Origin of the sequence: Pseudomonas sp. NY11955 (genome assembly GCF_048068035.1) — a bacterium.
GTDB lineage: Bacteria > Pseudomonadota > Gammaproteobacteria > Pseudomonadales > Pseudomonadaceae > Aquipseudomonas.
The window spans coordinates 1-212712 of record NZ_JBLUPS010000011.1; the positions used below are offsets into that span (position 1 = coordinate 1).

At 61.9% G+C, this 212712-nt stretch carries 192 protein-coding genes, 8 tRNA genes, 3 pseudogenes and 1 riboswitch; of the genes and pseudogenes, 79 read left to right on the forward strand and 124 right to left on the reverse strand.

Going from position 1 to position 212712, the window contains the following annotated elements; translation table 11 throughout:
• Nucleotides 1-120: 120 nt before the first annotated feature.
• The 3 genes from ampE to ACNFBR_RS19800 form a co-directional block, all read right to left on the reverse strand.
• Nucleotides 121-951 carry a regulatory signaling modulator protein AmpE gene (ampE, locus tag ACNFBR_RS19790; RefSeq protein ID WP_416736420.1) on the reverse strand — a complete coding sequence of 277 codons (831 nt, stop codon included), beginning with the start codon at nucleotides 949-951 and terminating at the stop codon, nucleotides 121-123.
• Complete coding sequence (gene ampD, locus ACNFBR_RS19795; RefSeq protein ID WP_416736421.1) at nucleotides 948-1520, reverse strand: 1,6-anhydro-N-acetylmuramyl-L-alanine amidase AmpD; 573 nt, start codon at nucleotides 1518-1520, stop codon at nucleotides 948-950. Before ampD ends, ampE begins: the two co-directional genes overlap by 4 nt.
• Before the next feature lie 88 nt (nucleotides 1521-1608).
• Nucleotides 1609-3768, reverse strand: a complete 2160-nt coding sequence (locus tag ACNFBR_RS19800; RefSeq protein WP_416736422.1) for a DUF1631 domain-containing protein — start codon at nucleotides 3766-3768, stop codon at nucleotides 1609-1611.
• Between the two features lie 243 nt (nucleotides 3769-4011).
• Here ACNFBR_RS19800 and nadC point away from each other — a divergent pair, with 243 nt between their 5' ends.
• Nucleotides 4012-4860, forward strand: coding sequence for a carboxylating nicotinate-nucleotide diphosphorylase (gene nadC, locus ACNFBR_RS19805; protein ID WP_416736423.1), 849 nt, complete (start codon nucleotides 4012-4014; stop codon nucleotides 4858-4860).
• A gap of 135 nt (nucleotides 4861-4995) precedes the next feature.
• On the opposite strand, the gene trxB is transcribed toward nadC, so the two are convergent.
• Complete coding sequence (gene trxB, locus ACNFBR_RS19810) at nucleotides 4996-5952, reverse strand: thioredoxin-disulfide reductase (RefSeq protein WP_416736424.1); 957 nt, start codon at nucleotides 5950-5952, stop codon at nucleotides 4996-4998.
• Nucleotides 5953-6274: 322 nt separating this feature from the next.
• Here trxB and cysZ point away from each other — a divergent pair, with 322 nt between their 5' ends.
• Nucleotides 6275-7003, forward strand: a complete 729-nt coding sequence (cysZ, locus tag ACNFBR_RS19815) for a sulfate transporter CysZ (RefSeq protein WP_416736425.1) — start codon at nucleotides 6275-6277, stop codon at nucleotides 7001-7003.
• A gap of 159 nt (nucleotides 7004-7162) precedes the next feature.
• Here cysZ and ACNFBR_RS19820 read toward each other — a convergent pair whose 3' ends face one another.
• Nucleotides 7163-7594 carry a methyl-accepting chemotaxis protein gene (locus tag ACNFBR_RS19820; protein ID WP_371262304.1) on the reverse strand — a complete coding sequence of 144 codons (432 nt, stop codon included), beginning with the start codon at nucleotides 7592-7594 and terminating at the stop codon, nucleotides 7163-7165.
• A gap of 156 nt (nucleotides 7595-7750) precedes the next feature.
• Nucleotides 7751-8500, reverse strand: a pseudogene (locus ACNFBR_RS19825) (PAS domain-containing protein); the annotation flags it as partial.
• A 157-nt stretch (nucleotides 8501-8657) separates the two neighbouring features.
• Between ACNFBR_RS19825 and ACNFBR_RS19830 the strand changes: the two are divergent.
• Entirely contained in the window at nucleotides 8658-9848 is a 1191-nt protein-coding gene (locus tag ACNFBR_RS19830) for a glycosyltransferase family 4 protein (RefSeq protein ID WP_416736426.1), read from the forward strand.
• A gap of 256 nt (nucleotides 9849-10104) precedes the next feature.
• Here ACNFBR_RS19830 and ACNFBR_RS19835 read toward each other — a convergent pair whose 3' ends face one another.
• Entirely contained in the window at nucleotides 10105-10587 is a 483-nt protein-coding gene (locus ACNFBR_RS19835; protein ID WP_416736427.1) for a glutathione peroxidase, read from the reverse strand.
• Between the two features lie 145 nt (nucleotides 10588-10732).
• Nucleotides 10733-11218, reverse strand: a complete 486-nt coding sequence (locus ACNFBR_RS19840) for an FKBP-type peptidyl-prolyl cis-trans isomerase (RefSeq protein ID WP_003259610.1) — start codon at nucleotides 11216-11218, stop codon at nucleotides 10733-10735.
• On the opposite strand from ACNFBR_RS19840, the gene ACNFBR_RS19845 reads away from it, so the two are divergent.
• Together ACNFBR_RS19845 and pta are read left to right on the forward strand one after the other, a co-directional pair.
• Nucleotides 11217-11519, forward strand: a complete 303-nt coding sequence (locus ACNFBR_RS19845) for a DUF3565 domain-containing protein (RefSeq protein WP_416736428.1) — start codon at nucleotides 11217-11219, stop codon at nucleotides 11517-11519. The genes ACNFBR_RS19840 and ACNFBR_RS19845 overlap by 2 nt on opposite strands.
• Before the next feature lie 31 nt (nucleotides 11520-11550).
• A complete protein-coding gene (pta, locus tag ACNFBR_RS19850) occupies nucleotides 11551-13638 on the forward strand; it encodes a phosphate acetyltransferase (protein WP_416736429.1) in 2088 nt (695 codons plus the stop codon).
• Nucleotides 13639-13675: 37 nt separating this feature from the next.
• Here the strand turns inward: pta and ACNFBR_RS19855 are convergent, their stop codons facing one another.
• From ACNFBR_RS19855 to ACNFBR_RS19900, 10 genes are all read right to left on the reverse strand, one after another.
• Entirely contained in the window at nucleotides 13676-14398 is a 723-nt protein-coding gene (locus ACNFBR_RS19855; RefSeq protein WP_016501466.1) for an OmpA family protein, read from the reverse strand.
• 109 nt (nucleotides 14399-14507) lie between these two features.
• A complete protein-coding gene (locus ACNFBR_RS19860) occupies nucleotides 14508-15152 on the reverse strand; it encodes an MBL fold metallo-hydrolase (protein ID WP_416736430.1) in 645 nt (214 codons plus the stop codon).
• Nucleotides 15153-15170: 18 nt separating this feature from the next.
• Nucleotides 15171-15518: a type II toxin-antitoxin system ChpB family toxin gene (locus ACNFBR_RS19865; protein ID WP_416736431.1), complete on the reverse strand. Its 348-nt coding sequence runs from the start codon at nucleotides 15516-15518 to the stop codon at nucleotides 15171-15173.
• Nucleotides 15515-15793, reverse strand: a complete 279-nt coding sequence (locus ACNFBR_RS19870) for an AbrB/MazE/SpoVT family DNA-binding domain-containing protein (protein ID WP_019436943.1) — start codon at nucleotides 15791-15793, stop codon at nucleotides 15515-15517. The genes ACNFBR_RS19865 and ACNFBR_RS19870 overlap by 4 nt, the downstream gene beginning before the upstream one ends.
• Before the next feature lie 169 nt (nucleotides 15794-15962).
• Nucleotides 15963-16655, reverse strand: a complete 693-nt coding sequence (locus tag ACNFBR_RS19875; RefSeq protein WP_416736432.1) for a sensor histidine kinase — start codon at nucleotides 16653-16655, stop codon at nucleotides 15963-15965.
• Nucleotides 16652-18259 carry a response regulator gene (locus tag ACNFBR_RS19880; protein WP_416736434.1) on the reverse strand — a complete coding sequence of 536 codons (1608 nt, stop codon included), beginning with the start codon at nucleotides 18257-18259 and terminating at the stop codon, nucleotides 16652-16654. Before ACNFBR_RS19880 ends, ACNFBR_RS19875 begins: the two co-directional genes overlap by 4 nt.
• A 159-nt stretch (nucleotides 18260-18418) precedes the next feature.
• Nucleotides 18419-21136 (reverse strand): LuxR C-terminal-related transcriptional regulator, encoded by a 2718-nt coding sequence (locus tag ACNFBR_RS19885; protein WP_416736435.1) that lies wholly within the window; start codon nucleotides 21134-21136, stop codon nucleotides 18419-18421.
• 419 nt (nucleotides 21137-21555) lie between these two features.
• Nucleotides 21556-22920 (reverse strand): DUF1329 domain-containing protein, encoded by a 1365-nt coding sequence (locus ACNFBR_RS19890; RefSeq protein WP_416736436.1) that lies wholly within the window; start codon nucleotides 22918-22920, stop codon nucleotides 21556-21558.
• A gap of 25 nt (nucleotides 22921-22945) precedes the next feature.
• Nucleotides 22946-24832: a DUF1302 domain-containing protein gene (locus ACNFBR_RS19895; protein WP_416736437.1), complete on the reverse strand. Its 1887-nt coding sequence runs from the start codon at nucleotides 24830-24832 to the stop codon at nucleotides 22946-22948.
• A 331-nt stretch (nucleotides 24833-25163) separates the two neighbouring features.
• On the reverse strand, nucleotides 25164-26846 hold the full coding sequence (locus ACNFBR_RS19900) for a fatty acid--CoA ligase (protein WP_416736438.1): 1683 nt from the start codon (nucleotides 26844-26846) through the stop codon (nucleotides 25164-25166).
• Nucleotides 26847-27159: 313 nt separating this feature from the next.
• On the opposite strand from ACNFBR_RS19900, the gene ACNFBR_RS19905 reads away from it, so the two are divergent.
• The 3 genes from ACNFBR_RS19905 (at nucleotide 27160) to ACNFBR_RS19915 (ending at nucleotide 30029) form a co-directional block, all read left to right on the forward strand.
• The gene (locus tag ACNFBR_RS19905) at nucleotides 27160-28125 is read left to right on the forward strand and encodes a 2-hydroxyacid dehydrogenase (RefSeq protein WP_416736439.1); all 966 of its coding nucleotides are present in this window, start codon (nucleotides 27160-27162) and stop codon (nucleotides 28123-28125) included.
• Between the two features lie 53 nt (nucleotides 28126-28178).
• Nucleotides 28179-29177: a methyltransferase gene (locus ACNFBR_RS19910; RefSeq protein WP_416736440.1), complete on the forward strand. Its 999-nt coding sequence runs from the start codon at nucleotides 28179-28181 to the stop codon at nucleotides 29175-29177.
• 39 nt (nucleotides 29178-29216) lie between these two features.
• A riboswitch (yybP-ykoY riboswitch) is annotated at nucleotides 29217-29356 on the forward strand.
• Nucleotides 29357-29444: 88 nt separating this feature from the next.
• Nucleotides 29445-30029, forward strand: a complete 585-nt coding sequence (locus ACNFBR_RS19915) for a TMEM165/GDT1 family protein (RefSeq protein WP_416736441.1) — start codon at nucleotides 29445-29447, stop codon at nucleotides 30027-30029.
• Nucleotides 30030-30180: 151 nt separating this feature from the next.
• Here ACNFBR_RS19915 and ACNFBR_RS19920 read toward each other — a convergent pair whose 3' ends face one another.
• The 4 genes from ACNFBR_RS19920 to ACNFBR_RS19935 form a co-directional block, all read right to left on the reverse strand.
• On the reverse strand, nucleotides 30181-30999 hold the full coding sequence (locus tag ACNFBR_RS19920) for a M48 family metallopeptidase (RefSeq protein WP_416736442.1): 819 nt from the start codon (nucleotides 30997-30999) through the stop codon (nucleotides 30181-30183).
• Between the two features lie 76 nt (nucleotides 31000-31075).
• The gene (locus ACNFBR_RS19925) at nucleotides 31076-31696 is read right to left on the reverse strand and encodes an SOS response-associated peptidase (RefSeq protein ID WP_416736443.1); all 621 of its coding nucleotides are present in this window, start codon (nucleotides 31694-31696) and stop codon (nucleotides 31076-31078) included.
• 15 nt (nucleotides 31697-31711) lie between these two features.
• Entirely contained in the window at nucleotides 31712-31972 is a 261-nt protein-coding gene (locus ACNFBR_RS19930) for a putative signal transducing protein (RefSeq protein WP_012270509.1), read from the reverse strand.
• Complete coding sequence (locus ACNFBR_RS19935; protein WP_416736444.1) at nucleotides 31972-32154, reverse strand: CPXCG motif-containing cysteine-rich protein; 183 nt, start codon at nucleotides 32152-32154, stop codon at nucleotides 31972-31974. The genes ACNFBR_RS19930 and ACNFBR_RS19935 overlap by 1 nt, the downstream gene beginning before the upstream one ends.
• Nucleotides 32155-32276: 122 nt before the next feature.
• On the opposite strand from ACNFBR_RS19935, the gene ACNFBR_RS19940 reads away from it, so the two are divergent.
• A complete protein-coding gene (locus ACNFBR_RS19940) occupies nucleotides 32277-33446 on the forward strand; it encodes a 1-acyl-sn-glycerol-3-phosphate acyltransferase (RefSeq protein WP_416736445.1) in 1170 nt (389 codons plus the stop codon).
• Between the two features lie 34 nt (nucleotides 33447-33480).
• Here the strand turns inward: ACNFBR_RS19940 and ACNFBR_RS19945 are convergent, their stop codons facing one another.
• Nucleotides 33481-33741: a hypothetical protein gene (locus ACNFBR_RS19945; protein ID WP_012270506.1), complete on the reverse strand. Its 261-nt coding sequence runs from the start codon at nucleotides 33739-33741 to the stop codon at nucleotides 33481-33483.
• A 159-nt stretch (nucleotides 33742-33900) separates the two neighbouring features.
• Between ACNFBR_RS19945 and ACNFBR_RS19950 the strand changes: the two genes are divergently transcribed.
• On the forward strand, nucleotides 33901-34107 hold the full coding sequence (locus ACNFBR_RS19950; RefSeq protein ID WP_416736446.1) for a hypothetical protein: 207 nt from the start codon (nucleotides 33901-33903) through the stop codon (nucleotides 34105-34107).
• Between the two features lie 63 nt (nucleotides 34108-34170).
• On the opposite strand, the gene ACNFBR_RS19955 is transcribed toward ACNFBR_RS19950, so the two are convergent.
• Nucleotides 34171-34755: a YajG family lipoprotein gene (locus ACNFBR_RS19955; RefSeq protein ID WP_416736447.1), complete on the reverse strand. Its 585-nt coding sequence runs from the start codon at nucleotides 34753-34755 to the stop codon at nucleotides 34171-34173.
• A gap of 145 nt (nucleotides 34756-34900) precedes the next feature.
• On the opposite strand from ACNFBR_RS19955, the gene ACNFBR_RS19960 reads away from it, so the two are divergent.
• Nucleotides 34901-35134, forward strand: a complete 234-nt coding sequence (locus ACNFBR_RS19960; protein ID WP_416736448.1) for a hypothetical protein — start codon at nucleotides 34901-34903, stop codon at nucleotides 35132-35134.
• A 600-nt stretch (nucleotides 35135-35734) separates the two neighbouring features.
• A complete protein-coding gene (gene mqo / locus ACNFBR_RS19965) occupies nucleotides 35735-37243 on the forward strand; it encodes a malate dehydrogenase (quinone) (protein ID WP_416736449.1) in 1509 nt (502 codons plus the stop codon).
• Between the two features lie 165 nt (nucleotides 37244-37408).
• On the opposite strand, the gene ACNFBR_RS19970 is transcribed toward mqo, so the two are convergent.
• The 4 genes from ACNFBR_RS19970 to ACNFBR_RS19985 all read right to left on the reverse strand — a co-directional run bounded on the left by ACNFBR_RS19970 (nucleotide 37409) and on the right by ACNFBR_RS19985 (nucleotide 39323).
• On the reverse strand, nucleotides 37409-37699 hold the full coding sequence (locus tag ACNFBR_RS19970) for a PA4642 family protein (RefSeq protein WP_051095858.1): 291 nt from the start codon (nucleotides 37697-37699) through the stop codon (nucleotides 37409-37411).
• Between the two features lie 68 nt (nucleotides 37700-37767).
• Complete coding sequence (locus ACNFBR_RS19975; RefSeq protein WP_416736450.1) at nucleotides 37768-38238, reverse strand: hypothetical protein; 471 nt, start codon at nucleotides 38236-38238, stop codon at nucleotides 37768-37770.
• Between the two features lie 51 nt (nucleotides 38239-38289).
• Complete coding sequence (locus ACNFBR_RS19980; RefSeq protein ID WP_416736451.1) at nucleotides 38290-38763, reverse strand: WbuC family cupin fold metalloprotein; 474 nt, start codon at nucleotides 38761-38763, stop codon at nucleotides 38290-38292.
• 2 nt (nucleotides 38764-38765) lie between these two features.
• Nucleotides 38766-39323, reverse strand: a complete 558-nt coding sequence (locus ACNFBR_RS19985) for a hypoxanthine-guanine phosphoribosyltransferase (RefSeq protein WP_338799373.1) — start codon at nucleotides 39321-39323, stop codon at nucleotides 38766-38768.
• Between the two features lie 162 nt (nucleotides 39324-39485).
• Here ACNFBR_RS19985 and upp point away from each other — a divergent pair, with 162 nt between their 5' ends.
• Complete coding sequence (gene upp, locus ACNFBR_RS19990; protein WP_416736452.1) at nucleotides 39486-40124, forward strand: uracil phosphoribosyltransferase; 639 nt, start codon at nucleotides 39486-39488, stop codon at nucleotides 40122-40124.
• Nucleotides 40125-40126: 2 nt separating this feature from the next.
• A complete protein-coding gene (locus ACNFBR_RS19995; protein WP_416736453.1) occupies nucleotides 40127-41392 on the forward strand; it encodes a uracil-xanthine permease family protein in 1266 nt (421 codons plus the stop codon).
• 45 nt (nucleotides 41393-41437) lie between these two features.
• Here ACNFBR_RS19995 and hemH read toward each other — a convergent pair whose 3' ends face one another.
• Both hemH and ACNFBR_RS20005 read right to left on the reverse strand, forming a co-directional pair.
• On the reverse strand, nucleotides 41438-42451 hold the full coding sequence (hemH, locus tag ACNFBR_RS20000; protein ID WP_416736454.1) for a ferrochelatase: 1014 nt from the start codon (nucleotides 42449-42451) through the stop codon (nucleotides 41438-41440).
• Nucleotides 42452-42464: 13 nt separating this feature from the next.
• Nucleotides 42465-43370 carry a TIGR01777 family oxidoreductase gene (locus tag ACNFBR_RS20005; RefSeq protein WP_416736455.1) on the reverse strand — a complete coding sequence of 302 codons (906 nt, stop codon included), beginning with the start codon at nucleotides 43368-43370 and terminating at the stop codon, nucleotides 42465-42467.
• Between the two features lie 186 nt (nucleotides 43371-43556).
• Between ACNFBR_RS20005 and ACNFBR_RS20010 the strand changes: the two genes are divergently transcribed.
• The 5 genes from ACNFBR_RS20010 to ACNFBR_RS20030 all read left to right on the forward strand — a co-directional run bounded on the left by ACNFBR_RS20010 (nucleotide 43557) and on the right by ACNFBR_RS20030 (nucleotide 48630).
• Complete coding sequence (locus tag ACNFBR_RS20010) at nucleotides 43557-44543, forward strand: NAD(P)/FAD-dependent oxidoreductase (RefSeq protein ID WP_416736456.1); 987 nt, start codon at nucleotides 43557-43559, stop codon at nucleotides 44541-44543.
• A 101-nt stretch (nucleotides 44544-44644) separates the two neighbouring features.
• Nucleotides 44645-45613 (forward strand): YbgA family protein, encoded by a 969-nt coding sequence (locus tag ACNFBR_RS20015; protein WP_416736457.1) that lies wholly within the window; start codon nucleotides 44645-44647, stop codon nucleotides 45611-45613.
• Nucleotides 45603-46502 carry a MerR family transcriptional regulator gene (locus tag ACNFBR_RS20020; protein ID WP_416736458.1) on the forward strand — a complete coding sequence of 300 codons (900 nt, stop codon included), beginning with the start codon at nucleotides 45603-45605 and terminating at the stop codon, nucleotides 46500-46502. The genes ACNFBR_RS20015 and ACNFBR_RS20020 overlap by 11 nt, the downstream gene beginning before the upstream one ends.
• Nucleotides 46493-47920, forward strand: a complete 1428-nt coding sequence (phrB, locus tag ACNFBR_RS20025) for a deoxyribodipyrimidine photo-lyase (RefSeq protein ID WP_416736459.1) — start codon at nucleotides 46493-46495, stop codon at nucleotides 47918-47920. Before ACNFBR_RS20020 ends, phrB begins: the two co-directional genes overlap by 10 nt.
• A gap of 11 nt (nucleotides 47921-47931) precedes the next feature.
• The gene (locus ACNFBR_RS20030) at nucleotides 47932-48630 is read left to right on the forward strand and encodes an SDR family oxidoreductase (RefSeq protein WP_416736460.1); all 699 of its coding nucleotides are present in this window, start codon (nucleotides 47932-47934) and stop codon (nucleotides 48628-48630) included.
• A gap of 280 nt (nucleotides 48631-48910) precedes the next feature.
• Here the strand turns inward: ACNFBR_RS20030 and ACNFBR_RS20035 are convergent, their stop codons facing one another.
• From ACNFBR_RS20035 to hemA, 6 genes are all read right to left on the reverse strand, one after another.
• Nucleotides 48911-49429: an acyloxyacyl hydrolase gene (locus tag ACNFBR_RS20035; protein WP_416736461.1), complete on the reverse strand. Its 519-nt coding sequence runs from the start codon at nucleotides 49427-49429 to the stop codon at nucleotides 48911-48913.
• Nucleotides 49430-49534: 105 nt separating this feature from the next.
• The gene (gene murI / locus ACNFBR_RS20040; protein ID WP_416736462.1) at nucleotides 49535-50332 is read right to left on the reverse strand and encodes a glutamate racemase; all 798 of its coding nucleotides are present in this window, start codon (nucleotides 50330-50332) and stop codon (nucleotides 49535-49537) included.
• Nucleotides 50325-51080, reverse strand: coding sequence for a molybdopterin-synthase adenylyltransferase MoeB (locus tag ACNFBR_RS20045; protein WP_416736463.1), 756 nt, complete (start codon nucleotides 51078-51080; stop codon nucleotides 50325-50327). Before ACNFBR_RS20045 ends, murI begins: the two co-directional genes overlap by 8 nt.
• Nucleotides 51074-51904, reverse strand: coding sequence for a peptide chain release factor N(5)-glutamine methyltransferase (prmC, locus tag ACNFBR_RS20050; RefSeq protein WP_416736464.1), 831 nt, complete (start codon nucleotides 51902-51904; stop codon nucleotides 51074-51076). The genes ACNFBR_RS20045 and prmC overlap by 7 nt, the downstream gene beginning before the upstream one ends.
• Entirely contained in the window at nucleotides 51904-52986 is a 1083-nt protein-coding gene (gene prfA, locus ACNFBR_RS20055; RefSeq protein ID WP_416736465.1) for a peptide chain release factor 1, read from the reverse strand. The genes prmC and prfA overlap by 1 nt, the downstream gene beginning before the upstream one ends.
• Entirely contained in the window at nucleotides 52983-54260 is a 1278-nt protein-coding gene (gene hemA, locus ACNFBR_RS20060; protein WP_012270484.1) for a glutamyl-tRNA reductase, read from the reverse strand. Before hemA ends, prfA begins: the two co-directional genes overlap by 4 nt.
• 552 nt (nucleotides 54261-54812) lie before the next feature.
• Between hemA and ACNFBR_RS20065 the strand changes: the two genes are divergently transcribed.
• The 9 genes from ACNFBR_RS20065 (at nucleotide 54813) to ACNFBR_RS20105 (ending at nucleotide 63110) form a co-directional block, all read left to right on the forward strand.
• Nucleotides 54813-56534 (forward strand): tetratricopeptide repeat protein, encoded by a 1722-nt coding sequence (locus ACNFBR_RS20065; RefSeq protein WP_416736466.1) that lies wholly within the window; start codon nucleotides 54813-54815, stop codon nucleotides 56532-56534.
• Between the two features lie 4 nt (nucleotides 56535-56538).
• A complete protein-coding gene (lolB, locus tag ACNFBR_RS20070) occupies nucleotides 56539-57156 on the forward strand; it encodes a lipoprotein insertase outer membrane protein LolB (protein WP_012270479.1) in 618 nt (205 codons plus the stop codon).
• Nucleotides 57157-57160: 4 nt separating this feature from the next.
• The gene (gene ispE, locus ACNFBR_RS20075) at nucleotides 57161-58021 is read left to right on the forward strand and encodes a 4-(cytidine 5'-diphospho)-2-C-methyl-D-erythritol kinase (protein WP_416736467.1); all 861 of its coding nucleotides are present in this window, start codon (nucleotides 57161-57163) and stop codon (nucleotides 58019-58021) included.
• 20 nt (nucleotides 58022-58041) lie between these two features.
• Nucleotides 58042-58116, forward strand: a tRNA-Gln gene (locus ACNFBR_RS20080).
• Nucleotides 58117-58164: 48 nt separating this feature from the next.
• Entirely contained in the window at nucleotides 58165-59106 is a 942-nt protein-coding gene (locus ACNFBR_RS20085) for a ribose-phosphate pyrophosphokinase (RefSeq protein WP_003247410.1), read from the forward strand.
• A gap of 118 nt (nucleotides 59107-59224) precedes the next feature.
• Complete coding sequence (locus ACNFBR_RS20090; RefSeq protein WP_416736468.1) at nucleotides 59225-59818, forward strand: 50S ribosomal protein L25/general stress protein Ctc; 594 nt, start codon at nucleotides 59225-59227, stop codon at nucleotides 59816-59818.
• Between the two features lie 79 nt (nucleotides 59819-59897).
• Complete coding sequence (pth, locus tag ACNFBR_RS20095) at nucleotides 59898-60482, forward strand: aminoacyl-tRNA hydrolase (RefSeq protein WP_012270476.1); 585 nt, start codon at nucleotides 59898-59900, stop codon at nucleotides 60480-60482.
• 24 nt (nucleotides 60483-60506) lie between these two features.
• Nucleotides 60507-61607, forward strand: a complete 1101-nt coding sequence (gene ychF / locus ACNFBR_RS20100) for a redox-regulated ATPase YchF (RefSeq protein WP_416736469.1) — start codon at nucleotides 60507-60509, stop codon at nucleotides 61605-61607.
• 315 nt (nucleotides 61608-61922) lie between these two features.
• Nucleotides 61923-63110 (forward strand): MFS transporter, encoded by a 1188-nt coding sequence (locus ACNFBR_RS20105; RefSeq protein WP_416736470.1) that lies wholly within the window; start codon nucleotides 61923-61925, stop codon nucleotides 63108-63110.
• Nucleotides 63111-63129: 19 nt separating this feature from the next.
• Here ACNFBR_RS20105 and ACNFBR_RS20110 read toward each other — a convergent pair whose 3' ends face one another.
• Nucleotides 63130-63912 carry an SDR family NAD(P)-dependent oxidoreductase gene (locus ACNFBR_RS20110; protein ID WP_416736471.1) on the reverse strand — a complete coding sequence of 261 codons (783 nt, stop codon included), beginning with the start codon at nucleotides 63910-63912 and terminating at the stop codon, nucleotides 63130-63132.
• Nucleotides 63913-64132: 220 nt separating this feature from the next.
• Between ACNFBR_RS20110 and ACNFBR_RS20115 the strand changes: the two genes are divergently transcribed.
• The gene (locus tag ACNFBR_RS20115) at nucleotides 64133-65038 is read left to right on the forward strand and encodes an NAD-dependent epimerase/dehydratase family protein (protein WP_416736472.1); all 906 of its coding nucleotides are present in this window, start codon (nucleotides 64133-64135) and stop codon (nucleotides 65036-65038) included.
• Between the two features lie 215 nt (nucleotides 65039-65253).
• Here the strand turns inward: ACNFBR_RS20115 and ACNFBR_RS20120 are convergent.
• The 9 genes and pseudogenes from ACNFBR_RS20120 to ACNFBR_RS20160 all read right to left on the reverse strand — a co-directional run.
• A pseudogene (locus ACNFBR_RS20120) lies at nucleotides 65254-65502 on the reverse strand (carbohydrate porin); the annotation flags it as partial.
• 217 nt (nucleotides 65503-65719) lie between these two features.
• Nucleotides 65720-66700 carry a transketolase family protein gene (locus ACNFBR_RS20125; protein ID WP_416736473.1) on the reverse strand — a complete coding sequence of 327 codons (981 nt, stop codon included), beginning with the start codon at nucleotides 66698-66700 and terminating at the stop codon, nucleotides 65720-65722.
• Between the two features lie 2 nt (nucleotides 66701-66702).
• The gene (locus ACNFBR_RS20130) at nucleotides 66703-67581 is read right to left on the reverse strand and encodes a transketolase (RefSeq protein WP_060492854.1); all 879 of its coding nucleotides are present in this window, start codon (nucleotides 67579-67581) and stop codon (nucleotides 66703-66705) included.
• A 38-nt stretch (nucleotides 67582-67619) separates the two neighbouring features.
• Nucleotides 67620-68738, reverse strand: coding sequence for an LLM class flavin-dependent oxidoreductase (locus ACNFBR_RS20135; RefSeq protein ID WP_416736474.1), 1119 nt, complete (start codon nucleotides 68736-68738; stop codon nucleotides 67620-67622).
• Between the two features lie 72 nt (nucleotides 68739-68810).
• Complete coding sequence (locus ACNFBR_RS20140) at nucleotides 68811-69608, reverse strand: SDR family NAD(P)-dependent oxidoreductase (protein WP_416736475.1); 798 nt, start codon at nucleotides 69606-69608, stop codon at nucleotides 68811-68813.
• A gap of 9 nt (nucleotides 69609-69617) precedes the next feature.
• Nucleotides 69618-71114 carry a sugar ABC transporter ATP-binding protein gene (locus ACNFBR_RS20145; protein WP_416736476.1) on the reverse strand — a complete coding sequence of 499 codons (1497 nt, stop codon included), beginning with the start codon at nucleotides 71112-71114 and terminating at the stop codon, nucleotides 69618-69620.
• 14 nt (nucleotides 71115-71128) lie between these two features.
• Nucleotides 71129-72061 (reverse strand): substrate-binding domain-containing protein, encoded by a 933-nt coding sequence (locus ACNFBR_RS20150; RefSeq protein ID WP_416736477.1) that lies wholly within the window; start codon nucleotides 72059-72061, stop codon nucleotides 71129-71131.
• Between the two features lie 47 nt (nucleotides 72062-72108).
• Nucleotides 72109-73092 carry an ABC transporter permease gene (locus tag ACNFBR_RS20155; RefSeq protein ID WP_416736478.1) on the reverse strand — a complete coding sequence of 328 codons (984 nt, stop codon included), beginning with the start codon at nucleotides 73090-73092 and terminating at the stop codon, nucleotides 72109-72111.
• Nucleotides 73093-73142: 50 nt separating this feature from the next.
• Entirely contained in the window at nucleotides 73143-73661 is a 519-nt protein-coding gene (locus tag ACNFBR_RS20160) for a flavin reductase family protein (protein WP_416736479.1), read from the reverse strand.
• Between the two features lie 205 nt (nucleotides 73662-73866).
• Between ACNFBR_RS20160 and ACNFBR_RS20165 the strand changes: the two genes are divergently transcribed.
• On the forward strand, nucleotides 73867-74799 hold the full coding sequence (locus ACNFBR_RS20165) for a LysR family transcriptional regulator (RefSeq protein WP_416736480.1): 933 nt from the start codon (nucleotides 73867-73869) through the stop codon (nucleotides 74797-74799).
• Nucleotides 74800-74844: 45 nt separating this feature from the next.
• Here the strand turns inward: ACNFBR_RS20165 and ACNFBR_RS20170 are convergent, their stop codons facing one another.
• Together ACNFBR_RS20170 and ACNFBR_RS20175 are read right to left on the reverse strand one after the other, a co-directional pair.
• Nucleotides 74845-76491 (reverse strand): xylulokinase, encoded by a 1647-nt coding sequence (locus ACNFBR_RS20170; RefSeq protein WP_416736481.1) that lies wholly within the window; start codon nucleotides 76489-76491, stop codon nucleotides 74845-74847.
• Nucleotides 76403-77308, reverse strand: coding sequence for a LysR substrate-binding domain-containing protein (locus ACNFBR_RS20175; RefSeq protein WP_416736482.1), 906 nt, complete (start codon nucleotides 77306-77308; stop codon nucleotides 76403-76405). Before ACNFBR_RS20175 ends, ACNFBR_RS20170 begins: the two co-directional genes overlap by 89 nt.
• A gap of 227 nt (nucleotides 77309-77535) precedes the next feature.
• On the opposite strand from ACNFBR_RS20175, the gene ACNFBR_RS20180 reads away from it, so the two are divergent.
• Entirely contained in the window at nucleotides 77536-78459 is a 924-nt protein-coding gene (locus ACNFBR_RS20180) for a TIGR03571 family LLM class oxidoreductase (protein ID WP_416736483.1), read from the forward strand.
• 32 nt (nucleotides 78460-78491) lie between these two features.
• Here the strand turns inward: ACNFBR_RS20180 and lgt are convergent, their stop codons facing one another.
• Together lgt and ACNFBR_RS20190 are read right to left on the reverse strand one after the other, a co-directional pair.
• A complete protein-coding gene (gene lgt / locus ACNFBR_RS20185; RefSeq protein WP_416736484.1) occupies nucleotides 78492-79310 on the reverse strand; it encodes a prolipoprotein diacylglyceryl transferase in 819 nt (272 codons plus the stop codon).
• Between the two features lie 149 nt (nucleotides 79311-79459).
• On the reverse strand, nucleotides 79460-80308 hold the full coding sequence (locus ACNFBR_RS20190; RefSeq protein ID WP_416736485.1) for a type 1 glutamine amidotransferase domain-containing protein: 849 nt from the start codon (nucleotides 80306-80308) through the stop codon (nucleotides 79460-79462).
• 117 nt (nucleotides 80309-80425) lie between these two features.
• On the opposite strand from ACNFBR_RS20190, the gene ACNFBR_RS20195 reads away from it, so the two are divergent.
• Nucleotides 80426-81340 carry a LysR family transcriptional regulator gene (locus tag ACNFBR_RS20195; protein WP_416736486.1) on the forward strand — a complete coding sequence of 305 codons (915 nt, stop codon included), beginning with the start codon at nucleotides 80426-80428 and terminating at the stop codon, nucleotides 81338-81340.
• A gap of 57 nt (nucleotides 81341-81397) precedes the next feature.
• On the opposite strand, the gene ACNFBR_RS20200 is transcribed toward ACNFBR_RS20195, so the two are convergent.
• The 3 genes from ACNFBR_RS20200 to ACNFBR_RS20210 all read right to left on the reverse strand — a co-directional run bounded on the left by ACNFBR_RS20200 (nucleotide 81398) and on the right by ACNFBR_RS20210 (nucleotide 85498).
• Nucleotides 81398-83800 carry a TonB-dependent siderophore receptor gene (locus tag ACNFBR_RS20200; protein ID WP_416736487.1) on the reverse strand — a complete coding sequence of 801 codons (2403 nt, stop codon included), beginning with the start codon at nucleotides 83798-83800 and terminating at the stop codon, nucleotides 81398-81400.
• A 247-nt stretch (nucleotides 83801-84047) separates the two neighbouring features.
• Nucleotides 84048-84995, reverse strand: coding sequence for a FecR domain-containing protein (locus ACNFBR_RS20205; protein ID WP_416736488.1), 948 nt, complete (start codon nucleotides 84993-84995; stop codon nucleotides 84048-84050).
• On the reverse strand, nucleotides 84992-85498 hold the full coding sequence (locus ACNFBR_RS20210; protein ID WP_416736490.1) for a sigma-70 family RNA polymerase sigma factor: 507 nt from the start codon (nucleotides 85496-85498) through the stop codon (nucleotides 84992-84994). Before ACNFBR_RS20210 ends, ACNFBR_RS20205 begins: the two co-directional genes overlap by 4 nt.
• A 118-nt stretch (nucleotides 85499-85616) precedes the next feature.
• Between ACNFBR_RS20210 and ACNFBR_RS20215 the strand changes: the two genes are divergently transcribed.
• Nucleotides 85617-87329, forward strand: a complete 1713-nt coding sequence (locus ACNFBR_RS20215; protein WP_416736491.1) for a SulP family inorganic anion transporter — start codon at nucleotides 85617-85619, stop codon at nucleotides 87327-87329.
• Between the two features lie 41 nt (nucleotides 87330-87370).
• Here ACNFBR_RS20215 and ACNFBR_RS20220 read toward each other — a convergent pair whose 3' ends face one another.
• The 11 genes from ACNFBR_RS20220 to ACNFBR_RS20270 all read right to left on the reverse strand — a co-directional run bounded on the left by ACNFBR_RS20220 (nucleotide 87371) and on the right by ACNFBR_RS20270 (nucleotide 100340).
• Complete coding sequence (locus tag ACNFBR_RS20220; RefSeq protein WP_416736492.1) at nucleotides 87371-88381, reverse strand: DUF2955 domain-containing protein; 1011 nt, start codon at nucleotides 88379-88381, stop codon at nucleotides 87371-87373.
• Nucleotides 88371-89468 carry an HlyD family secretion protein gene (locus tag ACNFBR_RS20225; protein ID WP_416736493.1) on the reverse strand — a complete coding sequence of 366 codons (1098 nt, stop codon included), beginning with the start codon at nucleotides 89466-89468 and terminating at the stop codon, nucleotides 88371-88373. Before ACNFBR_RS20225 ends, ACNFBR_RS20220 begins: the two co-directional genes overlap by 11 nt.
• Nucleotides 89465-90979 (reverse strand): efflux transporter outer membrane subunit, encoded by a 1515-nt coding sequence (locus tag ACNFBR_RS20230; RefSeq protein WP_416736494.1) that lies wholly within the window; start codon nucleotides 90977-90979, stop codon nucleotides 89465-89467. The genes ACNFBR_RS20225 and ACNFBR_RS20230 overlap by 4 nt, the downstream gene beginning before the upstream one ends.
• A gap of 3 nt (nucleotides 90980-90982) precedes the next feature.
• Entirely contained in the window at nucleotides 90983-92080 is a 1098-nt protein-coding gene (locus ACNFBR_RS20235) for an AI-2E family transporter (RefSeq protein ID WP_416736495.1), read from the reverse strand.
• Between the two features lie 40 nt (nucleotides 92081-92120).
• Entirely contained in the window at nucleotides 92121-93317 is a 1197-nt protein-coding gene (locus tag ACNFBR_RS20240) for a monovalent cation:proton antiporter-2 (CPA2) family protein (RefSeq protein WP_416736496.1), read from the reverse strand.
• A 36-nt stretch (nucleotides 93318-93353) separates the two neighbouring features.
• Complete coding sequence (gene ppk2, locus ACNFBR_RS20245) at nucleotides 93354-94172, reverse strand: polyphosphate kinase 2 (RefSeq protein WP_012270462.1); 819 nt, start codon at nucleotides 94170-94172, stop codon at nucleotides 93354-93356.
• A 106-nt stretch (nucleotides 94173-94278) separates the two neighbouring features.
• Nucleotides 94279-94899 carry an isochorismate family cysteine hydrolase YcaC gene (gene ycaC, locus ACNFBR_RS20250; RefSeq protein ID WP_003247424.1) on the reverse strand — a complete coding sequence of 207 codons (621 nt, stop codon included), beginning with the start codon at nucleotides 94897-94899 and terminating at the stop codon, nucleotides 94279-94281.
• A gap of 130 nt (nucleotides 94900-95029) precedes the next feature.
• Nucleotides 95030-96049 (reverse strand): transporter, encoded by a 1020-nt coding sequence (locus ACNFBR_RS20255; protein ID WP_416736497.1) that lies wholly within the window; start codon nucleotides 96047-96049, stop codon nucleotides 95030-95032.
• Between the two features lie 207 nt (nucleotides 96050-96256).
• Nucleotides 96257-98677, reverse strand: a complete 2421-nt coding sequence (locus ACNFBR_RS20260; protein WP_416736498.1) for a TonB-dependent siderophore receptor — start codon at nucleotides 98675-98677, stop codon at nucleotides 96257-96259.
• A gap of 218 nt (nucleotides 98678-98895) precedes the next feature.
• Nucleotides 98896-99840: a FecR domain-containing protein gene (locus ACNFBR_RS20265; RefSeq protein ID WP_416736499.1), complete on the reverse strand. Its 945-nt coding sequence runs from the start codon at nucleotides 99838-99840 to the stop codon at nucleotides 98896-98898.
• Nucleotides 99837-100340 carry a sigma-70 family RNA polymerase sigma factor gene (locus tag ACNFBR_RS20270; protein ID WP_012270457.1) on the reverse strand — a complete coding sequence of 168 codons (504 nt, stop codon included), beginning with the start codon at nucleotides 100338-100340 and terminating at the stop codon, nucleotides 99837-99839. Before ACNFBR_RS20270 ends, ACNFBR_RS20265 begins: the two co-directional genes overlap by 4 nt.
• A gap of 260 nt (nucleotides 100341-100600) precedes the next feature.
• Between ACNFBR_RS20270 and ACNFBR_RS20275 the strand changes: the two genes are divergently transcribed.
• The 3 genes from ACNFBR_RS20275 (at nucleotide 100601) to ACNFBR_RS20285 (ending at nucleotide 104027) form a co-directional block, all read left to right on the forward strand.
• Complete coding sequence (locus ACNFBR_RS20275) at nucleotides 100601-100990, forward strand: YybH family protein (RefSeq protein WP_416736500.1); 390 nt, start codon at nucleotides 100601-100603, stop codon at nucleotides 100988-100990.
• A gap of 93 nt (nucleotides 100991-101083) precedes the next feature.
• Complete coding sequence (locus ACNFBR_RS20280) at nucleotides 101084-102583, forward strand: purine-cytosine permease family protein (protein ID WP_416736501.1); 1500 nt, start codon at nucleotides 101084-101086, stop codon at nucleotides 102581-102583.
• Nucleotides 102584-102596: 13 nt separating this feature from the next.
• Nucleotides 102597-104027, forward strand: a complete 1431-nt coding sequence (locus tag ACNFBR_RS20285) for an aldehyde dehydrogenase family protein (RefSeq protein ID WP_416736502.1) — start codon at nucleotides 102597-102599, stop codon at nucleotides 104025-104027.
• A 57-nt stretch (nucleotides 104028-104084) separates the two neighbouring features.
• On the opposite strand, the gene ACNFBR_RS20290 is transcribed toward ACNFBR_RS20285, so the two are convergent.
• The 3 genes from ACNFBR_RS20290 to ACNFBR_RS20300 all read right to left on the reverse strand — a co-directional run bounded on the left by ACNFBR_RS20290 (nucleotide 104085) and on the right by ACNFBR_RS20300 (nucleotide 108378).
• Nucleotides 104085-106496, reverse strand: a complete 2412-nt coding sequence (locus ACNFBR_RS20290) for a DUF3772 domain-containing protein (protein WP_416736503.1) — start codon at nucleotides 106494-106496, stop codon at nucleotides 104085-104087.
• Between the two features lie 56 nt (nucleotides 106497-106552).
• Nucleotides 106553-107605, reverse strand: coding sequence for a bifunctional DNA-binding transcriptional regulator/O6-methylguanine-DNA methyltransferase Ada (ada, locus tag ACNFBR_RS20295; protein ID WP_416736504.1), 1053 nt, complete (start codon nucleotides 107603-107605; stop codon nucleotides 106553-106555).
• A gap of 146 nt (nucleotides 107606-107751) precedes the next feature.
• Nucleotides 107752-108378, reverse strand: coding sequence for a DNA-3-methyladenine glycosylase family protein (locus ACNFBR_RS20300; protein ID WP_416736505.1), 627 nt, complete (start codon nucleotides 108376-108378; stop codon nucleotides 107752-107754).
• A 171-nt stretch (nucleotides 108379-108549) separates the two neighbouring features.
• Between ACNFBR_RS20300 and ACNFBR_RS20305 the strand changes: the two genes are divergently transcribed.
• Both ACNFBR_RS20305 and ACNFBR_RS20310 read left to right on the forward strand, forming a co-directional pair.
• Nucleotides 108550-109065, forward strand: a complete 516-nt coding sequence (locus ACNFBR_RS20305) for a sigma-70 family RNA polymerase sigma factor (RefSeq protein ID WP_416736506.1) — start codon at nucleotides 108550-108552, stop codon at nucleotides 109063-109065.
• Nucleotides 109052-110008 carry a FecR domain-containing protein gene (locus ACNFBR_RS20310; protein ID WP_416736507.1) on the forward strand — a complete coding sequence of 319 codons (957 nt, stop codon included), beginning with the start codon at nucleotides 109052-109054 and terminating at the stop codon, nucleotides 110006-110008. Before ACNFBR_RS20305 ends, ACNFBR_RS20310 begins: the two co-directional genes overlap by 14 nt.
• Nucleotides 110009-110014: 6 nt before the next feature.
• Here the strand turns inward: ACNFBR_RS20310 and ACNFBR_RS20315 are convergent, their stop codons facing one another.
• The 3 genes from ACNFBR_RS20315 to ACNFBR_RS20325 all read right to left on the reverse strand — a co-directional run bounded on the left by ACNFBR_RS20315 (nucleotide 110015) and on the right by ACNFBR_RS20325 (nucleotide 112789).
• Entirely contained in the window at nucleotides 110015-111172 is a 1158-nt protein-coding gene (locus tag ACNFBR_RS20315; RefSeq protein ID WP_416736508.1) for an MFS transporter, read from the reverse strand.
• An 83-nt stretch (nucleotides 111173-111255) separates the two neighbouring features.
• A complete protein-coding gene (locus ACNFBR_RS20320) occupies nucleotides 111256-111393 on the reverse strand; it encodes a hypothetical protein (RefSeq protein WP_019437911.1) in 138 nt (45 codons plus the stop codon).
• A gap of 181 nt (nucleotides 111394-111574) precedes the next feature.
• Nucleotides 111575-112789 (reverse strand): MFS transporter, encoded by a 1215-nt coding sequence (locus ACNFBR_RS20325; protein WP_416736509.1) that lies wholly within the window; start codon nucleotides 112787-112789, stop codon nucleotides 111575-111577.
• Between the two features lie 193 nt (nucleotides 112790-112982).
• Here ACNFBR_RS20325 and ACNFBR_RS20330 point away from each other — a divergent pair, with 193 nt between their 5' ends.
• Both ACNFBR_RS20330 and ACNFBR_RS20335 read left to right on the forward strand, forming a co-directional pair.
• A complete protein-coding gene (locus ACNFBR_RS20330; RefSeq protein WP_416736573.1) occupies nucleotides 112983-113906 on the forward strand; it encodes a FecR family protein in 924 nt (307 codons plus the stop codon).
• Between the two features lie 95 nt (nucleotides 113907-114001).
• Nucleotides 114002-114078: transfer RNA gene (locus ACNFBR_RS20335), tRNA-Met, on the forward strand.
• Nucleotides 114079-114132: 54 nt separating this feature from the next.
• Here ACNFBR_RS20335 and ACNFBR_RS20340 read toward each other — a convergent pair.
• On the reverse strand, nucleotides 114133-114741 hold the full coding sequence (locus ACNFBR_RS20340; RefSeq protein WP_416736510.1) for a LysE family translocator: 609 nt from the start codon (nucleotides 114739-114741) through the stop codon (nucleotides 114133-114135).
• Nucleotides 114742-114984: 243 nt separating this feature from the next.
• On the opposite strand from ACNFBR_RS20340, the gene ACNFBR_RS20345 reads away from it, so the two are divergent.
• Nucleotides 114985-115902, forward strand: coding sequence for a LysR substrate-binding domain-containing protein (locus ACNFBR_RS20345; protein WP_416736511.1), 918 nt, complete (start codon nucleotides 114985-114987; stop codon nucleotides 115900-115902).
• Here the strand turns inward: ACNFBR_RS20345 and ACNFBR_RS20350 are convergent.
• The 3 genes from ACNFBR_RS20350 to ACNFBR_RS20360 all read right to left on the reverse strand — a co-directional run bounded on the left by ACNFBR_RS20350 (nucleotide 115842) and on the right by ACNFBR_RS20360 (nucleotide 117720).
• Nucleotides 115842-116417: a D-Ala-D-Ala carboxypeptidase family metallohydrolase gene (locus ACNFBR_RS20350; protein ID WP_416736512.1), complete on the reverse strand. Its 576-nt coding sequence runs from the start codon at nucleotides 116415-116417 to the stop codon at nucleotides 115842-115844. The two genes, ACNFBR_RS20345 and ACNFBR_RS20350, sit on opposite strands and share 61 nt — an antisense overlap.
• A gap of 65 nt (nucleotides 116418-116482) precedes the next feature.
• A complete protein-coding gene (rimI, locus tag ACNFBR_RS20355) occupies nucleotides 116483-116938 on the reverse strand; it encodes a ribosomal protein S18-alanine N-acetyltransferase (protein ID WP_416736513.1) in 456 nt (151 codons plus the stop codon).
• Nucleotides 116935-117720 (reverse strand): energy transducer TonB, encoded by a 786-nt coding sequence (locus tag ACNFBR_RS20360; RefSeq protein WP_416736514.1) that lies wholly within the window; start codon nucleotides 117718-117720, stop codon nucleotides 116935-116937. The genes rimI and ACNFBR_RS20360 overlap by 4 nt, the downstream gene beginning before the upstream one ends.
• A 429-nt stretch (nucleotides 117721-118149) precedes the next feature.
• On the opposite strand from ACNFBR_RS20360, the gene mksB reads away from it, so the two are divergent.
• From mksB to mksF, 3 genes are read left to right on the forward strand one after another with little or no spacing between them, the layout of a single operon-like run.
• A complete protein-coding gene (gene mksB, locus ACNFBR_RS20365; RefSeq protein ID WP_416736515.1) occupies nucleotides 118150-119439 on the forward strand; it encodes an Mks condensin complex protein MksB in 1290 nt (429 codons plus the stop codon).
• Nucleotides 119429-120136: an Mks condensin complex protein MksE gene (gene mksE / locus ACNFBR_RS20370; RefSeq protein ID WP_416736516.1), complete on the forward strand. Its 708-nt coding sequence runs from the start codon at nucleotides 119429-119431 to the stop codon at nucleotides 120134-120136. Before mksB ends, mksE begins: the two co-directional genes overlap by 11 nt.
• Nucleotides 120133-122964 carry an Mks condensin complex protein MksF gene (mksF, locus tag ACNFBR_RS20375; RefSeq protein ID WP_416736517.1) on the forward strand — a complete coding sequence of 944 codons (2832 nt, stop codon included), beginning with the start codon at nucleotides 120133-120135 and terminating at the stop codon, nucleotides 122962-122964. The genes mksE and mksF overlap by 4 nt, the downstream gene beginning before the upstream one ends.
• Nucleotides 122965-123093: 129 nt before the next feature.
• Here mksF and ACNFBR_RS20380 read toward each other — a convergent pair whose 3' ends face one another.
• The 5 genes from ACNFBR_RS20380 to rplU all read right to left on the reverse strand — a co-directional run bounded on the left by ACNFBR_RS20380 (nucleotide 123094) and on the right by rplU (nucleotide 126780).
• Nucleotides 123094-123555 carry a CreA family protein gene (locus ACNFBR_RS20380; protein WP_416736518.1) on the reverse strand — a complete coding sequence of 154 codons (462 nt, stop codon included), beginning with the start codon at nucleotides 123553-123555 and terminating at the stop codon, nucleotides 123094-123096.
• Entirely contained in the window at nucleotides 123552-124670 is a 1119-nt protein-coding gene (gene proB / locus ACNFBR_RS20385) for a glutamate 5-kinase (RefSeq protein ID WP_416736519.1), read from the reverse strand. Before proB ends, ACNFBR_RS20380 begins: the two co-directional genes overlap by 4 nt.
• Nucleotides 124671-124755: 85 nt before the next feature.
• On the reverse strand, nucleotides 124756-125982 hold the full coding sequence (gene cgtA, locus ACNFBR_RS20390) for an Obg family GTPase CgtA (RefSeq protein ID WP_416736520.1): 1227 nt from the start codon (nucleotides 125980-125982) through the stop codon (nucleotides 124756-124758).
• Nucleotides 125983-126169: 187 nt separating this feature from the next.
• The gene (rpmA, locus tag ACNFBR_RS20395) at nucleotides 126170-126427 is read right to left on the reverse strand and encodes a 50S ribosomal protein L27 (protein WP_003247464.1); all 258 of its coding nucleotides are present in this window, start codon (nucleotides 126425-126427) and stop codon (nucleotides 126170-126172) included.
• A 38-nt stretch (nucleotides 126428-126465) separates the two neighbouring features.
• Nucleotides 126466-126780 carry a 50S ribosomal protein L21 gene (gene rplU, locus ACNFBR_RS20400; protein WP_003247466.1) on the reverse strand — a complete coding sequence of 105 codons (315 nt, stop codon included), beginning with the start codon at nucleotides 126778-126780 and terminating at the stop codon, nucleotides 126466-126468.
• A 244-nt stretch (nucleotides 126781-127024) separates the two neighbouring features.
• Here rplU and ACNFBR_RS20405 point away from each other — a divergent pair, with 244 nt between their 5' ends.
• From ACNFBR_RS20405 to ACNFBR_RS20415, 3 genes are all read left to right on the forward strand, one after another.
• On the forward strand, nucleotides 127025-127993 hold the full coding sequence (locus tag ACNFBR_RS20405; protein ID WP_416736521.1) for a polyprenyl synthetase family protein: 969 nt from the start codon (nucleotides 127025-127027) through the stop codon (nucleotides 127991-127993).
• Nucleotides 127994-128142: 149 nt separating this feature from the next.
• The gene (locus ACNFBR_RS20410; RefSeq protein ID WP_416736522.1) at nucleotides 128143-128484 is read left to right on the forward strand and encodes a zinc ribbon domain-containing protein YjdM; all 342 of its coding nucleotides are present in this window, start codon (nucleotides 128143-128145) and stop codon (nucleotides 128482-128484) included.
• Between the two features lie 83 nt (nucleotides 128485-128567).
• Nucleotides 128568-128813 carry a hypothetical protein gene (locus ACNFBR_RS20415; RefSeq protein WP_322365154.1) on the forward strand — a complete coding sequence of 82 codons (246 nt, stop codon included), beginning with the start codon at nucleotides 128568-128570 and terminating at the stop codon, nucleotides 128811-128813.
• 135 nt (nucleotides 128814-128948) lie between these two features.
• Here the strand turns inward: ACNFBR_RS20415 and ACNFBR_RS20420 are convergent, their stop codons facing one another.
• From ACNFBR_RS20420 to ACNFBR_RS20440, 5 genes are all read right to left on the reverse strand, one after another.
• Nucleotides 128949-129566, reverse strand: a complete 618-nt coding sequence (locus tag ACNFBR_RS20420; protein ID WP_416736523.1) for an FKBP-type peptidyl-prolyl cis-trans isomerase — start codon at nucleotides 129564-129566, stop codon at nucleotides 128949-128951.
• An 85-nt stretch (nucleotides 129567-129651) separates the two neighbouring features.
• The gene (locus tag ACNFBR_RS20425; protein ID WP_012270429.1) at nucleotides 129652-129957 is read right to left on the reverse strand and encodes a DUF6482 family protein; all 306 of its coding nucleotides are present in this window, start codon (nucleotides 129955-129957) and stop codon (nucleotides 129652-129654) included.
• 128 nt (nucleotides 129958-130085) lie between these two features.
• Nucleotides 130086-130574, reverse strand: coding sequence for a TIGR00645 family protein (locus ACNFBR_RS20430; protein WP_012270428.1), 489 nt, complete (start codon nucleotides 130572-130574; stop codon nucleotides 130086-130088).
• Nucleotides 130575-130768: 194 nt separating this feature from the next.
• Nucleotides 130769-131107, reverse strand: a complete 339-nt coding sequence (locus ACNFBR_RS20435) for a hypothetical protein (protein WP_003247487.1) — start codon at nucleotides 131105-131107, stop codon at nucleotides 130769-130771.
• A gap of 160 nt (nucleotides 131108-131267) precedes the next feature.
• Complete coding sequence (locus ACNFBR_RS20440) at nucleotides 131268-133706, reverse strand: Lon protease family protein (RefSeq protein WP_416736524.1); 2439 nt, start codon at nucleotides 133704-133706, stop codon at nucleotides 131268-131270.
• 251 nt (nucleotides 133707-133957) lie between these two features.
• On the opposite strand from ACNFBR_RS20440, the gene ACNFBR_RS20445 reads away from it, so the two are divergent.
• The 4 genes from ACNFBR_RS20445 to ACNFBR_RS20460 all read left to right on the forward strand — a co-directional run bounded on the left by ACNFBR_RS20445 (nucleotide 133958) and on the right by ACNFBR_RS20460 (nucleotide 137380).
• On the forward strand, nucleotides 133958-134446 hold the full coding sequence (locus ACNFBR_RS20445; RefSeq protein ID WP_003247492.1) for a DUF3015 domain-containing protein: 489 nt from the start codon (nucleotides 133958-133960) through the stop codon (nucleotides 134444-134446).
• Nucleotides 134447-134518: 72 nt separating this feature from the next.
• Complete coding sequence (locus ACNFBR_RS20450) at nucleotides 134519-136372, forward strand: DUF4105 domain-containing protein (protein WP_416736525.1); 1854 nt, start codon at nucleotides 134519-134521, stop codon at nucleotides 136370-136372.
• Between the two features lie 91 nt (nucleotides 136373-136463).
• A complete protein-coding gene (locus tag ACNFBR_RS20455; RefSeq protein ID WP_416736574.1) occupies nucleotides 136464-136820 on the forward strand; it encodes a hypothetical protein in 357 nt (118 codons plus the stop codon).
• Between the two features lie 71 nt (nucleotides 136821-136891).
• Nucleotides 136892-137380 (forward strand): GreA/GreB family elongation factor, encoded by a 489-nt coding sequence (locus ACNFBR_RS20460; protein ID WP_416736526.1) that lies wholly within the window; start codon nucleotides 136892-136894, stop codon nucleotides 137378-137380.
• A gap of 123 nt (nucleotides 137381-137503) precedes the next feature.
• Here ACNFBR_RS20460 and gdhA read toward each other — a convergent pair whose 3' ends face one another.
• The 3 genes from gdhA to ACNFBR_RS20475 form a co-directional block, all read right to left on the reverse strand.
• Nucleotides 137504-138844, reverse strand: a complete 1341-nt coding sequence (gene gdhA / locus ACNFBR_RS20465) for an NADP-specific glutamate dehydrogenase (protein WP_012270422.1) — start codon at nucleotides 138842-138844, stop codon at nucleotides 137504-137506.
• A gap of 311 nt (nucleotides 138845-139155) precedes the next feature.
• Entirely contained in the window at nucleotides 139156-140823 is a 1668-nt protein-coding gene (gene ettA, locus ACNFBR_RS20470; RefSeq protein WP_003247499.1) for an energy-dependent translational throttle protein EttA, read from the reverse strand.
• 299 nt (nucleotides 140824-141122) lie between these two features.
• Nucleotides 141123-141527, reverse strand: a complete 405-nt coding sequence (locus ACNFBR_RS20475; RefSeq protein WP_416736527.1) for a hypothetical protein — start codon at nucleotides 141525-141527, stop codon at nucleotides 141123-141125.
• Nucleotides 141528-141775: 248 nt separating this feature from the next.
• On the opposite strand from ACNFBR_RS20475, the pseudogene ACNFBR_RS20480 reads away from it, so the two are divergent.
• The 3 genes and pseudogenes from ACNFBR_RS20480 to ACNFBR_RS20490 all read left to right on the forward strand — a co-directional run bounded on the left by ACNFBR_RS20480 (nucleotide 141776) and on the right by ACNFBR_RS20490 (nucleotide 148357).
• A pseudogene (locus ACNFBR_RS20480) lies at nucleotides 141776-145606 on the forward strand (EAL and GGDEF domain-containing protein).
• A gap of 301 nt (nucleotides 145607-145907) precedes the next feature.
• Nucleotides 145908-147161, forward strand: coding sequence for a serine hydroxymethyltransferase (gene glyA, locus ACNFBR_RS20485; protein WP_003247505.1), 1254 nt, complete (start codon nucleotides 145908-145910; stop codon nucleotides 147159-147161).
• 242 nt (nucleotides 147162-147403) lie between these two features.
• Nucleotides 147404-148357, forward strand: coding sequence for an arsenic resistance protein (locus ACNFBR_RS20490; protein ID WP_416736528.1), 954 nt, complete (start codon nucleotides 147404-147406; stop codon nucleotides 148355-148357).
• A gap of 94 nt (nucleotides 148358-148451) precedes the next feature.
• Here ACNFBR_RS20490 and ACNFBR_RS20495 read toward each other — a convergent pair whose 3' ends face one another.
• From ACNFBR_RS20495 to ACNFBR_RS20510, 4 genes are all read right to left on the reverse strand, one after another.
• A complete protein-coding gene (locus ACNFBR_RS20495; protein ID WP_416736529.1) occupies nucleotides 148452-150887 on the reverse strand; it encodes a TonB-dependent siderophore receptor in 2436 nt (811 codons plus the stop codon).
• Between the two features lie 89 nt (nucleotides 150888-150976).
• The gene (locus ACNFBR_RS20500) at nucleotides 150977-151942 is read right to left on the reverse strand and encodes a FecR domain-containing protein (RefSeq protein WP_416736530.1); all 966 of its coding nucleotides are present in this window, start codon (nucleotides 151940-151942) and stop codon (nucleotides 150977-150979) included.
• On the reverse strand, nucleotides 151939-152475 hold the full coding sequence (locus ACNFBR_RS20505; protein WP_416736531.1) for a sigma-70 family RNA polymerase sigma factor: 537 nt from the start codon (nucleotides 152473-152475) through the stop codon (nucleotides 151939-151941). The genes ACNFBR_RS20500 and ACNFBR_RS20505 overlap by 4 nt, the downstream gene beginning before the upstream one ends.
• Nucleotides 152476-152870: 395 nt before the next feature.
• Complete coding sequence (locus tag ACNFBR_RS20510; RefSeq protein ID WP_416736532.1) at nucleotides 152871-153800, reverse strand: malate dehydrogenase; 930 nt, start codon at nucleotides 153798-153800, stop codon at nucleotides 152871-152873.
• Between the two features lie 459 nt (nucleotides 153801-154259).
• On the opposite strand from ACNFBR_RS20510, the gene ACNFBR_RS20515 reads away from it, so the two are divergent.
• Nucleotides 154260-155645 (forward strand): GntP family permease, encoded by a 1386-nt coding sequence (locus ACNFBR_RS20515; protein WP_416736533.1) that lies wholly within the window; start codon nucleotides 154260-154262, stop codon nucleotides 155643-155645.
• Nucleotides 155646-155675: 30 nt separating this feature from the next.
• On the opposite strand, the gene ACNFBR_RS20520 is transcribed toward ACNFBR_RS20515, so the two are convergent.
• Nucleotides 155676-156785: a hypothetical protein gene (locus tag ACNFBR_RS20520; RefSeq protein ID WP_416736534.1), complete on the reverse strand. Its 1110-nt coding sequence runs from the start codon at nucleotides 156783-156785 to the stop codon at nucleotides 155676-155678.
• A gap of 334 nt (nucleotides 156786-157119) precedes the next feature.
• Here ACNFBR_RS20520 and ACNFBR_RS20525 point away from each other — a divergent pair, with 334 nt between their 5' ends.
• Both ACNFBR_RS20525 and ACNFBR_RS20530 read left to right on the forward strand, forming a co-directional pair.
• Nucleotides 157120-158292, forward strand: a complete 1173-nt coding sequence (locus tag ACNFBR_RS20525) for a MerR family transcriptional regulator (RefSeq protein WP_416736535.1) — start codon at nucleotides 157120-157122, stop codon at nucleotides 158290-158292.
• Nucleotides 158293-158351: 59 nt separating this feature from the next.
• Entirely contained in the window at nucleotides 158352-158858 is a 507-nt protein-coding gene (locus ACNFBR_RS20530) for a GNAT family N-acetyltransferase (RefSeq protein ID WP_416736536.1), read from the forward strand.
• Nucleotides 158859-159009: 151 nt separating this feature from the next.
• On the opposite strand, the gene ACNFBR_RS20535 is transcribed toward ACNFBR_RS20530, so the two are convergent.
• Nucleotides 159010-159249 (reverse strand): hypothetical protein, encoded by a 240-nt coding sequence (locus ACNFBR_RS20535; RefSeq protein ID WP_416736537.1) that lies wholly within the window; start codon nucleotides 159247-159249, stop codon nucleotides 159010-159012.
• 666 nt (nucleotides 159250-159915) lie between these two features.
• Nucleotides 159916-161940, reverse strand: a complete 2025-nt coding sequence (locus tag ACNFBR_RS20540) for an alkyl/aryl-sulfatase (RefSeq protein ID WP_416736538.1) — start codon at nucleotides 161938-161940, stop codon at nucleotides 159916-159918.
• A gap of 1195 nt (nucleotides 161941-163135) precedes the next feature.
• Between ACNFBR_RS20540 and ACNFBR_RS20545 the strand changes: the two genes are divergently transcribed.
• On the forward strand, nucleotides 163136-163969 hold the full coding sequence (locus ACNFBR_RS20545) for a DUF4393 domain-containing protein (protein ID WP_416736539.1): 834 nt from the start codon (nucleotides 163136-163138) through the stop codon (nucleotides 163967-163969).
• 639 nt (nucleotides 163970-164608) lie between these two features.
• On the opposite strand, the gene ACNFBR_RS20550 is transcribed toward ACNFBR_RS20545, so the two are convergent.
• A complete protein-coding gene (locus ACNFBR_RS20550) occupies nucleotides 164609-165313 on the reverse strand; it encodes a hypothetical protein (protein WP_416736540.1) in 705 nt (234 codons plus the stop codon).
• Nucleotides 165314-166489: 1176 nt separating this feature from the next.
• On the opposite strand from ACNFBR_RS20550, the gene ACNFBR_RS20555 reads away from it, so the two are divergent.
• On the forward strand, nucleotides 166490-168034 hold the full coding sequence (locus ACNFBR_RS20555) for an SIR2 family protein (protein ID WP_338799290.1): 1545 nt from the start codon (nucleotides 166490-166492) through the stop codon (nucleotides 168032-168034).
• A gap of 1568 nt (nucleotides 168035-169602) precedes the next feature.
• Here ACNFBR_RS20555 and ACNFBR_RS20560 read toward each other — a convergent pair.
• The 3 genes from ACNFBR_RS20560 to ACNFBR_RS20570 form a co-directional block, all read right to left on the reverse strand.
• The gene (locus ACNFBR_RS20560; RefSeq protein WP_416736541.1) at nucleotides 169603-170646 is read right to left on the reverse strand and encodes an FRG domain-containing protein; all 1044 of its coding nucleotides are present in this window, start codon (nucleotides 170644-170646) and stop codon (nucleotides 169603-169605) included.
• 510 nt (nucleotides 170647-171156) lie between these two features.
• Complete coding sequence (locus ACNFBR_RS20565) at nucleotides 171157-172179, reverse strand: integrase domain-containing protein (RefSeq protein ID WP_416736542.1); 1023 nt, start codon at nucleotides 172177-172179, stop codon at nucleotides 171157-171159.
• A gap of 397 nt (nucleotides 172180-172576) precedes the next feature.
• On the reverse strand, nucleotides 172577-172789 hold the full coding sequence (locus tag ACNFBR_RS20570) for a hypothetical protein (protein ID WP_416736543.1): 213 nt from the start codon (nucleotides 172787-172789) through the stop codon (nucleotides 172577-172579).
• 60 nt (nucleotides 172790-172849) lie between these two features.
• Here ACNFBR_RS20570 and ACNFBR_RS20575 point away from each other — a divergent pair, with 60 nt between their 5' ends.
• Nucleotides 172850-172972 (forward strand): hypothetical protein, encoded by a 123-nt coding sequence (locus ACNFBR_RS20575; RefSeq protein ID WP_416736544.1) that lies wholly within the window; start codon nucleotides 172850-172852, stop codon nucleotides 172970-172972.
• A 379-nt stretch (nucleotides 172973-173351) separates the two neighbouring features.
• Here the strand turns inward: ACNFBR_RS20575 and ACNFBR_RS20580 are convergent, their stop codons facing one another.
• From ACNFBR_RS20580 to ACNFBR_RS20590, 3 genes are all read right to left on the reverse strand, one after another.
• On the reverse strand, nucleotides 173352-174506 hold the full coding sequence (locus ACNFBR_RS20580; protein ID WP_416736575.1) for a Fic family protein: 1155 nt from the start codon (nucleotides 174504-174506) through the stop codon (nucleotides 173352-173354).
• Between the two features lie 248 nt (nucleotides 174507-174754).
• A tRNA-Thr gene (locus ACNFBR_RS20585) sits at nucleotides 174755-174830 on the reverse strand.
• Nucleotides 174831-174901: 71 nt separating this feature from the next.
• The gene (locus ACNFBR_RS20590) at nucleotides 174902-175312 is read right to left on the reverse strand and encodes a pilin (protein WP_416736545.1); all 411 of its coding nucleotides are present in this window, start codon (nucleotides 175310-175312) and stop codon (nucleotides 174902-174904) included.
• A gap of 216 nt (nucleotides 175313-175528) precedes the next feature.
• On the opposite strand from ACNFBR_RS20590, the gene ACNFBR_RS20595 reads away from it, so the two are divergent.
• Genes ACNFBR_RS20595 through yacG form a run of 4 tightly spaced genes read left to right on the forward strand, consistent with a single transcriptional unit; the run spans nucleotide 175529 to nucleotide 178426 of the window.
• The gene (locus tag ACNFBR_RS20595; RefSeq protein ID WP_416736546.1) at nucleotides 175529-176737 is read left to right on the forward strand and encodes a type II secretion system F family protein; all 1209 of its coding nucleotides are present in this window, start codon (nucleotides 175529-175531) and stop codon (nucleotides 176735-176737) included.
• Between the two features lie 2 nt (nucleotides 176738-176739).
• Nucleotides 176740-177606 (forward strand): prepilin peptidase, encoded by an 867-nt coding sequence (locus ACNFBR_RS20600; RefSeq protein WP_416736547.1) that lies wholly within the window; start codon nucleotides 176740-176742, stop codon nucleotides 177604-177606.
• The gene (gene coaE, locus ACNFBR_RS20605; protein ID WP_416736548.1) at nucleotides 177606-178229 is read left to right on the forward strand and encodes a dephospho-CoA kinase; all 624 of its coding nucleotides are present in this window, start codon (nucleotides 177606-177608) and stop codon (nucleotides 178227-178229) included. Before ACNFBR_RS20600 ends, coaE begins: the two co-directional genes overlap by 1 nt.
• Nucleotides 178226-178426, forward strand: a complete 201-nt coding sequence (gene yacG / locus ACNFBR_RS20610) for a DNA gyrase inhibitor YacG (RefSeq protein WP_416736549.1) — start codon at nucleotides 178226-178228, stop codon at nucleotides 178424-178426. Before coaE ends, yacG begins: the two co-directional genes overlap by 4 nt.
• Nucleotides 178427-178700: 274 nt before the next feature.
• Here yacG and ACNFBR_RS20615 read toward each other — a convergent pair whose 3' ends face one another.
• On the reverse strand, nucleotides 178701-179384 hold the full coding sequence (locus tag ACNFBR_RS20615; protein ID WP_416736550.1) for an energy-coupling factor ABC transporter permease: 684 nt from the start codon (nucleotides 179382-179384) through the stop codon (nucleotides 178701-178703).
• A 97-nt stretch (nucleotides 179385-179481) separates the two neighbouring features.
• On the opposite strand from ACNFBR_RS20615, the gene ACNFBR_RS20620 reads away from it, so the two are divergent.
• The 3 genes from ACNFBR_RS20620 to ACNFBR_RS20630 all read left to right on the forward strand — a co-directional run bounded on the left by ACNFBR_RS20620 (nucleotide 179482) and on the right by ACNFBR_RS20630 (nucleotide 181797).
• On the forward strand, nucleotides 179482-180111 hold the full coding sequence (locus tag ACNFBR_RS20620; protein ID WP_003247546.1) for a DUF1780 domain-containing protein: 630 nt from the start codon (nucleotides 179482-179484) through the stop codon (nucleotides 180109-180111).
• A gap of 132 nt (nucleotides 180112-180243) precedes the next feature.
• Nucleotides 180244-180417, forward strand: a complete 174-nt coding sequence (locus ACNFBR_RS20625) for a DUF3094 domain-containing protein (RefSeq protein WP_008091951.1) — start codon at nucleotides 180244-180246, stop codon at nucleotides 180415-180417.
• Nucleotides 180418-180501: 84 nt separating this feature from the next.
• On the forward strand, nucleotides 180502-181797 hold the full coding sequence (locus tag ACNFBR_RS20630; RefSeq protein ID WP_179027053.1) for an NAD(P)/FAD-dependent oxidoreductase: 1296 nt from the start codon (nucleotides 180502-180504) through the stop codon (nucleotides 181795-181797).
• A gap of 193 nt (nucleotides 181798-181990) precedes the next feature.
• On the opposite strand, the gene ACNFBR_RS20635 is transcribed toward ACNFBR_RS20630, so the two are convergent.
• From ACNFBR_RS20635 to rluD, 8 genes are all read right to left on the reverse strand, one after another.
• Nucleotides 181991-182066: transfer RNA gene (locus ACNFBR_RS20635), tRNA-Lys, on the reverse strand.
• Nucleotides 182067-182071: 5 nt separating this feature from the next.
• Nucleotides 182072-182148: transfer RNA gene (locus tag ACNFBR_RS20640), tRNA-Pro, on the reverse strand.
• 46 nt (nucleotides 182149-182194) lie between these two features.
• Nucleotides 182195-182270: transfer RNA gene (locus ACNFBR_RS20645), tRNA-Lys, on the reverse strand.
• 6 nt (nucleotides 182271-182276) lie between these two features.
• Nucleotides 182277-182353, reverse strand: a tRNA-Pro gene (locus tag ACNFBR_RS20650).
• A 4-nt stretch (nucleotides 182354-182357) separates the two neighbouring features.
• Nucleotides 182358-182433: transfer RNA gene (locus tag ACNFBR_RS20655), tRNA-Asn, on the reverse strand.
• Between the two features lie 452 nt (nucleotides 182434-182885).
• Nucleotides 182886-185450: an ATP-dependent chaperone ClpB gene (gene clpB / locus ACNFBR_RS20660; RefSeq protein WP_416736551.1), complete on the reverse strand. Its 2565-nt coding sequence runs from the start codon at nucleotides 185448-185450 to the stop codon at nucleotides 182886-182888.
• Nucleotides 185451-185590: 140 nt separating this feature from the next.
• Nucleotides 185591-186331, reverse strand: a complete 741-nt coding sequence (pgeF, locus tag ACNFBR_RS20665; protein WP_416736552.1) for a peptidoglycan editing factor PgeF — start codon at nucleotides 186329-186331, stop codon at nucleotides 185591-185593.
• Nucleotides 186328-187290, reverse strand: coding sequence for a 23S rRNA pseudouridine(1911/1915/1917) synthase RluD (gene rluD, locus ACNFBR_RS20670; protein ID WP_416736553.1), 963 nt, complete (start codon nucleotides 187288-187290; stop codon nucleotides 186328-186330). Before rluD ends, pgeF begins: the two co-directional genes overlap by 4 nt.
• Before the next feature lie 147 nt (nucleotides 187291-187437).
• Between rluD and ACNFBR_RS20675 the strand changes: the two genes are divergently transcribed.
• From ACNFBR_RS20675 to ACNFBR_RS20720, 10 genes are all read left to right on the forward strand, one after another.
• Nucleotides 187438-188457 (forward strand): outer membrane protein assembly factor BamD, encoded by a 1020-nt coding sequence (locus tag ACNFBR_RS20675; protein WP_416736554.1) that lies wholly within the window; start codon nucleotides 187438-187440, stop codon nucleotides 188455-188457.
• Between the two features lie 94 nt (nucleotides 188458-188551).
• Nucleotides 188552-188782: a PP0621 family protein gene (locus ACNFBR_RS20680; RefSeq protein ID WP_110747689.1), complete on the forward strand. Its 231-nt coding sequence runs from the start codon at nucleotides 188552-188554 to the stop codon at nucleotides 188780-188782.
• A gap of 252 nt (nucleotides 188783-189034) precedes the next feature.
• A complete protein-coding gene (locus ACNFBR_RS20685; protein WP_003247561.1) occupies nucleotides 189035-189799 on the forward strand; it encodes a FadR/GntR family transcriptional regulator in 765 nt (254 codons plus the stop codon).
• Between the two features lie 90 nt (nucleotides 189800-189889).
• Nucleotides 189890-191092 carry an ABC transporter substrate-binding protein gene (locus tag ACNFBR_RS20690; RefSeq protein WP_416736555.1) on the forward strand — a complete coding sequence of 401 codons (1203 nt, stop codon included), beginning with the start codon at nucleotides 189890-189892 and terminating at the stop codon, nucleotides 191090-191092.
• Between the two features lie 65 nt (nucleotides 191093-191157).
• Complete coding sequence (locus tag ACNFBR_RS20695) at nucleotides 191158-192018, forward strand: branched-chain amino acid ABC transporter permease (protein ID WP_233693104.1); 861 nt, start codon at nucleotides 191158-191160, stop codon at nucleotides 192016-192018.
• Nucleotide 192019: 1 nt separating this feature from the next.
• Nucleotides 192020-193039 carry a branched-chain amino acid ABC transporter permease gene (locus tag ACNFBR_RS20700; protein WP_025754951.1) on the forward strand — a complete coding sequence of 340 codons (1020 nt, stop codon included), beginning with the start codon at nucleotides 192020-192022 and terminating at the stop codon, nucleotides 193037-193039.
• Nucleotides 193039-193791: an ABC transporter ATP-binding protein gene (locus ACNFBR_RS20705; RefSeq protein WP_041166365.1), complete on the forward strand. Its 753-nt coding sequence runs from the start codon at nucleotides 193039-193041 to the stop codon at nucleotides 193789-193791. The genes ACNFBR_RS20700 and ACNFBR_RS20705 overlap by 1 nt, the downstream gene beginning before the upstream one ends.
• Complete coding sequence (locus tag ACNFBR_RS20710) at nucleotides 193791-194486, forward strand: ABC transporter ATP-binding protein (protein WP_416736556.1); 696 nt, start codon at nucleotides 193791-193793, stop codon at nucleotides 194484-194486. The genes ACNFBR_RS20705 and ACNFBR_RS20710 overlap by 1 nt, the downstream gene beginning before the upstream one ends.
• A gap of 13 nt (nucleotides 194487-194499) precedes the next feature.
• Nucleotides 194500-195777 carry a Zn-dependent hydrolase gene (locus ACNFBR_RS20715; RefSeq protein ID WP_416736557.1) on the forward strand — a complete coding sequence of 426 codons (1278 nt, stop codon included), beginning with the start codon at nucleotides 194500-194502 and terminating at the stop codon, nucleotides 195775-195777.
• 1 nt (nucleotide 195778) lies between these two features.
• A complete protein-coding gene (locus tag ACNFBR_RS20720) occupies nucleotides 195779-197188 on the forward strand; it encodes an amidase (RefSeq protein WP_416736558.1) in 1410 nt (469 codons plus the stop codon).
• A 114-nt stretch (nucleotides 197189-197302) separates the two neighbouring features.
• Here ACNFBR_RS20720 and thiO read toward each other — a convergent pair whose 3' ends face one another.
• The 5 genes from thiO to ACNFBR_RS20745 are packed head-to-tail and all read right to left on the reverse strand — an operon-like array spanning nucleotide 197303 to nucleotide 200112.
• Complete coding sequence (gene thiO / locus ACNFBR_RS20725; RefSeq protein ID WP_416736559.1) at nucleotides 197303-198400, reverse strand: glycine oxidase ThiO; 1098 nt, start codon at nucleotides 198398-198400, stop codon at nucleotides 197303-197305.
• A 54-nt stretch (nucleotides 198401-198454) separates the two neighbouring features.
• The gene (locus tag ACNFBR_RS20730) at nucleotides 198455-198844 is read right to left on the reverse strand and encodes a type IV pilin protein (protein WP_416736560.1); all 390 of its coding nucleotides are present in this window, start codon (nucleotides 198842-198844) and stop codon (nucleotides 198455-198457) included.
• Nucleotide 198845: 1 nt separating this feature from the next.
• Complete coding sequence (locus ACNFBR_RS20735; protein ID WP_416736561.1) at nucleotides 198846-199289, reverse strand: hypothetical protein; 444 nt, start codon at nucleotides 199287-199289, stop codon at nucleotides 198846-198848.
• Nucleotides 199286-199933, reverse strand: coding sequence for a PilW family protein (locus ACNFBR_RS20740; RefSeq protein ID WP_416736562.1), 648 nt, complete (start codon nucleotides 199931-199933; stop codon nucleotides 199286-199288). The genes ACNFBR_RS20735 and ACNFBR_RS20740 overlap by 4 nt, the downstream gene beginning before the upstream one ends.
• Nucleotides 199930-200112, reverse strand: coding sequence for a prepilin-type N-terminal cleavage/methylation domain-containing protein (locus tag ACNFBR_RS20745; protein WP_416736563.1), 183 nt, complete (start codon nucleotides 200110-200112; stop codon nucleotides 199930-199932). Before ACNFBR_RS20745 ends, ACNFBR_RS20740 begins: the two co-directional genes overlap by 4 nt.
• A gap of 109 nt (nucleotides 200113-200221) precedes the next feature.
• Here ACNFBR_RS20745 and ACNFBR_RS20750 point away from each other — a divergent pair, with 109 nt between their 5' ends.
• The gene (locus ACNFBR_RS20750) at nucleotides 200222-200707 is read left to right on the forward strand and encodes a GspH/FimT family pseudopilin (protein WP_416736564.1); all 486 of its coding nucleotides are present in this window, start codon (nucleotides 200222-200224) and stop codon (nucleotides 200705-200707) included.
• Here ACNFBR_RS20750 and ispH read toward each other — a convergent pair whose 3' ends face one another.
• From ispH to murJ, 6 genes are all read right to left on the reverse strand, one after another.
• The gene (gene ispH / locus ACNFBR_RS20755) at nucleotides 200708-201655 is read right to left on the reverse strand and encodes a 4-hydroxy-3-methylbut-2-enyl diphosphate reductase (protein WP_416736565.1); all 948 of its coding nucleotides are present in this window, start codon (nucleotides 201653-201655) and stop codon (nucleotides 200708-200710) included.
• 14 nt (nucleotides 201656-201669) lie between these two features.
• On the reverse strand, nucleotides 201670-202107 hold the full coding sequence (gene fkpB / locus ACNFBR_RS20760; RefSeq protein ID WP_416736566.1) for an FKBP-type peptidyl-prolyl cis-trans isomerase: 438 nt from the start codon (nucleotides 202105-202107) through the stop codon (nucleotides 201670-201672).
• The gene (gene lspA / locus ACNFBR_RS20765) at nucleotides 202100-202615 is read right to left on the reverse strand and encodes a signal peptidase II (protein ID WP_012270370.1); all 516 of its coding nucleotides are present in this window, start codon (nucleotides 202613-202615) and stop codon (nucleotides 202100-202102) included. The genes fkpB and lspA overlap by 8 nt, the downstream gene beginning before the upstream one ends.
• On the reverse strand, nucleotides 202608-205439 hold the full coding sequence (ileS, locus tag ACNFBR_RS20770; protein WP_416736567.1) for an isoleucine--tRNA ligase: 2832 nt from the start codon (nucleotides 205437-205439) through the stop codon (nucleotides 202608-202610). Before ileS ends, lspA begins: the two co-directional genes overlap by 8 nt.
• Nucleotides 205436-206386: a bifunctional riboflavin kinase/FAD synthetase gene (gene ribF, locus ACNFBR_RS20775; RefSeq protein WP_416736568.1), complete on the reverse strand. Its 951-nt coding sequence runs from the start codon at nucleotides 206384-206386 to the stop codon at nucleotides 205436-205438. Before ribF ends, ileS begins: the two co-directional genes overlap by 4 nt.
• Nucleotides 206387-206504: 118 nt before the next feature.
• A complete protein-coding gene (murJ, locus tag ACNFBR_RS20780; protein WP_416736569.1) occupies nucleotides 206505-208043 on the reverse strand; it encodes a murein biosynthesis integral membrane protein MurJ in 1539 nt (512 codons plus the stop codon).
• Nucleotides 208044-208293: 250 nt separating this feature from the next.
• Here murJ and rpsT point away from each other — a divergent pair, with 250 nt between their 5' ends.
• Nucleotides 208294-208572, forward strand: a complete 279-nt coding sequence (rpsT, locus tag ACNFBR_RS20785) for a 30S ribosomal protein S20 (RefSeq protein ID WP_003247625.1) — start codon at nucleotides 208294-208296, stop codon at nucleotides 208570-208572.
• Between the two features lie 244 nt (nucleotides 208573-208816).
• Here rpsT and ACNFBR_RS20790 read toward each other — a convergent pair whose 3' ends face one another.
• From ACNFBR_RS20790 to ACNFBR_RS20800, 3 genes are read right to left on the reverse strand one after another with little or no spacing between them, the layout of a single operon-like run.
• The gene (locus ACNFBR_RS20790; RefSeq protein ID WP_416736570.1) at nucleotides 208817-211117 is read right to left on the reverse strand and encodes an MlaD family protein; all 2301 of its coding nucleotides are present in this window, start codon (nucleotides 211115-211117) and stop codon (nucleotides 208817-208819) included.
• Nucleotides 211110-211733, reverse strand: coding sequence for a paraquat-inducible protein A (locus ACNFBR_RS20795; RefSeq protein WP_416736571.1), 624 nt, complete (start codon nucleotides 211731-211733; stop codon nucleotides 211110-211112). Before ACNFBR_RS20795 ends, ACNFBR_RS20790 begins: the two co-directional genes overlap by 8 nt.
• Complete coding sequence (locus ACNFBR_RS20800; RefSeq protein WP_416736572.1) at nucleotides 211720-212379, reverse strand: paraquat-inducible protein A; 660 nt, start codon at nucleotides 212377-212379, stop codon at nucleotides 211720-211722. The genes ACNFBR_RS20795 and ACNFBR_RS20800 overlap by 14 nt, the downstream gene beginning before the upstream one ends.
• Between the last annotated feature and the right edge of the window lie 333 nt (nucleotides 212380-212712).

A 212712-nucleotide genomic window follows, 5' to 3' on the forward strand; every position in this document is an offset into this window, starting at 1 on the left:
TGTCCTGCTTGTCCCGGCCTCTCCGCGGGCATGCCCGCTCCCACAGGGATTGCGCATGCCTTGAGGTAAGCACTGAACCTGTGGGAGCGGGCAGGCCCGCGAAGAGGCCAATGAATCAGTTCAGACCAGCACCGTCCACAGCGCAAACCCGGCATACCACAACACCGCACACCGCAGCAGCAGCTCCCACAGGCTGTCCAGCCGCCCCAACCCGCGCTGGCTGTCTTCTTCCTCAGGGATGTCATCGGCAATGCGCCCCACCCGGGCCACCAGATGCGCGGCGCTGATGTGCCAGTTGAGCACCTCGTGCAGCATCACCCGGGTTACCGCGAGGAAGTTGCCCACCAGGGCAAAGCTCAGCGCCAGCATCCGTACCGGCAGCCAGTCCATGATGTGCCGCAGCTGCTCGGCACGCGCCTTCAGTGCCGGCTGGTTGCTGTGCTCGCCACACAGCGCCAGCAGTCGATAAGCCAGCGCCGCACCAGGGCCCAACACGAAATACCAGAAGATCACCGCGAAGAAGCCCTGGTAGACCTGCCACAGCAGGTTACCCTGTACCCGTACCAGCAAGCTGTGTGGTTCATCGGCGACCAGCCCCAGATCACGCTCGGCCACATGCAGCGCCGCCTGATCGTCGCCCCGTCGCCAGGCATCGCGGAACGGGCCCAGCGAAGCCTTGGCATCGCCACGGCCCAGGCTGTAGATGAGCACCAGCAGGTGCACCGGCAAGGCCAGCAAGCCATAGGCCACTGGCTCCAGCACATGCAGCAGCAATACCAGCAGCGCTACCGGCGCCAACACCAGGATGGCCAGTGTCCACCATGGGTGCACTTTTCCGCTGCGCTCAAGACGCGCCAGTTCGCCAAGGAAGAACCCGTCGCGCTGCACCTGATGGCGCAGGGCCGAGAACTTCTCGACCCACAGCGCCAGCAACAACACCAGAAAACTCATGCCTCGTCCTCATTGTGCTGCAGCGCCTGGCGGTAGCGCGGCCAGTCGAAGGCCGGGCCGGGGTCGGTCTTGCGCTGCGGGGCGATGTCGCTATGGCCCTGGATGCGGCTCAGGTCGATGGCCGGCCAGGCACCGCGGATGTGCCGAGTAAGGTGCTCAAGCACCGCATACTGGGCATCGGTATAGGGCAGGTCGTCGGTACCTTCCAGTTCGATGCCGATGGAAAAGTCGTTGCAACCTTCACGCCCGTCGAAGCTCGACACCCCCGCGTGCCAGGCTCGGTCACGCAGCGACACGAATTGGGTCACCGCGCCGTCGCGCTCGACGAACAGGTGCGCCGACACGGTCAGGTGGTTGATGCTGGCAAAGTACGGGTGTTCATCGGGGTCCAGGCGGTTCTGGAAAAACTGCTGCACCTTGCCGGTGCCGAAACAGGCCGGGGGCAGGCTGATATTGTGGATAACCAGCAGGGAAATCGATTCGCCGTCGGGGCGCGCATTGAAATTCGGCGAGGGGCAGTGGGTGATTCCAATTCCGTGGAACCAGCCAGTGGCACGGTCCAATTGCATGGGGCAGATCCTGAAAACGCCATGAACAAGGCAACAGTATGCCCTGTGGTCAACGCCCTGTGCATGTGAATGATTGTAATGCCGCCGCCTATTGCACCGGGCCTTGCCGCAAGCTGTCGAGCACCGCTTCCAGTGCTCGATCGAACAACAGCCCATCATCCAGCACGCGCACTTCGCCACGTTGCAGAGCCTGCGCCAAGCTGACGCTGCTCCATTCGCGCACTTTCATGCCGGTGCGGTTGGCGAACACCAGCCGGTCACTGCTGTCGATGCGCGCCACCAGCTTGCAGCGCAGTGGTTCGTCTTCATCGAGCGCCTCGACCCAGGTCCCCATACGCAGGCGCTGAGCCTGGCGCAGTGCTACTGCTTGCCCGTCGGCGACCTGCAGCGGCGCGCAGGCGGGCTCTTCGGCTATCGCCAGCACAATCTCTTCGGCCACGAGCACGTCAGCCAGGGGGAGCCCCTGGCCACCCGACAGCACCTCGGTACCTGCGCAGGCGCGCAGGTGCAATTGCTCCAACTGCAGGAAGAACTCGCGGGTCGCCAGTGCGTCCAGGGCCACGCTGGCCAAGCCATCGCGCAGCGCCTTGAGCAGGCCAGGCACTTGTTGTAGCAAGGCTTGCGGCTCATGGGGCGCGGTGATGCTGGCCAGTAACGTGTCCATCGTCTGCAACGCGTCGCACCAGGCCTGGGAGGCCTCGCCCTGTTTCAGCCAGGCCAGCAGCAATACCTGGCTCCAAGCCTGTACCAGCATTTGCACCACCACCTGCGGCAACACTCGACCCCGCAGGCGCTGGTTGAGCACATGCTGCACCTGTTGCCTGGCCTGCAGCGCCCGGGCACGGCCTTCTTCGGCGTCACGGGTGCGTTGCTCCAGCAACTCGTTGCGCCGCCGCTCATCCTGGTTGAACACCAGGAAGTCATCGAGCAGCTCGGTGAACAGGCTGGCATCTTCGGCAAAATCATTGAGCAGGCGCTGGACGATACGCTCTACCCGCAAGTGCAAGCTGTCACGCTGGCCTTCGCTACCGTACTCCCAGCCAATCGCCGCACCGGCGATTTCGTTGAGCAGCCGGCGCGCCGGATGGCTGGCCCGACTGAACAGCCCCTTGTCCAGCAAGGCCACTTTGAGCAGTGGTATATGCAGACGCGCAATCAGCGCCCGCAGGCTGGCCGGCAGGTTGTCGTCGTCCTGGATGAACGCAAACAGCAGGCCAACCAGGTTGATCATGTCTTCGTCGGCTACGGCAAGGCGCCGGCGCGTGCCGCTGCGCACGCTGACCCGCAACAGCAGTTGCTCAAGCTGCTGGCCGAGGTCGAAGTCATCGGCTTCGTGGGTGGCGGGCACGTAGTGCTGCAAATGTGAAAGCAGCCGAAGCAGGTCGGCGCAACTGATCGGTTGAGCGGCGGACACCGCCTGCAAGCGCGGGGCAAACTGCCCGCGCACCGGGGCCAGTAGCGCCTGCAACGAGGCAAACAGGGCCTGCCCTGCCACATCCGCGCCCACCGCCTGGCCGAGGTTCTCCGGCCCGCGTCGTGCACACATGCGCCGGTCTTCTGCCCGCCGTCGCGGTGCAGGTTGCAGTTCGGGCAGCACACCGGCGGCGGCCAACAGTTGGTTGGCTTCGCCATAAATCACATCGGCATCGCGCAGCACATAGCGCTCGAACAGCTTGAGCAGCACCAGCTTGACCGGCAAGCCAACCCCCAGGTTACGCCCGGCATCGAGGAAGTAACTGCATAACGCGGCAGGCCCCAAGGGGTTGTGCTGTTCGTACAGTGGCCGGTCGAGCAGCGCCTGCAAGCGCAAACCCAGCTGCTGCAAGGCAATGCCATCGCGTGACAACACCCGCGCCACCATGCCATCGATGGCGGCGGCCCGCTCCGCCTGAGCCTTGCTGCCCGGGTTGCCCGGTTCGACCAGGTGCGCCAGCAGGTCGACCTGGCCGATACGCGCAAAGGTGTCGTAGAACGTATCGAGGAAACCACGTTCGATACTTTTGCGCTTCAAGCGCAGGTCGCGCATGGCCTCGAAGTACAGGTTCTGGTCACCACGGTCCAAGGCCTTGTCGGCCATTTCGAAGAGCGTGTCATCGGCATTGTCGAACAAGTCCTGCAAGCCTTGGCGCAACTGCAAGGCGGCCTTGTCGCGAACCTGCAGCAACAATACCGGAAGGCAAGGTAGAGGCGTGCGCCCCCCTCGGTCGATGGCTGCCGCCAAGGGCACCACCTTGCCTTCTTTTTGCATCCTGGACTCCTTGCAGGGTGTCTTGCCCGGAGGGGCTTGAAAATCGTCAAAGCTATGACGCCAAATACTGGTCGCTATTATCGATAAAATTTCGCACAGCTGCCAGCGCCGTTTCACGAGCTACCTGCAGACCCCGTTCCGTACCCATTGCTCAGGACGCCCGACCAAAGGTCATCGCCTAGGCGGCTGTACACACAAGCCCCCTGCCCTATAATCGCGGGCATCTAGCTTGTGGAGCCGACCATGCCGAACCTACGCCTTGCCGACCTGACCGCTGAAATCGAAGCCAACGTGCGCCGCGCACTGTTGGAGGACATCGGCAGTGGCGATATCACCGCACAGTTGATCCCGGCCGAGCGCCTGGCCAAGGCGACCATCATCACCCGCGAAGACTGCGTGATCGCCGGCACCGCCTGGGTCGATGCCGTGTTCCGTCAGCTCGATCCGCGTGTTGCAGTGCACTGGCAGGTGGCCGACGGTGAGCGGGCTACTGCCAATCAACCGCTGTTTCACCTGGAAGGCCCGGCCCGTTCGCTGCTGAGCGGTGAGCGCAGTGCGCTGAACTTCTTGCAGATGCTGTCGGGTGTCGCCACCCGTGCACGCTTGCTCGCCGACCTGGTGGCAGGCACCCAGGTGCGCCTGCTGGACACCCGCAAGACCCTGCCAGGCCTGCGCCTGGCGCAGAAGTACGCAGTGACCTGCGGGGGTTGCGACAACCACCGCATCGGCCTGTACGACGCCTTCCTGATCAAGGAAAACCACATTGCCGCCAGTGGCGGCGTAGCCGAAGCCGTGGCGGCGGCACACCGCATCGCGCCGGGCAAGCCTGTGGAAATCGAGGTGGAGAGCCTGGAAGAACTGCGCGAGGCGCTGGCCGCTGGCGCGGATATCGTCATGCTCGACGAGCTGAACCTGGATGAAATGCGCGAAGCGGTGCGTATCAACGCCGGCAAGGCCAAGCTGGAGGCCAGTGGCGGGGTGAACGAAACGACCTTGCGGGTCATTGCCGAAACTGGGGTGGACTACATCTCGATCGGGGCGATGACCAAGGATGTGAAGGCGGTGGACCTGTCGATGCGTTTGAGCCTGTGAGCTGATTGCAGACAACAAAAAACCGGCTGAAAGCCGGTTTTTTGTTGGGGGGCGCGCTCGCGACCCATTCGCGTGTAGGAGCAGCCTTGTGCTGCGAATGGGCCGCAAAGCGGCCCCAGCGCCCTCAAGCCAGAATCAGGCGTTGCCCAACCCGTCCAGATAACGCTCAACATCCAATGCCGCCATGCAACCAGCGCCAGCCGAGGTAATGGCCTGGCGGTAAACGTGGTCAGCCACGTCACCTGCGGCGAACACGCCCTCGACGTTGGTGGCGGTGGCATTGCCTTCACGGCCACCGTTGACCACCAGATACCCGTCTTTCAGGGTCAGCTGGCCTTCGAACAGCGAAGTGTTCGGGGTGTGGCCAATGGCGATGAACACGCCGTCGACCTTGATTTCGTCGCTGCTGCCGTCGTTGTTCTTCAGGCGCGCACCGGTCACGCCCATGTTGTCACCCAGCACTTCGTCCAGGGTGGCGTTGAGCTTGAGCTCGATTTTGCCTTCGGCCACTCGGGCGTTCAGCTTGTCGACCAGGATCTTCTCGGCACGGAAGGTCTCGCGACGGTGTACCAAGGTCACTTTGCTGGCGATATTGGCCAGGTACAGCGCCTCTTCCACGGCAGTGTTGCCACCACCGACCACGGCGACCGGCTTGTTGCGGTAGAAGAAACCGTCGCAGGTAGCGCAGGCCGAAACGCCCTTGCCCATGAAGGTTTCTTCCGAAGGCAGGCCCAGGTAGCGAGCGCTGGCGCCAGTGGCGATGATCAGCGCGTCGCAGGTGTACTTGCCGCTGTCACCCTGCAGGGTGAACGGCTTGCTGGCCAGGTCGACAGCGTTGATGTGGTCGAAGACGATTTCGGTTTCGAAACGCTCGGCGTGCTCTTGCATGCGCTGCATCAGGGCCGGGCCGGTCAGGCCGTGGGGGTCGCCAGGCCAGTTGTCGACTTCGGTGGTGGTGGTCAGCTGGCCACCGGCCTGCATGCCAGTGATCAGCAGCGGCTTGAGGTTGGCACGGGCGGCGTAGACCGCGGCGCTGTAACCGGCAGGGCCGGAACCGAGAATGATGACGCGCGAATGACGTACTTCAGACATGTCGAACTCCTGTCGAGCGGGCCGGTATCGGTGTACCGGCGGCGCCAGCTGGAAAATTAAAAAGGACCCACGCAGCACTTGGGGAAGGCTACAACGCGCAGGCCCAGAAAGCGGAAAGTTGAGCGCACTGTAGCGAGGTCGCAAAGATTAAGGAAATATCCTTCGACAATCCACCTCATAGGCATCGTCTATGCTGCGATTTCATCGATAGCCAAGCCGCTGGCGCTTTTGTTACAGCCCGTTTCCCGCCCACTACCCGCCTTTCGTCGGCGCGGCAAACTCGGTAAGGTCAGCGCGTTTTCCTTCTCTGCGGAGTCTCTCGATGCAAGCCCCTGTCCTCTCTGGCCCCCAATACCTGCGTGAAGGCCTGAAACTGGTGCTGAGCCCCAACCTGCGGTTGTTCGTGCTGCTGCCGCTCACGGTCAACCTGCTGCTGTTCGGTGGCCTGATCTACTTCGCTGGCCACCAGTTCGGCCTGTGGCTCGATGCCTTGATGCCAACGCTGCCTGACTGGCTGAGCTTCCTCAGCTACATCCTTTGGCCGCTGTTCGTTGCCTTGCTGCTGCTGATGGTGTTCTTCACCTTCACCCTGGTGGCCAACATCATCGCCGCGCCGTTCAACGGCTTTCTGGCGGAAAAGGTCGAGGTGGTGGTACGTGGCGAAGACACCTTCCCGGCGTTCAGCTGGGGCGAGCTGGTGGCCATGGTACCGCGCACCTTCAGCCGCGAAATGCGCAAACTGGGCTACTTCCTGCCACGCGCCATCGGCCTGTTCATCTTGTCACTGATCCCGGTGGTCAACGTGGTGGCGGCGCCGCTGTGGCTGATCTTCGGTGTGTGGATGATGGCCATTCAGTACATCGACTATCCGGCGGACAACAACAAGATGAGCTGGCAGGACATGCTGGCCTGGCTACGGCAGAAGCGCTGGCAGAGCCTGGGCTTTGGCGGGATTACCTACCTGGCGCTGATGATCCCGGGGGTGAACGTGCTGATGATGCCGGCGGCGGTGGCCGGGGCTACGTTGTTCTGGGTGCGGGAGCGCACCTGATCCCTAGGCCCCTGTGGGAGTGGGAGTGGGAGTGGGAGTGGGAGTGGGAGTGGGAGCGGGCACGCCCGCGAACACGGGCGAAGCCCGTGCCAGCCACCGCGGCGCCTGCTTCGCGGGCTTGCCCGCTCCCACAGGGAAGAAATGCGCCTGGCCTGGGTTTTACTGACCCAAGCGGCTGGAAAACTGCCCCACCACATCCACCACTCGCTTCGCCCCATCCTGGATCTCGACAATCACGCTGCCTGTTTCGTCCGCCAGCGCCAGCCCCTGTTCGGCCTGGCGCTTGCTGGTGTCGATGATCGCCACCGCCGCCTGCGCCAGTTGTTCGTTCTGCTGCACCACCCGGGCGATTTCCTCGGTGGCGGTGCTGGTGCGCGAGGCCAATTGGCGCACTTCGTCGGCAACCACCGCAAAGCCCCGCCCTTGTTCGCCCGCGCGAGCCGCTTCGATGGCGGCGTTAAGCGCCAGCAGGTTGGTCTGCCCGGCGATGTCGCTGATGGTCTTGATGATCGAACCGATCACCCGTGACTGGGTATCCAGTGCCTGGATGCCTTCGGCCGCCTCTTGCATCGAGGCCTCCAGGCCACGCATCACGCTGACGGTCTGGGTGACCACCTCGGTGGCCTTGCGGGCACTGACATCGGTACCCAGCGAGGTGCTGTAGGCGACATCCGCCGCCTCGGCCACGGCCTGCTCCTGGTTGACCTGATCGGTGATGACCGTGGCGAACTTGACCACTTTGTACAACACGTCATGGGCATCGAAAATCGGATTGTACGAAGCCTCCAGCCAGATCACCCGGCCATGGGCATCGATGCGCTTGAAGCGCTCGGCAACGTATTCGCCACGGCGCAGCTTGTCCCAGAACGCCTGGTAGCCGGCCGAGTTGGCCTCTTCCGGCTCGCAGAACATGCGATGGTGCTTACCGCGAATTTGCTCCAGGCGATAACCGACGGTGGCCAGGAAGCGCTCGTTGGCGGTGAGGATAGTGCCGTCGAGGTCGAACTCGATCACAGCAGTGGAGCGCATCAACGCCTTGATCAGGCTTTCATGCTCACGTGAAGTTTCGATGGTACGGGTGAGGTCGCTGGAATGCAGGGTGAAATACTTGATGCGCCCCTCAGCATTCTTCACCGGCTGCAGGATCGAACGCAGCCAGGCTTCCTGACCATTGCCGCGCAGCAGGCGGAACGCACCGTTCAAGTGCTCACCACGGCTGATCGCGTTTTTCATGCGCTGGTAGAAGTCCAGCGACTTCACCTGGCTGGGGACGATGTCCTCGATGTTGCGTCCAAGCAATTGATCGGCACGGTAGAGCATTTCGCTCTCGAAGTTGCCGTTGACCATCTCGATCCGTCCCTGGGGGTCGAGTTGCAATACCAGCATCTCGCTGTCGAGGCTACTCTTGACCTGTTCGATGGACATCAGGTCTTCGCGCAACTGCCGGATTTCTTGCTTGAGCTTGTTGTTGAACATCACCGCTCTCCTGGAGCGCATCACGTAGTCGAATGCATCTTCATCGGCTGCCGGTGACAGCTTCTTGAGTGCCGTGGGTGGAAATATTCATAAAGGCAAAAGCGTCGGCGGTCGGGCGTCATCTGCACGTCACATGACAGTCACATTGGCGCAATCCTGCAGGCGGAAACTTTTTGTCATGAATACACCCGCCCTACGCATTACCCTGGTCAGCGAAACCTTCCCACCCGAGATCAACGGCGTGGCCAACACCCTTGGCCGCCTCAGTGAAGGTTTGCGCCAACGCGGCCATGAGGTCGAAGTGGTACGCCCCCGCCAAGCCGGCGAACAGCCAGTGCACAACGACCTGCACCTGATGCTGTGCCGTGGTTGGGCACTGCCTGGCTACCCCGGTTTGCAGTGGGGCGAGGTGTCGATGCACAAACTGTTGCGCCGCTGGCGCCGACAGCGCCCGGATGTGCTGTACATCGCCACCGAAGGGCCGCTGGGGCTCAGTGCCCTGCGCGCGGCCAGGCGCCTGGGAGTCGCGGTCGTCAGCGGTTTCCACACCAACTTTCCCCAGTACTCCGGCCAATACGGCCTGGGTCTGCTGGCGCGCCTGCTCACCCACTACCTGCGCTGGTTCCATCGGCGCACAGCGGTCACTCTGGTGCCCAGTGTCAGCCAGCGCCTCGAGCTTGAACGCCGTGGGTTCGAGCGCCTGGAGTTACTGGCACGGGGCGTCGATGCGGGCTTGTTCAACCCGGCCCGGCGCAGCCAGGCGTTGCGCGAAAGCTGGGGACTAGGCCCGGACGATATCGCCGTGCTGCATGTCGGACGGCTGGCGGTAGAAAAGAACCTTGGCTTGCTACGGCCTTGCCTTGAGACATTGCAGAAGACTTATCCACAGAAACGCCTGCGGTTGATCATGGTGGGTGACGGCCCGCAGCGCGCCAGTCTCGAACAGCAGGTGCCGGATGCGGTGTTCTGCGGCGCCCAACGCGGCGAGGTGCTGGCCGAGCACTATGCCAGCGGTGACCTGTTCCTGTTCCCGAGCCTGACCGAAACGTTTGGCAATGTAGTGCTTGAAGCCATGGCTTCAGGGTTGGCGGTGGTCGCTTATGACGAGGCGGCCGCTGCGCAGCATATTCGTCACGGCCACAGTGGCGGGCTGGCCATGCCGGGGGACGAAGCAGCCTTCATCGATGCGGCCTGCTGGCTGCTGGAAGAAGAGGAAACCTTGCGCCGGGTGCGCCTGAATGCGCGGCAACATGCCAGCCGCCAGGGCTGGCCAGCGATTGTCGAGCAGTTCGAGGGGTATTTGCATGGCGCCTGCCGGCATACTGGTGCTACGCCTGAGCGCTCTGCGCAATATGCGCAGCGCCAGTAAGATCGAGCGCCGCCCGCGCGGCGCATCGCGAGCGAAGCTCGCTCCTACATTTGTTTCGGGCCAATTATTCCTGTGGCAAGGGCGCGCGCCCCTTTGGCGAATGGCTCGATATCGCGTCGTACAAACAAGGCGGTCGCGCGCGCCTGTCACAGGCGATACTGGCCCGAAACAGATGTAGGAGCGAGCTTCGCTCGCGATGCGCCGCGCGGGCGGCGCTCGATCTCACAGGCGCCAAAACTATCGCGGCAGACACTCTTCAAGCCAATGCCTTCTCGATGGCCTGGACTACCGCCGGATCATCCGGCGCCGTGCGTGGCGAGAAGCGTGCCAGCACCCGGCCATCCTTGCCGACCAGAAACTTCTCGAAGTTCCAGGTGATATCGCCAGGGAACTCCGCCCCCTCACCCGCCAGCAGCCGATACAGCGAGTGGCGCTGCGGCCCGTTGACTTCCAGCTTACCCCCCAGCGGGAAGCTCACCCCGTAGTTGAGGCTGCAAAACTCCTGGATTTCCTTTTCACTGCCCGGCTCCTGGCCGGCAAACTGGTTGCACGGCAGGCCCAGCACGTTGAAGCCTTTGCCCTTGTAAACCTGGTAGAGGTTTTCCAAAGCCTTGTATTGCGGCGTCAGGCCGCATTTGGAGGCAACGTTGACCACCAGTACCACTTGGCCCTTGAACGGTGCGAGGGGCAGCTCTCCGCCGTTCAGCGCGTCCAGTTTCAGGTCGTGAAATGCACTCATGATGAAATCCCCACTCAGGTTCCCGGTTGCCGCGCAGGTGAATTCCGCCCACTAAAAAGGCGCTCGTCCAAACCGTCCACCTCCCGTAGGAAGGCAAATCGGCTTGCCCGAGCGCCTGGCGACTTTCTGAGCTTAGCGCAGAAAATCAGTGGTGATGGCCACCTTCACCGTGGATGTGACGGTGAGCGATTTCTTCGTCGCTGGCGTCACGCACGTTGACGACCTTGACCTGGAAGGTCAGGCGCTGGCCAGCCAGCGGGTGGTTGCCGTCGACGGTGACGTCGTCGCCGTCGATGTCGCGGATGGTGACGATCTGCATTTGGCCGTCTGGTGCCGAAGCGTGGAACTGCATGCCCACTTCCAGCTCGTCGACGCCTTCGAACAGGCTGCGGTTCAGAGTGCTGACCAGCTCGGCCAGGTATTCGCCGTAGGCGTCTTCCGGCTCGATGGAAACGTTCAGTTCGTCACCGGCCTGTTTGCCTTCCAGGGCTTTTTCCAGGCCCGGGATGATGTTGCCGGCACCGTGCAGGTAAACCAGCGGCGCGCCACCGGCGGAGCTGTCGATGGTCTCCCCGGCGTCGTTGGTCAGGGTATAGTCGATGGAGACAGCCTTGTTGGCGGCGATCAGCATGGGGCAAGACCTTTTGCAAAAGAATGTAGAGCGGACAAGTGTAACCAAGCCATCGTCCGATTGCGAACGCACCGCGGACGAGCAACGGCCCATCAGTCGGATCACCGGCTTCCATCAGGACGAAGAAGGCCACTGGGTGGCCGAACTGTCCTGCGGCCACACCCAGCACCTGCGCCACCAACCGCCGTGGCAGGCTCGCCCCTGGGTGCTCGACCCGGCCCAACGCGCCCAGCGCATCGGCCAGCCTTTCGCTTGCGGCTGGTGCGCACAAGGGGCCGATAGCGCTACCCTTGGCCGTTAATTTCTTGCACCGCTTATTTCGAGAAGCACGCATGCAGACATTTTTCATTGCGCCGACCGATTTCGGTGTCGGCCTGACTTCGATCAGCCTGGGCCTGGTGCGCACCCTGGAGCGCGCCGGCCTGAAAGTCGGTTTCTTCAAACCGATCGCCCAGCCCCACCCGGGCGACACCGGCCCTGAGCGTTCCACCGAACTGGTCGCCCGCACCCACGGCATCAGGCCACCCATGCCATTGAGCCTGGCCCAGGTCGAGCGCATGCTCGGCGATGGCCAGTTGGACGAGTTGCTCGAGGAAATCATTCGCCTCTACCAGCAAGCCTGTGTCGGCAATGACGTGGTGGTGGTCGAGGGCATGGTGCCCACGCGCCACGCCAGCTACGCGGCGCGGGTCAACCTGCACCTGGCGAAAAGCCTGGATGCCGAAGTGATTCTGGTGTCAGCCCCGGAAAACGAAGTGCTCAGCGAGTTGTCCGGCCGGGTTGAACTGCAGGCCCAATTGTTCGGCGGCCCACGCGACCCGAAAGTGCTTGGGGTGATCCTCAACAAAGTACGCACCGACGAGAGCATGGCGGACTTCGCCACCCGGCTGCGCGAACACTCGCCGCTGCTACGCGGCAATGACTTCCGCTTGCTCGGCTGCATCCCCTACCAACCCGAGCTGAACGCCCCGCGCACCCGCGACGTGGCTGAGCTGCTAGGCGCCCAGGTGCTCAATGCCGGCGACTACGAGCAGCGGCGCATGAGCAAGATCATCATCTGCGCGCGTACGGTTGCCAACACTGTACCGCTACTGACCTCGGGTACCCTTGTGGTCACCCCGGGCGACCGCGACGACATCATCCTCGCCGTCAGCCTCGCGGCGATCAATGGCGTACCACTGGCCGGCCTGCTGCTGACCAGCGACAGCAAGCCGGACGCGCGCATCCTTGGCCTGTGCCGCGGCGCGCTGCAGGCTGGCCTGCCGATCCTTTCGGTCAGCACCGGCTCCTACGACACCGCCAATCAGCTCAACTCGCTGAACCGCGAGATCCCGGTGGACGACCGCGAGCGCGCCGAGTTCATCACCGACTTCGTCGCCAGCCACCTCGACGCTGGCTGGCTGCACCAGCGCTGTGGCACCCCGCGCGAACTGCGCCTGTCGCCGGCAGTGTTCCGCTACCAACTGATCCAACGTGCGCAGCAGGCCAACAAACGCATCGTTTTGCCTGAAGGCGCCGAACCGCTGCTGGTGCAGGCCGCAGCTATCTGCCAGGCCCGTGGCATTGCCCGTTGCGTGCTGCTGGCCAAGCCCGAGGATGTCGACGCAGTGGCCCGCGCCCAGGGCATCACCTTGCCGCCAGGCCTGGAGATCCTCGACCCCGAGCTGATTCGTGGGCGCTATGTGGAACCCATGGTCGAGCTGCGCAAGAGCAAGAACCTCAATGCACCGATGGCCGAGCAGCAACTGGAGGACCCGGTGGTGATCGGCACCATGATGCTGGCCCTGGACGAAGTCGACGGCCTGGTCTCGGGCCTGGTCCACTCCACCGCCAACACCATCCGCCCGGCCTTGCAACTGATCAAGACCGCGCCCGGTTCGAGCCTGGTATCGTCGGTGTTCTTCATGCTGTTCCCCGAGCAGGTGCTGGTGTACGGCGACTGCGTGATGAACCCACACCCAAACGCCGCCGAACTGGCAGAGATTGCCCAACAGAGCGCCGAATCGGCGCAAACCTTCGGCATCGCGCCACGGGTGGCGATGATCAGCTATTCAAGCGATTCGGCCAGCGATGAAGAAGTCGAGAAAGTGCGCGAAGCGACGCGCCTGGCACAAGGCGCAGCGCAGGCGTTGCTGATCGATGGGCCACTGCAGTACGACGCGGCGGCCAACCCGGCGATTGCCAGGGACCTGGCACCGGGTAGCCCGGTGGCCGGGCGTGCAACGGTGTTCGTGTTCCCCGACCTGAATACCGGCAATACCACGCACAAGGCGGTGCAGCGTAGTGCCGACGGGGTCAGCCTGGGGCCGATGCTGCAGGGTTTGCGCAAGCCGGTGAACGACTTGCCGCGTGGGGCGCAGGTTGACGATATCGTGCATACCATTGCCCTGACGGCGATTCAGGCCAGCGTGGTGCGCTAGCTAATCACTGGGGCCGCAAAGCGGCCCCAGGAATCAATCAGGGATACTGCTGAACCTGACCTTGCTGCTGGTCATACTGCTGGCCCGGAATCGGCTTCAGGTTCACTTCCACACGGCGGTTCTGCGCACGGCCATTGGCGTCGGCGTTGCTGGCGATCGGCTGGTCCGGGCCCATGCCACGTACCGAGATACGCGAGGCATCCACACCCTGCGAGGTCAGGTAGGTGCTGACTGCCTGCGCGCGGCGCTGGGACAGGTCCATGTTGTGCTGGCGGCTGCCGGTACTGTCGGTAAAGCCGACCACTTCGATGGTGTTCTGGTTGAACTGCTTGAACGAACCGGCCAAGTTGTTCAGCGGCGAGTAAAAGCTTGGCGCGATGTTGGCCGAGTCGGTGGCGAAGGTGATGTTGCCCGGCATGATCAGCTTGATCTGGTCGCCCTGGCGCTGCACTTCCACGCCGGTGTTGGCCATTTGCGCACGCAGTTCGGCTTCCTGCTTGTCGGCATAGTAGCCATAACCGGCGGCAGCGGCACCCACGGCAGCGGCACCAATCAGCGCACCCTTGCCACGGTTGTTGTGGTCGATGGCGGCACCGGCGATAGCGCCGGCCAGCGCGCCCAGGCCGCCGTACTTGGCGGTCTTGCTCATCCCCGTGGAGCCCTGCGCCTGACCCTGGTTGTCATAAGGGTTCTGGCCGGCACAGCCGGTCATCAAGGCGGCGGCGGTTGCGACGATAATCAGACGACGCATGGTGAACATGGACAAGCTCCTACTGAAATTCATAAATGCGGCAGATCTCAAAGGGATCTATGCCAGCCTTGGATTGCATCGGCAACGAAAAATTCCATGAAAGTGCCTTCATGTGCCATCAGGCACGCACGAAGGGGTTTTCGCGCATTTCGTCGCCCAGACGGGTGTCAGGCCCGTGGCCGGTCACCACGATGGCCTCCTCGTCCAGCCGGTACAACCGCTCCTTGATGGAACGCACGATTGCCCGCTGGTCGCCACCCCACAGATCGGTACGGCCAATGCCACGGCGGAACAGGGTGTCACCGGCGATCAACAGTTTGGCGTCGGCGAACCAGAAGCTCATCGAACCCGGGGTGTGACCTGGGGTATGCAGCGCCACACCACAGCCGCAGGCCAGTTCCTCGTCATCGCCCAGCCAGCGGTCTGGCGACGGCACTGGGGTGTAGGGCACGCCGAACATCTGGCACTGCATTTCCAGGTTGTCCCACAGTACCTGGTCGTCCTTGTGCAAGTGCAGGGTGGCGCCGGTCAGCTCCTTGAGCTTGCCCGAGGCGAGGAAGTGGTCGAAGTGCGCATGGGTGTGGATGATGCTCACCAGCGTCAGGCCGTGGGCCTGCAGGCGCGCGAGGATCTTGTCCGGGTCACCGCCTGGGTCGACGACGATGGCTTTCTTGGTCAATGGGTCGCCGATCAGCGTGCAGTTGCACTGCAAGGGGCCTACGGGGAAGGTTTCGCGGATGAGTGCTGACGATGGATTCTGCATACTGAATACGGGAACCGTTTAATCAAATAGGGTTTGCACACGGGCCAGTGCATCGAGGATGACAACTTCGGGCACAGACTCTATGCGCTCGGCAAAGCGTGCCTCAAGGTCGACGGTACGCACCTGGTTACAGAGCATCACACCCTGGGTCTGCGTACCTGCACCCGTGAGCGAGACTGCAAAACCCGCGTGCCTTGCAAAAGCACCACCTTGAGTGATCGGCACTATTACAGCCAGGCCTGATGCATTGAAGGCAGCCGGGGTGAGTACCAATGCAGGTCGCCCTTCGCCCTGCTGTTCTCGCCCCACTGTTGGGTCGAGGTTGACGCGAACGATATCGCCCCTGGCGAACTTGACCCGCTTCACACTTCACGCCCTACTGGACGCATTGCATTCCAGTCGGCCATGTCCTCTGGCTCCGGCGCGCTCAGGTCGCACTGGGCCATCAATTCCTCAAGGGTGTATTTGGGTTTCGACCTGACGGGTTTGAGCACCATCGTCTCGCCTGTGGTGTCCAGGCTCAGGGTAGAACCGACACCAAGGCGCATCTGTTTGAGCACCGCAGCCGGCAAGCGGATTGCCGCACTGTTGCCCCACTGCTGAATCTTGATCTGCATGAGTATCTCCCAAGGTAGATACATAGTAGAAACCCTCCAAATGATTGCAAGCGAAATGTAGAAACGTCGTATCTACACTGTCATTTGCCAAAGCTGGACAAAAGCCCTGCAACCACATGGAAGAAATGCCCTACACGATCTTGGGAAACCACTTTCCAACTGCCAAAAAACGAAACGCAGACTCAGCCCGTTTTCAAGGCAGGAACAACCTGAACAGCCCGCCCCCAAGCGCCCCGCCGTTGGAGATCTCGATCCGCCCGCGCACACCGCCGCTTTCATGCAGCGCCGCGATCCGCGCCGCAAAATACAGCCCCAGGCCGGTACTGCCGCTGGTCGAGTCGATGCCCTGGATATATTCCTCCTGGCGCTCGAGCATGTGCTTTGGATAACCCGGGCCGTCATCGTTCACACAGATTGCCAATTGGTTATCGGCCTCCTCGATGGTGATCAACAAGGCGTGGCCGGCAAAGCGGGTGGCGTTGGTGATGACGTTGGCGATCACCGAGGCCACCAGTTCGCGGTCGAAAAAGCCCAGCGGGTTGTCGGTGTCGATGCGCCAGGTGGCAAGGATGTCGTTATGCTTCAGCACCTCCTGGTGCGCCGCCAACTGGGCTTCGATGAAGTCATCCAGCTCGTGGTAGTCCGGGCATACCGGAAGCTGGTTCACACCCAGTTTGTAGAGCCCCAGCAACTGCACCAGCATGCCGTTGAGGTGGCGAAACTCGTGCTCCATGATCCCCTGCTCGGCACCGCCACGCAGTTCCTCGGGCAAACGCTCCACCCACTGGCTGTGGGACTGGATCAGCGCCGACAACGAACTCTTGAGGTCGTGAACGGTGGAGGCGATCACCGTGGAAAAATCCAGCCCCTGATTGTCTTGATTCATGCGCCGAACACTCGGATGTGCAGTTTGCGGTAACGGTCATAGCGATTGTCGCTGGCAGGGATACCGGCCACGCTGGTCAAGGCGTCCTGGCATTCCTGCATGATCGCGGGCTGAGGGTTGTCACCGCCGATGCGCAGCAGCGCCTGGGCGGTGTTGAGGGCGATGCTGATGTTCTTCGGCTGCATACCCAGCGCCTTGCGGAACAGTTGCAACGCCTCGCCAAGCTGCCCTCCCTGGTAACTGCGCACACCCTGGCGATTGAGGGTGACCGCTTCGGTAATGGCGTTGAGCACGCGCGGATCGTCCGTCAGCTTGCCCACCTTCTCCATGACCTTGGGGTCATCGCCATAACTCTCCACACAGCTCTTCAGCACGCCGATGGCAGCGGCTTCCTGCCCCATTGCCTGTAGCTGCGCGGCAACGGTCAGGGCCGAATCGACCGAGAAGAACTGGTTCATCTTGTCCAGGCGCTGAATCGCCTGTTCGGTTAGCTTGGCGGCCGTTTCCGGGTCGCCCGCCTGCTGCAGGCTGGCGGCCTTCATCATCCGCGCACGCACCTGCAAGCCCTGGTCCTCAGGGTTTTCCTTGGCCACCTCGCTGAGCGTGGTGTTGATCTCGACCCGGGTACGGGCGTCCAGGCCGAAGCCTGCGTTCTTGCTCATCAACGCCTGCACCAGGCCCAGGTTGTTTTCGGCGTCCTTGTAACGCGAGCTCTGCCCCTGGTTCACCGCATGGCGGAACGCTTTCGAGGCGCTCTCGAAGTCTTCGTTCTCCAGCGCCAGCTTGCCCAGCGTCGACTGCCGACGCACCGACAAGGGCGACAGGCGAACGGCTTCTTCAAGCAGGTTTTGCGCGCGCCGGGTATCGCCCTGAGCCACCAGCACCTCGGCCATGCCATCGTAAAGGCCTGGCATGATCGGGAACGCTTTGAGCGCCTGCTCATACACACCCTGGGCCTGGGCGTTCTGGCCACGCTTGTGCATCAGGGCGCCCAACGCGGCGTAAACCCACGGCTGCGGGCGGCTGGCCAGGATGGCCTTGAGGAATTTTTCCAGCTCCTCGAAACGGTTGAGGTTGCGCAGGGCATCGGCCCGATAGCGCAGACACAGTGGCGCCAGACGCGGGTCCTTCTTGCACAGCTCGGCACAGGCCGCCAGCACCTCAGCCGGGCGGTTGCGGTCCAGCGCCTGCAGGATTGGTTTGAGCAGCGTCTTGCGCTGGAACAGTTTCTCGACACGCTGGGCCAGGCCAACCCGGTTGAACGGCTTGGTCAGGTAGGCATCGGGTTCGTGCTCGATGGCGCTGAGGACAATGGCCTGGCTACTCTCGGCAGTGACCATGATGAACACGCACTCATGGCTGATGTGCTTGTCGATGATCAGGTCTTCGAGCACCTGTTGGCCGTTCTTCTTGCCGTCGCCCAGGTGGAAGTCCTGCAGGATGAAGTCATAGCGCTTCTGCGCGCACATGCGCAGCGCCTGCTCGCCGCTGTCGGCGGTGTCCACGTCGCGCACGCCCAGTTCACGCAGCATGGAACGGGTCGACGTGCGGAAGTCGGTAAAGTCGTCGACGATCAAAAAGCTCTTTTGCCCGTACTGCAGCATCAACACGACCTGCCTTGGAATGATTGAAAAATCGCGCGAGGCGATGCCACCGATTGCTGTATCGGCAGCCGGTCGGGAAAGATGAGGGTAGAGCATTACCAGCCACAAACCATGGCCTCAGGCCATCACTTTAGCGAGCAATGGCCTGCGGGGCCAGTATCACGCCAGCAACCCCAGCGATTTCGCCTTGGCCACCGCCTGGGTACGCCGCTCCACGCCCAACTTGCTGTTGATATGGCTGGCGTGGGTCTTCACCGTGTGCAGGGAAATGAACAGCCGCTCGCTGATCTGCTGGTTGGAACAGCCCTGGGCAATCAGCTCCAGTACCGCCAGCTCGCGGCCACTTAGTGCTTCGCCGCTGCCTGTACTGGCGATTGGCATTGGCGGAAGGCGCATGAGCAGTTCGGTCTGAACCGGGCAAGCCGTGCCCGCCTGCAGTTGCTCATGAAGCCATTGCGGGTGCTTTTCCAAAAGTGTCTGGAACGGCTGTAGCACCCCGCCATTAGCGGCCTCCAGCAAGCCTGGCAGCAACTGCGCGGCCTGCCCTTCCCGGCCTTCGTCCAGCAGCAGGGAAAGCCATTGGCACAGGGCGCTGACGGTAAGCATCATGCCGCCACTGGCCTGGCCGCGCTCTACCAGGCTTGCCAGGCGTTGCACAGCCTCGTCACCACGCAACTGGATACGTTCGAGCAACGCCTGCTGCAAGGCAATGTGCAACGGCAGCAGCGGGTGGAACTCCGGTGCCGCTGCCGGCTGCTCGCCGCCATAGGTCTGCCCCAGCCGCAGCAGCCAGGACTCCGCCAGGTCGGTACGCCCCTGGGCCAGCCACAGTTCACATTTGACCAAGGTGATCATGGCCAGGTAATAGACCGGAGGCACGTCCCAGATATGCATCAAGCGCTCGGCCTCGGCCAATTCGGCAAAGGCCTCGGCAAAGTGCCCTTCCCGGCCATCGAGTGTGGCAATCACGCAATGGCCGATGAGCACACTGATGTCCCGGCAAGCCCGCGCCTCGCCCAGCCCAGCACGCAAGCGCGCTCGGCCCTGGGCCGGCTGCAGGCGTGAAACCAGCAGGTAACCTTCGTAAAGCGTCAGGCGCGCGCGCACGGCATACAGCCGTTGCGCCGAAAGCCCTTGCAGACGTTGCAGCCCCTGGCGCACTTCGTCCAACGCACGCAGCACCTCGCCACGGGCATGCAGCACCCGCGCCCGATCGTAATGGGCCAGCGCCTCGAACAATGGGTTGCCGACCCGCTGAGCCAGTTCCAGGGCTTCGCGGTTCCAACCGCGGGCCCGCCAGAAGTCGCCATCGGCGATGGCCAGGTTGGAAAGCGTCGACAAACACACCAGGCGTTGGCCGTAACGCTTGCTTGGTAGGCTCTGTAGCGCTTCGCCGCAATAGGCCAGGGTGCGCTCGCGGTCGCCACGGCCACGGGCAATGACCCCGCTCAGTGCCAGCCACTGGGCCAGCATCGACTTTTGCGCAGTCGCCGAAGGTGCGGGCAGGAAGCGGCTGAGGTAACCGGCCAGCTCCTCGGCCGCATCCAGTTGGCAAGCCAGGCCCAACGCCCAGCTGTACAGCACGATCAGTCGTGGCGTGCTGATCAGCAAACTGTCGGGCAGGTCCATCTTCCAGCGCAGCAACATGCCAACGTTCTGTTCAGCCAGCAGTTGCTCCTCGGACAAGCTTTGCACCAGGTCGGCGGCGACATCCAGATGGCCGGCGCGCAAGGCCTGCTCCACCGCCTCGTCCAGCAGACCCTGGGCTTCGAACCAGCGGCAGGCCCGCAAGTGCAGGCCGGCTAGCGGCTCGCTGGCCTGGCGGCTACGCAGCAGGTCGGAGAACAAGTGGTGATAGCGGAACCAGTGGCCATGCTCGTCCAACGGCACCAGGAACACCTGATGCGCCTGCAGGAAGCGCAGGATCGTGGCACTGTCGTGGCGGCCACGCAGCGCATCGCAAAGTGAAGCGCAGAAACGCTCCTGGCAGGCGGTTTCGTACAAGAAAGCCTGTACGTCCGCGGGCAGCATGTCGATGACTTCTTCGAGCAGGTAGTCGCGGATCAGGCCCTCGCCGCCGTGCAGTGCCTGGGGCAAGGCTTGGTCGTCAGCGCTGTCGCTGGCCGCCAACTGCCAGAAGCGCAAACCGGCGACCCAACCGTCGCTGCGCTGGATCAGGTTGTCCAAAGCCTGGCCGCGCAGACCGGTGGGCTGGCGACCAATCACTGCCAGCGACTCTTCCGCAGTGAGGCGCAGGTCCTGTTCGTTGAGCTCGACCAACTGCCGTGACAGGCGCAGACGTGCCAGGTGCCAGTCTGGCCGCTGACGGCTGGTAACCAGCAACACCAGGCCAGGGGGCAGGTGATTGAGGAAAAATTGCAGGCAGCGGTCAAGCACCGGCCCCTGGGCCAAGTGATAGTCGTCCAGCACCAGTAGCAACGGAGTATCGGCTTGCAGGTACAACGCCAGCTCGTCGAGCAAGCCGTCGAGCCACTCTTCGTAGGCGAATGGCTGGTGGCGCTGGCGCATTTTCAGCAGCCCCATGGCCTGGCCGCCCAGCGCCGGGCAGTACTGCTGCAGGCCTTCGAGCAGGCGCTCAAGGAAGCGGCCAGGGTCGGCATCGCGCTGACTCAGACCCAGCCACAGGCTGCGCCAGTGCTCGGGCAGTGCTTCGCAAAACTCGATGGCCAGGGAGCTTTTGCCGAAGCCCGCGGGAGCATTGACCAGCAGCAAACGCCCGCCCAGGCCCGCCTGAAGCCTATGGCACAGGCGCAGCCGCGGCACATGGCCGTCCGGCAGCGGTGGCCGGAAGAAACGCCCGTCCAGCAGGCCCAGGGCCTGGCTGGCGAATCCATGCATACGGGACAAATCTGTCATGGCCGGCTCGTTCTGGTTGGAAGACTACGGCGGTATGGATGCTTGCGAGACTAGCGGGTAACGCGGCGCATTTGAAGATAATGGGCGCAATTGCCCCGGAAAAGACTGCGACAAAAAGCAACATGACTGATGGACAGCGGCTGCTGGGGGGCTTTGGATGGGTATTCAGCAGATTTATTGCCCGCGCCCACAGGCGTTGCACAGCGCTCAAGGCCAGTGCAGGGCCTGTAGGAGCAGCCTTGTGCTGCGAAGAGGCCGGTCCGGCTAAAGATTACCTTCGACTGCAATGGCCTCTTCGCAGCACAAGGCTGCTCCTACAGGGCTTGGGTTTGTCTTGAAATCATCGCCGGAGCAGAAAATAGAAACGCCCCGGCAAGCCGGGGCGTTCTGGGGATCACACGGCGTTAACCGGGTTCAGCTTAGCGAATACCCGACTGGCGCAGCGCCGCTGGCTGGAAGTCGGCCTTGCTGGCACTGAAACCGAAGTCGTAGGCGCGCTTCTCTTCGTTCTTCATGCCCAGGGCCAGGTAACGACCGGACTGCAGGTCGTAGATGGCTTCCAGGGTGTACCACGGTACCTCCACGTTGTAATAAGGCTGGGCGTGGGCCTCGGACACGCGCCAGAGCTGGCCACGGCCGTCGTACTGGTCGATGACTGCAGCCTGCCAGGTGTCCTCATCGATGTAGAAGTCACGCTTGGCATAGATGTGCCGCTGGCCCGGTTTGAGGGTTGCGACCACGTGCCAGACGCGGCGCAGCTCGTAACGGGTCAGGTCCTGGTTGATGTGCCCGGCCTTGATGATGTCGGCATATTTCAGCTTGGGGTCATCGAGCTTGAAGGCATTCGACGCGATGTACAGCTCCTTCTTGCCTTCCAGCTTCCAGTCATAACGGTCTGGAGCACCGTTGAACATGTCCAGGTTGTCCGAGGTACGCAGGCCATCGGCAGCGGTACCCGGGCCGTCATACGACACTTGCGGCGCCTGGCGCACGCGGCGCTGGCCGGCGTTGTAGATCCACGCCTTGCGCGGCTCCTTCACCTGGTCGAGGGTTTCGTGCACCAGCAGCACGGTCCCTGCCAAACGTGCAGGCGCGGTCACTTCCTGCTTGAAGTAGAACAGGATGTTGCCCGGGTTGTTCGGGTCGTAATCCTTCATCTTGTCGCGGAACACGAACTGGTCGGAGAAGTACACGGGGTTGAACGAGCCGTTCTGCTGCGGCGTGGCCTGGGTCACCAGGCGGCTGACACTGCCGCCACGGTAGCGGGTGATGTGGTTCCAGATCACTTCCAGGCCAGTTTTCGGGATCGGGAACGGCACCGCCGTGCGGAAGTTGTTGAGGCCGTTGCCGCCTTCCACCAAGGTGGTTTTGGTGGCGTTTTCCTTGATGGCGGCAAACACGTCGGCAGGTACCGTGGAACCGCGATGGGTCTTGAATACCGGAATCTTGAAGGTGTCCGGGTAGCGCTTGAGCATGGCCAGCTGGCCTGGCGAGAGCTTGTCCTTGTACTGGTCGGCGTTCTGCGCAGTGATGGTGAACAGCGGCTTGTCACTGCCGTACGGGTCGGACAGGAAGCCCTTGCCGTCGACACTGCCCGCCGTCTTCGACAGCGGCTCCCACGGGCCGATGGAGCCGTCGGCATTGCCGGCTTTTTCCGCCCCCATCGGGGTCAGGGTGCTACCCAACTTGGCCGCCTCGTCAGCGGATACCGCAGCCATGACGCTGGTCGCCAGCAGGGACAGGCCCAGCACACCGGCTTGCAGCAGACTTCTGGTCTTGTTCATGTCGTGTCGTCCTGGATCTGTTTGCTTAGAAGTTCACGCCGAAGCTGAGGGCGACGAAGTCGCGGTCATCCACGGTGCTGTACTTGCCGTCGAAGAAATTGGTGTACGACAGGCTCGCCGTGTAGGTGTTCTGGTACTCGGCGTCCAGGCCCAGACTCACAGCCTTGCGGCCCTCCTCGAAGTTGGCGCCCGGGCCCGGCGAGTAGCCGGACACATCATGCGACCAGGCCACGCTCGGTTTCAGGTTCACCCCGGCGAACACGTCGTTGTAATCCCAGATGACACGAGCGCGATAACCCCAGGAAGTGCTGGTGGTGTAGCCGTCGTTCTCGCATTTGCGGTTCAGGTTGGTGGTGGATGCCCCAGCACCGGCGCCGGCGATGGTGCTGGCGTTGAGGGCCTGGCAAGTATCCGCGCCGCCTGTGGACGGCAATGGACCAGGGCCGAACACCGGGTCGCGGCCGTAGCGGGTTTCGTGCGCGCTCTCCAGGCCGCCGACGTGAGTGACACCCACTTCGCCCACCACGGTCATGCGGCTAGCGCCCATCACTTGGTCGAAGAAGTGGGTCAAGGTGGTCTGGAACTGGGTGATCTCTTTACGGCGATAGCCGTGCAGGTCCTGGCCCGGCGTGCCAGACAGCAGCGAAGCGTTGGTCAGTGCGCCACCCAGCGGGCGTACACCGGCAAACAGGATATCGGTGGTATTCAACTGCACAGGCGCGTTGGGCCGATAGCTGATCTCACCGCTCCATGCCGTGCCGGTAGGCAAGGTGGTGGAGAAACTCAGGCCGTAAAGACGAATGTCTTCCGGGTATTCGACGAAGTATTGCGAATTGCCCGCCACGATCAACGGGGCCAGGGCTCGCAACTGTGCCGGCAGGCCGGCAATTCCGGAGAACACCGAAGCCGGGGCGCCGGTGGCGCTGAAGATCGGCGCACGGCTGTGGTAGTTCATGAAGTAGGCACCGAATTCGGTGTCCAGCGGCTCGAACATGTAGCGCATGGCCACACCGAACTGCCCGCTGTCGCGGGCGTCGCGGTCGGCACCACGGCGCACCATCACGCCCTCTTCGTTGATGTTCACGCCCTGGGTGGCGAGGAACTGCTGGGCCGCACCCGGCACCGTGCGGCTGCTGTTGAGCACGCGCAAGTTGTCGGTACAGCCGTCGGCAATGATGTCCGGCTGCGAGAAGAAGGTGCCGCAGTTGTCGACGACCGTCTGGTCCCACTCAAGCTGGTAGAAGGCCTCGGCCGACAGGTTGTCGGTCAGGCTCTGGGAGATGTAGAACATGTTGACCGGGATCAGGCCTTCCTTGATCTCGGCCCCTGGGCGGCGGAACGCCGACACGTCGATGGGGTTGATCGAGTTGATGCCGCCGCCGATGAAGGTACTTTCACCCCAGCTCACCACCTGCTTGCCGAAGCGCACCGAACCCGGCTGATCGCCGATGGAGTAGTTGTGGTAGACGAAGGCGTCGAGCAGCTCGGCGCCGGACGACTTGGCGCCCTCCTTGCGATTGGAGTCGCTGATGTCCTTGAACTCGCGGCTTTCGTCCTTCAGCTCGAAGTCGTACCAGTACTTGCCGCGCACGAACACGCCGGTATCACCGTATTTGAGCTCAAGGTCATGGATGCCCTTGAAGATCTTGGAGAACGTTTCGCCCTTCTTGAAGTTCAGGTGGCCATCGTCGGACGTCTGCGACAGGCCCTTGCCGCCGTTGTTCACCCCGATCAGGTTCTTGTTGGGGTTGGCCGTCGACCAGCTGGCGCCGATGGAGAGCGACGAGTCGAACTGGCCTTCGATTTCACCAATGTTGAAACTGACAGCGAAAGCAGGACTTGCGAGCGTGGAAGCAAGGCTGACGGCCAAGGGCAACTTGGCCCGGCGCCAGAACAGGTTTGCAGATTTCATCGACGCTACTCCATGTACTTTATTGTTATGGCAGTGAGTCCTTTCAAGAACGGCCCGAGCGACCGGTTTGCAGGTTTTCACCCGCGGCGACACGGCTTGCGCGTGTCGCCCTCCCCCATTCCTGAAAATCCCCTGGCCCCGACTATAGCCAGCAAGGCACAGGCGCTTGATCCCTCTAAAGTGTGATTTGCGCTCCATGCCGCCAACTCGCTGCTATTTGTCCCGATTGCGTGCTGGCAGTGCTCAAGGATGGCGCATTTCTGCCATTTGGCAAGGCGCCAAGCCGTCTAGTATGCGGGTCGCGTTCTGACGCACGCGACCCGCACAGCGGTTACAGGGTGGAAAGGAACGCACTGTTGCTGGCCTGCCACTGGACGATGTCCTGGCGAATGCGTTTCTTGTCGAGCTTGCCGACGCTGGTCTTGGGAATTTCAGTAACAACGGCAATTTGGCTTGGAATCGCCCACTTGTTGATGTGACCTTGCTCGACAAACGGCTTGAGGTGCTCCTTCAGCGCCTTGGCATCGATGGCATGGCCGTCACGCACCACCAGCAGGGCAAACGGGCGCTCACCCCACTGCGGATCGGCCACGCCCACCACCGCCACTTCGCGCACGGCCGGGTGGCGGCTGACCAGGTCTTCCAAGTCGAGCGAGGAAACCCACTCGCCACCGGTCTTGATCACATCCTTGATGCGGTCGCGTATGTCGATATAGCCCATGCCGTCGAGAGTGGCGACGTCACCGGTGTGCAGCCAGCCACCTAGCCACAGCTCCTCGCTTTTTTCCGGTTCCTTGAAGTAGCCCATGGTCAGCCACGGCGCACGCAGCACCAGCTCACCCTGGGTTTCGCCGTCTGCCGGCAGGAAGTTACCGTCGCCATCGACAATCGCCGCCTCGACCAGTGGCACCGGCACACCGGCCTTGATGCGGTAGGTGACACGCTCATCCTCGCTGCCGGCCTGCAGTTCGTCATTCAGGTGCGCGGCGGAGATCAGCGGGCAGGTTTCCGACATGCCATACGCAGCCGTCAGCTGGATGCCACGCGCCAGCGCGGCCTGGTACAGCGAGCGGTTGAGCGAGCTGCCGCCGATGATGATTTTCCAGCCGCCGAAGTCCTGCCCTTGGGCGGTCGGGCAGTTGAGCAGCATCTGCAGGATGGTCGGCACGCAATGGGAGAAGGTGACTTTCTCTTCGCGCCACAGCTTGACCAGCATGTCCGGCTCGTAGCGCCCGGGGTACACCTGCTTCATGCCAAGCATGGTGGCAGCGTAGGGGATACCCCAGGCATGCACGTGGAACATCGGGGTGATCGGCATGTACACGTCGTTACTGCCCAGCAGGCGCACGCTGTCGATACTGCCGGTGACCGAGGCCTCGGCCAGTGTGTGCAGCACCAACTGACGGTGGCTGAAATACACACCCTTGGGGTTACCGGTGGTGCCGGTGGTGTAGAAGGTGGTGGCCACCGAGTTCTCGTCGAAGTCCGGGAAGTCGTAGCGCGGGCTGGCGGCCGCCAGCAGCTGCTCATACTCGCCGACCAGGCCTGGCAAATCGGCGGTCTTGTCCGGGCCATCGGTCAACAACAGGGTCTTGTCGACGGTGGTCAGCTGCCCGGCGATAGCCTGGTACAGGCCGACGAAGTCGCTGTTGACCAGCACCACGCGGTCTTCGGCGTGGTTCATGGTGTAGAGGATCTGCTCGGGCGACAGACGCACGTTGATGGTGTGCACCACGGCACCGATCATCGGAATGGCGAACATGCATTCCAGGTAGCGGTGGCTGTCCCAGTCCATCACCGCCACGGTATCACCGGCCTTTACCCCGGCCTCGGTCAGCACATTGGCCAGGCGCGCGATGCGCTCGTTGAGCTGTGGATAAGTCAGCCGCATCTGGTCGCGGTAGACAATTTCTCGGGTCTTTTCATAGCGGCTGCCAGACATCAGCAGACGCTTGATCAGCAGTGGGTAGGCGTAGGCGCCCTCGGCGGGCTTGATGATGCGGGTCTGCAGCATGGGTATCCCTTTTCTGAAAAGCGAGCCGGACAAATGTGGTAACCACTGTAGTTCGCCAATGTGACGGCTAAATCAGCCGAAGGAATGATTTGCTTGCCAGAGGTATGAGTGGCGGGCGTTGACGGGCGGTCACCGCGGGCTAGACACTGCGCTGAAAGCTTCAGGGTTTGCGCTGGAGCCAAGGGCCTCTTCGCGGGCACGCCCGCTCCCACAGGTAAACCACCAAACGCCGGAGTTGTGGGGTACCTGTGGGAGCGGGCGTGCCCGCGAAGGGCCACAACTACCCTTTCCCGCCCCGTCTCCGGAGAACCCTATGCCCAGCCCGCGTCGCGCCGTGTTTCTCGATCACCAGTCCCTGGACCTTGGCGATCTCGACCTCTCGCCCCTGAAGCAGCAGTTCGACGCGTTCGAACTGTTCGCCGCCACCCGCCCGGACCAGGTCGCCGAGCGCCTGCAGGGCGCAGTCGCGGTGGTCAGCAACAAGGTCATGCTCGACGCCGCGACCCTGGCCGCCAACCCGCAACTGAAGCTGATCCTGGTGGCCGCCACCGGCACCAACAATGTCGACCTGGCAGCAGCACGCGCCCAAGGCATCACCGTGTGCAACTGCCAGGGCTACGGCACGCCGTCCGTCGCTCAGCACACCCTTGCCTTGCTGCTGGCCCTGGCCACCCGCCTGTGCGACTACAACCAGGCAGTGGCCAGCGGCCAGTGGGCCAAGGCCAGCCAGTTCTGCCTGCTGGACTTCCCCATCGTCGAGTTGGAAGGCAAAACCCTTGGCCTGCTCGGCCACGGCGAGCTGGGTGGCGCAGTGGCAAGGCTGGCCGAAGCCTTCGGCATGCGCGTATTGAGCGGGCAGATTCCCGGCCGCCCGGAGCGCGCCGACCGGCTGCCACTGGACGAGTTGCTGCCGCAAGTCGACGCCCTGACCCTGCACTGCCCGCTGAACGAGCACACCCGGCACATGCTCGGTGCCCGTGAACTGGCCCTGCTCAAACCCAATGCACTGGTGGTGAACACCGCCCGCGGCGGCCTGATCGATGAGCAGGCGCTGGCCGACGCCCTGCGCAATGGCCACCTGGGCGGCGCAGCCACTGACGTTCTGAGCGTGGAGCCACCGGTCAACGGCAACCCGCTGCTCGAACCCGGCATCCCGCGCCTGATCATCACCCCTCATAGCGCCTGGGGCGCGGTGGAGTCGCGCCAGCGCATCGTCGGCCAGCTCAGCGAGAACGCCCAGGCCTTCTTCGCCGGCCAGCCACGCCGCGTGGTCAGCTGAGCCCGGCGCCCGCCTCTGCTACACTGCGCCACTTTTTTCAGGAGGCGTCGTCCATGGACCCGCGCAGTGAAGTGTTGCTCCGCCAGGCAGAGCTGTTCCAGGGGCCGCTGCTGATCGCTGGCGCCCCCGCCGACGACCTGCTCGGCCAGTTGCCCCAGGCCCAGGCCTGGACCTGGCATGCCGGCGATCAAGCCATGCTCGACAGCCGCTTTGCCGGGCGCAGCCATTACGCGGTCGAGCCGCCCGACGTAGCCTTCGACAGCGCCGTGCTGTTCCTGCCCAAGTCCCGCGAGCTGGCCGCCTACTTGCTCAACGCCCTGGCGTCGCGCCTGGCCGGCCGCGAGTTGTACCTGGTGGGTGAAAAACGCGGGGGTATCGAAGGGGCGGCCAAGCAGCTGCAGGCCTTTGGCAAACCACGCAAGCTCGACAGCGCTCGCCATTGCCAGCTGTGGCAAGTGACCATCGACCAGGCACCCCAGGCAAAATCGCTGGAAAGCCTGGCCGAGCGCTTCGAGCTGGCCCTGGAAGACGGCCCGCTGCAGGTGGTCAGCCTGCCTGGGGTATTCAGCCACGGCCGCCTCGATCGAGGTACCGCCCTGCTGCTCAAGCACCTCGACGGCCTGCCCAGCGGTCACATGTTGGACTTTGGCTGCGGTGCCGGGGTACTGGGAGCCACGCTCAAGCGTCGGTACCCACAAAGCCGGGTGACCCTGCTGGACGTGGATGCCTTCGCCGTGGCCGCCAGCCGCCTGACACTGGCGGCCAATGGCCTGGAAGGCGAAGTGATCAGCGGAGATGGCATTGACGCAGCCCCCACTGAGCTGAGCCTTATCCTGAGCAACCCGCCCTTCCACACCGGTGTGCATACCAACTACCAGGCCTCGGAGAACTTGCTGAAAAAATCGGCCGTTCATCTGCGAAAAGGTGGTGAAATGCGCCTGGTGGCCAACAGCTTCCTGCGCTACCAGCCGCTGATCGAAGGGGCACTGGGCAACTGCCAGGTACGCGACGAGGCCGATGGTTTTCGCATCTACCAGGCAACGCACGGATAAAAACAGCGCTTGCCGAAAGCGTTTTGCCTAGGCAGAATCCGCACCGTCCTAGGGGAGTAGTCTCCCGCGAGCACCCAGCTCGCCCGGTACGCGTCAACATACTTGGTCCACAGACCATGGCGCGTGCGACCCACCATGCCAGCCTGCATGGCAAGATCCGCACAGACGGATCCAGGGTTTGACAAGACCTATGACACGCACACCTTACCCGGGGCGGGGAGGCTGTACGTGTCATAGCCGTGTCGACCCGCCCCCGTAGGAATCCTGATGCTGGAATCTCTGTTGGTCCCCACCGCTATCGTTGCCCTCGCCGAGATTGGCGACAAGACGCAACTGCTCGCGCTCATTCTCGCTGCTCGCTTTCGCAAGCCGTGGCCGATCATCGCCGGCATCATCGCCGCCACCCTGGCCAACCATGCCGCGGCCGGTGCCGTGGGTGCCTGGTTCGGTAGCTTCTTCAGCGAGTCGGCATTGCACTGGATCCTGGCCGCCAGCTTTACCGCCACTGCGCTGTGGACCCTGGTACCAGACAAGATGGATGACGACGAGAACCCGGCACGCCGCTTCGGGCCGTTCCTGACCACGCTGATTGCGTTCTTCCTGGCCGAAATCGGTGACAAGACCCAGGTCGCCACGGTAATGCTGGCGGCACAGTACCCACACCTGATCATGGTCATCCTCGGCACCACGCTGGGCATGCTGATTGCCAACGTGCCGGTGGTTCTGGCGGGTAACTTCGCGGCAGACAAACTGCCGTTGACGCTGATTCGTCGCCTGGCGGCCACGGCGTTCTTCGTACTGGCGATCGTAGCCGTGTACTCGGCAATGAAGGCCAGTGGCTGGGTGGGTTAAGCAAAAATCACAGGCTGACACACAACCTGTAGGAGCAGCCTTGTGCTGCGAAGAGGCCGGTAAGGGCCCCAAAAAATGGACTGCCCTTACCGGCCTCTTCGCAGCGCAAGGCTGCTCCTACAATGGGACCGCGCAAACCGAAAACTTAGTCTTACGGCTTGGCCGCGGCCTGATACAGCGGCATTACCTTCGGAATCGCCGCCTGCAGCGAAGCAATGCGGCTTTCGGACGCTGGGTGAGTGCTCATGAACTCAGGCGGCGCACCCTCGGAAGCCTTGCTCATCTTGTTCCACAAGGTGATCGCGGCATTCGGGTCATAACCGGCACGCGCCGACAACTCCAGGCCAATCAGGTCGGCCTCGTTCTCGTTGGCCCGGCTGTTGGGCAAAGTCATGGCGTAATTCACCACGGTGTCGGCCATGGCCATGCTGCTCTGGCCAAGACCGAAGATGGCACCGGCACCCTGGCGGGCCATCTCCACACCGTACGCCTTGGACATGGCCTCGCGGCTATGCTCACGCAGGGCGTGGGCAATCTCGTGCCCCACCACCGCGGCAATTTCCGCATCGGTGAGCTTGAGCTGATCGATCAGCCCGGTATAGACGATGATCTTGCCGCCTGGGCCGCAGTTGGCGTTGAGCTCGTCGCTCTTGATCACGTTGACTTGCCAGTCCCACTGCGCGGCATCCGGGCGGAACTTGGGCGCCTGGGCGATCAGGCGGTTGGCAATGACCTGCACACGCTTGGCTTCGGCACTGGTCTTGTCCAGCACACCCTTGCTCGAGGCCTCACCCAAGGTCTGCTGGTACGACTGGGCGTACATCTGGTTGACCTCATCGGTCGACAGCATGCTGAACATGTACTGCTGGCGCTCGACGCCCACAGCACCGCCGCTGGTGGTATTCACCGCCTGGCAGCCGGCCAGCAGGATGCCAGCACTCAGCAGGCTGACGACAAAAGACTTACGCATGAAAACACTCCCTATCCACATGCGGCGTATCCTAGGCCGAGTCGCCACTGGCTGCCATAGCCACAGGGAAGATTTATCAAACCGGGGTGAGGCACTCCGGCGCATCCAGCTTCGGGTCATTGACGAAATTGGCCAAAGCCCGCTCGCGCAACTGGGCCGGGGGGCTGGCCAGCAGCTCGTGCAGGCGGGCAATCGGCGTGTCCGGGTCAAGCCAGGCCGCCTGCCCGCCCTCATCCAGAATCAGCGGCCGACGCTGGTTCATGGCCGCCTGGGTCACCACCGCGCAACTCAGCCACACCTGGTCCTGCACCGGGTAGGCTTCCCACACCGCCGCGAAGTACAACGACGCGCCCTCCCCCGGAGTCAGCCAGTACGGGCGTTTACGCACACTGCCACGCCATTCGTAAAAGCCGTTGGCCGGCATCAGGCAGCGCCGCTGGCGAAATGCCTCACGAAACATTGGCTGCTCGGCCAGGGTTTCGGCGCGGGCGTGGGCAGGGGTGCGGGACAGGTCGGTGAGCCAGGCCGGGGTCAGCCCCCAGCGCGCCTTGGCCAGTTGCTGTTGGCCGTCGAGCTGACGCTGGATCAGCACCGAAGCCCCGGGCGAGATATTCCATTGGGCCGGCTGACCAACGGGAAAGCCCGGCAGACTGGCAAGGGCCTGGGGCCAGCGAAACAGGGCATAACGTCCACACATGGGCGAATTCAGAACCTAGCAGATCAGGGTACCGGGGAAACTCTCCGGCTCGTCGCCAACCAGTGGCTGGGCATCATTGTACGCATCGATCAGTTGCCGTGCGTACTCGGCCTGCTCATCCGCCACCGCAAGCCCGAGCAGGCCTTGCAGCGGCAGCTCGCCCACGCCGCCCATCAAATCACGGCCCACCAGCTGCACGTCGACGCCCTCACTGGCCAACATACCGACCAGCATTTCGGCTTCGAGAAGGTTTTCCGGTTCATAGATCCGCCGCATCAGTCATTCTCACCAAAGACATCCAGCATCCACTCCTCGCCATGCACCTGCAGCACGAAACGGATAGGCTTGCAGCACACCTGGCAGTCCTCGATGTACTCCTGATCGCCATTGGACAGGTCCACTGTGGTTTCGACTTCTTCGCCACAATAAGGGCAATCGTAGATCGCAGTTTCCAGCATCGCGGCCTCCGGGGTGACTTATGCGTATAATTGCCGGTCTGTTTACAGGGCCTGTGTGCGTCCGAGCCGTTTTTCGGAGCCCGCCCCTACCTTATTACCCTAGCCGTTTCCAACAAGAGAGCATGATGGGCGAATTCGATGCCATCCGACCGTACGACGACGCTGAGGTCCCTGCCGTTCTGGCACGCCTGCTCAGCGACCCGGCATTCCTCGATATCCTCACCCACTTCCGCTTCCCGCGTGCGGCCGGTGCTCTCGGCTGGTTGCTCAAGCCGCTGATTGCCCGCCGCCTGCGCAAGGAATTCGCCGGCGTCACCTGCGTTTCCACCCTGCAGGACAAAGTCGAGTACTACGTCGACCGGACCATCGACCGCGCCACTGACGGCGTCACCTATTCGGGCGTGGAACAACTCAAGGCCGGCACCGCCTACCTGTTCCTGGCCAACCACCGTGACATCGTCATGGACCCGGCCTTCGTCAACTACGCGGTGTACCACGCCGGCCTGCCCACGCCGCGCATCGCCATTGGCGACAACCTGCTGCAAAAGCCCTTTGTCAGCGACATGATGCGCCTGAACAAAAGCTTCATCGTGCACCGCTCGATCAGCGGCCGGCGCGAAAAACTGGCGGCTTACCAGTTGCTCTCGGCCTACATCAACCACTCGATCCGCAACGATGCCACGTCGATCTGGATCGCCCAGGCAGAAGGCCGGGCCAAGGACGGTGATGACCGCACCGACTCGGCGATCCTCAAGATGTTCCACATGAGCCGCAAGGACGAGCCGTTCGGTGCAGTGATCCAGAGCCTGAACCTGATTCCCGTATCGATCAGCTACGAATACGACCCCTGCGACCAGGCCAAGGCCCGCGAGCTGTACATCCGCGCCACCACCGGCACCTACAAGAAGGCGCCAGGCGAGGACGACAACAGCATCGCCAAGGGCATTACCGGCTACAAGGGCCGGGTGCACATCAATTTCGCCCCGCCGGTGACCGAGTACCACGAAGACACCAAGCAGCTGGCGGCGGAGATCGACCGGCAAATTCTGGGTGGCTACCGGCTGTTCCCGGTGCATTACCTGGCGTATGCGATGTGGGAAGGCAAGGACGAGGCCCTGCAGGTGCCCAGTGCCGAAAAAGTGTTCCCGGCGGACGAGCTGGCAAAAGCCAAGGAAGAATGGCAGCGCCGTCTGGATGCCTGCCCTGAAGAGCAGCGGCCTTACCTGGTGTTGCAGTATGCGACGCCGGTGCGTAACCAGTATCAAGTCAGGCAACAGGCCCCAGTAGCCTGAAGGATTGCCGGGGCCGCGTTGCGGCCCCAATTTCTCAGACCCAGGTACTGAACCAGGACAACAACAGCGCCATCGCCAGGCACGAAAAGCCGAGAATGTAGAAGTAACGTGGCACCCGCAGATCGAAGGCGTCCACTACCCCTTCGTCCACTGCCATGTATTCGCGAGTCTCGGCCTCGCGCCGCCGTGCACTGTGCAGCAGCAACCCGCCCGGGCAGGTCAGCAGCAGCGCCAGCAGGTTGATCAGCTTGGTGGGATGGGCGGCCAGAAACCCCCAGAGCACTTGCAAGGACATCACGCAACCTCGGTGTGAGCGACGGCAAAGGCCCGCATTCTACCCAAGTCGCACCCCGTCGCCCGGCCTTGGCGACAAACTGTCATTAAATTTCATCTGTCATCCGCTCGTCATCAGAACAGGCCACCCTGTCGGCCTTTCAATGACCCGGAGCTTGTCATGCTGCACGCTGAAAACCAGGACCGCCTCTACCTCGTTGCCCAGAGCGACGAACAACAGGCGCTGATCGACGGTTTCGCCATCAATGTGCAGGACCGCCAGTGGCTGGTCTACTGTGCGCTGGGTGGGCATGCGCATGAAGACTTGCCGCAGGTGCATGCCGAAACCGGGTTCAGCTTGCTGGACTTCCACATAGAAGCCGCTTGAACCTGCAATAAAAAACCCGCTGCCTGGCACACAGGCAGCGGGTTTTTTGTTGCTGCTGAACGCTTACTGGCCCAGCACCTGCCCGATGGTCGGGTCTTTGAACATGCGGGTCAGGGCATCGCTCAGCACATCGCCCACCAGCTGGGTGTTGGTGTCCTGGTTCGGCGCCATGCCGAAGCGCTGGTCCAGCGACGCACCGTAACGGCCGCTGTAGCTGCGGCCGCCATTGCGCACGTCGGCACGGAAGGTGGCACCGATGGTGGCCTCGGTCACGTACAGGTTGTCTTTGGGCGACTGGTACTTCAGCTCGGCCAGGGTCACGGTCAGCTGTGGCGCGTTGTAGGCGTTCGGCGTCGGGGTAAAGCCGAGCAGGCGCACCGCGGCTTCAGCTTGAGCCTGCAGCTTGGGCACAACGTCGTTACCGCTGACGCTGATGGTGCTGGTCTCGGGATACATGCCACCACGGGTACCCAGGGACTGCGAAGGCCGGCCATCCACTACCCGGACCACCACCGGCTGGCCATGGCCGACCGGGGCAAGCTGGGCCTTGAGCGTGGGTTGCGGGTTGAGTTGTTGCGGGCTGTGGGCACAACCGACCAGGCTGAGGCTGGCCACGGCGATCAAACCGAACAACAGACGTTGCAACATGCGCGTTTCTCCAGAAAATGCGGCAAAGGCCCACAGTATACCTAGCCAGGCACAGACCAGTCATCGGCCTGCCTCGCTTGTCACAATCGTTTCATGGCCATGCCCTTATCCTTGCGCCAAGCCCTAGCACAAAGGACTCGCCGCCATGGCCTCGCTCTGGACTCTGCTCTTCCAACGCCCGCGCCACAACGCCTACGCCCGCCTCGACGCCCAAGGCAAATGCCTGGCCTTCAAGCAATGCAGCCAGGTGCCCAGCGGCAGCGGCTGGGTCCAGGTCAGTGAAATTCAGCTGGCCTGGCTGGGCCGCGAGCTGCCCGCCGACGCCCGGGTTTGCGCGCGTGCAAGCCGCCGTTGGCACCAACGCCTCCTCGCGGCCTGACAAACGCTGCAATAAAAACCACGAATGGCGACATTTCTGCCCGCGACATCGCTATAATCTCCCCCCGATTATAAGGACGTCTCCTGATCGGGCCCCGCACTCGCCGATTGACCCCGGCAACTTCACCGCTTCGCCCACAGAGAGCCTTCCACTCAGGTCTTGCATCGGCTGTCGTGCCTGCTTTTCCGGCCCTTCACACTGCATGAACCTGCGGGTTGCCATCGCGCAGTCCCCTTTTGAGGTTCACGTCTCCAAAAGAGCGTGAAAAAACGGTTTTCACAACTTCACAAGAGTGTGGCGAGCAAATGAACAGTCTGGCATGTGCAAAAGCGGCAGATGTGTCCCGAACAGCCCTGAACAGACGGCAGATGCGCTCATCCCGTATGAGTGTCTGAACCGTTCCATAACGCACGCACGACACCTTGACCATAAGTCGAATTGCCGCACCTGTGGCAAACGGCGTTCAATACACGAACCCGAAGACTGATTGGCGGTGTCCGCGGAAGTTGCAAGAACTGCGAAAAGTCGGACATGGCGACCCTGGCGAACCCAGGTCCTATGCTGTCAATTAGGTAGCTGTAGATTGTGGAGACGCGTTAAATGGCGCAGAACGAATCGGTTGATGTAGTACTGGTAGGCGCGGGCATCATGAGTGCCACCCTGGCCGTACTGCTCAAGGAGCTTGACCCGACCCTGAAGCTTGAGGTCGTCGAGGCGATGGACTCCGGAGCCGCGGAAAGCTCCAACCCCTGGAACAACGCAGGCACCGGCCATGCCGGCCTGTGCGAGCTGAACTACACGCCGCAGGCCGCCGATGGCAGCATCGACATCAAGAAGGCCGTGCACATCAACACCCAGTTCGAGGTTTCGCGCCAGTTCTGGGCCTACCTGAGCAAGAAGGGCAACTTCGGCTCGGCGCGTGCCTTCATCAACCCGGTCCCGCACCTGAGCTACGTCGAGGGTGACAAGGGTGTTTCCTTCCTCAAGAAGCGCTTCGAGCTGCTCAAGCAGCACCACGCCTTCCATGACATGGAATACACCGAAGACAAGGCCGTGATGAACGACTGGATGCCGCTGATGATGCCTGGCCGCCCGGCCGACCAGCACATCGCCGCTACCCGCGTGGCCAAAGGCACCGACGTGAACTTCGGCGCACTGACCAACAAGCTGCTGAAACTGCTGGGCGACTCGCCGGACGCGCAGGTCAAGTACAGCAAGAAGGTTGTCGGCCTGCGCCGTAACGGCAGCGGCTGGACCGTGAGCATCAAGGACGTCAACAGCGGCGGCAGCCGTGAAGTCGACGCCCGCTTCGTCTTCCTCGGCGCCGGCGGCGCGGCCCTGCCGCTGCTGCAGTTGTCCGGCATCCCGGAAAGCAAAGGCTTCGGCGGCTTCCCGGTCAGCGGCCAGTGGCTGCGCTGCGACAACCCGGAGATCGTCAAGCAGCACCAGGCCAAAGTGTACAGCCAGGCCGCCGTAGGTGCCCCGCCGATGTCGGTACCGCACCTGGATACCCGCGTTGTGGACGGCAAGACTTCGCTGCTGTTCGGCCCCTACGCTGGCTTCACCACCAAGTTCCTCAAGCACGGTTCGCTGATGGACCTGCCGCTGTCGGTGCGCATGGGCAACATCGGCCCAATGCTGGCCGTGGCCCGCGACAACATGGACCTGACCAAGTACCTGGTCAGCGAAGTGATGCAGTCCATGGAGCAACGCCTGGAAGCCCTGCGTCGCTTCTACCCGCAGGCCAAGGCCGAAGACTGGCGCCTGGAAGTGGCGGGGCAGCGCGTGCAGATCATCAAGAAAGACCCGAAAAAGGGCGGCGTGCTGCAGTTCGGTACCGAGCTGGTCTCGGCCCAGGACGGCAGCCTGGCCGCACTGCTCGGCGCATCGCCGGGCGCTTCGGTGACCGTGTCGATCATGCTGGAACTGATCGAGCGCTGCTTCCCCGAGCAGGCCAAAGGTGCCTGGGCTGCCAAGCTCAAGGAAATCTTCCCGGCGCGCGAGAAGACCCTGGCAACCGATGCCGCCCTGTACCACAAGATCAGTGCCGAGAACGACGTGGCGCTGGAACTGGTGGAAAGCAGCCCGGCAGCCAAGCATTACGCCTGAACCGACCGGTAACGAAAAAACGCCCCTCGGGGCGTTTTTTTGTGCCTGGCATTTCATCAAACCTGTACCGGCCTGTTCGCGGGCATGCCCGCTCCCACACCTCAGGTTCTGTGCAATTCCTGTGGGAGCGGGCATGCCCGCGAAGGGGCCAGTCCAGGTTTGAGATCAACCGCGGGCGTTATCGATGATCTCGATGTATTCCGGTGCATTGCGCTGGTCGGCAATTTGCTCGACGAAGGTCTTGCCGTGCTCGTCCTTGCCATCCAGGTCCAGGCCAGCCTCGACGAAGAAGCCAACAAAGCGCTCGAAATCGTCCACGCGCAGGCCGCGGTAGGCCTTGACCAGCTTGTGCAGCGACGGCGAGGTCACACCATCGGCCGGCTCGAACTGAAGGAACGACTTGATGTAGTCGTCGCTGATTTCGTCACCGATTACCTGTTTCTTGTCTTTACGCATTGCCGACTCCAACTGGACCATCACGGAATTTCGAAGGCCGGCAGTTTACCCCCCGCAGGCCGCGCGCCTCAACGCGTACGTACGGTACCGGTGTGCAGGTCGGCCCAGATGTGGCCGTTGCCGTAGGTGAGAAACTGCACATACAGGGTTTCGTTGCGCAACAAGTCCATGACCACCCGGTAATCACTGACCGGATAATTCAGGCTAAGGGTACGGGTTTTATCGTCATACACGGGCTTCTTCAGGCTTTTGGCAGCTTCACCGTCGAACGTCAGCAGCACCTGGGCGATGGTCGCCCCCTTGCTCAGCGGCTTGCCCTTCAAGCGCACCTGCAGCGACGACGTGATCGGGATCGGTTGCTGGTCGGACTGGCGCTGGGCGCCTACCACCACCGAATAGTCGGTCACTTGCAGCAATTGCTGGCTGGTCGGCGCTTCCTGGCGCAGGGACTGATCATCGGGAGGCAGGAACTGGCTGTGCAGTGGTGCAGCGGCGAGTGGCAGGCTGACGGCCAGCAGGAGGGGAAGAATCGCACGCATGTGAGGCTCCTTGTATGAAGGAGCACTCTAGCATGCCGGCTGCAGGCCGCATCAATCGAACTGCGCGTGCATCCAGGCCTGGTACTCGGCCACGCCCACTTCACCCTCACGCGGCGCCCAGTGCGCATGCTCGCCCTCGCCCACTGGTCGATACGGCCCGGCCTTGCACTCGAACAGAATGCTGTCCGGCTCCAGCACCACCAGCCCGTGGTAGGTACCAGGCGCCAGGTCGACACCCAAGCAGTCACCGCCTGCCTGTAGCACCCGCTTGTCGGTCACTGCGCCCTGCTCATCGAAGATCAGCAAGCCCAAGCGGCCTTTGAGCACGATCAGGGCCTCGGCCTTGTCGTCGTTCAGGTGCCGGTGCGGCGGAATGTAGGTGCTCGGCTGCAGCCCGACCGCCATGCGGTGGCAGGGCTCCTCCATTTCATGGAAATTATGGTGCTGCCGCCCGCGCGGGTTGGCCGCAGCCTTTTCGGCCAGCCCGGCGAACAGCGATTGGTCGATGAACGCAGGCTGGCGCATGGTCACAGCCCCTTTACGGCAAAGATGCCGTTGGCGTTGCGCCAGTAGCCTTTGTAGTCCATGCCGTACCCGAAGATGTAGCGATCGACGCAGGGCAGGCCCACATAGTTGGCTTTGAGGTCTGGGCTGGCCTTGCGGTCGTGGTCCTTATCGATCAGCACGGCGGTGTGCACCGAGCGCGCGCCGGCATGCTTGCAGAACTCGATGATGGCGCTGAGGGTGTGGCCTTCGTCGAGGATGTCGTCGACGATCAGCACGTCACGGTCGATGAACGACACTTCCGGTTTGGCCTTCCAGAACAGCTCGCCGCCGCTGGTTTGGTTGCGGTAACGGGTGGCGTGCAGGTACGAGGCTTCCAGCGGGAACTGCAGGTGGGTCAGCAGTTTGCCGGAGAAGATCAGGCCGCCGTTCATCACGCAGAACACCACGGGGTTCTTGTCGTGCAGGTCCTTGCAGATCTGCTCGCCGACGTTGGCGATGGCCGCTTCGACTTCGGCTTCGGTGTACAGGCAGTCAGCTTCACGCATGACTTGACGGATATGCTCGAGATCGGCGGACATGGCGCTCTCCGGGGGGTGCATTTTGGAAAAGCGGGCAAAGGTACGCATCCGCTCGTCACAGATCAAGCATTTATGGACTAACGTCCAGAATGACCAGACGACAGCACAGGCTGAATAGATTAATCTAGCGCGGTTTTTTTGCCCGCCTTTCGGAGCCCCCCTATGCCCACTCGTGAGATCCGCCATCCGCTGATCCGCCACAAGCTCGGCCTGATGCGCCGTGCCGATATCAGCACCAAGAATTTTCGCGAACTCGCCCAGGAAGTCGGCGCGCTCCTGACTTATGAAGCCACTCAGGACCTGCCCCTCGAAACCTACGAGATCGACGGCTGGTGTGGCAAGGTGCAAGTTGAAAAAATCGCCGGCAAGAAGATCACTGTAGTACCGATCCTGCGCGCCGGCATCGGCATGCTCGACGGCGTGCTCAGCCTGATCCCGGGGGCCAAGGTCAGCGCCGTTGGCGTTGCCCGTAATGAAGAAACCCTCGAAGCCCACACCTACCTGGAAAAACTCGCGCCGGACATCAACCAGCGCCTGGCCCTGATCATCGACCCGATGCTGGCCACCGGCGGTTCGATGGTCGCCACCATCGACCTGCTGAAAAAGGCCGGCTGCAAAGAGATCCGCGCCATGGTGCTGGTCGCCGCGCCAGAAGGCATCGAAGTAGTAGAAAAAGCCCACCCGGACGTGAAGATCTACACCGCCTCGATCGACCAGCGCCTGAAAGAACACGGCTACATCGTGCCGGGCCTGGGCGATGCCGGTGACAAGATCTTCGGCACCAAGCAAAAGGACGCCTGACCATGCAGGACGGCTTCAACGACCCGCTCTGGCGCCAGGTCGTTTCGGGCGCGCAGATGCTCTTCGTGGCATTCGGCGCGCTGGTGCTGATGCCCCTGATCACCGGCCTGGACCCCAACGTCGCGCTGTTCACCGCTGGCATCGGCACACTGCTGTTCCAGCTGGTCACCGGCCGTCAGGTACCCGTGTTCCTGGCCTCGAGCTTCGCCTTCATCACCCCGATCATCCTTGCCAAGGGCCAGTTCGGCCTTGCCGAGACCATGGGCGGGGTGATGGCAGCCGGCTTCGTGTACACCTTCATGGGCCTGATGGTGAAAATCAAAGGCACCGGTTTCATCGACCGCATGCTGCCGCCGGTGGTAATCGGCCCGGTGATCATCTCCATCGGTCTGGCCATGGCGCCAATCGCCGCCAACATGGCGATGGGCAAGGGTGGCGACGGCGCGGCACTGATGCCGTACAAGACCGCCATGCTGATCTCCATGCCCGCCCTGCTGACGACATTGATCGTGGCCGTGTTCGGCAAGGGCATATTCCGCCTGGTACCGATCATCGCCGGCGTGCTGGTGGGCTTTGCCCTGTCCTTCGCCTTTGGTGTGGTCGACACCGCCAAGATTGCCGCTGCACCGTGGCTGGAGATCCCCAACTTCACCGCGCCGGCATTCAACTGGCAGGCCATCCTGTTCATCGTCCCGGTTGCCCTGGCACCGGCGATCGAACATATCGGCGGGGTGATCGCGGTCGGCAGCGTGACGGGACGTGACTACCTGAAAAAGCCAGGCCTGCACCGCACCCTGCTGGGTGACGGCCTGGCCACCACCGCAGCCGGCCTGTTCGGCGGCCCGCCCAACACCACCTACGCCGAAGTGACCGGCGCGGTGATGCTGACCAAGAACTACAACCCGAAGATCATGACCTGGGCGGCGATCTTCGCCATCACCCTGGCGTTCATCGGCAAGTTCGGCGCGCTGCTGCAAAGCATCCCGGTGCCGGTGATGGGCGGTATCCTGTGCCTGCTGTTCGGCTCGATTGCGGCGGTGGGCATGAACACCATGATCCGCCACAAGATCGACCTGGCCGAAGCGCGCAACCTGGTGATCGTCTCGGTGACACTGGTGTTCGGTATCGGCGGCGTGCTGATCGGCAGCGGTGACGGCCCGGATGACTGGGGCCTGAAAGGCATCGCCCTGTGCGCCATCGTGGCGATTGCCCTGAACCTGATCCTGCCGGGCAACGATGGCTGGAAGCACAAGAAGCTGGATGTGTAGGAGCGGCCTTGTGCCGCGAAGGGGCCGCAAAGCGGCCCTTTCCAATCAAGCCTTTTCGCACAGTTGCGCCAGCACCCCCACCCACTGCGGGTGATCATTCAGGCACGGCACCAGCACCAGCTCCCGCCCGCCAGCCTCGACAAATTGCTCGCTGCCACGTATGCCGATCTCTTCCAGCGTCTCGATGCAATCAGCCACGAACGCCGGGCACATCACCAACAGTTTCTTCACCCCGGCCTTGGCCAGCTCGTCCAACCGCGCCTCGGTGTAGGGTTCGATCCACTTGGCCCGCCCCAGCCGCGACTGGAACGACACCGACCACTTGCCATCTGGTATGCCCATCTTCCGCGCAAAGGCCTTGGCCGTGGCCAGGCACTGCCCGCGGTAGCACACCGCGCGCATCTCGGCGCTGGCATCCTTGCAGCAGTCGGCTGCCTGGAAGTCGTGATTGCCGGTCGGATCCAGCTTCTTCAGGTGCCGCTCCGGCAAACCGTGGAAGCTCAGCAGCAAGTGGTCGTAATCCTGTTCCAGGTACGGCCGGGCGCTGGCGGCCAGCGCCTCGATGTAGTCAGGGTGATCGTAGAACGGCTGCAGCACGCGCATCTGCAACGGCAACTGGCGCTCGCTGAGCGTCTGCTTTGCCAGCTCGATGACAGTGGTCACCGTACTGTCGGCGAACTGTGGATAAAGTGGCGCCAAGGTCACCTTGCGCACACCTTGAGCCGCCAGGCGTTCCAATACTTCAGGCAAGGCCGGCTGACCATAGCGCATGGCGATTTCCACCGGGCCATGGGGCCAGTGCTCGACCATAGCCGCCTGCAGACGACGGGTCAGCACCACCAACGGCGAGCCCTCCTCCCACCAGATCGAGCCATAGGCATGCGCCGACTGCTCCGGGCGCTTGACCAAAATCAGCGACACCAGCAAGCGCCGCACCGGCCACGGCAGGTCGATCACGTAGGGGTCCATGAGGAACTGGTTGAGGTAGCGGCGTACGTCGGCCACCGAGGTGGAGGCCGGGGAACCCAGGTTGACCAGCAGCAGGGCGTGATCGGTCATGCAGCGTCCTATGTCAGAGGCGGCTGGACAGGTTGTCCAGCGCCGATTGCAAATCGTTGAAGCGGAAGGTGAAGCCTGCCGCCAGCAAGCGTACCGGGCGCGCCCGCTGGCCGCCCAGCAGCAAGGTCGACATCTCGCCAAGGCCGGCCTTGAGCAGCATTGCCGGCATCGGCAGCAGCGCCGGCCGATGCAGCGTACGGCCCAGCCGCCTGGCGAACTCGCGGTTACGCACCGGCTCTGGGGCGCAGGCATTATAAGGACCGCTGGCATCCTTGTGCTGCAAGAGAAAATCAATCAGGGCGACCTGGTCATCTATGTGCACCCAGGGCATCCACTGCCGTCCGTCCCCCAAAGGCCCGCCCAGCCCCAGTTTGAAGGGCACGCGAAGGCGCGACAAAAAGCCGCCATCGCTGGCCAGTACCAACCCGGTTCGCACCAGTACCACGCGGATACCCTGCGCTTGAGAACGCTGGGCCGTCTCTTCCCAGGCAATGCACAACTGGCTGGCGAAATCTTCCCGCACCGGTGGTGAAGCCTCGGTCAGCTCACGTTCGCCACCATCACCGTACCAACCTACCGCAGAGCCGGAAATCAGCACTTGCGGGCGCTGTTCACGGGTGCCCAGCCATGCCAGCAACTGCTCGGTGAGGGTGACGCGGCTGGCCCACAGCACGTTGCGCCGGGCCGCCGTCCAGGGTCTGTCGGCAATTGGCGCACCGGCAAGGTTGACGACCGCATCCAGATGATCGTCTGCCTCCAACTGCTCCAGGCGGGCGATGCCACGCACGCCGCTGCCACAGATTTTCGCCACCTGTTCAGGGCGCCGGCTCCATACCGTCAGCCGATGCCCCTGGCCAAGCCAGTACTGGCACAGATGCTTGCCAATCAAACCAGTGCCACCTGTCAGCAATATATGCATGGCTGTGTCCTCGCAGTATGCGGCGGTGGTCTATTTTTAACATCAAGGCACTTTTTTAACCCGACGCTCTCGGATAAACATAGGCCAACCTGCCACCAAAGCGGAATAACCTTATACAAAAGTTATGCATTGTACAGGTTTGCCTGACAGCGTAGTCTGCTCACAGCAAGGTTTGAAGAGGCCATCATGACAGTACCTATCGCCATCATCGGGGCCGGTATCGCCGGTTTGTCAGCCGCCCAGGCCTTGCAGAAGGCCGGGCAATCCGTGCACTTGTTCGATAAAGGCCACGGCAGTGGCGGGCGCATGGCCAGCAAGCGCAGCGAGGCTGGCGCGCTCGACCTCGGCGCCCAGTACTTCACCGCCCGTGACCGGCGCTTTGTCGATCAGGTGCAGCAATGGGTTGCCGCTGGCTGGGCCGAACAGTGGAAGCCGCAGCTGTACAACTACCGTGATGGCGAACTCACCCCCTCTCCCGACGAGCAGACGCGCTGGGTAGGCGTGCCACGCATGAGCGCCATCACCCGTGGCTTGCTCAAGGACGTGACAGTCAACTTCGGCTGCCGCATCGCGGAGGTGTTTCGCGGCAAGCAGTACTGGCACCTGCAAGACACCGAAGGCTGCAGCCATGGCCCCTACAGCCGCGTGGTGATCGCCGTACCGGCACCGCAGGCCACGCCACTGCTGGCCGCAACGCCGAAACTGGCCGCCGTGGCCGCCGGCGTGCAGATGGAACCAACCTGGGCCGTCGCCCTGGCGTTCCAGTCACCGTTGGATACGCCGATGCAAGGCTGCTTCGTGCAGGACAACCCGCTCGACTGGCTGGCTCGCAACCGCAGCAAGCCTGGCCGCGACGAACACCTGGATACCTGGGTACTACACGCCACGTCAGACTGGAGCCGCCAGCACATCGACCTGTCCAAGGAAGACGTGATCGAACAGCTGTGGGGCGAATTCGCCGAACTGGTCGGCTGCGTGGTGCCGGCCCCCACCTTCGCCCTGGCTCACCGCTGGCTCTATGCCCGCCCCAGCAGCAACCATGAATGGGGCGCGCTGGCCGATGCCGACCAGGGCCTGTATGCCTGCGGCGACTGGTGCCTTTCCGGCCGCGTCGAAGGCGCATGGCTGAGTGGGCAGGAAGCGGCGCGACGTTTGCTCGAACACCTGGAGTGATGTAGCGCTATACAAAAATACTAGTTTGCATAACTTCAGTGCTGTGCTGGAATAAACCTGTACAAGTTTTGATTCACGTACAGGTTTTTTCGGAGGCAGCCATGCACGACCCTTTCGCCTGCAGCAAGCCGCGTATCGCCATCAGCGCCTGCCTGACCGGGCACAGCGTGCGTTACAACGGCGGCCACAAGGCCTCCGACCTGTGCCGTATCCAGCTGGAACAACATTTCGACTGGCTACCAGTGTGCCCGGAAGTAGCAATCGGCCTGGGTATTCCGCGCGACCCGATTCGGCTGGTCGGCAACCCCGAACAGCCCGAAGTGGTCGGCACTCGTAACCCCGGCATGGACCTGTCCGGTCCGCTGCGCACCTATGGCGAGCAGATGGCCGCCGAACTCGACGACATCTGCGGCTACATCTTCATGCAGAAGTCACCTTCTTGCGGCCTGGAACGGGTCAAAGTCTACCAGGACAACGGTCACCCGGCCCTACACGGCGGGCGCGGCGTCTATGCCCAGGCATTCTGCACACTGCGCCCGGACCTGCCTGTAGAAGAAGAAGGCCGCCTGCATGACCCCGTGCTGCGCGAGAACTTCATCAGCCGCGTCTACGCCTACGCCGACTGGCAGCACCTGCTGGCCGAAGGGCTGAGCCGTGGCGCCCTGGTGCGCTTTCACTCGCGCTACAAGTACCTGCTGATGGCCAACAACCCCCAGGCCTATCGCACCCTAGGCCGGCTGCTTGGCAGCATGAGCAAAGATGACGACCCACACCGCATCGGCCCGCGCTACTTCAGCCAGTTGATGCAGGCCCTGCGCCGCTGCGCCAGCCGCGGCACCCACTGCAACGTGCTGCAGCACCTGAGCGGCTACTTCAAGGATGCCCTGACGCAACAGGACAAGGCCGAGTTGCAGACTGTCATCGGCCAGTACCAGCAGGGCGTAGTGCCGCTGGTGGTGCCCCTGACCCTACTCAAGCACCATTTGCGCAAGCACCCCGATCCGTACCTGCAGCAGCAGGCCTACTTGCAGCCGCACCCCGAAGCCTTGGGCTTGCGCAATGCCGTCTGACACCTTGCTACCCATTGGCGAACTGGCCCGCCTGACTGGCGTCAACCCGGTCACCCTGCGCGCCTGGGAGCGCCGATATGGCCTGCTCAAGCCCCAGCGCACCGCCAAGGGGCATCGGCTGTACCCGCTGGAACAGGTCGAGCGGGTCGAGGCGATCCTTGGCTGGCTGCAGCGTGGCGCATCGGTCGGCCAAGTGCGCGAGCTGCTCGACAAACCCTCCAGCACGCCACCCAAAGGCGACTGGCAGGCCCGGCAGTTCCAGCTGATCGAGGCCATTGCCAACCTGTCGCAGCGCGCCCTTGACCATCAGCTCAACCAGGCCATGGCCCTGTACCCGGCCGTCACCCTGTGCGAGCAATTGCTGCTGCCACTGCTCGACCTGCTCGACCTGCGCTGGCGCAACTACTTCAATGCGCGGCTGGAGCAAGTGTTTTTCCACAGTTGGCTGCGCAGCAAGCTCGGTGCTCGCATTTACCACGACAACCAATGGCTGCAGGGCCCCGCCGTATTACTGGTGGAAGACAGCGAGCGGGCCTTCAGCCCCGGCCTGTGGTTGTGCGCCTGGCTATTCACCAGCAATGGCCTGCCGGTCGAGGTGTTCGAGCACCCGGTCAGCGGCCCGCAACTGCACAACGCCGTCAGTGCGCTGAAACCGCGCGCCGTGCTGCTGCACCTGGGCCCACGCATCGATGACAAGGCGCTGCTGCGCACCCTGCAAGGCTTGCCAGGCACCACGCTGCTGGGCGGCGCCACGCTTGCCCTGCATGAAGCCCGTCTGGAGGCGCTCGCGCTGCCCGATGTTTTTCTGTTCGATACCCCGCAGGCGGCATTGCGCTTGCTTCAAGCCCATGACCGCCAGCCTGTTGAGATGAAGGCCCCATGCACCTGACCTGGCTGCGCAGCGACCTGCGCATCGATGACAACACTGCACTGAGCGCCGCCACCGAGCGCGGTCCGACCATCGCCCTGTGGCTGATCAGCCCCGGGCAATGGCAAGCCCATGATGACGCCGCCTGCAAGGTCGACTTCTGGCTGCGCAACCTGCGCGAGCTGCGTCAATCGCTGGAGCACCTGAATATCCCCCTGCTGATCCGCAAGATCGACACCTGGGACCAGGCCCCCCAGGCGGTGCTCGACGTATGCCGCCAACACCAGGTGCAAAGCGTGCACTGGAACGAAGAGTACGGCATCAACGAACAGCAGCGCGACGACGCAACCCGCGCCCTGTTGGAGAAATCATCCATCCAGGCTCACAGTCACCTCGACCAGCTTTTTTTCCGCCCAGGCACCATCCTCACTCGCAGTGGCGACTACTTCCAGGTCTTCAGCCAGTTCAAGAAAACCTGCCTGGAGCACCTGCACCGCAGCCTGCCTGCCCTGGCCCGACGGGTTGAACGACAGGCGCCGCTGCAGATCCATAGCGACCCGATTGCGCAACACCTGGACGGTTTCGCCACCCCCACGCGCGCCTTGCGCGAGCATTGGCCGGCGGGTGAAGCCGAGGCGCAGGCGCGGCTGGCTCGCTTTCTTGACGAAGCCATCGACGACTACCAGCAACTGCGTGACCTGCCTGCCAAGCCCGGCACCAGCCAGCTCTCCCCCTACCTGGCCGCCGGCGTGATCTCGCCCCGCCAATGCTTGCACGGTGCACTGGTCAGCAACCGGGGCGAGTTCGACAGTGGCAGTACGGGCGTGCAGACCTGGATCAACGAGCTGCTCTGGCGCGAGTTCTACAAGCACATCCTGAGCGGTTATCCACAGGTCTCGCGGCACCGCGCTTTTCGCGCCCAGACCGAAGCCCTGCCCTGGCGTGACGCCCCTGCGGACCTGCAGGCCTGGGAACAGGGCCGCACCGGCTTCCCGATCATCGACGCCGCCATGCGTCAGTTGCTGCACACTGGGTGGATGCACAACCGCCTGCGCATGGTCGTGGCCATGTTCCTCAGCAAAAACCTGCTGATCGACTGGCGCAAGGGCGAGCGGCATTTCATGCGCCACCTGATAGACGGCGACCTGGCCGCCAACAACGGCGGCTGGCAGTGGAGCGCCTCAACTGGCACAGATGCCGTGCCCTATTTCCGCATTTTCAACCCGGTTTCTCAGTCGCAGCGTTTCGACCCGCAGGGGCGCTTCATTCGTCATTGGCTACCGGAATTGCAGGGCCTGGACGATAAAGCCATTCATTTACCAGTGCAGTCGGTCGATCTTTTTGCTAATAATTCCTATCACAGTCCAATTGTAGATCTCGGTAGCAGTCGCCAGCGGGCCCTGGAAGCGTTCCAAGGGCTACCACGCCGGCAGAAATAGGGGACAACGTCTTGATTAACTCACGCAGTTTCTGGGTTACAGGCGCAAGCAACGGACTTGGCTTGGCTTTGGTGGAGCGGATGCTCGAGGAAGGACATCGCGTTGCCGCAAGTGGCAAGGAAAGCGCAGCACTGGACGCATTGGCAGCACGCTACGGTAGCCAATTACTGCGCTTGCCGTGGCAGTTGCATGAAGAACAGCAAGTCACTCACGCATGTCAGCAGATCTGTCACGCCTGGTGCTCGCTGGACGGTTTGGTCATCAACACTGGCACCAGCGATTATCTGGCAGACGATACAGGTGACAGCGAGCTGTTCGAAGCGATCGTCAGCACCAACCAGCTGGCCGGCGAACACTGTCTGAACAAAGCGTTGCCGCTGCTGGCGAAGGGGACCTCGCCGCAGGTAATGGCACTGTTCAACCGTTATTCCGCGTTGCAGCTCCATGCCCCGACACAGGTGACTGCTGGCTGGAACAACCTGCCACAGTGGATGCGTGAGCAGCACAAGGCCCTGACGGATCAAGGGATAGTGCTGACCATAGTGGGGCCACAGTCGCTCAAGGTACCGGTGACGCCGGCGCAGGCGATACCGGAGGCGTGGACGCCACAGAGTGTCGCTGAAGAGTTGCTGCGACGCTGGCCGCAGGGCGAACCGGAACTGGTCCTGGAAACCCTGGACCTCAGCAGCCTGTGGCCGTTGACGCGCTAACGACTGAAATCAGCCTGACATCCTGTAGGAGCAGCCTTGTGCTGCGAAGAGGCCGGTCCGGCTGAAGATCTTCTTCGCCTGCAATGGCCTCTTCGCAGCACAAGGCTGCTCCTACCCGTGTGGCGTTTCCCTGTGGGAGCGGGCGTGCCCGCGAAGAGGCCGGACCGGCCGAAGATCTTCTTCGCCTGCAATGGCCTCTTCGCAGCACAAGGCTGCTCCTACCCGTGTGGCGTTATCCCTGTGGGAGCGGGCGTGCCCGCGAAGAGGCCGGTGCAGGTGCTCAGAGTGCCATGCGGTAATGCAGGCTATAGCTCTCAACCCCATCGTTGGGCTGCTTGATACCCGCGTTCGAGTAATGAATCGCCCGCACCCCAATCTCATGCCCGCCGGCAAAGCGCAAACCAAAGCCGATACGGTCCTCGAACTGGAATGCCGAGCCTAGCTCGTTGCTTTCCAGCTCGGTGCTGGAGAACGCCGCCACACCGATCCCCGCTTCGATGTAGGGCTTCACCGACTCCCCGGCAAATTCATAGACGAACACTGGCGCGAACGACAGGCTATGGTTGCTTGCGGTCTTGTCGCCATCCCAATAGGTGTAGGCCCCATCCCAGTAGCCTGTCAGGCGACCGACACTGGACTGCCACCAGCTCGTATCCCAGTTCGATTGCAGCCCCAGCCGATAAACCATGGTCGAGTCGCCGGTCTGCCCCACCGAAAACGACACATCGGCAGCCTGCGCCGATACCACTTGCCCCAAGGTGAAAGCGGCAGCCGCCGCCAAGCCCAGCAGTTTCTTCATGAGAAACATCCTTCTTCCTGATGCTGTTATTAGTGTCCGCCTCATGTCAGGCAAAACGGTAGAAAGCGGCGATGGAACGATAGTTCAGCTGTTTTTCACGTTTTTTCACAACGCAAAGCTTTGCACATCGCCGGCCTTATGCCACAGCACAGGTAGGATTTTTCTCAAGAGATGTGGATCAGCGCTGGTCCAGAAGCGGGTATCGCCTGCCGGTCCTTCGGCCAACAGGTCATTTGCACCCAGCAACCGCTGAAGCTGACGCGCCACGGCCGCACCGGTGTCGATGATGGCCACGTCCGCGGGCACCATCCCGGCCAGCAACGGGCGAAGGAAGGGATAATGGGTACAGCCGAGGATCAGCGTGTCGCAACCAGCCGCCAGCAGCGGTTGCACGTAACCCCAAAGCATCTGGCGCAACACCAGACTGGTCAGGTCACCGGTCTCGATAAGCTCGACCAACCCCGGGCAAGGCTGGGTAATCACCTGCACATCATTGGCGAAGCGGTCGAGCAAGGCTGCGAACTTGGCGCTCTGCAAGGTGCCGGTGGTAGCCAGCACACCGACCACGCCCGAGCGGGTGGCGGCCGCAGCAGGCTTCACGGCCGGCTCCATGCCCACCAACGGCCAGGTGGGGTACAACTCGCGCAGGTCAGCCACCGCAGCCACCGTGGCAGTGTTGCAGGCCAGCACCATGGCCTTGGCGCCATGCTCCTGGAAGAATCCGGCAATCTGCCGACAGCGCTGGCGGATATAGTCCGGCGACTTCTCGCCGTAAGGCACATGGCCGCAATCGGCCACGTACAGCAGCGTCTCGTTGGGCAGCAGGCGCTGGATCTCGGCGAGCACCGACAAACCGCCGACCCCCGAATCCATCACGCCGACCGGCGCCGAGCGCTCAGCCATCGCGCTTGCCACAGACCGCGCACCCCGGGTCGCGCTTGACACGCAGCTCGCGGATACGGGTGCCGAGCGCGTCGATCAACAGCAAGCGACCGACCAAGGGCTCGCCGAAGCCGGCCAGCAGCTTCATTGCCTCCAGCGCCTGCAGGCTGCCCACCAGGCCCACCAGCGGGCCGATGACGCCCGCTTCGCTGCAGGTCAGTTCGGCTTCGCTGCCATGCCCATACAGGCAGTGGTAGCAAGGGCTGTAGTCACGCCGTGGGTCGAACACCGACAGTTGCCCTTCCAGGCGGATCGCCGCCCCGCTGACCAGCGGCTTGCCGGCGGCGACACAGGCAGCGTTGACCGCCTCGCGAGTAGAGAAATTGTCGGAGCAGTCCAGCACCAGGTCGACCGCAGCCACGGCGGCGGCCAGTGAATCCTCGTCCAATGCCTGACGGTGAGCGACCAGGTTGATTTCCGGGTTGATCGCCTGCAGGCGCTGCAAGGCCGAATCGACCTTGCTCATGCCGACGCTGGCACTGTCGTGGATCACCTGGCGCTGCAGGTTGGTCAGGTCGACGGTGTCGAAGTCCGCCAGGTGCAGTTCCCCCACCCCGGCGGCGGCCAGGTACAGGGCAACCGGGGAACCCAGGCCACCGAGCCCGACGATCAATGCCTTGCTCTGCTTGAGCCGCAGCTGGCCGTCAATGTCGATCTGGGCCAGCAGTACCTGGCGGCTATAACGCAACAGTTCCTGATCGCTCAACATGGCAGGCGCCCCAAGGTAATGCGTTCATGGCCGCCCAGGTCCGTGCGGCTGGCCACCTCGATAAAGCCTTGTTCAACCAGCAGAGCACGTACCGCTGCGGCCTGATCGTAGCCGTGCTCCAACAGCAGCCAGCCACCTGGCAACAGGTGCGCGGGGGCCTGCGCGGCGATCACGCGCAGGTCGTCCAGGCCATCGGCACCGGCCACCAGCGCGCTGCTGGGCTCGAAGCGCACATCACCGGCCACCAGGTGCGGGTCTTCGGCGGCAATGTAGGGCGGGTTGCTGACGATCAGGTCGAAACGTTCGCCGGCCAGGCTGTCGAACCAATGGCTTACCCGTACCTGGGCGTTGGCCAGGCCCAGGCGCTGGCGGTTGCGCTCGGCCAGGGCCGCGGCCTCCTCCACCCGGTCAACCGCAATTACCTGCCAGGCCGGGCGGTCGCTGGCCAACGCCAGCGCGATGGCCCCCGTGCCGGTACCCAGGTCGAGCACCTTGGCTGGCGAAGCGGGTTGCAGCTCAAGGGCCGTCTCCACCAGCAGCTCGGTATCGGGGCGCGGAATCAGGGTATGCGGCGCCACTTCCAGGTCGATCTTCCAGAAGCCCTGCTGCCCAAGGATATAAGCCACCGGCTCGCCGCCACGGCGGCGCTGCAGGTAGCCGGCATAGGTCTCGGCATCTTCGCTGCTGACGATACGTTCGGGCCAGGTATGCAGGTAGCTGCGCGACTTGCCGATGGCGGCAGCCAGCAGCAGTTCGGCATCCAGCCGCTCGGTGGGCGATTCGGGCAACTGCGCGTTGCGCAGCAGGCTGGCGATGATAGTCATCAGTCCCCCAGGGCGGCCAGTTGATCGGCCTGGTATTCGGCCAGCAGCGGTTCGATCACTGCCTCTACGCCACCGCTGAGGATGTCGTCCAGTGAATACAAGGTCAGGTTGATGCGGTGATCGGTCACCCGCCCCTGTGGATAATTGTAGGTGCGGATGCGTTCGGAGCGGTCACCGGAGCCCACCAGCAACTTGCGCTCGCTGGCAATGGCGTTCTGCGCGGCGCTGGTCTGCATGTCGTTCAGCTTGGCCGACAGCCAGGACATGGCGCGGGCACGGTTCTTGTGTTGCGAGCGCTCTTCCTGGCATTCAACCACGATACCGGTGGGCAAGTGGGTGATGCGGATCGCCGAGTCGGTCTTGTTGACGTGCTGGCCGCCGGCACCGGAAGCACGATAGGTGTCCACGCGCAGGTCGGCCGGGTTGATTTCGATGGCTGCCTGCTCATCCGGCTCGGGCAGCACCGCCACGGTGCACGCGGAGGTGTGGACACGGCCTTGGGATTCCGTCTCGGGCACACGCTGAACACGGTGTGCACCGGACTCGAACTTGAGCTTGCCATAAACGTTCTCACCCTCGACGCGGGCGATGATTTCCTTGTAGCCGCCGTGCTCGCCTTCGTTCTCGGACAAGATCTCCAGCCGCCAGCCGCGTTTTTCGGCGTAGCGCGAGTACATGCGGAACAGGTCGCCGGAGAAGATTGCCGCCTCGTCGCCACCGGTACCGGCGCGGATTTCGAGGAACACGTTGCGGCCGTCGTTGGGGTCCTTGGGCAGCAGCATGCGCTGCAGCTGCGCCTCCAGCGTCAGCAGTTGCTCCTTGGCTTCACGCACTTCTTCCACGGCCATTTCACGCAGGTCCGGGTCGCTGTCCTTGAGCAGCGCCTGGGCACCTTCGAGGTCGCCCTGGACTTTGCACCACTCTTTATAAGCAGCGTAGACGGGCTCGACCTCAGCGTATTCGCGGGAATACGCGCGAAAGCGCGTCTGATCGGAAATGACCTCGGCATCACCGAGCAGTGCGGTGAGTTCTTCGAAGCGGTCCTGGAGAATGTCCAGTTTGTTCAGCAGCGACGCTTTCATTGCGGGGATTTGTCCGTCGAGCCCTCGTTGAGGGCAAAGAGTTCCTGGGCCATGGCCAGCGCATCGACGCGCCCCTCGGCCGAGAGCTTTTTCAGCTGCACGCTGGGCGCATGCAGGAGTTTGTTGGTCAGGCCCCGGGCCAATTGGGCCAGCACGTCTTCGGGGTTGCCGCCGTTGGCCAGCAGGCGCTGGGCCTTTTGCAGTTCTTCGTCGCGAAGGCGCTCGCTTTGCTGGCGATAGGCCTTGAGTACGTCCACCGCCGCCAGCTCACGCAGGCGCAGCATGAAATCCTCCGCGCCCACGGTAACCAGCTCTTCGGCGGCCTGGGCCGCGCCTTGGCGGCTCTTGAGGTTTTCCGCCACCACGTCGTGCAAGTCGTCGACGGTGTACAGGTAGACGTCGTCCAGTTCGCCCACTTCGGTTTCGATGTCGCGTGGTACGGCGATGTCGACCATGAAGATGGGCTTGTGCCGGCGCTGTTTCAATGCGCTCTCGACCGCGCCCTTGCCCAGGATGGGCAACTGGCTGGCGGTGGAACTGATGACGATGTCGCTGTTGGCCAGTTCCTGGGGGATGTCTGCCAGCAGCACCGCATGGGCACCGAACTGCTCGGCCAGGATGCTGGCGCGCTCCAGGGTGCGGTTGGCCACCACGATACGGCGTACGCCCTGCTCGTGCAGGTGGCGGGCGACCAGGGTGATGGTTTCGCCGGCACCGATCAGCAGGGCCTGGCTACGGCCCAGGTCGGCGAAAATCTGCTTGGCCAAGCTGACTGCGGCGAATGCCACCGACACCGGGTTCTCGCCGATGGCGGTATCGGTACGCACCTGCTTGGCGGCGCTGAAGGTGGCTTGGAACAGGCGCCCGAGCAACGGCCCGACGGTGCCGGCTTCGCGGGCCACGGCATAGGCGGACTTCATCTGGCCGAGGATCTGCGGCTCGCCCAGTACCAGCGAGTCCAGGCCCGAGGCCACGCGCATCATGTGCTTCACGGCATCGTGCTCTTCGTGCACATAGGCACTGGCGCGCAGCTCGTCGAGGCTGAGGCGGTGATAGTCGGCCAGCCATTGCAGCACGGCATCGGCGGACAGGTGGTCCTGCTCTATATATAGCTCGCTGCGGTTGCAGGTCGACAGAATCGCCGCTTCGCGGCTGGATGTCAGTCGGCAGAGCTGCTGCAGGGCGTCTACCAGCTGCTCTGGGGTAAACGCCACGCGCTCGCGTACGTCTACCGAGGCAGTCTTATGGTTGATACCAAGTGCAAGAAAGGCCATGCAAGGTCGCTGGTTGTGACGGGAAGCCGATAATTGTCCTCTTTCGCAGGTTTTAGGACAACCACCGTTCGCTATTGCGCTGATAGTCTGGTGATGTACTTCGCGGGTGTCCGCCACTTCACAAACTTCGCCCTTGAGATCGAGCGCCGCCCACGCGGCGCTTCGCGGCACAAGGCCGCTCCCACATTTGTTGCAACGTGCCTGGCCTGTCAGGCCATGGTTGTCAGCCTGGGAGGGCCGGCTGGATTTCTGGGTTGGCATCACTGCCGCCCCACCTGCCTCAAGCCTTGCACCCAGGCGGACAACGCCTCTCCCACAGACATGGCCACGTTGCAACAAATGTGGGAGCGGCCTTGTGCCGCGAAGCGCCGCGCGGGCGGCGCTCGATCTCACAGGCGCAGAAAATGCCAAGCCAGGCACCCCGCCTCCCCCATGAAGGAACCCTTCCCCCCCGCAAAGGTCGCATTCAACCAGGTGCCACACTGGTGGGTTTGCCCCCGCGCTTGTGTCATCATGCTCCGACCGCCGGTGAGTCCTCCTATAAGCCTTTCTATGAACAAACCATACGCATTGCTGCTTGCCTTCGCCCTGCTTCAGGGCTGCCAGAGCCTGGCCCCGCAAAAAGCCGAGCCTCCCGTCGCCGAAGCCGGCAAGGGCGAGGCAGAAAAGCCCGTGGTGTATGGCTCGTTCAAGCAAGACACACTCTATAGCCTGTTGGTCGCGGAGCTGGCCGGCCAGCGCAACCGCTTCGACATCGCCCTGGCCAACTACACCGACCAGGCAGCGAAAACCCAGGACCCCGGGGTTTCCGAGCGCGCCTACCGCATTGCCGAATACCTCGGCGCCGACGAGCCGTCGCTGGAAAATGCCCTGGTCTGGGCCCGCAACGACCCGCAGAACCTCGACGCCCAACGTGCCGCCGCCATCCAGCTGGCCCGCGCCGGCCGCTATGACGACTCCATGGCCTACATGGAAAAGGTCCTGCAAGGCCAAGGCGACACCCATTTCGACTTCCTCGCCCTGTCCGCGGCCGAAACCGACCAGAGCACCCGCGACGGCCTGCTGCAAAGCTTCGAACGCCTGCTGGTGAAATACCCCGACAACGGCCAACTGGTATTCGGCAAGGCCCTGTTGCTGAACCAGGACGGCAAAGCCGAAGAAGCCCTGGAGCTGCTCGAATCGCACCCGGCACAAAACGGCGAAATTGCCCCGATCCTGCTGCGCGCCCGCCTGTTGCAGGCCCTGGACCGTGGTCCGGAGGCCCTGCCACTGCTACGCGGCGCAATTCGCGACAACCCGGACGACAAACGCCTGCGCCTGACCTACGCCCGCACCCTGGTCGAACAGGACCGCATCGCCGATGCCAAGGCCGAATTCCTCAGCCTGGTCCAGCAATACCCCGATGATGACGAACTGCGCTACTCCCTGGCCCTGGTGTGCCTGGAAAACAAAGACTGGGATGAAGCCGAAGGCTACCTGCAGGAGCTGGTGGAGCGCGACAGTAACGTCGATGCCGCGCACCTGAACCTGGGCCGTATCCGTGAGGAACGCCACGACCCTGCTGGCGCGCTGCGTGAATATGCCTTGGTTGGCCCTGGCCCCGACTACCTGCCGGCACAGTTACGCCAAGCCGACATTCTCATCGCCAACGGCCGTGGCAGCGAGGCCTCGCGCCTGCTCGCCGAAGCCCGCGAAGCCCAGCCGGACTACGCCATCCAGCTGTACCTGATCGAATCGGAAAGCTACAGCAACAACAACAAGGACGCCCAGGCCAGCCAGGTGCTGCAACAAGCCATCCAGCGCTACCCGGACGACCTCAACCTGCTGTATACCCGCGCCATGCTGGCCGAGAAGCGCGACGACCTGGCGCAGATGGAAAAAGACCTGCGCGCCATCATCGCCCGCGAGCCGGAGAACGCCATGGCCCTGAACGCCCTGGGCTACACCCTGGCCGACCGTACCACCCGCTATGCCGAAGCCAAGGCGCTGATCGACAAGGCCCACCAGTTGACCCCGGACGACCCGGCGGTGCTCGATAGCCTGGGTTGGGTCAGCTATCGCCTGGGCAACCTCGACGAGGCTGAAACCTACCTGCGTCAGGCCTTTGCCAGCTTCCCCGACCACGAAGTGGCCGCCCACCTGGGCGAAGTGCTGTGGGCCAACGGCAAGCGCCGCGAAGCCCGCCAAGTCTGGGCCAAAGGCTTCGAAGCCCAGGCCGACAGCCCCATCCTGCGCAAGACACTCTTGCGCCTGACCGGATCCGAGACTCTTTAACGCCATGTTCCTGCGCCATTGCATCACCTTCACCCTGATCGCCCTGCTGGCCGGCTGTGCCGGCTTCGGTAGCCGAGAGGCCCTGCAGGGTCACGGCGACCCGCAACAGTGGCGCGCCCATAAAGAGCAGCTGAGCAGCCTCGATGGCTGGCAGATCAACGGCAAGGTCGGCATCCGCGCCCCACGCGACTCCGGCAGCGGCACGCTGTTCTGGCTGCAGCGCCAGGACTACTACGACATTCGCCTGGCCGGCCCGCTGGGCCGTGGCGCCGCACGCCTGACCGGCCGCCCGGGTGGCGTGGTACTGGAAGTGGCCAACCAAGGCCGCTACGAGGCCACCAGCCCCGAAGCCCTGCTGGAAGAGCAACTGGGCTGGCAGTTGCCGGTCTCGCACCTGGTCTGGTGGGTGCGCGGCTTGCCCGCCCCCGACAGCAAGAGCAAGCTGACCCTGGACGGCGATAGCCGCCTGGCCAGCCTCGATCAGGATGGCTGGCAGGTGCAGTACCTGAGCTACACCGAACAGAACGGCTACTGGCTGCCCGAACGCCTGAAACTGCACGGCAAGGACCTGGACGTGACCCTGGTGGTCAAGGACTGGCAGCCGCGCCAGCTGGGGCACTGACCCCATGCACACGCTCACCCTGCCCGCCCCGGCCAAGCTCAACCTGTGGCTGCACATCATCGGCCGCCGCGCGGACGGCTACCACGAGCTGGAAACGGTGTTCCAGTTCCTCGATCACGGCGACGAACTGAGCTTCGCCCTGCGTGACGATGGCGTAATCCGCCTGCACACCGAAATCGAGGCCGTCCCCCACGACAGCAACCTGATCGTGCGCGCCGCGCGCAAACTGCAAGAACAATCAGGCAGCACGCTCGGCGCCGATATCTGGCTGACCAAGGTACTGCCCATGGGCGGCGGCATCGGTGGCGGCAGCTCGGATGCCGCCACCACCCTGCTGGCCCTCGCCCACCTGTGGCAACTGGATTGGGACGAAGACCGCCTGGCCGCACTGGGCCTGAGCCTGGGCGCCGACGTGCCGGTGTTCGTACGCGGCCATGCGGCGTTCGCCCAAGGCGTGGGCGAGCAACTGACCCCGGTCGACCCGGCCGAGCCCTGGTATGTCGTGCTGGTGCCGCAAGTGTCTGTCAGCACAGTAGAAATTTTTTCACATCCACAGTTGACACGTGATTCACTCCCCCTTAAGATGCGCCCCGTTCCCGAGGGAAACAGTCGAAATGACTGCCAACCGGTGGTAGAGCAGAATTACCCAGAAGTTCGCAATGCGTTGAATTCACTGGGGAAATTCACTGAGGCTCGACTAACCGGCACTGGAAGTTGTGTGTTTGGGGCCTTCCCAAGCAAAGCCGAAGCTGATAAAGTTCTGGCCCTTCTTTCAGCGACCCAAACAGGGTTTGTGGCGAAAGGAAGCAATGTTTCGATGTTGCATCGCAAGCTGCAAAGTCTGGTCAAGAAGTCGAGCGCATAAGCGTTCGCAGCAACAGATACAGGGGCGTCGCCAAGCGGTAAGGCAGCAGGTTTTGATCCTGCCATGCGTTGGTTCGAATCCAGCCGCCCCTGCCATTTTCCTTATACTCATCCAGGTATACCCTCAGCCTTCAGGTACTGCGCGTGTCCAAGATGATGGTCTTTACGGGGAACGCTAACCCCGATCTGGCTCGGCGTGTCGTACGTCAGCTGCATATCCCTCTCGGTGACGTCTCTGTCGGTAAATTCTCCGACGGCGAGATCAGCACTGAGATCAATGAAAATGTTCGCGGTAAAGACGTTTTCATTATTCAGCCGACTTGTGCCCCGACCAACGATAACCTGATGGAACTGGTAGTGATGGCCGACGCCTTCCGCCGCTCCTCAGCATCCCGAATCACCGCCGTGATTCCTTACTTCGGATATGCCCGCCAGGACCGCCGTCCGCGTTCGGCACGTGTAGCCATCAGCGCCAAAGTCGTCGCTGACATGCTCACTGTCGTAGGTATCGACCGTGTACTCACCGTCGACCTGCACGCTGACCAGATCCAAGGCTTCTTCGATATCCCCGTCGACAACATCTACGGCTCGCCCGTACTGGTTGACGACATCGAAGACCAGCGTTTCGAGAACCTGATGATCGTCTCCCCGGACATCGGTGGTGTCGTGCGCGCACGCGCTGTCGCCAAGTCCCTGGGCGTCGATCTGGGTATCATCGACAAACGCCGCGAAAAGGCTAACCACTCCGAGGTTATGCACATCATCGGCGACGTCGAAGGGCGCACTTGCATCCTGGTAGACGACATGGTCGACACCGCCGGCACCCTGTGCCACGCGGCCAAAGCCCTGAAAGAACACGGCGCTGCCAAGGTTTATGCCTATTGCACGCACCCTGTCCTGTCGGGCCGCGCGATCGAGAACATCGAGAAGTCGGTACTGGACGAGCTGGTGGTGACTAACACCGTACCGCTGTCCGCCGCTGCTCAAGCCTGTGACCGTATCCGCCAGCTGGATATCGCACCGGTTGTCGCTGAAGCGGTACGCCGCATCAGCAACGAAGAATCGATCAGCGCGATGTTCCGCTAAGCGGGACACGTGTTGATGTGAAGCGCCCCGCCCCAGCATGTGTTGGGGCGGGGCTTTTTTGCCATCCCCGTTGGCGCTGGTCGCAAACGCCCTCGGGGGGCTATTTTGGAGAAACAAAATGACTGATTTCATTCTGAACGCCCAAGCGCGTACTGACCTGGGGAAAGGTGCGAGCCGCCGCCTGCGTCACTCCGCCAACATCCCTGCCGTTGTATACGGTGGCGATAAAGAAGCTCAATCCCTGACCATCCTGGCCAAGGAAATCACCAAGCTGTTCGAAAACGAAGCTGCCTTCAGCCACGTTATCGAGCTGAACGTTGACGGCGTCAAACAGAACGTCATCATCAAGGCCATGCAGCGCCACCCAGCCAAGCAGTTCATCATGCACGCCGACTTCGTTCGCGTCGTTGCTGGCCAGAAACTGACCGCTGTTGTTCCAGTGCACTTCATCAACGAAGAAGCACCGGTCAAGAAAGGCGGCGAGATCTCCCACGTTGTTTCCGAGATCGAAGTTTCCTGCGAAGCCAAAGACCTGCCTGAGTTCATCGAAGTTGACCTGGCCAACGCCGAAGTCGGCACCATCATCCACCTGTCGGACCTGAAAGCTCCGAAAGGCGTAGAGTTCGTCGCTCTGGCCCACGGTGATGACAAAGCTGTTGCCAACGTTCACGCTCCACGCGTTGCTCCAGAAGCAGAAGGCGCTGCCGAGTAATCCACTCGCACGCCGGCGTTGATCGGGTTACAGTGCCGCGCGCACTGTAACCCACCAACTCCAAGGAAGAGCCCCTGACGTGACCGCCATCCAGTTGATCGTTGGCCTGGGTAACCCCGGCCCCGAATACGAACAGACCCGGCATAACGCAGGGGCTCTTTTCGTTGAACGCATTGCCAGCGCCCAGCGTGTATCGCTGACCGCTGACAAAAAATATTTCGGCCTGACGGCTAAGTTCAGCCATCAGGGCAACGACGTTCGTTTGTTGATCCCCACCACCTACATGAACCGCAGCGGCCAGTCCGTGGCGGCCTTGGCCAATTTCTTCCGCATCAAGCCGGAAGCAATCCTGGTGGCGCACGACGAACTCGACCTGCCCCCAGGCGTTGCCAAGCTCAAGCGCGGCGGCGGCCATGGTGGGCATAACGGCCTGCGCGACATCATCGCGCAGCTCGGCAACCAGAACGACTTCCACCGCCTGCGGCTTGGCATCGGCCACCCGGGTGACGCCAAACTGGTATCCAACTTCGTCCTGGGCCGCGCGCCGCGCGCCGAGCAGGAGAAGCTCGACGCCAGCATCGATTTTGCCCTCGGCGTGCTGCCGGACGTGCTTGCCGGCGACTTCGCCAAGGCGATGCGCGAGCTGCACAGCCAGAAGGCCTGATTTCCTTTAGAGAGGGGAATACCCATGGGTTTCAATTGCGGCATCGTCGGCCTGCCCAACGTCGGCAAGTCCACCCTGTTCAACGCCCTGACCAAGTCTGGCATCGCGGCGGAGAACTTCCCTTTCTGCACCATCGAGCCAAACAGCGGCATCGTGCCAATGCCCGATGCCCGTTTGGCTGCGCTGGCTGAAATCGTCAAGCCAAACCGCATCCTGCCGACCACCATGGAGTTCGTCGACATCGCCGGCCTGGTTGCCGGTGCCTCGAAAGGCGAAGGCCTGGGCAACAAGTTCCTCGCCAACATCCGCGAGACCGACGCCATTGCCCACGTGGTGCGCTGCTTCGAAGACGAGAACGTGATCCACGTTTCCAACAGCGTCGACCCCAAGCGTGACATCGAGATCATCGACCTCGAACTGATCTTCGCCGACCTCGACAGCTGCGAAAAGCAACTGCAGAAGGTAGCCCGCAACGCCAAGGGCGGCGACAAGGAAGCCCTGGCGCAAAAGGCCATTCTGGAAAAACTGATCCCGCACTTCACCGAAGGCAAGCCTGCGCGCAGCCTGATGAAGAACATGGCTGACGACGAGAAAGCCGCCATTCGTGGCTTCCACCTGTTGACCAGCAAGCCGGTGATGTACATCGCCAACGTGGCCGAAGACGGCTTCGACAACAACCCGCACCTGGACGTGGTCAAGGCCATTGCCGAAGAGGAAGGCGCGGTAGTGGTGCCGGTGTGCAACAAGATCGAAGCAGAAATCGCCGAGCTGGAAGACGGTGAAGAGAAGGACATGTTCCTCGAGGCCCTGGGCCTGGAAGAACCTGGCCTGAACCGCGTGATCCGCGCCGGTTACGAGTTGCTGAACCTGCAGACCTACTTCACTGCCGGCGTGCAGGAAGTACGTGCCTGGACCGTGCGCGTAGGTGCCACCGCACCACAAGCCGCCGGCGTGATCCACACCGACTTCGAAAAAGGCTTCATCCGCGCTGAAGTGGTGGCCTATGACGACTTCATCCAGTTCAAGGGTGAAGGCGGTGCCAAGGAAGCCGGTAAATGGCGCTTGGAAGGCAAGGACTACATCGTCAAAGACGGTGACGTGATGCACTTCCGCTTCAACGTCTAAGCGCTAGCCTGCTGCAACCACGAACCCCTTGAGGCTTACGCTTCAAGGGGTTTTGCGTTTCCAGCAGGTAGCCACGGCCAAGGAACATGCCTTGATCTCGCGCATGTGAACCGAGATCACAAATGATGTGCCCCTTCACCGGATATTCATCCCGCGTCGTATCCCCCACAGTAGAGCCCATCGACGCACACCTCACGCGTCTGCCGGGCAACAATCATAAATGCCGGCCCGGCCGCCTCCCCCGCCCCCACAAGAACCAGAACTCCGGCGAAGGCACCTTATCGTCTTGCGATTCTCGAATCCGGAGTACTGAACATGAGCAGATCCAGCACCGGGCTGCATCCCGGCATCCTCACCCTGGCGATCACCGCCTTCGCAATTGGCGTCGCCGAATTCATCATCGTCGGTATTCTGCCGTCGATCTCGACCGCCTTTGCGATCTCCCTCGCTAGCGCCGGCAGCCTGGTTGGTCTGTATGCCCTGGCCTTGGCCATCGGCACGCCGTTCATCGTCATCGGCCTGGGCCGTTTCCCGAAAAAAACCGTGCTGATGATGCTGATCGGCGTGTTCCTGCTGGGGAACCTGGTCTCGGCCTTGGCGCCGAATTACCCGATCTTATTGTTGGGGCGGATCATCACCGCGCTGGCGCACGGCAGCTTCTTCGCCATCGGCGCTACCGTAGCGGCTGGCTTGGCACGTGAAGGCCAGGCCAGCAAGGCGATTGCAGTGATGTTCGCCGGCCTGACCCTGGCGATGGTCATTGGTGTGCCACTGGGCAGCTACCTTGGCAACGCCCTCGGTTGGCGCCTGCCGTTCTATGCGGTGGCGTTGCTCGCCCTGCTTGCGCTGCTGGCAACCGCAGTTTGGCTACCACGGCAACCGGCCAGCAAAGCCGGCAATGCCCTGGGGCAGTTGGCTGCACTGCGCAGCCCGGCGATCTGGGCAATGATGTCGGTCACCGTCCTTGGCTTCGGTGCAAGCTTCTCGGCATTCACCTTCATCACGCCAATCCTGACAGACATCACCGGGTTCTCGGCCAGCAGCGCCAGCTTGCTGCTACTGGTGTTCGGTGTGGCAACCATGATCGGCAACCTGCTGGGTGGCCGGCTGTCCGATAGCCTGGGATGGGAACGTACCTTGCGGCTGCTGTTCGGCGTATTGGCGCTGACACTGGTGGCCCTGGCCCTGTCGCTGTCGTACAAAGTCTTGATGGTGATCACCGTGTTCGTCTGGGGCGTCGTGGCCTTCGGCATGACGCCAGCATTTCAGACCGGCATGTTGTCCACCGCCCGCTTGCATACGCCAAAGGCGGTGGACTTCGCTTCGGGACTGAACATCTCGGCATTCAACCTGGGCATCACCCTGGGCGAACGAGCAGGTAGCGTGCTGGTGGAAAACGGCCAACTGGCGCTGACCCCCTGGGCTGGTGTAGCTGCCGCCTTACTGGTGAACCTGCCGCTGGCCTGGTTGCTGTGGCGCCGGAAAGTGACCATGGCGGCTTGAGAGTCGGCGGTAACTGACGTCAAAGTATGCTGCGAATAGTTCCACCCTCCACCCGCATCGCCATCCCATTGAGAGCGGGCGATGCGGCCAGGTGCACCACACTGCGGGCCACCTCCTCCGGCTCGATCATGCGACGGATCAAGGAGGTGGGCTCGGTTTGGTCGAAGTAATCAGCCACCACCTGCTGCGCGCTGATGCCCTTTTCCTCCGCGATCTCGGCATGGTAACGGCGCACCGCCTCAGTGCTGGTAGGCCCCGGCAGGATGCTGTTGACCCGCACCGCAGTTCCCTTGGTCAGTTCGGCCAAGGCACGGGATACACCCAACAGGCAAGACTTCATGGCACCGTAGTGGACCATCCACGGCTGCGGCTTGACGCCCGACTCACTGCTGATGAACACCACCGAGCCCTCGCCCGCGGCCAGCATCTCGGCCAGCACCAGGCGAGTCATGCGCACCGCCGTCATGACGTTCACGTCGAAATAGCGAAACCACTGCGCGTCGTCGGTCTCGAAGAAGTCGCGCACCTCGAAGATGCCGACACAGTTGATCAAGTAATCGATGGGGCCGTTGCGCCGCGCCTGCTCGACAAGGCTCTCGGCAATACCCGGTTGGGTCAGATCGCCGGCCAGACCGCTGCAGCGAGGGCCGAGGGCTTCGCAAGCTTCGGCAACCATTGCCTCAGTCAACCCACTGACGACCACATGAGCGCCTTCGTCCAGAAAGCACTGGGCAATGGCCTTGCCGATACCCGTGGCGCCGCCGGTGATCAGGACATTCTTGCCGAGCAGTTGGTAATCCATGATGCCGTACCTTTTGTAGTTGTTCTGGCCAGGAATCTATTACGAATCGGCGTGACAGCCGTATTCACTTCCCGTGCAAACACAATTCAGCAAATGTTGATACGAATCGACGTCACAAGAGTTGTGCGTGGCTAGCGGCTGGTCGCGCCTTCGGCAAGTTCTTACCGTAGGCCTGCAACACAGATTGCTTCCCTCCACTCATCAATAAGAAAGGTCCACGATGAAAATCTTCATTACCGGCGCTTCAGGCTACATCGGTGGCTCGGTAGCCAAGTACCTGGCAGACGCCGGGCACGAGGTCACCGGCCTGATCCGTGATCCTGCCAAACGCGATGCCCTGCAAGCCTTGGGTATCACCCCAGTACTGGGCACCCTGGATGACACCTACATCCTCACCCAGCAAGCCCAGGCCGCCGACGCCGTGGTGCACACCGCCGACTCCGACCACCGGGCCAGTGTCGAGACCTTCATCAACGCCCTACGCGGCAGCGGTAAACCGTTCATCCACACCTCTGGCTCCAGCGTGGTCGGCGACGACGCGCGCGGTGCCTACGAACGAGAGGCAATCTTCACCGACGAGACGCCGTTCGAGCCGATGGACATTCGTCGCGACCGTGTGGCGATCAACCAACGCGTGCGCAATGCCGGCGTCGAGCTGGGCATCCGCGCCATTGTGTTCTGCCCGACCATGATCTACGGCGATGCACTGGGCCTACCGACCGCCAGCGACCAGTTGCCCAAGCTGCTGGCCAAGTCGCGTCAGTTCAGCGCTGGCGCTTACCTGGGCGCAGGTGTGCACCGGTGGTCCAACGTACACATTGAGGACCTTGCCGAGTTGTATCGACTGGCCTTGGAAAAGGCACCTTCGGCGTCGTTGTTCTTTGCCGAGAACGGCGAGGCTTCGTTCATCGAGATCGCGACTTCCATCAGCCACGCACTAGGCTTCGAAGGGCGTATCGAGAGCTGGCCGGCGGACGAGGCGATTGCCGAGCTAGGTGACTGGGCCCGCTTTGCGATTGGCTCGAACAGCCGCGTACGGGCGGTAAATGCGCGACAGTTGCTGGGCTGGCAGCCCAAGCGTGAGTCAATTCACCAGTGGCTGCGCACGACCAGCGTGCATTGGTAAGCCAACCGGTTTAGTCAGTCCCCCCACTTAGCGGCAAACCGGATCGCGATCGGGCGGGTGCGGGTCACCCCACACCCGCCCCACTACCGCCTCACTTCCACCAATACGCCACCTGCACCCCGAAGTTACTGCCATGCAGCGCATTGCCGAGAGCTCCGCTTTCAGACAATGCCAAGCCCGCCGCAATCTCATTCGCGGCGCGCTGCCACCGATCACCCGCTGTGAGCATCGCGGCTGTCGGGCCGTTGCAGATAACTCACGCCCAACTCCAGCTCTCCCCCTGAATTGCTCTTGAAGCCATCGACATTGAAATCGTGGTGGTTGATGTAGGGCTCCTGAAACAGGTTGCCCTTGCGCGAGAACACATGGCTGTACCTAAAGTCACCAATGGCCACCTCGTCAAAGCCAAAGCCTGTGGCGCTCTGGTTCCAGCAGAAATAGTCAGAAATGTGAATGTCGTTACGCGGGCGACAGCCGTCCGCGGCTAGGGCGTCAGACACGCGCTCACCCGCCGCGCGATCGCGGCGAAAAAGGTTTATTGGGGTTCTGTTGAAGTTGTCAGTCGCAGGAAAGGCTCAGCAGGGCCAGCCCTGCCGAGTGTGCCCAACACGCCCCTACAGACGTCGAGATGATCGCCGTAGGAACGTGCTGGCACTGCAGTGGGTGAACTGCGGCTTCAGGTCAGTCGATCAACTCTCTGGCCACACTTTCGATGCCTTCGGCATCCAGCTTGTAGTGACGATAGAGGTGGGTAGGCGGTGCGATCAGGCTGTACTCGTCGTAGATGCCATGGCGGCGGATGCGCGTGCCAATGCCAGCCTCGGCGATCACCTCGCACACAGCGCCCCCCAAGCCACCGATGATGTTGTGCTCCTCGACGGTAAGGATCGCCCGGCTTTGGCGCGCCACGCGCAGAACTGCCTCCACATCCAGCGGTTTGACCGTGGTCATGTCCAGTACCCCCACCGAACGCCCCTGGGCATTGAGCGCCATGGCCGCCTGCAGCGCCGGGTGCACAGTCGAGCCTGTGGCGATGATGGTCAGCTCGTCACCGGTCAGCAACGTGGTGGCCTTACCAAACTCGAACACAGGTTCTTCTTCGTACACCACCGGGTCACGCCCGCGCTGGATGCGGAAGTAGATTGGCTGCGGGTGATTGGCCGAGGCCTTGATCGCGGCCTTGAGCTGGTTGGCATCGGCCGGTGCGACGATGGTGATGTCAGCAATCGCGCGCATGATCGCCAGGTCTTCGGTGGCATGGTGCGAGGTTCCATAGAAGCCCAGGGATATCCCGGCGTGGTGGCCAATCAGGCGCACCGGTAGCGCCGAGTAAGCGACATCCATGCGGATCTGCTCGCAGCATAAAAGCGGCAGGAACGAAGCAAAGGTGGCCACGAACGGCTTCATGCCGACCGCAGCCATACCGGCGGCACATGACACCATGTTCTGCTCGGAGATACCGAACTGCACGAAGCGCTCCGGATGAAGCTGAGCGAATTTGGCCAGGCCGTTGGAGTATTGAAGGTCCGCAGTACCAGCGACCACCGGTTCGCCCTGCTCGACCAACGCCAGCAAAGCATCGGACAACGCATCCAGGCCAGGCGTTTGGGTATTGAGGGCACGGTACTGCCAGGAGTTGGGGGACAGGGGGGCAGTATTCATGATCAGATCACCTTGCTCTTGATTTCGTCGATGGCGCGTTGCGCGTCTTCAGGGTCCAGGTAGCCCAGGTGCCAACCAGGTTCCGTCTCCATATACGAGACGCCTTTACCCTTGAGGGTCTGGGCAATGATGCACACCGGCTTCTCACGGCCCTTTTCAGCCTTGATACGCCGCAACAGAGGGGTCAGCGCGGCCAGGTCGTGGCCATCGACGTCGTAGACCTCCCAGCCGAACGCACGCCATTTGTCAGCCAGTGGCTCGACACCAATCACATCGTCAACGCTGCCATCGAGCTGGAAGCCGTTGCGATCGACGATGGCCACCAGGTTGCCTACCTTGTGATGCGAGGCGGCCATGGCCGCTTCCCACACCTGGCCCTCCTGCATTTCACCGTCGCCGACCATGACAAACGTGGTGAAGTCCTGGCCGAGCATGCGCCCGGCCATCGCCATACCCAAACCGCCCGACAGCGCATGGCCGATGGAGCCTGAAGAGAAGTCCACGCCGGGCACCTTGCGCATGTCCGGGTGATCACCCAGCGGGTTGCCCAGGCGGGTGTAGCCGTCGAGGATCTCCTTGTCGAAGAAGCCCCACTCCACCAGCACCGGGAACAGGCCCACGGCGGCGTGGCCCTTGCCCATCATGAAGCGGTCGCGCAGCGGCCACTTGGGCTCACCATGGCGCAGGGACATCACGTCGTAGTACAGCGCGGCGAACAGCTCGGCCGCGGAAAACACCGAAGTGTAGTGGCCCACCTTGGCGATCTCGATGAGGCGGATGGTTTCCAGGCGGATGAACTGCGCCTTTTCACGCAGGCGCGCCAGCTCGCTCGGCGTGAGCGCGTATTCGTCGGTGTTGCTCGGATCAACTGCTAGGGTCATGTTGCACCTTGGATCGGTAAACGTTCTGAAGGCATCAGTCAGGCGCTGACGGCCATGGCTGCATCGAGACGCGGCTGCATGTAACGGCTCAGTCGTGGCATCACTTCACGGGCGGTCAATTCCATCGAACGGCGCCACAAGGCCTCGTCATCCCATTCGTGGAAAGTGGTCATCAGGGTGCCGAACGGGCCGGTCCGCTCACTGAAGGCGACCAATTGCTCGACCACGCTGTCGGCATCCCCGTAAATCACCATCTCGCGGATGCAGTGATCGACCGTGACCTCGGCGTCAGTCATGTCAGGGCGGGTCTTGAAGATTTGCATGTAGTTGTTGCTGGCGAGGTTATCGATCATGTACTCGAAGTAACGCCGCAGGGTGCAGTTCGGGTCAGCCAGGTAATCCTCGGCCTGGGCCTTGGAGTCTGCGACGAACACCGAGCGCGCCACGCGCCAGTTGCGCGGGTCGGCCTGGTGGCCGGCCTCCTCGGCACCTTTGAGGTAAGCCTGCCAGTGCGACGCTACCGTCGCGGTCGGGTTGAAGTTCGCGGACATCAGGTCCCAGTCCTTGCTGCCGGCCAGTTTCGCCGTGCTGGAGAACGGGCTCATGGCGGTCGTGGCAGGGCGCGGGAACGGATGCTGGAACGGCTTGGGCATGTAGCCGATCTCCAGCTCATGATTGACCGTGTTCACCAGCGACACATCGAAGAACTCGCCAGAGAACTGGTAGGGTGCATTGCTGCTCCAGATCTTGCGGATCATCTCGTAGCACTCGACCATCATCCGGCCACGATCCTTGCCGTTACTGCCATACACTTCAAAGTCGGAGGCCAACCCCCCTGGGCCGATACCCATGATGAAGCGGCCGCGGCTCATGTGGTCGAACATGGCAGCATCGGCGGCAATGCGCGCCGGGTGGTGGTGCGGCAGGTTGAGCACACCGGTGCACAGTTTGATGCGCTGAGTCAGCGGGATCAGTGCAGACATGAATTGCAGGGCGTTGGTAATCGGCTCGGTGCGCTGCGAGGTGTGCTCACCGATCCACATTTCGTCGTAGCCGACCTGATCGGCATGGACGACACAGGCTATGTCCTGGTCGTACATTTCATGGTAGTCCCAGCCCTTGTGGTGCAGAGGCTGCATGAACATCGCGAGTTTCATGATGGTTCTCCTTTATCAGGCGATAGCGTGCCCAGGCACCCACACAGGCGCCTTGGCGGTAGGGCGAGGGCGTCAGCTGCCGTGCAGCAGCCAGCCGCCGTCGACCGTGATGTCGGTGCCGGTGAGGTACGAGGCCAAGGGCGAGGCCAGGAACAACGCCACGTTGGCGATTTCGTATGGCTCCCCGGGGCGGCCCAGTGGGATGTTTTCCAGCACACGGTTGTGCTGGTGCTGGCGGAACAATTCGGGTTCCAGGTTGCCCGGTGTCGCGGTCAGCCCGGGCGAGATGGAGTTGACCCGGATGCCATGACGGCTCAGGTCCTTGGCCAAGCTGCGAGTCATGGCCAGGATCGCGCCCTTGCTGGTGTCGTAGGTCACATGGTTGGCCATCGGTCGATGACCGCACACCGACGACAGGTTGATGATGCTGCCGCCCTCCCCGTGTCGGCGGATTTGCGCCTGGGCGCACTGGGCGCCGAAAAATGCGGCGCGGGTGTTGATTGCCTGCATGCGATCCCAAAAGCCCTCGTCCACTTCGTCGATGGCCTTGAGTGGGTAGATGCCAGCGTTGTTCACCCAGATGCGCAGCCTGCCCTGCCCACTCGCCTCGGCCGCTAGCCGTTCGAGTTGCGCACGGCAGCTGACATCGGTAGCGACGAAGTGCACGGCCAAGCCTTCGTCCATCAGCTCATCGGTGCGCTCGCGGGCCAGGCTGCCGATCACCACGCGCGCACCGGCCTGGGCCAGGCGCCGGGAAATGTCCAGGCCGATCCCAGAGCTGCCTCCGGTGACCACTGCCACTTGGCCGTCCAGGTCCAGCAGGCTCTCGAACGGCGTCTCGGGAAGGTGCTGGTATTCGATAGCGTCCATCGGCACTCCTCAGGCAGTCGCCAGGGCCATGATCTGCTGCGGTGCGACGTGCTCACCGACGAGAATGCCCTGGCAAGTGCCACGGGCCATGACCATCACACGGTGGGAAAGGCCAATCACCTCGTCCAGGTCCGAGCTCACCACCACCACGGCCGCGCCACTGGCGGCGAGGTCGGCGATCAACTGGTAGATCGCGGCGCGGGCCCCCATGTCTATGCCACGGGTCGGCTCGTCGAGGATGATCACCTTGGGCTGCCGCGCGATCCATTTGGCGATCACTACCTTCTGCTGGTTGCCGCCGGAAAGCTTGTCCAGGGGCTTGTCCGGATCGCCCTTGACGCCGAGGGTGGCGATGCGCTCGCTGGCGAAAGCATCGATTCTGCCCCGCGTCAGCAACCCTCGAATGCCGAGGCGGTCAAGGTTGCAATACGCCAGGTTCTCGGCAATCGAATGGTCCAGTACCACGCCTTCGGCCTTGCGGTCCTCGGGCACCAGCACGACACCGGCATAGATCGAAGCGCGCACACCGTCCAGGCGCAGGACCTGGCCGTCGACTGTCACCTCGCCGCTGGCCACCGGGTCGACCCCGGCAATGGCCCGGATAACCTCGCTACGCCCAGCGCCGACCATTCCGGCGATACCGAACACTTCACCGGCGCGCACCGAGAACGAGATGTTCTGGAAGCGTTTGCTGCGGCAAGTCAGGTGACGCACCGTCAACACCTCTCGGGCACGGGGCGCTGCGATCACTGGGAACAGCCGCTCGATCGAACGCCCGACCATCTGTGCCACCAACAGGTCCACCTCGACATCCGCTTGAGCGTGATGGGCCACCAGGTGGCCGTCACGCATCACCACGATGCGGTCGGCAATACGGCCAATTTCTTCCATTCGGTGGCTGATGTAGATGAACGACACACCTTCGCGCTTGAGCGCCTCGATCTGCTCGAATAGCCGTTCAGTCTCCTCTGTGCCCAGCGCGGCGGTGGGCTCATCAAGGATCAGCAGCCGTGAGTTGAGGGTCAGGGCCTTGGCGATTTCCACCAGCTGCTGAGCGGCAATGCTCAGCTCACGCACCAGTGTGTCCGGCGAAATGTCCAGGCCCAGGCGCTCTAGCTGTACCTGTGCCTCGCGGCGCATACGCTGGCGGTCAACTACGCCACTGCGGGTCGGCAGATGGCCAAGGAAGATGTTCTCCGCCACGCTCAGCTCAGGCAGCAACTGAATTTCCTGGTGGATCATGATCACACCCAGGGCGATGGCATCCTTCGGGCAGGTCGGCGCATAGGGCTGGCCCTCGAGGGTCATGCGGCCACGGCTCGGGCACAGGGCGCCGGCGATGATCGACGACAGCGTGGACTTGCCAGCGCCGTTTTCGCCCAACAACGCCACCACTTCACCCCGGCCTATCTCCAGGCTGATGCTTTCCAGCACACCGACACCATTGAATGACATCCCCAACTGGTCGGCGCAGAAGAAGGGCGCGTGCGTGCTTGCCATTTTCATGCTCGGCGTCCTTTTCATGGGTGGCGGGCGATGAACGTCTCGACGTTCTCGCGGGTGGTGACGAAAGCGGGCAGCGCCTGATTTTTCTCCACCGGCACGCCAGCCTTGAGGGCCAGCGCAGTGCGCAGGACGACACGGCCCATCTCCACAGCTTGCTGGGTGATGGTCATGTCCATCTTGCCGTCACGCACCGCCTCCAGCGCAGGACGCAGGCCGTCGTAGCCGAAAATCCACACCTTGTGCTGTACGTTGGCCACGCGTAAGGCCTGGGCGGCACCCAAGGCCGGGGCATCTGAGCGGCCAACGAAGACATCGATCTGCGGATGCTTCTGCAACATGTCCTGGGCCACCTTGAAGCCGCTGTCCTGCAGCCAGTCGGTGGGTTTGCGATCGACGATCACCATTCCCGGGGTCTTGGCCAGTTCGACGTCGAAACCATCGGCGCGGGTCTTCTCGGTGGTGTCGCCAAGGGTCCCTTGGAGCAGGCCGATCTGCGCCTTGCCACCGGTCAGTTTCACCACCTGACGCGCCAGCTCGGCGGCGGCGGCGGTGTTGTCAGTGGAGATGTAGGCGTCACACTCGACGTTCTTCGGGAAGTTATCGACGCACACCACCGGTACACCCTGCTGTTTGGCCAGGCGTACTGGCACGGCCGAGGCAGCGGACCCGGTGGCGGTGTACAGCAGCACGTCGATACCTTTGCTCAGCAAGTCCTGAATCTGGCTGACCTGACGCGCGGCGTCGGCCTGCGCGTCAACGACCAAGACCTCCTCGATGCCATCTTTCGCGGCCTGCTCCAGCACGCCGTCACGCACCATCAGGTAGAACTCCCATTGCAGGCTCGGGATAGACATACCCACTTTCAGCGGTTTGCCTTCAGCACTGGCCAGGGCAGGCAGCAGCAGCAGGGCAAGAAAAACGCGCACACGTGAAGAGAAAACGTTCATTTACACGCCTCCAGAATTGTTCTGATTGTCAAAGGCTGATGTGGTTGTTACGCGGTCTTTCGCTTCATGGCATCGAGCATCACGGCAGCGGCGATGACAGCGCCAATGATCACTTGCTGGACGAAGGGCGAGATGCCGGCCAGGTTCAAACCGTTGCGCAGTACGCCGATGATCAGGACACCCACCAAGGTGCCGACCACGCTGCCTGCGCCGCCCTTGAGGCTGCCGCCGCCGATCACCACGGCAGCGATTACATCCAGTTCGTAGCCGACCCCGGCGCCAGCACCGGCGGTGTCAAGGCGCGAAGTGAGGATGACCCCACCCAACGCGGCGGTGATGCCACAGATCACGTAAACGATGGCGGTATGGGTCTTGACCCGGATGCCCGACAGCTTGGCGACCTTGGCGCTACCGCCGATGGCATAGAGGCTGCGCCCGGCCACGGTGAAGCGCAGCACGAACCAGAACAGCAGGGCCAGAACCACGAAACAGGCCACAGTCAGCGACACCACACCGGCGTATCGGATGATGGAAAGGTTGCCGAACCATTCTGGAAAGCCGCTGATCTGCGTACCGTCCGTAACCATGTAGGCCAGGCCACGGGCAACGGACATCATGGCCAGGGTGGCGATGAACGAAGGCAATCCGGCACGCACCACCAGTACCGCGGTGACACCACCGCAAGCCGCGCCAGTAAGCAGTGCCGCGCCGATCGCCAAGCCCATGGGCAGGCCGATGACGTGCTCGGCCCAGCTCATGACCATGATCGACACGGCCAGCACCGCCCCGACTGACAGGTCGATTCCGCCAATCAGGATAACCAGTGTCATGCCCAAGGCCATGATGCCCAGTACGGTCACTTGATCGAGGATATTGAGGAGGTTGCTCAAGGTGAGAAATGCGTCGGTGGTCAGGCTGAGCACCACGCACAGAAGGACCAGACCGAGCAACGGGCCGGTGATGCCCGACGCCTGGGCGTTGAGCTTGAATGAAGGCGGGATCAGGCGCACCTTGGAACTGAAGCCATACATACGAACACCACTTCTTGTATTTATTTGAGGGGTACGAGCACTAATTGCAGTCAGGCTGCCAGTTCCCTGAAGCGCCCACCCATGTACACGAGTGGCGACTCCAGCGACTGGGTCATGACGTTCACGACATTGCCGATGAAGATGGTGTGGGAGCCGTATTCGACCGCCTCGACGACTTCGCAGAAGATCGAAGCCTGGGCGTCGGCCAGGTAGCGCAGGCCGTTGACGCCCACAGCCCAGTCGCCATCGACGAAACGCCGGTCTCGCAGCTCAGGCTTGCTGAAGATGGCACACAGGGCCTCATGCTCTTTCTGCAGCATGTTCACGCAGAACAGGCCGGACTGTTTGATGATGGGTGACGCACTGGAAGTACGGTTGACGCAGACCAGCGCGGATGCGGGGTCCATCGAAACCGAGGAGAACGCGGTGGCGGCCAGGCCGTGCGGGCAGCAGTGCTCGTCGACCGTGGTGACCAAGGTGACCGATGAGGCGAAACGCCCCATGGCGCTGCGAAACAGATCGGCGACATCCTGATTGCCGTGGGTGGTTTGATTCGATGCAACAGACATCATTCAACTCCTCTTAGCGTTGAGCCTGTTGCCATGTTAAGGAGCGTTTCTACCCGACAAGTATTCGATTTTCCCGGAATGACTTTTCAGCGCATTCGAAAGGCCACCCCCTGTATTAGCCGCCTTCAAGCCATTACATTGCCTAGCTTTAAGCAAACGTGAAAAATGATGCCCTGGCACGCAATGACGACAACGAGGTGACACCATGGCAGACAGGCTCCAGGACCTACGGCTGTTCAGGCTGGTGGTACAAAGCGGTTCATTGTCGATGGCCGGGCGTCAGCTTGGCCTTTCGCCAGCAGCCATGAGCGGTCGCCTCAAGGCGATGGAGGAGTTCTATGGTCTGCGCCTGCTCAAGCGCAACACACGTGGGTTGAGCCCCACCGCCGAAGGGTTGTACCTGTTCGAGGCGGCGCAGAAGATCCTGGAGGACGTGGAGGCGCTCGACGGCGTCATCCGTGGTGGTAGCGCACAACTGCGCGGTACGATCGGCGTCACCTGCCCCACCGATCTGGGCCGCCAGTGGGTCAGCCAATTGGTTGACGCTTTCGTCGAGGAGCACCCCCATGTCACCGTGCGGTTGTTCTTCACCGACCGCTTGCTGGATTTCGTCGAATCCGGCTCGGACATTGCGATCCGCTATGGCAATCTGCCTGACAGTACCCTGGTGGCGCGTTCGCTGGGAGGTGACCGGCGCATTGTCTGCTGCTCGCCGGATTACCTGGCACGCCACGGTACGCCGCTGTGCCCGGAGCAGTTGCTGGAGCACAACTGCCTGATTCATCTACAGGCGGATTTCCCCCAGGACAAGTGGCGCTTCACGCGTGACGGGGAAACGTTTTCGGTGCAAGTCCGGGGTAATCGCCTGGTCAACGATGGTTTCACCCTGCGCCAATGGGCGCTGCAAGGGTTGGGGATCGCCTGGAAGTCTGTCTGGGAGGTTGCCGAAGATATTCACGAACAGCGCCTGGTGCCGTTGCTGGAGGATTTCAGCTGCCCAGCGACCGGCTTCCACCTGCTGACCGAGGGCGGTAAGAAACTGCCCCAACGGGTACGGGCATTCGTCGATTTCGCAGTGCGTTATTTCAACGAACTGGAAACTCCTGCGCGCCACCTGCTCAGGCCCGAGGGACATTGAGGGCTCAAGAGGTCTGCAACCACAATCAGGCCAGCACCGACCGGTCTACATCCATGGCAGCCTCGCCATGTCCTGGAATACCGGCCCAAGCGCTTCCAGCATCCTGCCGTACACCTCCCGCCGCTGCTGGTACAACCCGTGCTTCGATTGGTCCGGCAGCGTGATCCCATTCACCGCCTCCGTCACCCGCCCAGCAGCCTTGCTCAGGTCGGTGAAAACCCCAGCTCCGTGGCCGGCCAACAGCGCCGCCCCTCGGGCCGCGGCCTCGAATACCCCGTGACGACGATAGGCCAGCCCTAGCACGTCGGCCTTGATCTGGTTGAACACCTGGCTCGAGGCCCCCCCGCCTACCACCAGCACACCACCTTCGACGGGCCTCAAACCGGTGCCCCGCATGGCCTCCAGAAAACCGGCGTACTCAAAGGCGGTAGCCTCGACCATCGCCCGCTGCATGTCGGCCAGGCCGTGCTGCCAGGTCAGGCCAACAAAGGCACCGCGCATATCCGCAAACAACGGCAAATGACGGCCGCCCATGTGCGGTACGAACAACAGCGGTGGCATCTGTGCGCGTTCTCGCAATGCCGCGCTGACATCCTGAGGCGGGCGGGCTTCAGCCCGCAGCGACTCCAGCCAGTCACAGCACAACCCGCCGCCACCAACGTAGCCAGCGCTGTAATAGAGGCCCGGTATGCAGTGGCGCAGGGTCAGCAATGTGTGGTGCTGGTCGTCCACGCTGAAGTCGTCACGTACCGCGCAGAACACAGAGCCGGTACCCGCAATGTCCACTAGCTGCCCTGGCACTGACACGCCAGCGCCCAGCAAGGTCGCGGCGACATCGCCGCACCCGGCGAACACCGGCGTACCCTGAAGAAGACCAAGCGCCTGGGCTATGTCGCGGGTCAAACCACCGACCCGCTCCCAGGGTTCGATGACGCGCGGTAGGTGCGCAGGGTCGAGCGCCAACGCCCGGACCAAATCAAGGTTCCAGCCACCGCAAGCAACATCGGCAAAACAGTTGAACCCCAGGCAAGTGGTATCCATGAACGTCGCTTGCCCAGGCAGCCCACACAGCCGTCCGGCCACCAAAGCAGAAGGCACCGTCAACTTGCACAAGCGCTGGTAGCGATCTGGCTGTTGCTGGCGGATCTGCAGCCACCTGGCTCCATGGCTGGCGATCAGTTGGCTGCCCGAACGCGCCACGATCTCCCGCTCATGCGACCGCAACAAGGCCACGCTTGAGGCACACGACAGGTCGAGCCAGGCATCGCAGGAAGTCGCGGGTTCACCCATGGCATCCACCGCGCAGAGCCCGGCCATCTGCCCACACAATGCGATCCCGGATACCTGCGCCGGGCTCGCCCGGGCGTCGACAAGCGCTTGCCGGATGGCCGCCAGCGGTGCATCGAGAAACCCCTCCCGCGCCATGCCTTGCCCGGGCCTCTGCGCCATCGGCACATCGCCCACGCGTGCGACACCACGCAATGTGCCCTGGGCATCGAGGGCCACGGCTCGGGTGCTGGAGGTACCCAGATCGACACCAATGAGAATCGCCTGGCTGCTCACATTGCGCACCTCGACCAGGGTGACCGGCGCACGGCCACGGTCATTGAACGTGTACGTGCTCGACGAGAAAATCCAGCACCGCGCGAACCCGCAGCGGTACATAGCCGTCCTGGCCGACGAACACTGCATGAACTTCTTCCAGGTCGCCTGGGTTGTACGCCTCCATCACCGGCACCAGACGCCCCTCGGCGATGTCCTCACGCACCCGGAACGCCGCCAACCTCGCCAACCCTGTGCCACTGAGCGCCAAGCGGCGCAAGGCTTCGCCATCACTGGCCTGAACGTTGCCTGCCGTAACCACTTTGATCACCTGCCCCCCATCCAGCAGAGGCCAGCCATTGAAGGCTCGCGCATAGTTGGCCGTCAGCAGGTTGTGGCGCTGCAGCGCTGCGGGACAGTCTGGAACACCATGAAGTTGAAGATAGCCGGGCGCGCCAACGATCACCATGCGCGTGTGGCCAAGCTTGCGAGCGACCAGGTTGGAGCTTTTCATGGGGCCTGCTCGTACAGCGATATCGGTGCGCTGGCCGACTACGTCGATCACCTCGTCGGTCAGCACCAGATCGAGCTTCACTTCTGGCAAGTGCTTGATGAGCAGTGGGACCAGCGGCAACAGGTAGTGATAACCGAAGGCCATGTTGGCATTGATGCGTACCCGTCCTCGCGGCGCATCCTGGGAGGCAACGTTGCGCTCCAGTTCGTCCAGATCGGCCAGTAGCCCCACGCCACGCTCGTAGTAAGCGCGACCTTCATGGGTCAGGCTCAGCTGGCGGGTCGAACGGTTGAACAGTCGTGACCCCAGCCGCCCTTCCAGGCGTGCGACAAGCTTGCTCACCGCCGAGGGCGTTATACGCAGGTCTCGCGCCGCTGCCGAGAAGCTTCCGGCCTGGACGACACGCACGAACACCTCCAGTTCACCGGAGCGGTTGATGTCAAGTCGGGCCATTGCTGATCCTTGGGCACAAATAGAAAGATTAGCGTGCGATATGGGGGCTGGGCAGACGGCAACGGGTAAAAACTGTTTTCAGGATCACTGACAAGTGAGGCGGCTCCACAAAGAGCCCAGCGACATTCACAACCTCAATTCACAATTGATTTGAATTATCCGGGTCTACTGCACAAGCTGGAGCTGCCTTAGGCTGGTCGCCATTTCTTTTCTTGCGATCCCCAACCATGAATTCTACTTTGCAGAAACTTACCACTGGAGGCCTGAGCATTGGCCTCGAACTGCCGTTGGACAACGATTGGAACAGCGTGCGCGAGCAGTCTCGGCAGCGGGCGGGGACACCGTTCGGGATACCGGATCTCACCCACCACGCACGCTTGGCTACCCTCGCTGACCGCCTGGGATTCCGAGCGCTTTGGGTGCGCGACGTACCCCTGTACGATCCAAAGTTCGGCGATGCCGCACAGGTGTTCGAGGTATTCACCTACCTAGGTTTCCTGGCCGGTGTGACCCGCAATATCCTGCTCGGCACCGCCGCAGTGGTGTTGCCGATCCGCGAACCGTTGCTGACCATGAAGGCGGCTGCCAGCGTCGACCTGCTAAGTGGCGGACGCTTGCTACTGGGAGTGGCCAGTGGTGACCGCCCCGTGGAGTACCCGCTGTTCGGCCGCGACTTCGATAACCGTGGCGAAGTGTTTCGAAAGCAAATCACCCTGCTGCGCGAGTGGCGCAGTGCCGATCTACCGGCTGGCGTCGAAGTACTTCCAAGGCCGCACCAGCCTATACCGCTTCTCGTGGCGGGCCTGGCGCAACAGAGCCCGGCCTGGGTCGGCGAGCACTTGGACGGCTGGCTGGCCTACCCTGGCACCCCCACCGAACACGTACGTCGCGCGGGTGTGTGGCGTGAGGTGGCGGGAGACAAGCCATACGTGTCATTCCTTCACCTGGACCTGGATGAAAACCCCGAAGCGCCGCTGGAGCGTCACCGCTTCGGCTGCAAGGTGGGGCGCAAGGGGTTGATTGCCGAACTCGAAGCCATGCGCGCGGCGGGCGTGGCGCATATTGGTCTCCATTTGCGGCACAACCGGCGCCCGTTGGACGAGACACTGGAGGAGTTGGGAACATTCGTGCTACCGCATTTCCATGGGTAGCCGATTGTTCAATCTGGAGCCAAGCCCGCTCGTCAAGCCTGTGCGGACTCAGCCATCTTCTTGAGCTCGCGTGCAGAATGCACGATCGCCCAGCCAGTCAGTATTGCGCCTATCAACGCCATTGGAAGGCTAAGGTACTGACCTGTGCTGAACAGTTGGTGGGCTTCGTAGGCGGCCTGCGGCTCCTTGAAAAACTCGAGGATCAAGCGGGCCGAAAACACCAGGGTCAAAAACAGGCCAAACAGCAGGCCATGGGGAGTGCGGTGCTTGAATTTTTGGTAGCAACCCAGCAGAACCAAGAACGTCAGCAGATAGGCTAGCGCTTCGTAGAGTTGAACGGGATGGCGTGGTACTGCATCAACGGACTGAAATACGACGCCCCAATCTGAATAGGTAGGCTTGCCCAGAATCTCGGAATTCAGAAAATTGCCGATTCGTACAAGCGCTGCTCCCAATGCTGCGGGAAGGCTTGCCCGGTCGATCAACCAGAGGAAGGGCATCTCCGATTTCACTGAGCGAGATCCAAGCCACAGTCCAATCAGTACACCGATCATTCCACCGTGGCTAGCCAGGCCTCCTTCCCAAACACGGAGGATCGCCCACGGATTGGCGAGATAGTAATCAGGGTCGTAAAACAAGCAATGGACAAGTCGTGCGCCAACGATGGCGCCGACCAGCGCGAAGTAAAGCAACCGCTCTGCGTACTCCGGGTTGATGCCCTCAGCCTTGAAGATGCCTCTGAGTATTCTTTGTGCCCCCAGGAATGCGCCGACGAAAAGTACCCCGTACCAGCGGATAGAGAATGGCCCGAAAGTCACCAGGACAGGGTCAAAGCTCCAGTGGATCATCATGTGTGTAGCCTCCAACAGTGTTGGTCGTTTTCTTCATCTGTGCGGGCATGGAACGGGGGTAGGCCTAGCACTTGGCGCCCCAGGGGGCGTGAAATTTTGGCAAGGCTGAGGCGTTTGGATTAAGTGCAGGTTATGGGCTCCCCTGTTGATCAGTGTTTCTGCAGACGCTGCAATACAGCCTGGCCCACCTGCGTCGCCGATGCCGGGTTCTGCCCGGTTATCAATTCACGGTCGATGACAACATTAGGCGTCCAGGGCGACGGGTTGCTCTGATACTGCCCGCCCGCGCGCTCCAGGGCGGTCTGCGGATAGAACTTCATCTGCCCCCCGCCGAGCAGGCCCTTGGCCTGTTCTTCCTCCTGGTTGCTGATAACCGTCATGCGGTAGCCGGAATAGATCCAGTCGTCGGGCATCGCTGTCGGGCTCCCGCTCTCCAGTGCCTGGATCAACTTGCGCGGCTGGTCCAGCGCCGAGAGCAGAGCAATGGGACCGTGGCAGAGCAACGCGGTGGTTTTGCCCTCGGCGTGGAACGCACGAAGCAGACGACCCAGGGCCGGGTCGGCGAGCAGGTCTTGCATCGGGGCATGGCCGCCGGGCACGTAGACTGCATCGAACTTCCCATAGCCAATCTGCTCCACACGGGCCAGGCTGATCACCGGCGAATGCTCCGCAGAAGTAAGCTGCAACTGGTCCAGCAGCGCCTGGTATTGCTCCAATTGCTTTGGATCGTTGCCGAAGTACTGGGCGGCGGCCGAGCTGCGGTCCAGAGTAGGCGCACGGCCGAGGGGAGTGGCGAAGGTCACTTGGTGGCCGGCGTCGAGCAGCATTTTGGTCGGCTGCAGCAGCTCGTTGAGGTAGAAGCCGGTGGCGAAGGCCTTACCATCGCGCAGGTCTAGGTGGCTCTCGTCGGACAGCACCACCAGCACGTTCGCCGCGTGGGCGCCCAAGCTCGCGCTGCCAATGACAGCAGCCAGGATCAGTCGTCGGTAGGTCCCCATCGCATTTCCTCCCATTCATGCACAAGCCGGATGCCGTGCCCTGATGGACACTTTATTGATGATCAACCAGGCGATAAATTGGGGGGGCGGGAAAGCAGTTTTGCTCTGGAGAACAAGATGGCGCGACGGTTTGATCACTTAGGGGATGTCGAGGCGCTGCTGGAGGTGGTCGAGCGTGGCTCGCTCAGCGCGGCAGCGGTGGCCCTCGCCACCACACCATCCGTGATTAGTCGGGCGATTTCGCGGCTTGAGGCGCACCTAGGGGTGCAACTGCTACGCCGCACCACGCGTCGATTGAGCGTCACCGACAGTGGCCTGGAATACATCGAGCAGGCCCGCGCTGCGTTCCAGCAGATCGCCAGCGCGGAGCGAGCACTGAGCGGCCATGGCGAGGTGCAGGGCCGTGTGCGCCTGAGCGCGCCGACCACCTATGGGCACCACCGGTTGCCGGCCATGCTGGCAGCCTTCGCGCTGCGTTATCCGAAAGTACAGGTCGAGTTGAGCATCACCAATCGTAATGTCGACTTGGTGGCCGAAGGGTATGACCTGGCCATTCGTCTTGGCGTCTTGCCGGATAGCGCCCTCGTGGCGCGTCGGTTGGAGGAAGCTCGGCTTTGCCTGGTGGCGGCGCCGGCCTACATCTCGCGTGCCGGCAGGCCGCAATCCATAGCAGAGTTGGCCGGACACAACTGCCTGCCTTTCGTAATGCCCAGCAACGGCCGGCCAGGCGTTTGGCAGTTCCGCCAAGGTGAGGAGGAAATACTCTTCATACCGCAGGGAAATCCGGTGGTGGCGGACGATGTGCTGGGTTGCATCTCACTGGCCGATCAGGGTGTCGGGATCTGCCAGACTTACGAGTTCATCGTCGCCGAACGCCTGCAGCAGGGCCGGCTGGAGCGTTTGTTGGAGGACTACGAAGGTGCCCGACGGCCTTTCTCGATCATTTATCCGCCGCATCGCCAACTGTCCGCGGCCAGCCGGGCATTGATCGATTTTCTGATAGCTACGGCTGTGGATGAAGGCGCAACCTGAGGTTGGATTTGTGTCCAACATCAGGAGCGCAATTCAGCGGGGTGTTTGCGGCGAGCTTCAGAAATCTCCACGCAAGGTCAGCATGTAGCTACGCGGCGCGCCGTAGGTAGTGCCGCGGGTCCAGTAACCGGTCGAGTCGAAATACTTGCGGTCCAGCAGGTTCTCCACGTCCACGCCCACGGTCCAGTGCTGGTCGAGCTTGTACGCCGCCCGTGCATCGAACACCGCCCGGCCGCTGTTGCTCACACCATTGTAGGCGTCGTAGTAGTGGGACTGGGCCGACACGCCACCGCCAACACTTAAGCGGTTCCACTCACCCGGCAGGGTGTAGTTGGTGTTCACCCGCAGCAGGTGCTTGGGCGTTTGTGCCGAGATCGGCCCGCCAGTCTCCGACTGCGTGGTGTTGAAGGTATAACCCGCCGCCACCTGCAAGCCCGGCAGCAACTCGCCACTGGCCTCCGCCTCGAAGCCCTTGCTGCGGCTGATGCCATCGCTGTTCACGTAACAACGGCCGGCAACGTCCGAGGGGCAGTTGCCATCGTTGGCATAGTCGCGGGCGGCGACGTCCTCCTGCTCGATATAGAACAGCGCAAAGGACAGGTTCAGACGCTTGTCGAACAACTCGCCCTTGATGCCGGTTTCGTAGTTGGAACCGATGGCAGGGTCGAGCATCTTGCCACCGGCAGTGCGATAGCTGGCCTGGGGCATGAAGATGTCGGCATAGCTGGCGTACAACGACCAGTTGTTGTCCAAGTCATAGATGGCACCGACGAAGGGCGTGAACTCGTGCTTCTGTTCATTGGTGCTTTTCAGCTCGCCACTCCAGGCTTCGGTCTTGTACCAGCTCAAGCGCCCGCCCAGTACCAGGCTGAGGTCCTCGGTCATGTGCAGGCGAGCATTGAGGTAGGTGCCGTAACGGGTATCGAAGGTGTCGTCCTTGTAGTCCCAGCCCTGCCGCGAAGGCTCGGGGACAATGCTGTGGTCCGGGTCGAACACATTGAGCGGGATGGGGCTGTCCAGTTTTACCGTGGCGTCCTTGTCGTTCATCTTGCGCCTGGACCAGTTGGCCCCCAGCGACAGCTGATGGCTCAGGCCAAAAGCTTCGAACTCGCCGTCCAGGTGGCCGTCCACCGCGTTGGCGGTGACATCGAACTTGTGAAAGCTGGTGTCGTTGATCATCGGCCCAGTGGGGCTGCCGTACTCCAGCGTGTCCTCTGCGCTCCATTCGATGGCGCTGCGGTTGTAGCTGCTTTCGGAGTGCGACAGCGCCAGCTTGCCGGTCCAGTCGTCGTTGAAACGGTGATTGAGGTCGGCGAACACTTCATCGGTACGGGTCTGCAGCGTGGCCCAGTCCTGGCCCAGGAAGGTGGAACGCTTGAGGTGCGGGTTGCTGCCATCCGGGTTGTTCGGCAGGCCCAGCACGCTGTAGCCGTCAATGCGCGAGGTCTGCCGGCGCAAACCCAGGGCGACGGTAGTGGCGTCGCTCAGGTCGCCTTCGACAATGCCGTACAGCAACGGCCGCTTGGACTTGCTGACATCGGTGAAGTAACCACGGTCCTCGTAGGACGCCACCACGCGGCCGCGCAGGGAGCCTTCCGGGTTCAGCCTGCCGCTGGCATCCAGGTCCAGCCGGTAATTGTCCCAGGAGCCAGCACGGGTGGTCACCGAGAAACGCGGCTCCAGGGTCGGGCGCTTGCGCACCAGGTTGACCGCGCCGCCAGGGTTGCCCGCCCCGACCAACAAGCCCGAGGCGCCTCGCAGTACCTCGACACGGTCGAACACCGCCATGTCCGGGATCATCCAGCCGGTGTAGGCGTAGGCCTGCCCGGCCACGCCGTCGACCATGTAGCTGTCGTCGGTGATGTCGAAGCCGCGGGAGCTGAAGTGGTGGTTGCCGTAGCCACGGTTGGCGCGGGTGATGCCTGTGGTCTGGGCCATCACCTGGTCCAGGGACACCAGGTTCTTGTCGTCCATCAGTTTGCGCGTGACCACAGTTACCGACTGCGGTGTGCGGCGCAGCGACTGCGGAGTCTTGCCGATCGTCACGGCGCCGGTGGTGTACGAGCCAGAGCCCTCGGTGGTTTCGCCTAGCCCTACGCTGTTGATGTTGGTAGCACCCAGCTCCAACGCACCCTTGGCGTCGACCGCCGGCACCACACTGAAGGTGCCGCTGCCGGTGACGATCAGCTCCAGGCCGCTGCCTGCCAGCGCCTGCTGTACAGCTTGCAAGGCACTCATCTCACCGTGGATGGCGGGTGCCTGTTTGCCGACGACCAGGGCCGGGTCCAGCGACATCACCTGCCCACCTTGGCGGGCAATGGCGTTGAGGGTTTGCGCCAGGCTGGCGGTGGGCAGGTCGAATCGCTGCACCTGTTGCTGCACCGGACCTTGCGCCTGGACAAAGGCCGTTGGTGCGGTTGCCAGCGCAATGGCAAGGGCGAGGGGCCAAGGTTTGAACACGTGGATACTCCTGAATTTTTACTGTTGTCAGGAGAGAGGTGGGACGAGCGAAAAAAACCGGACACGAATGATAAAAATTTTCATTCAAAAGCAATCCTTAAAGCTGATACGGACTCTGTAGGAGCAGCCTTGTGCTGCGAAGAGGCGGTAAGACAAGAGATTCTCTAATCGGCAGTTATTGCCTCTTCGCAGCGCAAGGCTGCTCCTACAGGTCGATGCGGTCGAGATGGGAGCGGGTCTTGCCGGCTCAGCGCGCATCGATCAGGGTGAGCCAGGGGCCGTAGCGCTCGACACGGATCGGCATCGTCTCTTCCAGGGCAGCCAAAGTACGCTCGCTGTCATCCAGCGGGAACACGCCCTGCACACGCAGGTTGCGCACCTGCGGGCTGACGCGCACAAGCCCCGAGCGATACGGGCGCAGGGCTTCGATAACCGCCCCCAGGGGCTCGTCCAGCACACTGAGGTGGCCTTGCACCCAGTCGGCGCGGTAGGCCTGGCCAGCCGCCAGCGGCTCGATGCGCTGCGCATGCAGCAACGCCGCCTGGCCCTCCTCCAGGTCCAGTTCGCTACCATTGGGCAACGAAGCGCGCACGGCATGCTCCAGCACCACCACGCGGGTGGCCTCCGCCAGTTGCTCGACCAGAAAACGCGTACCCAGTGCGCGGACATCACCTTGGTCGCTACGCACGATGAACGGCCGGGCTGGGTCTGCAGCCACCTGCACCACCAGCCCGCCCCTGCGCAGGCGCAGCAAGCGACGGCTACCGGAGAAGGCGAGGTCGACCGCACTGCCGGCATTCAGGGTCAAGCGGCTGCCGTCAGTCAGTGTCAGGCTGCGACGTTCGCCGGTACCCGTACGCAAATCGGCCATCAATGCCTGGCCGGTGTCGCTACGGGCAGCAAACCACAGGCTGCCACCCAGCAACGAAAGCCCGGCCATTGCCCGCAACACATCGCGCCGGCCGATTTCCGGCTGCAGCAAGGTATCGCGCAAAGCGCCGGGCGCTCGGCGCACAACCTCGAAGTGCTCGCCCAGGCCGCGCTGCAATTGCTCCCAGGCATGCACATTGGCCGGGTCATCCCCCAGCCACTGCTGGAACAGGGCCTGTTGCCGGGCATCGTCACGCCCGGAGCGCAGGCGCACCATCCAGGCGACGGCCTGTTCGGCGGCCGGGCTCAATACGTGCCGATTCAAGCTTGCACCCCACTCAGGTAGCACTGGCGCAGGGCTTGGGTCATGTAGCGACCAACCGTGCGTTCCGATACGTCCAGCCGTCGGCCGATTTGCGCATACGTCAGGCCATCGAGCTGGCTCATGAGAAACGCCTTCTTCACCACCAGCGGCAACCCGGCCAGGCTGCGGTCAATGGCATGCAGGGCTTCCAGCAGCAGGTGGGTTTCTTCCGGCGAGGGCGCCAGTTCCTCGGGCAGCAGCATCAGCCGCTCCAGGTAGGCCTGTTCAAGGCGTCGGCGGCGAAGCCGGTCGGAAATCAGCCGTCGGGCAATGGTCGAGAGGTAGGCTCGCGGCTGCTCGATGGCCTCCGGGTCGACCCGGGCTGCAAGCAGCTGGCAGAACGTTTCGGCCGCCGTGTCCTCGGCGTCCGGGCGGTTGCTCAGCTGCCGTTGTACGTGCCGCAGTAACCAACGGTGGTGATCGCTGAAAAACAAACCCAGCTTGCTGGTATGAGATGCGGGCACGGGCAGGACCAAGTGTTAATGAGAATTTATCGCATCTTATAGGCAGGAAGGGAGAAGCGCTACCCGGCTCCAACACCTATTCTGTGATTGAGCCCCCTCCTTCCCCAGAGCCCGCACCATGCCTGACCCCACTCGCTTCGACTGGCAACGCTGGCTGCCCGGCCTGGTCACCCTGCTCCACTACAAAGCGGCCTGGTTACCCAAGGACATCGCTGCCGGCCTGGTGCTCACCACCATGCTGGTTCCCGTGGGCATCGCCTACGCCGAAGCATCCGGTGTCCCCGGTATCTATGGCCTGTACGCCACCATCATCCCGCTGCTGGCCTACGCCCTGTTCGGCCCCAGCCGCATCCTGGTGCTGGGCCCGGACTCGGCGCTGGCCGCGCCGATCCTGGCAGTGGTGGTGCAGTACGCCGCCAGCGACCCGCAGCGGGCGATCGCCATCGCCAGCATGATGGCCCTGGTGGCCGGGGCGTTCTGTGTGGTTGCCGGGCTGCTGCGCCTGGGCTTTATCACCGAGTTGCTGTCCAAGCCCATCCGCTATGGCTACATGAACGGCATCGCCCTCACCGTATTGATCAGCCAGTTGCCCAAACTGTTCGGCCTCAAAGTCGACAGCGAGGGGCCCTTGCGTGACCTTTGGCACTTGGGCCAGGCGCTGTTCGCCGGCCAAGGGCACTGGCCAAGCTTCATCGTGGGTGCCGGTAGCCTGGCGCTGATTCTGCTGCTCAAACCGTTCAAGCGCCTGCCAGGCATCCTGATCGCCGTGGTTTTGGCGACGCTGGCAGTGAGCCTGTTCAACCTCGACCAGATGGGCGTCAAGGTACTCGGGCAATTGCCCCAGGGCCTGCCCAGCTTGGTGTTCCCCTGGGTAACCGACATTGACCTGGTCGAAGTGCTACTGGGCGGGATTGCCGTGGCGCTGGTGTCGTTCGCCGATACCAGCGTGTTGTCACGCTCCTATGCCGCACGCCTGAAGATGCCGGTAAACCCCAACCAGGAAATGTTCGGCCTGGGCGTGGCCAACCTGGCTTCGGGGCTGTTCCAGGGCATCCCGATCAGCAGCAGTTCGTCGCGCACCCCAGTGGCCGAAGCCGCCGGCTCGCAGACCCAGCTCACCGGTATCATCGGCGCGCTGGCGGTAACCCTGTTGCTGCTGGTAGCGCCCAATCTGATGCAGCATTTGCCCAACAGCGCTCTGGCTGCGGTGGTGATTGCGGCAGCACTGGGGCTGTTCGAGTTCGCCGACCTCAAACGCATCTTTCGCATGCAGCAGTGGGAGTTCTGGCTGTCGTTCACCTGCTTCGTCGGCGTGGCGGTATTTGGGGCCATTCCCGGTATCTGCATCGCCGTGGCCATTGCCGTGATCGAGTTTCTGTGGGACGGCTGGCGGCCGCACCATGCGGTGCTGGGCCGGGTGGATGGCACCCGGGGGTACCATGATGTGCAGCGTTATCCACAGGCCCGACGCATTCCGGGGCTGGTGTTGCTGCGTTGGGACGCGCCGCTGTTCTTTGCCAATGCCGAGCAGTTCCAGAGCACGGTAATGGCAGCTGTGGACGAATCGCCGACACCGGTCCAGCGCTTGATCATCGCGGCAGAACCGGTGACCAGTATCGACATCACCTCGGCAGACATGCTGGCCGAGCTGGACCGGGTGCTGGAAGCACGGGGGATTGAGTTGCAGTTTGCCGAGATGAAGGACCCGGTGAAGGACAAGATGCGGCGCTTCGGGTTGTTCGAGCATATGGGAGAGCGGGCTTTTCATCCCACTGTGGGGGCAGCGGTGGATGCCTATCTGGAAGAAAGTGGGGTTGATTGGCAGCCCTAGGCTTTTCCGTACATGCCCGCTTAGAGGCCATAACAGAAGTGCTAAACCGCCCGAACCCGAAGCCGATCAATCCAGATAAGCATGGCACTGGCATACACTGACACCGCCAAAAACAATGCCATGCGCACCGCAAACGCCTTGTACACATCCTGCCCACCCGCACTGTCCTGCACCGACTGCCCCAGCAGGATAAGCATTGTCGTCAGGCAACTGACCCAGTACGCCGGGCTCTGGCGGTTCGACACGGCCTGGTACAGCCGCCGCGCCTGCCAGAGGGCGAACAGCAGCACCCACAGGAAGAACATCCACAGGTGCACGAACAGGCTCAACGCCCCCCACAGCACAATCGCCAACACCCCGGCAAGCAAGGTCGAACCGATCAACTCACGGCTGGCGTGCCGTGCGCGGGTTTCGCCAGCCTGTTGCCCCACGCTGACTGCTTTCATGATCAGCGGCATGTACTGGTCCGGGGCGATCAGCGCCAGCAGAAATGCCGGCATCACAATCAGCGTGGCACGCAGCGCCACCCAGCTGACATGCTCGCTGGCCAGCAGTGGCGGTGCGGGCTGTACCGGCGCACCGGCAGGTTCGGGGAAAAGTACATGCACCACTGTCGTGCCCAGTACCGCCAACAGCATGCCCTTGGCCAGCGCTTCGACCACCGACAACGCCAGCGTGAAGTCGCTGGTGCCGGCAGCGGCGATCATGGTCAGGCCGACCACCAGCAGGTTTGCCAGCAGGCCGTTGCCGCCCGTCAGCGCGTAACGCAAGGTCAGGAACACGCCCACGCCCACCAGCAACACCCCGCTCACCGGGGCGTGGCGCAACAGCGGAATCAGCAATAACCCGCTACCACAGGCAAGCAGCACCAGCACCGCCAGGGCCGGCGCCGCACGCAGGGGCAGTGGCTGGCTGCGCATGGCCAGCAGCAACACCGCAAACACCGGTGCCAGGATCGGCACCGGCAAGCCGACGCCAAAACTCACCGCCAGGCACAGCGCCACGCCCCAGGCCAGGCGCAGGGCGCGCAGGCGGCGCAACTCAATAGGCATACGACAGCCAGCTCATCAGCCACATGAACAACCGGCCCAGCAGGTTCAGTGGGTTGCCTTCACCGGGCAGGGCCATGACCTCGGCTTGGCCACCGACCCGCAATACGGTCTTGTCCTGAAGCTGGTCGCGCTCCAGCTCGACGATCACCGGGAAACGCTGCGCCGAACGCAGCCACTCGCGGCTGTTCTGCACGGTCGGCAGCGTACCCGGCGGGGTGCCCTGGCCCACGCTCACGCCATAGCCAATGCTGCGTATGCGGCCCTTCAACACGGTGCCGGGCAGCGCATCGAGCACCACCAGCACCGGGGTGTCGGGGCGCAGGCGGCCGAGGTTGTTCTCGGTCATGTCGGCACTTATCCACACGTCATGGATACTGATCAGGGTCATCATCGGGCTGCCCGCCCCAACATAGTGGCCAACGTCGGTGCGCAGGTCGGTGATCAGCCCGTTCGCATCGGCGCGCACCACGGTACGGGCAAGGTCCAGGCGGGCTTTTTCCACGTTGGCCGCGGCGCTGCGCAACTGGGCGTTGTCCTCCTGCGCGCCCCCCTGCTGCTCGCGGGCACGCTGCACTTCGGCACGGGCCGCCGCCACCTGGCTAATGGCCTGGTCGCGTGTGGCCTGGGCACCTTCCAGGCGGCGTACCGACACGGTGCCTGGGTCTTCGTCGATCAGCCGCTTGAGGCGTTCGGCGTCCTGCCGCGCCTTGCGCTCGTTGGCCTGGGCCGCCACCAAGGCCGCCTGAGCCGAGTCGATGCCAGCGGTACTGGCGCCGATCTGCCGGCGCACGGTATCGAGGTCGGCTTCGGCGCGGGCCAGGGCAATGCGGTACTGTTCTTGATCGAGTTCGAACAGCACATCGCCCTGGCGCACCTCCTGGTTGTTGCCTACTGCCACGCGCTTGATCTGCCCGGCCACTTCGGCGGCCACCGGCACCACGTAGGCCTGCAGGCGGGCTTGCTGGGTGTACGGCGTGAAGCGGTCTGCCAGCAAGTACCAGAGCAGGCTCACGGCAATCAGCAACAGCACCCAGCGCATGCCGCGATCCGGGGCTGACGGGGGCGGCGTTGGCGTGGTGTCGCTCATTCGGTTTCACCTTGTGCATGTGCGCTGGGGGCTGGCGCGTCGAGCAGCTCGCCCCAGTCGGTGCGTTGCTGCATGTGCTGGCGGGTGGCTGGGTCGATCGGTGCGCGGTTGGCGTCCCAACCGCCACCCAGGGCCTTGTATAACGTCACCAGGCTGCTGACCGCGTTGCCACGGCTGACCAGGTAACCGTCCTGTTGCTGCAACAGCAGTTGCTGGGCATCGAGTACCCGCTGGAAGTCGGCAAAGCCTTCGCGGTACTGCGAGCTGGCCAGGTTCAGCGAGCGCTGCGCAGCCTGGGAAGCCTGGTCACGAATGCTTGCACTCTGTAGCGAGCGCACCAGCCCGCTGGCCGCATCGTCGGCTTCACGGGCGGCTTCGCGCACGTCCTGTTGGTACAGCTCGATCAGTTGCTGCAAGCGGGCATCTTCCACACGCACGGCATTCTTGCGCCGGCCATAGTCGAACGGGTTCCAGATCAGGCTCGGGCCGGCTGCCAGGTCAAAGGTGTTGGGTAGGTGATTGGCCGATAGAAAGGTCCAGCCAATACTGCCGAGCAGGCTCAGCTGTGGATAAAGGTCGGCCTCGGCTACCCCAACCAACGCCGACTGCGCCGCCACCGCTTGTTCGGCGGCGCGGATGTCCGGGCGGCGCTGCAGCAGGCTGGCAGGCACGTCCTGCAGCACTGCGCGCTGGGGTAACGGCAACTGGCCATGGCCGGCGTCCAACTGCGGTAGCGGCCCGGGCGGGCGCCCCAGCAACGCGCACAGCACATTGCGCAGGGCGTTGAGCTGGTTCTCGAACTCGGGGATGGTGGCCAAGGTGGCCAGGTATTGGGTACGCGCCTGCTGCCAGTCGAGTTCGTCATGTTCGCCATGGCGGAACAGCCGCTCGGTGATTTCCAGGCTGCGCGCCTGGCGCTTACCGTTCTCTTGCGCGATATCCAGCCGCGCCTCGGTGGTACGCAGGGCAAAGTACGTGTCGGCCACTTGCGCACGCAGCAGCAACATGGCGTCGGCGTAATTGGCCTGGGAGGCAAAGTAGGCGGCATCGGCGCTTTCGATGGCACGACTGAAGCGGCCCCAGAAATCGATTTCCCAGCCAATGTCGAAGCCGACGCTGGATTGCCAGAACACTGAATCACGGGCGGTGGAAGTGCCTGACTGGTCCTGCTTCAGATACAGGCTCTGCGCCCTGAGTTGCTGCAGCTGCGGATAACGCCCAGTCTGTACGATCGCCAATTGGGCACGGGCTTCTGCGATCCGCAAGCCCGCCACGCGCAGGTTGGTGTTGTTGGCGTCGGCCTCGGCAATCAACGCGTCCAGCATCGGGTCGGCAAACACCCCCCACCACTGGCGCAGGTCAGGGGTTGCGGCGCTACGCCCTGCCTGCTCCAGCACGGGTGTACTCCAGCCGTCCAACCACGGGACCTGGGGCTTTTCGAAATCCGGTCCGACCTGGGTGCAGCCGGCCAGCAGCATCAGCAACCCCAAGCCATAGCAGCAGTTGGGCATGGCTCAGGCGGCGGGAGGTGCCGGTTGCTCCGGTACCTGCAGGGCGACCCATTGCCAGAACAACACGTAGGTCACGCCAAGAATTACCGGACCAATGAACAAACCGATGATGCCTTTGACCACCATGCCGCCCAGTGCCCCGATCAGCACCACGGGCATCGGTACATCGACCCCGCGCCCCAGCAGCAGCGGTTTGAGTACGTTGTCAGCCAGGCCGGCGACGAAGGTGTAGATGGCGAAAACGATGGCCGCCACCGTGAAACCTTCGGTGTTGAACACATAAATGATTACCGGCACCGTGACCAAGGTGGCCGGGGCTTGGGCAATCCCCAGCATGAGGATGACGATGGCCAGCATGCCTGCCCCTGGTACGCCTTTGATGACGAAGCCGACACCGATCAGCAGCATCTGGATGAAAGCGATACCGATCACCCCCTGCGCCACCGCGCGAATGGTGGCCGTGCACAGCGTGGCCAAGGGTTTACCGCGCTCTTCGCCTGAAACCCGCATGGCGATACGCTGCGCAGCGATTTCACCACGGTCGCCAAAGGCCATGATGACCCCGGAAATGATGATCGCGCCGATGAACAGCAGGAAGGCGCCACCGGCGCTGGCCGCAGCGCCCAACACCGTAAGCCCGGCACCCTTGATCTGTGGCATCCACTGATTCAGTACACTGGCCATGTTTTCGGAGGCCGCCAACCACAGCGCATGCACCTTCGGCCCGATCAGTGGCCAGGTCGCCACGGAGTCAGGGGGGACCGGCACACTCCAGGCACCGCTCTTGAGCAACGTCACCAGGCTGTCCACCGATTCACCGATGGACATCACCACGAGGTAGATCGGCACCAACAGCACCACCAGTACCAGCAGCACCACCAGCGTCGCCGCATAGCCATGCTTGAGCCCGGTGCGGCGCTGGATACGACAATGCAACGGGTACAACGTGACCGCCAGGATCACTGCCCACAGCATCAACTCCAGGAACGGCTGGAACACCTGGAAGGCGAAGATCACCAAGGCGGCCACCAGGCCAGCCTTGATGAGCACATCGAGCAAGCCCCGCGACAGGGCGCTGTCCAGTTTGAAACTCGACTGCATGATTCACCTCCCTACATTCAATGCGCCAGCAAGGCGCAATTCACTGGTCCGTTTCAGGGGATGCCTGCACCTGGCGGTCATCGCGCAGTTGCCGCGCCAGGGCCATCATTACCAAGGGCACCACCGCCATCGACAAGGTGATGGCCAGTACCAGCAGGTCGTGTACCTGCTGGGTGAGTACCTGGTGGTCCAGCGCCAACTTGAACACCACGAAGGCGAACTCGCCCCCCGAGGCCAGCACCACGCCCAGGCACAGCGCCTGGGCCTGGTTGAGGCCGCCAAGCGTGCGCCCCAGGCCATACAGCAAGGGCAGCTTGATGGCGACCAGCAGCACGGTCAGCCCCAGCACTATCAGTGGCATGCCGAGCAACAGGCGCAGGTCGGCGCTCATGCCCACGCCAACAAAGAACAGCCCCAGCAGCAGGCCCTTGATTGGCTCGATCTGGGTTTCCAGTTCGTGGCGAAAAGGCGACTCGGCCATCAACACGCCGGCCAGGAAGGCGCCCAGCGCCATCGACACACCCACGTGTTCCATCAACCAGGCGGTACCCAGCACCACCAGCAAGGCCGTGGCGGTTGACAGCTCGGGCAGGCCCGAACCCACCGTCCACTTGAACACCGGGGTCAACAGATAGCGGCCAAAAACGATCAGCACGCCAATGCCGACCGCCACGGCCAGCAATGGCCAGGCACCTTCGTCGGCGGTGCTGACATCGCCACCGAGCAACGGCACCACGGCAATCAGGGGAATGGCGGCAATGTCCTGGAACAACAAGATGGCCACGGCCAGGCGACCGTGTGGCTTGCCCAGGTCCTTGCGCTCGGCCAGTACCTGCAAGCCGAAGGCGGTGGACGACAGGGCCAGGCCCAGCCCCAGCACGATGGCAGCAGCCCGCGACTGATCGAACAGCCAATACGCCAGCAGCCCGAGCAGCACGGCGGTCAGCCCCACTTGCAAACTGCCAATGCCAAACAGCGCCCGGCGCATGGTCCACAAGCGCCGTGGGGATAGCTCCAGGCCGATCACGAACAGCAGCATGACCACGCCCATCTCCGACAGCCGCGCCACGTTGTCCGGGTTGCCGAGCAGGCCAAGCACCGACGGACCAATCAGGATACCCGCCAACAGGTAACCCGGTACCGCCCCCATTTTCAGGCGTTGCGCCAGCGGTACCAGAAGCACCACAGCCAAGAGGAATACCACCGTCGCCTGCAACAGGCTGCCGTCATGTGGCATGAGCTCGTACCTTCGCAGCTCCCAGCAGGGAGGGGTTCAGAAGCGTTCTTCGACGACCTTGAACGGGTAGGCCACAGCCTTGTACTTGCCGATCTTGCCGCGTTTGGGCAGCTTCACCAGCTGTTCACGGGTGATGTCTTTGTAGGGAATACGGCTGAGCAGATGGCTGATGATGTTCAGCCGGGCGCGACGCTTGTCGTTGGAATGGGCCATGAACCACGGCGCCCAGGCGGTATCCGACGCCTGGAACATGTCGTCGCGGGCCTGGGTATAGTCATCCCAGCGGGTGTACGACTTGAGGTCCATCGGCGACAGCTTCCACAGTTTGCGGCCGTCGGTGATGCGATCCTGCAGACGCCGGGTCTGCTCTTCGGCGCTGACTTCGAGCCAGTACTTGATGAGGATGATCCCCGACTCGACCATGACCTTTTCGAACACCGGCACACCGGTCAGGAACTTGTCCACTTGCTCATCGGAGCAGAAGCCCATGACCCGCTCGACCCCCGCACGGTTGTACCAACTGCGATCGAAGATCACCACTTCGCCTGCCGCTGGCAGGTGCCCCAGGTAGCGCTGCAGGTACATCTGGGATTTTTCCCGTTCGGTCGGCGCCGGCAGCGCCACCACGCGGAACACCCGCGGGCTGACACGCTCGGTAATGGCCTTGATGGTGCCGCCCTTGCCGGCGCCATCGCGGCCTTCGAAGACAATGCACACCTTCAGGCCCTTGGCTACCACCCACTCCTGCAGCTTCACCAACTCTACATGCAGGTTCCTGAGCGCTTTTTCGTAGGCCTTGCCGCCCAGTTTTTCTGGCTGCTCCTGGGTGGGTTTCTTCCTGGACGGCTTCGACATGACACTCTCCTGAGGGCGAATGAAGAGTCAGTATGGTCGATTCATGACGGTTTGCCGCTTCGCTTGCAGATTGATTCGGGGGCTGCCGTGCAGCCCCCAAAAGGCGTTATTTGGCCAGCTTGTTGTAACTGGTCATCAGGTTGCGGTAGTCCGGGATATGGTTGGAGAACAGGGTTCCCAGCCCTTCGATGTCATTGCGCCAGTCGCGGTGCAGCTCGCACGCTACGCCAAACCAGGTCATCAGTTGCGCACCGGCAGCCTCCATGCGCCGCCAAGCCGAATCACGGGTCAGTTCGTTGAAGGTGCCAGAGGCGTCGGTGACGACGAACACCTCGAAGCCCTCTTCCAGTGCCGACAAGGCCGGAAAGGCCACGCACACTTCGGTGACGACCCCGGCGATCAGCAGCTGTTTCTTGCCGGTGGCTTTTACCGCTTTGACGAAGTCTTCGTTGTCCCAGGCGTTGATGTTGCCTGGGCGTGCAATGTAGGGGGCGTCGGGGAACTGCTCTTTCAGTTCCGGCACCAGCGGGCCGTTGGGGCCGGTCTCGAAGCTGGTGGTGAGGATGGTCGGCAGCTTGAAGTACTTGGCCAGGTCAGACAGGGCCAGCACGTTGTTCTTGAAGCGGTCGGGGTCGATGTCCCTTACCAGCGAGAGCAGGCCGGTCTGGTGGTCGACCAGCAGCACGGCGGCGTTGTTCTTGTCCAGACGCTTGTATTGGAAGGTCACGGTGGATCTCCTTGCTTCAGCGGGTTGGGAACTTCAGCGTAGGCAAGGATGAGGGGTGGGAGAGACCGTCAGTCGGTTCGCATGCTCCCGGCTTCTTCGCGGGCACGCCCGCGAAGAGGCCGGCTCAGTCTCAATATTCTCGGCGCTTGCGAAACGCCCAGCGCCCCACCAGCACGGTGAACGTCGCCACCAGGGCCACCAGCACCCAGAAGCCATGGGGGTTTTCCGCCAGGGGCACGCCGCCGACGTTCATGCCGAAGAAGCCGGCGATGATGTTGATCGGCAGCGCCAGCACCGTTACCACGGTCAGGGTGAACAGAGTGCGGTTGGTCTGTTCGTTGAGCTTGGCGGCAATTTCTTCTTGCAACAGCTTGATCCGCTCGCCCAGGGCAGTGAGGTCGCTGATCACCAGGGTGAACTCTTCTGTGGCCGCACGCAGTTGGCGGATGTCTTGTTCCTGCAGCCACTCCGGCGGGCGATTGAGCAGGCGCAGCAGTGCCCCCGGCTCCAGCGCCAGCAGGCGCTGCAAGCGCACCAGCACCCGGCGCATGCTGCCCAGCTCGGCACGGTTGTCGCTCAGGCGCTGGGACAGCAGCTGGTCCTCGATACGGTCGACGCTGGTGGTGGTTTCACGCACGATCTGGGTCAGCACATCGCCCTGGTCGCGCAGCAGGTGGACCAACAGCTCGATGGACGAATGAAAACGCTCGCCCTGTTTGACCGACGAACGCAGCTTGTCCACCGAGTGCAACGGCTGCAAGCGCGCACTGACCAGCAACTGGCTGCTGGCACAGGCCCACAGCGTGGAAATGTCCGACGACACCAGGCCGAAGTTGAACACCACGTCGTTGACCACGGCCAGCAGTGCCGAGTCGGCATGCTCGATGCGGGTCGAGCGGGAACCTTCGCGCAGGGTTTCGAAGTAAGCGTCGGGCAACTGCAGGTGGGTGCGCAGCCAGCGTTCGCAGGCAGCGTGGGCCAGGTTCAGGTGCACCCAGAGAAACTCGCCAGGCTCTAGCGGCTGGCCGAGCTTGTGCAGCAACTGCGCCGAGTCGATTTCGCGCCCTGGCTGGCCGGGGCGGAAGGCAAAGGCGTAGAGCAGGCCGAACAGGTCGTGGTCCTGTGGCAGGTGCAGCGCGGGATGGCCCATTCGAACTCGCAATGAGGCACGGGGAGATGGCAGAAATGTTGCTGAATATTCGTTGCAGCCAGATGACAGCAACCTTCAGCGACACTGCCCCTGTGAGTGCCTGTGGAAACCTGTGGGAGCGGGCGAGCCCGCGAACACCGGCGAAGCCGGTGCCATGCACCGCGTCGCGTTTTTCGCGGGCATGCCCGCTCCCACAGGGTTCGGTGTCTACCAGCGATAGGTGGCCGTGCCCAGCACCGTGCGCCCATTACCGTAGATGCATCGGGTGGCGTCATAGCAACCCGCCACGTACTCCTTGTCGGCCAGGTTGCTGGCGTTTACCGCAAACCGCCACGGCCCGGTTTCGTAATGCACGGCCGCATCCAGCAAGGTATAGGCCGGCACGTTCAGCGAGTTGTCCGGTGCCCCCGGGTTGCGACCGGTGTAGCGCACCCCGGCGCCGAACCCCAGGCCCTTGAGCAGCCCATCTTGCAAGGTGTAGTCAGCCCATACCGAGGCTAGATTGCGCGGTGTCGGGATGCTGATCGGCGTCTTGCCATCGGTCTCGTCATTGGCCTTGGTCACCTTCACGTCCTGATAGGTGTAGGTAGCGATCAGGTTGAGTTCGTTGCTCAGGCTGGCCACCCCTTCCAACTCGATGCCACGCGAGCGCACCTGCCCTGTCTGCACCTTGTCGTTGGGGTTGCCTGGTGCGGTGGTCAGCACGTTGTCCTGGGTAATCTCGAATACAGCGGCGGTTATCGAGCTGTTCGACCCCGGTGGCTGATACTTGATGCCCGCTTCGTATTGCTTGGCTTCGGTGGGCTCGAATGGCTGGTTGTTGGCATCGGTGCCGGGGTTTGGCGTGAAACCTTCGCTGTAGCTCAGGTAAGGCGCGAGGCCGTTATCGGCCAGATACACCAGGCCAACCCGGCCACTGAACGCCTCGTCACGTGTCCGTATTTCAGGATCGGAGCCAGCATCGGTCCAGTTGCGGGTTTGCGATGTGGCCCAGTCATAGCGGCCGCCCAGGGTCAGTACCCAGTGGTCGTCGAAATGCAGCTGGTCTTGCAGGTACAACCCGGTCTGTCGGCTGGTCTGGTGGCTGTAGCTCCAGGTGTCCGGGGTGAACTGGCTGGGGTCGACCGGGCCATAGTCGGCGCCGCCATACAGGTCGACGGGGGTGGTGAGGATGTAGGCCTGCGGGTCGGAAGTCTGCTGGCGCTGCCAGTCCACGCCGATGAGCAGGGTATGGCGGATATCGCCAGTGCTGAAGTCGGCCTGGGCCTGGTTATCCACAGCCCAGCGGCTGTACTTGGGGTTTTCGATGCCGGCGTAGCGTAGCAGCGTGCGCTCGTCACCGCCCTCCATGCCGTAGTAGGCGGTAGTACCAACACCGAAGACCATGTTGTCGTTCAGGTCCAGGTGCGAATAGCGCAGGTTCTGGCGCAGCTGCCAGACGTCGTTCAGGCGCGTTTCGAATTCGTAGCCAAGGCTGTATTGGGTCTTCTCGTACTTGGAGAAATGCTTGTCGCCGGTAAAGGTATCGCGACCGATCTTGCCGTAGGGCGAGTGGGACAATGTACCAACTGCCGGCAGGAAGTTGTCCTGGGCGTTGGAGTCGTCCGCCAGGTAGTTGCCCATTACGGTCAGCCGGGTGTCTGCGGACGGCTGCCAGGTCAGGGCGGCAGCGACTGCCTGGCGCTTGTCCTCCCAAGGGGTATCGCGAATATTGGCTTCATGGCCGATGGCCGTTATGCGGTAGCTCCAAACGCCCTCGTCATCCAACGCGCCAGTGCTGTCGAAGCCCAGTTGGCGGCGCGCATCAGTGCCGTACTGGGCCTGGATTTCGTGGCTGCTGACAGTGCTCGGGCGCTTGGACACCTGGTTGATCACCCCGCCAGGGTCGCCCTGCCCATACAAGACGCCCGCCGGACCGCGCAGCACTTCGACACGTTCGAGCATGTAGGGGTCGACCATCCAGCTGGCCAGGTTGATCGTGGTCGGCAGTTGCAGGCCGTCCAGATAGGTCGTGGGCGAGAAGCCCCGTAACACCGTGTACCAGTCGGAGCGGTTGTTGGCGCCATAGGAAGACACGCCTGGGGTGTAGCGCAGGGCCTCGTTGACCGACTGCACGCCTTGGGCCTCCATGCGCTCACGGGTGACCACCGAGATCGACTGCGGGGTCTCATGGATCGGCGTGTCGGTCTTGGTTGCAGTGACACTGCGCTTGGCCACATAGCTGCCCACCGGCCCCAGTGGGTTCTCTTCGCCCAGGGCGGAAATGGTCTGTGCCTGAAGGGTGACGGTGCCCTCGGCACCTGCGCGCACCAGGCGCCAGCTACCATCGCTGCTGGCCTCGGCGGCCAGGTCGGTATTGCCGAGCAAGGTGGCGAAGCCAGCATCGACCGGGTAATCGCCCGACAGGCCGCGGCTGTTCAGCCCGCGTGTCAGTGCCGGGTCGAAGCTCAGCAGCACGCCGGCCTGGCGGGCGAAGGTGTTGAGCGCACCCTCCAGGTTACCCGCCGGGACTTCGAAGTGATGGCTTGGCGCAGCCAGCGCCAGGCTGCCCAGGGGCAGGCTGACACTCAGGCCCAGCAGGGCGATACGCAGGGCGCGGGCAAGCGGGGTGTGCGGGGACGACGCCATGGGGTTTCCTTGTGGTCATGAGCGGAATTGCAAGGAGGCCGAGCCACGGCGAAAAAACTGCAAAAGAAATTGAGAATATTTTTCCAAGGTCCGCACTGGCCCCTTGTAGGAGCAGCCTTGTGCTGCGAAGAGTCCGAGAAGCGTCCGTCATGCGGGCCTCTTCGCAGCACAAGGCTGCTCCTACGAGGGGCCAGGCCGGTGCAGATGTTGCGCTTGATTCAGACCGGCTCCAGGGTCACCCACCACTGGGTCAAGTACCGCGTTCTTACGGGCAGAGTACGGCCCAGTGCCGCCAGCGCCCGGTCCGGCTCGTCCAGCGGAAACACCCCGGAAATCAACAAGTCCGCTACTGCAGGGTCACAGCGCAACACCCCGTTGCGATAACGCCCAAGCTCGGCACACAGACGCGCCAAAGACCACTGCCGAACGACCAGATACCCGTCGCGCCAGGCCAGTGCGTCACGGTCCAATGGCTGGGTCGCAAATACCCTTTGCCGGTTGAAACGCACCTGCTCCCCCGCGCGTACAACCGCCGCAGATCGCTGCAAGGTACCTGGCCGTACCGCAACGGCACCCTCCTCCACGGCCAGCAACGCGCTGTCGTCGTTCAGCCGCACCGAGAAACCGGTGCCTAATGCCTGCAAGGTCCCCAAGGGGGTTTCAACCCAGAATGGCCGTTCGGCCCCTTGCTTGCCGGTCTGGATCATCACCTCGCCGGCCAGCAGATTTACCCGCCGCTGCTGGCCGTCGAATTCCAGGTCCAGCGCGCTACCACTGTTCATCTGCAGCCAGCCGCCATCAGGCAGTTGCAGGCGCCTGCGCTCGCCCATGGCTGTGCGCTGCCCGGCCAGCCAGGGCGAGCCGCGCAACCCCAGGCTTGCGCTACCGACCACGACTGAGCTGCCCACTAGCAACGCCAGCCCTTTGAGCACCGTGCGTCGATCGCGGTAACGCAGGGCCTGGCTTGCCTGTGGTGGCGGCATCGCCCCCAGGCGCCCGTCGAACACCGCCAGCCGTTGCCAGGCCTGCTCATGGCTTGGGTGCAGCCCGCGCCAGCGCTGGCAGGCTTCCAGCTCTTCGACCTGGGCCAGCCCCGAAGCCAGGCGTACGCGCCAGTCGATGGCCTGCGCCACCACCTGCTCAGTCGGGTCCCCCGCGCTCACGAATACAGCACCCGGTAGCAGTGGCCGAACGCCTGGGTCATGTACTGCTGCACCGAACTGAGCGAGAGGCCCAGCTGTTCGGCGATTTGTGGATAAGTCAGCCCGTCGAGCTGCGACAGCAGGAACGCGCTACGCACCTTGGGCTTGAGCCCATCGAGCATGCGGTCGATTTCCACCAGGGTTTCCAGCACCAGCACCCGCGCTTCGGCTGATGGTGCTTCTGGCTCAGGCAACGCCGCCAGGCTGTCGAGCCAGGCGCGCTCCAGGCTCAGCCGACGGTAATGGTCCACCACCAGCCCCTTGGCGACGGTGGCCAGAAACGCGCGGGGTTCGCGCAGGCCATTGAGGGTGTCCCGCCCCAGCAGGCGCAGGAACGTGTCCTGGGCCAGGTCGGCAGCCTGGTGCTGGCACTCCAGGCGCTTGAATAGCCAACCACGCAGCCAGGAGTGATGGCCACGGTAAAGCTCGCCGACTTGAGCGTTGTGGGGCAGCGACGACACGGGAGTACCTCGGGGGCAGGGTTACGCGAGGGTGCTAATGGGAAGCAGTATTATTTACATGCATGGGCTTTTCAATACTCGTCTGCCGGGGAAGCAGACAAATGGCATCCACCTACATCTCCACTACTTGATCGGTTACTGGGTCGCTACCATCACTTCACAAATTCCTGAACTGATTATTTGCCGCCAGCGATTTTTCCCCCCGCCAACCACCACCAGAATCGCTTCACCATAATCACAAAAACCGTGAGGCCACTGCCGTGGACCAGACACTCCAGGTGCGCCAAGCCGCCGCCGACCTCGTTGCCGCGTTCGCCAGCAACGACACCGCCCGCTATTTCGCCTGTTTCAGCGAAGACGCCACGTTCCTTTTCCATACCTTGCCGCAACCGCTGCTGTCGCGCCGTGCCTACGAAGATCTCTGGGCCCAGTGGCAGGCCGAGGGCTTCGCCGTGCTCGCCTGCGAGTCGGGCAACGCCCAGGTCAGCCTGCAAGGCGACGTGGCGATCTTCATGCACGATGTGGCCACGCATATCCGCATCGCCGGTGAAGAACACCAGTTGAGCGAGCGCGAGACCATTGTCTTCCGCCGCCAGGGTGAACAGTGGCTGGCCTGCCACGAGCACCTGTCGGTCGTTACACCGGCCTGATCACCTTTTTACGCGGCGCTGCCGCCCTGCCATCGCACCCACAAGAAGGCCCGCGCACTGCGCGTGCTACAACAACCGCGCTGGAGCATCACCATGAGCCACTCGACCGGTATCGAGACCAACGGCGTCGAACAGATCCCCGACGATCAACGCGACGCCGCCCCGCTAGACCTGTTCCGCCTGATCTTCGGCGGTGCCAATACCTTCGCTACCGCCGTGCTGGGCAGCTTCCCGGTGCTGTTCGGGCTGTCGTTCCAGGCGGGTGTGTGGGCCATTCTGCTTGGCGTTGGCATTGGCGCGCTGATCCTTGCACCCATGGGCCTGTTCGGCGCGCTGAACGGCACCAACAACGCTGTTTCGTCGGGTGCGCACTTTGGCGTGCACGGGCGTATCGTCGGCTCGTTCCTGTCGTTGCTCACGGCAGTGGCGTTCTTCTCGCTGTCGGTGTGGAGCTCGGGCGATGCCCTGGTCGGCGGTGCCAAGCGCCTGGCCGGCCTGCCGGAAACCGACCTGACCCTGGGCCTGGCCTATGGCCTGTTCGCGGTGCTGGTACTGGTGGTGTGCATCTTCGGCTTCCGCTTCATGTTGTGGGTCAACAAGATTGCCGTGTGGGCTTCGAGCCTGCTGTTCCTGCTGGGTATCGTCGCCTTTGCCGGGCCGTTCGATGCCGGCTACGCAGGCAGCGTCAACCTGGGCCAGGCAGGCTTCTGGGCGGCGTTCGTCGGCGCGGCGATCCTGGCCATGAGCAACCCGGTGTCGTTTGGCGCCTTCCTGGGTGACTGGTCGCGCTACATCCCGCGAGAAACCCCCAAGGCACGCATCATGCTGGCCGTGATCGCGGCGCAGGCGGCGACGCTGATTCCATTCCTGTTCGGCCTGTGCACTGCCACCTTGGTCGCCACCCAGGCACCGGACTACATCGCCGCCAACAACTATGTGGGTGGCCTGTTGGCGGTAGCGCCAAGCTGGTTCTTCCTGCCGGTGTGCCTGATTGCGGTGATCGGCGGCATGTCCACCGGCACCACCGCGCTGTACGGCACCGGCCTGGACATGTCCAGCGTGTTCCCACGCTTGCTCAGCCGTGCCGGCGCCACGCTGCTGATCGGCGTGCTGGCGATCGGTTTCATCTTCATTGGCCGCTTCACCTTCAACCTGGTGCAGAGCGTGTCGACCTTCGCCGTGCTGATCATTACCTGCACCAGCCCATGGATGGTGATCATGATCCTCGGCCTGATTACCCGCCGCGGCTTCTACCACGCGGACGACCTGCAGGTGTTCACCCGCGGCCAGCGTGGCGGCCACTACTGGTTCCTGCACGGCTGGAACTGGCGCGGCATGGGGGCATGGATCCCCAGCGCGGCGGTCGGCCTGTGCTTCGTCAACCTGCCGGGGCAGTTCGTCGGCCCGCTGGGCGACCTGGCCGGCGGCATCGACCTGAGCCTACCGGTCACCCTGGGGCTGGCTGGCGTGCTGTACCTGCTGCTGCTCAACCTGTTCCCTGAACCCGCTGGCGTGTATGGCCCCCAGGGCCCACGTTGGGTGCGTTGCAAAAGCACCGTGCACACGCCTGTGACCACTGCCGAAATGGCCTGACTGGATACCAACCATGACCACTTCCCACTATATCGCCGGCCATTGGGTCGAAGGCCAGGGCAGCGACTGCATCAGCGTCAACGACCCTGCGCTCGGGCAACCGTTCACCGAATTCATGGCGGCCAGCGTCGCCCAGGTCGACCAGGCCGTGGCCGCTGCCCGCAGCGCCCTGCCCGCCTGGAAACGCACCAGCGCCAGCGAGCGCGCCGCCTACCTGCGCGGTTTTGCCGAACAGCTCGGCCAACGCCGTGAAGCGTTGATCGCACTGCAGATGCGCAACAACGGCAAGCCGCGCCATGAGGCCGAGATCGACCTGGATGACGCCATTGCCACCTTTACCTACTACGCCGAGCTGGCAGAACAGCTGCCTTCGAAGAATCGCGATGTAGCGCTGGCCGTGCCAGGCTTCACCGCCCGCACCCGCCTGGAGCCGGTGGGCGTGGTCGGCCTGATCGTGCCGTGGAACTTCCCGCTGGTGACCAGCGCCTGGAAGCTTGCCCCGGCCCTGGCCGCCGGCTGCACCGTGGTGCTCAAGCCGTCGGAGGTCACCCCGCTGATCGAGCAGGCCTACGGCCAGATCGCCGACACCCTGGGCCTGCCGGCTGGCGTGCTGAACATCGTCAACGGCAAGGCCGAGACTGGCGCGGCGCTGAGCAACCACAATGGCCTGGACAAGCTGTCGTTCACCGGCAGCAACAGCGTCGGCAGCCAGGTGATGCGTAGCGCATCGGCGCAGTGCAGGCCAGTCACGCTGGAGCTGGGCGGCAAGTCGGCGATCGTGGTGTTCGATGATTGCGATGTAGACCAGGCCGTGGAGTGGATCGTCGCCGGCATCAGCTGGAACGCCGGGCAAATGTGCTCGGCCACTTCGCGGCTGCTGGTGCAGGACGGTATTGCCGATGCACTGCTGCCCCGCTTGCAGGCGGCACTGGAAAAGCTGCAGGTGGGTAATCCGTTGACCGAAGAGGTCGATATGGGCCCGCTGACCAGCCAGGCGCAATGGCTGAAGGTGGCCAGCTACTTCGCCACGGCGCGGGAAGAAGGTTTGCAGTGCCTGGCCGGTGGCAAGGCGCTGGACCGGGACGGCTGGTTCGTCAGCCCGACGCTGTATGCCGATGTACCGAAACACAGCCGCCTGTGGACCGAGGAAATCTTTGGTCCGGTGCTGTGCGCACGGCGGTTTGCCAGTGAGGAACAGGCGATTGCCGAGGCCAACGACAGCCGCTTCGGGCTGGTGGCCACCGTCTGCTCTGCTGACCTGGAACGGGCCGAGCGCGTGGCCGATGCGCTGGAGGTTGGCCACGTGTGGATCAACTCGGTGCAGGCGGTGTTCGTCGAGACCTCATGGGGCGGCACCAAGGGCAGCGGGATCGGCCGCGAACTGGGGCCTTGGGGGTTGTCGGCCTACCAATCGGTCAAGCATGTGACACGGTGCCTCGGCTAGCATCGCAAGGGCCGCATTGCGGCCCATTCGCGGGCGAGCCCGCTCCCACAGGGTTGCTCAATTCGATTCGTCAGCTGGTCGCGCGCCCTCTTGCACCAACACCATGCTTTGCGGCGAAGACAGGGGAATGCCTTCATCACGCAGGCGCCCAAGAATGGTGAACAGCAAGTCGCTGCGCGTGCCAGAGACCTGCCGCGGCCCGGCCACGTAGCCGCTGACGCCAATCACCATGCCACTGGCCGTCAGGTCCTTGAACGACACCGACGTAGCCGGTGCATCCAGAATCGCCTCATGCTCGTGATAGGCCGCCAGCAGCAGCTCACGCACGTGGTTGGCATCGGTCTCCAGCGGCAGTGTCAGGGTGATACCGACTACCCCCAAGGCATTGCCCATGGTCACGTTGCGCACGTTCTGCGAGATGAACTGCGAGTTGGGCACGATCACCGTTGAACGGTCGGACATCTGGATTTCGGTGGCACGCACGTTGATGCGGCGGATATCGCCCTCAACGCCCGCCAGACTGACCCAATCACCAACCTTCACCGGGCGCTCGGTCAGCAGGATCAGGCCAGAAATGAAGTTCTGCACGATCTGCTGCAAGCCGAAACCGATACCTACCGACAGGGCACTGACCACCCAGGTCAGGCTGGTGAGGTTGATGCGCAAGGTCGACATCACCAGCATGGCCAGGAACAGGAAGCCCAGGTACCCCACCAGGGTCACCAGCGAGGCGCGCATGCCGGCGTCCATGTCGGTTTCCGGCAGCAGCCGATCGCTCAGCCAGCGCTTGACCACGCGAATGGCGAACAGGCCACCGAAGAAGATCGCCAGGGCCAGCAGGATGTCCTGCGGCACGATGTTCAGGTTACCGAGCAGCTTGCCGCCGGTACCGTCCCAGTCACCCAGGCTCAGCAGCAGTTCGCTGGGGCTGGTGCCCGAAGGCATCAACACCAGCAGCAACGCCAGGAACAGCACGATGGTGCGGCCAATGCCGGCCAGGATGGTGCTGGCCTGTGCCTGATGACGCGGTGCGAGGCCCAGGGTAGAGGCCAGCGCCAGGCCACCAGGCTGACGTGGCGACAGCAGGGTTTCGCACAGGTCGCCAAGGAAGGTGGTCAGCAAGTAGGCACAGGTGACCACCAGGCTGACCCACAGCAGCTTGGCGGTGAGGAAATAGGCAAGTGTCAGGTAGCCGGCGAGCAGTGCCAGCAGGATCAACGTCAGCCAGATCACCATCACAAACGGAATCAGCCCGGCCAGGCCCGTCGGGCGCTCCAGGTCATGCTTGCGCAGGGTGCGACGGTAACGCAGCAACGCGCCGGCAAAGATGAACGCGACCACCAGCGCAGTCAGGCCATTGACGGCCACCGTCAGCGCCAGGCTGGCACCGATCACGCTGTTCATCCGTTCCATGGTCATCATGACCATCAGTGCCAATGCCAGCACCTTGGGGAACCAGCCCAGCGCGCTGGCGACTTCGTCGTGAATCGGCGGTAGCCGCCAGGACGGGCGCTGCAGCATCAGCATGGCGCGGCCCAGGCCGGTGATAAAGGCACTGAACACCACCAGGGCGAGAATGTGATTGGTCAGGCTGGCGATGTCGCTGCCCAGCTCGGCGCTGCTCTCCAGCCCCCAGCGCAGCAACGAAACAGACCCGGCGATGGTACCCAGGGTGGCCAGGCTCACGCCCAGGGCCAAGGCGCTACGGCGCAGGCGCCCCTCTGGCAACCAGCCCACCATGGCGCTGGCCAGCAAACGCTCCAGCACGCGCCGCACCAAGGTCCAGACCAGAATCGCCGCGACCAGGCTGGTGATGAACAACCAGCGGTTATCGGCGCTGAAGGCACTGCTGATGGCATCGGCTGCCTCGCCGCGCAGGTCACGCAGGCGCGACACGTCGTCCTGGGTGGGACGGATGATGCTCTGCCAGAATGCCGGGCTCAGGGGCGATGCGGCACGGCTGGTGATCTGCGAGTTGAACTGGCTGCGGCGCAGGTTGACGATCTGCGTGGACAGGTCGCGGGCCGACTGGGTCAGCTTGGTGGCCTGATCCCGCTGGGTTACCAGGGCCTTTTTTTCGGCCTCCAGTGCCTTGCGCTGCTGGGTCAGGGTAGCGGCCTCGTCCGGCTGCAGCGGGCCAATCACCTTCAGCTTGTCATCGAGCTTTTCCACATCGGTGGTGCGCTGAGCGCTCAAGGCATCCGCCTGGCGCTGAACCTGCATCGCTGCCAGACGCAGTTGCGACAGCAGGTCGTCGTTGGCCTCGCTGGTGACGCCCTGGCGAACCTGATCGAGTCGGTCGCTCAGCTGTTCGATGCTGGCGTTTTCATCCAGCGCTGGCGCTTCTGCGGCCGCCAGGTTGGACAATGGCGTGGCCGGGGCCGACCAGGCTGGGCTGGCAAGCGCCAGCATCAGGGCCAGCAAGGCCAGCAGGCCTGGGCAATAACGGGCAAGGCTGACACGCCTCATCGAATATTCCTCTTTACAATTCGATTTGGCGGGGGATTCTACGCGGCTTCTGGCAATCAGGAGAGTGCCGTCTCTCGCTTCAACAACTGCTGTTTGCGCTCCACGCCCCAACGGTAACCACTGATGTCGCCATCTCGACGCACCACACGGTGGCAGGGGATGGCGACGGCAATGTGATTGGCCGCGCAGGCCATGGCTACCGCACGCACCGCCTTGGGGGCGCCGATGCGCTCGGCGATGTCGGTATAGCTGACCCGGCTGCCGGCCGGCACCTCGCGCAGCGCCTGCCACACCCGCTCCTGGAATGCCGTGCCCTGCACATCCAGCGGCAAGGCCAGGCCAAGCGCCGGGGCCTCGACGAAGCCCACCACTTCGGCAACCAGCTGTTCGTAGCCACTGTCGCCGCCAATCAGACGGGCTTTGGGGAACTGGTCTTGCAGGTCTTGCACCAGGGCTTCGGGGTCGTCGCCCAGCAGAATGGCGCAAATGCCCTTCTCACTCTGGGCCACCAGGATCGCGCCCAGTGAGCACTGGCCGACCGCGAAGTGGATGGTTGCCCCTGTGCCGCCGGCACGGTACTGCCGGGGCCGCATGCCCAGCCGCTGGTCGGCGCTTTCGTAGAAGCGGCTGTTGGAGTTGTAGCCGGCATCGTAGATGGCGTCGGTGACCGAGCGCTGGCCGTCGTCCAGGTGCGCACGCAGGCGCCGAGCGCGGAAGGCCGTGGCGTAGGCCTTGGGGGTAACGCCGGTTTCGGCCTTGAACAGGCGGTGCAGGTGGAAGGGGCTGACGGCCAACTGCGCGCTGAGCTGGTCGAGGCTGGGCGCCGGATCAGTGGTTTCGATCAGGCGACAGGCACGGGTGACCAGCTGGCTGTGGCGGGTGGTGCTGGCCTTGCTGATGCAGCGTTTGCAGGCGCGGTAACCGGCCGCCTCGGCCGCAGCGGGGGTGTCGTAGAACTCGACGTTTGTGCGCTTGGCCAGGCGTGATTTGCAGCCGGGGTGGCAGTAGACGCCGGTGGTGCGTACGGCGTAGACAAAGTGGCCGGTGGCGGCGCTGTCGCGGGACGCTACGGCTTGCCAGCGTTGGTCGAGGGTGGTGTAAGCGTTCATCTTTGATTTCCGAATATGTTGTTACCTGTACCGGCCCTTTCGCGGGCATGCCCGCTCCCACAGTGATCGCGCTGTGCAGATACAGCCAGGGTACCTGTGGGAGCGGGCGTGCCCGCGAAAGGGCCGGTACAGGCAATGCAAGCGCCTCAGGCTCGCCATAGGTACCAAGCCGCCACAGTACGGTACGGCCGCCATCCGCCACCCAGCGAGCGCATCTGCGCGGGTGTCGGCGCCTTTTCCAGCCCTTTCAACCGCCGATACCCCTCACGCACGCCAAAATCGTCCACCGGCAGAATGTCCGAACGCTCCAGGCTGTAGATCAGCAGCATCTCCACCGTCCATCGCCCTACCCCACGCAGCGCCACCAGGCGTTCGATCAAGGCCTCGTCAGCCATGGCCAATGCCTGCTCGCGGGTCGGCACCAGCCCTTCCAGGCTGGCTTGAGCAATACCCTGGATCGTTGCCAGCTTGCTCGCCGAAAAGCCGCAGGCACGCAGAGATTGCGAGGTAGCCGCCAGCAACTGCTCTGGCTGCGGGAAAGCGCCCGCCGGGAACAACGCCTGCAACCGCCCCAGAATCGCCTCGGCGGCACGGGCGTGCAGTTGCTGATAGGCAATCGCCCGCACCAGCGCCTCGTAAGGCTCACGTCCCGGCGTGGCCTGGTGCAGGCAGGGCCCGGTCGCGGCGATGTGCCGCGCCCAGTCCGGATCAAGTGCCGCCAGGTAGTCGGTGGCCTCGCGGTAGGCCTTCGGGGAAAGATCGGCCAGAATCATGGCACCTCCATGCAGTCGATTGCAGGTCCAGCTTAGCGCAGCCGTTCATCGGGCAAACGCCGGTTCTTGCGCGGCTAATTCCTGGCATGGCATTGCCCCGCGCCATCCTCCCCGCATAGAATTGAGAACTATTCACAATCGCACCTATCACGGGACCGGGCCTTCGCAACGATGCAGATCAACGACACGCTCAAACCGGCCGAGGTCGCTCTGCTCTACCAGTCCCACCATGCCTGGCTGCGCGGTTGGTTGCGCAGCCGGGTTGGCTGCAGCGAGCATGCCGCCGACCTGGCTCAGGACACTTTCGTGCGTGTGCTGCGCGCCCGCCAGGTGTCGCCGCTGAAGGAGCCGCGCGCCTACCTCAGCAGCATCGCCCGTGGTTTGATGATCGACCAGTTCCGCCGCCGCGCACTGGAGCGAGCCTACCAGGAAAGCTTGGCTCACCTGCCCGAAGCAGAGGTGCCCAGCGAAGAGGATCGGCTGGTCATCCTCGATAGCCTGGAACGCCTCGACCGTGCCCTGCACCAGTTGAAGCCGCGCGTGCGCCAGGCGTTCCTGCTGGCCCAGCTCGACGGCTTGAGCATCGTGCAGGTCGCCCAACGCCTGGAGGTGTCCAGGGCTACCGTGGAACGCGATCTGGCCAAGGCCTTGGCCGTCTGCTACCGGTTGCGCTATGCCGACGCCTGATGGTAAGCCCGCACAGGCGCAGGTCGATCAGGCCATCGACTGGCTGGTGAAGCTGCGCTTCGACAGCCCTAGCCCGCGCACCGAGCAGCAGTTCCAGCGGTGGCTGAGCAGCCACCCGGACAACCCTTTGGCCTGGCAGCGGGTCAGCACCCTGGGCGAGGAACTCGCCGGGCTGCCCAAGGGCCTGAGTCGGCGAACTCTGGACGGTAGCCAGCGGCAACGCGTCAGCCGCCGAGACCACCTGAAGTTGCTGGGGTTGTTGGCCGTGGGTGGCAGCCTGGGCTGGGCCGCGCGCGAACCGTTGGGCCTGCCCCAACTACTGGCCGACAGCAGCACTGCCACAGGCGAACGGCGCCAATGGCAAGGCAGTGATGGCAGCCGCATCCAGCTCAACACCGCCAGCGCCATCGACCTGCGCTACGACGCGCAGCAGCGCCAGCTGCAATTGATACAGGGCGAGGTCAGCCTGGACAGCAACCCGAATGACAACCGCCCGTTCCATATCGACACACGCATCGGCCCGCTGACCACCTTCGATGGCCAACTGTTGCTACGCGAAAACAGCCAGGGCCTGCTGCTATCGGTGCGTCGCGGTGAAGTCACGCTGTTCCCTGGTTCTGCCGTGCCGAGGCAGGTGCTGCCAGGTGAAGCCCTGCAAGTCGGGAGCAACGGCAGCATCCAGGCGTTGGCACTGCGCAGCGACCCTTGGGGCTGGACCGATGGTGTTCTGAGCGTGCAGCAGATGCCACTTGCCGAGTTCGTTGCCGAACTTGGCCGTTATCGCCCAGGCCTGTTGCGCTGTGCTCCAGAAGTGGCGGGTTTGAAGGTATCAGGCACCTTCCAGTTGGCCGACACCGGGCAGATCCTGCAGTTGCTCAGCCGCAGCCTACCGGTGCGGGTCGACTACAGAACGCGCTACTGGGTAAGCATCGCCGCGGCGTGAGCGGCATCACTGCGCCACCGCCCCCATGCGCCCTACACGCCGGTATGACTGCCTGGCGAAGCACACGAACAGCCCAGCCATCAGTGCCAGCGCCATGGGCAAACCATGCGGCGCAACATTCATGGCCGCACCACTGAGCAGCGGCCCGACCAGGCTACCCACGCCCCACAACAAGCCCACACTGGCATTGGCAGTGACCAGGTCCTGGCCCTTGAAGCGCTGCCCGATCAGCACCAGCGCCAGGGTATAGATGCCCCCTGCCACCGCGCCCAGCACCACCAACAGCGGCCACAACAGCCAGGTCAGGTTCAGCAGCCAAGGCAGGCCGATGCCGATCGCCATCGCCACCAGCCCGCAGACCAGGTGCAGCCCAGTGCGCTCGACCCGGTCGGCCAGCCAGCCCAGCGGCAGCTGGAACAGCATGTCACCGGCAAACACCACCGTCACCATCAACGCCGCCACACCCACGGCAAAACCATGGCTGGTGGCGTACACCGGCAGCAGCGACAACACCACGGCATCGAAGAACGAGAAAAACAGCACCGCCATGCATAACGCCGGCGCCACGCGGAAGAACCCGGCCAGGCCGAAGCTCTTTTCACCCTCTTCGTGCTCGACATGATCGTTGGGCACGGTCAGCACGATGCACAGCAACGCCAGCCCGTAACAGACCGTGACCACACCCGTGATCCAAGGGCTGTCGGCACCCAGCACTGCCAGCATGGCTGGGCCGAGCACCTGAAAACCGGTGAAGCTGGTGGCGTACAGGGCCATGATCTTGCCGCGGTTATGCTCCGGGCACAGCTCGTTGACCCACGACTCACCCAGGATGATCGCGATCCCCATGCCCAACCCCAGGCCCAGGCGCAACAGCGCCAGCAGCCACAATGAGCCGAACGCCGATTCGAGCAAGGCGATGCTGACCGTGCACAAGCTGAAACACAGCAGGTAGATGGTGCGTCGGGTGAGATGGCGACAGCAGGCGTCGACCAGGAATGCCGAGAGCATCATGCCCGCGGCAGGGATGGCCGAGATGATGCCGATTTCCAGGGTACTGGCCCCCGCTTCATGCAGGCGCAACGACACCAGCGGCAAACTGGCCCCCAGGCTGAAACCCACGACCGATACGGCGAACAACAGGCCCGCCAGCAAACGCATGTTCATGTACCACTCCTTGCAAACCGAAAAGACGTGCAGACACAGGCGCGCACGCCAAGGCGGCGCGCGACGCAAAAGCGCAGATCAGTTCAGGCGAGGTGTGGCGAGAAGGTGAAGGCAAACAGCACGCTGCGGCGACGCTTGAGTACCGTGTCGCTCGGCCAGGCACGACGCAGGGCCTGGAGGGCAGGCTGACGGGCGTGTGGCAGGGACTGGGTACGGCGCATTGCTTTGACTACTACGCAGGTGGTTGGAAAAAGAGGCGGCACTCTAGGGCACGGCGGGCGAGCTAGTCAATCGCCCGTGGACCGCTGCGAGGTCCATTCGCAGCACAATGCCGGCCGGTCGCGCGCCCCTTGTAGGAGCAGCCTTGTGCTGCGAACGGGCTGCAAAGCAGCCCCAGCAATCTCAGCGTCTACCGGTAGAAGGCAGAAACACCGCCAACAATCCGAACAGCGGCAGGAACGAGCACAGCCCATACACATATTCGATCCCGCGCAGATCCGCCACATACCCCAACAGCGCCGCGCCAATGCCGCCGAAGCCGAACATCAAGCCGAAGAAGATCCCGGCAATCATGCCCACGCTACCCGGCACCAGTTCCTGCGCATACACCACAATCGCGGAAAACGCCGAAGCGAGAATAAAGCCGATCACCACACTGAGTACCGTGGTCCAGAACAGGTCGGCATACGGCAGCGCCAAGGTGAACGGCGCCACGCCCAGGATCGAGAACCAGATCACCGCCTTGCGCCCGATACGGTCACCGATCGGCCCGCCAAAGAAGGTGCCCGCCGCCACCGCACCGAGGAACAGGAACAGGTGCAGCTGCGAACTGGCCACCGACACACCGAACTTCTCGATCAGGTAGAAGGTGAAGTAACTGGTGAAGCTGGCCATATAGAAGTACTTGGAGAACACCAACAGGCCCAGCACAATCAGCGCTGCAATCACCCGATTGCGCGAGATGCCATGGGTGGCCTGCACCGCCTTGCGCGCCTTGGCCTGGTTGAGGTGCTCCTTGTACCAGCCGCGCAGCATCAGGGTGACGCCCAGGAAGAACAGCCCGGCCAGGCCGAACCAGGCCACGTGGGTCTGGCCGAACGGGATGACGATGGCCGCCGCCAGCAGCGGGCCCAGGGCGGAGCCTGTGTTACCGCCAACCTGGAAAGTCGATTGGGCCAGGCCAAAACGTCCGCCCGAAGCCAGCCGTGCGATACGCGAGGTTTCCGGGTGGAAGGTCGACGAGCCGATGCCCACCAGCGCCGACGCCAGCAAGATCATCGGGAAGCTGCCGACGAAGGCCAGCATCACGATGCCCACCAGCGTGCACAGGGTGCCCAGCGGCAGCAGGTTGGGCGCCGGGCGGCGGTCGGTGAAGAAGCCTACCCACGGCTGCAGCAGCGAGGCGGTGATCTGGAATGTCAGGGTGATCATGCCGATCTGGGCGAAGCTCAGGTCGTAGTTGGCCTTGAGCATCGGGTAGATCGCCGGCAGTACCGACTGGATCAGGTCGTTGATCAAGTGCGCCAGGGCGCAGAAACCGATGATGCGCATCACCAGCGGCGTGGCCTGGTTGGCCGTTGCAGCGGTGGATGCGGTGGAGGCACTACTGGTGGCCATTTGCCTAAATCTCCGTCCTCAGGTTTGGGATCCGATTATCGGGAAACAAATAGATACATAGCTACCTTTTTTATCCCTCCGTCGTGACGTACTTGAAAATGGTTCTCAATATAATTAGCATCCTTGACTGATTATCCCTGTCATCGTTGGGCGAAACGGCCCCTATCGTGAGCAGACCGAACCCATGAGCCCGATGCCCGCCAAGCAGCTGCAGCCCGACCCACAGCAGGAAGCGCTGGAGTGGTTTTCTTTGCTGCGCCAGCCCGGCTGCGACGAAAGCCAGCGCCAGGCATTCGCGGCCTGGTGCCAAGCGCCTGAAAACGCGCACGCCTATGCCGAGCTGGAAACCTTCTGGCAGCAGCTGCAACCACCCCCCGTCCGCCCTCGCCCACGGCAAGTCACTGTGCGGCGCAGCCACCTGGGCAAATGGTTGGCGGTCGTATTCCTGCTTGGTCTGGGCGCCGCGGCCTACCTGTACTGGCCATTGATGCAGCGCCTGGCCAGCGAGCTGCACACCGATGTGGGCGAACGCCGCAGCACACGCCTGGCGGATGGCACGACACTGAGCCTGGACAGCGCCAGTGCGATGAACGTCGACCTGCGCGGGCGCACCCGTCATCTGCACCTGGTACAAGGCCAGGTGTATATGGAAGTGGTGCTCGACGGGCGGGCCATGGAAGTGGAAGTGGGCAACGCCCGCATCCAGGTGTATGGCACCCGCCTGCAGGTAGCCCGCCATGCGGGGCGTGACGAACTCGTGGTACTCAGTGGCAAAGCCATGATCACCCAGGGGGGTGAACAGCGCATGGTCTCGGCGGGTGAACGGGTAAGCTTCGATGACACACGGATCGACCCGGTGCAGAAGGCCGACCTGAAAACCGCCGACAGTTGGCGTAACGGCCGCCTGAAAGCCACCGACATGCCTTTGGGGCAGGTGCTGGAACGCCTTGCTGGCTACCAAGGGCAGCGTCTATGGATGATGGATGAACAAGTGGCTCATCGACGCGTGAGCGGCGACTTCAACCTGGACCGGCCTGGCGAAAGCCTGCAATCCCTGGCAGATGCTCAGCATCTGCAGCTGCAAGGCGTGCTCGGGCACTGGCTTGTAGTGCATTGAAACCGGGGCTGGCCGCTAAGTTTTTGAAAGCGTGCAAATTTTTTTTGAAATGAGTGTTGACAGAGGTCCCGTTCAAGAGAATAATGCGCGCCATCGGCTACATAGCTCAGTTGGTTAGAGCATAGCATTCATAATGCTGGGGTCCGGGGTTCAAGTCCCTGTGTAGCCACCAAACAAGACGAAGGGCTTACCGCAAGGTAAGCCCTTTTTCTTTGCCTGCACTTTATCAACCGCTGAACGCCACTGCCAGGCCAAGCCCGATCAAGGCCAGCCCAATGACTCGGTCCACCAGCATTTGCCGCTCGATCATTGCCTTGCGCAATGCTGTGCTGGAGAAAAACACTGCGACCAGGCTGAACCACAGCCAATGGGCAAAGGACATGAACGCGCCGTAGGCAAATGCCAGTTTCAACGGGCTACCAGGTTGCACCACCTGGGTGAAGGCGCTAATCACGAACAGCATGGTCTTGGGGTTGAGGGCGTTGGTCAGAAAGCCCGTGCGCAGGGCTTGCAGTACGCTGGCGGCCGGTTGATCGCCACCTTCGAGGCTGATGCGCTGGGTGTTGGTAAGCGATTTGTAACCCAGATAGACCAGATAGCCGACGCCCAGCACTTTCATGCCCAGGAACAGTGCCGGGTTCTTGCTGATGATTACGGCAATGCCCAAGACCGTGTATAGCACGTGTACCTGTACCCCCAAGGCGATGCCCAAGGCGGCGGCCAGCCCGGCTTTGCGGCCCTGTGCATAACTGCTGCGGGTGACCATGGCGAAGTCGGCACCGGGGCTGATGACGGCGAGCAAAGTGAACAGGGCGACGGCGATGAGTTCGGGCATGCTGATGGTTCTCGATAGGCGACGGAAATGCACAGACCGCGTAATTATCGAGGGCTTAATAGCGGGGAAAAATCGATTTATAGTGGGGCATATCTGATAGTTTTTCTCACAGAGGTGTAGCGCCAGTTCTGGCCTCTTCGCGGGCAAGCCCGCTCCCCAGGTACAACACAGGCCCAGAATCCGGTGTTGTACTGTGGGAGCGGGCTTGCCCGCGAAGAGGCTTGGCCTGCAAACATACAAGCCATGAAGCTGCCACCACTTAACGCCTTCCGCTACTTCGACATCGCCGCCCAAACCGAGAGTTTCGTGCGCGCCGCCGAGCACTTGCATGTCACTCACGGCGCGGTCAGCCGTCAGATACGCCTGCTGGAAGAAAGCCTTGGTGTGGACCTGTTCGAACGCCGTAACCGGGCCATTTTCCTTACCCCCGCAGGCCGAGCCCTGCACGGCACCACCCAGGCGATCTTCGAACAACTGGAGGGCGCCGTGCAGCGCGTGCAGCAACAAGCGCGCGACAATGTGCTAGTGCTGTCCTGCGAGCCGACCATCGCCATGCGTTGGCTGATCCCGCGCCTGCCCCGTTTCCACACGGCCCACCCAGACCTGCAGTTGCACCTGGTAGCCGCGGGCGGACCACTGGACTTCACCCGCAGCGGTGTCGACCTGGCCATACGCCGCGACGACTTCCACTGGGCCAACCAGCTGTACGAGCAGAAGATCTGTGACGAATGGATCGGCCCGGTTTGCCACCCAAGCTCCCCCACCCTACTCCACGGCCAACGCCTGCTTCATAGCAGCTCGCGCCCTGCCGCCTGGCCCACCTGGCTGCGCCTGAGCGGCCAGCAGGCACGGCACAACGAACGCAGCGACTACGAGCATTTCTACCTGTCGATCCAGGCCGCCAGCGCCGGCCTGGGGCTGGCCATGGCCTCAGCGCTGATGGTGCGCGACGAGCTCGACAGCGGGCAGTTGCAGGCGCCGTATGGTTTTGTCCGCGACGGCTCGGCCTACCACCTGCTCAGCCCGCAGCCCCTGGCAGACAGCGGTAAACGTCAGCGCTTCGCCGAGTGGGTCATGGACGAATGCCGGAGCTGCTTGGCTCATTTGGGTTTGCTGCAGAACGACGACGCCGCACTGCCATCGCCACCCCAGGTGCGGTAGCCAGCGGTATCCACATGAATGCGGCCTGAAGGATAGCGGCCCAGGCCCATGTTCCAGGCTTGCCCGTGCTGCTGCCAGAAACGGCACAGCGGGTTGGGGTCGGCCCAGGTAGGCAGCAGGATATCGACGGCGAAAGCGCGGGTATGGGCACTGTTGGTCGCCCCGCCGGCACAGCTGTTCAGGCGCGGCTCACGGTAAGCCGAAACCACCTCGAACTGGCGCAGGATGCCTTGGTCGTCGAGTGTCTTGATCAACGCGAGGGTCGAGCGCACTGCCGGCCAATTGGCAGCCGGCGGTACCGCGAAAGGCGAGGCGTGGCACAGCTTCCAGTCCGAGGCCGAGCGCAGCAACTGGTGAATGGGCACGACACCGTAAAGCCTGGCATCCACCAGCATTTCACGGAAAGGTCGGGTTTGATGATCGCCAGCCCACTGGGCGAACATCCACAGGTCGCGCTCGTCGGCGTGGGCAGCCCCGGCAATCAGCAGGCCCGCCGCAAGAAGCAGTTTTTTCATCCTTTATCCATCCGTGCATAGAGAACAAAGAAAACCACGCCGCGGGCACTACCGGATACGCCAGATCAGTCCTCGAGCAGCGTGCAGGCCATCACCAGGGCGTCTTCACGGCCGCCGGCTATCGGGTAATAGTCGCGGCGGCGGCCGATTTCGTTGAAACCGTAACGCTCGTATAGACGATAGGCGGACTGGTTGCTGGCGCGTACTTCCAGGAAGCATTCGCGGCCATTGAGTTGGTAGGCCCGGGCCATCAGGTGCTCGAGCAGGCGCAGGCCCATGCCACGCCCCTGGTTCTCCGGCTTGACGGTGATGTTGAGCAGGTGCGCTTCGTCGATGATCACGTTGATCACGCCATGGCCCACTTGCTGCTGGCCGTCGAACATCAGCCAGACCTCGTACGACTTGAGCGCATCCTGAAAGATCCCGCGGGTCCAGGGATGACTGAACGCGGCATATTCGATTTTAAGTACGGCATCCAGATCCGCCTCGGTCATCGGGCGGAAGCTGATCGAGTCACTCATTCAACGCTCTTCCAGCGCGCCATCAGCTGGCGCATGGCTTTCCAGACGTCCGCCTTGCGTTGCGGTTCGTCCATCAACAGTTCAAGGCCCGGCAAGCCCCAGGCGTCGCCCAGGCCGTCGAGCTTCAGGGTTTGGTAATAGGCGTCGGCGTCGGCATTGGCGGCAAAGCGCAGCGCCGGCAGGCCGACCAGCCACAGGCAGGTGCAGGGGGCGTCTTCCAGGCGGGCCTGGACAAAGCCCTGGACGAAATCGCGCGCGGCCTCCGGGCCCTGGTCTAGGTTGCCGCGCACCAGCAGCGGCCAGCGCACCGGCTCGCCGATGATCTGCGGGGCATCAGGCAGGCCGGCGGCGCGCAGCATGTCCTTGAGCAGCAGGTAGGACGGGTCGCGGCTCTGGAAGGGTTGGCCGGTGGCCAGCTCCACCAGTAGCAGGCAACTGCCGGCGCGCAGCAACTGTAGCGAGAAGCGCGGAGGCGGCACGGGCGCCGGGCGGGGTGCCACGGGCTGCTCTTCGGCCTCGACCGGCTTGACGGCAGGCTTGGGCACACTGTTCGGGCGCGGAATCTCGATTTTCGGCCGCTCGCCGGAACGGGCCTGGGGGGTGGCGGGTGCGTCGTTTGCAGCCGAGGCCGGCTTGACTTCGAAATCGACATCCTCGAGCGGCGCCACCGGCAGCAGCAGCTCGGGCCGCGACGGTGCGGCGAACGGCAGTTCGGCGCGCGGCAGCCAGTGCACCACTTGCATGGCGGAAAGGTAGGCGCGGCGACGGGGTTCGGTGAGCAAAGGGCGGGTATCCGGGGGGTGAAGACAGTTGGGTATTCTAACGTGTACGCCTTGGTTTTTGCAGCGCCTATCAGACCGAGCGCCGCCCGCGCGGCGCATCGCGAGCGAAGCTCGCTCCTACATTTGTTTCGGGCCAGTTATTCCTGTGAAGGTCGCGCGCGTCCCCTTTACGCTTGGCGCGATATCGCGTCGTACAAACAAGGCGGTCGCGCGCGTCTGCCACAGGCGATACTGGCCCGAAACAAATGTAGGAGCGAGCTTCGCTCGCGATGCGCCGCGCGGGCGGCGCTCGATCTCAAAACCACCCCAAAAACAACGCCATACACCTATTGGCCATAAGGTTATCCCCCATTACAGACCAAGGGGTGAAAACCTCCCCCCGGGATGCAGTACAATCGCCCCCTTTTTCTTGGCAACGAGTCGAAGCCAATGATCGAACCCAAGCGCGTCCTGCGCGCCCTAGCCGAACACTGGGCCCTGATCGAGCCGCTGTGCGAGCGTTTCGACCAGGGCACCCTGAGCCTGGTCGAGTTGCGCCAGCACGTGGCCCGCCAGCAGCTCGAAAGCACCCCGCAGGACATCACCCAGCTACTCGACGTGTGGATCCGCCTGGATATCCTGGTCCCGGTGGCCAAGAGCCCGAACCGTTTCGAGCTCAACGCGCAGATCCACGACTTCCTCGCCTACCTGCGCCGCGAACACCGGCTGGGCCTGTGCCTGGAGATCGAGGCCTACCTGCGCCACCTGGAGCGCCTGGCCGGGCACATCCAGGATGCCTTCGACAACCGCGACAGCGACGACCTGGCGCGCCAGCTGCGCTTGCTCGACATGCGCGTGCGCGATGTGCTGAAAAAGCTCGACAACGACGAGCAGGCGCTGGTGGCCGTGGCCGAACGCGCCAAGACCAGCAACCGTCAGATTCCGCTGCGCCAGCGTTATGCCGAAGTCCTGGCCACCTGGGACGAATACGTCGAGCCGATGATCCAGCTGGTCAACGCCGACGGCGCCTTCGAACAAGGTGTGCGCAAGGTCGAGACCGTGCTGCTGAAGCTGCTGGGCGAACAAGCGCGCCTGGGCCACCTGGTCGATGACGACATGCTGCTGCGCACCCACGCACGCATCCTGGAAATGCAGACCAGCGCCCAGCTGACCCTGCGCCACGCCCGCGAACTGCTGCTGCCGCTGCGCGAAGAAGCCCGCCGGCACAATGCCGTGACCCGTGGCGCCGCACTGGCCCTGTCGGTGATCCGGCGCAAGGGCATCGATGCCGTGCCGCAAGCGGCCATGCCGATGTTCACCCGCCCGCAAAGCACCTTCCTCGGCAGTGCCAGCCACGTCGAGGCGTACGTTTACGCCCTGGCCCGCTTCGAACCCAAGCCGGCGCGTTTCCCCAAGGCCCACAAGACTCAATCCGGTGCCCTGCCCCGCGCCCCGCGCACGGTCAAGGAAATGGCCGAACGCTGCGAACAGGCCCTGCCACTGCCCGACCTGATGGTCTGGCTGCTGGAGCAGGAGCCCGAAGGCGCTACCGACGAGCTGCTGTACTGGTTCTCGCGCCTGTCGCGGGAAAAGCGCTTCAAGCGCGAACGCCTCGACCGCCGCGAGTACATCACCCAGGAACACTTGGTCAGCCTGCGCTCGTTCGCCCTGACCTCCAGCCGCGAAGACGCCACCAGCGCGCCTACCGAATCCAACGCGAGCCCAGCCCATGCATCTTGATCTTTCCGAACTGTCCCAGCTCGCGCCGATCTTCCGCGAGCTGTTCAAAGGCTTCCACGTCAGCCGCCGCGACCCCGAGCTGTACGCGCAGCTGTCGAACTTCCAGGACCAGTACCGCACCCTGTTCAAGGCCCTGGGCTTCGAACTGGTATGCGATACCCGTGGTTTCTACTACTTCGTCCCGGACATGACCGCCGCGCAGGTCAACAAGACCGCGCAGCGCCTGTCGCTGTTCACCTTCATCCTGGTCGAACACCTGGCCGACCAGGGCCGCGACCCGATGGCCGTGCTCGACGGCGGCAGCATCGGCCGCGACGAACTGCCCTCGCTGCTGGACAAGTACCGCGACCTGTTCCTGCAGGCCGAAGTACAGACCGTGGACGAGCTGGAGGAAAAAATCCTGCGGCGCATGACCCAGCTTGGCTTCGCCCACGAGGAAGGTGGTATCTACCGCTTCCTGCCGCCGATGCACCGCTTCCTCGATGTGTGCCTTTCGGTGCAGCAGGACCGCGACCTGGCCGCCACCCTGCACAGCGACTTGCCACTGCCAACCCCGGTCCTGGTCGAAGAAGAAAGCGCCGAAGAACTCAACCGCACCGACGACCCGCTTGACCTCTCACCCTTCGAGGGCGAGGAAAGCGAAGAGGACGCCCTGGCCCGGGCCATCCGCGAAGAGCAACAGGAGATTGACGCATGAGCCAGGAACGCTACGGCATCCGCCGCTTCGCATTGCTCAACACCGCCGGCTACAGCCTTGGCCTGTTCCCGCTGGAGCACCCGCTGTCGGTGTACGGCGCCAACAACCTGGGTAAATCGGCGTCGATCAACGCCCTGCAGTTCCCGATCCTGGCGCGCATGTCGGACATGAGCTTCGGCAAGTACAGCCTCGAGCAGTCGCGCCGTTTCTACTTCGCCAGCGACACCTCGTACATTCTCTGCGAACTGAGCCTGCCCCATGGCCCGCACGTGATCGGCGTGGTCGGCCGCGGCCCAGGTGGCGGTTTCGGCCACCAGTTTTTCGCCTACAAGGGCGAACTGGACCTGGCCCACTACCAGAAGAATGACACCTGCCTGCGCCAGAAAGAGCTGTTCACCAACCTCGAACGCCTGGGGATCAAGGCCTACGAGCTGAAACCGGACGAACTGCGCCGACTGCTGGTTGGCGGTCACACCTCGGTGCCGCTGGACCTGACCATGATCCCGCTGCGCTCCACCAGCGAGCAAAGCCTGAAAACCTTCCGCGCGCTGTTCATCAACCTGCTGCACATGCGCGAAATCACCGCGGCCAAGCTCAAGCAACTGTTCCTCGACGCCTTCGAGCACAGCCTGCGCTCGGGCAGCGTCGACTACATCGCCGCGTGCGAGGAAGCCTTCCGCGACGTCCGCCGCATGGAGCAGGACTACAACGCCCTGGTCGCTGCCGGCCCGCTGGTCGAGGCACTGGCCGGTGGCGTAGCCCAGCGCGACATCCTGCGTGGCAAGCTGCACCGCATTTCGCCCGTGCTCGACACCCTGCTGGGCACTTGGCAGGAATACGCCATGGCGCGCAAGGAAGAGCTGGTCATCCAGTCCGAGCACTACCGTGGCGAGCAGGACCGCCTGCAGAACGACCAGCGCGGCGGCACCCAGGAGCTGATGCGCCTGGAGCGTGAAATTACCGGTATCCAGCGCTGGCTGGGTGAGCTGTCGGTGCTCAAGCACCGCTTCGCCCTGGTCGATGACGTGAAGGTGCTGGAGCAGCAGCTGCTGGCGGCCAAGGACGCCCACGACGAACTGGCCGGTGCCCTGGCCCAGTCGCGCCAGTTCAGCGCCGAAGACCTGGACGAGCGTGTACGCGATCTGGAAAAACGCCTGAAGCAGGTCAAGCAGCAGCTGGACCACGCCGACAACAACAGCTACGCCCGCCTGCGCGAAGAGTTCTCGCAGCAGGACGTCGACCGCCTGATGCGCCTGTTCAATGGCGCGCTGTTCAGCCTGCCACTGGGCGACCGCGGCATCGAACTGGACGACAGCGACCTGTGGGTGAAATCGCTGGAGGCGGTGCTCGACGGCTTCAAGGGCGAGCGCTTCGAAGCCCCGGGCCTGGCCATCGACCTGACCCACATCGACCCGCCGGCACTGCAAGCCCTGGCCGACCGCGCCGCCCTGCGCGACCAGAAGGAGCGCCTGGAAAAAGAGCTGAAGCAGCTCAAGACCCAGCAAGCCGTGGCCGCCGACCGCACCGCCTCCAAGGCGCAGACCGAAACCCTGTACCAGCAAGTGCTGGACGCGCAGAAGGCGCTGGAAGACTTCCGCCGCAGCGAAACCCTGGCCGCCGAAGAGCCCGAGAAGCTGGAACAGCTGTCGCAACTGGAAGCTGCCCAGGACGAACTCAAGCGCTCCAGCGATGCCTTCACCGAGCGCGTCCAGCAGCTGTCGGCCAAGCTGCAGCTGGTCGGCCGGCAGCTCGGCGACCTGGAGTCCAAGCAGCGCACCCTGGAAGACGCCCTGCGCCGCCGCCAACTGCTGCCGGCCGACCTGCCCTACGGCACGCCGTTCATGGAAGCCATCGACGACTCGATGGACAACCTGCTGCCGCTGCTCAACGACTACCAGGACAGTTGGCAGGGCCTGCAGCGGGTGGACAACCAGATCGAGGCGCTGTATGCCCAGGTGCGCCTCAAAGGCGTGGCCAAGTTCGACAGCGAAGACGACATGGAGCGCCGCCTGCAGCTGCTGGTGAACGCCTACGCGCACCGCACCGACGAGGCCCTGACCTTGGCCAAGGCACGTCGCGCCGCAGTCACCGACATCGCCCGTACCCTGCGCAACATCCGCAGCGACTACGACAGCCTCGAACACCAGTTGGCCCTGTTCAACCGCGAGATCAACAAGCGCCAGGTGTCCAACCTGGAAAGCTTCCGCGTGGTGCTGGCGCCGAACAAGGAAGCGCTCAAGCACATCGACCAGATCATCCACAGTGCCGGTCAATACGAAGAAGGCGAAACCCTGTCGGTGTTCGACCTGACCCAGAGTGCCGATCAGGACAACAAGAACGAAGAGGCCAAGGAATACCTGGCGCGCCTGGTAGCAGCCAACCACAACCAGTTGGGCCTGAAGGATCTGTTCGAACTGGCGTTCGAAATCACCAAGGTCAACGGCCAGCCGATCATCCACGCCGACATCGACGGCGCGGCGTCCAACGGCACCACCATGACCATCAAGGCGCTGACCAACATGTACCTGTTGCTGCACCTGATGGACCGCGACCTGGCCGGGCGCATTCGCCTGCCGTACTACCTGGACGAAGCGGCGGACATCGACGAACGCAACCAGGCAGCACTGCTGGAAACCAGCCTGCAATTGGGCTTCGTGCCGATTCTGGCGAGCGTGAAGCCACAGGTCTCGGCACGCGTGGCGATCGACCTGGAAGGTGGCAGTGGGCCGAATGGCATCTACATCGACGAGGCGGACTGGAAGTTCATCAGCCGGCTGGATGAGGTGAAGGCGGTTGTGCGTGAGGATCAGGCTGAAGAGTTGGCCTGAGTTAGCTGGGGCCGCTTTGCGGCCCATTCGCAGCGCAAGGCTGCTCCTACAGGGGTTACGCATTCTCCTGTAGGAGCAGCCTTGTGCTGCGAATGGAGGCCAAAGGCCTCCCGGCAATCTACCAGGCTATCAGTGAGCCCAAGGCAAGATCGGAATCGCCGTCACCGCATTCTGTGGGCTGCCTTCGATCATGCGGTCGCTATACACCAGGTACACCAGCGTATTGCGTTTCTTGTCCAGGAAGCGCACCACCTGCATGGTCTTGAACACCAGCGAGGTGCGCTCCTTGAACACTTCCTCGCCATCCTTCAACTCCCCCTTGAAGGTGATCGGCCCGACCTGACGGCAGGCAATCGATGCCTCCGCCCGGTCCTCGGCCAACCCCAACCCACCCTTCACGCCGCCCGTCTTGGCCCGCGACAGGTAACAGGTCACACCCTCGACCTTGGGGTCGTCGAACGCCTCGACCACGATGCGGTCATTCGGCCCGAGGAACTTGAACACAGTGGAGACCTGGCCGATTTCCTCGGCCCCGGCCAACATCGGCAGCGCGAGCGCGGCCACAGCGATGGCCTTCTTCAGCAGGCTCATACCAGCACCAGGTTGTCGCGGTGCACCAGCTCTGGCTCGGCGCTGTAGCCAAGGACCGATTCGATAGCGTCGGACGGCTGACCAATGATCTTCTGCGCTTCCAGCGCGCTGTAGTTGGCCAGGCCACGGGCCACTTCAATACCGTCCGGGCCGACGCACACCACCATCTCGCCACGGCGGAAGCTGCCCTGCACGGTCTTCACACCAACCGGCAAGAGGCTCTTGTTGGCCTGGCGCAGTGCCTGCACGGCACCGGCATCCAGCACCAGGGTGCCACGGGTCTGCAGGTGGCCTGCCAGCCATTGCTTGCGCGCAGCGAGCATGCCGCGCTCGGGCGACAGCAAGGTACCCAGGCGCTCCCCCGCCTTGAGGCGGTCCAGCACGCGCTCGATACGGCCACCGATGATGATGGTGTGGGCACCGGAACGGGCGGCCAGGCGCGCTGCGCGCAGCTTGGTCTGCATACCGCCACGGCCCAGGGCACCACCGGTACCACCGGCCACGGCATCCAGCGTCGGGTCGTCGGCACGGGCTTCGTAGATCAGCTGGGCTTCGGGGTTGTTGCGCGGGTCGGCGTCGAACATGCCATCGCGGTCGGTGAGGATCACCAGCAGGTCGGCTTCGACCAGGTTGGCCACCAGCGCCGCCAGGGTGTCGTTGTCGCCGAAGCGGATTTCGTCGGTGACCACGGTGTCGTTTTCGTTGATCACCGGCACCACGCCCAGGTCGACCAAGGTACGCAAGGTGCTGCGGGCGTTCAGGTAACGCTTGCGGTCGGACAGGTCGTCATGGGTCAGCAGGATCTGCGCGGTGTGCTTGCCGTGCTCGCCGAAGCTCGACTCCCAAGCCTGCACCAGGCGCATCTGGCCGAGCGAGGCAGCTGCCTGCAGCTCGTTCATCGCGCTCGGTCGGGTGGTCCAGCCCAGCTGGCTCATGCCGGCAGCCACGGCCCCGGAGGAGACCAGTACCAACTCCACGCCTGCCTCACGCAGCGCAACCATTTGCTCGACCCAAACGGCCATGGCGCCGCGATCGAGGCCTTTGCCATCGGCGGTCAGCAGCGCACTGCCAATCTTCACGACCCAGCGCTTGGCGCCCGTCACCTTGCTTCGCATCTTCTTCCAACCTATGTCGAATCTGTAGATACCGTGGATACAAAAACGCCGCTCCAGAGAGCGGCGTTTAGTGTACTGCAACCGATCAGTCGCGCACGTAAATGATTTCCGGGCCGTCTTCGTCGTCCTCGAAATCATCGTCCCAACCGTCATCGTCGCCGATGTCGTGCACGCTCTTGACGCCAGTACGGCGCAGGGTACGCGCGTCGTCCAGGGCCTGCAGCTGGGCACGGGCTTCGTCTTCGATGCGCTGGTCGAGGTCGGCCAGCTCTTCGGCGTAGGCCGGGTCGTTGGCCAGGCGGTCGGCGCGGTCTTCGAGGTAGCGCATCAGGTCGTGGCTGAGCTTGTCGGTGCCCTGCTTGGAAATAGCCGAGATCACGTAGACCGGGCCTTCCCACTCCAGGCGGTCGATCACCTCCTGCACACGCTCGTCGCGCTCGTCGTCCATGACCATGTCGGCCTTGTTCAGCACCAGCCAGCGCTCACGCTCGGCCAGCGACGGGCTGAAGCGGGTCAGCTCGTTGACGATGACTTCGGCGGCATCGGCCGGGCTGCTTTCATCCAGCGGTGCGATGTCCACCAGGTGCAGCAACACGCGAGTACGCGCCAGGTGCTTGAGGAAGCGGATACCCAGGCCGGCGCCTTCGGAAGCACCTTCGATCAGGCCGGGGATGTCGGCGATGACGAAGCTCTTCCAGCGGTCGACGCTGACCACGCCCAGGTTTGGCACCAGGGTGGTGAACGGGTAGTCGGCCACTTTCGGTTTGGCGGCCGAGACCGAACGGATGAAGGTACTCTTGCCGGCATTCGGCAGGCCCAGCAGGCCGACGTCGGCCAACACCTTCATTTCCATCTTCAGGTCACGCTGGTCGCCCGGCTTGCCTGGAGTGGTCTGGCGTGGCGCACGGTTGGTGCTGGACTTGAAGCGGGTATTGCCCAGGCCGTGCCAGCCGCCTTGTGCAACCATCAGCTTCTGGCCAGGGGTCACCAGGTCACCGATCACTTCCTGGGTGGACGCATCGATCACGGTGGTGCCGACCGGCACGCGCAGGAACAGGTCTTCACCCTTCTTGCCGGTGCAATCGGTGCTGCCACCGTTGGAGCCACGCTGGGCTTCGTGGTGACGGGTGTAGCGGTAGTCGACCAGGGTGTTCAGGTTTTCGTCGGCAACCATGTACACCGAGCCGCCGTCACCACCGTCACCGCCGTTGGGGCCACCGTTCTCGATGAACTTTTCGCGACGGAAGCTCATGCAACCGTTGCCGCCGTCACCGGCCTTGACCCGAATCGATACTTCGTCAACAAACTTCATTAAAACCGCCTCTCGTCGGCAGACGAGCTGAATGACTCAAAACATGAGGCTCTTGCAAAAATGAGCGCGGCGGCCCCGTACGACCGTAGAAACCAACGCCGGCAACCCAGACAAACAGCTTTGCAAGAGGCTCACCACAAACGAAAAAGCCCCGTCGCATGACGGGGCTTCTGGAGCGACGTCGCGATTAAGCGGCGACGATGCTCACGTAACGGCGCATGAACTCGCCTTTCTTCTCGAACTTGATCACGCCTTCGATCTTGGCGAACAAGGTGTGGTCCTTGCCCATGCCAACGCCGTAGCCAGCGTGGAATTCGGTGCCGCGCTGACGGACGATGATGTTGCCTGGCTTGATAACCTGGCCGCCATACATCTTCACGCCAAGGCGTTTAGATTCTGAGTCGCGACCGTTACGAGTACTACCACCAGCCTTCTTGTGAGCCATGGTTCAATTCTCCAAATAAATTCAGGGGATCTAGGGGATTAAGCCTGGATGCCGGTGATTTTGATCTCGGTGAACCACTGGCGGTGGCCCATACGCTTCATGTGGTGCTTACGACGACGGAACTTGATGATGCGAACCTTGTCGTGGCGGCCTTGCGAAACGACTTCGGCCACTACTTTAGCGCCAGCAACAACTGGAGCGCCGATGGTGACTTCTTCACCGTTGGCGACCAGCAGAACGCGATCGAAGGTCACGGATTCGCCAGTGGCGACTTCCAGTTTTTCGATCTTGAGGAATTCACCTTCAGCGACTTTGTACTGCTTGCCGCCGGTAACGATTACTGCGTAAGACATGGTATTTCTCCGATAATCCTGCTCACCCAGCGCTTTATATGATGAGTATTGGCTGGCATGGCTGCACAGGGCTGGAACGGCCCGGCGCAATTGCGTAAGGCAGGTGCTGCCCAGGAAGTTAGGGTGCGCGATTGTACGCAACCGCGGTTTTGCTTGCAAGTACCGCCCCCGGCCAGCTGGCACCGCGCCTTGACACACCGGGACCCGCGACCTAGCATGCCGCGCAACCTCACTGGAGCAGCCGATGCAACCCCAAACCTTCTACCGCGCGGTGGCTGATGATTTCAGCGCCGTCGACGAGATCATCAAGAAGCAGCTGACCTCGCGCGTGCCGCTGGTATCGAAGATCGGCGACTATATCACGTCCGCCGGTGGCAAGCGCCTGCGTCCCCTGCTGGTACTGCTGTGCGGCAAGGCCTTGGGCCGCGAAGGCGACGACTTGCGCCTGCTGGCCGCCACCATCGAATTCCTGCACACCGCCACCCTGCTGCACGACGACGTGGTCGACATGTCCGGCATGCGCCGTGGCCGCTCTACCGCCAATGCCCTGTGGGGCAATGCGCCGAGCGTGCTGGTGGGCGACTTCCTTTATTCGCGCTCGTTCGAAATGATGGTCGAACTGGGTTCGATGCCGGTGATGCAGATCCTGTCCAAGGCCACCCGGGTGATTGCCGAGGGTGAAGTGCTGCAGCTGTCGCGGGTACGCGACGCCAGCACCACCGAGGAAGTCTACATGGAGGTCATCCGCGGCAAGACCGCGATGCTGTTCGAAGCCTCCACCCACAGTGCCGCGGCGCTGGCCGAAGCCACTGACGCGCAGCGCGAAGCCCTGCGCACCTTCGGCGATCACCTGGGCGTGGCCTTCCAGCTGGTCGACGACTTGCTGGACTACAAGGGTGACTCGCAGACCCTGGGCAAGAACGTCGGTGACGACCTGGCCGAGGGCAAGCCTACCCTGCCGCTGATCTACACCATGCGCGAAGGCACTGCCGAACAGGCTGCACTGGTTCGCCAGGCGATCCAGAAGGGCGGCCTGGAGGACCTGGAGCAGATTCGCGTGGCGGTCGAAGAGTCGGGCGCGCTGAAGTACACCGCCGAGCTGGCGCGTGATTACGTGAAGCGTGCCATTGAGTGCCTCGAAGTGCTGCCGGCCAGCGAGTACCGGGATGCGCTGGTCGAGCTGAGCGAGTTTGCGGTCGCGCGTACTCACTGACAGACCGAGTCGTCTTCATTCGCGGGCAAGCCCGCTCCTGTAGGAGCGGGCTTGCCCGCGATGCTTTTGTCCGGACATAATCCCTTCTGCAAAAATACCTTTTACAATGCAGGCCTTTAACCGCCCGTCTGTTTGTTCGAGGATCCGAAGTGAGCACTCTGCCACCCTGCCCAAAATGCAACTCCGAATACACCTATGAGGATGGCACTCAGCTGATTTGCCCTGAATGCGCCCACGAGTGGTCGGCCAACGGCGATGCCGAGGCTGCCAGCGACGAGGTGGTGAAGAAGGACTCGGTCGGCAACATCTTGCAGGACGGCGATACCGTCACTGTCATCAAGGACCTCAAGGTCAAAGGTTCGTCCCTGGTGGTCAAGGTTGGCACCAAGGTCAAGAACATCCGCCTGTGCGACGGCGACCACGATATCGACTGCAAAATCGACGGCATCGGCGCCATGAAGCTGAAGTCCGAGTTCGTGCGCAAAGTCTGATTACACAAAAACCGCCAATTGGCGCTTGCTATTCTGATAATAAGAATTATTCTCATTGGAACCGCTATCCAAGGAGAATAGCCATGACTTATCTGATCGACGCCTGGCTGGACCGCCCTCACCCCTACCTGCGCATTCTTCATCGGGAAACCGGCGAAGTGTGCGCGGTGCTTGAAGAAGAGGCCCTCGACGAACTGCGCGACCAGGGTGACCTGGACATGAGCGGGTTGAATTCGAGCGAGCCGGGGGTGCTCAAGGAGCTGGTGCGCAATTTGTTTCTGTTTTGCTATGCACGGGCGTTGCGCCCGACGGGGACGGATTGGAACTGACAGACATGGCGAGGGCTTCGCCCTCGTTCGCGGCACAAGGCCGCTCCTACAGGGATACGCGTTTTCCTAGGATATGCGTACCCCTGTAGGAGCGGCCTTGTGCCGCGAACGGGCCGCAAAGCGGCCCTGAGGGTATTACAGAACGTCGAGCAGCTCGACGTCGAACACCAGTACGCTGTGCGGCGGGATGCTGCCAACGCCTTGGGCGCCGTAAGCCAGCTCGCTCGGCACGTACAGGCGCCATTTGCTGCCAGCGTTCATCAGCTGCAGGGCTTCGGTCCAGCCAGCGATCACGCCGCCTACCGGGAATTCAGCCGGCTGGCCACGCTCGTAGGAGCTGTCGAACACGGTGCCGTCGATCAGGGTGCCGTGGTAGTGGGTACGCACGTTGTCTTCGCGGGTTGGCTTGGCGCCTTCACCTGCGGTCAGTACTTCGAACTGCAGGCCCGAAGCCAGGGTGGTGATGCCATCACGCTTGGCGTTTTCAGCCAGGAATGCCTTACCAGCGCCAGCAGCGGCTTCAGCCTTGGCAGCCGCTTCGGCTTGCATGATGTCGCGGATCACTTTGAAGCTGGCCGACAGGTCGGCTTCGCTGACGCGGCTGTCGGCGCCATTGAAGGCGTCGGTCAGGCCGGCCAGGATGGCTTCCAGGCTGACGCCTGGTGGCGGGTTGTCGCGCAGCTGGCCGCCCAGCTGACGGCCAATACCGTAGCTGACGCGCGTTTCGTCGGTGGACAGATTGAGTTCGGACATTGTCGTGCTCCACTGCAGGGCGCAGTGCAGCCGCGCCCTTGATGAAAAGGGCGAGCAGCCTAGCACACTGGGGCGCTGCGAGCAGCTACCAGGCGGAACGCTGGGAAATCGGCACCTTCAGGTCTTCTTCCGGGTGCGTACCCATGCCGCACATTTCATCCTGCACCGACCAGTGCACCAGGTTCATCGAAACCATGGGGATGGTTTGCAGCAACTTGCGCGCATCCTCCACCGAGTGCACGCGCAAGCGTTCACCGCGGGTATCGGACAGGGGGTGAGCGTGGCCTTTGACCCGGGCCTCCAGCAGGTAATCACCGCCTTCGATGGCGATCAGGTTCAGTTCGTCGACATGGCCAGCCCTGGCCTCGGTGTTGAGCTGATGCAGGTTCATGAGAGCACCTCGCGATGGGAACCACGCATGAGAGCACATTTTTTGTACAGCCCGGCCGAAAGTACAAGCCAGAAACGACACCGCCCGTCCGTTTGGCAACGGACGGGCGGTGGGTGCAGCAACCTGGCTCAGTGCTTGGTCAGCTTGTCCAGGTAGCCCATGCAGAATGCCGAGATCACGAAGGTCATGTGAATGATCACGTACCACATCAGGTAATCGGTGGAGATGTTCTGCGCATCCATGAACACCCGCAGCAGGTGAATCGACGAAATTGCCACGATCGATGCGGCAACCTTCATCTTCAGCGACGAAGAGTCCATCTTGCCCAGCCAGTTGAGCTTTTCCTTGCTCTCGTCGATATCCAGTTGCGAAACGAAGTTCTCGTAGCCGGAAATCATCACCATGACCAGCAAGCCGCCCACCAGCGACATGTCGATCAGCGACAGGATCACCAGGATCAGGTCGGCTTCGCTCAGGGCAAAGACGTTGGGCAGGACGTGGACCACTTCCTGGAAGAATTTCAGCGCCAGGGCCAACAGGCCGAGGGACAGGCCGAAGTAGATCGGGGCGAGCAGCCAGCGCGAGGCATACATCGCGTTTTCGAGAATACGTTCCATGAAGTTTGAGGACTCGTCAGGTGACTTGAAAAACGACGGCGAGTATAGCCAGCCACCTGTTACAGCAAAAGCCCGGTGATGGGGGCCGCTTTGCCGCCCATTCGCAGCACAAGGCTGCTCCTACAAGGGAACGCGATCTCCTGTAGGAGCAGCCTTGTGCTGCGAATGGGCTGCAAAGCAGCCCCCAGCATCAATCAGGTCTCCGGATGAAACTGGTAGTCCCCAAGATTCCGGCACCGCTCGCCGTTAATACGCCGCAGCTGCGCCTGCAAATGCAAACACCAGATCTGCGGGTCTTCGGCCACTTGGTACCCATGCAAGGTCAGGCTGTCGACAATGGCATTTAGCACCGATTCGGCCACCAGCGGCCCATGAAATGGCCCCTGTGCCTTGATCGCGGAAGGTTGTTCACCGGCCATGCCGGCGGCGAACAGCAACGTCCACATGCCATTGTCCCCGGCCAGTGGGCGAATGCTGCATTCAATGCGGGTCACCAGGCCCAGGCACTGGCGTGTGAGGCTGAGGTTGCGCATGGCCGCGTCCCCTCCAAAGAGCCTTGTTCAGCCTGAACCTCAGGCTGTTTCCATCCTGAACCTGATACTGTCCTTAAGTTCCAGCATAGAAGAACAGTACAGAAAGATGGAAAACTGGCGCTGAACGGTAGCACATCGCCGCCAGCGCCAGTTTATTGACTCAGGCCGGCTTGGCCTGGGCAATCACCTCTTCCAGGCGTTCCTTTTCTGCCTTCTCGATGTCTTCTTCGCTGATCATTTCGGCAATTTCACGCAGGCGTTCCACCACCCGGGCATTGACGCTGCCCTCGGTGAACAGCCCCTTGTCGTCGAGCACACCAGCCTCCTCGCCCACCAGCAGGCTCAGTGCCTCATCCGCCTGGCTGACCGCGTAGACGTGGAACATGCCGTTCTCCACCGCTTGCAGCACACGTTCGTCAAGCATCAGGGTGGCGACGTTGGCACGCGGAATGATCACCCCCTGCTCGCCGGTCAGGCCTCGGGCTTCGCACAAGCGGAAGAAGCCCTCGATCTTCTCGTTGACCCCACCCACTGCCTGCACTTCACCAAACTGGTTGATGGAGCCGGTGATGGCGAAGCACTGCTTGAGCGGCGTGCGCGACAAGGCCGAGATCAGCGTGCAGGCTTCGCCCAGCGAGGCGCTGTCACCGTCCACGTAGCCGTAGGACTGCTCCAGGGCGATGCTCGCGGAAATCGCCAGCGGGAACTCCTGGGCATAACGGCTGCCCAGGTAACCGGTGAGGATCATCACCCCTTTGGAGTGGATCGGCTGGCCAAGATTGACCTCACGCTCGATGTCGACGATGCCGCTGCCGCCCGGGTACACCGTGGCCGAAATACGCGCCGGCATACCGAACGCCGAATCGCCCACCTCCAGCACGGTGAGGCCGTTGCACTTGCCGATGGCCGCGCCTTCGGTGTCGATCAGGATGATGCCGGCGAGCATGTCGTCCAGCACCCGCTGCGACACGCGGCCAGTGCGGGTAGCCTTGGCCTTGAGCGCACGCTCGATGTGGCCGGCATCGGTCATTTCGTCACTGGCCAGCTGGCGAATGAAGTCCGCCTCGCTCACCAACTGGAACAGGTCGCCGATGCGCGCCGACAGGCGCGACTGGTTCTCGGCCAGGCGAGCGCTGTAGGTGGCCAGGCGCGCCACGGCGTCGCTGGTCAGCGGTGCCATGCCCTCTTCGTTGGTACGGGTGCGCAGCAGCTGGGCGAACTGTTCCAGGTTCTCGTCCACCATCGGCATGTCTTCGTCGAAGTCCACCAACACGCGGAACATCTCCTGGAAGTCCGAGTCGTGGTCCTGCAGCGCGTAGTACAGCTGGCGCGAGCCGATGATCACCAGCTTGACGTTGAGCGGAATCATCTGCGGCTGCAGACTGACCGTGGCGACACGGCCCAGCTCGCCGATCGGCGACTCCATCTTCAGCTTGCGTGACTGCAACGCCCGCTTGAGCGCATCCCACACGAACGGCTCGCCCAGCATCTTCTCGGCCTCGAGAATCAGGAAGCCGCCGTTGGCACGGTGCAGCGCGCCTGGGCGTAGCTGGCGGTAGGAGGTGTACAGCGCGCCTTGGTCGGTGCTGTATTCGATACGACCGAACAAGTTGTCGTAGGTCGGATGCGGCTCGAACACCACCGGCGCACCACCGGCGGCGTGATGGCCCACCACCAGGCTCGGCGCGTACTGCTCTTCGAGCAGTTTGCGGGCCACGGCGTCGGTCTTGCTGTCATCGACCAGTTGTTCGACGACGGTACGCAACAGGTTCAATTGCACCGATTGCAGATAGGCACAAACCGCCGCGTTCTCGGCGTACTTTTCCGACAACGGCGCCAGCAATGGCTGCAGCGCCAGCGTGATGGTTTCTTCGTTGAGCTGGCGCAGCTGGTTGTTCGACTCGCGCTTCCATTGCGGCAAGCTGGCCAGCTCTTCGTTAAGGCGCTCCTCGAGCAGCGCGATGTCCTCGTGGAACTGTTCGCGCACCTCTTCCGGCAGTTGGGCAAACTCGGCTTCATCCAGCGCCTTGCCTTCGGCCATCGGCGTGAAGGCGACATTGCTGGCGTCGCGGTACAAGGCCACGTCCTTTTCCAGCGAGGCGCGCTCGATCACATCCAGGGCGCGGTCATAGCGCTGGTTGAAGGCGCGGTCGATGGCGCCCTTCTTCTGCTGGTAGGACGGGTGTTCGAACACGGCCGGGAAGGTGGCCAGCAGGTTGTCGATCAACCCGCCCATGTCGCTGATGAACGCCGCGGCGCTGCCGGACGGCAGCTCCAGTGCGCGGGGTTCGCGGGTGTCGTCGAAGTGGTTGACGTAGACCCAATCGGCCGGGGTCTGCTGGCGCTTGCCCTCGGCCTTGAGGTAGCGCTTGACGAACGAAAAGCGCCCGGTGCCGGGCTCGCCCATCACGTAAACGTTGTAACCGGGGCGCGGCATGGCCACGCCGAACTGCAGGGCCTCGACAGCACGTTCCTGGCCCAGGACTCCGCGAAACGGCTCCAGATCGTCGGTATTGGTAAAGGCAAACTGCTCGGGGGAGAAACGCCGGGTCAGGGCTTCAGGCGCGAGACGCAGGCGCGCAGCGACAGGATCGGGCATTGGGTTTCCTTACTTCGGCGGGGCAGATACGCAGCATTCTGGCGCTGCCCGCGCGCGCGTTGCAAGGCTCCACAGGACTTTATGTCGCAGCCAGTGCCGGTCATATAGCAGCAAATTTTTCGCAATCAACAACGCAACCTTTAGATCGTGCCTAAACTCCAAGCTGCGCGGGTGGGTGAAATGCTTTCCCGACCTGGCAACCGAGTTGCCAGAAACCCTGACCCTTGGTTAAGACAAAGAGAACAAATGCTATGAAACGGATTCTTCTGGGTACTCTGTTCACCGTAGTCTCGCTGAACGCCATGGCCGAAGCGCCAGGCGGCCCGAACTGCGGCTGGGGCAACATGCTGTTCGAAGGCCAGCGCGGCACGCCGGCACACTTCCTGGCTTCTACCACCAACGGCACTTCCGGTAACGCCACCTTCGGCATGACCTCCGGCACCAACGGCTGCTCGACCAAGGCTTCGCTGACCTACGGCGGCAAGTCCTGGTTTGCCATGAACGGCATGATGAACGAGCTGTCCGAAGACATGGCCATGGGCCAGGGCGAAGCACTGACCACCTATGCCGTCGTCCTCGGCGTGGCGCCGGAAGACCGCAGCTACTTCAACTCGGTTACCCACCAGCACTTCAACCAGATCTTCAGCAGCGCCGACGTCACTGCCGAAACGGTCCACAGCAATACCCTGGCCGTTCTGAAAAGCGACCCACGCCTGGCCAAATACGCTACCGAGGCCTAAGCACCGCTGTTCCCGCCCCACCCCGGGGCGGGTTTCGCCTTTTTCGGCATCGTCAAGAAGTAGTTGCCCGATATGCTCAAACGCCTCGCTTCCCTGGCGCTGCTTGCCTGCGCCCCTGTTCATGCAGCGCCCGTGCTGGATCAAGGCCGTCTCCAGCAACTGGCCAACACCCCTTACTGGCTCGCCATTGGTCATTACGAAACCGCCAAGCTCGGCGGCTGGCGCAGCTATGTGGACGATGATGCGTTCTTCCTCGCCAAGGACGGTGCCCACCATCCAGACCAGGAGCTGCAAGCCACGGTCGATGCGCTGTATGCCCCGGCCAGCCTCGGCGACAAGCACGCCCAATGCGTATTCCCGGCGCGTACCCGCTGGCTGCGCGAACAACTCGACCTGCAAGGCTTGCCGCAACCGGACTGCCAGGAATTCAAGACCTGGTACCAGTCGATCGACCCGCACATTGCCGCGCTGATCTTCCCAGCCGCCTACCTGAACAGCCCGTCCTCGATGTTCGGCCACACCCTGCTGCGCATCGACCAGTCCAACACCCGCAGCGACGACACCACGCTGCTGAGCTACGCGATCAACTTCGGTGCCTACATCGAAGGCAGCGACAACAGCATCCTGTACGCCTGGAAAGGCCTGATGGGTGGCTACCCAGGGCTGTTCGCGCTGATGCCCTACCAGGAAAAACTGTCCGAATACCGCAGCCTGGAGAACCGCGACCTGTGGGAATACCAGCTGGACCTGACCCCCGAAGAAACTGGCCGTATGGTCGAGCATGTGTGGGAGCTGAAGCAGATCCAGTTCGACTACTTCTTCTTCGATGAAAACTGCTCATATCGCCTACTGGAGCTGCTGCAAGTGGCCCGGCCAAGCCTGGACCTGACGTCGCAGTTTCCATTGACCGCCATTCCCACCGACACAGTGAAGGCCGTGAAGCAGTCCGGCCTTGTCGCCAGCGAGACTTACCGCCCCTCGCGTGAGCGTGAATTGCTGGCGCGGGCCGAACCGCTCGACCACGACGAAAAGCGCCAGGTGCTGGCCGTAAGCGCCGACACCGCGCAGTTGCAAAGCCCCGAATTCAAAGCCCTGCCCCGCGAACGCCAGGCGCTGGTGCAAGATGCCGCGTATCGCCTGGAGCGCTATCGGGCCAATGGCCAGGAACGCGACCCCGGGCAGGCCAAACGCAGCTTCGAGCTGCTGCGGGCAATCAACGGCAACCCACCGCCGCCCCTGCAGATCGAGCGCCCCGGCCTGCCCGAAGATGGCCATGATTCGCGCACCTGGCAGTTGGGCGTGGGCACCCGTGAAGACCGCGCCTACGCCGAATACGGCCTGCGCATGGCCTACCACGACCTGAACGACAACGCCTATGGCTTCCCGCTGGGGGCGCAGATCGAAATCCTGCAACTCAAGGTGCGCCAGTACGAAGGCAACGACTGGCAGGTACAGCGCCTGGACCTGGCCACCATTCGCTCGCTGACGCCACGTAACGAGCTGCTCAAGCCCTGGTCATGGCAAGTGGCTGGCGGGCTGGAGCGGGTGCCGGGCAAGCATGACGACGAGGTGCTGGTGAGCCATGTGAATGGCGGCGCCGGCGGCACCTGGCAGTTGGCCGACGGGTTGCTGGGCTTTGCCCTGGGCACGGTGCGGGTCGAGCATCACAACGACTTCGCCCAGTTCATCGCCCCCGCGGCGGGGTTCAACGGTGGCCTGCTGTGGCGCAATGGCTTGGGTAATATGACGCTCGAGGCCAAAGTCGACTACTTCACCAATGGCGAAGTGCGGCGTAGCGTGAGCCTGAACCAGCAATGGGAGATCAGCCAGAACCTTGGGGTGCGGTTGAGCGCTTCGCGCCAATTCAGCCACTTGGCTACCGCGCAGAATGAGGTAATGCTCGAATTGAAGTGGTACCACTACTGAGTGACTCAATCGAGTCTTTGACACGGTTTTGACACCTCCCCGACAAATCGCCACCTAGACTTTCCACTGTCAACTGGAGGGTCTGGTGGTTATGTCGCGGTACTGGTTCGGTGTGTGCATTGCGTTGTTGCTGTCAGGTTGCCAAAGCACCCACGAGCAGATGGTCAGCCGTGGTTATCCCCCTGCCTATGCCGATGGTTTCCAGGACGGTTGCAGCAGCGGCCGCCAGGCGGCCGGCCTGATGGTAGGCGACTTTCGCAAGAACGTGCCGCGCTACCTGCATGAGCGCCAGTACGAAACAGGCTGGGACGACGGCTTTCGCCAGTGCCATGCGATGCAGAACAGTGAAGAGCAGCGCCAGTATCACGAGCGTTTCTGGGACGAGCGCGAGCGTGAATGGCAACAGGAAAAGGATCGCGGTGCCGCAAAAGCCTATCGCCACAACTAAGTAAGTCGTAAACGGACATCCCTTGAAACCGGCGGCCTGCCATGCTGGTCTTCAGCACAAGGAGGCCCAGCATGAGCCGAGCATTCGTCAACGAAGACCAGGCCGCCGCCCAGGCCGACCAACCGGTCGAGCGCCTCGTCAGTGAACAACCCAACTACGTTACCGCCAACGGCCTGCGCCTTTTGCAAGCGCGCGTGGCCGAACTGAATGCCCTGCGCAGCGAATTGCAGGCACAGGGTGAACGTGGCGACAAACAGCGGCTTGCCGATACCGAGCGCGACCTGCGCTATTTCAGCGCGCGGGTGCAGAGTGCCCAGGTGGTGCCGGCGGCGACTTCCCGCAGCAAGGTGCAGATTGGTAGCCGGGTGCGGTTCGTGGATGCGCAGGAACAGGAGCAGGTGGTGCAACTGGTGGGCGAGGATGAAGCGGATGCCGGGCGCGGGCTGATTAACTGGGGTTCGCCGCTGGGGCGGGCGTTGCTGGGCGCAAGGCCTGGGGATGAGGTGGTTTGGCGGCGGCCGGTGGGGGACCAGGTGATCGAAATTATCGAGATTGGTTGAGGGCCTTGGGGCTGCTTTGCAGCCCATTCACGGCACAAGGCCGCTCCTACGGAAGTACGCATATACCTGTAGGAGCGGCCTTGTGCCGCGAATGGGCCGCAAAGCGGCCCCGGCGTTTTCGAATCAGACCACGCCTTGCGCCAGCATCGCGTCGGCCACTTTCACGAAGCCTGCGATGTTCGCGCCTTTGACATAGTTGATACGGCCATCGGCCTCTTCACCGTAGTGCACGCACGCATGGTGAATCGACTGCATGATGTTGTGCAGCTTGCTGTCCACTTCACCGGCAGTCCACAGCAGGCGCATGGCGTTCTGCGACATTTCCAGGCCCGACACGGCCACACCGCCGGCGTTGGAGGCCTTGCCCGGGGCGTACAAGATGCCGGCGTCCAGGAAGATATCCACAGCCTCCAGGGTGGTCGGCATGTTGGCACCTTCGGCCACGCAGATGCAGCCGTTACGCAGCAGCGTGCGGGCGTCTTCGGCACCCAGTTCGTTCTGCGTGGCGCACGGCAGGGCGATGTCGCACGGCAGGCTCCATGGAGTCTGGCCCTTGCGGAACTCCAGGCCAAACTGCCCGGCCAGCTCGCTGATGCGGCCACGCTTGACGTTTTTCAGCTCCATCAAGGCGTCCCACTGGGCGTCGGTCAGGCCGGCTTCGGCGTACAAGGTGCCTTCGGAGTCAGACAGCGAGATCACCTTGCCGCCCAGGTCCATGACCTTGCGCGCGGCATACTGGGCAACGTTGCCCGAACCGGACACCGCCACGCGGCGGCCGTCGATCCGCTTGTCCTGGCGCTTGAGCATTTCTTCGGCGAAGTACACGCAGCCGTAGCCGGTGGCTTCCGGGCGAATCAGGCTGCCGCCGTAGGTCATGCCCTTGCCGGTCAGCACCGAAGTGAACTGGTTGGCCAGGCGCTTGTACTGGCCGAACATGAAGCCGATTTCGCGAGCGCCCACGCCGATGTCACCGGCCGGTACATCGCAGTCGGCGCCGATGTGGCGGTACAGCTCGCTCATGAACGCCTGGCAGAAGCGCATCACTTCGGCGTCGCTCTTGCCTTTGGGGTCGAAGTCCGAGCCGCCCTTGCCGCCGCCCATGGGTAGCGAGGTCAGGGAGTTCTTGAACACTTGCTCGAAGGCCAGGAACTTCAGCACGCTGAGGTTAACCGACGGGTGGAAACGCAAGCCGCCCTTGTACGGGCCGATGGCGCTGCTCATCTGGATGCGGTAGCCACGGTTGACCTGGACCTTGCCCTGGTCATCGACCCAGGACACGCGGAACAGCACAGCCCGCTCAGGCTCGACCATGCGCTCGAGGATGCCGGACTGCAGGTAGTGAGGGTTGGCTTCAAGGAATGGCCACAGGGTGCGCAGCACCTCTTCCACCGCCTGGTGGAATTCGGGTTGGCCAGGGTCACGCTGTTGCAGGCGTGCAAGGAAATTGTCGACAGATTCGATCATGGTAGACATCTCACCGAAGGTTTTGGACTTATTGGTTTTTTCAGGAATGTACCAAGAAGCAATCGCACCGGAATAGGGCGAGATGTCGTTTTTTTGAAATTATTTGGTGCGTTTTATATAAATGTATACAAAACCACCCTCCGCGGTGCCTGATTCGCGGGCAAGCCCGCTCCCACAGAAACCCTGAGAACCTCAAGGCAGCGCTGTACCTGTGGGAGCGGGCGTGCCCGCGAATGAAGCCAACGCTACTTTTCAGCCAGGCACAAAAATGGGGCCACTGAGGGCCCCATTCCTGTGCATTGAAAACCGGCTTACTGGGCCAGCTTCTTGTGCCGTACACGGTGCGGCTGGGCAGCGGCGTCGCCCAGTCGTTTCTTGCGGTCGGCTTCGTACTCGGTGTAGTTACCTTCGAAGAACACCACGTTCGAGTCGTCTTCGTACGCCAGGATGTGGGTCGCCACACGGTCCAGGAACCAACGGTCGTGGGAAATCACGATCGCGGCGCCCGGGAAGTCCAGCAGGGCTTCTTCCAGCGAACGCAGGGTTTCGACGTCGAGGTCGTTGGACGGTTCGTCGAGCAGCAGGACGTTACCGCCCTCCTTCAGGGTCAGGGCCAGGTGCAGGCGGCCACGCTCACCACCGGACAGGTCCTTGACGAACTTCTGCTGGTCGCCACCTTTGAAGTTGAAGCGGCCAACGTAGGTGCGCGACGGGATCTCGTAGTTGCCGATGCGGATCTGGTCGGAACCGTCGGAGATCTGCTGGAACACGGTCTTGGCGCCGTCCAGGTCCTCGCGGCTCTGGTCCACGCAGGCCAGTTGCACGGTTTCACCGATCTCGATGCTGCCCGAGTCCGGCTGCTCCTTGCCCATCAGCATGCGGAACAGGGTCGACTTACCGGCACCGTTACCACCGATCACGCCAACGATGGCGCCTTTTGGCATGGCGAACGACAGGTTGTCGATCAACACGCGGTCGCCGTAGCCCTTGGTGACGTTCTTGAACTCGATGACCTTGTCGCCCAGGCGCGGACCCGCCGGGATGTAGATCTCGTTGGTTTCGCTGCGTTTCTGGAATTCCTGCGACTGCATTTCTTCAAAGCGCTGCAGACGGGCCTTGGACTTGGACTGGCGAGCCTTGGCGCCTTTGCGCACCCACTCCAGTTCCTCTTTCATGGCCTTCTCGTGGGCGCTCTGCTGCTTGGATTCCTGCGCCAGACGCTCCGACTTGGCTTCCAGCCAGCCCGAGTAGTTGCCTTCGTACGGGATACCGGCGCCACGGTCCAGTTCCAGGATCCAGCCGGCGACGTTGTCGAGGAAGTAACGGTCGTGGGTAATGGCTACCACGGTGCCTGGGAAGTCGTGCAGGAATCGCTCCAGCCAGGCCACCGAGTCGGCGTCCAGGTGGTTGGTTGGTTCGTCGAGCAGCAGCATGTCGGGGGCCGACAGCAGCAGACGGCACAGGGCCACACGGCGCTTCTCGCCGCCAGACAGGTGTTCGATACGCGCGTCCCAGGCCGGCAGGCGCAGGGCGTCGGCGGCGACGTCCAGCTGGCGCTCCAGGTTGTGGCCATCGGCGGCTTGCAGGATGGCTTCCAGCTTGGCCTGCTCGGCGGCCAGCTTGTCGAAGTCGGCATCCGGCTCGGCGTAGGCGGCGTAGACTTCGTCCAGGCGAGCCTGGGCGTCCTTGATCACGCTGACCGCTTCCTCGACCACTTCACGCACGGTCTTGGTTGGGTCCAGTTGCGGTTCCTGTGGCAGGTAACCCACGTTGATGTCGGGCATCGGACGGGCTTCGCCGTCGAATTCCTTGTCGACGCCCGCCATGATCCGCAGCAGGGTCGATTTACCGGCGCCGTTCAGGCCGAGCACGCCAATCTTGGCGCCTGGGAAGAACGACAGGGAAATGTTCTTGAGAATTTCCCGCTTCGGCGGCACGACCTTGCTCAGCCGATGCATGGTGTAGACGTATTGAGCCAAAACCAAGCCCTCTAATCAGATAGGTAAAGACATCGACGATCGCCCGGCAGCATGGCCAGGGGATGTGTGTTGGGTGTCATTGAACAAAGTCGACCATTCTACGCCAACGCACGGCGTTGCATAGGAGGGGCCGCCAGTGGGGGTGGGATCGGTGTGATCCTTGGGGGAATCTATTGCCTGTTCCGGCCTCTTCGCGGGCACGCCCGCTCCCACAGGTTCAGCACAGGGTCGAAGCAACCAGAGATCCCTGTGGGAGAGGGCGAGCCCGCGAAAGGGCCAGCACAGTGGCCGAAGAGGGCTCAGACGTGACGCTGCTTGACCTTGCCCCGCGGCAACCGGCAACGGTCGCCCTGCTCGGCCAGGCGCGCGGCCCAGGCGGATTTCACGCAGAAACCAGCGCTACGAGCAGGCTGCTGCTCGGCCACCTTGGCTGGCTTGCCGGCCGCAGGCGCAGTGCCGACGACCTTACCAGCAGGCTTGGCCGCAGCCACTGCAACGGCTGGCTCTGCTGCCACCTTGGCGGTCTTGCGCAGTTCAGCCAGCGATGGGGCCTTGCTTTTGGCGGCAGCGGCCGCCTCGGGTTTGCTCAGCGAACGCTGGCAAGACTTGCAGGATACGTCCTCGGTCACGGCAGTGCTGACAAGGGTCTGACTGCTGCGCCCACAGGCGGAATCGAGGCCATTGGAGGAAAAGTGAGTAACCAAAACCGAACATCTCCGATGCGTTGTCATGTGAAGCGGGCGCTATTCTCGCACAGGTTGCAGGGGCTTGCCGAACCACCGGGCAGGCACCACCGGTCAACACGGCTGGCACTTTGCCATAATCCTAGGCATGCTAGCCGGTTTCAGGTGTCCGGCCTTATAGTGCGCCACCGCGTCGCAACGACCAGGCACCGGCATACACCGTGCATGATCCTTCCCTGCCATCGCCAGCCCAATCGCAGGATCAACGCTTGACCAACCTTACTCATCCGTCGTCATTGCGTACCGCGCCACAAGCGCCCGCCGTTACCCTGCGCGGGTCGATCAAGGGTGCGTTGGCACTGCTGGCCCTGATACTGCTGGGCCTGCTGCTGTGGCAGCTGTTCGCCCAGTTCAACCATACACAGGCCGACCTGCGCAAACAGAGCCTGGACGCCAGCGCGGAATTGGCCGACCACCTGAGCCTGAACATGGCGTTCAAGGCACAGCAGGCCGTGAATGTGGTGCAGCCCTACGTCAATGCGCCGACGCCCGCTGCCCTGCCGAGCCTGGTAGACACCCTGCGCGAGCGCCTGCCCGCCTTGCACAGCGTGGCCTGACTGGACAGCGCCGGGCAAGTGCGCGCCGACAGCCTGGCCGGCAGCCCGGACCGCCAGTTGCTTGACGAGCTGCTCACGCTGAACCAGGGCCGCCCGTACTTCTTCACCAATTCGGCCGACAACCGCACCCTGTACCTGTTGCTGCGCCAGGCCGCCGAACAGGACCGCGGCTACTGGTTGCTGCGCCTGTCACCGGGCTACTACCACGAGCTCACCATTCACCTCGACGGTGGCGGCCACCCGCTGTGGCTACTGGAAAACAGCCGTAGCGGCGAGGTGCTGCAGCGCCATGCGCCAACCAACACCAGCAACGCGCCGCTGCAAAGCGTGATGCTGGCCTTCATCGACAACAGCACCTGGCAGTTGCGCGGCCTGTTCGACGCCGAGCTGGCCCAGCAGAAATTATTGCCGGCGCTGATCGGCAAATGCCTGCTGGTGCTGTTCTGCGCCCTGCTGCCGGTGCTGGCACTGATCAACATGCGCCGCCGCCAACGTGCCCTGCAAGAAGACCGTCGGCGTTATCAGGAAATTTTCGAAGGCACCGGCGTGGCCTTGTGCGTGCTCGACCTGTCGAGCCTGCCCGGCCAGCTCGACCGCTACCACTTGCGCAACCGCGCCGCGCTCAAGCACAGCCTGGCGCTGGACCCGAACCTGCGCCGCTCGCTGCTGCTGGAGCTGAAGATCACCGAGGTCAACCAAGTGGCCCGCCAACTGCTGAACATCGACTGCCACGAGGGTGCCTGGCAGCGCCTGATCGACGGTACCGGCGATGGCCGTGACAGCATCGGCATGCAATTGGTCGACGCGCTGATCGAACAACGCCCGCTGCTGGAGCTGGAAGTCCGCCTGCCGGCACCGCTAGGCGGCGAGCTGCACCTGTGGCTGATGGCGCGCCTGCCGCAGCAGCGCCGCGACTACCAGGCGGTGATCCTCAGCATCAGCGACATCACCAGCCGCAAACAGGTCGAGCTGTCGTTGCTGGAGCGCGAAGGCTTCTGGTCGGACGTGGTACGCACCGTGCCCGACCAGTTGTACGTGCAAGATGTGCTGAGCCAACGGATGATTTTCAGCAACCGCCACCTCGGCCAGACCCTGGGCTACGACCGTACCGAGCTGGCACAGATGGGCGACCGTTTCTGGGAGCTGCTGCTGCACCCCGAGGACGCCGCGCACTACCAGGCCCTGCGCCAGCAGCAACGCGACAGCGGTCATGACCAACCGCTGCACTGCCAGTTGCGCTTCCGCCATCGCGACGGCGGCTGGCGCTGCTACGACATCCGCGAGCAGGTGCTGACCCGCAACGCCGAAGGCCTGGTTACGCGCATCATCGGCGTGGGCAAGGATGTGACGGTGCAAATTGAGGCCAGCCAGTCGCTACGCGACAGCGAGCAGCGCTACCGCATGCTCGCCGAAAGCATCAGTGACGTGATCTTCTCCACCGACAACCTGCTCAAGCTCAACTATGTCAGCCCCTCGGTGCAGAGCGTACTGGGCTACCAGGCCGACTGGATATTCGCCAACGGCTGGCAGTCGATCATCGCCAACCCGGCCCAGCTCACCGGCATCTACAGCCTGATGGAGCGTGTCAGCAAGGCCATGGGCGACCCGCTGCAACTGGCCCAGCTACGCAGCCAGCTGCCAACCCAGCTGTTCCTGTTCGACTGCTTGCGCGCCGATGGCCGCAAGATCCCGATCGAGCTGCGCCTGGTGCTGGTGTGGGACGATGACCAACGCTTCGAAGGCGTGCTCGGGGTGGGCCGCGACATCAGCCAGCAGCGCCGTGCCGAAAAAGACCTGCGCATGGCCGCGACGGTATTCGAACACTCCACGTCGGCGATCCTCATCACCGACCCGGCCGGCTATATCGTCCAGGCCAACGAGGCGTTCAGCCGCGTCAGCGGTTACGCCGTCAGTGAAGTGCTCGACCAGTTGCCGGGCATGCTCACCGTCGACGAACAGCAGGAAGGCCATCTGCGCTATGTGGTCAAGCAGCTGCACCAGCGCGGTAGCTGGGAAGGCGAGGTGTGGCTCAAGCGCCGTGACGGTGACCACTACCCCGCCTGGGTCGGCATCACGGCGGTACTGGACGACGAAGGCGACCTGGCCAGCTACGTGTGCTTCTTTACCGACATCAGCGAGCGCAAGGCCAGCGAACAGCGCATCCACCGCCTGGCCTACTACGACGCCCTCACCCACCTGCCCAACCGCACGCTGTTCCAGGACCGTTTGTACAACGCCCTGCAGCAAGCCGAGCGGCAGAAGGCCTGGGTGGTGCTGATGTTCCTCGACCTCGACCGCTTCAAGCCGATCAACGACTCCCTCGGCCATGCCGCCGGCGACCGCATGCTCAAGGACATGGCCCTGCGCCTGCTGGCCTGCGTGGATGACGACGACACCGTGGCGCGCATGGGTGGCGATGAGTTCACCCTGCTGCTGCAACCGCGCCCCACCCGTGAAATGGCCCTTAACCGCGCCATCCACGTGGCCGAAAACATTCTCGGCAGCCTGGTGCGGCCGTTCGTGCTGGAAAACCGCGAATTCTTCGTCACCGCCAGTATCGGCATCGCCCTCAGCCCGCAGGATGGCAGCGAGCTGAGCCAGCTGATGAAAAACGCCGACACCGCCATGTACCACGCCAAGGAACGCGGCAAGAACAACTTCCAGTTCTACCAGGCCGAAATGAACGCAAGCGCCTTGGAGCGCCTGGAGCTGGAAAGCGACCTGCGCCACGCCATGGAGCAGAACGAGTTCATCCTCTACTACCAGCCGCAGTTCAGCGGCGACGGCAAGCGCCTGACCGGCGCCGAAGCGCTGCTGCGCTGGCGCCACCCAACCCGTGGCCTGGTGCCGCCGGGCGACTTCATCCCGGTGATCGAAGAACTGGGCCTGGTGGTGGACGTGGGCGACTGGGTATTGCGCGAGGCCAGCCGCCAGCTCAAAGCCTGGCACAAGGCCAAGGTGCGGGTGCCGAAGGTGTCGGTGAACATCTCGGCGCGGCAGTTCTCCGATGGCCAGCTGGGCACACGAATCGCCAACATTCTCGATGAAAGCGGCCTGCCGCCGGCCTGCCTGGAGCTGGAGCTGACCGAAAGCATCCTGATGCGCGAAGTGAACGAAGCGCTGCAGATTCTGGCCAGCCTGAAAAACCTCGGCCTGAGCATCGCGGTGGACGACTTCGGCACGGGCTACTCGTCGCTCAACTACCTCAAGCAGTTCCCCATCGACGTACTGAAGATCGACCGCACCTTCGTCGACGGCCTGCCCGAGGGCGAACAAGATGCGCAGATCGCCCGGGCGATCATCGCCATGGCCCACAGCCTCAACCTGGCGGTAATCGCCGAGGGCGTGGAAACCCACGAGCAGCTGGAGTTCCTGCGCGAGCATGGTTGCGATGAGGTGCAGGGCTACCTGTTCGGGCGGCCGATGCCGGCGCATCAGTTCGAGGCGCAGTTCTCCAACGAGACACTGTTCATGTTCCATTGACCCGCGCCAGATGTACCTGCCATGCCTCGATCACCTGTAGGAGCAGCCTTGTGCTGCGAAGAAGCCCATAACGGGGGGCAAATCTTCTTTTGCAATGCCGGCCTCTTCGCAGCACAAGGCTGCTCCTACAGGCGCCTTGAAACTGGACTTATGAGTCAACTCGGGGAGCCACGCAACCCAGGCACGGCGCGGGATGCAACATGAAGCCCATTGGTCCGCGACTTGATGCCACTTCATATGCCAGGCGCGGATCAATCGGTTAGAATGCCCACCCAAATTACCCCGATCCTTGAGGACCGCCATGTTCAGCCGTGATTTGACCATTGCCAAGTACGACGCCGAGCTCTTCGAAGCCATGCAGCAAGAAGCCCTGCGCCAGGAAGAGCATATCGAGCTGATCGCTTCGGAAAACTACACCAGCCCGGCAGTCATGGAAGCTCAGGGCTCGGTCCTGACCAACAAGTACGCCGAAGGCTACCCAGGCAAGCGCTACTACGGTGGTTGCGAGTACGTCGACGTCGTCGAGCAACTGGCCATCGACCGTGCCAAGGAGCTGTTCGGCGCCGACTACGCCAACGTCCAGCCACACGCTGGCTCCCAGGCCAACGCCGCCGTCTACCTGGCCCTGCTGTCGGCCGGTGACACCATCCTGGGCATGAGCCTGGCCCACGGTGGCCACCTGACCCACGGTGCTTCGGTAAGCTCGTCGGGCAAGCTGTACAACGCCATCCAGTACGGCATCGACGGCAACGGCCTGATCGACTACGACGAAGTCGAGCGCCTGGCTGTCGAGCACAAGCCAAAGATGATCGTTGCCGGCTTCTCGGCCTACTCGCAGGTTCTGGACTTCGCCCGCTTCCGCGCCATCGCCGACAAGGTCGGTGCCTACCTGTTCGTCGACATGGCCCACGTTGCCGGCCTGGTTGCCGCTGGCGTGTACCCGAACCCAGTGCCGTTCGCCGACGTGGTCACCACCACCACCCACAAGACCCTGCGCGGCCCGCGCGGCGGCCTGATCCTGGCCCGTGCCAACGCCGACATCGAGAAGAAGCTGAACTCCGCTGTCTTCCCAGGCGCACAAGGCGGCCCGCTGGAGCACGTCATCGCCGCCAAGGCCATCTGCTTCAAGGAAGCCCTGCAGCCTGAGTTCAAGGCTTACCAGCAGCAGGTGGTGAAAAACGCCCAGGCCATGGCCAGCGTGTTCATCGAGCGTGGTTTCGACGTGGTTTCCGGTGGCACCCAGAACCACCTGTTCCTGCTGTCGCTGATCAAGCAGGAAATCTCCGGTAAGGACGCTGACGCCGCCCTGGGCAAAGCCTTCATCACCGTGAACAAGAACTCGGTACCGAACGACCCACGTTCGCCGTTCGTCACCTCGGGCCTGCGTTTCGGCACCCCAGCCGTTACCACCCGTGGTTTCAAGGAAGCCGAGTGCAAGGAACTGGCTGGCTGGATCTGCGACATCCTGGCTGACCTGAACAACGAAGCGGTAATCGACGCCGTACGTGAGAAGGTCAAGGCCATCTGCAAGAAGCTGCCGGTTTACGGCAACTGATAGGCGCTAGCCTGAAGTGAGAAAGCCCGGCCCCGTGCCGGGCTTTTTCGTTATCGGGCTCGCCGGCCTGATACGAATCCTGTGGGAGCGGGCGTGCCCGCGAAGAAAGCAACACGGTCGATGGCACCGGCTGCGCCGGTGTTCGCGGGCACGCCCGCTCCCACAGGAGATGATTTCGAGCAGCCACCTGCCATCACGTATTACCCTGTGCCCCTTTGACACCACCAAGCACAGGCCGCACCTTGACCAGAGAGCAACTTGAAACCCGGCAGATCCCCATCTACTTCGCCGCCGTCCTCGCCGCTGCCATTTTTGGCTTGCTGGCCAGTGACAGCGCGCGTCACCTGGAAACCCTGGTAACCCCCGCCATCGCAGTGCTGATGTACGCGATGTTCCTGCAAATTCCCTTCCTCGACCTGCGCCAGGGCCTGGGTAACCGCCGCTTCATCACCGCCCTGCTACTGGCCAACTTCATCCTCGTGCCGCTGTTGGTCTGGGCCATCACCCGTGGGCTGGTGGAACACCCGGCGATCCTCGTCGGCGCCTTGCTGGTGCTGCTCACACCCTGCATCGACTATGTGGTGGTGTTCACCCACATTGGCAAAGGCGACTCGCGCCTGACCCTGGCCGCCACCCCCGTGCTGCTGCTGGTGCAACTGCTGCTGCTGCCGATCTACCTGACGTTGATGCTCGGTGACAGCAACCACGTGGCCATCTCCATCGCCCCGTTCGTGGAAGCGTTCGTGCTGCTGATCGTGTTGCCGATGGCCCTCGCGGTGCTCACCAGCGCCGGTGCCCGGCGCTCACGCGCGATATCGGCCTGGAACGATGCCTGGGCGTGGTTGCCGGTACCGGCGATGGCCTTGGTGCTGGTGGTGGTGATCGCTTCGCAAATTGCGGTGGTGTTGCGTGACTTCGACCGTTTGCTACCGGTGATTCCGGTCTACATCGGCTTCATGTTGCTGGCGCCCGTGCTTGGGTTCATCGCGGCGCGGTTGCTGCGCTTGCCCGCCACCGAGGCACGCTCGGTAACCTTCAGCGCCGCCACGCGCAACTCGCTGGTGGTGTTGCCGCTGGCGCTGGCCTTGCCCGAAGAGATGCGCGGGTTGGCGGCGGCGGCGGTGATTACCCAAACGCTGGTGGAGTTGGTGAGTGAGCTGGTTTATGTGCGGGTGGTGCCACGGCTGGTGCGTTGATTCCAACACCTATGTCACCTGATGGGCCGCAAAGCAGCCCTCAGGGCACGCCAGCTCGGTCTTGGCCTCCAGCTTGAAAGCGTTACCTCGCCACTTAGAACCTGGCCCGCAGCGCCACGTTGAAATTGCGCGGTTCACCGTAGAAGTTCCAGTAGTTGGGGTTGCCCAGGGTCTGGTAATACTTCTTGTCGAACACGTTATCCAGGTTGTACTGCACTTCGAGGTTCTTGTTGATCTCGTAGATCGCATGCAGGTTGGTCAGGTGGTAAGCGTCCTGCTGGATCTTGTAGTCCTCGCCAACTTCGGTCTGGGTCATCTTGCTCTGGGCGTAGAAGCTGCCGCCTACACGCAGTTGGTTGAGCGCACCTGGCAGGCGGTAGTCGGTGGCAACCTTGAACAGGTGACGTGGCGAGGCGCCGTTGAAGTCTTCGCCTTTCTGCTCGCCGCCGATGTACTTGGACTGGGTATAGGTGTACCCCGCCGACACATTCCAGTTCGCCAGCACCTCACCGGTCAGCTCAAGCTCGATGCCTTTGTTGCGCACCTTGTCGGATGCGCGGTAGCAAGACCAGTCCATTTCACAGGTCACCAGTTCCGCCCGGCCAGTCTGGTCGGCCTGGAACAACGCAATGGCAGTTTGTAGGCGCTTGTCCAGGAACTCACCCTTCAAGCCAATCTCGTAGTTGCTGCCGGTCATCGGACGGAGCGTGCTGCCATCCACAGCCTGCGCACTCTGCGGCTTGAAGATTTCGGTGTAGCTGACATAGGCCGACCAGTTTTCGTTCAGGTCCTGCACCAGGCCCGCATACGGGGTGACTTCGCCACTTTTGGAGAAGTGCTTGTGGTCTGTGGGCTCACGCACGCCATTGGTGTCGTCCAGCGAATCGTGGCTGTACCAGCTCAGGCGGCTGCCGAGGATGAACGTGGTGCTGTCGGTAAGGCTGAACCGGCTGGCCACATACACGCCCTTCTGCTCCTGGGTGCGGTTGTATTGCCACTGGTTGACGTTAAGGGCGGTCGGCTTGGGTGGGTCGAACGCTGCCAGGTCGTTCATGTCGACGATGTAGCGGTAGGTTGCATCGCGCCCGCCGTGATAGTCGAAGTCGTCCTTGTTCCAGTTGCCACCGACGATCAGCTCATGCTGGCGGCCCAGCAGCTGGAACGGGCCGGTGAAATAGCCGTCGATGCTGGTTTGCGTGTCATCGAAGTGAAAGTGGCGCGGGTTGAGGGTGAACAGATCGGTGCCCCCCCCCGGATAGGTGTAGTTGCCCAGGAAGTCCGACTTGGCCCACATCTGGTTCACCGCCACCACGCCCTTCCAGCCGTTGGCGAAGGTGTGCTGGAGATCGGCGAACAGGGTGGTATTGCGCTTGTCCAGGTGGTTCCAGTCGCCGGTCAGCGAGGTAGAGCGGGAAATCGGGTAGAACGCGCCGCTCTCCTTGCTGGGCAGGCCCGACCAGTCATAACCGGCGTTGCGGTCCTTCTGATAGGTAAACCCGACGGTGGCCAGGGTCGACTCATCCAGATCGGCCTCGATAATGCCGTAGAAAAGCTGGTTTTCCTTCTGGGCAGTGTCCAGGTAGCTGTTGGCATTGTTGTACGTAATGACCGAGCGGCCGCGCAGGGTGCCTGCTTCGTTCAGCGGCGCGGACAGGTCGACCATGGTCTTGTAGTCGTCCCACGAGCCAACCGATGTTTCGAGCAACGCCTGGCGCCCGGTCGTGGGTCGCTTGCGGACCAGGTTGATCGAAGCCGACGGGTTACCCGCGCCTTCCATCAGGCCGGTGGCACCGCGCACCACTTCCACGCGGTCGTAGATATCGGTGTTGGGCTTGGAGATAGTGTCCATCGAATAGGGGTTGCCGATGTTGGTCGGCACACCGTCAATCTGCAGGTTATCCACCGTTTGCCCGCGGGCCTGGTACAGCGAGCGCTCGCTGCCGTTCTTGATGATGGTGACGCCGGTGGCATTACGCATGACGTCGTCGAGGTTTTTCATGTTCTGGTCATCCATGCGCTGACGGGTGACCACGGTGACCGACTGTGGCGTTTCGCGCAGGCTCATCGGCAGCTTGGTGGCGGTGGACGAACGCCCCGTAGCATAGGCCCCGGTGCCTTCCGTCAAGTCGCCCAGGCCCTGACCGGAGATGGTGGTACTGCCCAGCGTCACGGCGCCCGCCGCGTCCTCGGCCTGACGCACCAGCTGGAACTCCCGCTCGCCCGTGCGCACCGCCTCCACCCCACTGCCGGCCAGCATCTGCGCCAGCGCCTGCTCCACACTGCTGGCGTGTACCACCTGGCTCTGCTTGTTGGCGGTGAGCGTGGCATCACCGCCAATCAACAACCCGGCTTGGCTGGCCAGCAGATTCAGTTGCCGCGCCAACGGCCCGGCCGGGATGTCGAACAGCACAGCCTGCGCCACGGTGCCGTTGCTGTCGGCCTGGGCGGCGCCAACATGGCCACCAAGGGCAAGGAGAATGGCCAGGGCCAGCGGATGACGGCGCGCAGAAGCAGAGTCGCGAAGCAACATGAAGGGGTCCTTGCGAAAGTAGGATGAAGTAGCGTCATCCCACCAAGCGCATGAGCGTCGTAAAACCAGAAAAAGAATTTTGAAATTTTTCAGCGCGCCTCGATGGAGACCCACCAAGGCAAGGTGCGCACTACCCGAATGGGCAACGCGCGCTCGAGCATTGCCAGGGTGCGGTCCGTGTCGAGCAGCGGGAAGGTACCGACCGCACGCAAGCTGCCAAGCGACGGGTCGATGCCCAGGTGGCCATGCCGGTAGTCGCGCAGAATATCGACCACTTGGCCCAACGGCATGTCCTCGGCCACCAGCACACCACGGCTCCAGTCCTCGCGCCACGGTTGTGCGGCGAACGATGCACCGGCATGCTGCGCGTCGAACACCATCATTTGCCCGGCGTGCAACGTGGCTTGCCGGCCACTGCCGGCGCAGGTTGCCTGTACGGCGCCAGCAAATACGTTCAAGGTGGTTGTCAGGCCTTGGTCGCGCACGCTGAACCGCGTGCCAAGCGGTTGCATCCGCCCTGCCCGCGTCACGACGGTAAAAGGCCGAGGGTCCTTGCCGGTTTCAACCAGGATTTCACCGCGATACAAGTGCAGCTGCCGCATGCCTTCATCGAACTGCACATCCAGCGCCGTTTCGCCGTTCAGCCACAGCTGGCTACCATCGGCCAGCGTAAGCGGCCGCACGTCGCCCAGGCCCGTGCGATAGGTGGCGAACCAGGCGCGCGGCGAGTCTACCCAACCTCGCTGCCAGCCACCCCATCCCAACAGCCCTGCCGCGCCCGCCACACATAGGCTGCCAAGCACAGTCCGGCGCGATTGCTGGCCACGCCGAACGCTGTCGAACACCTGTCGCGCCTGCTCGGCCTGGCCGTCGAGGTTACCGAAGCGCTGGTTGATGTTTTCCACATAGGACCAGGCCAGGCGATGCCGCGCATCTTCCTTCAGCCAAGCACGCCATTGCGCATTGGCGGCGGGGTCATTCTGCGCCGCATGCAGCTGCGCGAACCAGCCGGCAGCTGCTTGCAGCACAGCATGGTCAAGTGGCGCCCTGCTCATCTCAGGGCGTCATCCAGTTGCACTTCCAGCAGCAGGCACTGGTACATCGCCTGGGCCAGGTAGGTGTTCACGCTGCGCTCGCTCACGCCCAGCTGTTCGGCGATCTCGCGCTGCTTCATGCCCTGCAGCTGCGCCATGAAAAATGCCTCGGCCACCCGCTTGGGCATGCGCTCGAACATCGCCTGCAGTTGCTCCAGGGTTTCGAGGATGACGGCCTGGTGCTCAAGCGATGGCACCAGATGCTCTGGCTGGGCTGCCAGCACCTCCAGGTAAGCCTGCTCCACGCGGCGCCGACGCCAGAAATCCACACAGGCATTGCGCGACATACGCCCCAGGTAAGCACGGGCGTGCTCGTGGTCATTGAACGCACGGGGTTTGCTCAGCAGCCGCACGAACACATCCTGCGCCAACTCCGCCGCATCGTGGGCGTTGCCGAGCTTGCGCTGTAGCCACTGGCGGATCCAGCCGTGATGGGAACGGTACAGTTCCTCCAGTTCGAAACCAGGGGCTGGGAGGCTGGGAGGGGCATTCATGGGGGACGCCATTATGCTAATAGGAATTATTCACAATGGTAGCTTGGAAGAATGGATATGGGCAATTGGGGCGAGGGACTGCTGTTCAGGTGTTTGCCTTGAATGTTTCAGGGGGGCATAAATCGAGCGCCGCCCGCGCGGCGCATCGCGAGCGAAGCTCGCTCCTACATTTGTTTCGGGCCAATTTTTCCTGTGGGATTTGCGCGCGTACGCCTTGGCGCATGGCTCGATATAGCGTCGTACAAACAAGGCGGTCGCGCGCGCCTGCCACAGGCGATACTGGCCCGAAACAAATGTAGGAGCGAGCTTCGCTCGCGATGCGCCGCGCGGGCGGCGCTCGATCGCACAGGCGCCAAAAACGCTATGGCGAACACATTAAGACCGTGCCCCCTCACTCACAACGCCTTCATCTCAGCAATATCCCGCGCCACCTGATCGGCAGACTGATCGAACATCGCCTGCTCCTGCGCATCCAGCGGCAATTCGATCACCCGCGTAAGCCCCTTATCTGCGAGTACACAGGGCACGCCCATGGCAATATCATCGCGCCCGTACTCACCCTGTAGAATCGCCACCGCCGGCAAAATGCGATTTCGCCCATTGGCGATGGCATCCACCATCTGCGCAATGGCCACGCCCGGTGCATCGCAGGCGCTGCCCATCTTCTTCAACCCCAGAATCTCGCCGCCGCCTTTGCGAGTTCGTTCGACAATCTGCTCGATCTCCTCATTGGACAGGAAGTGCGACAGGGGAACCGAGCCGATCTGGCAATAGCGCATCAGCGGCACCATGCTGTCGCCATGCCCGCCCAGCACCAGCGCCGTGATGTCCTTGGCAGAGAAGCCCGTTTGTTCAGCGATAAAGCACTTCATGCGCGCGGTATCCAGCACACCCGCCTGCCCAAACACCTTGTCACGCCCTAGCCCGCTGATGCTCCAGGCGCGATAGGTCAACACGTCGACCGGGTTGGACACCACCAACACCGTCGCTGCCGGGGCATGGTGTTTGATGTCCTTCATGATGCCATCCAATATCGGCAGGTTGATGCTCAGCACGTCCTGGCGCGACTGGCCAGGCTTGCGCGGCACGCCTGCGGTAATCACCACCAGCTCAGAACCGTCCAGCATTTTAGCTTTGGCCCCACCGTAAACCCGGGTATCGGAGCCTGACTCGACAGCGGCCTGCCACACATCCAGCGCCTTGCCCTGGGCCAACTCGCCCTGCACATCCATCAACACCAGTTCACGGCACAACTCGTCACGGGCAATGATTTGCGCCGCCGCCTCGCCGACCAGGCCGGCACCCACGATCGTTAATTTGTTCACCAGACACCTCCCAAGCGGCGCGCGCCACCAGGAACACGCCTGCGTATTGAGAGAAGTATTGACTGTTGGGGCTAAAAGGCCACTCGAAGCTAATACCTGGCGGCACAGCGACAACGCCTGTGGGAGCGGGCATGCCCGCGAAGAATCCAACTCGGTGAATGGCACCGGCTTCGCCGGTGTTCGCGGGCGAGCCCGCTCCCACAATGATCGCGTGGGCTTTAGATTTTGCGCGCTTGACAGTGCCCCATTACAGCGCGAATACTTTGGTCAGATTCATATATATGACCATACAACAAGGTGAATCGCTCGATGAACACTGCCAGCCTCAGAACCATTCCTCTCTGCTGCCAATCTTCCGTTACCAGGCTGCCGCCGGTAGGCGTCAGGTAGCGCAAATTCGCTTTCCCTCCATCGAAACCGGAACGCCGCTCGAGCGCCATCCGAACCGAGATTTCTTGAATGACTCCCTTAGATATTCAGTTGTTACTGACGGCACTGGTCAGCGTCCTGGTACTGGTGGCGCTCATCGTTTCGCGCCTCAAGATGCACCCGCTGCTGGCCTTGCTGGTGGTGTCCATTGGTGTGGGCTTCGCTACCCGCATGGAACCAGGCAGCATCGTCGCCCACTTGCTTACCGGCGCCGGAAAAACCCTGGGGGCCGTCGGGGTGGTGATCGCGCTGGGCGCGATGCTCGGCAAAATCCTGGCTGACGCTGGCGTCACCGAGCAGGTCGCCGATGTCATCCTCAAGCGCACCTCGGACCGCATGATTCCCTGGGCCATGATGCTGGTTGCCTTTGTCATCGGCATCCCGATGTTTTTCGAGGTGGGCCTAGTGATCATGCTGCCGCTGATCTTCAGCGTGGCGCGCAAGCTGGAAGGCCAGGCGCGGTTCAAAGGCTCGGCGTATGTGTATGTCGGTGTGCCGGTAATTTCCGCGCTGGCCGCCATGCACGGCATGGTACCGCCGCACCCTGGCCCCTTGACCGCCATCGCCGTGCTCAAGACCTCCGTAGGGCCCACCATGCTCTATGGTTTCCTGGCGGCTATTCCGGCAATGATCCTGGGCGGCCCGCTGTATGGCATGTGCATTTCGCCGCGCATGAGCACCCGGCCCGATCAGGCCTTGCTGGACCAGTTCACCCTGGCTGACAAAGCCGACGATCAACCCCGCCCCGGCGTAGTGATCGGCATGCTGGCCGCGTTGCTGCCGGCGATCCTGATGCTGGTTCATGCCGTCGCCGAGATGCTGCTACCCAAAGGCAATGCGCTGCTGGAGCTGGCCAGTTTCCTCGGCAACCCGCTGATCGCCATGCTGCTGGGCGTGCTGTTCGCCGGCGCCAGCCTGGTACTGGCGCGCGGTGGCGACGCTGAACAGCTGCGCGACGCACTGGGCAAGAGCCTCAAGCCTATCGCTTCGATCATCATGATCATCGCCGGCGGCGGGGCCTTCCAGGAGATGCTGACCAGTGCCAAGGTCGGCGACGCCATTGTGCACCTGACTCAGCAGTCTGCCTTTCCTCCGCTGATCCTGGGGTGGCTGATTGCGATGTTGCTCTCGGTGTCTACCGGCTCCGCCACTGTGGGTATCGTAGGGGCTGCAGGCCTGCTGGCACCGCTGGCCGGCGCTGACCCCAGCCTCAACCTGCCGTTGCTGGCGTTGTCCATCGGCTGCGGTTCGCTGTTCTTCAACTATGCCAACCATGCAGGGTTCTGGATGGTGAAGGAGTCCTTCGGGATGACCATGGGCGAAGCCACCAAGACCATTTCGGTGGTGCAGTCCATCGTGGCTGTGGTCGGTTTGATGGTGGTGTTGATGTTGAATGCCGCGTTAACGGTGAGCTGAGACGGGTTCAAGAAAAGCTTGGCCGCCGGGTTATTCCGGCGGCATTTGCCGGCAGCCCCCTGAGTCGCGTGCCAGCGCAATCTCTGAAGGTGCCGGTGCGCAAACGCACGATTTTTCTTTGCTGCTTTTCGAATGCACAAGTACAAAACCAGCCTCAATACCTATAAAGGTTTCGAGCTGCCCCTGCTCCTGTAACCGAGCCGGATTCACCGGCGGCCGTTTGCGAAAGCTAGCTGCAATAAGATTAAACACAGGGCAGGGACGATAGGAAATAAAAGAACATTCAAGCCCAGTGGTCCTCTTGATCATTTTTTTGCTCAGCCTCATGGCAGCCGCTGCCTGATTCTTGGCACATTGACCAGACCAGAGATCCTTGGTCAGATTCCGAATACGTAAGCCCATCATTAACGGCATACCTATCGCCAGCAAAAGCCCAAGCACAAATAGAATAAATGCAGCACCTACAACGTTCGTACTGAGACCATACACGGAAGAGACAACGCAGATTAAGGCAGCCAGCACAGCGGCGGGGATGAAACTCAAAATCCCCAAGCGTATATACCGAAGGCAAGACTCCACTTGTTGTACAAGCTTTGTATCACATCCTTTGCGGTCCGCAAAAATCCAACTTTTCAATACGTAATCATACTCACAACCGGCTACGTTCAGACTATTTATGGCCTCGATCATCAGGCTCGTTATTTCAGCTCGATGCTCCCTGAAGTGCTTATCCACGTGAAAGCTCATCGTATATTTCGACAGCGAGACATTCAGCTTGGGGGCTCGATCCACGGTCATCTTGAGCCCCAGTCCAAGAGGTACTCCAAAACCTTTCCCTTGTATCAGAAACTGGAGTGCGCCACCGACAAACAACGCCGCTACAAAATCCCAGCTCGGACTTGATACAGGCCCAACCAGACAAAATATGACATTAATACCGCAAACCAGAAATGCGAGTATCACCCACCTGCGAGAGAATGCTTTAGCAAATTTTACATTCATGGCGTCAGGCGAAAATTTCTGAACGCTTTTTCTTGAAAACAGCCATGCGACATAAATCAAAACAAGCAAAGCCAACGCACCCACAATATTGACCAACGCCATCAATACACCTACCACGGCATCAACATCCAAAACCATCAGCCCATGCACCTATCTTCTTAAAAACCCATCGTGCCACCTCAAGTTCCACATGGAAATCCCTAAAGTGGATTTTTTGCCAACTGCCTTGTCTCTATTGTTTTACCTTGCTTGCGCATAGCCCACGCCCGTTTACCACCTGGGAAAAGCAGCCGAATTTGCGCCTAGGCCAGAAACGTTCTTTGTTGCGGCTTTTTCCGTGATCGGCTGAAAGGGATCGTTGTGCAAAAGCTATCGAGGCCTATGCCCCCGAGCAGCAGCCCAGAATTCCCCACTTTACCTGTCTATAACTTCATAGTTTAAGGTCGTAGACCACAGAACGAGGTGAAGCTGCATGTATCGCATTTCACAGCTGGCGGCGAAGGCTGGCTTGAGCCGTTCCACGCTGCTCTATTACGAAAAGCTGGGGCTGATTTCATCGAAACGCCAGGCCAACGGCTACCGCACGTACTCGGATCATGATCTTCAGCAGCTGAAGTTACTGCAGCAGCTTCAGGCTGGGGGGCTGACCTTGAGGGAGTGCCGGGCTTGCCTGGAATCACGCATCGACAGAGCGTTGCTGCTTGAGCGCCTGCAAACGCTGGAACAGGAAATTGCCGCAAAACAGCAGTCTCGGGATCTGCTCGCGTCCATTCTAGGCATGGCCTCCATGCGACAGTGGCACCAGGCCTTGGAGAGCCAGGCACCGGGGGCGCACCTGGACTGGCTGCTCAAACAGGGTTTCAGTGAAAAACAGGCGCTGCGCTTGAAGTGGCTGTCGAAAGACATGAATCAACACGAACAGTACATGGCCGATTTCGAACGCATCTTTGAGGGCCTGGATTGCCTTGGGCCGGGGTCTGCCGAGGATACCTTGCAGGCACTGCATGCACTGCCTGTCGTGCCGCGCACGCTGCTGGAGATTGGTTGCGGCAGAGGTAGCACCACCGTGCTGCTGGCAGAGCGTACCCAAGGGCTGATCACTGCCCTGGACAATGATGAGTACAGCTTGAGCTGCTTGCGGGAAACCGTTACTGCCAGGGCGTTGCAGGACCGAGTCACGCTGGTTTGCGCCAGCATGACCGAGCTCCCCTTTGCAGGCCGGCAGTTCGATGCGATCTGGGCAGAAGGCAGCGCCTACATCATGGGCTTTGCCGAGGCCCTGAAAAACTGGAGGCCGTTTATCCGTGCGCAAGGGTTTCTGGTGGTCAGTGATCTGGTATGGCTAGCCGATAAACCCCACCAGGAAGCCGCTGTGTTCTGGCAGCACAATTATCCTGACATGGCAACGGTGAGTAGCCGTTTGGCTGCTGTTGGCAAGCTGGGATACCGGGTACTGCACAGCTACCCGCTGAGCCAGCAGGCGTGGCAGAACTACTTGGCGCCGTTGCGTGAAAAGGTTGCTGGCCTTTGTGCACAAGACTTTTCAACAAAGGCATTGGCCGACATCAACAACGAACTGGATATCCATCAGCGATACCTTGGCGAGTATGGCTATCAGCTATTTGTTTTGCAGAAGGAAGGCTGAGAGCGCCGACGGGTACGTAACCTATCGGCAGTCTCCCGAACATCGAAGAGAAACGTAGAATGACTATGACAATCCGCGACGAACACCCAGAAGACATCGCCACCATTACAAGACTGATTGCGGCAGCGTTCGAACACGAAGCGTATTCAAGCCACACCGAGCATTTTATCGTCAATGCACTGCGCCGCAGCCATCAACTCACCGTCTCGCTGGTAGGCGTAGAGGGCAATGAGATCATCGGCCATGTCGCAATCTCCCCTGTCACGATTTCGTCTGGAGCAAGCTGCTGGTTCGGGCTTGGACCAATTTCTGTCTGGCCTGGCCGACAGGGCCAAGGTGTTGGTTCAGCCTTGATGAAAGCGGCTCTGGCTGAGTTGCAGCGCCTGGGTGGCGTTGGCTGTGTCGTGCTGGGCAGCCCTGATTACTATGGCCGCTTCGGCTTCAAGCCCCACCCAGGGTTAGAACTGCCAGGGGTACCTCAGGAATACTTCCAGGCGCTGTCCTTCGATGGTGAGTTGCCATCTGGGACCGTACAGTACGCTACGGCTTTTGAAGCGACCGAATGAGTGATCGAGGCACCTGGTTTTATCCAATCTGAACGCGTGGAGCGTTCAGAGTCAGAAGTGGTATCTGAACAGCCCGAAGCCCCCTATCCAACAGGGATAAATCACCAGGCGGCCGACCAGCCGCACCGGTGATATTTGGCTCCGCCTTACATCAATGATCTGGCCGACACTCCAGATCTTGCCCACTTCGCGCCATCACCTTCCCACACTGCTCACTGGCCAACCGGCTGATGATCCGAATCGCCTGATGGATACCGGCTGTGTTGCGAAAGCTCAGTCGCGGGTTGTGTTCGCACTCCAGCATTTCATCGTGCTGGACCAAGGCCTCGCCTAGCAGTTCGAGGGTCCAGGCGTAGCTTTGGAGGGTGGATAGGCGTTCTTGGTCAGTCATGGCGTGCCTCCGATTGCGTACAGAGGAAGCGGGGTTGGCTGACGATGAGGTAGTTACGAGCCGCTGGGGAACGACGGCGGAGAACGGATGCGAGGATCTTGCTTGGACTTGAGGTAAGCATGCATGAGGCTCCAAGTTTAAGCTGGAGCTGCCACGATCCTTCCTACGGGATTGGGTGGCAGCTGTGTGCGGGGTAGGAATACCGGGAAACTTGGAAACCCGGCCAGGCCGAAGCCTGCCCACACACAGCCGCCATGACACAGCACAGCAGACAAAAAAAGGCGCCAGCTGTGGTGCAGGGGCGCCAAGTGCGTGCGCCAAGTTTACCAACGGGTTCCTACGCCCGGTCACGGGAATTATCGTGACGGAGAGATTTAGCCTCACATTGCTTGATAGAGCAAGTAGGGGCTTTGTAAGAAAATTCCTTGAAAAATGTACGAATAGTAGCGAATTAGCTGACAATTGTTAGATACGAATGATTTCTATACCTCTAGCTAGGTCTCTGATGAGCGAGCACTGTGAAAAATGGCATCAGGCTTTCAAGGATGTGTGCGCCTTGTTCGGAAGACGCTCGCTGAAACCTGAGTGCATTTTCAACGTTTCTTGAAAAGAGCAGGACACCGATTACTCGGTGCCCTGCTTGACACCCAGCGCGTCAGGGAGCATTCAAGGTGTAACGATCGGGAACCAGAACTCGAAGTTATCCATGTAGCTCATCAGCTCCTCTAGCTTGCCCTCGGCACCTTCGACCTTCACGTCGCCTTTGCTGACCGCGTCCTTGAGCGTGGTCTGCTTGAGCATGATGTTGTTCAAAGTGTCGCGGGTCAGGCTAATGCTTGCGTCGGCATCCTTCGCTTGCATGCCCTCGGTGTGGTTGAGCACACCGTTGACCATTTCCAGCGTGTACTTCTGCTTGAGGTCGGTGAAGTCCAGGTTGAGGGTGATGTGCTTGTCGCCCACTTCTGGCCCTTTCAACCGCATGGCCAGGAAGTCGAAGAACAGGTCCAGATCCATTGCCTTGACAGTGTCTGGGCTGGCCGTGTCCGGTGTTGGCAGTTTCTGTACGCCATTGCGCAGTTCTTGGGCACCGGTCAGGTAGAAGTTGCGCCATGGGCCACTCTCGGCCTGGTAACCCAGTTGCTCCAGCGTGTCGGCTTGAAGGTTCTTTGCCGCTTGATTGCTCGGGTCGGCGAAGACCACATGGTTGACCACCTCAGCCACCCAGCGATAGTCACCCTTGTCGTAGTACTCCTTGGCCTTTTTCAGTACAGCGTCGGCGCCGCCCATCATGTCGACGTAGCGCTTGGCTTGCTCATCCGGCGGCAGCTCCCACAAGGTGGCAGGGTTGCCGATGAACCAGCCCAGGTGCAGCACGTAGGTGGCCTTGACGTTGTGGTTGAGCGAGCCGTAGTAGCCACGGTTGGAGAAGCGGTTGGCGATCGACGGGGGCAGTTTCACCTGCTCGGCGATCTCGGTCATGGTGTAGCCCTTGTTGGCCAGGCGCAGGGTCTCGTCGTTGATGTAACGGTACATATCCCGTTGCGATGACAGTTGATCCTTGACCTCCTTGTTGCCCCAGACCGGCCAATGGTGCATGGCGTACATGACCTGCACATCGTCGCCCCACATTTTCAGCGCTTCGTTGAGGTATTTGGACCAAGGCAGTGGCTCGCGAATCTTCGCACCGCGCAGGGAATAGGTGTTGTGCAAGGTGTGCGTGGAGTCCTCGGCGGTGTTCAGCGCCTTCTTCTCGTGGATGTAATAGAGCATCTCGGCCGGCGCCTCGCTGCCGGGCGCGTAGAGGAACTCATAGGTCAGCCCGTCGATCGTGCGCTTCTCGCCGGTCTTCTCGATGATGTCGGTGGGCGGAATCAGGGTCACGGTGCCGGCGGAGGTGGTAGTGCCCAGGCCGGCACCGAGCTGGCCGGTTTCGCTTGGCGGCAACAGGTTGCCGTACATGTAGCTGGCACGGCGGCTCATGGCAGTACCGGCCATCACGTTCTCGGCCACGGCATGTTCGAGGAAGCCCTTGGGCGCATAGATCTTGACCTTGCCGGCCTTGACGTCGTCCTCGTTTACCACGCCCCGCACACCGCCGTAATGGTCGACGTGACTGTGGGTATAGATCACCGCGACTACCGGTTTCTTTGGCCGATGCTGGTAGTACAGGTCAAGCGCTGCCTTGGCGGTTTCCGATGAGATCAGCGGGTCGAAGATGGTGATGCCTTCCTTGCCCTCGACAATGGTCATGTTCGACAGGTCATAGTTACGCACCTGGTAGATGCCGTCGGTAACCTCGAACAAGCCGGAAATGTTGATCAACTGCGATTGGCGCCACAGGCTGGGGTTGGTCGAAGCGGGAGCCGCTTCACCTTCCTTGATGAAAGCATACTTGCCTGGGTCCCAGATCAGGTTGCCTGAGGGGCCCTTGATGGGCTCTTTTGGCAGCGGTGCGATGAAGCCCTTGTGGGCCAGCTCGAACGAGGTCTTGTCGTTGAATGGCAACTCCTTGAGCAGCGCGTCATTGGCCGCCTTGGTTGCAGCGGTGGCCGGTTTGGCTTTCTCCTCCGCCCAGGCCTGCGACGCCATGGCAATGGCGCTCGCCAGGAAGAAAGTCGAACTAAGTTTCCAGAGTCTGCCCGCCGACGCAGAGCGGTCGTGATTGCTGAACGGTTTCGCGAACAATGTCATTGCCAGCTCCTTTTGACATATGCGCTGTACCGATTCGGCAACTGCCAGCGAGGGGTTCGGGTTGCTTTGATAGAGTAGCTACGATTCTAAATTCGTCCTCTTCGCATACTTGCTTGCAGTAGGCGGCCATAAGGCAGACCCACCGCTTGCAGAGCTGGAATTGCCTTGTGCTGGGTCAAGTGTTGAATGGCACGGGCTTTGCCCGTGTTCGCGGGGCAAGCCCGCTCCCACAGGGATTACGCCGACCTTTCGAGAACGTTCGGCGGTGGCTCAGCCATTGCCGGGAACTTGGATTCACCGGCAGAAGCATACGTTGCTCCACAAAGACCTGAGCGCCCCAGCCCACTCCACGAGGTATCAAAGTCGGCGAAATCACCATCGACAGGGCAATAGAAAAGGCGACCCTTTTGGGTCGCCTTCGGATGTTAATGAGGCTGTAGTCGCAGCGATTCTTTAGTTTTCGGATCTACGCTCCGTCAGGTCAGAACCCAGTCGAAACATCGGCCATATGGTGGGGCCTATCGACTGTCCCTACGTCAGTGAGTACCAATTCCACTGTTGCCAGTTTCGGGGACCAATGACTGGCAAGCCATGCCCGAAAACGCGCGTTTGCAGTCCTCGCGGAAGACTGTCGAAGATTTGCCCTGACAGATCAAACCCCCGGTTTTCGGCAATTTGTTTCAGCAGGCGGCCAGGAGTATCAAGGTCTTTCAGGCACAAAAAAGGCCTGCATCGCTGCAAGCCTTGATGTGTGGTGCGGAGACAGACAGACGGACGGTTGTTGGTCGTGCGGGCACGGTTTTGGCGGGACTGGAATCTGGTGGATTTTTTGATTTACCTCTTAGGATATCTATAAAACATCAGCTAGTTATGGTTTTCGGTGGAATCGAAGCGGAAATTGGGGAAGATCCAGTAAGAGCTGCTCCCTCCTGTTTCAAATGCTATGTTGGGTACGACAGAAACGCCCCACAGCGGCCTTCAGTGGAAGGCATAATACGGGCAAGAGAGGTCATTCCCGAGCGACAGCTTTCGACCAATTGCGGACGTGCGCCAGAGGCTGCTTTCGGCCAAAAGCCGACGCTCATTCAAGACAACTGCTCGCAAGTTGTCTAACTGGAAGAAAAAAGGATAAAGCGGTGCGCATTACGCGCAAGCATGGCACAATCGTTAATCACATGAATACTGAGAGAAATATATGTCCGAATCAGGAAATGTCAAAAGCACGATTGATGCAGTCACAGGCCTAGTCAAAGAAGTTCCGATTTATCAAGACTTGCTGCAGCCCTCGGTTCGAGAAATCGGGAAAGGATTACACACTGTAGCTAAGACAGTTAATATCGCATTATCGCCCCTAAGCAGTCTAGTTTGGGGTTATGATCAACTCAGTAAATTTGTGACGACAAAAGTAGCAGAAAAGCTTAAAGATACACCGATTGAGAACATAGTACCGCCTAAGCTTAATGTAGCAGGACCCGCATTGGATGCCCTTCGATACATTGGTCATGAAGAAGCACTTAGTGATTTATATGCCAATCTTTTGGCCACAGCCATGGATAGAGCAACAGCAGAATCTTCTCATCCTGCATTCGTTGAGATAATTCGCCAGATGACGGCTGATGAAGCGAAAATAATGAAATTGTTTTTAGACAGAAATGCTTTCCCAACAATCAATATTCGGGCAGAAATCAAAGAGAGCAATGCGGGATACGACCACACAATACTAATAAATTTCCTCGGTGATGATGCACAATGCGAACTACCTAACATGAGCCCTTACTACATAGACAACTTGCGGCGCCTGGGGCTTGTAGAGATTCTGCCTGTATATGGCCTCCACGACTCTGATGGATATAGCAGATTGGAAAGTAGCGAAGAAACCCAAAAAATACTCCTCGATATTTCAGGAAAAAACGAATATGAAGCTAGAGTAATTCGCGGCGGCGTTAAAATCTCTCCGCTGGGGAACTTGTTTTTAGATGCCTGCATTAAACTAAAAGCCTCGCCGTCCGACACCCCAGGATTTGTGTAGACAACTCAAGTTGCCGATTACTAACATTTGCAACCGGCAGCTTTCATGATCTGGCCTCCTGAGCACCGTTCTCGGGGGGTGGGTGGAGCGGAGCGGCGTTGGGCTGGAGGTGGGTGCTGTTTGGGAGGCTGGCCGGGGCGTGCTTTGCCTGCAGCCTGATTGCGCTTTTGAATGGTGCGGCGACAGACGGACGGTTGTTAGCCGAGAGCGCACGGTTCTGGCGGGGATGGATTGGATGGATTTCTTGATGTACCTCATAGGGTATCTATAAACAAATCGGCTAGTTATGGCTTTCGATGGAATGGAATCGGAAATTGGGGAAGATCCAATGAGAGCTACGCCCACCTGCTTCAAACGCTAGGTTGGGAACGACAGAAACCTGGCAATGTAGACGCAGGTGACGCCCCCTCTGCCGCTCTGATTAAAATTATGCGTCGCCAAAGGCCTGCCGTCTGATTTTTTACTATTTAATTTCGACTCATGACGGCTTCGGTATTGAGTGTATATTTTGGGTTGTGGATTCAACCGTAAGCCGTCTCTCGCGAAAGACAGTTTTAGATCGACTACCGTCTGTCGAGAACGCCGAATTTTGCCCCATTAACAATCGCTCAGCATCCGAGAACTGCCTATATTTAGAAATTAACCAATCACGAACCATTGAAGCTTGTAGAAATAGCAAAATGCAATAACGGACAGGTAGCTCTTAACATAGTCAGCATTATCGTCTAGCTCCGCCGCATCGACGTAATCGGATATATATTGAATTTCTTCTGAAAACCTCGCGCTCGCGAAAGAAGGGCCGTCTTCGACAACGAACTCGTACACAAGATTGGCCAACTTGAGAAGCGACTCTCTATTCTCCAATTCACCGCCCGTAAACTTTTCTGAAGATCGTTCAATAAGCGTACGAATTCTCTGCTCGAGACCAGCCTCTTGAATTGATTCGAACTCTGGATTCGCGCAGCCGGTAGCCCCTGGCTGATCGTAATACCACGCGGAGTGATTACGAAGGCACTTCGCTGATGGAAATGTGGAGTTTTCAACAATGGTTTTAGATATCGTGTGTTTATACAGATCACTTTGAATGTGAAACGATGGTGATGCATAACAAACCAAGGCATCTCCTGCAAGCTTCGCATCAAGTTTTTCAAGCGCTATTTGCTGGTGAGCTGTGATCTCAAATTTCCAACACCCCGCTTTAATCCCTTTGGCCTTGAGATCTTTGCTACCACTTGAAAGCCTATACGGCCTTTTGGCTTGAAGAAATAAATTCAGCTGGAAACTAGGCAGTTCTTTTCTCTTCTTGCGGCGAGACCAAATAAATCCCCAGTGACGGCGATGCATCAGCGCTCCTCCTAAAGGGGAAGCAAAGCCATGCATTGACCATAGGTACGAGTTAGTACACATTGAGGCGCGGTCGATGCCAATGTGTTTCTCAAATACTTGCCCGGGCTCCCACAGCAGATGATTCCCCCACTCTAACTGATTATACAATGGCCCCCTATATTCGGACTCTTCAAAGTCTGCTACTCGCAATGCGCCGCTCCTTTTATAAGCGAAGTAATCTTTCCATCTCCACGGAAAGTGTATTTCTGAGGTTGTGATGTTCTTCATTGTGCGGGCTAGTGTACTTCAGCCTTAAACGCAGGCCCATTTACAGAGTCATTGCCAAATTTTGCGTCTAAACCCTACTGCAAATTCACCCATGCTGATATTAAAATGACATGATTCCCGCGTTTGCTCAAGTGCATTCCTTTACCAGCACGCAGAGGCGTGCAGGTAAGGGAATACCATGAGTCTGGGCTCGTTGCTTGACGCTGCTCGATTTTGCGCTGAACGTGGCGGGCCATAATTCACTAGTGGGAGGGAAGCTCTGGACGTCAGCACTCCCTTGGCAGAAATGGGGACAGATGGGCCTGTCCTCATTCAGTTGAAAATTATCCTCAGCCTATTCTCAGGCTCCTGCCCCGGTGAAAAACCCTGACAGGGTGATGAAATGCGCTGAGGCATTCTGCCATCCATTCGCCAAAGCCAGTCTCAGGCTCTTCAAGGGAATGGCAGCTATCAACCCGAAGCTGCCGCAGAAAAGAACTGGCTTCGTGAGCGCCACGGGCCTGCTGTGGGATTTAGCCGCGAACCAGGCGCGGCACTGGATGGCAATGGCTGTGCGGTGTTCTCGAGTAAACCCGCTCCCACAAAGATTGCTGTTAGGCTCAACGCCACGTTCGTGTCAAAAGCGGGTCTTTCAGCGGTCCGCTAGCGCCCTACCCCACAGACATCCCGGGTGCACCATGAAAAAGCTCCGTTAGATGGGTGGGTCCCACTCCGCTCCAACCCTTTGTTTTTGTGACATCCACCAACTCAACCGATCTTTCGTACCATTTTCGCAACATCCGGCTGGAAGTTTATTCCTGATTCGAAGCCCCGACGCTATCCAGCCACGCACGTTTCAGATTAGATTCTCGTTTTGCCCTGCGCTCCCTAAAGGAGCGCGCCAAAGTGTGACAGGAGGAAACCCACATGACGATTGAGCGAGACCTCACGCAGATACTGAAGGCAAGAGCCGCAGGTGCATTCCTCTTCATCGGTTCAGGATTTTCCCGCAGATACATTGGGCTGGAAAACTGGGAGGGGCTACTCTCCCGCTTCTGTCTCATGGATAAACCGTATGAATACTATCGCGGAAGTGCTGACGGCCTTACTCCCGCCGCCGCAAAGCTTCTCGCAAACGAATTTCACTCATACTGGTGGTCAGCTCCTGAGTTCGCCGAAAGCGTTCAGATCAATAAAAATGAGATAAGAGATAGCAGCTCAGCTCTGCGCATTGAAATATGCAATTACTTGGCCAACCTAGATTCTGCGACAGCACTTACCGACGGGTATCGTGAAGAAGTAGAACTACTTTCAAGCCTAAATGTCGACGGAATTATCACCACAAATTGGGATCTTTTCCTAGAGGGTCTATTTCCTGATTATAAGGTATTCATCGGACAGAACGAGCTTTTGTTCTCTAACCCGCAAGAAATATGCGAAATATATAAAATTCACGGTTGCGCAACCGAGCCTCAATCGCTAGTACTCACCTCTGATGACTACACTACATTCAACGAACGAAATGCATATTTAGCCGCCAAGCTCATCACAGTCTTCGTCGAGCATCCAGTAATATTCTTAGGATACTCTCTTACTGACACTAACATTACAGGCTTACTACGAGCAATTTCATTGTGTATAGGTCAGGACCAAATTGAACAACTGCGCAAAAATCTAATTTTTGTTCAGCGCCCCAAAAATGGTGAAGATCCTGGCATATCTGATACATACCTAACAATTGACAAGGTTCAAATCCCTCTCGTCCTTATTAAGACTAATGATTTCACAGAAATTTATAAAGCGCTTGCTGCGACCAGAAGAAAAATTCCCGCCCGTGTTCTCCGATACTGCAAAGAGCAGCTGTACGAACTAGTGCGATCGCTGGAACCAGAAAAAAAACTGTGCGTAGTCGGTATTGATGAAATAGAAAACAAAGAGGACGTTGAATTCCTAGTAGGCGTCGGCCTCGCCACAACTGAAGCCCCAGAGATTGCCAAAGTAGGGTATGACGCTATTGAGGTGCGAGACTTGATTCATGACGCCCTCCACCAAAATCGCAATTACGACCCCACTCGCATTTTGCAATCGGCGATACCACGCGCTGGAAGAGGCACTCCGTATGTTCCAGTATTCAAGTATTTAAACGAAATCGGAATACATGACGAAGAGTCATACAAAAAAAGCGGATTCAATTTGGATAAATGGGCTAAATATAACCCTGAAAACTTAAGACTCAAGACCTACAAATCGGGATTTGCTAAGCGCCAAGATCAGTCGATGGAAGAAATTATAAGAAGTTGCCCGCCTGAAGTCGCTGCTGCAATTATACCATTCCTTCAAACTGAAAAAATTGACCTCGACCTCCTTCACGGCTTTCTCATAACAAATGAGGACAAGCTAGAAAACAATAATTACGCTTCATATTTCAAGAAGTTAGTTTCCTTGTATGATCGCCTTAAATGGGGCTGGTAGCGGGCCTGCTTTGAATCCTCAGGCCTTTCAAAAGTTAATGAGCCGTTCGACGCAAGTGATGCGCGAAAAGGGGGCGGATTTATTTTCCTCAGTCAGGGATTTCAGAGACTGGACGAAGAGTAGCAGTTAGTCTAATTTGCAGACTTTTTTAGCGAGCAAACCGGCTATCTGTGGATTGCGCGGAAGAAACTAAAGGGCTTTGGCCTAGCGTAGTCGTGGATGGCACGGGCTGCGCCCGTGTTCGAGGGTTAACCCGCACCTACACGGAACGCACCAGCTTGTAGAAATTGAGCAAGACAATTACTCCTACAAGAGTTGGGATGGTATTGGCTTGAGTAAAAAGTGCGTTCGCCCCATGTTCTGAAGCTGCATAGCGCGATCATTTTAATGATGAGTTCAAGAACTTGGCAAGCAAGCTAGCTCGAATAGACGGTGCATTATACTGGCTGAGTACGTTCCGCCTACTGAGGCCATAATAGTGGCAGCGGAGACTATTGAAAAGCTAGAGCAAGGTCTCCGGAAGCATTTTAAGGCTTCATGAACGTCGACAGTCGACCGAATTCTGCCATTGTGGAGGCAATGGTATTGCTCATTTATCCAGGACAAAGCGATGCTTAACCACCTCAAGTATTGAAGTTTAACAAAACGCGAAAAATCTTGATGACGGCGCAAGATCTAGTTATTTAGCGGAATGAATGCAGGCGACGTCGTGACTCAAATGAAACTGGATCATACGCCAATCTTGCTCGCATTCAATCCTAGAGCTGAAGCCTCGGGGAAATTCTATGCCAAAATTCAACCTCCGGCGCTAGGCCTACTCTTAATTTTCGAAATAGCTACCCGTTTAAAACGAGACGAAAGGCGCCGCAACCTTTTGTACATAAACAATGAGTACACGAACATTATTAGGCAACCGATAGAAACTGGTACTCTAATATCAGTAGGTGCATAGAAAAAAACACTAATCGCACCTGCCAACGAATTTAGAGCAGCACCTCGAGCAATTCGGTCCCTACTTACATATGCCTCCATCGTTCTAACAGTGTCAGGAATTGATTGAGAAAGAATTTCGGCGCCTCGCTCATACGAGTCTTGCTTCGGTTTTCCAGCAAAAAAATTGTATGCACTCACAAAAAACTTTCGAAACCAAGAATATAATTTACTAGCACCTTCAAAACTAGAATCCAAAGACTTCGCGCGCCTAATCAGAAATGATGACGTAGTGTCAACGTATATTCCCAACACATAGGAAACAGGGAAGTAAATTACGACAAATATTTCTTTATAATCATTTATCTTATTGAGGGGAAGCGGAACAAAATTATTGATTACCAACGCGACCCAAACCGAAGCAACAATTCCGGAAATCAGGTATTCTATAAGAGCTACTGCAAACTGCATAATTCCTCCTTAGAAAATTCATAGAACAGGAAACCGCAAAGAGCCTCACGAAAAACCCACATTGGAATACTCAGGAAATCCGATAATAACCAACAGCTTACTGGCACTATTCTTGCGATGACTCAACCCCATATAAACAACGATAACCAGACATCTTCAAGATAGAATCAGCCTGTAACTCCGCCTCTACTCCCCTGATATTCTACGATATTTGACAGCTCTTTCGGATAACGATCTTTAAGCTCTAAAAGTTTTCCATAGAATTTATCCTCCAGCACATTAGGAAACATATACTCTGGCATCCTAAGCCCTTCATAATCAAAGTCTTTATCTAGCTTAATCACGAAATCCAGGTCAGTCACTGCGATATTTCGCTCATGAGACCCAAATAGAGGAAGCCCGCAACTCTGCCTTAACACTCGTTGCGGCTTATATGTTCTGAAGAGATCAAACTCAGAAATCAGATACTCGGCGCTTTTCACCAAAGGATCTCTAAAACAGAATCCGTATATCACTCCCTTGTGTTCACCCTTCTTTATCTTCTCATAATAGGCAACACCAGAAGAATTACGCTTCATTTTATATGTAGCAAAGAAAATTGCAGTCTCGATATCGAATGATATATCCAACCCGGAAGTCTGAGTCGCATAGTGCTGTTCAACGCGAATCATATCGTATGCATGCGAGCTATCCAAGTAAACTTCAGCATTATTAGGTTCTAGCTCATGAAGGAAGTAAGCCAGGGTACGTTGCTCGCTAGGCACATCATAAAATGTATAGTACTCACCTTTTTGCCTGAACAGCCCTGGAAATATGGATAACTCTTCACCTCGCTCATTAGCCCGAACAGGGCTCGGAACCTTTCGCTTATAATAATACTGAGATGTTTGACCTCGGAAGGACAAAATCCCATCATGCCTGTACCTCTGTCGTCGAGCATCAAGCAGCACGCCTTTTATATCATCTATATTTTTTGCGACATACTCTACAAACCCAGGGAGCTTTTGAAATTCATGTTCCCCTTTGACATATTCAACAAATTCATGAATACCAAAGCAGCTTGAGAACATCTTATTCCCATACATCTGATCGCTTATAGTTCCAGGAACCATTCCAAGCGTATACCCAGACTCCAATACGTCAACAATCTTCTCATCACAAACACCACGAGCTTCTAAAAGCCCTCTAAACCTTTCATCTCTTTTATTCAATTTTAGCTGCTTCCTTTCCACGATTTCTCACAAAACTCACCCGGCAAAACATAACACACAAAACTTCGACACACCAGAAACCTACAACCCTTAGAGGCATTCAACAAACTGGAACTAGATTATTACCCAACTTCACCATCACTTCCCATTACCAAAAAATATCCCTAGCGTTCTGCTGACTGATTAAGCCACTCGCAAAGTGTCATGCCGGGGCATTTTCCGACTTTTAAATACAGCATAGAGAACTGAGTTTAATCACCCTAAAAAGCACAAAATCTTCAACTAGCAATTAAATACCCATGCCTTTTTATCGACTTGCGAGCAGATGTACGGTTAGCAAATATTAATACTTAGCTTCCTCACTTCGCCCGGCAAGACAATGTTCCAAAAATCAAGCTAAATGTTTTCGCTGCCAGGCACTGGGGGTGACCCGCTGCTAGCGCTCGGCGATTTCAGCTTGGATGGTCTTCACTTGCCGCAAATGGCGTTTCCGTGTCGAGTACGAACCCGTCAGCGCGCCAGCCAAGAATAACTCCAGATCCAATGACTTACTTGTGTCCGACCCCCAACGTAAACAGCGACCACGTCGATCCGACCATGCCCCAGTTTACAGCCGATTTGGCTTCGGGCCTCAAGATCAAGGTGCCTATTTACCCGGCGACATTGGCCGCCGTTGATGGGCGCACGGTGTTGGATGATTTGCTCATAACCCTCACATTCGTACGCCACTCGTAGCTCATGGAAGCCTTTGAGGTTGTGGGCATGGAGGATTTCCCGCGCAGGGCGAATGATTTCTTGCAGAAGACTCAGGTAGCTTTCGTGTGGCGCAATCAGGTTGCGGCTACCCACAGGCGACACCTGCCTTGCAAGCCCAAGTGCACCTCGAACATGGTCGTCCACCCCAATCCAACGTGGCGCTAAGGCCCCGGAGCGGCCGCCCTTGGTGCCATCCTGAATGTTAATCTTGCCGAGTTCGTTCCCCTCTCTGCTTAGCCGTGGCAGATCAGCCAAGACGGCCTCACGCAAGCGCATTCCGGTAGCTCGGGCCAACAGAACGATCGCTGCGGCCCGCCTCTGATCACGGCTGCATAGCGTATCGACGATCTGCCTAACCTGTTCGCGGTCTTGGCCCTGGGGCACCGTGTGACGAATCCCGGTGCGCTGCATCCCCAACGCCTTGCTCGGACCTGGCAATTTCACGTACTGATCACCGCGAAGCGCTGCCATAGTCCTGTTAACGCTGGAAAGCCGGCTTTGTGCAGTGCTAACAGCAAGGTCGCCGCGCCTAAACAAGCCACGCAGGTACGCTGCATAACTCGCCAAAAACTCCCGATCAATCTGCAGCGCATCATTGATGCCGGGGCCCTCTCCGGAGCGGCACCATTTCGCGAATGCCTGCCACCGATCACAGTGCGCTTTGACCGTGCCGTAGTGGCCGCCGCCGAACATATCTTTCAGCGCCTGCTGCTCTGCGTAGCTCAATTGCCTAGCATAGCCGTAATTGCGGCCATCACGTCTACCCACTAACGCCATGTCGGTTACCTCATCTTCTTTCTCCGATCCTCGCCCCACTTCATCCCGCCAAGAATGCTGAGTGTTATCAGGGATCAAGGCCCCTGCGGCCTGTGGGGAATGTCCTCTTCGCGGGACTGGCGGCTCCTTACGACCGGGAGCAAGGGCATCTCATGATCTGGCCTCCTGAGCACCGTTACCGGTGGGCGGGCGGAGGCAGTACTGGCTGACGAGACCAGTGCCGCGAGACCCTGAGCCAGGTGCATGCAGCAATGCGATGACCGGGGCATGCCTGACTGTCAGTCAGGTGCAGTCCATTCCTTGGTCTGCCGCACCATCATCTGCATCGCTGTTGCTGGTGACATCGGCGTTTGTCACGCCGATTGTCACGAGGGGATCGCCGCAAAGCCTTGTGCGATCAGGGCTGCAGCAGTGCTATGAGGTCCATCAGATTAGGAAGCCCTCCCACCTCCAGTGCAGGTATCCACAAATGGCATTTCGAGTTTTCTTCCATCAGCGCGGAGGCGCCCGATACAAACGGGTAAGCATGCCGACCATTGTTGACTTGATCATGCTCTTGGGATTTGCGTAAGTGACGAACCGCTATGTCCCCAAATTCCTTGAAGTCCACGTGATCGTTTCTCCACGCTCCAAGTGGAGCAATTACCGAAAACCGCAAGGAAAACGCCCTGTGAAAGACCTCGTCATCCGCGTCAACAACATCGTCCTCTACTGCTTGTTGAGCGGAACCTGGGGTGGTTCCGTCATTGTCTTGTTCATCGCCGGATTCCTGCCAGCGCTGGGGATGTTGTAGCTGCCACGGTAGGCTGGTGCATCGTCTCGGGTTTCTGGTTTGTCCAGTCTGCTGCCTATAAAGATCTGCGCAAGCTCAACGCCAATAGAGGTTGGAGCATCGGAGCGGTCCTGTAAGTGCAACCCTTTCGAACGGCCCAGTGAACTGGAAATAGTACGAAGTGGGAAACTACGTTGGCTGGCACGGGCTTCGCCCGTGTTCGCGGGCAAGCCCGCTCCCACAGGAATCGTGTCTGTCTTGATGAATTGAGCCTGCCCGGTGCTCCGGTAGAAGTCTCGTCAGCCTGTTGCAATTGCACGGGGTGGCCTCTCTCCTTGGATGGGGCAGGCCAGGCGGTCTCGCACTCGCGCTTAGCACGAGGTGACGCCCTCACAAGCATTCACGGCCTGTCGAGCGGCTCTGGGATGAACCCCTGCTCCCTCAACGCCTTAATGACCCCACGCACCAGGTAGTTGCTGGAAAATCCAACGGTGTATTGCCTGGAGCCCAAGCTAACTGGCAGAAGCATGCCCTTCTCAACCAGGTTCTTGATCTGATATGTCCGTTGGTTAGCCGTAAGCGTGGGAAGCGCGTGAGCAATATGACTCGACTTCACGACCTTCAGCTTTATCGCGCTGATCAGGATCTGCTCCTCGGTCCCCGTGATCCACTCCCGACTACGTGCAAAGCTCACTGCCGGCATCAAAATAGACTTGGTGAGGTAACCATAGTCGGTGAGCCTGTCCACTTTTTCCAACTCGTCACGAATACCCAGCAGCACATAGGTACACCACGCCTCCAAACCCTCAGTGGTGCCGGTACCGGCAACGCCCAGCATGCCGTAGTACTTGTCTCGATCATTGCAGAACACCGCCGTGGGGTTGAGCACTCTGCCACCCACGTTCACGTTGAGGCCGTATTTCATCAACAGCGCATAGGTCAGCAGCCGTACGACGCGGCCGTTGCCATTACCGAACGGGTGGATCCAGCCGAAGCGATGGTGTGCCAAGGCGACTTTCATCAGTGCGTATTTCGGCAAGTCGTCGCGGTTGATGAAGCTGACCAGCTCCTGCATGTACTGCGGCACCAGCACACCTTCTGGAGGCAGGTGCTCTGCCTGGGCGATCCTGACCGCCCCTTCCCGGTAGGCGCCAGGCGTTCTGTCGCCCTCACGCCGCAATCCTTGCACGGTCATGGCGTGAAGCTCTCGAATCGTATGCTCTGTAAGGTCTGCGCCTGGCTTCATCACCTCTTCGATGTAGTCCATCGCCTTCTCGATATTGGCGATTTCCAGCAACTGGTCTGTGCTCTCGGCTTTGCCGTCCGCCTTGCTGTCGATGTAATCGGCCAACGTGGTGTGGTTACCCTCGATTCGAGCAGACCCCAAGCTCTCCAGCGTGTGAAAAAGCGCCTTCAACTGGAAGAACACCTGGGTTGGCGTATCCCCTTCCAGCCTCAGCCTGCGTAGAAACTCGAGCTCGGCCAGGACGTCAACCAGCGGCGAGTCGAAGGAGGGATTCAGCAACTGAAGGTCGTGATGAACAAACTGGGGCATCTCGAAATTATCTCTAAGCGAGAAAAGCATTATCTAGAAAAAATCTTCTTTTAGCCCTGTAACCGTTACCCAAAACATAAATAACAGATAACCATTATCTAGAAAACGGAGCAACCTTAAGTGGAAAATTGCGATCCGGGAAGTCGAAAACGACGGATCTGCCGGGCAGAAAGCAGACACAAAAAAACCGCACAAGGCGGTTTTTGTTGGATGCCAGTCAGCGAAAAATCGCCCTTGGCCAATTTGAATGGTGCCGGAGACAGGAATCGAACCTGCGACCTTCGCGTTACGAGTGCGCTGCTCTACCGACTGAGCTACACCGGCGTGTAGCGCAACGTACCACTGCTCGCACCCGCAACGCAAACCCCTGTTTCCGCTAGTTTATTGCCCCACCCTCAAGCCCCCTTGCACCCCTTGGGCGCCAGGTCTTCCTCGATGTCGGTCGTGCACGCCCAGCCGCTGGCCGAACGGGTCAAAGTCAGTGCCTTGCCCAGCACATTGGCCGGCGCATCCACCAGCGTGCAAGCAATGCTGCCGCTACCATCCGCCGCCTTGCCGCTGGCGGTGATCGCACAATGCGCCGTCGCTGGCACGCCACCCAGCTCGGCCACGCCTGCCACGTCCTTGCCATCGTTCAAGCGCAGATCCATCGCCGTCTTCAGCGCGCTGATCTCCAGCAAGCCGGCCGCAGCCTTGGAACGGGCCTGGTGGTTGGTGTACATCGGTAAGGCGATGGTCGCCAGAATGCCGATGATCGCGACAACGATCATCAGTTCGATCAGGGTGATACCGCGTTGCCCTTTCATGAACGTAGTTCCTTTTTGATTCGCTTACACATTGAGGTCGGTGGCGCCCCAACCGGCAGCGGCGCAGTAGGCCTGAACAGACACCTTTTGTCACCCCTGCCCGCTTGGGCGTCATCTTCGCTGAACTACTCTAGTGAGCATCACGCACGCATGCCCTCGCATTGACGCGGCAAGCTGTTTCCAGGCTTGTCACCGGGGCAGAAAAAGGACCTTTGCATGACCTCCTCCACACACCTTTACAGTTGGCGTGGCACCGACGCCAACGGCGTACCGGTCAGCGGCCAAACGCCCGGGCGCAGCCCAGCCTATGTGCGCGCCGGGCTGATTCGCCAGGGCATCACGGTGGTCAGTTTGCGGCCGGCCAGCGGGCTGGCCTTCAGCCTGCCGAAGCGGCGCGAAAAGGCCGACCCGGCAGGGTTCAGCCGGCAGTTGGCGACGTTGCTCCGGGCCGGGGTGCCGCTGCTGCAGGCGTTCGAGGTGATGGGGCGCAGTGGTTGCGATGCGGCGCAGGCGGCGTTGCTGGATAGATTGAAACAGGATGTGGCCTCGGGCCTGGGGTTGGCGGACGCACTGCAGCGTCACCCAGCATGGTTCGATGCGCTGTATTGCAACCTGGTGCGGGTGGGGGAGCAATCCGGCACGCTCGACCGGCAGCTGGAGCAGTTGGCGGGCATGCTGGAACAGCGTCGGCTGCTACACAAGAAGGTGCGCAAGGCGATGCTCTACCCGCTGCTGCTGTTGCTGACCGGGCTGGGGGTGTCGGCGATTTTGTTGCTGGAGGTGATCCCGAAGTTCGAGAACATGTTCGCGGGCATGGGTGCGACGTTGCCGGCATTTACCCAGTGGGTGATCGACTTGTCCACAGGGCTGAGTCGGTTTGCCCCGCTACTGCTGGTGATGGGCGCGGTGCTGGGTTTGGCCCTGCGCCAGCTTTACCGGCGGCACGCGCCAGCGCGCTTGTGGATATCTCGGCGGGTGCTCGGCTTGCCGGTGTTCGGCGCATTGCTGGGGCAGGCGGCGCTAGCGCGGTTCGCGCGTAGCCTGGCAACGTCCTACGGCGCAGGGGTGCCGCTGCTGGATGCGCTGGGTACGGTGGCTAGAGTCACTGGGGGCGAGCTGCACGAGCAGGCAGTGCTGCGGTTGCGACAGGGCATGGCCAATGGGCAGGGGCTGAACCAGGCGATGGCCAGTGAAGGGCTATTTCCACCCTTGCTGGTGCAGTTGACGGCCATCGGTGAATCCAGCGGCACGCTGGACCAGATGCTGGAAAAAGCCGCCAGCCATTACGAGGAACAGGTCAGCCAGGCGCTGGACCAGTTGACCAGCCTGCTGGAGCCGGCCATCGTGCTGATCCTGGGCCTGCTGGTGGGTGGCCTGGTGGTGGCGATGTACCTGCCGATCTTCCAGTTAGGTAGCTTGATCTGAACATGACTTCATGGACTTTGCTGGCTGAGCAGCCGGTGTACTTCCTCACCCTGGCCGCGCTGCTCGGCCTGCTGGTGGGCAGCTTTCTCAACGTGCTGGTGCATCGCCTGCCGATCATGCTGACGCGGCAATGGCAGCGTGAAGCGCAAGAAGCATTGGGGCTGCCGACCACGCAGCACGCACGGTTCGACCTGTGCCTGCCGGCTTCGCGCTGCCCCCATTGCGCACATCGAATTCGCCCGTGGGAGAACATTCCGGTCATCAGCTACCTGGCCTTGCGCGGGCGTTGTTCAGCCTGCAAAACCCGCATCAGCCCGCGCTACCCGATGGTGGAAATAGCCAGCGCGCTGCTGTCGCTGGTGGTGGCCTGGCGTTTTGGCGCTTCGGTCGAGGCCTTGCTGGCGCTGCCGCTGACCTGGTGCCTGCTGGCTCTGAGCCTGATCGATGCAGAACACCAATTGCTGCCGGATGTGCTGGTGCTGCCGATGCTGTGGCTAGGGCTCATCGTCAATGCCTTTGGTCTTTATGCACCCCTGACCGACGCGCTGTGGGGCGCGGTGGCCGGCTACCTCAGCCTGTGGACGGTGTACTGGGTGTTCAAGCTGGTCACCGGCAAGGAAGGCATGGGTTATGGCGACTTCAAGCTGATGGCGCTGATCGGGGCTTGGGGTGGCTGGCAGGTGCTGCCGTTGACGCTGCTGCTGTCGTCGCTGGTCGGGGCGCTGATTGGCCTGTGCCTGCTGCGCGTGCGCCGGCAGACGATGGGCACGGCGATACCGTTTGGCCCTTATCTGGCGATTGCGGGGTGGATTGCCGTGCTCTGGGGTGATGAAATATACGCCTCTTACATGCAACTGCTTGGATACTGATGGCCACTGCAGCCTTTACCCCTTGGATTCTCGGCCTGACCGGCGGCATTGGTAGCGGCAAGAGCGCCGCTGCCGAGCGTTTCGTCGAGCTGGGCGTGCACCTGGTCGATGCCGACCAGGCGGCGCGCTGGGTGGTCGAACCTGGCCGCCCGGCCCTGGCCAGCATCGTCGAGCGCTTCGGCCCGGGTGTGCTGCAAACCGACGGCCAGCTGGATCGCGCCGCCCTGCGCCAGCTGATCTTCGCCGACCCGGCGCAGCGCAAATGGCTGGAGCAACTGCTGCACCCGTTGATCGGCCAGGAGATTTTCAGCTACCTGGCCAAGGCGCAGTCGCCTTATGCAGTGTATGTGTCACCGCTGTTGATCGAGTCGGGCCAGTTCCACAAGACCCAGCGTGTGCTGGTGATCGATGCACCGCAGGAACTGCAAATAGCCCGTACCCTGGCGCGCGACAACACCAGTGCCGAGCAGGTGCAAGCGATTCTGCAAGCCCAACTGGCCCGCGAAGAACGCCTGCGCCATGCCGATGATGTGGTGGTCAATGACGGCGACCTGGCCGCGCTGCATGAGCAGATTGACCGCCTGCACCACTTTTACCTGACTTTGAAAGGAGGCCAGCCATGAGCCAGCCATTGACCGTCGATTGCCCGACCTGTGGCGCACCTGTGGAGTGGAACGAGAAAAGCGCGTTCCGGCCGTTTTGTTCGGACCGTTGCAAACTGATCGACCTGGGCGCCTGGGCGGCCGAGGAGCACAAGATTCCGGGGGCGCAAGAGTCCGAGGACGAGCTGTATTCGGGGGATTTGGAGCCGCGGCATTGAGCTGATGGCTCGGTGGCTGTACCGGCCTCTTCGCGGGCACGCCCGCTCCCACAGGTGCTGCACCGGCCTTGAGATTGTGGAAGCGGGCATGCCCGCTCCCACAGGTGCTGCACCGGCCTTGAGATTGTGGAAGCGGGCATGCCCGCTCCCACAGGTGTTGCACCGGCCTTGAGATTGTGGGAGCGGACATGCCCGCTCCTACAGGTGTTGCACCGGCCTTGAAGATTGTGGGAGCGGGCATGCCCGCGAAGAGGCTGGTACAGCTACCGTATGATCACCGCTCATCCTCCTTCCAGGGCGCCTGCAAATACCGCGTGCGGTTGAAGGTTTCCAGCCACTCCGGGCAAAACACCACCAGCGCACTGATCACCATGCCGTTGATGAACGCCTCGGGGAACATCATCAGCCACAGGTAGCCGACAAAGTCGCTGAGCCACTCCGGCAGGGCAAAACGCCCGTCCAGCCACAGCAACCCTAGCGCCGCAGGCACGCAAACCAGCACGGTCAGCGCTGCCGGGAAAAACCCCGAACAGAAGATATAAACGAACAGGTTGCGCGGCTGGGCACGCTCGACCATGACTGCGCACACCTCGGTAATCAGCACCGGCAAGCCCACCAGCAACAAGCCATTCACCCCCAGCGCCGCCAGGTCCTGGCGCCCCAGCGCCAGCAAACCGAGCTGGGCCATGAAACCACCCAGCACCGCCAGCGGCCAGTCCAGCAACAGGGTAACCGCCGTCATGCCAATGAAGTGGTACGACACCCCGGTATCGAAATCTCGCCGCACCAACCACAGCGCAAACAGGCAGAACACCGTGCCAAACAGCAAATGCTGGCGGCGCCGGTCAGTGAACAGTTCTACCCAGCGAACCCGGCTTACCGCCCAGATCAGCAGCGGCACATAGCCCAGCCAGCCAAGGCCAAGGGTGGTACCGGACAACACCTGCGCGCTGATCACCTGACGAATACCCCTGTCGCTGCTGTGGATAAACCCAGTCTACACCCATTCAAATTCAGCATCTTACCGTCATGGTTTAGCGGCTAAGCTTGTCTGCATGGATGACTCAGACTACCTGCGCCTGCTTACCATCCAGGCCGAACAAGCCAACGCCTTTCTCTCCAACGCCCGCAAGTGGGAGCGGGAGCGTTGGGTGTGCCAGCGTCTTTTGCAGGGGCTGAACATTCCCTACCGCAGCGAGGACTTCACCCCGGCCGGCCAGGAGCCGCCAGACGTGCTGTTCCGCGACGCGGCGTTCGAGGTGTTTTTCGTGCTCGACGAGGGCCGCCGGCTGAACGATGAATGGCGCGAAGAGCTGCAGCGCCGGCGCAGTGCGTTTTCCCTGGCGCAGCTGGTGCGCCGCGAAGCGCGCCCGCGGCGCATCAGTGCCACCGAACTGCTGGGGCGCCTGGCGCCGACCTTGCGCAAGAAGGCGCACAATTACCGGGAACGCGGGCTGGAGCTGAACGAGCTGGACATCATCGCGTTCTCCAGCCTCAAGCGCGAAGTGCTCGACCTCAACACCCATTTCCCACCGCCCACCGAATACCTGCGCCAGGGCTGGCGCTCGCTGTCGCTGGTCGGGCCAACCTTTGCCCGGGTGCTGTTCGCCCACCCCGACGCGCCGGACTTCCTGCGCGGCAACCTGGGCCGCAGCATCGTCTTCGACGTGGGCATCAGTCTTTGATCCAGTGCAGCGAATGTTTGCGATGGCGTACACTCGGCGCCAGGGATAGAAAGCATTATCATTTGTTTCAAGCGCTTGCGCGAACGCTGTAGCGTTTGCGCAGTCACAAACGTCTACCTGACGAGGCCCACCATGACCAGCCGCCTGAATCCAGAAGATCAGCGTCGTGTCGATGAGTATCTGCGAGCCCCCCAGCACCAAGTCGAGCGCAGGCCCTTCCGGCCGTGGTTGCTCCTGGTGCTGGTGCTGGCGGTGACCATCGGGTTGGGTCTCATCAGCCGCCTGCTAAGTGGACTGGTGCTATGAGCTGCTTCGCGCTCGCCCTCCCCTCGTGCAGTTTGCGGCCGGCCCCCAGGGCCACGAATTCCGTAAACCTTATGAGATATCCCCATGACTCATCGCATCGTGATTGTCGGCGGCGGCGCCGGCGGCCTGGAACTGGCGACCCGCCTGGGTAAAAGCCTGGGCAAGCGCAAGCAGGCCGACATCACCCTGGTCGACGCCAACCTCACGCACATCTGGAAGCCACTGCTGCACGAAGTGGCCGCTGGCTCGCTGAACTCCTCGGAAGACGAACTGAACTACGTGGCCCAGGCCAAGTGGAACCACTTCAATTTCCAGCTGGGGCGCATGAGCGGCCTGGACCGTGAAGGCAAGCAGATTCAACTGGCCGCCACCCTCGATGAAGAGGGCCGCGAGCTGCTGCCTGCGCGCACCTTGGGCTACGACACCCTGGTCATCGCCGTGGGCTCCAACACCAACGACTTCGGCACCCTGGGCGCAGCGCAACATTGCCTGTTCCTGGATACCCGCAAGCAGGCCGAGCGCTTCCACCAGCAACTGCTCAACCACTACCTGCGCGCCCACGCCGGCGATGTGGCCAGCGAAAAAATCAGCGTTGCCATCGTCGGCGCCGGTGCCACCGGTGTAGAGCTGGCGGCCGAGCTGCACCACGCCGCCCACGAGCTGGCGGCCTATGGCCTGGACCGCATCCAGCCCAAAGACATGCACATCACCATTATCGAGGCGGGCCCGCGTGTATTGCCGGCGCTGCCAGAGCGCATCAGCGTGCCGGTGCACAAGACCCTGGAAAAACTCGGGGTGAAGGTGATGACCAACGCCGCGGTCAGCGAAGTGACCGAGGACGGCCTGAAAACCAAGGACGGCGAAGTGATCCAGGCCAGCCTGAAAGTGTGGGCGGCCGGTATCCGTGCGCCGGGTTTCCTCAAGGACATCGATGGCCTGGAAACCAACCGTATCAACCAGCTGGTCGTGCGCCCTACCCTGCAAACTACCCGCGACGACAACATTTTCGCCTTCGGTGACTGCGCCGCCTGCCCGCAGCCAGGCAGCGACCGCAACGTGCCACCACGGGCCCAGGCCGCGCACCAGCAGGCTTCGATGCTGGCGCAAAGCTTGAAGGCGCGGCTTGAGAACAAGGCGCTGCCGACCTACGAGTACAAGGACTACGGCTCACTGGTGTCGCTGTCGCGTTTCTCGGCGGTGGGCAACCTGATGGGTAACCTGATGGGCAGCGTGAAGCTGGAAGGCTGGCTGGCGCGGATGTTCTATGTGTCGCTGTACCGCATGCACCAGATGGCGCTTTATGGGTTCTTCCGCACGGCGTTGATGATGCTGGGGAGCAAGATCGGACGGGGTACCGAACCGCGACTGAAGCTGCACTGACCGGCACGCGCTCCTACAGGCACTGCACAGGCTTGTGCGTGTAGGAGCAGCCTTGTGCTGCGAAGAGGCCGGCACGACAAAAGATTCGCTCTGCCTGCAATGGCCCTTTCGCAGCACAAGGCTGCTCCTACAGGGGTCGGCTGGATTTCGAGGCAAAGAAAAAGGGCATCTCTTTCGAGATGCCCTTTGTTCATGGTGGGTCGTGTAGGATTCGAACCTACGACCAATTGGTTAAAAGCCAACTGCTCTACCAACTGAGCTAACGACCCAAAAATGGTCGGGGTGAGGGGATTCGAACTCCTGACATCCTGCTCCCAAAGCAGGCGCGCTACCGGACTGCGCTACACCCCGGGTCTTTCAAAAAAAAGGGCATCTCTTTGAGATGCCCTTCTTTACATGGTGGGTCGTGTAGGATTCGAACCTACGACCAATTGGTTAAAAGCCAACTGCTCTACCAACTGAGCTAACGACCCGGAAAATGGTCGGGGTGAGGGGATTCGAACTCCTGACATCCTGCTCCCAAAGCAGGCGCGCTACCGGACTGCGCTACACCCCGAGATTGGCTCCGCGACCTGGACTCGAACCAGGGACCCAATGATTAACAGTCATTTGCTCTACCGACTGAGCTATCGCGGAACTGAACTTCGGTACAACTTACTTCGCTGCTACTCCGAAGGCTGTGTTCGCTTCGGACTCTTTAGCTGCTTCGCTTTCGCGTTGTCGCTGCTGAGGCCGGCTATTCTACATTCTTCGTTTTGCTTGTCAACCACTTTTTTTCATTCAACTTACTGATTTGTAAGTTGTTTTGCGGTCACCGTTGTTGCTGATGATTCGCTTAGTGCCTGACAACGCGGCGTATATTAGGGGCACTCGAAATATGATGCAAGCAAAAATTTCAAAAATTTCAGCAAGTTATCCAGAATCCCCGGGAAAGCCTGGTTTTACTGGGGCTGTGCCGGCCTCTTCGCGGGCTCGCCCGCTCCCACAGGCTCGGAATCCTGTGGGAGCGGGCATGCCCGCGAAGAGGCCGGCACAGGTAAAAAAGGCAAAAAAAAGCCCCGCTGTTGCGGGGCTCATGGTGAAACACATTAGCCAAAGACGATTTCGTCGCCTTCCACCTTGGCGGTAATCGCTGTACCCGGCACGAACTTGCCAGCCAGGATCAACTGCGCCAACGGGTTTTCGATCCAACGCTGGATAGCCCGCTTCAGCGGCCGAGCGCCGTACACAGGGTCGTAACCCACCGCAATCAACTTGTCCAACGCCTCTGGGCTCAAGCTCAGCGACAGTTCGCGCTCCAGCAAGCGGCTGCGCAGGCGGCCCAGCTGGATCTCGGTAATACCGGCGATCTGCTCGCGGCCCAGTGGCTCGAACACCACCACTTCGTCGATCCGGTTGATGAACTCCGGCCGGAAGTGCGCGCCCACCGCGTCCATCACCGCCGCACGCTGCGCCTCGCGGTCGCCCACCAGCTCCTGGATCTGCGCCGAGCCCAGGTTGGAGGTCATCACGATCACGGTGTTGCGGAAGTCCACCGTGCGCCCGTGGCTGTCGGTCAGGCGGCCGTCTTCCAGCACCTGCAGCAGCACGTTGAACACATCCGGGTGGGCCTTCTCCACTTCGTCCAGCAGCACCACCGAGTAAGGCTTGCGCCGCACGGCTTCGGTCAGGTAACCGCCCTCTTCATACCCTACGTAGCCTGGTGGTGCGCCGATCAGGCGAGCCACGGAGTGTTTCTCCATGAACTCGGACATGTCGATGCGCACCATCGCCTCTTCGGTGTCGAACAGGAACTCGGCCAACGCCTTGCACAGTTCGGTCTTGCCCACGCCGGTCGGGCCGAGGAACAGGAACGAACCACTTGGCCGGTTCGGGTCGGACAACCCGGCACGCGAGCGGCGCACGGCGTTGGCCACGGCGGTTACCGCCTCACCCTGGCCGATCACGCGCTGGTGCAGCAGCGCTTCCATCTTCAGCAGCTTCTCGCGCTCGCCTTCGAGCATCTTGGCCACGGGAATGCCGGTCCACTTGGACACCACTTCGGCAATTTCTTCCTCGGTCACCTTGTTGCGCAGCAACTGGTTCTCGGTCTTGCCGTGCTGGTCGACCATCTGCAGGCTGCGCTCCAGGTCCGGGATGACCCCGTACTGCAGTTCGGCCATGCGGCTCAGGTCACCTTTGCGGCGGGCGGACTCCAGCTCCTGGCGAGCCTGCTCGATCTTTTGCTGGATCTGCGCCGAGCCCTGCACTTCGGCTTTCTCCGAGGCCCAGATTTCTTCCAGGTCGGAATACTCACGCTCCAGCCGCTCGATTTCCTCGGTCAGCTTCTCCAGGCGTTTTTTCGCCGCTTCGTCTTCTTCTTTCTTCAGCGCCTGCGACTCCACCTTCAACTGGATCAGGCGGCGATCGAGGCGGTCGAGCACTTCCGGCTTGGAGTCGATTTCCATACGGATACGGCTGGCCGCTTCGTCGATCAGGTCAATGGCCTTGTCCGGCAGTTGGCGGTCGGTGATGTAGCGGTGGCTGAGCTTGGCCGCAGCGATAATTGCACCGTCGGTGATGGCCACCTTGTGGTGCACTTCATAGCGCTCTTTCAGGCCACGCAGAATGGCGATGGTGTCTTCCTCGCTCGGCTCCTCCACCAGCACCTTCTGGAAACGGCGCTCCAGGGCGGCGTCCTTCTCGATGAACTGGCGGTACTCGTTCAGCGTGGTGGCACCAACGCAGTGCAACTCGCCACGGGCCAGCGCCGGCTTGAGCATGTTGCCAGCGTCCATGGCGCCCTCGCCTTTGCCGGCGCCGACCATGGTGTGCAGTTCGTCGATGAACAGGATGATCTGGCCTTCCTGTTTGGACAGCTCGTTCAGCAGGCCTTTCAAACGCTCCTCGAACTCGCCACGGTACTTGGCCCCGGCAATCAGCGCGCCCATGTCCAGCGCCAGCAGGCGCTTGCCTTTGAGGCCGTCGGGCACTTCACCATTGATGATGCGCTGGGCCAGGCCCTCGGCAATGGCGGTTTTACCCACGCCAGGCTCACCGATCAGCACCGGGTTGTTCTTGGTACGGCGCTGAAGCACCTGCACGGTACGGCGGATTTCGTCGTCACGGCCGATCACCGGGTCCAGCTTGCCTTCTTCGGCACGCTTGGTCAGGTCGACGGTGTACTTGTCCAGCGCCTGGCGCGATTCCTCGGCGTTGGCATCGTTCACGGCCGCGCCGCCACGCAGGTTGTTGATGGCATTTTCCAGGGCTTTCTTGGTCACGCCCTGGCTCAGCAGCAGCTTGCCGAGTTTGCTGTTCTCGTCCATGGCGGCCAGCAGCACCAGCTCGCTGGAAATGAACTGGTCACCCTTCTGCTGGGCCAGGCGGTCGGCCTGGTTGAGCAGGCGTGCCAGGTCCTGCGACATGTTCACGTCGCCGGTAGGGTTCTGGATTTTCGGCAGTTGGTCGAGTTCTTTCACCAGCCCTTGGCGCAGGCTGTTGATGTCGAAGCCAACCTGCATCAGCAGCGGCTTGATCGAACCGCCCTGCTGTTCGAGCAGCGCCTGTATCAGGTGCACGGGCTCGATGGCTGGGTGATCCATGCCAACGGCCAGGGACTGGGCATCGGATATTGCAAGTTGCAGCTTGCTGGTCAAACGGTCTATTCGCATGGTGTACCTTCCTTTAAAGGGCAGGTCGGAGCGATGGACAGCGCCTGTTTATGAAGAAACCTGCCTGAGATGACCTTATAGATAAGGCTGATTCTGGAAGATTCAAGCGTAGCGGGGTTGACCGAAGTCAACCTGTTGGATTAGCGGGGCTCCAGCCACACCAGGGATGCAAACCGCCCACCTTGCGGGGTACGGCGATAGGAGAAGAACCGCTCATCGCTGACCGTGCACCAGCCACCGCCATAAACAGCGGTCACCCCACGGGCAGCCAGGCGAATGCGTGCCAGCTCATAGATGTCGGCCATCAGCTTGCCCGGCCGTTCGCCATCGACAAAAGCCCGGGCGGCTTGTGGATGCACGGCAGTGAAGGCATCGCGCACTTCCAGCCCTACCTCGAACGCCTGCGGGCCGATGGCCGGCCCCAACCACACCAACACCTCTTCAGGCGGCAGTGCCAGGCGCTCCAGCGTGGCTTCCAGCACGCCACCAGCCAGCCCGCGCCAGCCAGCATGGGCCGCCGCCACGCGGGTGCCTGCGCGGTCGCAGAACAGCGCTGGCAGGCAATCGGCGGTCATTACGGTGCAGGCGATGCCAGGCTGGTCAGTCCAGCTGGCATCGGCCTCGATCACCACGGCCGGGTCGGCATCCGCCACCACCAGGCCATGGACCTGCTTGAGCCAGGCCGGCTGGATGGCGAACTGCTCGCTCAAGCGGCGACGGTTCTCGGCGACCGCCGCCGGGTCATCGCCCACGTGGTCGCCCAGGTTGAAGGTTTCATAAGGCGGCAGGCTGACGCCGCCCTGACGGGTGGTGACACAGGCGCGTACCGAGGCCGGGGCCGGCCAGTCGGGGAACAGCAGCGACTGCGTCAGGCCACTCATCCGACAAAGCTCTCGCGGTCCTGATTCAGCAGCGACAGCAACCAGACAAAGTCATCCGGCAGTGGCGATTCCCACTTCATGACTTCACCGGTAATCGGGTGGGCCAAGGCGAGGAAACGCGCGTGCAGCGCCTGACGCGGGAAGGTCTTGACCGCCTCGACCATGGTCGGGCTGGCCGCCGGCGGAATGCGGAAGCGCCCGCCGTAGGTCTGGTCGCCAACCAGCGGGAAACCGACATGGGCCATGTGCACGCGAATCTGGTGGGTACGGCCGGTTTCCAGCTTCACCCGCACGTGGGTGTGCGAGCGGAAGCGCTTGAGCACACGGTAGTGGCTGACCGCCGGCTTGCCGCCGTCGGTTACCGCCATGCGCTGGCGCATGCCGCCGTGGCGGCCGATGGGCGCGTCGATCTTGCCACCGGCGGTTACCACGCCAATCACGATGCACTCGTAGATGCGGCTGACCTTGCGGGCCTGCATCTGCTCCACCAGCTTGGTCTGCGCCTGCAGGGTCTTGGCCACCACCATCAGGCCAGTGGTGTCCTTGTCCAGGCGGTGCACGATACCGGCGCGCGGCACGTTGACGATGTCTGGCACGTGGTGCAGCAGCGCGTTGAGCAAGGTGCCGCTGGCATGCCCGGCGGCCGGGTGCACAACCAGCCCGGCAGGCTTGTTGATCACCATGATATGGTCGTCTTCGTAGACGATATCCAGTTCGATATCTTCTGCGACCCACTCGCCCTGGGCCTCTTGCTCGGCCTCCAGGGCCAGCAGCGAACCGCCATGGACGAGGTCTCGAGGGCGCACGACGGCGCCATCGACCGTCAGGCGGCCCTCTTTGATCCACGAAGTTAGCCGCGAACGCGAGTACTCGGCGAACAATTGGGCGGCGACCTGGTCGAGGCGTTGGCCGCCCAGTTCGGACGGTACCTCTGCGCTAAGTTGAATGATCTCGGACATGCTCGATTCGGCGGGCGCACAGCCTTTGGTTTCGGCTGCGAGCTTGTGGTTAAATACGGCTTCTTTTGTCCCGGGGTTGGCCGGGGCGCTCATCATAACAGGACGGCACCGCCCAAGACAGCGGCCGTCAAAGGGACGCAAGCCGCCATGCAAGTGAAACACCTGCTGCTGATCGCCATCCTCGGGCTTACCGCGGCCTGTTCCTCCAATAAAGAGGTCATTGACGAGAACCTCAGCGAGGCCGAGCTGTACCAGCAGGCCCAGGCTGATCTGGACAACTCCAGCTACACCAGCGCCGTGAACAAGCTCAAGGCCCTGGAATCGCGCTACCCGTTCGGCCGCTATGCCGACCAGGCGCAGCTCGAGCTGATCTACGCCAACTACAAGAACTCCGAGCCCGAGGCTGCCAAGTCGGCCGCCGAGCGCTTCATCCGCCTGCACCCGCAGCACCCGAACGTCGACTATGCCTACTACCTCAAGGGCCTGACCTCGTTCGACCAGGACCGTGGCCTGCTGGCGCGCTTCCTGCCACTGGACATGACCAAGCGTGACCCGGGTGCCGCCCGCGACTCGTACAACGAGTTCGCCCAGCTGACCAGCCGCTTCCCCAACAGCCGCTACGCGCCAGACGCCAAGCAGCGCATGATCTACCTGCGCAACCTGCTGGCTTCGTACGAAATCCACGTGGCCGACTACTACCTGAGCCGCCAGGCTTATGTGGCTGCCGCCAACCGTGGCCGCTACGTGGTCGAGAACTTCCAGGAAACCCCATCGGTCGGTGACGGCCTGGCGGTGATGGTCGAGTCGTACCAGAAGATGCACCTGGACGAACTGGCCGCCAGCAGCCTGGAAACCCTCAAGCTCAACTACCCGAACCACCCAAGCCTGGTCGATGGCGAGTTCCAGCCCAAGCAGACCGAGTCTGACGGCCGTGGCTGGCTGTCCAAGGCCACCCTGGGCCTGATCGAAACCGAAACCCCGCTGCCGCCGGGCGAAACCCGCGCCAACCAGGACGTGGTCAAGCAGTTCCAGGACGCGCGTGACGAGATGCCGCAAGAGCTGCTGCCCAAAGACGAGAACGGCGACCCGATCGTGCCGGAAGGCCCGAAAGAAGCCGAGAAAGACCGCTCCTGGTTCAGCTACATGACCTTTGGTCTGTTCGACTGACCCTCAGCGGTGAATGAAAGGGAGGCCTTGGGCCTCCCTTTTTTATTGGCCTCGTCCTAGACTGTCTGCTTCTTCAACCGACAAGCTGGACACCATGGTTCGCCTACTATTCTGGATCGCCCTGATCGCCGCCGCGTTCTGGCTGTGGCGCAAGTTCAAAGTCAGCCAGCAGTCGCACCCCGAGGCGAAGCTGGATGCACCGCTGAAGATGGTGCGCTGTGCCCATTGCGGCGTGCACCTGCCCAACGACCGGGCGCTGCAGCAAGGCAACGAGTGGTATTGCAGCCAGGCACACCTGCAGCAAGGCCCCGGCCGCCAGCACTGAAGCTTCAAGGCATGCTCTGTACCTGTAGGAGCAGCCTTGTGCTGCGAAGAGGCCGGTATGGCAATAGTTGCTCTATGGCATTAAGGGCCCCTTCGCAGCACAAGGCTGCTCCTACAGGCACATTCGCCTGATGCACATATCCCTCCCCGACCCTTTCACACCATTTACGACCCTTCCCCGCTGCCAGCATTGACCCACCCCGACAAAATTCGCTAAATCCTATTTATCCGCATAAATATGAAAAATAGCGAAATGCTCAAACCCAAACGCAAGCGCCAGAAGCTGTCCGATGTGATCGTCGAGTCGGTCAAGCGCTCGATCGTCACCGAAGCGCTGCACCCCGGCGACCGCCTGCCTACCGAACGCGAGCTGATGGAGCACTTCGAATGCTCCAAGGGCACTGCCCGCGAGGCCCTCAAGGCGCTGGAGGTCGAAGGCCTGGTCAGCACCCGCACCGGCCCGACCGGCGGCGCCTACCTGAACGAAGTGGGCACCGAGCCGGCCAGCCGTGCACTACGCAACTACCTGCACTTTCAGCACCTGGACGGCGAACAGGTGTACCAGCTGCGCAAAGTCATCGAGGTCGAACTGGCGGTATCGGTGATGGGCAAGCTGAGCGAAGCCGACTACGCCGCGCTGCAGGCCAACATCGATTTCTGCAGCGCGCCGGAAGACAGCGAAGAAGGCCAGCGCGAGCAGCGCCTGGCCGAGCTCGAGTTCCACACCTTGCTGGCCGACCGTTGCCCCAACCCGTTACTGCGTTTCATGGCGGTGTTCCTCAACGACCTGCTGCGCGACCTGGTGGTGCTGAAAAAGGCCTACCTGCCCAAGCGCCAGCAGTTCGCCGCCGCCAACATCGACTACCACAAGCAACTGCTGACTGCCCTGCGCGCCAGCGACGAACCCGCCGTACGCCGGCTGATGCACGAACACATGTGTGACGCCGAGCACCACATGACCGCGCTGGAAGGCGAGGTTGCCCGTAACTTCCTGCTGGAGTTCGACCACCACCACTGATGCGCCTGGAAAGAGGCCTGCTCACAGGCCCGGCCGTACCCGCTTTGTCATTGCCACTCCTGCCTAATAACCACAACCAAGGAGTTACTCATGCAAAGACGTACCCTGCTCAAGGCAGGCCTTGCCTTGGGTGCCATCGGTAGCCTCCCTTTGGGGGCGCACCGGGCATTCGCCGACCAACCCCTGACCTTCTATGGGCTCAAGTCCATGTCGGGTGCCTTCGCCAGCTACGGCAAGTACGCCGACATGGGCTCGCGCCTGGCCATCGCCGAGTACCCACAGTTGCTCGGCCACCCGCTCAAGTACAAAGTCATCGACACCGAAGGCAACGCCGGCAAGGCGGTGCGCAAGGTACAGGAAGCCATCGGCCAGGATGGCGCACGCTTCTTCCAGGGCTGTACCCTGTCATCCTCGGCGCTGGCTGTATCGAAGGAAATTCACAAGGCCGGCGGCGTGTTCATGACGCCTGTAGGCGCCGACGAAATCACCGGCAAAGACTGCAATGCTTCGACCTTCCGCTGGTCGGTGCCCACCTACGGTGCCATCCGCGAAACCCTGGTGCCGATGATCCGCCAGCTGCCCCAGGCCAAGCGCTGGTACACCATCACCCCGCAATACGTGTTCGGCGACGCCCTGCTGGACAACGCCCGCAAGGTGTTCGCCGAGCTTGGCGTGGAACACATCGGCAACAGCTACCACTCGCTGCAGGAGCAGGAGTTTTCCGGCTACCTGACCAACGCCATCGCCGCCAAGCCCGACGTGCTGGTGCTGCTCAACTTCGGCAGCCAGGCCTCCAACGCCCTGCGCCAGGCGGTCAATTTCGGCATCAAGGACCGCATGAAAGTACTGATGGTGTGGTCTGCCGGCCTCGACCAGTTCCAGGAGCTGGGCAGCGACGTGCTCGAGGGCGTGTACCTGGGCGCGCAGTACTGGCACCAGGTCGATACCCCGCTGAACAAGCAGCTGGTCGCCGCCACCCGCAAGGCCTATGGCATCAACCCCAACTACCCGCTGGCCGCCGACTACATCGGCACCAAGGTCATGCTCGACGCCATCGTCAAGGCCGGCAGCCTGGACGGTGCCGCCGTGTCTGCGGCATTGCAGGGCATGCGCTTCCAGGGCCCGACCGGCGAAGAGCTGATCCGCCCGGGTGACCACCAGGTGCTCAAGGATTACTACCTGCTGCGTGGCAAGCCCCAGGGGCAGATGCGCGACGAGGACGACCTGGCCGAAGTCATCAGTTCGGGCCGCTCGTTCGTCGAGGTCGATCACACCGGTTGCGCCCTGGCCTGAAGCCGCGGCGTTAGTTACCCACACTTGTACAGGCAGCCGCCTTGCGCGCTGTCGAGGGCACTCTCATGCTCGATTTGTACCTGTTCCAACTGCTCAACGGCCTGGGCCTGGGGATGATCTACTTCCTCATCGCCGTGGGCCTGACGATCATTTTCGGCCTGCTCAACTTCGTCAACTTCGCCCACGGCGCGTTCTTTTTGCTGGGCGCCTACCTGTGCTACACCGCCGTGGCCATCACCGGCAACTTCTGGCTGGCGCTACTGATTGCGCCACTGGTCGTGGCCGCACTGGCCTGGGCGGTCGAGCGGCTGTTGATCAAGCGCATCTACCACCTGCCGCATACCTTCCAGATCCTCGTCACCCTCGGCATCGCGCTGATCATCCAGGAAGCGTCGGTGCTGATCTGGGGCCCGGTGGGCAAGAACATCGCCGTGCCGCCGGAGCTGCGCGGGGTGCTGATCCTCGGTGACTTCATCTACCCCTACTACCGCCTGTTCCTGATCGGTTTCGCCGCGCTGATCGGCATTGGCCTGTGGTTGCTGCTGGAGCGCACACGCTTCGGCGCACTGGTGCGGGCCGGTAGCGAAAGCACCGAAACCGTGTCGCTGCTGGGCACCAATATTTTCCGCCTGTTCTCCCTGACCTTCGCCCTGGGCGTGGGCCTGGCCGGCGTGGCGGGTGTGCTGTTTGCGCCGCTACGGGGTGCCCAGCCCTTCGTCGGTCCGGAGATCCTCGGTATTGCCTTCGTGGTGGTGGTGATCGGCGGCATGGGCTCGTTCGGCGGTGCGCTGGTTGGCGGGCTGCTGGTGGGTGTGGTGCAAAGCATGATGACCAGCCTCTGGCCGCAAGGCGCCAGCCTGATGATCTACGGCGCCATGGCCGCGGTGATCCTGGTCCGTCCCTATGGCCTGTTCGGGAGAGCCTGAAATGAGCGAGAAGAACCCATTGCCCGTCGCCAAGGGCCGCGCCCCGGCACTGCTGTTACTGGTGGTTGCCAGCCTGGTGGCGTTGCCGCTGCTGCTTCCATCGGCCACCCTGGCCACCGAGATCCTGATCTTTGCCCTGGCCGCACTGGCCTGCAACCTGCTGCTCGGCTACACCGGCCTGCTGTCGTTCGGCCAGGGCATCTTCTTTGGCGTGGGCGCCTATGGCGCGGCGCTGCTGATGATCCACCTGCAGTGGGGCATGTTCGCTGCGCTGCTGGGTGCCGCTGTGTTCGGCGCCTTCCTGGCGCTGCTGGTGGGCGCACTGGCGATCCGCCGCACGGGCATCTACTTCGTCATGCTGACCCTGGCCTTCAGCCAAATGGCGTACTTCCTGGCCTACACCCTCAGCGGTTGGACCGGCGGCGACAACGGCCTGCTCGATGTGCCCCGGCCCAATATCGAAATCGCCGGCCATGTGCTGGTCGACCTGGCCGACCCACGGCACTTCTATGTGTTCGTCGCGGTGCTGTTCCTGTTGATCTTCGCCGCGGCCCTGCGGGTAATCCGCTCGCCATTCGGCAGCACCCTGCTGGCCATCCGCGAGAACGAGACCCGCGCCGCCGCCATCGGCTACGACACCCGCCATTTCAAGATCCTGGTGTTCATGCTGTCGGGCGCCATCACCGGCATCGCCGGGGCGCTGTACGCCATGCTGCTGCACTTTGCGCCACTGTCGAACATCGACCTGATGATGAGCGAGAACATCCTGATCATGACCATCGTCGGCGGCACCGGCTCGCTGTTCGGCTCGCTGCTGGGGGCCGGCGCCATCGTGCTGCTGGGCGACGTGCTGTCGGAGCTGTGGCCACGCTGGCTGATGCTGCTGGGGGTGATCCTGATCCTGGTGGTGGTGTTCATGCGCGGCGGCCTGTGGGGCGGCTTGGCCGAACTGGGCAAGCGCCTGCTGGCCACCCGCAACGCCAATGACAAACCCCAGGCCAAGACCAAGGAGACCCTGTGATGAGCGACTACCTCCTGGAAACCCGCCAGCTGGAGCTGGCCTACGGGCCGTTCAAGGCGGTCGCGGGCGTTGACCTCAAGGTCCGCGCCGGCACCATCCATACCGTCATCGGCCCCAACGGCGCCGGCAAGACCAGCCTGTTCCACTGCCTGACCGGGGAACGTCAGGCCACCGCAGGCAAGATCCTGTTCAATGGCCAGGACATCATCCGCAAGCCGTCCCACGGGCGCGTGGCGCTGGGTATGGCGCGTTCGTTCCAGCTCACCAGCCTGTTCCAGAACCTGTCCGTGCGCGAAAACCTGCGCCTGGCCGCCCAGGGCCGTGATGGCCTGGGCGCACTGAACTTCTGGCGCAGCGTCGAGCACAAGCGCAGCCACTGGAACACCGCCGACCAGGTGCTGGAGCGCCTGAAGCTGAGCGCACGCGCCGAAACCCTGGCCGGCGAGCTGTCGCACGGCCAGCAACGGGTGCTGGAAGTGGGCATGTCGATCTGCGCCAAGCCCACCCTGCTGATGCTCGATGAACCCACCTCGGGCATGGGCATCGACGATATCCCGGTGATGACCGACCTGATCAGCGACCTCGGCCGCGACCACACCGTGCTGCTGATCGAGCACAACATGAGCATCGTCATGTCGATCAGCCAGCGCATCACGGTGATGAGCCACGGCCAGATCCTGGTCGAGGGTACCCCTGAACAGGTGCGCAACGACGAGCGCGTGCGCACCGCCTACCTTGGAGAGGCCGCCTGATGCTCAATGTCGATTCGATCCATTCCTACTACGACAAGAGCCATGTGCTCGAAGGGGTCTCGCTCAAGGTCGAGACCGGCGAACTGGTCACCCTGCTCGGGCGCAACGGTGCCGGCAAGACCACCACCTTGCGCAGCATCCTTGGCATCGTCCGCCCACGGCAGGGGCAGATCAGCTTCAACGGCCAGCAACTGGTCGGGCGGGAAATTTTCGATATCGCCCGGCTGGGCATTGCCTTGGTGCCGGAACACCGCGGCATCTTCCGCCAGCTCAGCGTGGAGGAGAACTTGAAGATTGCCGTGCGCAAGGCCAGCCGCTGGCAACTGGAGGACGTCTACAGCATGTTCCCGCGCCTCAAGGAACGGCGCCGCAATGGCGGTTTCGCCCTGTCCGGTGGTGAACAGCAGATGCTGGCCATCGCCCGCGCCCTGCTCAACGGCCCCAAGCTGCTGATCCTCGACGAACCCACCGAAGGGTTGGCCCCGGTGATCGTCGACGAACTGGTGAAGATCTTGCGGCGGATCAAGGACGAAGGCCTGTCGATCCTGCTGGTGGAACAGAACCTGATGGTCTGCGATGCCCTCGCCGACCGCCATTACGTGCTTGAACAGGGCCGGGTCGCCTACCAAGGCAGCGCTGCGCAGTTCCGCGAGGACCCAAGCATCAAGAACCGTTACCTGGCCCTGAGCGCCTGAAAGGAGAACGCCCATGAACACCCGCATCGATCCCTCGCAGCACCTGCTTGGCCAAGGCTCGCTGGTCAGCCGCGAGCGCCTTTGGCAATCGCTGATGGACCTGGCCAAGCTCGGCGCCACCGCCAAGGGTGGCGTGTGCCGCCTGGCCCTGACCGACCTCGACCGTCAAGCCCGCGACCTGTTCGTGCGCTGGTGCGAAGAGGCCGGCTGCACGGTCAGCATCGACGCCATCGGCAACATCTTCGCCCGCCGCCCCGGTCGTAACCCTGCCCTTGCGCCGGTCATGACCGGCAGCCACATCGACACCCAACCCACCGGCGGCAAGTTCGATGGCTGCTACGGCGTCATGGCCGGCCTTGAGGTGATGCGCACGCTCAACGATCTGAACCTGACCACAGAAGCCCCGCTTGAAGTGGTGGTGTGGACCAACGAAGAAGGCTCGCGCTTCCCGCCCTGCATGATGGGCTCGGGCGTGTTCGCCGGTAAGTTCGGCCTACAGGACACCCTGGACAAAGTCGACGACCAGGGCCTGTCGGTGGGCGCGGAGCTGCAGCGTATCGGTTACGCCGGCCCGCGCGTGCCGACCGGGCATGCCGTCGGCGCTTACTTTGAAGCGCATATCGAGCAAGGCCCGGTACTGGAAGACCAACGCACCACCATCGGCGTGGTGCAGGGCTGCCTGGGGCAGAAGTGGTTCGACCTGGTGCTGACCGGCGTCGAGGCGCACGCCGGGCCCACCCCCATGCACCTGCGCAAGGACGCCCTGGTCGGCGCCGCCGAAGTGGTGGCTGCGGTCAACCGCACGGCCCACGCCCACCAGCCACATGCCTGCGGCACGGTCGGCTGCCTGACCCTGCACCCAGGCTCACGCAATGTCATCCCAGGCCAGGTGCAGATGACCATCGACCTGCGCCACCTCGACCCCGAGCACCTCGCCGCCATGGTCAGCGAGGTGCAGGCCGCCATCGAAAGCAGTACGGCCAAGCATGGGCTGAGCTACACGCTGACCCCGACCGCCGACTTCCCGCCGCTGTATTTCGCCGAGCAGTGCGTGGACGCCGTGCGCCAGGGCGCGCGCGAACTGGGCCTGAGCCACATGGATATCGTCAGTGGCGCCGGCCACGATGCCATCTTCCTCGCCGAGCTGGGCCCGGCCGGGATGATCTTCGTGCCGTGCGAAGGTGGCATCAGCCACAACGAGATCGAAAATGCCGCGCCGCAGGACCTGGCCGATGGCTGTGACGTCCTGTTGCGCGCCATGTTCCAGGCCGCCAACTCGGGAGCCCGTTGAGATGACCCAGAAAACCGCGATTGGCGAGTTCACCGCCATCGAATTGCTTGAACTGTACCAGCGCCGCCAGTTGTCCCCGGTCGAGGTGGTCGACGATGTGCTGGCGCGCATCGACCTGCACAACCCGGCAGTCAACGCCTACTGCCATGTCGACGGCGAAGGGGCTCGCGCCGCCGCCCGCGCCAGCGAGCAGCGCTGGCAGCGTGGCGAGCCCTGCGGTCGGCTGGATGGCGTGCCGGCCTCGATCAAGGACCTGACCCTGACCCGTGGCATGCCCACCCGCAAAGGTTCACGCACCACCTCGGGCGCCGGGCCATGGGAAGCCGATGCGCCCTTCACCGCGTTCATGCGTGACGCTGGGGCAGTGCTGGTGGGCAAGACCACCACGCCGGAGTTCGGCTGGAAAGGGGTAACGGACAACCCGCTGTACGGCATCACCCGCAACCCCTGGGATACCAGGCTGACCGCCGGCGGCTCGTCGGGTGGCGCCGCTGCAGCCGCTGCGTTGAACCTGGGGGTGCTGCACCAGGGCAGCGATGCCGGGGGCTCGATTCGTATCCCCTGCGCTTTTACCGGCACCTTCGGCATCAAGCCGACCTTCGGCTATGTGCCGCAGTGGCCGGCCAGTGCCATGACCGTGCTGTCGCACCTGGGGCCGATGACGCGCACCGTGGACGACTCGGTGCTGATGCTCGATTGTGTCGCTCGCCCCGATGCGCGTGACGGGCTGGCCGGTGCGCCACGGCAGGCGCCGTGGCTGGGGCAGCAGCAAGACCTGAGCGGCCTGCGCATCGCCTACAGCGCCAACTTCGGTTATGTACAGGTCGACCCACAGATCCAGGCGCTGGTGGCGCAAGCGGTGCAACGCCTGGCACGGCTGGGTGCGCAGGTGGAGGAAGTGGACCCCGGTTTCAGCGACCCGCTGGAAACCTTCAATACCCTGTGGTTTGCCGGTGCGGCGCGGCTAGCCAGTGCGCTCGGCGATGAGCAGCGGGCGCTACTGGACCCGGGGCTGCGCTGGATTGCCGAACAAGGGGCGCAGATCAGCCTGGACGAATACACCCAGGCGCTGGAGGCCCGGGCCGCATTGATTGCGAAGATGAATGCCTTCCACCAGCGCTATGACGTGCTGGTATCGCCAATGCTGCCCCTGGTGGCATTCGAGGCCGGGCACAACGTACCGCCAGGGTCGGGCATGGCGCAATGGATGGAATGGACGCCGTTCAGCTACCCCTTCAACCTGACCCAGCAACCGGCGGCTTCGGTGCCCTGCGGGTTTACCCGCGAAGGGTTGCCGGTGGGCCTGCAGGTGGTGGCCGGGCGCTTTGCCGATGAGCAGGTGCTGCGGGTGTGCAAGGTGTATGAGCAGCACTACCCGAGCCGGCACTTGCAGGCGCCCATTACCGGTTGAGCTCTCTAACGGGCTCGCTGGCCCTTTCGCGGGTAAACCCACTCCCACAGGCTCACCACAGCCCTCAAGGCTTGCGCAGTACCTGTGGGAGCGGGCAAGCCCGCGAAGAGGCCCTCAGCCCAAACGACCTTCTGGTGCATAAGGCGCCGGGTCGATAATCGGCTCGGCCCCGGTCATCAAGTCGGTAAACAATTGGCACGAAGCCGGTGCCAGTACCAGCCCATTGCGGTAATGCCCGCAGTTCAGCCACAACCCCGCGTGCCCCGGCACCGGCCCGATGTACGGAATGCCTTCCGGCGACCCCGGCCGCAGCCCCGCCCAGTGCGCCACCACCGTGGCCCCCTCCAGTTCAGGCAACAGCTCCACCGCCGATGCCTTCAGGCTTTCCAGCGCATCCTCGGTCGGGGTCTTGTCATACCCGGCATGCTCAAGCGTACTACCCACCAGAATGTGCCCATCACGCCGTGGGATCGCATAGCGCCCCTTGGCCAGCACCATGCTCGGCAAGAAGTCTTCGGCACACTTGAACAGAATCATCTGGCCCTTCACCGGCTCTACCGGCAGTTCAAGGCCTAGGGTACGCAGCAGGTCGCCACTCCAGGCGCCAGCGCTGAGCACCACTTCATCCGCCGCCAGCACGCCGTCGGCGGTCTGCACACCGGTCACGCGCCCGTCTTGCTGCACGAAGCCGGTGATCTGACAATGCTCACGCAAGGTCACGTTAGGCAGCGCCAGCAACGCCGCCTTCAGCGACTTGACCAAGCGCGGGTTGCGCACATTGGCCACACCAGCCATGTAGATGGCGCGCTTGAAGCCCGGGCCCAGCACCGGCACCGCGTCGTAGGCCGCCGAAATATCCACGGCACTCAGCGGCCGCTGCTCGCGCTCGGCCCAGGCCAACGCTTCGGCCTGGTCGTCCAGGTCGAGCCAGTACAGCCCGGTGGTGTGCACTTCGGGGTCGACGCCGGTGCTGGCGAACAAACGCTCGCCCAGCTGTGGATAAAAGTCCTGCGACCAGTGCGCCAAGGCGGTCACTGCCGGGCTGTAGCGCCACGGGTACAGTGGCGAAACAATGCCACCGCCGGCCCAGGACGACTCTCGGCCCACCTCGCCTTGATCACACACCACTACCTGGCCGACCTTGGCCGCCAGGTTGAACGCCGTCAACAGGCCGATCACCCCGCCGCCGACCACCACTACTTGCTTGCTCATCTGTCGATCCAACACCTGAAGTAAAACCGCGATGCACAAGGCATCATTCAACCTTCAGCTTCCCCAGCACTGCGCGTTGCCAGCAACGGCACCGGGGTTGCTGCGCACCCCGGCCTGGTCGAGCTGGAAATCACCACAGCCATCCTGCGCCATCAGCCCATGCGGCAGCCGCCGGGCACGCAGCGTGAAGGTGTCGCTGTCGCGCTGGGCCTGCAGGCTGTAATAGCGGGTACCATCGGGCAAGGCTGGGTCGCCCTCGGCATATTGCCCGGTGCGCACGCGGTGGCGCTCCAGGCGCAAGGCGGCATCATGCAGCAGGCCAACCACTTCGCTGCGCGCGGCTCGCCGAAGCTGGTCGCTGTAACCGGGGTAGGCAATGGCTGCCAGCATGCCGGTCACGGCCAGCACAATCAACAACTCGATCAGGCTCAAGCCTTGCTGCATGTCAGTCTCCTCTGAGTCTTTGTCGCCAGGCCGTGCGTTGCATCCTTTCGCCGTCCACGGTGTAGACGGCTTCCAGTACATGTCGTGACTGGGTTTGCTTGCTGACGGCGGTTATCCGGAACAGGGTGGCCTGCGCGCGCTTACTCGGCCCAAGATTCTGCAGCTGGAAGTAACCCTCTTGCGTGCTTTGCCACTGCCCGGCCAGGTCGTGCGGTCGAGCTGGCGGCATGCACGCGGGACACAGATCAGGCGGTGCACGCTTGAGCTCGGCCTCCCCTGCTTGCAACGTGGCCTCAGCCTCTTCGAGCGCCAGCAGACCCTCGCGCAGGTGGCCAGCCATTCGCGTTTCCACCAAGGCATCACTCAGGGCTGAGGCCGCCAGCAAGCCGAGCAGTAGGCTCAGTACCAACGCCAACAGCAGCACGACACCGCGTTGACGCTTCATGGCCCCGGCACCGGGTTGCGTAGCGCCACGCTCAGCTCATGACGCTGTTCGAGTTTGAGCGTGGGCTCGTACAACGTGAGCGCGATATCTACCCGCTCCCCTTGAGGCATTTGCACACGCTCAAAACTTACCTCTCGCACGTTCTCCACCAGCGGCTGAAAGCTGGGGCCTCGTCTAAAGCTCAAGGTATTGCCGCGCAGTTGGTAAACGTACTGGCTAATGGGGTATGCCAGTGGATAGGGCTTACTCGCGGTTCGCGCGTCCTCCACAGATACCTTTTCCAGGCAGTCTGTCTGCAAGAACCAGTCAGGTGCTCCTGCCTGCCCGGGCAGCTCTTCCACCACCAGGCTCAGGGTGGATGGCCCCACCTCCAGAGGGCGGCTGAAGGCCTGCATTGCAGTAGTACTCTTGAAGTCGCCAGGTTGCAGGCGCAGACAGCCGAACACTCCGGCCATGCGAATATCCTGAGCCATACGCAACAACGCCTGACGCGCGTCACTCTGCATACGCACTGCCGTAGTTTGCAGGCGCCAAGCCTGGTGTGCCGAAGCGAAGAGCTGGCTGGCCGCCGCCAGCAGCATCAAACCGATGGCCAGTGCCATCACCACCTCAAGCAAACCGAACCCCATCTGGCGGCGCCTCATCGCCGCCTCCGCTCAAGTTCGCTGTGCACCGCCATCGCCGCCTGCCCATCGCGGTGCGCACTGTCGGCCGCCTGCAAGGCCTGTAGTTGCAACCCCGCCGCTGCGAACATGCCCACCGCCACGACCAGCATCGCCAACAACACTTCCAGGAGCGTCATACCCCGCTGCATCACGTGCATCCCTGCACCTCCTGCGACTTTTCCCGCAATGGCCTTGAACCTGAGCGACTAGACCGTTTGGCCAGCGGCCGTGAAGCTACAGCCAAGCACGTCCAGGGAGGAATGCACGGTGAAGCAACGCGGCGTAACACTGATTCAAATATTGTCGGGCTTGGCCGTGGCCGTCTTGCTGACACAGCTCGGTGTGCCGGCCTACGCCAAGCTAAGCGGCGACCTACACAGGGCGGTGACGGCCCGTGATCTGGCGCAGGCGCTGCGCAATGCGCGCAGCCATGCCGTGCTGCAGGGCCAGACAGTAGTGGTGGTGGCGCTGGACGGTCATTGGGGGAATGGCTGGCGTTCGCTGCTGGAGCACAATCAGCAAGTGCTGCGCGAGCATCGGCTTTCTCGACCAATGAAAATCGCAACGAACACTGGGGGGCAGGTGAAATTCAGTGCACAGGGTGTGCCGATGCAGCCAAACAACGCTCAGCTAAGTGGCCGGCTTGTAGTCTGCGAAAAAACCAACAGCCCTTATCATGTGGTTCTGGCAAGCAGCGGCAGAGTAGCCTTGCGCACAGACGAACCGAATCATCCGCTGTGCGCAAGGCCCTGATCAGATCAGCGAACGAACCCGCAGCTCTTTGGGCATGGAGAAGGTGATGTTCTCCTCCCGCCCGTCCAGCTCTTCAGCGCCAGTGGCGCCCCAAGCCTTGAGTTGCTCGATCACGCCACGCACCAGCACTTCGGGGGCCGATGCACCGGCAGTGATGCCAATTCGCGCAGCCTGATCGAACCAGCCGCGTTGCAGGTCCTCGGCACCGTCGATCAGGTAGGCCGGGGTGCCCATGCGCTCGGCCAGCTCGCGCAGGCGGTTGGAGTTGGAGCTGTTCGGGCTGCCGACCACCAGCACCACGTCACTCTCGCCGGCCAGTTGCTTGACGGCATCCTGGCGGTTCTGGGTGGCGTAGCAAATGTCGTCCTTGCGCGGGCCGCCGATGTTCGGGAAGCGTGCGCGCAAGGCGTCGATGACGCGACTGGTGTCGTCCATCGACAGCGTGGTCTGGGTGACGAAGGCCAGGTGGTCCGGGTCGCGCACCTGCAGGCTGGCAACATCCTCCTCGTCCTCGACAAGGTAGATGGCGCCGCCGTTGCTGGCGTCGTACTGGCCCATGGTGCCTTCGACTTCCGGGTGCCCTTCGTGGCCGATGAGAATGCACTCACGGCCGTCGCGGCTGTACTTGGCCACTTCGATGTGCACCTTGGTCACCAGCGGGCAGGTGGCATCGAACACTTTCAGGCCACGGCCAGCAGCTTCCTGGCGCACGGCCTGGGAAACGCCATGGGCACTGAAGATGACGATGACATCGTCCGGCACCTGGTCCAGCTCTTCGACAAAGATGGCGCCACGGTTGCGCAGGTCTTCCACCACGAACTTGTTGTGCACCACTTCGTGACGCACATAGATCGGCGGGCCGAAGACTTCCAGCGCGCGGTTGACGATCTCGATCGCCCGGTCGACCCCCGCGCAGAAGCCGCGAGGGTTGGCGAGTTTGATTTGCATGCTCGGCTCCAGGCTTACAGGGCCTTCACCTCGAGGATCTCCACCTCGAAGGTCAGGGTCTTGCCAGCCAGTGGGTGATTGAAGTCGATGGTCACCTGGTCGTCATCGAACGCTTTGACCACACCCGGCAGTTCGGTGTTGGCGGCGTCGTTGAAGATGATCAGCAGCCCTTCGGACAGCTCCATGCCTTCGAAGTTGGCGCGCGGCATGACCTGCACGTTCTGCGGGTTGGGCTGGCCGAAGGCGTTCTCCGGGGCCACTACCACGGTGCGCTTGTCACCCGCCTTGAAGCCGAACAGGGCGTTCTCAAAGCCAGGCAACAGGTTGCCATCGCCAACCTTGAAGGTGGCCGGGGCTTTGTCGAAGGTGCTGTCGACGGTGTCGCCGTTTTCCAGGTGCAGCGCGAAGTGCAGGGTGACTTCGGTGTTCTGGCCGATACGGGTGTCAGTCATGGACCGGATCCTCCGACTTCTTGCTCTTGAACATATCCAGCGCCAGCATCACCGCACCAACGGTGATGGCGCTGTCGGCCACGTTGAAGGCCGGGAAGTAGTGGCGGTTCTGCCAGTGCACCAGGATGAAGTCGACCACATGGCCCAGCACGATGCGATCGTACAGGTTGCCGATGGCGCCACCCAGCACCAGCGCCAGCGCCACGGCCAGCCAGGTCTCGTTGCGCCCCAGGCGCTTGAGCCATACCACCAGCACGGCACTGACCACCACGGCGATCAGGGCGAACAGCCAGCGCTGCCAGCCCGCGCCATCGGCGAGGAAGCTGAAAGCGGCACCGGTGTTGTAGGCCAGGGTCCAGCTGAAGTAGTCAGGAATGACGACAATTTGCTGGTACATGGTCAGGGCATTGTTGAAGTACAGCTTGGTGGCCTGGTCGAGGACCAGGACCAGCAAGCTCAGCCAAAGCCATGCAAGGCGCCCGAAGCGCCCCGCCGCAGGGTTAGGCATAGTGGCGCACCTCGCCCGAACCGCTCAGGTTGTCGACGCAACGGCTGCAGATTTCCGGGTGTTCCGGGTGGCTGCCGACGTCGGCGCGGAAGTGCCAGCAACGGCCGCACTTGGCATGGCCGGACTTGACCACTTTCAGCTTGAGGCCTTCGACTTCGGTGGCCACGGCGTCGGCTGGCGCCTGTACGAACGGCACTACGCTGGCGGCCGAGGTGATCAGCACGAAGCGCAGCTCGTCGCCCAGCTTGCCAAGGTCGGCACTCAGGCCTTCGTCGGCGTACAGGGTCACTTCAGCCTGCAGGTTGCCACCGATGACCTTGGCGGTACGCTGGTTCTCCAGCTCTTTGTTCACCGATGCCTTCACTGCCATCACACGGTCCCAGTAGGCACGGTCCAGCTCGGTGCCTTCCGGCAGCTCGCTCAGGCCCTGGTACCAGCCGTTGAGCATCACCGACTCGTTGCGCTCGCCCGGCAGGTACTGCCAGATTTCGTCGGCGGTGAACGCCAGGATCGGCGCGATCCAGCGCACCAGCGCTTCGCTGATGTGGTACAGCGCGGTCTGGCAGGAGCGGCGGGCGACACTGTTGGCGCCGGTGGTGTACTGGCGGTCCTTGATGATGTCGAGGTAGAAGCCGCCCAGTTCCTGTACGCAGAAGTTGTGCACCTTGGAGTAGACGTTCCAGAAACGGTACTCGCTGTAGTGCTCTTCCAGCTCGCGTTGCAGCAACAGGGTACGGTCCACGGCCCAGCGATCCAGCGCCAGCATGTCTTGCGGGGCCAGCAGGTCGCGGGCCGGGTCGAAGCCGGACAGGTTGGACAGCAGGAAGCGCGCGGTATTGCGGATACGGCGGTAGGCGTCGGCGCTGCGCTGCAGGATCTGCTCGGAAACGGCCATTTCACCGGAATAGTCGGTGGCCGAAACCCACAGGCGCAGGATGTCGGCACCCAGGGTGTTGTTGACCTTCTCCGGCTCGATGGTGTTGCCCAGCGACTTGGACATCTTGCGGCCGTTCTCGTCCACGGTGAAACCGTGGGTCAGCAGCTCGCGGTATGGCGCGTGGTTGTCGATGGCGCAACCGGTCAGCAACGACGAGTGGAACCAGCCACGGTGCTGGTCGGAGCCTTCCAGGTACAGGTCGGCGACCGGGCCGGTGGCGTGGCCGATATCGTGCGAGCCACGCAGCACGTGCCAGTGGGTGGTACCCGAGTCGAACCACACGTCGAGGGTGTCGGTGATCTTGTCGTACTGGTCGGCTTCAGCGCCCAGCAGCTCGGCGGCGTCCAGCTTGAACCAGGCCTCGATGCCTTGCTGCTCGACGCGCTTGGCCACTTCTTCCATCAGCTCGACGGTGCGTGGGTGCAGCTCGCCAGTCTGCTTGTGCAGGAAGAACGGGATCGGCACACCCCAGTTGCGCTGACGCGAGATGCACCAGTCCGGGCGGTTGGCGATCATCGCGTGCAGGCGCGCCTGGCCCCAGGCCGGGACGAACTTGGTGTCTTCGATCGCTTTCAGCGCGCGCTCACGCAGCGGCTCGCCAGTGGTCGGCTGCTTGTCCATGCCCACGAACCACTGCGCGGTGGCGCGGTAGATCAGCGGGGTCTTGTGGCGCCAGCAGTGCATGTAGCTGTGGCTGATGGTTTCGGTGTGCATCAGCGCGCCGACTTCGCTGAGCTTCTCGACGATGGCCGGGTTGGCTTTCCAGATGAACTGGCCGCCGAAGAATGGCAGCGACTCGACATACACGCCGTTGCTCTGCACCGGGGTAAGGATGTCGTCGTTGACCATGCCGTAGCGCTTGCAGGTGACGAAGTCGTCTTCACCGTAGGCAGGTGCCGAGTGCACCACGCCAGTACCGGCGCCCAGTTCGACGTAGTCGGCCAGGTAGATTGGCGACAGGCGGTCATAGAACGGGTGACGGAAGTTGATCAGCTCCAGCGCCGAACCCTGGGCGGTAGCGATGACCGAACCTTCCAGGTTGTAGCGCTTCAGGCACGACTCGACCAGCTCTTCGGCCAGCACCAGCAGGCGCTCGCCGGTATCGACCAGGGCGTACTTGAACTCCGGGTGAATGTTCAGCGCCTGGTTGGCCGGGATGGTCCACGGGGTGGTGGTCCAGATCACGATGGCGGCCGGTTTGGCCAGCGAGGCCAGGCCGAACGCGGCAGCCAGCTTGGCCTCGTCGGCAACAGGGAAGGCCACGTCGATGGTCTGCGACTTCTTGTCGGCGTATTCGACTTCCGCTTCAGCCAGGGCCGAACCGCAATCGAAGCACCAGTTCACCGGCTTCAGGCCCTTGAACACGAAGCCTTGCTTGACCATTTCGGCCAAGGCACGGATTTCACCGGCCTCGTTGGCGAAGTTCATGGTCTTGTAGGGGTTGTCCCATTCACCCAGTACGCCCAGACGGATGAACTCGGTCTTCTGCCCTTCGATTTGCTCGGCAGCGTACTCGCGGCACAGCTCGCGGGTGCGGTCGGCAGACAGGTGCTTGCCGTGGGTAACCTCGACCTTGTGCTCGATCGGCAGGCCATGGCAGTCCCAGCCCGGCACGTACGGCGCATCGAAGCCGGCCAGGGTCTTGGAACGGACGATCATGTCCTTGAGGATCTTGTTCAGCGCATGACCGATGTGAATCTTGCCGTTGGCATAGGGCGGGCCGTCGTGCAGGACGAACTTGGGACGATCCTTGCCAATTTCGCGCAGCTTCTGGTACAGGCCAATGCTGTCCCAACGCTGCAGAATCTGCGGTTCGCGCTGAGGCAGGCCGGCCTTCATGGGGAAGGCGGTGTCCGGAAGGTTAAGCGTGGCTTTGTAGTCGGTCATTTCAGGCTCTTCGTTAGCGGTTGAGCGTGCCAATGTGCACGTGCGGCGGCGATATCCGCATCGATCGCCGACTTCAGCGCCTCCAGGGAGGCGAATCGCTGCTCTTCACGCAGCTTGTGGTGGAACTCCACCGTCAGGCGCCGGCCATACAGGTCGCCGGCATAATCCAGAAGATGAATTTCCAGGTGCGGGCGCCCATCACCGGCAACGGTGGGGCGCACGCCGATATTGCCGACACCCGGCCAGGCCTGGCCGTCGATCTCGATGCTGGCCAGGTAGACCCCGGACAACGGCACGCGGCGGCGCTTGAGCTGGATGTTGGCGGTAGGTGTGCCGAGCTGGCGGGCCAGCTTCTGGCCATGCAGCACTCGGCCGGTAATGTTGTAAGGGCGGCCCAGCAGGTGCTCGGCAAGCTCGAAGTTACCTTCGGACAGGGCCTTGCGCACTTCGGTGCTGCTGACCCGCAGGCCGTCCTGGATCACGGTATTGGCGGCCTCGACGGTGAAGCCGTACTGCTTGCCGGCCTCGACGAGAAAGGCGAAGTCGCCAGCGCGGTCGCAACCGAAGCGGAAGTCATCGCCTACTTCGAGGTGACGCACACCCAGGCCATCGACCAGGATCGCCTTGACGAAGGCATCGGCGCTGAGCTTGCTCAGGCGCTGGTTGAACGCCAGGCACAGCACGCGGTCGATGCCCTCGGCGGCCAGCAACTCGACTTTGTCGCGCAGGCGGGCCAGGCGCGCCGGTGCGGTGTCGGGGGCGAAGTACTCGCGTGGTTGCGGTTCGAAGATCACCACGCAGGTCGGCAGGCCCAAGGCCTGGCCGCGCTCGCGCAGGCGCGCCAGGATTGCCTGGTGGCCGCGGTGAACCCCGTCGAAGTTGCCAATGGTGGCGACACAGCCCCGGTGCTCGGGGCGCAGGTTGTGAAGACCTCGAACCAGCTGCATAACGCGCTTCTTGCTCATAAAGTGGCCGATTATAACCACACCCGGGCGCCGGTGACAGGCAGCAGCGCCCAAGGGCGGCGTGGAATACGAAAAACCGACGCCTGACCCGCCCAAAGCCTCAGTGCAAGGCCTTGCGGGCGAAATGCCGAGGCCGAAAGCCACACAGGTACAGGCAGCCAAAATAGGTCACCACGCCCGCCAGGATCAGCGCCCCAAGCCGCAGGAAGCGTTCGAGCATGATGCCCTGCTCCCAGGCCGGCATATAGTGCATGCCCGCCAACAGTACCGCCGACATCAGCGCCACTGCCAGCACCAGCTTGAGCAGGAATAGCGCCCAGCCTGGCTGAGGCTCGAACAGCCGCTGACTGCGCAGCTTCCAGAACAGCAAGCCGGCATTCAGGCAGGCCCCTAGGCTGATCGCCAATGCCAGGCCCGCATGTGCCAACGGGCCAACCAGGGCCAGGTTGAACAGCTGGGTGCAGACTAGGGTGAACACCGCGATCTTCACCGGCGTGCGGATATTCTGCTGCGCATAGAAGCCGGGTGCCAGTACCTTGACCAGAATGATCGCCAGCAAGCCCACGGAATAGGCGATCAGCGCCCGTTGCGTCATGGCCGCATCAAACGCACTGAACTTGCCATATTGGAACAGCGCAACGGTCAGCGGCTCGGCAAGAATGGCCAACGCCAGGGTGCAGGGCAGCACCAGCAGGAAGCACAGGCGCAGGCCCCAGTCGAGAATCCGCGAATACTCCTCGCGGTCCTTGTTGGCGTAGGTTTTGGCCAGGGTCGGCAGCAGGATGGTGCCCAAGGCCACGCCCAGAACGCCGGAAGGCAGCTCCATGAGGCGGTCGGCGTAGTACATCCACGACACCGAACCGGCCACCAGGAAGGAGGCGAAGATGGTGTTGATGATCAGCGAAATCTGGCTCACCGACACCCCGAGAATCGCCGGCAGCATCTGCTTGAGCACCCGCCACACACCCGCATCCTTGAGGTTCAGGCGCGGCAGGACGAGCATGCCGATCTTCTTCAGCGCCGGCAGCTGGTACAGCAACTGCGCCAGGCCACCGGCCAGCACCCCCCAGGCCAGGGCCATGATCGGCGGGTTGAAGTACGGTGTCAGCAGCACGGCGAAAGCGATCATCGCCACGTTCAGCAAGGTCGGGGTGAAGGCAGGTACCGAGAAGCGGTTCCAGGTATTGAGGATCGCACCGGCCAGGGAGGACAGCGAGATCAGCAATATATAAGGAAAGGTCACTCGCAACAGGGCGGTGGTCAGCTCGTATTTTTCGGCGTTGTCGACAAAGCCCGGGGCCGTCGCCCACACCACCCACGGCGCTGCCAGGATGCCGATGGCGGTCACCAGGGCCAGGACCAGGGTCAGCAGACCGCTGACATAGGCGATGAAGGTACGCGTGGCCTCCTCGCCTTGCTGGGTCTTGTACTCGGCCAGGATGGGTACGAAGGCTTGGGAGAATGCACCTTCGGCGAAGATCCGCCGCAACAGGTTAGGCAGTTTGAACGCGATGAAGAAGGCATCGGTGGCGACACCGGCACCGAAGATGCGCGCCAGGATGGTGTCGCGAACGAAGCCCAGCACCCGCGAAATCATGGTGATCGAGCTTACTGCAGCCAGGGATTTGAGCAGGTTCATCGAAAAGATTCACGCCAATGACAGAGGACGCTGCCAGACAGCGTCCGAATGTGCGATACTCCCGCGCCTTCGCAGGGGAGCCAAAAATTCCCGAGTGTACAGGTCGCGCAGCAGAAAGGAATCTTTCCTGCTTGTTGGCGCACCGCTCGGCGGAACCTTGCAGGTGGCCTTGACAATCGATCTACTGATCGGCATGATTCGCGGCCTATTTTGTTTGCTATTTACCTAAAGTCTTTCGAGGAGCTCGACGGTGGCCAACACACCTTCCGCCAAGAAACGTGCAAAACAGGCTGAGAAGCGTCGCAGCCACAACGCCAGCCTGCGTTCCATGGTCCGCACCTACATCAAGAATGTAGTTAAAGCCATTGACGCAAAAGACGCCGAAAAAGCGCAAGCCGCTTACGTTCTGGCTGTACCTGTAATCGACCGTATGGCCGACAAAGGTATCATCCACAAGAACAAGGCTGCTCGTCACAAAGGCCGTCTGAATGGCCACATCAAGGCGCTGAAAGAAGCTGCAGCTGCCTAAGCGACGCGCTAGTCGAAAAACCGACCCTAGGGTCGGTTTTTTGTTGCCTGCGATTTATGCACCAGCACCGATTTGCTTTGCTGCAACCCATGCCTCATCGCCGACCTGCTTTTTTTGTAGGAGCAGCCTTGTGCTGCGAATGGGCTGCAAAGCAGCCCCAGCTTTTAGCTGGCTAGCAAAGATTGCCAGGGCTGCTACGCAGCCCATTCGCAGCACAAGGCTGCTCCTACATCCTGCCCTCTGATTACTTGGCTATCTGAATCTTCGGCGCCCACTGCAGCCATTCATCCTCGGCCTTGTCGAACAAGGCAAAGGTCTGCTGCGGGCGCGCCGGATTACCCATTTGCTCGCCATCCGGCGTTGCAAAGGCGATACCGCCATCGATGAGGGTCTGCACCGACTCGGTACGCACTGTAGCCCCCTTGAACAGCCCCCAGTCGAAACCGAAGCCGCTGCTATTCCAGAAGCGGCTACCGCTGCGAACCAGGGCGGCATAGCGCGGCTCGATGAGGACATGAATCAACACGCGGTCAGCGCTCTGGCCCAGCTCGAAGCCTGTCACCTTGCCCACCGCAACCTCACGATATGTCACCGGCACACCCGGTTTGATCGAGCCACGGCGTGGCGCACTGAGCGTCAACGGCAGGCCGACCTCCGGCCCCGCTAGCTGTGGAGCATCGGCCAAGGCGATAAAATCACGCTGCGGACCACGGTCCTTGGCTGCTGGCTGCACTTCCAGGTATTGCCCACCAATCAGCGTGTCGAGGTTCTCGGTGCGCACCAGCCCCAGAGCTGGCTTGACCACCCAGAACTGCGTACCGGCGCGGGCGATACGGTCAGCCGCTTCGGTAATACGCGCCCGCAACAGCACCGCCTGCAAGTCATCGGTCAGGTCGACGCTTTCGATACTGCCTACATCCAGGCCACGGAAGCGGATCGCCGTACCCGGCTTCAGGCCATCCGCACGGTCAACGCGGATGGTGATCAACGTACCCGCACGGTTTACCGCCTCCTGGCTGTCATGCAGGCGGAAGCGCGGAATATGCCGTTTCAGCGCCACATCGGGACGTGGCGTGTCGAAGGCGATACCACCGGCCATCAGGGTTTGCAGCGACTCACTCTTGATCTTGATACCCGAAAGGCCACCGGTCAGGGTGATACCACTGACGTTCCAGAAGCGCGACGACCCGTTGACCAGCTTCTCGTACTCCTTCTCGATATGCACACCGATGAGGATGCGGTTGCTATTACGGGCGAACTGGTAGCTCTGCACGCTACCCACCTTCACCTGGCGGTACATCACCGGGCTGCCAATCTCCAGCGAACCCAAGGTGTCTGCGAACAACACCATGTGCAGGCCCGGCGCCTTGAGGTCGAGCGGCGGCGCCTTGGCGCGGGCTTCGAACTCACGCTCTGGCCGTGCGCCCTTCTCACCGGGGCGAATGGCAATGTAGTTACCTTTGACCAGCGCTTCCAGACCAGTGATACCTGCCAGGGAAATCGACGGTTTGACCACCCAGAACTGGGTCCCCTCTACCAGGTAATCCTCGGTCAGTGGGTCCAGTGTCAGCTCGGCCGATGCGCTAGACAGGTTGTCCTCCATCTTCAGGGCCTTCAGCGAGCCCACCTGAATGCCCTTGTACATGACCGGCGTGCGACCGGCCTGCAGGCCCTCATAGTCGCTTAGCTTCACTTTGACCCGGATACCGGCCTGGGCTGCATCAAAGTCCTCATACAAGCGGAATGGCAGGCTCGGGTCGGTGGGCGGGCTGTCCTTGCGGTACTCCGGTGTAGCAAAAGCGATACCACCAGCCACGATGCTCGACAGCGACTCGCTGCGCACCTTCACACCCGAAAGCGAAGCATCGATGCTGACGCCGCTGGCATTCCAGAAACGCGTATGCTTGCGCACCAGGCTGGCGTAGGCCGGCTCGATGAAGACTTTGACCTCGACAGTGCTCTGGTCCTCGGACAGTCGGTAGCTTTTTACCCGGCCAACCTGAATCTGCTTATAGAAGACCGGGCTGTCACGGTTGAGCGAGCCTAACCTATCGGCCTTGAGGGTCAGGTGCAGGCCTGGTTCCGTGTCTGAGAGCGGCGGCGCCACCTTCAGCGCAGTAAAGCGCTTGGTACGCTCCCCTTCCCCCGGGCTGACAGCGATGTAGTTACCCGATACCAGCGTTTCAAGGCCGGAAATACCCGCCAGGCTGACACTCGGCTTCACCAGCCAGAAGCGCGTACCTTTGGTCAGGTGAGGTTCGGCAGCCTTGTTCATCTCGATGGTGGCGATCACCCCTTGGTTGTCGCCCTTGGCGTCGAGCACCAGGCTTACGACCTTACCAACTGGCATGCCCTTGTAGATCACCTCGGTCTTGTTGGCGACGATACCCTCGCCTGACTCGAAGCGGACTTCGATTTGCACGCCGGCATCACGGTAAGCCTGCCACGCGAGCCAGCCACCGATCATCAATGCGATCAAAGGCAGGATCCAGATGGCCGACCAGTTCGAGGCTGGGCGGGTTTTAGCCGTTGGCAGGTCACTCATGGTCGTCATCCGACTCCGTGTTATCCCAAATCAGTCGGGGATCGAAAGTTAAAGCGGCAAGCATTGTCAGGATCACCACAGTTGCGAAGGCGACAGCGCCCAGATTGGCTTCGACACTGGCTATCCGGCCGAAATTCACCACCGCCACAAGGATGGCGATGACGAAGATATCCAGCATGGACCAGCGCCCGATGAATTCGATGAAGCGGTACATCAATATCCGTTGTCGGGCCGAAAGCGGTTGCCGGCGTTGCACGGAGTACAGCAGCAAGCCGATGCCCACCAGCTTGAACGTGGGCACCAGGATACTGGCAATGAACACCACGGCGGCAATGGGCACCATGCCGTGCTTGAGCAGGGTAATGACGCCGGACATGATCGTGTCCGGGCTACCCTGGCCGAGAGTGCTTACGGTCATGATCGGCAGCAGGTTGGCCGGGATGTACAGGATCGACGCAGCTATCAGCAGCGCCCAGGTACGCACGATGCTGTTCGGGCGGCGCGCATGTACGATAGCGCCACAGCGCGTGCAGGTTTGCGAAGTGCTGTCTGGCTCTTGCCTGTTCAGCTCATGACACTCATTGCAGACAAGGATGCCTGCATCAATCGCCCGCATGCAGGTCCTCCCCTGATAGCGCACTCCAGATCTGGTGGGGTGACATCACCACCTCGAGCCACACCTGAATCAATAACAGGCTGATAAAGCAGAACAGCCCCAGGCCCACGGTCAGTTCAGCCAGGTCCACCAGTTTGACGATGGCCACCAGCACGCCCATGAAATAGACCTCGAGCATGCCCCAGTCACGTAGGTGGTGATAGATGCGGTAAAAGACCAGGCCGTAATTGCGCCCGACGTTCAGGCGAATGCTCAAAAGCACAGTTAGCTGACAGAGCAATTTCGCCAAGGGGATGGCCATGCTGCAGAGCAACACCACTACGGCGACACCGCGCATCCCCGAGTTGTACAGGCCCAGCACGCCGCTCCAGACGGTATCGTCGGAAGTCTGGCCAAGCAGATGCAACTGCATGATCGGCAAGAAGTTGGCCGGGATGAACAGCAACAAAGCTGTAAGCACCAAGGCCAAGCTGCGATTCACCACATTGTGCCGGTGGGCGTAGAGCTCGTAGCCGCAGCGCGGGCATTGGGCCTTCTCATCATGCTGGAGCACGGGCTTGCGCAGCAGCAGGTCGCATTCGTGGCAGGCGACTAGCTCGTCCAACGGTAACTGAGCCAGGGTTTCAGGTTCGACAGAATTGGACATATAGCGCTTCTGAATAGGTGCGTGGGGCTATTCTAGTGTTCTGGCTCCAATTGTGGGAGGCGACGTTGGCCTGTATGCGTGTTTACAGAACCAGGCAAGGTCACTGTAGGAGCAGCCTTGTGCTGCGAAGAGGCCCGTATAGCCGACACATCACTGTCAGCTTTACGGGCCTCTTCGCAGCACAAGGCTGCTCCTACAGGGATCGCGTGGTGCTTGTTTTTAGCGCCACAAAGACAAAACCCCTACCTGCATGCGCAGATAGGGGTTTTGCGAAATGAATCTTGACGATGACCTACTCTCACATGGGGAAACCCCACACTACCATCGGCGATG

What these genes read in the sequence shown, in the direction of transcription:
- glyA (WP_003247505.1), top strand. Translation starts at nt 145,908, where the DNA reads ATGTTCAGCCGTGATTTGACCATTGCCAAGTACGACGCCGAGCTCTTC.
- ACNFBR_RS20350 (WP_416736512.1), bottom strand. Translation starts at nt 116,417, where the DNA reads ATGAAAAAACTGCTTCTTGCGGCGGGCCTGCTGATTGCCGGGGCTGCC.
- ACNFBR_RS20405 (WP_416736521.1), top strand. Translation starts at nt 127,025, where the DNA reads ATGCAACCCCAAACCTTCTACCGCGCGGTGGCTGATGATTTCAGCGCC.
- cysZ (WP_416736425.1), top strand. Translation starts at nt 6,275, where the DNA reads ATGCAAGCCCCTGTCCTCTCTGGCCCCCAATACCTGCGTGAAGGCCTG.
- hemA (WP_012270484.1), bottom strand. Translation starts at nt 54,260, where the DNA reads ATGGCCTTTCTTGCACTTGGTATCAACCATAAGACTGCCTCGGTAGAC.
- ACNFBR_RS19855 (WP_016501466.1), bottom strand. Translation starts at nt 14,398, where the DNA reads ATGTTCACCATGCGTCGTCTGATTATCGTCGCAACCGCCGCCGCCTTG.
- ACNFBR_RS20220 (WP_416736492.1), bottom strand. Translation starts at nt 88,381, where the DNA reads ATGCCTATTGAGTTGCGCCGCCTGCGCGCCCTGCGCCTGGCCTGGGGC.
- ACNFBR_RS19835 (WP_416736427.1), bottom strand. Translation starts at nt 10,587, where the DNA reads ATGAGTGCATTTCACGACCTGAAACTGGACGCGCTGAACGGCGGAGAG.
- ACNFBR_RS19905 (WP_416736439.1), top strand. Translation starts at nt 27,160, where the DNA reads ATGCCCAGCCCGCGTCGCGCCGTGTTTCTCGATCACCAGTCCCTGGAC.
- ACNFBR_RS20800 (WP_416736572.1), bottom strand. Translation starts at nt 212,379, where the DNA reads ATGTCCAATTCTGTCGAACCTGAAACCCTGGCTCAGTTACCGTTGGAC.
- gdhA (WP_012270422.1), bottom strand. Translation starts at nt 138,844, where the DNA reads ATGATCGAATCTGTCGACAATTTCCTTGCACGCCTGCAACAGCGTGAC.
- ACNFBR_RS20415 (WP_322365154.1), top strand. Translation starts at nt 128,568, where the DNA reads ATGACTTATCTGATCGACGCCTGGCTGGACCGCCCTCACCCCTACCTG.
- ACNFBR_RS20135 (WP_416736474.1), bottom strand. Translation starts at nt 68,738, where the DNA reads ATGAAACTCGCGATGTTCATGCAGCCTCTGCACCACAAGGGCTGGGAC.
- ACNFBR_RS19840 (WP_003259610.1), bottom strand. Translation starts at nt 11,218, where the DNA reads ATGCTGATCGCCGCCAACAAGGCTGTCTCCATCGACTATACCCTGACC.
- ACNFBR_RS20325 (WP_416736509.1), bottom strand. Translation starts at nt 112,789, where the DNA reads ATGGCCACCAGTAGTGCCTCCACCGCATCCACCGCTGCAACGGCCAAC.
- ACNFBR_RS20105 (WP_416736470.1), top strand. Translation starts at nt 61,923, where the DNA reads ATGAGCAGATCCAGCACCGGGCTGCATCCCGGCATCCTCACCCTGGCG.
- upp (WP_416736452.1), top strand. Translation starts at nt 39,486, where the DNA reads ATGCCCACTCGTGAGATCCGCCATCCGCTGATCCGCCACAAGCTCGGC.
- rluD (WP_416736553.1), bottom strand. Translation starts at nt 187,290, where the DNA reads ATGTCCGAGATCATTCAACTTAGCGCAGAGGTACCGTCCGAACTGGGC.
- ACNFBR_RS20165 (WP_416736480.1), top strand. Translation starts at nt 73,867, where the DNA reads ATGGCAGACAGGCTCCAGGACCTACGGCTGTTCAGGCTGGTGGTACAA.
- ACNFBR_RS20440 (WP_416736524.1), bottom strand. Translation starts at nt 133,706, where the DNA reads ATGCCCGATCCTGTCGCTGCGCGCCTGCGTCTCGCGCCTGAAGCCCTG.
- clpB (WP_416736551.1), bottom strand. Translation starts at nt 185,450, where the DNA reads ATGCGAATAGACCGTTTGACCAGCAAGCTGCAACTTGCAATATCCGAT.
- ACNFBR_RS20045 (WP_416736463.1), bottom strand. Translation starts at nt 51,080, where the DNA reads ATGTTGAGCGATCAGGAACTGTTGCGTTATAGCCGCCAGGTACTGCTG.
- prmC (WP_416736464.1), bottom strand. Translation starts at nt 51,904, where the DNA reads ATGACTATCATCGCCAGCCTGCTGCGCAACGCGCAGTTGCCCGAATCG.
- ampE (WP_416736420.1), bottom strand. Translation starts at nt 951, where the DNA reads ATGAGTTTTCTGGTGTTGTTGCTGGCGCTGTGGGTCGAGAAGTTCTCG.
- ACNFBR_RS20790 (WP_416736570.1), bottom strand. Translation starts at nt 211,117, where the DNA reads ATGAGTGACCTGCCAACGGCTAAAACCCGCCCAGCCTCGAACTGGTCG.
- cgtA (WP_416736520.1), bottom strand. Translation starts at nt 125,982, where the DNA reads ATGAAGTTTGTTGACGAAGTATCGATTCGGGTCAAGGCCGGTGACGGC.
- ACNFBR_RS19935 (WP_416736444.1), bottom strand. Translation starts at nt 32,154, where the DNA reads ATGCTGGAAACTGCGATCTACGATTGCCCTTATTGTGGCGAAGAAGTC.
- ACNFBR_RS20620 (WP_003247546.1), top strand. Translation starts at nt 179,482, where the DNA reads ATGGATGACTCAGACTACCTGCGCCTGCTTACCATCCAGGCCGAACAA.
- ACNFBR_RS19970 (WP_051095858.1), bottom strand. Translation starts at nt 37,699, where the DNA reads ATGCGTAAAGACAAGAAACAGGTAATCGGTGACGAAATCAGCGACGAC.
- ACNFBR_RS20175 (WP_416736482.1), bottom strand. Translation starts at nt 77,308, where the DNA reads ATGGCCCGACTTGACATCAACCGCTCCGGTGAACTGGAGGTGTTCGTG.
- thiO (WP_416736559.1), bottom strand. Translation starts at nt 198,400, where the DNA reads ATGAGCAAGCAAGTAGTGGTGGTCGGCGGCGGGGTGATCGGCCTGTTG.
- ACNFBR_RS20195 (WP_416736486.1), top strand. Translation starts at nt 80,426, where the DNA reads ATGGCGCGACGGTTTGATCACTTAGGGGATGTCGAGGCGCTGCTGGAG.
- ACNFBR_RS20235 (WP_416736495.1), bottom strand. Translation starts at nt 92,080, where the DNA reads ATGCAGTCGAGTTTCAAACTGGACAGCGCCCTGTCGCGGGGCTTGCTC.
- ampD (WP_416736421.1), bottom strand. Translation starts at nt 1,520, where the DNA reads ATGCAATTGGACCGTGCCACTGGCTGGTTCCACGGAATTGGAATCACC.
- ACNFBR_RS20550 (WP_416736540.1), bottom strand. Translation starts at nt 165,313, where the DNA reads ATGCATCGCCGTCACTGGGGATTTATTTGGTCTCGCCGCAAGAAGAGA.
- ACNFBR_RS20015 (WP_416736457.1), top strand. Translation starts at nt 44,645, where the DNA reads ATGCACGACCCTTTCGCCTGCAGCAAGCCGCGTATCGCCATCAGCGCC.
- ACNFBR_RS19890 (WP_416736436.1), bottom strand. Translation starts at nt 22,920, where the DNA reads ATGAACAAGACCAGAAGTCTGCTGCAAGCCGGTGTGCTGGGCCTGTCC.
- ACNFBR_RS20450 (WP_416736525.1), top strand. Translation starts at nt 134,519, where the DNA reads ATGCTCAAACGCCTCGCTTCCCTGGCGCTGCTTGCCTGCGCCCCTGTT.
- rimI (WP_416736513.1), bottom strand. Translation starts at nt 116,938, where the DNA reads ATGAGTGACTCGATCAGCTTCCGCCCGATGACCGAGGCGGATCTGGAT.
- ACNFBR_RS19985 (WP_338799373.1), bottom strand. Translation starts at nt 39,323, where the DNA reads ATGTCCGCCGATCTCGAGCATATCCGTCAAGTCATGCGTGAAGCTGAC.
- ACNFBR_RS20690 (WP_416736555.1), top strand. Translation starts at nt 189,890, where the DNA reads ATGCAAAGACGTACCCTGCTCAAGGCAGGCCTTGCCTTGGGTGCCATC.
- ACNFBR_RS19960 (WP_416736448.1), top strand. Translation starts at nt 34,901, where the DNA reads ATGGCCTCGCTCTGGACTCTGCTCTTCCAACGCCCGCGCCACAACGCC.
- ACNFBR_RS20430 (WP_012270428.1), bottom strand. Translation starts at nt 130,574, where the DNA reads ATGGAACGTATTCTCGAAAACGCGATGTATGCCTCGCGCTGGCTGCTC.
- ychF (WP_416736469.1), top strand. Translation starts at nt 60,507, where the DNA reads ATGGGTTTCAATTGCGGCATCGTCGGCCTGCCCAACGTCGGCAAGTCC.
- ribF (WP_416736568.1), bottom strand. Translation starts at nt 206,386, where the DNA reads ATGCAGCTGGTTCGAGGTCTTCACAACCTGCGCCCCGAGCACCGGGGC.
- ACNFBR_RS20010 (WP_416736456.1), top strand. Translation starts at nt 43,557, where the DNA reads ATGACAGTACCTATCGCCATCATCGGGGCCGGTATCGCCGGTTTGTCA.
- ACNFBR_RS19885 (WP_416736435.1), bottom strand. Translation starts at nt 21,136, where the DNA reads ATGACAGATTTGTCCCGTATGCATGGATTCGCCAGCCAGGCCCTGGGC.
- trxB (WP_416736424.1), bottom strand. Translation starts at nt 5,952, where the DNA reads ATGTCTGAAGTACGTCATTCGCGCGTCATCATTCTCGGTTCCGGCCCT.
- ACNFBR_RS19995 (WP_416736453.1), top strand. Translation starts at nt 40,127, where the DNA reads ATGCAGGACGGCTTCAACGACCCGCTCTGGCGCCAGGTCGTTTCGGGC.
- ACNFBR_RS20710 (WP_416736556.1), top strand. Translation starts at nt 193,791, where the DNA reads ATGCTCAATGTCGATTCGATCCATTCCTACTACGACAAGAGCCATGTG.
- ACNFBR_RS20520 (WP_416736534.1), bottom strand. Translation starts at nt 156,785, where the DNA reads ATGGTTTTGGATGTTGATGCCGTGGTAGGTGTATTGATGGCGTTGGTC.
- ACNFBR_RS20425 (WP_012270429.1), bottom strand. Translation starts at nt 129,957, where the DNA reads ATGAACCTGCATCAGCTCAACACCGAGGCCAGGGCTGGCCATGTCGAC.
- ACNFBR_RS20455 (WP_416736574.1), top strand. Translation starts at nt 136,464, where the DNA reads ATGTCGCGGTACTGGTTCGGTGTGTGCATTGCGTTGTTGCTGTCAGGT.
- ACNFBR_RS20020 (WP_416736458.1), top strand. Translation starts at nt 45,603, where the DNA reads ATGCCGTCTGACACCTTGCTACCCATTGGCGAACTGGCCCGCCTGACT.
- ACNFBR_RS20600 (WP_416736547.1), top strand. Translation starts at nt 176,740, where the DNA reads ATGACTTCATGGACTTTGCTGGCTGAGCAGCCGGTGTACTTCCTCACC.
- ACNFBR_RS20530 (WP_416736536.1), top strand. Translation starts at nt 158,352, where the DNA reads ATGACTATGACAATCCGCGACGAACACCCAGAAGACATCGCCACCATT.
- ACNFBR_RS19900 (WP_416736438.1), bottom strand. Translation starts at nt 26,846, where the DNA reads ATGCTGCAGACCCGCATCATCAAGCCCGCCGAGGGCGCCTACGCCTAC.
- ACNFBR_RS19880 (WP_416736434.1), bottom strand. Translation starts at nt 18,259, where the DNA reads ATGCTGCAGTACGGGCAAAAGAGCTTTTTGATCGTCGACGACTTTACC.
- ACNFBR_RS20675 (WP_416736554.1), top strand. Translation starts at nt 187,438, where the DNA reads ATGCAAGTGAAACACCTGCTGCTGATCGCCATCCTCGGGCTTACCGCG.
- ppk2 (WP_012270462.1), bottom strand. Translation starts at nt 94,172, where the DNA reads ATGTCGAAGCCGTCCAGGAAGAAACCCACCCAGGAGCAGCCAGAAAAA.
- ACNFBR_RS20630 (WP_179027053.1), top strand. Translation starts at nt 180,502, where the DNA reads ATGACTCATCGCATCGTGATTGTCGGCGGCGGCGCCGGCGGCCTGGAA.
- ACNFBR_RS20090 (WP_416736468.1), top strand. Translation starts at nt 59,225, where the DNA reads ATGACTGATTTCATTCTGAACGCCCAAGCGCGTACTGACCTGGGGAAA.
- ACNFBR_RS19980 (WP_416736451.1), bottom strand. Translation starts at nt 38,763, where the DNA reads ATGCGCCAGCCTGCGTTCATCGACCAATCGCTGTTCGCCGGGCTGGCC.
- ACNFBR_RS19920 (WP_416736442.1), bottom strand. Translation starts at nt 30,999, where the DNA reads ATGCGTAAGTCTTTTGTCGTCAGCCTGCTGAGTGCTGGCATCCTGCTG.
- ACNFBR_RS20225 (WP_416736493.1), bottom strand. Translation starts at nt 89,468, where the DNA reads ATGAGCGACACCACGCCAACGCCGCCCCCGTCAGCCCCGGATCGCGGC.
- ACNFBR_RS20580 (WP_416736575.1), bottom strand. Translation starts at nt 174,506, where the DNA reads ATGCCCCAGTTTGTTCATCACGACCTTCAGTTGCTGAATCCCTCCTTC.
- ACNFBR_RS20380 (WP_416736518.1), bottom strand. Translation starts at nt 123,555, where the DNA reads ATGAGCCTGCTGAAGAAGGCCATCGCTGTGGCCGCGCTCGCGCTGCCG.
- ACNFBR_RS20255 (WP_416736497.1), bottom strand. Translation starts at nt 96,049, where the DNA reads ATGGGCCATCCCGCGCTGCACCTGCCACAGGACCACGACCTGTTCGGC.
- ACNFBR_RS20310 (WP_416736507.1), top strand. Translation starts at nt 109,052, where the DNA reads ATGCCGACGCCTGATGGTAAGCCCGCACAGGCGCAGGTCGATCAGGCC.
- ACNFBR_RS20700 (WP_025754951.1), top strand. Translation starts at nt 192,020, where the DNA reads ATGAGCGAGAAGAACCCATTGCCCGTCGCCAAGGGCCGCGCCCCGGCA.
- yacG (WP_416736549.1), top strand. Translation starts at nt 178,226, where the DNA reads ATGAGCCAGCCATTGACCGTCGATTGCCCGACCTGTGGCGCACCTGTG.
- ACNFBR_RS20190 (WP_416736485.1), bottom strand. Translation starts at nt 80,308, where the DNA reads ATGGGGACCTACCGACGACTGATCCTGGCTGCTGTCATTGGCAGCGCG.
- ACNFBR_RS20525 (WP_416736535.1), top strand. Translation starts at nt 157,120, where the DNA reads ATGTATCGCATTTCACAGCTGGCGGCGAAGGCTGGCTTGAGCCGTTCC.
- ACNFBR_RS20715 (WP_416736557.1), top strand. Translation starts at nt 194,500, where the DNA reads ATGAACACCCGCATCGATCCCTCGCAGCACCTGCTTGGCCAAGGCTCG.
- ACNFBR_RS20495 (WP_416736529.1), bottom strand. Translation starts at nt 150,887, where the DNA reads ATGTTGCTTCGCGACTCTGCTTCTGCGCGCCGTCATCCGCTGGCCCTG.
- ACNFBR_RS19910 (WP_416736440.1), top strand. Translation starts at nt 28,179, where the DNA reads ATGGACCCGCGCAGTGAAGTGTTGCTCCGCCAGGCAGAGCTGTTCCAG.
- ACNFBR_RS20705 (WP_041166365.1), top strand. Translation starts at nt 193,039, where the DNA reads ATGAGCGACTACCTCCTGGAAACCCGCCAGCTGGAGCTGGCCTACGGG.
- ACNFBR_RS19925 (WP_416736443.1), bottom strand. Translation starts at nt 31,696, where the DNA reads ATGTGTGGACGTTATGCCCTGTTTCGCTGGCCCCAGGCCCTTGCCAGT.
- ACNFBR_RS20685 (WP_003247561.1), top strand. Translation starts at nt 189,035, where the DNA reads ATGCTCAAACCCAAACGCAAGCGCCAGAAGCTGTCCGATGTGATCGTC.
- ACNFBR_RS19955 (WP_416736447.1), bottom strand. Translation starts at nt 34,755, where the DNA reads ATGTTGCAACGTCTGTTGTTCGGTTTGATCGCCGTGGCCAGCCTCAGC.
- ACNFBR_RS20300 (WP_416736505.1), bottom strand. Translation starts at nt 108,378, where the DNA reads ATGATTCTGGCCGATCTTTCCCCGAAGGCCTACCGCGAGGCCACCGAC.
- ACNFBR_RS19945 (WP_012270506.1), bottom strand. Translation starts at nt 33,741, where the DNA reads ATGTCCTTGCAAGTGCTCTGGGGGTTTCTGGCCGCCCATCCCACCAAG.
- ACNFBR_RS20590 (WP_416736545.1), bottom strand. Translation starts at nt 175,312, where the DNA reads ATGAAAGGGCAACGCGGTATCACCCTGATCGAACTGATGATCGTTGTC.
- prfA (WP_416736465.1), bottom strand. Translation starts at nt 52,986, where the DNA reads ATGAAAGCGTCGCTGCTGAACAAACTGGACATTCTCCAGGACCGCTTC.
- ACNFBR_RS20005 (WP_416736455.1), bottom strand. Translation starts at nt 43,370, where the DNA reads ATGCATATATTGCTGACAGGTGGCACTGGTTTGATTGGCAAGCATCTG.
- ACNFBR_RS20035 (WP_416736461.1), bottom strand. Translation starts at nt 49,429, where the DNA reads ATGAAGAAACTGCTGGGCTTGGCGGCGGCTGCCGCTTTCACCTTGGGG.
- murJ (WP_416736569.1), bottom strand. Translation starts at nt 208,043, where the DNA reads ATGAACCTGCTCAAATCCCTGGCTGCAGTAAGCTCGATCACCATGATT.
- ACNFBR_RS20515 (WP_416736533.1), top strand. Translation starts at nt 154,260, where the DNA reads ATGACTCCCTTAGATATTCAGTTGTTACTGACGGCACTGGTCAGCGTC.
- ispH (WP_416736565.1), bottom strand. Translation starts at nt 201,655, where the DNA reads ATGCAAATCAAACTCGCCAACCCTCGCGGCTTCTGCGCGGGGGTCGAC.
- phrB (WP_416736459.1), top strand. Translation starts at nt 46,493, where the DNA reads ATGCACCTGACCTGGCTGCGCAGCGACCTGCGCATCGATGACAACACT.
- ACNFBR_RS20330 (WP_416736573.1), top strand. Translation starts at nt 112,983, where the DNA reads ATGCCCGCCAAGCAGCTGCAGCCCGACCCACAGCAGGAAGCGCTGGAG.
- ACNFBR_RS19800 (WP_416736422.1), bottom strand. Translation starts at nt 3,768, where the DNA reads ATGCAAAAAGAAGGCAAGGTGGTGCCCTTGGCGGCAGCCATCGACCGA.
- ACNFBR_RS20180 (WP_416736483.1), top strand. Translation starts at nt 77,536, where the DNA reads ATGAATTCTACTTTGCAGAAACTTACCACTGGAGGCCTGAGCATTGGC.
- pta (WP_416736429.1), top strand. Translation starts at nt 11,551, where the DNA reads ATGCAGACATTTTTCATTGCGCCGACCGATTTCGGTGTCGGCCTGACT.
- lolB (WP_012270479.1), top strand. Translation starts at nt 56,539, where the DNA reads ATGTTCCTGCGCCATTGCATCACCTTCACCCTGATCGCCCTGCTGGCC.
- ACNFBR_RS20795 (WP_416736571.1), bottom strand. Translation starts at nt 211,733, where the DNA reads ATGCGGGCGATTGATGCAGGCATCCTTGTCTGCAATGAGTGTCATGAG.
- ACNFBR_RS20155 (WP_416736478.1), bottom strand. Translation starts at nt 73,092, where the DNA reads ATGTATGGCTTCAGTTCCAAGGTGCGCCTGATCCCGCCTTCATTCAAG.
- ada (WP_416736504.1), bottom strand. Translation starts at nt 107,605, where the DNA reads ATGAACGCTTACACCACCCTCGACCAACGCTGGCAAGCCGTAGCGTCC.
- ACNFBR_RS20125 (WP_416736473.1), bottom strand. Translation starts at nt 66,700, where the DNA reads ATGAATACTGCCCCCCTGTCCCCCAACTCCTGGCAGTACCGTGCCCTC.
- ACNFBR_RS19845 (WP_416736428.1), top strand. Translation starts at nt 11,217, where the DNA reads ATGGGGCAAGACCTTTTGCAAAAGAATGTAGAGCGGACAAGTGTAACC.
- ACNFBR_RS19875 (WP_416736432.1), bottom strand. Translation starts at nt 16,655, where the DNA reads ATGAATCAAGACAATCAGGGGCTGGATTTTTCCACGGTGATCGCCTCC.
- ACNFBR_RS20260 (WP_416736498.1), bottom strand. Translation starts at nt 98,677, where the DNA reads ATGGCGTCGTCCCCGCACACCCCGCTTGCCCGCGCCCTGCGTATCGCC.
- ACNFBR_RS20115 (WP_416736472.1), top strand. Translation starts at nt 64,133, where the DNA reads ATGAAAATCTTCATTACCGGCGCTTCAGGCTACATCGGTGGCTCGGTA.
- ACNFBR_RS19915 (WP_416736441.1), top strand. Translation starts at nt 29,445, where the DNA reads ATGCTGGAATCTCTGTTGGTCCCCACCGCTATCGTTGCCCTCGCCGAG.
- coaE (WP_416736548.1), top strand. Translation starts at nt 177,606, where the DNA reads ATGGCCACTGCAGCCTTTACCCCTTGGATTCTCGGCCTGACCGGCGGC.
- ACNFBR_RS19930 (WP_012270509.1), bottom strand. Translation starts at nt 31,972, where the DNA reads ATGCGGCGGATCTATGAACCGGAAAACCTTCTCGAAGCCGAAATGCTG.
- ACNFBR_RS19870 (WP_019436943.1), bottom strand. Translation starts at nt 15,793, where the DNA reads ATGTATCTACCTTGGGAGATACTCATGCAGATCAAGATTCAGCAGTGG.
- ACNFBR_RS20555 (WP_338799290.1), top strand. Translation starts at nt 166,490, where the DNA reads ATGACGATTGAGCGAGACCTCACGCAGATACTGAAGGCAAGAGCCGCA.
- ACNFBR_RS20170 (WP_416736481.1), bottom strand. Translation starts at nt 76,491, where the DNA reads ATGCAGTGTTCGTCGGCCAGGACGGCTATGTACCGCTGCGGGTTCGCG.
- ACNFBR_RS19975 (WP_416736450.1), bottom strand. Translation starts at nt 38,238, where the DNA reads ATGCGTGCGATTCTTCCCCTCCTGCTGGCCGTCAGCCTGCCACTCGCC.
- ACNFBR_RS20145 (WP_416736476.1), bottom strand. Translation starts at nt 71,114, where the DNA reads ATGAAAATGGCAAGCACGCACGCGCCCTTCTTCTGCGCCGACCAGTTG.
- ACNFBR_RS19860 (WP_416736430.1), bottom strand. Translation starts at nt 15,152, where the DNA reads ATGCAGAATCCATCGTCAGCACTCATCCGCGAAACCTTCCCCGTAGGC.
- ACNFBR_RS20140 (WP_416736475.1), bottom strand. Translation starts at nt 69,608, where the DNA reads ATGGACGCTATCGAATACCAGCACCTTCCCGAGACGCCGTTCGAGAGC.
- ACNFBR_RS20315 (WP_416736508.1), bottom strand. Translation starts at nt 111,172, where the DNA reads ATGAACATGCGTTTGCTGGCGGGCCTGTTGTTCGCCGTATCGGTCGTG.
- ACNFBR_RS20160 (WP_416736479.1), bottom strand. Translation starts at nt 73,661, where the DNA reads ATGTCTGTTGCATCGAATCAAACCACCCACGGCAATCAGGATGTCGCC.
- lgt (WP_416736484.1), bottom strand. Translation starts at nt 79,310, where the DNA reads ATGATGATCCACTGGAGCTTTGACCCTGTCCTGGTGACTTTCGGGCCA.
- ACNFBR_RS20065 (WP_416736466.1), top strand. Translation starts at nt 54,813, where the DNA reads ATGAACAAACCATACGCATTGCTGCTTGCCTTCGCCCTGCTTCAGGGC.
- ACNFBR_RS20320 (WP_019437911.1), bottom strand. Translation starts at nt 111,393, where the DNA reads ATGCGCCGTACCCAGTCCCTGCCACACGCCCGTCAGCCTGCCCTCCAG.
- ACNFBR_RS20730 (WP_416736560.1), bottom strand. Translation starts at nt 198,844, where the DNA reads ATGCAGCAAGGCTTGAGCCTGATCGAGTTGTTGATTGTGCTGGCCGTG.
- ACNFBR_RS20435 (WP_003247487.1), bottom strand. Translation starts at nt 131,107, where the DNA reads ATGCGCAACCTCAGCCTCACACGCCAGTGCCTGGGCCTGGTGACCCGC.
- ACNFBR_RS20735 (WP_416736561.1), bottom strand. Translation starts at nt 199,289, where the DNA reads ATGAAGCGTCAACGCGGTGTCGTGCTGCTGTTGGCGTTGGTACTGAGC.
- mksB (WP_416736515.1), top strand. Translation starts at nt 118,150, where the DNA reads ATGATCGAACCCAAGCGCGTCCTGCGCGCCCTAGCCGAACACTGGGCC.
- ACNFBR_RS20595 (WP_416736546.1), top strand. Translation starts at nt 175,529, where the DNA reads ATGACCTCCTCCACACACCTTTACAGTTGGCGTGGCACCGACGCCAAC.
- pgeF (WP_416736552.1), bottom strand. Translation starts at nt 186,331, where the DNA reads ATGAGTGGCCTGACGCAGTCGCTGCTGTTCCCCGACTGGCCGGCCCCG.
- ACNFBR_RS20280 (WP_416736501.1), top strand. Translation starts at nt 101,084, where the DNA reads ATGAGCCACTCGACCGGTATCGAGACCAACGGCGTCGAACAGATCCCC.
- proB (WP_416736519.1), bottom strand. Translation starts at nt 124,670, where the DNA reads ATGCGAAGCAAGGTGACGGGCGCCAAGCGCTGGGTCGTGAAGATTGGC.
- ACNFBR_RS20340 (WP_416736510.1), bottom strand. Translation starts at nt 114,741, where the DNA reads ATGCCCGAACTCATCGCCGTCGCCCTGTTCACTTTGCTCGCCGTCATC.
- mqo (WP_416736449.1), top strand. Translation starts at nt 35,735, where the DNA reads ATGGCGCAGAACGAATCGGTTGATGTAGTACTGGTAGGCGCGGGCATC.
- ACNFBR_RS20240 (WP_416736496.1), bottom strand. Translation starts at nt 93,317, where the DNA reads ATGCCACATGACGGCAGCCTGTTGCAGGCGACGGTGGTATTCCTCTTG.
- ACNFBR_RS20420 (WP_416736523.1), bottom strand. Translation starts at nt 129,566, where the DNA reads ATGTCCGAACTCAATCTGTCCACCGACGAAACGCGCGTCAGCTACGGT.
- nadC (WP_416736423.1), top strand. Translation starts at nt 4,012, where the DNA reads ATGCCGAACCTACGCCTTGCCGACCTGACCGCTGAAATCGAAGCCAAC.
- ACNFBR_RS20445 (WP_003247492.1), top strand. Translation starts at nt 133,958, where the DNA reads ATGAAACGGATTCTTCTGGGTACTCTGTTCACCGTAGTCTCGCTGAAC.
- ACNFBR_RS20535 (WP_416736537.1), bottom strand. Translation starts at nt 159,249, where the DNA reads ATGACTGACCAAGAACGCCTATCCACCCTCCAAAGCTACGCCTGGACC.
- ACNFBR_RS20720 (WP_416736558.1), top strand. Translation starts at nt 195,779, where the DNA reads ATGACCCAGAAAACCGCGATTGGCGAGTTCACCGCCATCGAATTGCTT.
- ACNFBR_RS20110 (WP_416736471.1), bottom strand. Translation starts at nt 63,912, where the DNA reads ATGGATTACCAACTGCTCGGCAAGAATGTCCTGATCACCGGCGGCGCC.
- ACNFBR_RS20285 (WP_416736502.1), top strand. Translation starts at nt 102,597, where the DNA reads ATGACCACTTCCCACTATATCGCCGGCCATTGGGTCGAAGGCCAGGGC.
- ACNFBR_RS20305 (WP_416736506.1), top strand. Translation starts at nt 108,550, where the DNA reads ATGCAGATCAACGACACGCTCAAACCGGCCGAGGTCGCTCTGCTCTAC.
- rpmA (WP_003247464.1), bottom strand. Translation starts at nt 126,427, where the DNA reads ATGGCTCACAAGAAGGCTGGTGGTAGTACTCGTAACGGTCGCGACTCA.
- ACNFBR_RS20345 (WP_416736511.1), top strand. Translation starts at nt 114,985, where the DNA reads ATGAAGCTGCCACCACTTAACGCCTTCCGCTACTTCGACATCGCCGCC.
- ACNFBR_RS20545 (WP_416736539.1), top strand. Translation starts at nt 163,136, where the DNA reads ATGTCCGAATCAGGAAATGTCAAAAGCACGATTGATGCAGTCACAGGC.
- ACNFBR_RS19830 (WP_416736426.1), top strand. Translation starts at nt 8,658, where the DNA reads ATGAATACACCCGCCCTACGCATTACCCTGGTCAGCGAAACCTTCCCA.
- fkpB (WP_416736566.1), bottom strand. Translation starts at nt 202,107, where the DNA reads ATGACTGACACCCGTATCGGCCAGAACACCGAAGTCACCCTGCACTTC.
- ACNFBR_RS19820 (WP_371262304.1), bottom strand. Translation starts at nt 7,594, where the DNA reads ATGCGTGGCCTGGAGGCCTCGATGCAAGAGGCGGCCGAAGGCATCCAG.
- ACNFBR_RS20625 (WP_008091951.1), top strand. Translation starts at nt 180,244, where the DNA reads ATGACCAGCCGCCTGAATCCAGAAGATCAGCGTCGTGTCGATGAGTAT.
- ACNFBR_RS20290 (WP_416736503.1), bottom strand. Translation starts at nt 106,496, where the DNA reads ATGAGGCGTGTCAGCCTTGCCCGTTATTGCCCAGGCCTGCTGGCCTTG.
- hemH (WP_416736454.1), bottom strand. Translation starts at nt 42,451, where the DNA reads ATGACCGATCACGCCCTGCTGCTGGTCAACCTGGGTTCCCCGGCCTCC.
- ACNFBR_RS20565 (WP_416736542.1), bottom strand. Translation starts at nt 172,179, where the DNA reads ATGGCGTTAGTGGGTAGACGTGATGGCCGCAATTACGGCTATGCTAGG.
- ACNFBR_RS20745 (WP_416736563.1), bottom strand. Translation starts at nt 200,112, where the DNA reads ATGCACGTGATGCAGCGGGGTATGACGCTCCTGGAAGTGTTGTTGGCG.
- ACNFBR_RS20680 (WP_110747689.1), top strand. Translation starts at nt 188,552, where the DNA reads ATGGTTCGCCTACTATTCTGGATCGCCCTGATCGCCGCCGCGTTCTGG.
- ispE (WP_416736467.1), top strand. Translation starts at nt 57,161, where the DNA reads ATGCACACGCTCACCCTGCCCGCCCCGGCCAAGCTCAACCTGTGGCTG.
- ACNFBR_RS20230 (WP_416736494.1), bottom strand. Translation starts at nt 90,979, where the DNA reads ATGCCCAACTGCTGCTATGGCTTGGGGTTGCTGATGCTGCTGGCCGGC.
- lspA (WP_012270370.1), bottom strand. Translation starts at nt 202,615, where the DNA reads ATGCCTAACCCTGCGGCGGGGCGCTTCGGGCGCCTTGCATGGCTTTGG.
- ACNFBR_RS19950 (WP_416736446.1), top strand. Translation starts at nt 33,901, where the DNA reads ATGCTGCACGCTGAAAACCAGGACCGCCTCTACCTCGTTGCCCAGAGC.
- ACNFBR_RS20460 (WP_416736526.1), top strand. Translation starts at nt 136,892, where the DNA reads ATGAGCCGAGCATTCGTCAACGAAGACCAGGCCGCCGCCCAGGCCGAC.
- ACNFBR_RS20150 (WP_416736477.1), bottom strand. Translation starts at nt 72,061, where the DNA reads ATGAACGTTTTCTCTTCACGTGTGCGCGTTTTTCTTGCCCTGCTGCTG.
- rplU (WP_003247466.1), bottom strand. Translation starts at nt 126,780, where the DNA reads ATGTCTTACGCAGTAATCGTTACCGGCGGCAAGCAGTACAAAGTCGCT.
- ACNFBR_RS19895 (WP_416736437.1), bottom strand. Translation starts at nt 24,832, where the DNA reads ATGAAATCTGCAAACCTGTTCTGGCGCCGGGCCAAGTTGCCCTTGGCC.
- ACNFBR_RS20505 (WP_416736531.1), bottom strand. Translation starts at nt 152,475, where the DNA reads ATGAATGCCCCTCCCAGCCTCCCAGCCCCTGGTTTCGAACTGGAGGAA.
- murI (WP_416736462.1), bottom strand. Translation starts at nt 50,332, where the DNA reads ATGGCTGAGCGCTCGGCGCCGGTCGGCGTGATGGATTCGGGGGTCGGC.
- mksE (WP_416736516.1), top strand. Translation starts at nt 119,429, where the DNA reads ATGCATCTTGATCTTTCCGAACTGTCCCAGCTCGCGCCGATCTTCCGC.
- mksF (WP_416736517.1), top strand. Translation starts at nt 120,133, where the DNA reads ATGAGCCAGGAACGCTACGGCATCCGCCGCTTCGCATTGCTCAACACC.
- ileS (WP_416736567.1), bottom strand. Translation starts at nt 205,439, where the DNA reads ATGACCGACTACAAAGCCACGCTTAACCTTCCGGACACCGCCTTCCCC.
- ACNFBR_RS20500 (WP_416736530.1), bottom strand. Translation starts at nt 151,942, where the DNA reads ATGAGCAGGGCGCCACTTGACCATGCTGTGCTGCAAGCAGCTGCCGGC.
- ACNFBR_RS20695 (WP_233693104.1), top strand. Translation starts at nt 191,158, where the DNA reads ATGCTCGATTTGTACCTGTTCCAACTGCTCAACGGCCTGGGCCTGGGG.
- ACNFBR_RS20130 (WP_060492854.1), bottom strand. Translation starts at nt 67,581, where the DNA reads ATGACCCTAGCAGTTGATCCGAGCAACACCGACGAATACGCGCTCACG.
- ACNFBR_RS20215 (WP_416736491.1), top strand. Translation starts at nt 85,617, where the DNA reads ATGCCTGACCCCACTCGCTTCGACTGGCAACGCTGGCTGCCCGGCCTG.
- ACNFBR_RS20740 (WP_416736562.1), bottom strand. Translation starts at nt 199,933, where the DNA reads ATGAGGCGCCGCCAGATGGGGTTCGGTTTGCTTGAGGTGGTGATGGCA.
- ACNFBR_RS19940 (WP_416736445.1), top strand. Translation starts at nt 32,277, where the DNA reads ATGATGGGCGAATTCGATGCCATCCGACCGTACGACGACGCTGAGGTC.
- ACNFBR_RS20540 (WP_416736538.1), bottom strand. Translation starts at nt 161,940, where the DNA reads ATGACATTGTTCGCGAAACCGTTCAGCAATCACGACCGCTCTGCGTCG.